The 230,686-nt window shown below is 35.4% G+C and carries 239 protein-coding genes, 1 tRNA gene, 9 pseudogenes, 6 riboswitches and 2 other annotated features (1 of these 257 cut by a window edge); of the genes and pseudogenes, 58 read left to right on the top strand and 191 right to left on the bottom strand.

What is annotated here, in order from left to right; translation table 11 throughout:
- From CN288_RS10265 to CN288_RS10165, 22 genes and pseudogenes are all read right to left on the bottom strand, one after another.
- A protein-coding gene (locus CN288_RS10265; protein ID WP_026591192.1) for a ReoY family proteolytic degradation factor crosses the window boundary here: on the bottom strand, positions 1–341 show its 5' portion. Its footprint begins 196 nt before the window's first position; only the first 341 of its 537 coding nucleotides appear in the window; it begins with the start codon at positions 339–341; the stop codon falls past the left edge of the window.
- 69 nt (positions 342–410) lie between these two features.
- Positions 411–1,673, bottom strand: coding sequence for a tetratricopeptide repeat protein (locus CN288_RS10260; protein ID WP_026591193.1), 1,263 nt, complete (start codon positions 1,671–1,673; stop codon positions 411–413).
- Positions 1,674–1,795: 122 nt separating this feature from the next.
- Positions 1,796–3,073: a 3-phosphoshikimate 1-carboxyvinyltransferase gene (gene aroA, locus CN288_RS10255; protein WP_098302227.1), complete on the bottom strand. Its 1,278-nt coding sequence runs from the start codon at positions 3,071–3,073 to the stop codon at positions 1,796–1,798.
- Between the two features lie 329 nt (positions 3,074–3,402).
- The gene (gene hisC, locus CN288_RS10250; protein ID WP_026591195.1) at positions 3,403–4,515 is read right to left on the bottom strand and encodes a histidinol-phosphate transaminase; all 1,113 of its coding nucleotides are present in this window, start codon (positions 4,513–4,515) and stop codon (positions 3,403–3,405) included.
- Between the two features lie 14 nt (positions 4,516–4,529).
- Positions 4,530–4,643 (bottom strand): chorismate mutase, encoded by a 114-nt coding sequence (locus CN288_RS28250; RefSeq protein WP_141527947.1) that lies wholly within the window; start codon positions 4,641–4,643, stop codon positions 4,530–4,532.
- A gap of 223 nt (positions 4,644–4,866) precedes the next feature.
- The gene (gene aroB, locus CN288_RS10245; RefSeq protein WP_098302226.1) at positions 4,867–5,958 is read right to left on the bottom strand and encodes a 3-dehydroquinate synthase; all 1,092 of its coding nucleotides are present in this window, start codon (positions 5,956–5,958) and stop codon (positions 4,867–4,869) included.
- Positions 5,958–7,130 carry a chorismate synthase gene (aroC, locus tag CN288_RS10240; RefSeq protein ID WP_026591197.1) on the bottom strand — a complete coding sequence of 391 codons (1,173 nt, stop codon included), beginning with the start codon at positions 7,128–7,130 and terminating at the stop codon, positions 5,958–5,960. Before aroC ends, aroB begins: the two co-directional genes overlap by 1 nt.
- Before the next feature lie 313 nt (positions 7,131–7,443).
- Positions 7,444–7,890, bottom strand: a complete 447-nt coding sequence (gene ndk, locus CN288_RS10235; RefSeq protein WP_000415880.1) for a nucleoside-diphosphate kinase — start codon at positions 7,888–7,890, stop codon at positions 7,444–7,446.
- Between the two features lie 125 nt (positions 7,891–8,015).
- Positions 8,016–8,978 carry a heptaprenyl diphosphate synthase component II gene (gene hepT, locus CN288_RS10230; RefSeq protein WP_026591198.1) on the bottom strand — a complete coding sequence of 321 codons (963 nt, stop codon included), beginning with the start codon at positions 8,976–8,978 and terminating at the stop codon, positions 8,016–8,018.
- 39 nt (positions 8,979–9,017) lie between these two features.
- Positions 9,018–9,731: a demethylmenaquinone methyltransferase gene (locus CN288_RS10225; RefSeq protein WP_026591199.1), complete on the bottom strand. Its 714-nt coding sequence runs from the start codon at positions 9,729–9,731 to the stop codon at positions 9,018–9,020.
- 30 nt (positions 9,732–9,761) lie between these two features.
- Complete coding sequence (locus CN288_RS10220; RefSeq protein ID WP_098302225.1) at positions 9,762–10,514, bottom strand: heptaprenyl diphosphate synthase component 1; 753 nt, start codon at positions 10,512–10,514, stop codon at positions 9,762–9,764.
- A gap of 408 nt (positions 10,515–10,922) precedes the next feature.
- Positions 10,923–11,492, bottom strand: coding sequence for a GTP cyclohydrolase I FolE (gene folE, locus CN288_RS10215; RefSeq protein WP_026591201.1), 570 nt, complete (start codon positions 11,490–11,492; stop codon positions 10,923–10,925).
- A 122-nt stretch (positions 11,493–11,614) separates the two neighbouring features.
- On the bottom strand, positions 11,615–11,887 hold the full coding sequence (locus tag CN288_RS10210; protein WP_001043860.1) for an HU family DNA-binding protein: 273 nt from the start codon (positions 11,885–11,887) through the stop codon (positions 11,615–11,617).
- Positions 11,888–12,294: 407 nt separating this feature from the next.
- The gene (spoIVA, locus tag CN288_RS10205; RefSeq protein WP_026591202.1) at positions 12,295–13,773 is read right to left on the bottom strand and encodes a stage IV sporulation protein A; all 1,479 of its coding nucleotides are present in this window, start codon (positions 13,771–13,773) and stop codon (positions 12,295–12,297) included.
- A gap of 239 nt (positions 13,774–14,012) precedes the next feature.
- On the bottom strand, positions 14,013–14,723 hold the full coding sequence (locus CN288_RS10200) for a hypothetical protein (protein WP_026591203.1): 711 nt from the start codon (positions 14,721–14,723) through the stop codon (positions 14,013–14,015).
- 109 nt (positions 14,724–14,832) lie between these two features.
- Complete coding sequence (locus tag CN288_RS10195; RefSeq protein ID WP_026591204.1) at positions 14,833–15,036, bottom strand: DUF2768 domain-containing protein; 204 nt, start codon at positions 15,034–15,036, stop codon at positions 14,833–14,835.
- A gap of 448 nt (positions 15,037–15,484) precedes the next feature.
- Positions 15,485–15,736 (bottom strand): stage VI sporulation protein F, encoded by a 252-nt coding sequence (locus tag CN288_RS10190; RefSeq protein WP_026591205.1) that lies wholly within the window; start codon positions 15,734–15,736, stop codon positions 15,485–15,487.
- Positions 15,737–15,853: 117 nt separating this feature from the next.
- Positions 15,854–16,876: an NAD(P)H-dependent glycerol-3-phosphate dehydrogenase gene (locus tag CN288_RS10185; protein ID WP_026591206.1), complete on the bottom strand. Its 1,023-nt coding sequence runs from the start codon at positions 16,874–16,876 to the stop codon at positions 15,854–15,856.
- Between the two features lie 18 nt (positions 16,877–16,894).
- A complete protein-coding gene (der, locus tag CN288_RS10180; RefSeq protein ID WP_026591207.1) occupies positions 16,895–18,205 on the bottom strand; it encodes a ribosome biogenesis GTPase Der in 1,311 nt (436 codons plus the stop codon).
- 125 nt (positions 18,206–18,330) lie between these two features.
- Positions 18,331–18,516 carry a capping complex subunit for YIEGIA gene (locus CN288_RS10175; RefSeq protein WP_026591208.1) on the bottom strand — a complete coding sequence of 62 codons (186 nt, stop codon included), beginning with the start codon at positions 18,514–18,516 and terminating at the stop codon, positions 18,331–18,333.
- A complete protein-coding gene (locus tag CN288_RS10170; protein ID WP_026591209.1) occupies positions 18,513–19,406 on the bottom strand; it encodes a YIEGIA family protein in 894 nt (297 codons plus the stop codon). Before CN288_RS10170 ends, CN288_RS10175 begins: the two co-directional genes overlap by 4 nt.
- Positions 19,399–20,009, bottom strand: a pseudogene (locus CN288_RS10165) (YphA family membrane protein). Before CN288_RS10165 ends, CN288_RS10170 begins: the two are co-directional and overlap by 8 nt.
- Before the next feature lie 118 nt (positions 20,010–20,127).
- Here CN288_RS10165 and CN288_RS10160 point away from each other — a divergent pair.
- Positions 20,128–20,262, top strand: coding sequence for a YpzI family protein (locus CN288_RS10160; protein ID WP_003206535.1), 135 nt, complete (start codon positions 20,128–20,130; stop codon positions 20,260–20,262).
- Between the two features lie 198 nt (positions 20,263–20,460).
- Here the strand turns inward: CN288_RS10160 and fni are convergent, their stop codons facing one another.
- The 4 genes from fni to CN288_RS28715 form a co-directional block, all read right to left on the bottom strand.
- Positions 20,461–21,510 (bottom strand): type 2 isopentenyl-diphosphate Delta-isomerase, encoded by a 1,050-nt coding sequence (gene fni, locus CN288_RS10155; RefSeq protein ID WP_098302224.1) that lies wholly within the window; start codon positions 21,508–21,510, stop codon positions 20,461–20,463.
- 12 nt (positions 21,511–21,522) lie between these two features.
- A complete protein-coding gene (rpsA, locus tag CN288_RS10150; RefSeq protein WP_026591212.1) occupies positions 21,523–22,671 on the bottom strand; it encodes a 30S ribosomal protein S1 in 1,149 nt (382 codons plus the stop codon).
- Between the two features lie 343 nt (positions 22,672–23,014).
- Positions 23,015–23,692, bottom strand: a complete 678-nt coding sequence (cmk, locus tag CN288_RS10145) for a (d)CMP kinase (RefSeq protein ID WP_026591213.1) — start codon at positions 23,690–23,692, stop codon at positions 23,015–23,017.
- 132 nt (positions 23,693–23,824) lie between these two features.
- The gene (locus CN288_RS28715) at positions 23,825–23,998 is read right to left on the bottom strand and encodes a DUF5359 family protein (protein WP_090691103.1); all 174 of its coding nucleotides are present in this window, start codon (positions 23,996–23,998) and stop codon (positions 23,825–23,827) included.
- Positions 23,999–24,202: 204 nt separating this feature from the next.
- On the opposite strand from CN288_RS28715, the gene CN288_RS10135 reads away from it, so the two are divergent.
- Positions 24,203–25,177, top strand: a complete 975-nt coding sequence (locus CN288_RS10135) for an asparaginase (protein WP_081810986.1) — start codon at positions 24,203–24,205, stop codon at positions 25,175–25,177.
- 26 nt (positions 25,178–25,203) lie between these two features.
- Here CN288_RS10135 and CN288_RS10130 read toward each other — a convergent pair whose 3' ends face one another.
- From CN288_RS10130 to CN288_RS10080, 10 genes are all read right to left on the bottom strand, one after another.
- Positions 25,204–26,187, bottom strand: coding sequence for a YpdA family putative bacillithiol disulfide reductase (locus tag CN288_RS10130; RefSeq protein ID WP_098302223.1), 984 nt, complete (start codon positions 26,185–26,187; stop codon positions 25,204–25,206).
- Between the two features lie 112 nt (positions 26,188–26,299).
- Positions 26,300–26,830 carry a peptidoglycan recognition protein family protein gene (locus CN288_RS10125; protein WP_026591216.1) on the bottom strand — a complete coding sequence of 177 codons (531 nt, stop codon included), beginning with the start codon at positions 26,828–26,830 and terminating at the stop codon, positions 26,300–26,302.
- Between the two features lie 79 nt (positions 26,831–26,909).
- Complete coding sequence (locus CN288_RS10120; RefSeq protein WP_026591217.1) at positions 26,910–27,146, bottom strand: DUF3961 domain-containing protein; 237 nt, start codon at positions 27,144–27,146, stop codon at positions 26,910–26,912.
- Between the two features lie 200 nt (positions 27,147–27,346).
- Positions 27,347–28,630 (bottom strand): NAD-specific glutamate dehydrogenase, encoded by a 1,284-nt coding sequence (gene gudB, locus CN288_RS10115; RefSeq protein ID WP_026591218.1) that lies wholly within the window; start codon positions 28,628–28,630, stop codon positions 27,347–27,349.
- A gap of 259 nt (positions 28,631–28,889) precedes the next feature.
- Positions 28,890–29,492 carry a genetic competence negative regulator gene (locus CN288_RS10110; protein ID WP_026591219.1) on the bottom strand — a complete coding sequence of 201 codons (603 nt, stop codon included), beginning with the start codon at positions 29,490–29,492 and terminating at the stop codon, positions 28,890–28,892.
- 392 nt (positions 29,493–29,884) lie between these two features.
- A complete protein-coding gene (locus CN288_RS10100; protein ID WP_026591220.1) occupies positions 29,885–30,673 on the bottom strand; it encodes a metallophosphoesterase in 789 nt (262 codons plus the stop codon).
- 108 nt (positions 30,674–30,781) lie between these two features.
- Complete coding sequence (locus CN288_RS10095) at positions 30,782–31,276, bottom strand: LysM peptidoglycan-binding domain-containing protein (protein WP_026591221.1); 495 nt, start codon at positions 31,274–31,276, stop codon at positions 30,782–30,784.
- Positions 31,277–31,297: 21 nt separating this feature from the next.
- Positions 31,298–31,861, bottom strand: a complete 564-nt coding sequence (locus CN288_RS10090; RefSeq protein ID WP_026591222.1) for a CPBP family intramembrane glutamic endopeptidase — start codon at positions 31,859–31,861, stop codon at positions 31,298–31,300.
- Entirely contained in the window at positions 31,842–33,389 is a 1,548-nt protein-coding gene (locus tag CN288_RS10085; protein WP_098302222.1) for a RecQ family ATP-dependent DNA helicase, read from the bottom strand. Before CN288_RS10085 ends, CN288_RS10090 begins: the two co-directional genes overlap by 20 nt.
- Positions 33,379–34,440: a helix-turn-helix domain-containing protein gene (locus CN288_RS10080; RefSeq protein WP_098302221.1), complete on the bottom strand. Its 1,062-nt coding sequence runs from the start codon at positions 34,438–34,440 to the stop codon at positions 33,379–33,381. Before CN288_RS10080 ends, CN288_RS10085 begins: the two co-directional genes overlap by 11 nt.
- A gap of 319 nt (positions 34,441–34,759) precedes the next feature.
- Between CN288_RS10080 and CN288_RS10075 the strand changes: the two genes are divergently transcribed.
- Entirely contained in the window at positions 34,760–35,008 is a 249-nt protein-coding gene (locus tag CN288_RS10075) for a ferredoxin (protein ID WP_003206564.1), read from the top strand.
- Positions 35,009–35,125: 117 nt separating this feature from the next.
- Here the strand turns inward: CN288_RS10075 and CN288_RS10070 are convergent, their stop codons facing one another.
- Entirely contained in the window at positions 35,126–35,704 is a 579-nt protein-coding gene (locus tag CN288_RS10070; RefSeq protein ID WP_026591225.1) for an ECF transporter S component, read from the bottom strand.
- A 163-nt stretch (positions 35,705–35,867) separates the two neighbouring features.
- A riboswitch (FMN riboswitch) is annotated at positions 35,868–36,005 on the bottom strand.
- Between the two features lie 344 nt (positions 36,006–36,349).
- On the opposite strand from CN288_RS10070, the gene CN288_RS10065 reads away from it, so the two are divergent.
- Positions 36,350–37,036 carry a hypothetical protein gene (locus tag CN288_RS10065; RefSeq protein ID WP_026591226.1) on the top strand — a complete coding sequence of 229 codons (687 nt, stop codon included), beginning with the start codon at positions 36,350–36,352 and terminating at the stop codon, positions 37,034–37,036.
- Between the two features lie 28 nt (positions 37,037–37,064).
- Here CN288_RS10065 and CN288_RS10060 read toward each other — a convergent pair whose 3' ends face one another.
- The 14 genes from CN288_RS10060 to CN288_RS09995 form a co-directional block, all read right to left on the bottom strand.
- Positions 37,065–37,679, bottom strand: coding sequence for a peptidoglycan DD-metalloendopeptidase family protein (locus tag CN288_RS10060; protein ID WP_090691076.1), 615 nt, complete (start codon positions 37,677–37,679; stop codon positions 37,065–37,067).
- Positions 37,680–37,763: 84 nt separating this feature from the next.
- A complete protein-coding gene (locus CN288_RS10055) occupies positions 37,764–38,345 on the bottom strand; it encodes a cob(I)yrinic acid a,c-diamide adenosyltransferase (protein ID WP_026591228.1) in 582 nt (193 codons plus the stop codon).
- A 396-nt stretch (positions 38,346–38,741) separates the two neighbouring features.
- The gene (locus CN288_RS10050) at positions 38,742–40,517 is read right to left on the bottom strand and encodes an ATP-binding protein (RefSeq protein WP_098302220.1); all 1,776 of its coding nucleotides are present in this window, start codon (positions 40,515–40,517) and stop codon (positions 38,742–38,744) included.
- Positions 40,517–41,233 (bottom strand): DNA-binding response regulator ResD, encoded by a 717-nt coding sequence (gene resD, locus CN288_RS10045; RefSeq protein ID WP_026591230.1) that lies wholly within the window; start codon positions 41,231–41,233, stop codon positions 40,517–40,519. Before resD ends, CN288_RS10050 begins: the two co-directional genes overlap by 1 nt.
- Before the next feature lie 353 nt (positions 41,234–41,586).
- The gene (gene ccsB, locus CN288_RS10040; protein WP_098302219.1) at positions 41,587–42,744 is read right to left on the bottom strand and encodes a c-type cytochrome biogenesis protein CcsB; all 1,158 of its coding nucleotides are present in this window, start codon (positions 42,742–42,744) and stop codon (positions 41,587–41,589) included.
- A gap of 14 nt (positions 42,745–42,758) precedes the next feature.
- Positions 42,759–44,384 (bottom strand): cytochrome c biogenesis protein ResB, encoded by a 1,626-nt coding sequence (locus CN288_RS10035; RefSeq protein ID WP_098302218.1) that lies wholly within the window; start codon positions 44,382–44,384, stop codon positions 42,759–42,761.
- Between the two features lie 139 nt (positions 44,385–44,523).
- Positions 44,524–45,045, bottom strand: a complete 522-nt coding sequence (gene resA, locus CN288_RS10030; RefSeq protein ID WP_026591233.1) for a thiol-disulfide oxidoreductase ResA — start codon at positions 45,043–45,045, stop codon at positions 44,524–44,526.
- Positions 45,046–45,217: 172 nt separating this feature from the next.
- Complete coding sequence (rluB, locus tag CN288_RS10025) at positions 45,218–45,946, bottom strand: 23S rRNA pseudouridine(2605) synthase RluB (RefSeq protein ID WP_026591234.1); 729 nt, start codon at positions 45,944–45,946, stop codon at positions 45,218–45,220.
- Positions 45,947–46,233: 287 nt separating this feature from the next.
- Positions 46,234–46,764 (bottom strand): spore maturation protein SpmB, encoded by a 531-nt coding sequence (gene spmB / locus CN288_RS10020; RefSeq protein ID WP_090691068.1) that lies wholly within the window; start codon positions 46,762–46,764, stop codon positions 46,234–46,236.
- Entirely contained in the window at positions 46,761–47,357 is a 597-nt protein-coding gene (gene spmA, locus CN288_RS10015) for a spore maturation protein SpmA (protein ID WP_026591236.1), read from the bottom strand. The genes spmB and spmA overlap by 4 nt, the downstream gene beginning before the upstream one ends.
- A complete protein-coding gene (locus CN288_RS10010) occupies positions 47,350–48,471 on the bottom strand; it encodes a D-alanyl-D-alanine carboxypeptidase family protein (protein ID WP_035414733.1) in 1,122 nt (373 codons plus the stop codon). The genes spmA and CN288_RS10010 overlap by 8 nt, the downstream gene beginning before the upstream one ends.
- Positions 48,472–48,581: 110 nt before the next feature.
- Positions 48,582–49,496 carry a superoxide dismutase gene (locus CN288_RS10005; protein WP_026591238.1) on the bottom strand — a complete coding sequence of 305 codons (915 nt, stop codon included), beginning with the start codon at positions 49,494–49,496 and terminating at the stop codon, positions 48,582–48,584.
- 384 nt (positions 49,497–49,880) lie between these two features.
- Positions 49,881–50,372 carry a DUF3907 family protein gene (locus tag CN288_RS10000; RefSeq protein WP_026591239.1) on the bottom strand — a complete coding sequence of 164 codons (492 nt, stop codon included), beginning with the start codon at positions 50,370–50,372 and terminating at the stop codon, positions 49,881–49,883.
- 23 nt (positions 50,373–50,395) lie between these two features.
- On the bottom strand, positions 50,396–50,785 hold the full coding sequence (locus CN288_RS09995) for a hypothetical protein (protein WP_026591240.1): 390 nt from the start codon (positions 50,783–50,785) through the stop codon (positions 50,396–50,398).
- Between the two features lie 217 nt (positions 50,786–51,002).
- Here CN288_RS09995 and mprF point away from each other — a divergent pair, with 217 nt between their 5' ends.
- Positions 51,003–53,585, top strand: coding sequence for a bifunctional lysylphosphatidylglycerol flippase/synthetase MprF (mprF, locus tag CN288_RS09990; protein WP_026591241.1), 2,583 nt, complete (start codon positions 51,003–51,005; stop codon positions 53,583–53,585).
- Positions 53,586–53,590: 5 nt separating this feature from the next.
- On the opposite strand, the gene CN288_RS09985 is transcribed toward mprF, so the two are convergent.
- The gene (locus tag CN288_RS09985) at positions 53,591–54,382 is read right to left on the bottom strand and encodes a hypothetical protein (RefSeq protein WP_141527945.1); all 792 of its coding nucleotides are present in this window, start codon (positions 54,380–54,382) and stop codon (positions 53,591–53,593) included.
- 621 nt (positions 54,383–55,003) lie between these two features.
- Here CN288_RS09985 and deoD point away from each other — a divergent pair.
- The 4 genes from deoD to CN288_RS09965 all read left to right on the top strand — a co-directional run bounded on the left by deoD (position 55,004) and on the right by CN288_RS09965 (position 58,676).
- Positions 55,004–55,708 (top strand): purine-nucleoside phosphorylase, encoded by a 705-nt coding sequence (gene deoD, locus CN288_RS09980; RefSeq protein WP_026591243.1) that lies wholly within the window; start codon positions 55,004–55,006, stop codon positions 55,706–55,708.
- Positions 55,709–55,898: 190 nt separating this feature from the next.
- Positions 55,899–57,713: a sensor histidine kinase gene (locus CN288_RS09975; RefSeq protein WP_026591244.1), complete on the top strand. Its 1,815-nt coding sequence runs from the start codon at positions 55,899–55,901 to the stop codon at positions 57,711–57,713.
- Between the two features lie 107 nt (positions 57,714–57,820).
- Positions 57,821–58,351, top strand: a complete 531-nt coding sequence (locus CN288_RS09970; protein WP_026591245.1) for a tyrosine-type recombinase/integrase — start codon at positions 57,821–57,823, stop codon at positions 58,349–58,351.
- 130 nt (positions 58,352–58,481) lie between these two features.
- Positions 58,482–58,676 (top strand): DUF3924 family protein, encoded by a 195-nt coding sequence (locus CN288_RS09965; protein ID WP_026591246.1) that lies wholly within the window; start codon positions 58,482–58,484, stop codon positions 58,674–58,676.
- 12 nt (positions 58,677–58,688) lie between these two features.
- On the opposite strand, the gene CN288_RS09960 is transcribed toward CN288_RS09965, so the two are convergent.
- From CN288_RS09960 to CN288_RS09950, 3 genes are all read right to left on the bottom strand, one after another.
- Positions 58,689–60,650: a beta-propeller fold lactonase family protein gene (locus CN288_RS09960; RefSeq protein WP_026591247.1), complete on the bottom strand. Its 1,962-nt coding sequence runs from the start codon at positions 60,648–60,650 to the stop codon at positions 58,689–58,691.
- A gap of 196 nt (positions 60,651–60,846) precedes the next feature.
- Positions 60,847–62,907 (bottom strand): hypothetical protein, encoded by a 2,061-nt coding sequence (locus CN288_RS09955; protein WP_098302216.1) that lies wholly within the window; start codon positions 62,905–62,907, stop codon positions 60,847–60,849.
- Between the two features lie 267 nt (positions 62,908–63,174).
- Positions 63,175–64,020, bottom strand: coding sequence for a DUF72 domain-containing protein (locus tag CN288_RS09950; RefSeq protein WP_026591249.1), 846 nt, complete (start codon positions 64,018–64,020; stop codon positions 63,175–63,177).
- A gap of 161 nt (positions 64,021–64,181) precedes the next feature.
- Here CN288_RS09950 and CN288_RS09945 point away from each other — a divergent pair, with 161 nt between their 5' ends.
- Entirely contained in the window at positions 64,182–65,435 is a 1,254-nt protein-coding gene (locus tag CN288_RS09945; protein ID WP_026591250.1) for an ATP-binding protein, read from the top strand.
- Positions 65,436–65,510: 75 nt separating this feature from the next.
- On the opposite strand, the gene CN288_RS28710 is transcribed toward CN288_RS09945, so the two are convergent.
- Positions 65,511–65,687, bottom strand: a complete 177-nt coding sequence (locus tag CN288_RS28710) for a hypothetical protein (protein WP_176527661.1) — start codon at positions 65,685–65,687, stop codon at positions 65,511–65,513.
- A 110-nt stretch (positions 65,688–65,797) separates the two neighbouring features.
- Between CN288_RS28710 and CN288_RS09940 the strand changes: the two genes are divergently transcribed.
- Positions 65,798–66,235 (top strand): hypothetical protein, encoded by a 438-nt coding sequence (locus CN288_RS09940; protein ID WP_026591251.1) that lies wholly within the window; start codon positions 65,798–65,800, stop codon positions 66,233–66,235.
- 74 nt (positions 66,236–66,309) lie between these two features.
- On the opposite strand, the gene CN288_RS09935 is transcribed toward CN288_RS09940, so the two are convergent.
- Positions 66,310–68,328, bottom strand: a complete 2,019-nt coding sequence (locus CN288_RS09935) for a transglycosylase domain-containing protein (protein WP_026591252.1) — start codon at positions 68,326–68,328, stop codon at positions 66,310–66,312.
- Positions 68,329–68,640: 312 nt separating this feature from the next.
- On the opposite strand from CN288_RS09935, the gene CN288_RS09930 reads away from it, so the two are divergent.
- From CN288_RS09930 to CN288_RS09920, 3 genes are all read left to right on the top strand, one after another.
- Positions 68,641–69,261: a DUF47 domain-containing protein gene (locus CN288_RS09930; RefSeq protein WP_000231449.1), complete on the top strand. Its 621-nt coding sequence runs from the start codon at positions 68,641–68,643 to the stop codon at positions 69,259–69,261.
- 11 nt (positions 69,262–69,272) lie between these two features.
- Positions 69,273–70,271 carry an inorganic phosphate transporter gene (locus CN288_RS09925; RefSeq protein ID WP_026591253.1) on the top strand — a complete coding sequence of 333 codons (999 nt, stop codon included), beginning with the start codon at positions 69,273–69,275 and terminating at the stop codon, positions 70,269–70,271.
- Positions 70,272–70,388: 117 nt separating this feature from the next.
- Positions 70,389–71,189 carry a sulfite exporter TauE/SafE family protein gene (locus CN288_RS09920; protein ID WP_026591254.1) on the top strand — a complete coding sequence of 267 codons (801 nt, stop codon included), beginning with the start codon at positions 70,389–70,391 and terminating at the stop codon, positions 71,187–71,189.
- 296 nt (positions 71,190–71,485) lie between these two features.
- Here CN288_RS09920 and CN288_RS09910 read toward each other — a convergent pair whose 3' ends face one another.
- Positions 71,486–71,710 (bottom strand): hypothetical protein, encoded by a 225-nt coding sequence (locus CN288_RS09910; protein ID WP_098302214.1) that lies wholly within the window; start codon positions 71,708–71,710, stop codon positions 71,486–71,488.
- A gap of 197 nt (positions 71,711–71,907) precedes the next feature.
- On the opposite strand from CN288_RS09910, the gene CN288_RS09905 reads away from it, so the two are divergent.
- Positions 71,908–72,420, top strand: a complete 513-nt coding sequence (locus tag CN288_RS09905) for a Crp/Fnr family transcriptional regulator (RefSeq protein ID WP_090691047.1) — start codon at positions 71,908–71,910, stop codon at positions 72,418–72,420.
- A gap of 20 nt (positions 72,421–72,440) precedes the next feature.
- Here CN288_RS09905 and hmpA read toward each other — a convergent pair whose 3' ends face one another.
- Together hmpA and CN288_RS29510 are read right to left on the bottom strand one after the other, a co-directional pair.
- Positions 72,441–73,649: an NO-inducible flavohemoprotein gene (hmpA, locus tag CN288_RS09900; RefSeq protein ID WP_098302213.1), complete on the bottom strand. Its 1,209-nt coding sequence runs from the start codon at positions 73,647–73,649 to the stop codon at positions 72,441–72,443.
- Between the two features lie 215 nt (positions 73,650–73,864).
- Positions 73,865–74,132: pseudogene (locus tag CN288_RS29510) on the bottom strand (hypothetical protein); the annotation flags it as partial.
- Between the two features lie 204 nt (positions 74,133–74,336).
- Here CN288_RS29510 and CN288_RS09890 point away from each other — a divergent pair.
- A complete protein-coding gene (locus tag CN288_RS09890; protein WP_026591257.1) occupies positions 74,337–74,534 on the top strand; it encodes a hypothetical protein in 198 nt (65 codons plus the stop codon).
- Positions 74,535–74,587: 53 nt separating this feature from the next.
- Here CN288_RS09890 and CN288_RS09885 read toward each other — a convergent pair whose 3' ends face one another.
- Positions 74,588–75,439: a hypothetical protein gene (locus tag CN288_RS09885; RefSeq protein WP_098302212.1), complete on the bottom strand. Its 852-nt coding sequence runs from the start codon at positions 75,437–75,439 to the stop codon at positions 74,588–74,590.
- A 111-nt stretch (positions 75,440–75,550) separates the two neighbouring features.
- Here CN288_RS09885 and CN288_RS09880 point away from each other — a divergent pair, with 111 nt between their 5' ends.
- On the top strand, positions 75,551–76,327 hold the full coding sequence (locus CN288_RS09880; RefSeq protein WP_026591259.1) for a class I SAM-dependent methyltransferase: 777 nt from the start codon (positions 75,551–75,553) through the stop codon (positions 76,325–76,327).
- Positions 76,328–76,362: 35 nt separating this feature from the next.
- Here CN288_RS09880 and CN288_RS09875 read toward each other — a convergent pair whose 3' ends face one another.
- On the bottom strand, positions 76,363–76,572 hold the full coding sequence (locus CN288_RS09875) for a hypothetical protein (RefSeq protein ID WP_026591260.1): 210 nt from the start codon (positions 76,570–76,572) through the stop codon (positions 76,363–76,365).
- A 224-nt stretch (positions 76,573–76,796) separates the two neighbouring features.
- Here CN288_RS09875 and CN288_RS09870 point away from each other — a divergent pair, with 224 nt between their 5' ends.
- A complete protein-coding gene (locus CN288_RS09870) occupies positions 76,797–78,335 on the top strand; it encodes a bifunctional metallophosphatase/5'-nucleotidase (RefSeq protein ID WP_098302211.1) in 1,539 nt (512 codons plus the stop codon).
- Between the two features lie 314 nt (positions 78,336–78,649).
- Here the strand turns inward: CN288_RS09870 and CN288_RS29505 are convergent.
- The 6 genes and pseudogenes from CN288_RS29505 to CN288_RS09840 all read right to left on the bottom strand — a co-directional run.
- Positions 78,650–78,793: pseudogene (locus tag CN288_RS29505) on the bottom strand (DUF3992 domain-containing protein); the annotation flags it as partial.
- Positions 78,794–78,950: 157 nt separating this feature from the next.
- Positions 78,951–79,583 carry a response regulator gene (locus CN288_RS09860; protein ID WP_090691031.1) on the bottom strand — a complete coding sequence of 211 codons (633 nt, stop codon included), beginning with the start codon at positions 79,581–79,583 and terminating at the stop codon, positions 78,951–78,953.
- Position 79,584: 1 nt separating this feature from the next.
- On the bottom strand, positions 79,585–80,637 hold the full coding sequence (locus CN288_RS09855) for a sensor histidine kinase (RefSeq protein WP_026591263.1): 1,053 nt from the start codon (positions 80,635–80,637) through the stop codon (positions 79,585–79,587).
- Complete coding sequence (gene liaF / locus CN288_RS09850) at positions 80,637–81,377, bottom strand: cell wall-active antibiotics response protein LiaF (RefSeq protein ID WP_090691029.1); 741 nt, start codon at positions 81,375–81,377, stop codon at positions 80,637–80,639. Before liaF ends, CN288_RS09855 begins: the two co-directional genes overlap by 1 nt.
- Before the next feature lie 107 nt (positions 81,378–81,484).
- Positions 81,485–82,147 (bottom strand): PspA/IM30 family protein, encoded by a 663-nt coding sequence (locus tag CN288_RS09845; protein WP_026591265.1) that lies wholly within the window; start codon positions 82,145–82,147, stop codon positions 81,485–81,487.
- Between the two features lie 45 nt (positions 82,148–82,192).
- Positions 82,193–82,549: a lmo0954 family membrane protein gene (locus CN288_RS09840; RefSeq protein ID WP_026591266.1), complete on the bottom strand. Its 357-nt coding sequence runs from the start codon at positions 82,547–82,549 to the stop codon at positions 82,193–82,195.
- A 291-nt stretch (positions 82,550–82,840) separates the two neighbouring features.
- On the opposite strand from CN288_RS09840, the gene CN288_RS09835 reads away from it, so the two are divergent.
- Positions 82,841–83,263 (top strand): GNAT family N-acetyltransferase, encoded by a 423-nt coding sequence (locus CN288_RS09835; RefSeq protein WP_026591267.1) that lies wholly within the window; start codon positions 82,841–82,843, stop codon positions 83,261–83,263.
- A gap of 65 nt (positions 83,264–83,328) precedes the next feature.
- Here CN288_RS09835 and CN288_RS09830 read toward each other — a convergent pair whose 3' ends face one another.
- The 3 genes from CN288_RS09830 to gltP form a co-directional block, all read right to left on the bottom strand.
- On the bottom strand, positions 83,329–84,645 hold the full coding sequence (locus CN288_RS09830; RefSeq protein ID WP_026591268.1) for a Na+/H+ antiporter NhaC family protein: 1,317 nt from the start codon (positions 84,643–84,645) through the stop codon (positions 83,329–83,331).
- Between the two features lie 95 nt (positions 84,646–84,740).
- Positions 84,741–84,845: riboswitch (SAM riboswitch) on the bottom strand.
- Positions 84,846–84,997: 152 nt separating this feature from the next.
- Positions 84,998–85,516 (bottom strand): DUF402 domain-containing protein, encoded by a 519-nt coding sequence (locus CN288_RS09825; RefSeq protein WP_098302210.1) that lies wholly within the window; start codon positions 85,514–85,516, stop codon positions 84,998–85,000.
- A gap of 66 nt (positions 85,517–85,582) precedes the next feature.
- Complete coding sequence (gene gltP, locus CN288_RS09820; protein WP_026591270.1) at positions 85,583–86,854, bottom strand: glutamate/aspartate:proton symporter GltP; 1,272 nt, start codon at positions 86,852–86,854, stop codon at positions 85,583–85,585.
- Positions 86,855–87,349: 495 nt separating this feature from the next.
- Between gltP and CN288_RS09815 the strand changes: the two genes are divergently transcribed.
- Both CN288_RS09815 and CN288_RS28705 read left to right on the top strand, forming a co-directional pair.
- Positions 87,350–88,612 carry a murein hydrolase activator EnvC family protein gene (locus tag CN288_RS09815; protein ID WP_098302209.1) on the top strand — a complete coding sequence of 421 codons (1,263 nt, stop codon included), beginning with the start codon at positions 87,350–87,352 and terminating at the stop codon, positions 88,610–88,612.
- A 138-nt stretch (positions 88,613–88,750) separates the two neighbouring features.
- Positions 88,751–88,915: a hypothetical protein gene (locus CN288_RS28705; RefSeq protein ID WP_170833661.1), complete on the top strand. Its 165-nt coding sequence runs from the start codon at positions 88,751–88,753 to the stop codon at positions 88,913–88,915.
- Between the two features lie 81 nt (positions 88,916–88,996).
- Here CN288_RS28705 and CN288_RS09810 read toward each other — a convergent pair whose 3' ends face one another.
- The 12 genes from CN288_RS09810 to CN288_RS09750 all read right to left on the bottom strand — a co-directional run bounded on the left by CN288_RS09810 (position 88,997) and on the right by CN288_RS09750 (position 100,091).
- Entirely contained in the window at positions 88,997–90,355 is a 1,359-nt protein-coding gene (locus CN288_RS09810) for a sodium-dependent transporter (RefSeq protein ID WP_139265533.1), read from the bottom strand.
- Positions 90,356–90,466: 111 nt separating this feature from the next.
- Positions 90,467–90,713, bottom strand: a binding site (T-box leader).
- 54 nt (positions 90,714–90,767) lie between these two features.
- Positions 90,768–91,391: an NAD(P)-binding protein gene (locus CN288_RS09800; RefSeq protein WP_026591273.1), complete on the bottom strand. Its 624-nt coding sequence runs from the start codon at positions 91,389–91,391 to the stop codon at positions 90,768–90,770.
- Entirely contained in the window at positions 91,360–92,118 is a 759-nt protein-coding gene (locus CN288_RS09795) for a sirohydrochlorin chelatase (protein ID WP_098302208.1), read from the bottom strand. Before CN288_RS09795 ends, CN288_RS09800 begins: the two co-directional genes overlap by 32 nt.
- Position 92,119: 1 nt before the next feature.
- Positions 92,120–92,896: a uroporphyrinogen-III C-methyltransferase gene (gene cobA, locus CN288_RS09790; protein WP_026591275.1), complete on the bottom strand. Its 777-nt coding sequence runs from the start codon at positions 92,894–92,896 to the stop codon at positions 92,120–92,122.
- A gap of 158 nt (positions 92,897–93,054) precedes the next feature.
- Positions 93,055–93,267, bottom strand: coding sequence for a DUF3906 family protein (locus tag CN288_RS09785; RefSeq protein WP_090691014.1), 213 nt, complete (start codon positions 93,265–93,267; stop codon positions 93,055–93,057).
- Between the two features lie 13 nt (positions 93,268–93,280).
- A complete protein-coding gene (locus CN288_RS09780) occupies positions 93,281–94,903 on the bottom strand; it encodes a nitrite/sulfite reductase (protein WP_098302207.1) in 1,623 nt (540 codons plus the stop codon).
- An 11-nt stretch (positions 94,904–94,914) separates the two neighbouring features.
- Complete coding sequence (gene cysC, locus CN288_RS09775; RefSeq protein ID WP_098302206.1) at positions 94,915–95,508, bottom strand: adenylyl-sulfate kinase; 594 nt, start codon at positions 95,506–95,508, stop codon at positions 94,915–94,917.
- A 12-nt stretch (positions 95,509–95,520) separates the two neighbouring features.
- Positions 95,521–96,657, bottom strand: coding sequence for a sulfate adenylyltransferase (gene sat, locus CN288_RS09770; protein ID WP_098302205.1), 1,137 nt, complete (start codon positions 96,655–96,657; stop codon positions 95,521–95,523).
- Between the two features lie 45 nt (positions 96,658–96,702).
- Complete coding sequence (locus CN288_RS09765) at positions 96,703–97,407, bottom strand: phosphoadenylyl-sulfate reductase (protein ID WP_090691006.1); 705 nt, start codon at positions 97,405–97,407, stop codon at positions 96,703–96,705.
- Positions 97,408–97,492: 85 nt separating this feature from the next.
- Complete coding sequence (locus CN288_RS09760) at positions 97,493–97,636, bottom strand: YezD family protein (RefSeq protein ID WP_081810990.1); 144 nt, start codon at positions 97,634–97,636, stop codon at positions 97,493–97,495.
- A 70-nt stretch (positions 97,637–97,706) separates the two neighbouring features.
- Positions 97,707–97,814: riboswitch (SAM riboswitch) on the bottom strand.
- Positions 97,815–97,928: 114 nt separating this feature from the next.
- Positions 97,929–99,245: a diaminopimelate decarboxylase gene (gene lysA / locus CN288_RS09755; RefSeq protein ID WP_098302204.1), complete on the bottom strand. Its 1,317-nt coding sequence runs from the start codon at positions 99,243–99,245 to the stop codon at positions 97,929–97,931.
- A gap of 179 nt (positions 99,246–99,424) precedes the next feature.
- Positions 99,425–99,607, bottom strand: a riboswitch (Lysine riboswitch).
- Between the two features lie 88 nt (positions 99,608–99,695).
- Positions 99,696–100,091: a DUF3888 domain-containing protein gene (locus CN288_RS09750; protein ID WP_026591282.1), complete on the bottom strand. Its 396-nt coding sequence runs from the start codon at positions 100,089–100,091 to the stop codon at positions 99,696–99,698.
- 272 nt (positions 100,092–100,363) lie between these two features.
- On the opposite strand from CN288_RS09750, the gene CN288_RS09745 reads away from it, so the two are divergent.
- Together CN288_RS09745 and pssA are read left to right on the top strand one after the other, a co-directional pair.
- Positions 100,364–102,250 (top strand): LTA synthase family protein, encoded by a 1,887-nt coding sequence (locus CN288_RS09745; protein WP_026591283.1) that lies wholly within the window; start codon positions 100,364–100,366, stop codon positions 102,248–102,250.
- Positions 102,251–102,535: 285 nt separating this feature from the next.
- Positions 102,536–103,243 (top strand): CDP-diacylglycerol--serine O-phosphatidyltransferase, encoded by a 708-nt coding sequence (gene pssA, locus CN288_RS09740; RefSeq protein ID WP_026591284.1) that lies wholly within the window; start codon positions 102,536–102,538, stop codon positions 103,241–103,243.
- A gap of 32 nt (positions 103,244–103,275) precedes the next feature.
- Here the strand turns inward: pssA and CN288_RS09735 are convergent, their stop codons facing one another.
- From CN288_RS09735 to ilvE, 20 genes are all read right to left on the bottom strand, one after another.
- Complete coding sequence (locus tag CN288_RS09735; RefSeq protein ID WP_026591285.1) at positions 103,276–104,247, bottom strand: NAD(P)-dependent oxidoreductase; 972 nt, start codon at positions 104,245–104,247, stop codon at positions 103,276–103,278.
- 150 nt (positions 104,248–104,397) lie between these two features.
- Positions 104,398–104,562: a DUF4025 domain-containing protein gene (locus tag CN288_RS09730; RefSeq protein WP_081810991.1), complete on the bottom strand. Its 165-nt coding sequence runs from the start codon at positions 104,560–104,562 to the stop codon at positions 104,398–104,400.
- A gap of 68 nt (positions 104,563–104,630) precedes the next feature.
- On the bottom strand, positions 104,631–105,653 hold the full coding sequence (locus tag CN288_RS09725; RefSeq protein ID WP_098302203.1) for a histidinol phosphate phosphatase domain-containing protein: 1,023 nt from the start codon (positions 105,651–105,653) through the stop codon (positions 104,631–104,633).
- Between the two features lie 12 nt (positions 105,654–105,665).
- Entirely contained in the window at positions 105,666–105,989 is a 324-nt protein-coding gene (gene hisE, locus CN288_RS09720; RefSeq protein WP_026591287.1) for a phosphoribosyl-ATP diphosphatase, read from the bottom strand.
- 12 nt (positions 105,990–106,001) lie between these two features.
- On the bottom strand, positions 106,002–106,307 hold the full coding sequence (gene hisI, locus CN288_RS09715; protein ID WP_026591288.1) for a phosphoribosyl-AMP cyclohydrolase: 306 nt from the start codon (positions 106,305–106,307) through the stop codon (positions 106,002–106,004).
- A complete protein-coding gene (hisF, locus tag CN288_RS09710; RefSeq protein ID WP_098302202.1) occupies positions 106,304–107,062 on the bottom strand; it encodes an imidazole glycerol phosphate synthase subunit HisF in 759 nt (252 codons plus the stop codon). Before hisF ends, hisI begins: the two co-directional genes overlap by 4 nt.
- A complete protein-coding gene (hisA, locus tag CN288_RS09705) occupies positions 107,056–107,775 on the bottom strand; it encodes a 1-(5-phosphoribosyl)-5-[(5-phosphoribosylamino)methylideneamino]imidazole-4-carboxamide isomerase (RefSeq protein WP_026591290.1) in 720 nt (239 codons plus the stop codon). The genes hisF and hisA overlap by 7 nt, the downstream gene beginning before the upstream one ends.
- On the bottom strand, positions 107,748–108,377 hold the full coding sequence (hisH, locus tag CN288_RS09700) for an imidazole glycerol phosphate synthase subunit HisH (protein WP_026591291.1): 630 nt from the start codon (positions 108,375–108,377) through the stop codon (positions 107,748–107,750). The genes hisA and hisH overlap by 28 nt, the downstream gene beginning before the upstream one ends.
- The gene (gene hisB, locus CN288_RS09695; RefSeq protein ID WP_026591292.1) at positions 108,378–108,962 is read right to left on the bottom strand and encodes an imidazoleglycerol-phosphate dehydratase HisB; all 585 of its coding nucleotides are present in this window, start codon (positions 108,960–108,962) and stop codon (positions 108,378–108,380) included.
- On the bottom strand, positions 108,962–110,251 hold the full coding sequence (hisD, locus tag CN288_RS09690) for a histidinol dehydrogenase (protein WP_026591293.1): 1,290 nt from the start codon (positions 110,249–110,251) through the stop codon (positions 108,962–108,964). Before hisD ends, hisB begins: the two co-directional genes overlap by 1 nt.
- A gap of 13 nt (positions 110,252–110,264) precedes the next feature.
- Positions 110,265–110,900 carry an ATP phosphoribosyltransferase gene (hisG, locus tag CN288_RS09685; protein ID WP_090690984.1) on the bottom strand — a complete coding sequence of 212 codons (636 nt, stop codon included), beginning with the start codon at positions 110,898–110,900 and terminating at the stop codon, positions 110,265–110,267.
- The gene (hisZ, locus tag CN288_RS09680) at positions 110,876–112,138 is read right to left on the bottom strand and encodes an ATP phosphoribosyltransferase regulatory subunit (protein ID WP_026591295.1); all 1,263 of its coding nucleotides are present in this window, start codon (positions 112,136–112,138) and stop codon (positions 110,876–110,878) included. Before hisZ ends, hisG begins: the two co-directional genes overlap by 25 nt.
- A gap of 348 nt (positions 112,139–112,486) precedes the next feature.
- Positions 112,487–113,065, bottom strand: coding sequence for a 3-isopropylmalate dehydratase small subunit (leuD, locus tag CN288_RS09675; RefSeq protein WP_026591296.1), 579 nt, complete (start codon positions 113,063–113,065; stop codon positions 112,487–112,489).
- Complete coding sequence (leuC, locus tag CN288_RS09670) at positions 113,043–114,437, bottom strand: 3-isopropylmalate dehydratase large subunit (protein ID WP_026591297.1); 1,395 nt, start codon at positions 114,435–114,437, stop codon at positions 113,043–113,045. The genes leuD and leuC overlap by 23 nt, the downstream gene beginning before the upstream one ends.
- On the bottom strand, positions 114,437–115,501 hold the full coding sequence (gene leuB, locus CN288_RS09665) for a 3-isopropylmalate dehydrogenase (protein ID WP_090690976.1): 1,065 nt from the start codon (positions 115,499–115,501) through the stop codon (positions 114,437–114,439). Before leuB ends, leuC begins: the two co-directional genes overlap by 1 nt.
- 81 nt (positions 115,502–115,582) lie before the next feature.
- Positions 115,583–117,103: a 2-isopropylmalate synthase gene (locus CN288_RS09660; RefSeq protein ID WP_026591299.1), complete on the bottom strand. Its 1,521-nt coding sequence runs from the start codon at positions 117,101–117,103 to the stop codon at positions 115,583–115,585.
- A gap of 1 nt (position 117,104) precedes the next feature.
- Complete coding sequence (gene ilvC, locus CN288_RS09655) at positions 117,105–118,115, bottom strand: ketol-acid reductoisomerase (RefSeq protein ID WP_026591300.1); 1,011 nt, start codon at positions 118,113–118,115, stop codon at positions 117,105–117,107.
- A gap of 27 nt (positions 118,116–118,142) precedes the next feature.
- Entirely contained in the window at positions 118,143–118,655 is a 513-nt protein-coding gene (gene ilvN, locus CN288_RS09650) for an acetolactate synthase small subunit (RefSeq protein WP_026591301.1), read from the bottom strand.
- Positions 118,655–120,352 (bottom strand): acetolactate synthase large subunit, encoded by a 1,698-nt coding sequence (gene ilvB / locus CN288_RS09645; RefSeq protein WP_026591302.1) that lies wholly within the window; start codon positions 120,350–120,352, stop codon positions 118,655–118,657. The genes ilvN and ilvB overlap by 1 nt, the downstream gene beginning before the upstream one ends.
- Positions 120,353–120,425: 73 nt before the next feature.
- Positions 120,426–120,655 (bottom strand) — a binding site (T-box leader).
- Between the two features lie 27 nt (positions 120,656–120,682).
- Positions 120,683–121,576: a branched-chain-amino-acid transaminase gene (gene ilvE / locus CN288_RS09640; RefSeq protein ID WP_026591303.1), complete on the bottom strand. Its 894-nt coding sequence runs from the start codon at positions 121,574–121,576 to the stop codon at positions 120,683–120,685.
- A gap of 412 nt (positions 121,577–121,988) precedes the next feature.
- Here ilvE and CN288_RS09630 point away from each other — a divergent pair, with 412 nt between their 5' ends.
- Both CN288_RS09630 and CN288_RS09625 read left to right on the top strand, forming a co-directional pair.
- The gene (locus CN288_RS09630) at positions 121,989–122,228 is read left to right on the top strand and encodes a DUF3911 family protein (RefSeq protein WP_026591304.1); all 240 of its coding nucleotides are present in this window, start codon (positions 121,989–121,991) and stop codon (positions 122,226–122,228) included.
- A gap of 189 nt (positions 122,229–122,417) precedes the next feature.
- A complete protein-coding gene (locus CN288_RS09625; protein ID WP_026591305.1) occupies positions 122,418–122,657 on the top strand; it encodes a YkuS family protein in 240 nt (79 codons plus the stop codon).
- 383 nt (positions 122,658–123,040) lie between these two features.
- Here CN288_RS09625 and CN288_RS09620 read toward each other — a convergent pair whose 3' ends face one another.
- Positions 123,041–123,130, bottom strand: coding sequence for a hypothetical protein (locus tag CN288_RS09620; protein ID WP_000608217.1), 90 nt, complete (start codon positions 123,128–123,130; stop codon positions 123,041–123,043).
- A gap of 115 nt (positions 123,131–123,245) precedes the next feature.
- Positions 123,246–123,647 (bottom strand): GerW family sporulation protein, encoded by a 402-nt coding sequence (ytfJ, locus tag CN288_RS09615; protein WP_141527948.1) that lies wholly within the window; start codon positions 123,645–123,647, stop codon positions 123,246–123,248.
- A gap of 199 nt (positions 123,648–123,846) precedes the next feature.
- On the opposite strand from ytfJ, the gene CN288_RS09610 reads away from it, so the two are divergent.
- Complete coding sequence (locus CN288_RS09610) at positions 123,847–124,209, top strand: imidazole glycerol phosphate synthase (protein ID WP_098302241.1); 363 nt, start codon at positions 123,847–123,849, stop codon at positions 124,207–124,209.
- Between the two features lie 33 nt (positions 124,210–124,242).
- On the opposite strand, the gene CN288_RS09605 is transcribed toward CN288_RS09610, so the two are convergent.
- The 3 genes from CN288_RS09605 to CN288_RS09595 all read right to left on the bottom strand — a co-directional run bounded on the left by CN288_RS09605 (position 124,243) and on the right by CN288_RS09595 (position 127,659).
- Positions 124,243–125,586 (bottom strand): TrkH family potassium uptake protein, encoded by a 1,344-nt coding sequence (locus CN288_RS09605; protein ID WP_026591308.1) that lies wholly within the window; start codon positions 125,584–125,586, stop codon positions 124,243–124,245.
- Between the two features lie 1,280 nt (positions 125,587–126,866).
- The gene (locus tag CN288_RS09600; RefSeq protein WP_026591309.1) at positions 126,867–127,022 is read right to left on the bottom strand and encodes a hypothetical protein; all 156 of its coding nucleotides are present in this window, start codon (positions 127,020–127,022) and stop codon (positions 126,867–126,869) included.
- A 217-nt stretch (positions 127,023–127,239) separates the two neighbouring features.
- Positions 127,240–127,659 (bottom strand): MarR family winged helix-turn-helix transcriptional regulator, encoded by a 420-nt coding sequence (locus CN288_RS09595; protein ID WP_026591310.1) that lies wholly within the window; start codon positions 127,657–127,659, stop codon positions 127,240–127,242.
- 340 nt (positions 127,660–127,999) lie between these two features.
- On the opposite strand from CN288_RS09595, the gene CN288_RS09590 reads away from it, so the two are divergent.
- Both CN288_RS09590 and CN288_RS09585 read left to right on the top strand, forming a co-directional pair.
- Positions 128,000–128,443, top strand: coding sequence for a YrvL family regulatory protein (locus tag CN288_RS09590; RefSeq protein WP_098302201.1), 444 nt, complete (start codon positions 128,000–128,002; stop codon positions 128,441–128,443).
- 66 nt (positions 128,444–128,509) lie between these two features.
- Positions 128,510–129,064 carry a thioredoxin family protein gene (locus tag CN288_RS09585; RefSeq protein WP_026591312.1) on the top strand — a complete coding sequence of 185 codons (555 nt, stop codon included), beginning with the start codon at positions 128,510–128,512 and terminating at the stop codon, positions 129,062–129,064.
- 27 nt (positions 129,065–129,091) lie between these two features.
- On the opposite strand, the gene bacA is transcribed toward CN288_RS09585, so the two are convergent.
- Entirely contained in the window at positions 129,092–129,886 is a 795-nt protein-coding gene (gene bacA, locus CN288_RS09580; RefSeq protein ID WP_026591313.1) for an undecaprenyl-diphosphate phosphatase, read from the bottom strand.
- Positions 129,887–130,079: 193 nt separating this feature from the next.
- Between bacA and CN288_RS09575 the strand changes: the two genes are divergently transcribed.
- The 3 genes from CN288_RS09575 (at position 130,080) to CN288_RS28700 (ending at position 131,860) form a co-directional block, all read left to right on the top strand.
- The gene (locus tag CN288_RS09575; protein ID WP_098302200.1) at positions 130,080–131,438 is read left to right on the top strand and encodes an MATE family efflux transporter; all 1,359 of its coding nucleotides are present in this window, start codon (positions 130,080–130,082) and stop codon (positions 131,436–131,438) included.
- Between the two features lie 74 nt (positions 131,439–131,512).
- The gene (locus tag CN288_RS09570) at positions 131,513–131,692 is read left to right on the top strand and encodes a 2-isopropylmalate synthase (protein ID WP_098302199.1); all 180 of its coding nucleotides are present in this window, start codon (positions 131,513–131,515) and stop codon (positions 131,690–131,692) included.
- A gap of 18 nt (positions 131,693–131,710) precedes the next feature.
- Positions 131,711–131,860 carry a hypothetical protein gene (locus tag CN288_RS28700; protein WP_026591316.1) on the top strand — a complete coding sequence of 50 codons (150 nt, stop codon included), beginning with the start codon at positions 131,711–131,713 and terminating at the stop codon, positions 131,858–131,860.
- 88 nt (positions 131,861–131,948) lie between these two features.
- Here CN288_RS28700 and CN288_RS09560 read toward each other — a convergent pair whose 3' ends face one another.
- Positions 131,949–132,470 carry a biotin transporter BioY gene (locus CN288_RS09560; RefSeq protein ID WP_139265531.1) on the bottom strand — a complete coding sequence of 174 codons (522 nt, stop codon included), beginning with the start codon at positions 132,468–132,470 and terminating at the stop codon, positions 131,949–131,951.
- A gap of 105 nt (positions 132,471–132,575) precedes the next feature.
- On the opposite strand from CN288_RS09560, the gene CN288_RS09555 reads away from it, so the two are divergent.
- Positions 132,576–133,472 (top strand): aminoglycoside phosphotransferase family protein, encoded by an 897-nt coding sequence (locus CN288_RS09555; protein ID WP_098302198.1) that lies wholly within the window; start codon positions 132,576–132,578, stop codon positions 133,470–133,472.
- Here the strand turns inward: CN288_RS09555 and CN288_RS28695 are convergent.
- The 4 genes and pseudogenes from CN288_RS28695 to CN288_RS09535 all read right to left on the bottom strand — a co-directional run bounded on the left by CN288_RS28695 (position 133,469) and on the right by CN288_RS09535 (position 136,545).
- On the bottom strand, positions 133,469–133,642 hold the full coding sequence (locus tag CN288_RS28695; protein WP_026591319.1) for a hypothetical protein: 174 nt from the start codon (positions 133,640–133,642) through the stop codon (positions 133,469–133,471). The two genes, CN288_RS09555 and CN288_RS28695, sit on opposite strands and share 4 nt — an antisense overlap.
- Before the next feature lie 101 nt (positions 133,643–133,743).
- Positions 133,744–134,516: pseudogene (locus tag CN288_RS09545) on the bottom strand (hypothetical protein).
- Between the two features lie 23 nt (positions 134,517–134,539).
- Positions 134,540–134,986: a flavodoxin gene (locus CN288_RS09540; RefSeq protein WP_098302197.1), complete on the bottom strand. Its 447-nt coding sequence runs from the start codon at positions 134,984–134,986 to the stop codon at positions 134,540–134,542.
- Positions 134,987–135,366: 380 nt separating this feature from the next.
- Complete coding sequence (locus CN288_RS09535; RefSeq protein WP_441296552.1) at positions 135,367–136,545, bottom strand: amidohydrolase; 1,179 nt, start codon at positions 136,543–136,545, stop codon at positions 135,367–135,369.
- A 314-nt stretch (positions 136,546–136,859) separates the two neighbouring features.
- On the opposite strand from CN288_RS09535, the gene CN288_RS09530 reads away from it, so the two are divergent.
- The 5 genes from CN288_RS09530 to dltD all read left to right on the top strand — a co-directional run bounded on the left by CN288_RS09530 (position 136,860) and on the right by dltD (position 141,178).
- The gene (locus tag CN288_RS09530; RefSeq protein ID WP_003206349.1) at positions 136,860–137,006 is read left to right on the top strand and encodes a teichoic acid D-Ala incorporation-associated protein DltX; all 147 of its coding nucleotides are present in this window, start codon (positions 136,860–136,862) and stop codon (positions 137,004–137,006) included.
- A 12-nt stretch (positions 137,007–137,018) separates the two neighbouring features.
- Positions 137,019–138,533 (top strand): D-alanine--poly(phosphoribitol) ligase subunit DltA, encoded by a 1,515-nt coding sequence (dltA, locus tag CN288_RS09525; RefSeq protein ID WP_098302196.1) that lies wholly within the window; start codon positions 137,019–137,021, stop codon positions 138,531–138,533.
- Positions 138,530–139,696, top strand: a complete 1,167-nt coding sequence (gene dltB, locus CN288_RS09520) for a D-alanyl-lipoteichoic acid biosynthesis protein DltB (protein ID WP_026591324.1) — start codon at positions 138,530–138,532, stop codon at positions 139,694–139,696. Before dltA ends, dltB begins: the two co-directional genes overlap by 4 nt.
- 70 nt (positions 139,697–139,766) lie before the next feature.
- Positions 139,767–140,006 carry a D-alanine--poly(phosphoribitol) ligase subunit DltC gene (gene dltC / locus CN288_RS09515; protein ID WP_003196126.1) on the top strand — a complete coding sequence of 80 codons (240 nt, stop codon included), beginning with the start codon at positions 139,767–139,769 and terminating at the stop codon, positions 140,004–140,006.
- Entirely contained in the window at positions 140,003–141,178 is a 1,176-nt protein-coding gene (dltD, locus tag CN288_RS09510; protein ID WP_098302195.1) for a D-alanyl-lipoteichoic acid biosynthesis protein DltD, read from the top strand. Before dltC ends, dltD begins: the two co-directional genes overlap by 4 nt.
- A 17-nt stretch (positions 141,179–141,195) precedes the next feature.
- On the opposite strand, the gene CN288_RS09505 is transcribed toward dltD, so the two are convergent.
- On the bottom strand, positions 141,196–142,293 hold the full coding sequence (locus tag CN288_RS09505) for an NAD(P)H-dependent flavin oxidoreductase (protein WP_098302239.1): 1,098 nt from the start codon (positions 142,291–142,293) through the stop codon (positions 141,196–141,198).
- A 117-nt stretch (positions 142,294–142,410) separates the two neighbouring features.
- Between CN288_RS09505 and CN288_RS09500 the strand changes: the two genes are divergently transcribed.
- A complete protein-coding gene (locus CN288_RS09500) occupies positions 142,411–143,322 on the top strand; it encodes a S66 peptidase family protein (protein ID WP_098302194.1) in 912 nt (303 codons plus the stop codon).
- A 190-nt stretch (positions 143,323–143,512) separates the two neighbouring features.
- Here CN288_RS09500 and CN288_RS09495 read toward each other — a convergent pair whose 3' ends face one another.
- The 3 genes from CN288_RS09495 to CN288_RS09485 all read right to left on the bottom strand — a co-directional run bounded on the left by CN288_RS09495 (position 143,513) and on the right by CN288_RS09485 (position 145,006).
- A complete protein-coding gene (locus tag CN288_RS09495; RefSeq protein ID WP_098302193.1) occupies positions 143,513–143,911 on the bottom strand; it encodes an SseB family protein in 399 nt (132 codons plus the stop codon).
- Between the two features lie 97 nt (positions 143,912–144,008).
- Positions 144,009–144,593, bottom strand: coding sequence for a cysteine hydrolase family protein (locus CN288_RS09490; protein ID WP_035414773.1), 585 nt, complete (start codon positions 144,591–144,593; stop codon positions 144,009–144,011).
- Positions 144,590–145,006, bottom strand: a complete 417-nt coding sequence (locus CN288_RS09485) for a carboxymuconolactone decarboxylase family protein (protein WP_231503918.1) — start codon at positions 145,004–145,006, stop codon at positions 144,590–144,592. Before CN288_RS09485 ends, CN288_RS09490 begins: the two co-directional genes overlap by 4 nt.
- A gap of 123 nt (positions 145,007–145,129) precedes the next feature.
- On the opposite strand from CN288_RS09485, the gene CN288_RS09480 reads away from it, so the two are divergent.
- Together CN288_RS09480 and CN288_RS09475 are read left to right on the top strand one after the other, a co-directional pair.
- Entirely contained in the window at positions 145,130–145,582 is a 453-nt protein-coding gene (locus CN288_RS09480; protein ID WP_026591331.1) for an Lrp/AsnC family transcriptional regulator, read from the top strand.
- 102 nt (positions 145,583–145,684) lie between these two features.
- Positions 145,685–145,867 carry a DUF3913 family protein gene (locus CN288_RS09475; RefSeq protein ID WP_098302192.1) on the top strand — a complete coding sequence of 61 codons (183 nt, stop codon included), beginning with the start codon at positions 145,685–145,687 and terminating at the stop codon, positions 145,865–145,867.
- 60 nt (positions 145,868–145,927) lie between these two features.
- Here the strand turns inward: CN288_RS09475 and CN288_RS09470 are convergent, their stop codons facing one another.
- The 21 genes and pseudogenes from CN288_RS09470 to CN288_RS09365 form a co-directional block, all read right to left on the bottom strand.
- Positions 145,928–146,938 carry a CPBP family intramembrane glutamic endopeptidase gene (locus tag CN288_RS09470; protein ID WP_026591333.1) on the bottom strand — a complete coding sequence of 337 codons (1,011 nt, stop codon included), beginning with the start codon at positions 146,936–146,938 and terminating at the stop codon, positions 145,928–145,930.
- A 293-nt stretch (positions 146,939–147,231) separates the two neighbouring features.
- Entirely contained in the window at positions 147,232–148,008 is a 777-nt protein-coding gene (locus CN288_RS09465; protein ID WP_098302191.1) for an ABC transporter permease, read from the bottom strand.
- Positions 148,008–148,910 (bottom strand): ABC transporter ATP-binding protein, encoded by a 903-nt coding sequence (locus CN288_RS09460; protein WP_090690924.1) that lies wholly within the window; start codon positions 148,908–148,910, stop codon positions 148,008–148,010. Before CN288_RS09460 ends, CN288_RS09465 begins: the two co-directional genes overlap by 1 nt.
- 14 nt (positions 148,911–148,924) lie before the next feature.
- Positions 148,925–149,716 (bottom strand): ABC transporter permease, encoded by a 792-nt coding sequence (locus CN288_RS09455; protein ID WP_098302190.1) that lies wholly within the window; start codon positions 149,714–149,716, stop codon positions 148,925–148,927.
- Positions 149,713–150,411 carry an ABC transporter ATP-binding protein gene (locus tag CN288_RS09450; RefSeq protein WP_026591337.1) on the bottom strand — a complete coding sequence of 233 codons (699 nt, stop codon included), beginning with the start codon at positions 150,409–150,411 and terminating at the stop codon, positions 149,713–149,715. The genes CN288_RS09455 and CN288_RS09450 overlap by 4 nt, the downstream gene beginning before the upstream one ends.
- Positions 150,411–150,788, bottom strand: coding sequence for a GntR family transcriptional regulator (locus CN288_RS09445; protein WP_098302189.1), 378 nt, complete (start codon positions 150,786–150,788; stop codon positions 150,411–150,413). The genes CN288_RS09450 and CN288_RS09445 overlap by 1 nt, the downstream gene beginning before the upstream one ends.
- A gap of 126 nt (positions 150,789–150,914) precedes the next feature.
- Complete coding sequence (locus tag CN288_RS09440) at positions 150,915–152,132, bottom strand: acyl-CoA dehydrogenase family protein (protein WP_098302188.1); 1,218 nt, start codon at positions 152,130–152,132, stop codon at positions 150,915–150,917.
- A gap of 13 nt (positions 152,133–152,145) precedes the next feature.
- The gene (locus tag CN288_RS09435) at positions 152,146–153,333 is read right to left on the bottom strand and encodes a CaiB/BaiF CoA transferase family protein (RefSeq protein WP_098302187.1); all 1,188 of its coding nucleotides are present in this window, start codon (positions 153,331–153,333) and stop codon (positions 152,146–152,148) included.
- Positions 153,334–153,432: 99 nt separating this feature from the next.
- Positions 153,433–154,815, bottom strand: coding sequence for a putrescine aminotransferase (locus CN288_RS09430; protein ID WP_026591341.1), 1,383 nt, complete (start codon positions 154,813–154,815; stop codon positions 153,433–153,435).
- A complete protein-coding gene (locus CN288_RS09425; RefSeq protein WP_026591342.1) occupies positions 154,816–156,309 on the bottom strand; it encodes an aldehyde dehydrogenase family protein in 1,494 nt (497 codons plus the stop codon).
- A gap of 203 nt (positions 156,310–156,512) precedes the next feature.
- A complete protein-coding gene (locus tag CN288_RS09420; RefSeq protein WP_098302186.1) occupies positions 156,513–158,642 on the bottom strand; it encodes a sigma 54-interacting transcriptional regulator in 2,130 nt (709 codons plus the stop codon).
- 136 nt (positions 158,643–158,778) lie between these two features.
- Positions 158,779–159,027, bottom strand: a complete 249-nt coding sequence (locus tag CN288_RS09415) for a hypothetical protein (RefSeq protein ID WP_026591344.1) — start codon at positions 159,025–159,027, stop codon at positions 158,779–158,781.
- A gap of 27 nt (positions 159,028–159,054) precedes the next feature.
- Positions 159,055–159,345, bottom strand: coding sequence for an SAV0927 family protein (locus tag CN288_RS09410; RefSeq protein ID WP_026591345.1), 291 nt, complete (start codon positions 159,343–159,345; stop codon positions 159,055–159,057).
- A gap of 18 nt (positions 159,346–159,363) precedes the next feature.
- Positions 159,364–160,662: a Glu/Leu/Phe/Val family dehydrogenase gene (locus CN288_RS09405; RefSeq protein WP_098302185.1), complete on the bottom strand. Its 1,299-nt coding sequence runs from the start codon at positions 160,660–160,662 to the stop codon at positions 159,364–159,366.
- Between the two features lie 208 nt (positions 160,663–160,870).
- Positions 160,871–162,220, bottom strand: a complete 1,350-nt coding sequence (locus tag CN288_RS09400; RefSeq protein ID WP_026591347.1) for an APC family permease — start codon at positions 162,218–162,220, stop codon at positions 160,871–160,873.
- Between the two features lie 414 nt (positions 162,221–162,634).
- Positions 162,635–163,603: a class 1b ribonucleoside-diphosphate reductase subunit beta gene (nrdF, locus tag CN288_RS09395; RefSeq protein ID WP_026591348.1), complete on the bottom strand. Its 969-nt coding sequence runs from the start codon at positions 163,601–163,603 to the stop codon at positions 162,635–162,637.
- Positions 163,604–163,773: 170 nt separating this feature from the next.
- Complete coding sequence (locus CN288_RS09390) at positions 163,774–165,162, bottom strand: ribonucleoside-diphosphate reductase subunit alpha (protein WP_081810992.1); 1,389 nt, start codon at positions 165,160–165,162, stop codon at positions 163,774–163,776.
- 319 nt (positions 165,163–165,481) lie between these two features.
- Positions 165,482–166,180, bottom strand: a pseudogene (locus CN288_RS09385) (ribonucleotide reductase N-terminal alpha domain-containing protein); the annotation flags it as partial.
- Positions 166,167–166,526, bottom strand: a complete 360-nt coding sequence (gene nrdI / locus CN288_RS09380; protein WP_026591349.1) for a class Ib ribonucleoside-diphosphate reductase assembly flavoprotein NrdI — start codon at positions 166,524–166,526, stop codon at positions 166,167–166,169. The pseudogene CN288_RS09385 and the gene nrdI, both read right to left, overlap by 14 nt.
- Before the next feature lie 545 nt (positions 166,527–167,071).
- On the bottom strand, positions 167,072–167,389 hold the full coding sequence (locus tag CN288_RS09370; RefSeq protein WP_098302184.1) for a hypothetical protein: 318 nt from the start codon (positions 167,387–167,389) through the stop codon (positions 167,072–167,074).
- Positions 167,390–167,413: 24 nt separating this feature from the next.
- Positions 167,414–167,608 carry an abortive phage infection protein gene (locus CN288_RS09365; protein ID WP_098302183.1) on the bottom strand — a complete coding sequence of 65 codons (195 nt, stop codon included), beginning with the start codon at positions 167,606–167,608 and terminating at the stop codon, positions 167,414–167,416.
- A gap of 217 nt (positions 167,609–167,825) precedes the next feature.
- Between CN288_RS09365 and CN288_RS09360 the strand changes: the two genes are divergently transcribed.
- Positions 167,826–168,404, top strand: coding sequence for a GNAT family N-acetyltransferase (locus CN288_RS09360; RefSeq protein WP_098302182.1), 579 nt, complete (start codon positions 167,826–167,828; stop codon positions 168,402–168,404).
- Between the two features lie 36 nt (positions 168,405–168,440).
- Here the strand turns inward: CN288_RS09360 and CN288_RS09355 are convergent, their stop codons facing one another.
- Together CN288_RS09355 and CN288_RS28690 are read right to left on the bottom strand one after the other, a co-directional pair.
- Positions 168,441–169,043: a histidine phosphatase family protein gene (locus CN288_RS09355; RefSeq protein ID WP_098302181.1), complete on the bottom strand. Its 603-nt coding sequence runs from the start codon at positions 169,041–169,043 to the stop codon at positions 168,441–168,443.
- Positions 169,044–169,137: 94 nt separating this feature from the next.
- A complete protein-coding gene (locus CN288_RS28690) occupies positions 169,138–169,296 on the bottom strand; it encodes a hypothetical protein (protein ID WP_098302180.1) in 159 nt (52 codons plus the stop codon).
- Between the two features lie 237 nt (positions 169,297–169,533).
- Between CN288_RS28690 and CN288_RS09345 the strand changes: the two genes are divergently transcribed.
- Positions 169,534–169,719, top strand: a complete 186-nt coding sequence (locus CN288_RS09345; protein ID WP_098302238.1) for a YkvS family protein — start codon at positions 169,534–169,536, stop codon at positions 169,717–169,719.
- Between the two features lie 48 nt (positions 169,720–169,767).
- On the opposite strand, the gene queF is transcribed toward CN288_RS09345, so the two are convergent.
- Genes queF through queC form a run of 4 tightly spaced genes read right to left on the bottom strand, consistent with a single transcriptional unit; the run spans position 169,768 to position 172,174 of the window.
- Positions 169,768–170,265: a preQ(1) synthase gene (gene queF, locus CN288_RS09340; protein WP_026591356.1), complete on the bottom strand. Its 498-nt coding sequence runs from the start codon at positions 170,263–170,265 to the stop codon at positions 169,768–169,770.
- 43 nt (positions 170,266–170,308) lie between these two features.
- A complete protein-coding gene (gene queE, locus CN288_RS09335) occupies positions 170,309–171,025 on the bottom strand; it encodes a 7-carboxy-7-deazaguanine synthase QueE (protein ID WP_098302179.1) in 717 nt (238 codons plus the stop codon).
- Positions 171,018–171,512, bottom strand: coding sequence for a 6-carboxytetrahydropterin synthase QueD (queD, locus tag CN288_RS09330; protein WP_098302178.1), 495 nt, complete (start codon positions 171,510–171,512; stop codon positions 171,018–171,020). The genes queE and queD overlap by 8 nt, the downstream gene beginning before the upstream one ends.
- Positions 171,512–172,174: a 7-cyano-7-deazaguanine synthase QueC gene (gene queC / locus CN288_RS09325; protein WP_026591359.1), complete on the bottom strand. Its 663-nt coding sequence runs from the start codon at positions 172,172–172,174 to the stop codon at positions 171,512–171,514. The genes queD and queC overlap by 1 nt, the downstream gene beginning before the upstream one ends.
- 93 nt (positions 172,175–172,267) lie before the next feature.
- A riboswitch (PreQ1 riboswitch) is annotated at positions 172,268–172,311 on the bottom strand.
- A gap of 233 nt (positions 172,312–172,544) precedes the next feature.
- Here queC and CN288_RS09320 point away from each other — a divergent pair.
- Positions 172,545–173,753: an ATP-binding protein gene (locus CN288_RS09320; RefSeq protein WP_098302237.1), complete on the top strand. Its 1,209-nt coding sequence runs from the start codon at positions 172,545–172,547 to the stop codon at positions 173,751–173,753.
- Positions 173,754–173,761: 8 nt separating this feature from the next.
- Here the strand turns inward: CN288_RS09320 and CN288_RS29500 are convergent, their stop codons facing one another.
- The 4 genes from CN288_RS29500 to CN288_RS09300 form a co-directional block, all read right to left on the bottom strand.
- Positions 173,762–173,878: a DUF6254 family protein gene (locus CN288_RS29500; RefSeq protein WP_098302177.1), complete on the bottom strand. Its 117-nt coding sequence runs from the start codon at positions 173,876–173,878 to the stop codon at positions 173,762–173,764.
- Positions 173,879–174,140: 262 nt separating this feature from the next.
- Positions 174,141–174,674 carry a DinB family protein gene (locus CN288_RS09310; RefSeq protein ID WP_090690889.1) on the bottom strand — a complete coding sequence of 178 codons (534 nt, stop codon included), beginning with the start codon at positions 174,672–174,674 and terminating at the stop codon, positions 174,141–174,143.
- Positions 174,675–174,814: 140 nt separating this feature from the next.
- Positions 174,815–176,509, bottom strand: a complete 1,695-nt coding sequence (locus CN288_RS09305) for a M3 family oligoendopeptidase (RefSeq protein WP_098302176.1) — start codon at positions 176,507–176,509, stop codon at positions 174,815–174,817.
- 468 nt (positions 176,510–176,977) lie between these two features.
- A complete protein-coding gene (locus CN288_RS09300) occupies positions 176,978–177,424 on the bottom strand; it encodes a MarR family winged helix-turn-helix transcriptional regulator (protein ID WP_026591364.1) in 447 nt (148 codons plus the stop codon).
- Between the two features lie 231 nt (positions 177,425–177,655).
- On the opposite strand from CN288_RS09300, the pseudogene CN288_RS09290 reads away from it, so the two are divergent.
- Positions 177,656–178,652: pseudogene (locus CN288_RS09290) on the top strand (DUF3149 domain-containing protein).
- Positions 178,653–178,681: 29 nt separating this feature from the next.
- Here CN288_RS09290 and CN288_RS09285 read toward each other — a convergent pair.
- Positions 178,682–178,963 carry an aspartyl-phosphate phosphatase Spo0E family protein gene (locus CN288_RS09285; RefSeq protein ID WP_026591368.1) on the bottom strand — a complete coding sequence of 94 codons (282 nt, stop codon included), beginning with the start codon at positions 178,961–178,963 and terminating at the stop codon, positions 178,682–178,684.
- Between the two features lie 531 nt (positions 178,964–179,494).
- Here CN288_RS09285 and CN288_RS09280 point away from each other — a divergent pair.
- Positions 179,495–180,262, top strand: coding sequence for a divergent polysaccharide deacetylase family protein (locus tag CN288_RS09280; protein ID WP_026591369.1), 768 nt, complete (start codon positions 179,495–179,497; stop codon positions 180,260–180,262).
- Positions 180,263–180,324: 62 nt separating this feature from the next.
- Here the strand turns inward: CN288_RS09280 and cbpA are convergent, their stop codons facing one another.
- From cbpA to CN288_RS28685, 4 genes are all read right to left on the bottom strand, one after another.
- Complete coding sequence (cbpA, locus tag CN288_RS09275; protein ID WP_026591370.1) at positions 180,325–180,948, bottom strand: cyclic di-AMP binding protein CbpA; 624 nt, start codon at positions 180,946–180,948, stop codon at positions 180,325–180,327.
- Between the two features lie 123 nt (positions 180,949–181,071).
- Complete coding sequence (locus CN288_RS09270; protein WP_026591371.1) at positions 181,072–181,701, bottom strand: class II aldolase/adducin family protein; 630 nt, start codon at positions 181,699–181,701, stop codon at positions 181,072–181,074.
- Between the two features lie 692 nt (positions 181,702–182,393).
- Positions 182,394–183,176, bottom strand: a complete 783-nt coding sequence (locus tag CN288_RS09265) for a DeoR/GlpR family DNA-binding transcription regulator (protein WP_026591372.1) — start codon at positions 183,174–183,176, stop codon at positions 182,394–182,396.
- 434 nt (positions 183,177–183,610) lie between these two features.
- Positions 183,611–183,763, bottom strand: coding sequence for a hypothetical protein (locus CN288_RS28685; RefSeq protein WP_026591373.1), 153 nt, complete (start codon positions 183,761–183,763; stop codon positions 183,611–183,613).
- A gap of 172 nt (positions 183,764–183,935) precedes the next feature.
- On the opposite strand from CN288_RS28685, the gene CN288_RS09255 reads away from it, so the two are divergent.
- On the top strand, positions 183,936–184,271 hold the full coding sequence (locus CN288_RS09255) for a DUF3905 domain-containing protein (RefSeq protein ID WP_026591374.1): 336 nt from the start codon (positions 183,936–183,938) through the stop codon (positions 184,269–184,271).
- 37 nt (positions 184,272–184,308) lie between these two features.
- Here the strand turns inward: CN288_RS09255 and CN288_RS09250 are convergent, their stop codons facing one another.
- The 5 genes from CN288_RS09250 to phaR form a co-directional block, all read right to left on the bottom strand.
- On the bottom strand, positions 184,309–185,658 hold the full coding sequence (locus CN288_RS09250) for a TrkH family potassium uptake protein (protein ID WP_026591375.1): 1,350 nt from the start codon (positions 185,656–185,658) through the stop codon (positions 184,309–184,311).
- A 21-nt stretch (positions 185,659–185,679) separates the two neighbouring features.
- On the bottom strand, positions 185,680–186,873 hold the full coding sequence (locus CN288_RS09245; RefSeq protein WP_090690870.1) for an NAD(P)/FAD-dependent oxidoreductase: 1,194 nt from the start codon (positions 186,871–186,873) through the stop codon (positions 185,680–185,682).
- A 135-nt stretch (positions 186,874–187,008) separates the two neighbouring features.
- Positions 187,009–188,094 (bottom strand): class III poly(R)-hydroxyalkanoic acid synthase subunit PhaC, encoded by a 1,086-nt coding sequence (gene phaC, locus CN288_RS09240; RefSeq protein WP_026591377.1) that lies wholly within the window; start codon positions 188,092–188,094, stop codon positions 187,009–187,011.
- Positions 188,095–188,177: 83 nt separating this feature from the next.
- Positions 188,178–188,921 carry an acetoacetyl-CoA reductase gene (locus CN288_RS09235; protein ID WP_098302174.1) on the bottom strand — a complete coding sequence of 248 codons (744 nt, stop codon included), beginning with the start codon at positions 188,919–188,921 and terminating at the stop codon, positions 188,178–188,180.
- A gap of 155 nt (positions 188,922–189,076) precedes the next feature.
- A complete protein-coding gene (gene phaR, locus CN288_RS09230; RefSeq protein WP_026591379.1) occupies positions 189,077–189,547 on the bottom strand; it encodes a polyhydroxyalkanoic acid synthase subunit PhaR in 471 nt (156 codons plus the stop codon).
- A gap of 196 nt (positions 189,548–189,743) precedes the next feature.
- Between phaR and phaQ the strand changes: the two genes are divergently transcribed.
- The 7 genes from phaQ (at position 189,744) to CN288_RS09195 (ending at position 195,322) form a co-directional block, all read left to right on the top strand.
- Complete coding sequence (gene phaQ, locus CN288_RS09225) at positions 189,744–190,196, top strand: poly-beta-hydroxybutyrate-responsive repressor (protein ID WP_026591380.1); 453 nt, start codon at positions 189,744–189,746, stop codon at positions 190,194–190,196.
- Positions 190,197–190,238: 42 nt separating this feature from the next.
- The gene (gene phaP / locus CN288_RS09220; RefSeq protein ID WP_026591381.1) at positions 190,239–190,763 is read left to right on the top strand and encodes a polyhydroxyalkanoic acid inclusion protein PhaP; all 525 of its coding nucleotides are present in this window, start codon (positions 190,239–190,241) and stop codon (positions 190,761–190,763) included.
- A gap of 101 nt (positions 190,764–190,864) precedes the next feature.
- The gene (locus CN288_RS09215; RefSeq protein ID WP_026591382.1) at positions 190,865–191,308 is read left to right on the top strand and encodes a MaoC family dehydratase; all 444 of its coding nucleotides are present in this window, start codon (positions 190,865–190,867) and stop codon (positions 191,306–191,308) included.
- 171 nt (positions 191,309–191,479) lie between these two features.
- Entirely contained in the window at positions 191,480–191,665 is a 186-nt protein-coding gene (locus CN288_RS09210) for an alpha/beta-type small acid-soluble spore protein (RefSeq protein ID WP_000241213.1), read from the top strand.
- A 115-nt stretch (positions 191,666–191,780) separates the two neighbouring features.
- Positions 191,781–193,100, top strand: a complete 1,320-nt coding sequence (locus tag CN288_RS09205) for a TrkH family potassium uptake protein (RefSeq protein ID WP_026591383.1) — start codon at positions 191,781–191,783, stop codon at positions 193,098–193,100.
- Positions 193,101–193,138: 38 nt separating this feature from the next.
- A riboswitch (yybP-ykoY riboswitch) is annotated at positions 193,139–193,315 on the top strand.
- Between the two features lie 79 nt (positions 193,316–193,394).
- Complete coding sequence (locus CN288_RS09200; protein ID WP_026591384.1) at positions 193,395–194,192, top strand: TerC family protein; 798 nt, start codon at positions 193,395–193,397, stop codon at positions 194,190–194,192.
- A gap of 278 nt (positions 194,193–194,470) precedes the next feature.
- Positions 194,471–195,322, top strand: coding sequence for a formate/nitrite transporter family protein (locus CN288_RS09195; protein ID WP_098302173.1), 852 nt, complete (start codon positions 194,471–194,473; stop codon positions 195,320–195,322).
- A 33-nt stretch (positions 195,323–195,355) separates the two neighbouring features.
- Here the strand turns inward: CN288_RS09195 and CN288_RS09190 are convergent, their stop codons facing one another.
- The 9 genes from CN288_RS09190 to CN288_RS09150 form a co-directional block, all read right to left on the bottom strand.
- The gene (locus tag CN288_RS09190; protein ID WP_026591386.1) at positions 195,356–195,667 is read right to left on the bottom strand and encodes a cyclic-phosphate processing receiver domain-containing protein; all 312 of its coding nucleotides are present in this window, start codon (positions 195,665–195,667) and stop codon (positions 195,356–195,358) included.
- 53 nt (positions 195,668–195,720) lie between these two features.
- On the bottom strand, positions 195,721–196,443 hold the full coding sequence (locus tag CN288_RS09185) for a prepilin peptidase (RefSeq protein WP_026591387.1): 723 nt from the start codon (positions 196,441–196,443) through the stop codon (positions 195,721–195,723).
- 114 nt (positions 196,444–196,557) lie between these two features.
- Positions 196,558–197,268: a LutC/YkgG family protein gene (locus tag CN288_RS09180; protein WP_026591388.1), complete on the bottom strand. Its 711-nt coding sequence runs from the start codon at positions 197,266–197,268 to the stop codon at positions 196,558–196,560.
- Positions 197,268–198,689 carry a LutB/LldF family L-lactate oxidation iron-sulfur protein gene (locus CN288_RS09175; RefSeq protein ID WP_026591389.1) on the bottom strand — a complete coding sequence of 474 codons (1,422 nt, stop codon included), beginning with the start codon at positions 198,687–198,689 and terminating at the stop codon, positions 197,268–197,270. The genes CN288_RS09180 and CN288_RS09175 overlap by 1 nt, the downstream gene beginning before the upstream one ends.
- Before the next feature lie 16 nt (positions 198,690–198,705).
- Complete coding sequence (locus tag CN288_RS09170) at positions 198,706–199,425, bottom strand: (Fe-S)-binding protein (RefSeq protein ID WP_026591390.1); 720 nt, start codon at positions 199,423–199,425, stop codon at positions 198,706–198,708.
- A 170-nt stretch (positions 199,426–199,595) separates the two neighbouring features.
- Positions 199,596–200,285, bottom strand: a complete 690-nt coding sequence (locus tag CN288_RS09165; RefSeq protein ID WP_255259962.1) for a FadR/GntR family transcriptional regulator — start codon at positions 200,283–200,285, stop codon at positions 199,596–199,598.
- 318 nt (positions 200,286–200,603) lie between these two features.
- Positions 200,604–202,004: a sensor histidine kinase gene (locus tag CN288_RS09160; protein ID WP_026591392.1), complete on the bottom strand. Its 1,401-nt coding sequence runs from the start codon at positions 202,002–202,004 to the stop codon at positions 200,604–200,606.
- 1 nt (position 202,005) lies between these two features.
- Positions 202,006–202,677: a response regulator transcription factor gene (locus CN288_RS09155; RefSeq protein ID WP_098302172.1), complete on the bottom strand. Its 672-nt coding sequence runs from the start codon at positions 202,675–202,677 to the stop codon at positions 202,006–202,008.
- Positions 202,674–203,645 (bottom strand): YncE family protein, encoded by a 972-nt coding sequence (locus tag CN288_RS09150; protein WP_098302171.1) that lies wholly within the window; start codon positions 203,643–203,645, stop codon positions 202,674–202,676. The genes CN288_RS09155 and CN288_RS09150 overlap by 4 nt, the downstream gene beginning before the upstream one ends.
- A gap of 373 nt (positions 203,646–204,018) precedes the next feature.
- Between CN288_RS09150 and CN288_RS30210 the strand changes: the two are divergent.
- Positions 204,019–204,153: pseudogene (locus CN288_RS30210) on the top strand (glycolate oxidase); the annotation flags it as partial.
- A gap of 458 nt (positions 204,154–204,611) precedes the next feature.
- On the top strand, positions 204,612–205,412 hold the full coding sequence (locus CN288_RS09140; RefSeq protein WP_098302170.1) for a CAP domain-containing protein: 801 nt from the start codon (positions 204,612–204,614) through the stop codon (positions 205,410–205,412).
- 210 nt (positions 205,413–205,622) lie between these two features.
- Here the strand turns inward: CN288_RS09140 and CN288_RS09135 are convergent, their stop codons facing one another.
- The 11 genes from CN288_RS09135 to CN288_RS09085 form a co-directional block, all read right to left on the bottom strand.
- On the bottom strand, positions 205,623–206,228 hold the full coding sequence (locus tag CN288_RS09135) for a DUF1648 domain-containing protein (RefSeq protein WP_026591396.1): 606 nt from the start codon (positions 206,226–206,228) through the stop codon (positions 205,623–205,625).
- Between the two features lie 100 nt (positions 206,229–206,328).
- A complete protein-coding gene (locus CN288_RS09130) occupies positions 206,329–207,243 on the bottom strand; it encodes an RluA family pseudouridine synthase (RefSeq protein WP_098302169.1) in 915 nt (304 codons plus the stop codon).
- 100 nt (positions 207,244–207,343) lie between these two features.
- Positions 207,344–207,760: a hypothetical protein gene (locus CN288_RS09125; RefSeq protein WP_026591398.1), complete on the bottom strand. Its 417-nt coding sequence runs from the start codon at positions 207,758–207,760 to the stop codon at positions 207,344–207,346.
- Between the two features lie 345 nt (positions 207,761–208,105).
- On the bottom strand, positions 208,106–210,301 hold the full coding sequence (locus CN288_RS09120; protein ID WP_098302168.1) for an MMPL family transporter: 2,196 nt from the start codon (positions 210,299–210,301) through the stop codon (positions 208,106–208,108).
- A gap of 222 nt (positions 210,302–210,523) precedes the next feature.
- Entirely contained in the window at positions 210,524–211,171 is a 648-nt protein-coding gene (locus CN288_RS09115; RefSeq protein ID WP_026591400.1) for a phosphatase PAP2 family protein, read from the bottom strand.
- Positions 211,172–211,230: 59 nt separating this feature from the next.
- Positions 211,231–212,280 (bottom strand): polyamine ABC transporter substrate-binding protein, encoded by a 1,050-nt coding sequence (locus CN288_RS09110; RefSeq protein ID WP_026591401.1) that lies wholly within the window; start codon positions 212,278–212,280, stop codon positions 211,231–211,233.
- Positions 212,281–212,321: 41 nt separating this feature from the next.
- Entirely contained in the window at positions 212,322–213,122 is an 801-nt protein-coding gene (gene potC, locus CN288_RS09105; protein ID WP_026591402.1) for a spermidine/putrescine ABC transporter permease PotC, read from the bottom strand.
- A 6-nt stretch (positions 213,123–213,128) separates the two neighbouring features.
- Positions 213,129–213,974 carry an ABC transporter permease gene (locus CN288_RS09100; RefSeq protein ID WP_026591403.1) on the bottom strand — a complete coding sequence of 282 codons (846 nt, stop codon included), beginning with the start codon at positions 213,972–213,974 and terminating at the stop codon, positions 213,129–213,131.
- Complete coding sequence (gene potA / locus CN288_RS09095) at positions 213,971–214,954, bottom strand: spermidine/putrescine ABC transporter ATP-binding protein PotA (RefSeq protein ID WP_098302167.1); 984 nt, start codon at positions 214,952–214,954, stop codon at positions 213,971–213,973. The genes CN288_RS09100 and potA overlap by 4 nt, the downstream gene beginning before the upstream one ends.
- A gap of 235 nt (positions 214,955–215,189) precedes the next feature.
- Complete coding sequence (locus tag CN288_RS09090; RefSeq protein WP_098302166.1) at positions 215,190–216,557, bottom strand: aldehyde dehydrogenase; 1,368 nt, start codon at positions 216,555–216,557, stop codon at positions 215,190–215,192.
- Positions 216,558–216,814: 257 nt separating this feature from the next.
- A complete protein-coding gene (locus CN288_RS09085; protein WP_098302165.1) occupies positions 216,815–219,202 on the bottom strand; it encodes an immune inhibitor A domain-containing protein in 2,388 nt (795 codons plus the stop codon).
- Between the two features lie 365 nt (positions 219,203–219,567).
- On the opposite strand from CN288_RS09085, the gene CN288_RS09080 reads away from it, so the two are divergent.
- Positions 219,568–219,699, top strand: a complete 132-nt coding sequence (locus tag CN288_RS09080) for an anti-repressor SinI family protein (protein ID WP_026591407.1) — start codon at positions 219,568–219,570, stop codon at positions 219,697–219,699.
- Positions 219,700–219,789: 90 nt separating this feature from the next.
- Positions 219,790–220,113 (top strand): helix-turn-helix domain-containing protein, encoded by a 324-nt coding sequence (locus CN288_RS09075; protein ID WP_026591408.1) that lies wholly within the window; start codon positions 219,790–219,792, stop codon positions 220,111–220,113.
- Positions 220,114–220,210: 97 nt separating this feature from the next.
- Here the strand turns inward: CN288_RS09075 and calY are convergent, their stop codons facing one another.
- The 9 genes and pseudogenes from calY to CN288_RS09030 form a co-directional block, all read right to left on the bottom strand.
- The gene (calY, locus tag CN288_RS09070; RefSeq protein ID WP_026591409.1) at positions 220,211–220,804 is read right to left on the bottom strand and encodes a biofilm matrix protein CalY; all 594 of its coding nucleotides are present in this window, start codon (positions 220,802–220,804) and stop codon (positions 220,211–220,213) included.
- Positions 220,805–221,018: 214 nt separating this feature from the next.
- Positions 221,019–221,675 (bottom strand): TasA family protein, encoded by a 657-nt coding sequence (locus CN288_RS09065; RefSeq protein WP_098302164.1) that lies wholly within the window; start codon positions 221,673–221,675, stop codon positions 221,019–221,021.
- Between the two features lie 78 nt (positions 221,676–221,753).
- Positions 221,754–221,852, bottom strand: a pseudogene (locus CN288_RS09060) (TasA family protein); the annotation flags it as partial.
- 105 nt (positions 221,853–221,957) lie between these two features.
- A complete protein-coding gene (locus tag CN288_RS09055) occupies positions 221,958–222,734 on the bottom strand; it encodes a DUF4047 domain-containing protein (protein WP_035414754.1) in 777 nt (258 codons plus the stop codon).
- A gap of 181 nt (positions 222,735–222,915) precedes the next feature.
- Positions 222,916–223,503, bottom strand: coding sequence for a TasA family protein (locus tag CN288_RS09050; RefSeq protein WP_098302163.1), 588 nt, complete (start codon positions 223,501–223,503; stop codon positions 222,916–222,918).
- A 61-nt stretch (positions 223,504–223,564) separates the two neighbouring features.
- A complete protein-coding gene (sipW, locus tag CN288_RS09045; protein ID WP_026591412.1) occupies positions 223,565–224,140 on the bottom strand; it encodes a signal peptidase I SipW in 576 nt (191 codons plus the stop codon).
- A 135-nt stretch (positions 224,141–224,275) separates the two neighbouring features.
- Positions 224,276–225,556, bottom strand: a complete 1,281-nt coding sequence (locus CN288_RS09040; protein WP_098302162.1) for a D-alanyl-D-alanine carboxypeptidase family protein — start codon at positions 225,554–225,556, stop codon at positions 224,276–224,278.
- Between the two features lie 154 nt (positions 225,557–225,710).
- On the bottom strand, positions 225,711–225,938 hold the full coding sequence (locus tag CN288_RS09035) for a hypothetical protein (protein WP_026591414.1): 228 nt from the start codon (positions 225,936–225,938) through the stop codon (positions 225,711–225,713).
- A gap of 118 nt (positions 225,939–226,056) precedes the next feature.
- Positions 226,057–226,602: a hypothetical protein gene (locus CN288_RS09030; RefSeq protein ID WP_098302161.1), complete on the bottom strand. Its 546-nt coding sequence runs from the start codon at positions 226,600–226,602 to the stop codon at positions 226,057–226,059.
- A gap of 302 nt (positions 226,603–226,904) precedes the next feature.
- On the opposite strand from CN288_RS09030, the gene CN288_RS09025 reads away from it, so the two are divergent.
- Positions 226,905–226,977, top strand: a tRNA-Val gene (locus tag CN288_RS09025).
- Positions 226,978–227,155: 178 nt separating this feature from the next.
- On the opposite strand, the gene CN288_RS09020 is transcribed toward CN288_RS09025, so the two are convergent.
- From CN288_RS09020 to CN288_RS09005, 3 genes and pseudogenes are all read right to left on the bottom strand, one after another.
- On the bottom strand, positions 227,156–228,334 hold the full coding sequence (locus tag CN288_RS09020) for a tyrosine-type recombinase/integrase (RefSeq protein ID WP_098302160.1): 1,179 nt from the start codon (positions 228,332–228,334) through the stop codon (positions 227,156–227,158).
- Positions 228,335–228,724: 390 nt separating this feature from the next.
- Positions 228,725–228,904, bottom strand: coding sequence for a helix-turn-helix domain-containing protein (locus tag CN288_RS09010; RefSeq protein ID WP_098302158.1), 180 nt, complete (start codon positions 228,902–228,904; stop codon positions 228,725–228,727).
- Positions 228,905–229,545: 641 nt separating this feature from the next.
- Positions 229,546–230,490 (bottom strand): annotated as a pseudogene (locus CN288_RS09005) (DNA primase family protein); the annotation flags it as partial.
- Positions 230,491–230,686 lie beyond the last annotated feature (196 nt).

Raw genomic sequence — 230,686 nt, 5'->3', positions numbered from 1 at the left:
GCTACATAATTTGCATTTTGGAACGATGATTTAAAATTAAGCTGAATATAAATGTCCTCATCTCGATTTAAACGGATGTCATGAAACGATTTTTCTGCATCCGTCGTCATAACATTTTGTTTAAAGAAGTGAAACGGTGTATCTTTTACACAATTTGCTGACATCACTAAACCACGAGGACAGTATTTTGCATGTTCTACGAAGTGGACTTTGTGCATTAATTGATCATGACTCATTAAATAATTTAAAATCCATACACATTCACGCTGTTTCAGTTGGTAATTGTTTAAAAACCACTTTACAAAATCCTTCTTCTCGTTTACAGAAACAGGGGTATTCATAGCGCTTAGTCCCTCCTCTGTCTTTCTTTTTTATTAGATTCAAGAAGCAGCATGCACTTTCCTTCCAACTTATGAAAAATCCTCTAAATTATATAGCAATTCTTCGATGTGAATTTGTGTCGGGTCCAGTTGTAGTAAGCGTGTAAATACTTCTTTTGCCTCTCTTCGTAAGCCTTCTTCTAACAGGAAATAACCGTACTCTTCCAAGAAATCTGGATGATTCTTAAAAGAAGTATATGCACTCTCATAGTGTTTTAATGCATCAGAATACATTTCTAATTGTTTTTTCGCAAATGCTAGATCCCAAAGTAATTGTGTATCTTGCTCTCCACTATCCATTGCATTTTCTACAGCAGCAATTAGTTCTTCATATTTTTCTTGTTCTTTTAAGATATATGCATATTTTAATATCGCACCTAAATGTCCCGGATCAAGCTGTAATGCTTTTTGAAGCAATTCTTCTGCTTCTGCTAGCTTTCCTATCTTCGCTGCAATATTTGCAAGTTCTACATAAAGAGGTACGGATAATTCATCAATTTTAATTCCTTCATGAAGTGTTTCATAGCTTTCTTGAAGCATCCCTTCTTTTTCATAACATTTAGCTAAATACATATATAAAGAAGCATATTCTGGATCTAATTCTTTTAATTCTTTCCAAGCCCCAATTGCTCTTTGATACTCTTCGCCTTGATAAAGTGTAAATGCATAGCCGAATAAAGAATGAATATCTTTCTGCTCTTCTAGCCCTTCTTCATAATACGTAATGGCTTCTTCCCAGTTTCCAATTGCACTTAACGTTTCAGCTAAACGAAGAGCAATCACAACCCCTCCCATTACTTTATGCTCAGCAAGTAATGACTCATAATAGGCAATCGCTTTTTGCTCTTCACCTTTACTGCTATAGAGTTCTGCTAATCCAAAAGTAATAACAGGCTCTTCTGGCATCATTTCTTTTGCTTTTAATAGTTTTTGTTCCGCAACATCATCGAAACCCTGCATTTGAAATAAATCTGCAACAAGTAATAGAGATTGAACATATAGTTCATCATCTTCAGGAATATCATGAAGTACTTCGATCGCCTCGTCTTCTTTATCTAAATCAATGTATAATTCTGCTAAAAATATTGTAAACTCGCTTTCTTCGGGATATAACAAACGTAGGTCTTCTGTAATAGCTAACGCTTCATCAATAAATCCAAGTGTATGATAGTAACGGGCGATATCATATTTTTCTTCGTCCGTCCCTTGTTTTACCAATTCTTTTAATAGTTCTAATCCTTTTTCCGCTTCACCGTTTTCAATGTAAGAAACAGCTTGTTCAAACTTTTGCATAAATTTCTCCTTTAACTCTTATAATATTCTCTTCTGTTCATTAATAATAAACAACTGTCACCACGTACGCAACTAAAAGGAAACAGCAAAGAACCTTTCCCAACTGAAAAGATTCTTTTGCTTCACAGAGATTCTAACTGATCAAAAAATTCCGGATAGGATACAGCGACTGCATTACCATTTTCAATTTGCACTTCGCCTTCTGCTATACAGGACGCAATTGCAAGCATCATACCAATGCGATGGTCTCCATGACTATCAACAATATTTCCTTGTAATTTCTGATTTCCATTAATAATCATGCCATCTGAAGTCGCTTCAATTTTCACTCCCAGTTTTTGAAGTTCATACACAACTGTATCAATACGATTCGTTTCTTTTACTTTTAACTCCTCAGCATCTTTAATAATTGTTGTCCCGATCGCTTGTGTCGCCAGTAAGGCAATAATAGGAATTTCATCAATTAATCTTGGAATAAGTGAACCGCCAATTTCCATTCCTTTCAGCTCAGAAGTTTCAATTGTAATATCTCCACATGGTTCAAACTCTTCATTTCGAACATTGTGAGTTGAAATACGCGCTCCCATCTCTGATAACACATCTAGAATCCCTGTTCTTGTTGGATTTAAACCAACATTTTTCAATACAAGTTTACTATTCGGTACAATTGCACCCGCTACTAAGAAAAAGGCTGCTGAAGAAATATCACCTGGAACCTCAATTTCCAATCCCCTAAGCGATTGACCACCTTGTAATGAAACTGTTCGACTATTCACATCTACTTTACATCCAAATGCCCGTAGCATTCGCTCCGTATGATCACGTGATTGTAGCGGTTCGGTTACTGATGTTATCCCTTCTCCTTGTAAACCAGCAAGTAAAACCGCTGATTTCACTTGCGCGCTTGCTACAGGAGAATGATAGTGTATACCTTTTATATTTCCTCCACGTATCGACAAAGGCGTATATTGTCCCTCTTCCCTTCCGTCAATTTGTGCATTCATTTCGCGAAGAGGGGCCGTAACACGTTTCATAGGACGTTTTCCAATAGATTCATCGCCAATGATAGTGCAATGGAAAGGAGTATTTGCTAAAATACCGAGCATAAGACGAATGGTGGTTCCTGAATTACCTACATCTAGTACCTCTTTTGGTTCCTGTAATCCAGCTAATCCTTTTCCATATACATTGACATCGTTACCATCTTGTTCAATCATTACGCCTAATTTTTGAAAGCAAACAATCGTACTTAAACAGTCTTCTCCTAATAAAAAATTTGAAATTTTTGTTGTACCCTCTGCTATAGCTCCAAACATCACAGCACGGTGCGAAATTGATTTATCTCCAGGTACAGCAATTGTGCCATTCAAACCATTCTTCCGCCTCATGATTCTCCTCATTTTTTATCACCTCTATTACAAATAATATATACTTTTGTACACCTATATCATCGCTATATATTCATGTTGATTTTTTAACATATAAGTTGTTATAAAGAGCAAAAGGTGATCCATACTCTTTTACTCTCTTGATCTTCCCTTAGCACATGGCTAAAAAAGACACTGATCGGTTCCATGCACGGCCGAATCCCCTCTCTCACCTAAAGATTAGATTTTATGTCAGTTTTTCAATTTATATGTACATATCTTTATTGTACTGCTTTCCGTCTTCATCGCGCAAATATGGTCTAAAAGAAAACGACTCCTATAATGAGGAGCCGTGACTTTTCTTAAGAATATGTTTCTTCTTTCTTTTTCTGCTCTTTCACAAGTTCCGTAAGCAATCCAATAATCTCATCATTCTCTTCTTTTAAACCAACAGTAATACGAATACCATCTGGCAATCCAAACGCAGCACCTGAACGAACTATATACCCTTTTTGCATTAATCTTTCAAATGCTTCATTACCAGGGATCCCAAGATCTAAGAAGATGAAATTTGTTTGTGATGGATAGTAAAAAACGTCGTACTCCTGACAGAACGTATAATATTGATTTAGCCCTTCAGCATTTCGTTTCACACATTCTCGTAAAAATTCTTGATCTTCTATCGCTGCCAAACCAACTGCTTGCGCAATAGATGAAGTATTAAATGGTAATCTTGCTACTTCTAATTGCTGTATAAGTTTTTCATTCCCCACAGCATATCCAATACGAAAAGCAGCTAAACCATATGCTTTTGAAAATGTACGTAACACCATAAAGTTTTCATATTTTTCAAGAAGCGGCAATGTTTGAGGATAGTCTTCCGCTCCTGCGTATTCATAGTATGCTTCATCCATAATAACAAGGGCAGTTTTGGGAACTGCCTCTAAAAATGAAAGTAATTTTTGTTTTTCTACATATGTTCCTGTCGGGTTATTCGGATTACAAATCCATACAATTTGCGTTTTTTCATCAATTTCCTTTAGCATCGCATCCAAGTCATGAATACCATCCTTAAGCGGCACTTCACGAACCTCTGCCCCTTCAATTACAGCATGGTGATGATATTGTGAAAATGTTGGGTTTGCCATCACAACATTTGTACCTTTTTGTAATAAGGCGCGACTAACCATTTGAATCACTTCATCTAAACCACTACCGAATAAAAGTTGTTCTGGTTTCACATGAAGGTGTGCAGCTACTTTTTCACGAAGTTCAAACGCTGCTCCATCTGGATACAGAGCGGATTGTGTACTTAATGCAGCTAACGCTTCTCCTACACGTTTTGAACAACCAAACGGGTTTTCATTAGATGCTAATTTTACAATTTTAGATAACCCATACTCTCTTTTTACTTCTTCAATGTTTTTACCAGGCACATATGCTTTCAAAGTTAACAATTGCTCTTTTACTCTCATTTTAGTTCCCCCTGTCATTTTACTAGATCAGACCGTAATACAATCGCCTTTTCACAATACATATGCTCTACTTCATGCTGCAACTTTTTTGTCATGACTGTCATCATACGAATACATAAGTAAAGCATTCGATGTATCTATGTCTTTTACATACATCACTCATACATAAGTAAAGCCTTCCAAGCGTCTTCACGATGCCAGAAAACATGCATTTATGTCAGCCATCGATACAGTATCAGTGGGATAGGGTTCCATTATCATTTTTTATTCTTTTCATTAAACGCTCTGCTACAGTCAATATCTCCTCAACTACACGATCCTTACCTGTAATTGCGCCGTAAATTACACAAATCAAATGGATTCCGCATCTCTTTGAAATGCTTCTAATGCAGTATGAACAGTCTCATCAGAAATAGATACGACATTCACTACCCCATATTCCTGCATAAGTACCATACGAATTGTTCCTGCGTTCGCTTTTTTATCTTGCTTCATTACCTGCACAAGACGTTCTATATGTAGGTTCTTTGGCATATGCGGATAACCATACTGAGAAAACCAACGCTGTATTTCTTTATAACCAAGGTCTACCTTGTAAATTTGTTCACTTAAAAATATAGCGAATAACATACCAATCGCTACTCCATCACCATGTGTAATTTTTCCATACCCCATCTCTTTTTCAAGAGCATGTCCTAATGTATGTCCAAAATTCAAATGAGCACGTACACCTTTTTCCGTTTCATCTTGTGCTACAATATTCGCTTTTACAGAAATTGCTCGCTTTAGTATATAAATTAATTTTTCATCCCGTATATCTTCTAATCCTTTTACTTCTCGCTGTAACCAATGATACAATTCAACATCACCGATAAAGGCATGTTTAATTACTTCAGCAAACCCTGAACGCCACTCTTTTTCCGGTAATGAATTTAGAAATGGAGTATGATACAAAACTGCTTCTGGTTGATGAAACGCTCCAATCATATTTTTCCCTAGCGGATGGTTAATGGCAACTTTTCCACCAACTGCGCTGTCATGTGCCAGTAAAGTTGTCGGAACTTGAATAAAGCGAATACCGCGCATAAATGTAGCCGCAACAAAACCAGCTAAATCACCAATCATTCCTCCTCCAAGTGCAACAACTAGAGAATGTCGATCCATCACATTTTCAAGTGCTGATGTATGAGCCGCATAAAAATTTTCAAATGATTTTTCTTTCTCTCCACTTGGAACAATAAATGAAAAAACATGTTTTTCTACTTGTAATGCATTCATAACTGCTTCTAAATGGAATGATGCCACAGATTCATCAGAAATGACCATGATATTAGAAACAATTGGTTTCATATTTCGAACAAGCGTTGTCAAATGTGACAGCGCATCTTTTCCGACATATACATCATACTCTTTAGACTGTGTTTGAATATGTATTTTTTCCATTAAAACTCCCTCGCATATTCATTATGTTTCTTTATATTTTCACGAATACAATCCATACGATCTGCTCCAAATTGTTCTACTAAAGCCGCTGCTAATTCCCATGCAACAACTGCTTCTGCCACAACGCTAGCTGCCGGTACAGCACAGCTATCAGATCGTTCAATACTCGCTGAAAAAGATTCTTTTGTATCAATATCAACACTCTGAAGCGGTTTATATAGAGTTGGAATTGGTTTCATGACGCCGCGAACAACAACCGGCATTCCTGTTGTCATGCCACCTTCTAATCCACCTGCATGATTCGTTCGTCTCGTATATCCTTTTTCTTTATCCCAAAGAATTTCATCGTGTACTTGACTCCCTGGCTTATGTGCTGCTTCAAATCCAATACCAATTTCCACACCTTTAAAAGCATTTATACTCATTACTGCTGCTGCTAATTTCGCATCGAGTTTTCGATCATAATGTACATAACTCCCTACTCCAATTGGCATTCCTTCTACAATTACTTCTACAACCCCACCAATTGAATCTCCACTTGCTTTTGCATCATCAATTGCCTGCATCATCTTTTCAGACGATTCCTCATCTAAACACCGAACAGGAGATGCTTCTGTAATTTCTTTTAGTTGTTCTATTGATTCGTATGTAAACTTTTCTGCTTGCACACCACCAATTTCAATTACATGTCCAGCAACTTTTACACCTAGTTCTGCTAAAAGTTTTTTTGCAACAGCTCCCGCTGCAACTCGAACCGTTGTTTCACGTGCTGAAGAACGTTCAAGTACATTTCTCATATCACGGTGTCCATATTTAATTGCACCATTTAAATCAGCATGACCAGGTCTCGGTCTTGTAATTTGTCTCTTCATCTCTTTTTCTTCTTGTTCAGTTAACGGATCTACTCCCATAATCTTTGTCCAATGAGTAAAATCTCGATTTTCAACAACGAGTGTAATGGGAGAACCAAGCGTATGACCATGTCTGACACCACTAACTATTTGCACTTGATCTTTTTCAATTTGCATGCGTCTGCCACGTCCGTAACCTTTCTGCCTTCTTGCTAATTCTTCATTTATATCATCTGCTACTAAAGGTAACCCTGCTGGAATACCTTCCAAAATTGTCGTAAGTTGCGGACCATGAGATTCACCAGCTGTAATATATCGCATCGGTTATTCCCCCTTTTCTTGTAATTCTTTTATCCCACATTAACGGGCGGGAAGAGGCTCTGACCGCTTTTATGCATGGCCCGATGATCTCTTCCTAAAAAAGAAAAAGTTTATATCGTTTTTTCAATTTGTATAGTTATTCCAAAGTTATTCTTCATTTATAGAAGTTCCACTTTATGTATCAATATATCATACCAACCTTTACTTCGTAACTATTTGAAACTAAAAAAGTGCAAGAGGAGTATTCACACTCCCCTTGCACTTTTCACTGTTACCACAGTAATTAAAGCGTTTACAAATTATTTTAAAATAATTAGTAAATCCATTGATTCATTAATTTTGAGTAGTCTACTAATTCTTCTTCTTTAAAGAAAATACCAATCTCACGTTCTGCACTTTCTAGAGAATCAGAACCATGGATAATATTTTTCGCAACTGTTACACCAAAATCGCCACGAATTGTACCTGGTGCCGCTTCATGAGGTCTTGTTTTACCCATCATATTACGAGCAGTATCTACTACACCTTCACCTTGCCATACCATTGCAAAAACAGGACCAGATGTAATAAAATCTACTAATTCACCAAAGAAAGGTCTTTCTTTGTGCTCAGCGTAATGTTCTCCTGCAATTTCTGGAGTAACCTGCATTAATTTCGCACCAACTAATTGAAAGCCCTTTTTCTCAAAACGAGCTACAATTTCCCCAATGAAGGCACGTTGTACACCATCTGGTTTTACCATTAGAAATGTTTTTTCCATAAAAAATCTCTCCACTTCTGAATTATGTATGTAATTGTATATCCCCACACACATATTATCACCCTTGTCACAATTGTGCAATAGTTTTGAAATAGAGAGATTATTTTATTTATAAAAGAAAGTCATTAAAATTTTCGTTTCCCAATATACTTTGCAACATTTTGCAAAGCATATTTTGCTTGTCCACGTGGCAATGGTTTTATTACCTCTAATGCTTTATGTAAATAACGTTCACTAAATGCAAATGCCCGATCGATTGCTGAGCTTGTTTTAATATCATGAATAATTTCTTTCATCTCACTTGCAGTTGTATTTTCATGCACAGAAACTATTTTCGCGCGAAGCTTTGGATCTTCCATTGCATACAAAACTGGGAGTGTAATATTCCCTTGCAACAAATCTCCACCAGCAGGTTTTCCTAATTTTTCTTCTGTTGAAACGAAGTCTAAAATATCATCAATAATTTGATAAGACATACCAACAAAATAACCATACCAAAACAAACGATTTACTGTATCACGGCTCGCACCAGAAGCAATAGCTCCCAACTGACAACTAGCCGCAATCAACAATGCTGTTTTTCTCTTAATCCGTCGTAAATATGTTCTTAAATTTTGATTATAATTATATTTATCCTTAATTTGTTCGATTTCACCTTTACATACTTCCAAAATTGTATACGATAATGCCTGGTGTGCTTCAGGAACTTCTAAATTTGTAATACACTCAAGAGACTTTGCAAACAAATAATCTCCCGTATACATTGCAATACGGTCTCCCCATTTTGCATTTACGGTTGCACTACTTCTTCGTAAGAGTGCTGCGTCAATTACATCATCATGAACAAGAGAAGCCATATGAATGAGCTCTAAAGCAACTGCAACATGTTTAATTGCATCTAACTTGTAGTCTCCAAACTTGCCTGCAAGAAGCACAAAAACAGGACGAATTCGTTTACCACCAGCTTCGATAAGCTGTAATGCCGCATCTTCTATTAGTTGTTGCTCTGAGGCAACAACCTTTTTTAATTCTTTTTCTATTACATCAATATCCGATCGTAAAAAAGAGTACATAAGTTGTAACTTCATATTGTTCACCTTAACCTAAAAACGTCTTTTTTCTTTTTTCTATTTTGACTTTGGTTTGAATCCTAAGTGCATAGCTGCTACACCAAAGGTAAATGGTTTCACTTGTACATGCTCAAGCCCTGCAGATTCAAACATCTTCCCTAATTCTTTCATCCCAGGGAATGTGCTAGCAGACTCCTGAAGCCATGAATATTCCTTATAGCTTTTCGCAAACATTTTACCAAACAACGGCATAATATATTTGAAATACAAAATGTACATCTGACGAAAACCAATCATTGTTGGTTGAGATGTTTCTAAACAAATTACTTTGCCGCCTGGTTTTACTACTCGAGTCATTTCTTTTAGTACATGCATATAATCAGGAACATTACGAAGACCAAAGCCAATTGTTACATAATCAAATGTATTATCTTCAAATGGAAGTTCCATTGCATTCCCATGCATAAGTTCTACCTGTTTTAAATTTAAAGCTTCAACTTTCTCTTTCCCAACAGATAGCATATTTTCACTGAAGTCTAATCCATATACTTTCCCAGTCGTTCCAACCGCATCAGCAAGTGCAATTGTCCAATCAGCAGTTCCACAACACACATCTAACGCCTTGCTTCCTAACTGCACATCCATAATTCGCATCGTTTCTTTTCGCCATGCTTTATGCCTTTGAAAACTTATAACTGAGTTCATTACATCGTATTTATCAGAGATTTTTTCAAATACGTCATGTACTCTTTCTTCTTTTGATTGTTGCATGCGCTTACCCTTCTTCCAATATAAAGTTGCTTATGTTTTCAATTTATCTTTTAAAGTAGAAACTACCCCATCAATTTCTTTATGACTTTGTAGAAATATTTTTTCTTGTTTATTCATTTCTTCCATCCACTCTGTAAAGACAGCTTCCACATTTTTGTCATCATTTGACAATACTGCTTGAACCGCTTGAAAAACAGGTGTATTTTTTCTTTCAGCATACAATTGATACTCTTTTTGAAGCCGATTATTCCCTAGCATATACGCTATAAACGGTTTCCAATGTGATAAATGAAAATGATCACACGTTTTTTGTAAAAGTGCCGATTCAATGGTCATAACACTTTTAACTACTTCATCTACTGTTTCATATGCTCTCTGATATAACATAATTTTATGTTCATTAATTTCTTTAATCCCCTCAGCAAGCGCACGAATTAATACAATATCACAATTCATTGAAAGTAAATAATAATACAATCCACTATAGTAATCACCTGCAAGTACTGTAAGCTGACGACGCTTATGGAATCCACTTGTTTCTTCATCTGCCTTGTTTGATACTTTTTCATGTGTATCAAGAGCGATTTGTACAAGCATAATCGTCACAACATAGTGATCGATTTGGTCTTTATGTAAATTTGCACTTTTTAAAGCAGCATATAAAAGTACTACCTTTTCTTCATCAATAAATGGTTCTTCAATATAGTTTATAAAATAAGGATGGCGCAGGTTTGATAACAACTGCTCCTTTATATCCGCATACCCTCCGTAGATGTCACACACAAAAAATCACCCTTGTTTTCTAATTCATAAAACCTATTATAACACATACACTCTATTTTCTATAACCAAAACTTAGGGAATCAAAACAAACTACAATTTAGAATTCTATTCGTGCGATACGCATAAAAAAACAAAATTTCATTCACCTATAAGTTTTTGAACAACCATAAAAAAATATAACCCTTGTTTAAAGACTATATTTCCTTAATAAACTCACATTAAAGTGAAAGTTTCCTTTCTATCTACCTCACTATAAACATGTAAATTTTACAAGCAGTAGTCCTCCACCTAATCTCTTTTTTTGATACTGATATTTCTTCTTACAAATAGCCTGCATCGACAGGAAACTCTTATTAAAATAAAATAAAATAATATAAATAAAAAAGAAAAGCAGTTTCCCGCTTTCCTTTACTTTGTCTTAATAAAAGACAAAATTTCGCTACGTGCCGCTGCATCATTTTCTAACACACCGCGCACTGCTGTAGTTACCGTTTTTGCACCCGGCTTTTTCACGCCGCGCATTGTCATGCACATATGCTCCGCTTCAACAACTACCATCACACCATGAGGTTCTAGTACTTCCATAATAGAATTAGCGACCGTTGACGTAATACGTTCTTGAAGTTGTGGACGACGTGCAATTGTATCTACAGTACGAGCTAATTTACTTAAACCTGTTACTTTTCCACCACGTGGAATATATGCAACATGAGCAACTCCGTAAAACGGAACAAGATGGTGCTCACACATCGAATAGAATGGAATATCTTTTACTAATACAAGCTCCTCGTGATCTTCTCCGAACACTTTGTGCAAATGTTCCTTTGGATCTTCATGCATACCTGAAAATACTTCTGCATACATTTTCGCAACACGTTTCGGCGTATCAAGTACTCCTTCACGATTTGGATCATCTCCAATTGCTTCTAGAATAAGACGCACTGCTTGCTCGATTTGTTCTAAGTTAACTTTTGCCATCCGCTTAACCCTCCCGAAAAACCTAAAAGTGATACGAACACATTCTAGCATATTTATGATTTTAAAAGCAAAAAGAAGAGTTCCCAAAAAGGAAACTCTTCTTCCCTGTTAATATGTAAGGATTATTTAACCGCATCTTTTAACGCTTTACCAGGTTTGAATGCAGGTACTTTACTTGCAGCGATTTCAATTTCCTCACCAGTTTGTGGGTTACGTCCTTTACGAGCCGCACGCTCACGAACTTCGAAGTTACCGAATCCGATCAATTGTACTTTATCACCTTGTTTTAAAGCTTCTAAGATAGAATCAAAAACAGCGTCAACTGCTTTTGTTGCGTCCTTTTTAGAAAGGGAACTTGCTTCTGCAACAGCATTGATTAAATCTGTCTTGTTCATGCCATTCACCTCCTCCCAAAGATAAGACTGTATAATGATCATAAAATGAGTCTTACTTTCATTTGTAGGCAATTTTTACAAATTCTATACTACAAAGATGTAGATAAATCATTATCAACGCCTATATTATACGATTCTCCTGTATAATTCAATATTTTTAAAGAAATTGTTACCCCGAAAATGTGAAAAAACGATGAAACTTGACAATATGCTACAAAGTATTAGATAATGTCTATTTCTATCTATTCCCCTACAAAGTAAAACTCTCCTCACGAATCAAGTATTTACGAATCGTTACCTTCCCATCTATCTTCCTCTCTTTTCTTTGAACCTTACCGTGAGCATCCTACCACCTGCAAATAGCGAGATAAAAAAACAAAAGCCCCCTGCCAGCAGGGAGCTTTTGTTTATAAAATAATAGCAATTAATCCGCCAGATCCTTCGTTGATAATTCTTTCTAGCGTTTCTTTTAATTTATAACGTGCATTTTCAGGCATTAAAGACAATTTTGCTTGAATCCCTTCTCGGACAATTGAACTAAGCGAACGTCCAAAGATATCAGAATTCCATATAGAAAGCGGGTCATCCTCAAAATCTTGCATTAAGTAGCGAACAAGCTCTTCACTTTGCTTTTCAGTACCAATAATTGGTTCAAATGTGGATTCAACATCTACTTTAATCATATGAATAGACGGTGCAACTGCCTTTAATTTCACACCAAATCGCGATCCATGACGAATTATTTCCGGTTCATCTAGACTCATATCAGCCAAGGCGGGCGCAGCCACACCATATCCTGTTTGTTTGACCATTCTTAAAGCATCTGAAACTTGATCATACTCCGTTTTTGCATGAGAAAGATCAAGCATAAGCTTTAACAAATGGTCTTTCCCTCTAATTTCTACTCCTACAACTTCTTTTAATATTTGATCGTACAGTTCATCTGGTGCGTATAAATCAATTTCCGCAACACCTTGCCCCATATCAATCCCAGCTAGGCTCGCCCGATCAATAAACTCATATTGACTAAACTGCCAGACAACGCGGTCTACATCTCGCAGGCGTTTTATATCTTTAACCGTCTCTTGAACAGCTTCTTGATAACTTTGGCGTAACCAATGCCCTTCATTTAACACCATGACCCAACTTGGAAGATTCACATTCACTTCCAAAACAGGGAATTCAAATAAAGCTTCACGAAGTACATTGTAAACATCTGTTTCTCGTAAACTCTCCACACTCATTGCTAGTACAGGAATATCATGCTCTTCTGATAAACTCTGGCGCAACTGTTCTGTATCTGGATGATATGGCTGTACTGTATTAATAATCATGATAAACGGTTTACCTACTTCTTTTAACTCATTAATAACACGTTCTTCTGCTTCTATATAATCCCTTCTCGGAATTTCTCCAATCGTTCCATCAGTTGTAATGACAACCCCAATAGTAGAATGCTCTTGAATTACTTTACGCGTTCCAATTTCAGCAGCCTCATGAAACGGGATAGGCTCTTCATACCACGGTGTATTAATCATTCGTGGGCCATTCTCATCTTCATAGCCTTTCGCTCCAGGAACCGTATAACCTACACAATCTACTAATCGAATATTTACTTCAAGACCATCATCAACATGGATGGAAACCGCTTGGTTTGGAACAAATTTCGGTTCTGTTGTCATAATTGTACGTCCAGCGGCACTTTGAGGTAATTCATCTTGTGCTCTCTGACGATCTGAATCATTTTCGATATTCGGAATAACAACAAGCTCCATAAATTTTTTAATAAATGTTGATTTCCCTGTTCGAACAGCTCCTACAACCCCTAAATAAATATCACCGCCTGTGCGCTCAGCGATATCTTTAAAAATATCGACCTTTTCCAATTGATTCCCTCCCTCGAAATTTTTGGGAATAATACAAGTTTGTATTCACAAACAATACCTTTCATTGATGTTTCCTATCCTATAAAGGATTCTAGAAGTGCGGACAATATATCATATGATTTTGTCCTAAATTCATATGACTATTTAAAAAGAAACTTTTTGTTTTCATCATAAGTTGTATTACATGAAAAAAACCTTTCTTCTAGAATTTATTCGCTAAAAGAAAGGTTCATGACTTATCATTTAAAAAAAATTGGTTCTCCGTTTTTTACTGTATACGGTAAAGAGTATGCAGGCACAAATGGTGTATCTTTTAAAAGCATATCCCGAATATCTTCTCCCTCTTTCATTTCTTCTCCATTTTTTTGTAATATTTCATATAAATCCATTCGGTAATCAACAAAAATCTCTCCTTTTTCATTGATTACAAGCGGTAATCCCTTTCCAGAATACGGACTTTTTACTTGTGGTACATCTTTATATCCCATTTTTTTGAAATCTAGTTCATAAACACCATCTGCAATCACCTTTTTAAAAGGAGGATATTGATGATCATCGCGATACATTTGCAACTTCAACTGAACATCTCGTATTTGTTCCGCCATTCTGACATCAAGTAACTTCACTGTTGGATTTGTTTCTACATCTACTAATACGTATTGATACACCCCACCACTTTCATACGCATTCCCAGGCGCTTCTTGTATATAACGTGGTGCAATTTTTTGAAAATCAATGGGGTATTTTTGATAAATCGGTGTGTTCATATCACGTGTTTTGATTGGTAATAAACCACTATTTTGTTCCTTATATGTATTAACTGCCTTTTGAACAGCTTGCAATTGATCTTCATAAGGGACAGCATTTTGTTTCAAATTTTCTTTAGGATACATACACCCCGATAAAAGGCTTATACAACAAAATATTAAAATAATATAAGTTTTTTTCACAGACAATCCATCCTTTATTTTCTCACTCATATCCATTAAAATTTGTTTACACATCTGCACCTACCTCCTCACAATCTATTTGAAAACAAAGAGTGGTGATGATTCATTCTTATTGTTCAACCGGTCCACTAAACACTACAAGGAAAATAACAATCCCGGATACAATCATAAGTGTATAGGCAATACTCGCTGTAATCCCTTTCAAAATTTTATTCTTCATTTTATGTCTGCTTAATAAAATGAAAACCACAGCAATAAACATAAACCCCATAGCCCCTAAAGAAAACCACATTTTGATAAGTCCTTCAGACATATGTACACCCCTTAATTATTAATCTATTTTTATATTATTTTAACAAATTAAAAATTTTAAACAAATAGAAAAATAATATAAGACCATTCTTTTTTAGGTGGGAGAGAGCAGTCCCATGTCATATAAAGGCAAAGAGAGTATATGAGTACGGGTCACCTTTTATTTTTCGTAGCAGTAACTTGTATATCTAAAAATCAAAATAGATTTCTATACAATCAATAAAAGTAAGCTTCCATTAATGAAAATCCCTTTTTCTCTCACTCCTTTACTTTCAGTTAAACTTTAAGACAAAATATTACCGCTCACAGCTAATCGTAAAAAAACAAAAATAAAACCGAAGCGAATATATCCCCTTCGCCTCGGTTGACCAAATATGCCCACAAACAGCTCTAACCCCGTTTCTTCATAGCTATCGTATGCAATCCTTAAGTCCTTTGTTTCCCATACTTTATTTTTTAAACATTTTACTTAACGAGCTAAAGTCTGTCGGCATGTTATTATTAATAATCGCTTTTACAATTTGATCTTCTTGTTCTTTTGGTACCTCTCGCCCTGCCATTACTGCGACTTGATGGATTAATTGACGTAGTACTTTCTCATCGCGTAAATTTGCATTTTGTACAGATGACGCTAATTTAAAAATATCGTCTTTATTTACTTTTGCTTCTTTCTCAATATTACTGAAAATGTTATTATCCATTCCCTTCACCCTCTCTTCAAGTTACAATCCATCGTATGCAAAAAGAAACAAATGGTGAAAAGACCCAGAAAAACAAAAAGCTGTATACGCGCTTTTCTGCACGTATACAGCTTTTACCTATAATAAATCAGGTATCGCTTCAACTTCGTGTTTACGAACACGTCCCATCAATGATCCTACTGCATCTTTCACATTATTCCCATTGAATAGTACATCATATAAAACTGACGTAATCGGCATTTCAACTTCCATTTTCTCAGCCATTTCGTATGCCGCTTTCGTTGTTCGTACACCTTCAACTACCATACCCATACTATCGAGTACTTCTTCTAATGAATATCCTTTTCCAAGCATATTCCCTGCACGCCAATTTCGGCTATGCACGCTTGTACAAGTTACAATCAAGTCACCCATTCCTGTTAAACCAGCAAATGTTAACGGATTACCACCCATCTTTCTTCCTAAACGGGCAATTTCCGTTAAGCCACGCGTCATAAGAGCGGCTTTTGCATTATCACCTAACCCAAGGCCATCTGTTATACCAGCGGCTAATGCGATAATATTCTTTAACGCTCCACCGAGCTCTACTCCAACAATATCAGGATTCGTATACACTCGGAAATAACTATTCATAAATAAATCTTGTACTTCTTCAGCCGCTTCCATTCGCTTCGCAGCAGCAGTCACCGTCGTCGCTTGACGAAGCCCTACTTCTTCCGCGTGGCTTGGCCCTGATAAAACAACAACATCACGAATAAGATGCGCTGGAATTTCTTCTTCAATCATTTCTGAAATACGTTTTGAAGTACCTGGTTCAATTCCTTTACTTGCATGAATCCAAGTAATTGGCTGTGAAACAATATCTTTCATATTTCTTAATACTTCGCGATAAGCTTTCGTCGGTACAACTAAAAGTACCGTATCTACATCTACTAACGATTCCTCTAAAGAAGAGTAGGCTACGATTGTGCTTGGCAATGTAATTCCTGGAAGGTATCGACTATTCTCATGCTTCATATTAATTTCATCCATAAGCTCTGAACGATTCCCCCAAATACGTACATCATGACCATTGTCAGCTAATACCATCGCTAACGCTGTTCCCCAGCTACCTGCTCCTACTACTGTGATTTTTTTCATAAAATCACATCCTCTCCATTAGTCTCTTGCTCTAGAAATAATTCGAATTGGCGTTCCTACGAAGCCAAACGACTCACGCAAACGATTTTTCAAGAAACGTTCATATGAAAAATGCATTAGTTCTGGATCATTTACAAACACAACAAATGTTGGTGGTTTCACTGCAACTTGTGTTGCATAGAAAATTTTCAAGCGACTACCATTATGTGTTGGTGTTGGATTCATTGCCACCGCATCCATAATTACATCATTTAGTACATTCGTTTGTACGCGAATGCTATGACTTTCATTGACTTCATTAATAACTGGCAATAATGTCTGTGTACGTTTTTTCGTTTTCGCAGATAAGAATACGATCGGTGCATAATCCAAGAATTGGAAATGCGCACGAATATTTTCTTCAAATGCTTTCATTGTCTTTTCGTCTTTTTTAACTGCATCCCATTTATTCACAACGATAATAACAGCTCGTCCTGAATCATGTGCATAGCCAGCAATTTTTTTATCTTGCTCAATAATTCCTTCTTCGCCGTCTAAAACAACTAAGACAACGTCAGAGCGTTCAATCGCTCTTAGTGCACGAAGTACACTATATTTTTCAGTGCTCTCGTATACTTTTCCCTTTTTACGCATACCAGCTGTATCAATGATAACGTAATCTTGGCCATCTTTACTATATGGTGTATCGACAGCATCACGTGTTGTTCCTGCTACATTACTTACGATTACACGCTCTTGACCAAGCAATGCATTTACTAGTGAAGATTTCCCTACGTTTGGGCGACCAATTAGTGAGAAACGAATTGTATCGTCATCATATGCTTCCTCTTCAATTTTTGGAAAATGATTTGCTGCTTCGTCTAATAAATCACCTAAACCTAATCCATGTGTACCTGAAATTGGGAATGGTTCACCAAATCCTAATGCATAGAAATCGTAAATATCATTACGCATCTCTGGATTATCAACTTTATTCACCGCTAGTACAACCGGCTTTTTAGAACGATATAAAATCTTTGCTACTTCTTCATCCGCAGCTGTTACACCATCGCGACCATTTGTCATAAAAATGATAACATCCGCTTCATCAATCGCAACTTCTGCTTGTTGACGAATTTGTGTCAAAAACGGCTCATCTCCAATATCAATTCCACCCGTATCAATAATGTTAAATTCATGATTTAACCATTCTCCCGCACTGTAAATACGATCTCTCGTTACCCCTGGGATATCTTCTACAATTGAAACTCTCTCTCCAACAATTCTATTGAAAATAGTAGATTTCCCTACGTTCGGGCGTCCTACTATTGCCACTACTGGTTTCGGCATATCATTTCATCCTTTCAACTTTGCTTCTGTTTATTATGTAAAAAACCCTTCTTTGTGCAAGAAGGGATTTGCATTCCAGAATATTTCTCATCGTATCAAAACACCTCATATTATATCACACGTTACTAATGTTTCACAATAATATATACATTCTCTTGTAGGCGGTGTGCAATACCGTCTAAAATCGCTTCTAAATTATTTGCTACAAATTCCATTTCTTCTTTTGAATCACACATAAATAAAGGCGCTCCACCAGCGAACTTTTCTGGCGTTGTTGTAATTACAGCAAGAATATAACTTTCTAACCTCATCTCATATCTCCCCTTCCTTTCGGGGCCTCTGATGACATGTGAACAGCACTTTCTAACGTTGGCACACTTCCTATTACTGCAATCGCTTTTTTTACATCTTGGTCTTGTGGGAGTACAAATAACCCTACCCTTCCATCTTCTAAATCACGTTTAGCCAATGGGACTAACGCTGGAGTTCCAGAATCTCTAAATACGCCTAACGCAACCGAAACATCATGCAAGATTGCTTGTCGTTGTCCAAGATTGGAAATCGTTACCCTTGCATCAATAGACTTAGGCTTTAAAATAAAGCCCATTCCATACTTCATAATTTCTTCTTGTCTTGCTGGCAATCCAATATTCATAATATAAATATTATCAATATATAGTCCTGCTCCTTCAAAACGGAGAGGAGCATGTTCAATGTCTACAAGATCACGTAACCTTTTACCAGACATCAATGTTTTTGCAATAAAGAATCCCACTAAGCCAGCAACTACACCAGCAATCCATGAATGAAATCCTATATATGTAAATGTTGTCACAAACGCTGTTAACATCGCTAAATAGTTGCGACTTTCAAACACAAGGGCTATCCCCTCAATATACGTATTTCCACGTGGTACAAGCTCATATCCATCTAATTGCTGCAGCGTATTCCTTTCCATATTTCGAACATCTCGAAATTGAGACGCAGCTAACGTCAAAAAGGTGATTGCTGAAAAGTCCTTCTTCAAAATAGACGGAATAGCAATCGCTCCTAAAGCTGCTGCAATTAGCCCCATAGCAACGTGAATGATTTTTCCATGTAAACGTGTCGGATACTGCCTCGTATCTGTACGAAGCATCAAAATTCGTGTTAGCGTTCCAGCTATGACGCCACATAAAATGGCTGATGTATATTCAGTCATGTATTACCCTTGCCTTTCTTTTACATGTTTTTTCCTAAACAGTCCTCTATACGCCGATATTTTTACGATATAAAACATCAGCATTACAAGTAGCGTAGAAACAGCAATGATATCAAAAAATGTCAAACTACCAAATTCGTATGGAAAATGAAGCCTGCGAAAAATAAATGTTACCAATATTTCTCCTTGTAGCGCTCCGGCATACAAGGAACATAGACGCAATAAACGATCTCTATGTAATAAAATCGATGCATACACAAGAGTACCACTTAACATAAAGGTTCGATCAATAACAATCCAAATCGGATCGTACACCTCTAATAAATGAAAACTCGTGTATAACATAGCAATAATAAGTGCCGACAATAAAGCGTACACTTTTTTCCATATAGAATATAGAGCAACCCCAAAAAAAGAAATAACACCAAGTATAAGAGCATTTACTGATATAGTGAAAGAAGCAATAGATACGGTTATCTGGGAACAAATAATAAACATTAATATAACAGCACTGACTTTCCAACGAATTTCATCTTTTCTCAAAAAAAATGTTGTAACAATCCAACCCATCCATGCTACGAAATAAAAATAACTTCCCTCCATATTTTTCCCTCCTATCATTTCCATTATGGGAACTTTTTATGAAAACTAATCCTTTTCTTCTTTTTGCATAGTTTTTCTTATAACAGCAACACTTTCTATTAAGGAGGTGTATACAACAATGGGAAAAGACCGCCAAGAAAAGAAGTTAAAACAATCACGCCGTGTTGAATCAGATCGTGACCAATCATTACAATATCCTGGTGCAACTGGTCTTGATACACCAGAACAAGCTCGTAAACAAAATCAGCATTAAACAAAATGAAATGAAAAAACAGCCANNTGGCTGTTTTTTCATTTCATCGTCTCAAAGTTCATTATGTTATTAAACCAATTTTCATCGCTTTCTTAATTGCTTCTACACGATTAGAAACTTGAAGTTTCGTGTATATATTAATCATTTCACCTTATAATTAACAAATAGCCCATGGAAAAATCCTGATGTAAGAGTGTATTATCTCTGACTATAACATGTAGTATCAATTCCACGTTGTGCTAACCAATGATACGTATCACCTTTCACAATAAGTGGCACTCGCTGAAGCTCCGAAATCGTTCTCGCTCCAAGGGCCGTCATAATAAATTGTAAATCTGTATGTAAAAGTTCTATTTCTTCGATTAACTTGTCTACACCATCATTCATTAATATACGTAAAAAATAACCAGCAAAAGCCGTCGCTTGCGCACCTAGCGCGATTGCTTTTGCTACATCAAGTGCCGTTTGTATACCACCAGATGCAATAAGGGAGAGGGTGTTATTTGTAGAGGACGCTTCTATTATTGAGGTAGCCACCTGAATGCCCCAATCATTAAAATAAGAAAGCATTCGCTGCCTTCGTTCATTTTCAACTGCGGCAAAGTTTGTGCCACCATAACCACCAATATCTACAGCTGTAACGCCAACATTAACTAGTTGTTGTACCGTTTCTTTACTCATACCAAACCCTACTTCTTTTACTATAACTGGAACCGGTGAACTTATTACGATTTTTTCAATTCGCTCCAATACGCCTGTAAAATCTCGGTCGCCTTCTGGCATCGTTAATTCTTGAATGACATTTAAATGTATTTGCAACGCATTTGCTTCAATCATATCAACTGCACGCCTCGCTTGTTCAACGCTTGCTTCACTACCCAAATTTGCAAAAATGATTCCATTTGGATTCACCTTTCGAACAATTCGATAAGAGGAGGCTTCTGTTTCATTTTTTAAAGCAGCCATTTGAGAACCAACAGCCATCGTAAGATTGTGATACTTTGCCACATGTGCTAACTGCTCATTAATATGTAATGTGTGATCTCCCCCACCACCAGTCATTGCATTGATAAAAATCGGCGAACTTAATGAAAGTTCGCCGATTTTTGTTTCAAATGTAATGCTTTCATAACTTGAATTTGGCAAGCTTTGATGGACAAAAGCAATGTCATGAAAGCCATGTATACGAGACTGTCCGGTGGAAAGAGCATATTCAATATGTTCTAATTTTCGTTTCGCCCTTACCACTTGTATCCCTCTTTATTTTTTTAATTTTTTCAGTTGTTCACCAATAATATCACTAAATTGGAAAGTTGCAGATTCAGAAGTCGGCTCATATTGGCTATAATCTTCTGTTTCATTATTTTCTTCAATAGCTTCTTTTATACTTAAAGAAATTCGTTTTTCTGCCGCATGCACTTCAAGTATTTTCACTTTCACTTGTTGTCCCATTTCCAGTACTTCATTTGGGTTTTTCACATGACGATTTGCAATTTGTGATACATGCACAAGGCCTTCTACACCTGGTAAAATTTCAACGAAAGCACCGAAGGTAACAATTCTCTTCACTACACCTTCTCGAATATCACCTGCTTTAACTTCAGCAGAAACGTTTTCCCAAGGTCCTGGCTGTGCTGCTTTAATCGATAAAGAAATACGCTGCGTATCTGCATCAACTGATAACACTTTAACTTTAACACCTTGTCCTTGTGTTAACACATCAGAAGGCTGTGCAACACGATCATGAGAAATTTGTGAAATGTGTACCAAACCATCTACGCCACCAACATTCACAAAAGCACCGAAGTCAGTTAATCGTTGAACTGTACCTTCCACAACGTCCCCCTCTTTTAAAGAAGAAATTGCTTCTTTTTTCTTCGAATCTAATTCTTGTTCGACAACTGCTTTATGTGAAAGAATAACACGATTCTTTTCACGATCTAATTCAACGATTTTCACCGCTAATGTTTTTCCTTTATAATCAGTAAAATCTTCTACATAGTGCATTTCTACAAGTGAAGCTGGAATAAATCCACGGACACCGAGGTCCACAACTAAACCACCATTCACAATATCTTTTACAGTAACATCAAACACTTCACCTGAAGTGAATTTCTCTTGCAACTCTACCCATGCTTTTTCTGCATCAATAGCACGTTTCGATAACACAAGATCATCATCTTCTAATTTAATAACTTTTAATTCCAGAGTTTGGTCTAATTCTACAACATCGCTCGCTTTTTCAATATGAACGTTAGCTAATTCACTAATCGGAATAACGCCATCTGTTTTGTATCCAACATTTACAAGAACTTGTTTTTCTTCAACCTTTGTTACAGAACCCGTAACAACGTCACCCACTTGTAATACTTTTGAATCCATAACTTCTTCATTCATTTTCTCTACCATGGAAATACCTCCCTACAGAATTGACAAAGCTTTTTTATGTATACACGAAATGAAAACAAATGCTTTCATTTGCATGTTATAAGAATGTTTTAGCATATACTCGCTTCTAATACATACAACAACCTATTGTTTATCCTACACTTTATAGAAGATATAGTAACCTATATAAATAGTATACAGCAAAATCTCCTTGAATAAAGTATGTTTTAAAATATAATAGCGAATATATTCTGACAGTTCCTCTTCTTTTACTAACTTCTTACAAATTGACTTATTTGTCAAGGAAAGCGTCTCACTATACTGATATTTTCAAAATAAAAAAGAAAGAGGATTCCCCCTTTCTTTATTTTGAAAATGCTACAGAAACAATATCCATGATTTCTCGGACAACCTCTTCAATTGATAAAGAAGTTGTATCTAATTCCAATGCATCATCCGCTTTTTTCAGTGGAGAAACTTCACGCTCTGAATCCAACTTATCACGCTCAGCAATCTCTTTTTTCAGTTGCTCTAAACTAGAAGCGAAACCTTTCTTCGTGTTTTCAAGATGTCTCCGCTCAGCTCTTTCTTGAACAGAAGCAAGCATAAAAATTTTCACTTCCGCATTAGGTAGCACATGCGTACCAATATCACGCCCGTCCATTACTACGCCGCCCTTTTCTGCTAGAGCTTGTTGACGACGTACCATCTCTTCACGAACAAGACGATGCTTAGCAACAATTGATACGCGATTTGTTACGTCCGGTGTACGAATCGCGTCGGATACATCCTGGTTGTTTAAGAAAACTAGCTGTGTATTTTCACCTTGTTGAAACTCTATATTTACATTTTTTAAAACTTCCATTAAACTTTCTTCATTCTCAATATCTACATTTTGCTGAAGAGCAGCGTATGTAAGTGTACGATACATTGCACCTGTGTCAATATACACATAAGAAAGTTCTTTCGCAACAATCTTTGCAACTGTACTCTTTCCAGCAGCCGCTGGACCATCTATCGCAATTGAAATTCGTTTATCCATTGTAACACCTCATTTTTTCACTTGTAAAACAAAATGAAAAGCAGGTACAAATCCCCTGCTTCTCTGCGCTTGTTTCATGTCGATTAAATCCTCAATTATTGTAGCACAATCCTTACTAGAAGAAAATGAAAACTACTTATTCACTTGTAAAACATTCGTTATACCTTTATCTACAACACCTTCATAATAAACAATTTTCGATAAATATTTCACTGTAGATTCTTGCATAAAAAGCAATTGAATAATGCAAAGACAAATAAATTGAACTAATACTATACGAATTAAAACTCCCTCAATTTTTTTCAAAAAATGTCCTCTTCTCATTTTTTTATTCATTTCAACAACCTACAATACAAAACTAAAAATCCTCTCACTTCTATATATCTCAAATATAAAGTAGCTAACTTTATTTTCATTTTTAATACAAACTTTTATACATTTCCATTGTCGAATCTAGCAAAAACGTGGTATGTTCTTAATGTATTTTTCGACTAGAAAGGGGTATAAGCATTGAAAAAAATCCTAGTTTTACACACAGGTGGAACAATTGCAATGGAAGAAGATAAAGAAACTGGGGTTGTACAACCTGGAAAACAAAATCCTCTTTTAAAGTTCATTCCTGATTTAGAGGGTAATATTGATTTAATTGTTGAAGATGTCTTTCATCTTCCATCACCTCATATGACTCCTAGTGAGATGTTACAATTACAAGTCATCATTGACGAAAGAGTAAAAAATGAAGACATCCATGGTGTTGTCATTACACATGGTACAGATACATTAGAAGAGACTGCATATTTTTTAGATTTAACTGTACAAGCGAACATTCCAATTGTTGTAACGGGGGCAATGCGCTCTAGCAACGAATTAGGCGCTGACGGTTTATATAACTTTTTATCCGCTGTAAAGGTTGCAAGTAGTAGCGAAGCACTTGGAAAAGGTGTTCTTGTCGTGTTGAACGACGAAATCCACTGTGCAACAAATGTAACAAAAACACATACAAGTAATGTCGCAACATTCCAAAGCCCTCAATACGGACCAATCGGTATGGTAACAAAGCGCGGGGTTGTCTTCCATCACGCTCTCGTACATCATGAAACATACGAAGTCGGACAAGTTTCTAAAAATGTCGTTGTGTTAAAAGCTTACGCTGGTATGGATGATACATTATTAACAGCAATTGAAAGCCTACCGGTAGATGGGATCATAATTGAAGCACTTGGTCAAGGTAATTTACCACCACGAACGCTCTCTAGTTTGCAACGCTTAATAAATAAAGGAATTCCAATTGTTCTTGTTTCCCGATGCTTTAACGGAATTGTCCAAGATGTATATTCCTATGAAGGTGGGGGAAAACAGTTAAAAGATATGGGTATTGTTTTCACATATGGTTTAAACGCCCAAAAAGCTCGTATTAAACTACTTGTTGCTTTAGAATGTACTGATTCTAAAGACAAAATCCAACAAATGTTTATGCAGGATTAAAAAATAAGCTGTCGAAATTCGACAGCTTATTTTTGTTCTCTTGATACAACTGTTTGTGTAATTGCTCCACCATGAAATCTTCCATTCTCAATAAAAATTTCATTTGCATTATTGCCCGCTGCAATAACACCCGCAATAAAGATATTCTCAACATTCGTTTCCATTGTTTCTTCTGTAAATATCGGACGCCCTGTTTCTTTATCAATTTCTACTCCCATTTTTGTTAGGAAACTATGATCTGGGTGGTATCCTGTCATCGCAAATACAAAATCATTTTGAATTGTAAATGCCTCTCCTTTACTTGTATACGTAAGTGTATGTTCGGTAATTTCTTTCACGTGAGCATGGAACTGCATTTGAATTGCACCATTACGTACTAATGCTTCAAATTCAGGTAATATCCACGGCTTAATACTCGGTGAATATTCCCCCCCACGATACAACACCGTTACACGCGCTCCAGCTTTTACAAGTTCTAGCGCTGCATCTATACTTGAGTTTTTCCCTCCTATTACAACTACATCACGATCAAAATATGGATGTGCCTCTTTAAAATAATGGGAAACTTTATCTAAGTTTTCTCCAGGAACGTTCATATAGTTTGGATTATCATAATACCCTGTTGCCACTACAATATATTTTGCGGTATATATCTCCTTGTTCCCATCACGCTTCGTCGTATTTACTCTAAAAAAGTTCCCATCTTTTTGCACTTGTTCTACGCGTTCAAAGGCATTTACCCGTACTCCTTTACGCTTTACCACTTCACGATAATAAGCAAGCGCTTGATTACGAACTGGCTTACGATTTTCTGTAATAAAAGCAACATCACCAATTTCTAGTTTTTCACTAGAAGAAAAAAAAGTTTGGTGAGTTGGATAATGATAAATTGCATTCACAATATTTCCTTTTTCAATTACTAGTGGATTGATTCCTTCTTGCTGCAGTGAAATCGCTGCTGCTAATCCACACGGTCCGCCCCCGATTATAATAGCTGTTTCTTTTTGCATACCCGGTTCACTCCTAGTCTTCTGCTTCAATCTCTATTTATTATAAAACAAGAAAAAACCTACTTTCAGCAGTAGGCACCTATCTTCATTGTATTCATTTTTCATATATTTGTCATCTATACGATACGTACATTCGATAGACGTCCGCTAAAAACTGTCTAAAACTTATTCCTTGTTGCCCTAATACATTTTCTGGATCAATTTTTCTCGTAGGATCAAGCGTTTTATGAGATACAATATCCTTTTTAGGATTTAGATTGAATGTATGACATAAATAGGCATGGTACCATGTAAACCGCGTGTAAGAATCCCAAAAATTAACATTACCTCCATAACACATTTCAACACCAATCGCTGCTTTGTTCGCATCATAACCAAACAAATCATTATCCGTTGGTACACTATATCTTACGTGATACGCTACCTCATCAATTGGGATAATTTCTAAAATGGTCCTATCATCTATAAAAGTATGCGCCGATGCCTTTGGTTGTACTTCGTTAAAGTAATCACGATTTCCTATCGCGTTGCTCCCAGGATTCCCCGTATCATGACTTACAATAAATTTCACCTTCGAAAGGCGAATTCCTGGCCGTGAGCTTCCGTACCCAATATAATTCCGCTCTATAGGGAACATAACCATGTCTATCAACTCCGCTCTAGAAAATTACCTTTCTTCCTTATATATGTATTCGACCTCAATATCTATATAGCACATTTCTTTACGCAAAGAGAAAATCAAAAATGTTTGAAGTAAACACCATAAATAATAAAATACTTACAGCTGTTCCATAAAACCCATAAAACCAAACACGATCTTCTTTAGTATCTAAACCGAAAAATTTATTCACAGATTGTAACAAAGATGAACGTTTCACATCTTTTTTTCGTAAAACCTCTACCCGTTTCATAACATCTGTTGGCATCATAAGTCTTTGGTCTGCTATGATTTTCATTATTTATCTCTCCTTATTTTGTTTCCGTTTTGTTTATCTAAGGAAAGTATAGCACAAACGTTCTGTAGGAACAAGTGTTCTTTTTTATTTTTTATAATCGTACATCCATTTTGAAAATAATATTTTAATCCCTATTATATATTCCAATAAAAAACGTGGTTCCCTCAAAAGGAAACCACGTTCTCTCTAAACTTTCCGTTCTATTATACCCAACCTCTAAAGCGGCTAGCTTCTGCCATTTTGCGTACACCAACCATATACGCTGCTAAACGCATGTTCACTTTACGAACTTGTGATGTTTCATAAATAGAATCGAATGATCTTACCATTACTTTTTCTAAACGTTGTTCTACTTCTTCTTCTGACCAGTAGTAACCTTGGTTATTTTGTACCCATTCGAAGTATGATACAGTAACACCACCAGCACTTGCTAATACGTCAGGAACAAGTAAAATACCACGTTCTGTTAAAATCTTAGTTGCTTCTAATGTAGTTGGACCATTTGCTGCTTCTACAACAATTTTCGCTTTAATATCTGCAGCGTTCTCTTCTGTAATTTGGTTCTCAATTGCAGCTGGAACTAAAATATCACAATCAAGTTCTAACAGCTCTTTGTTTGAAATTGTATTATTAAACAATTTCGTTACCGTTCCGAAGCTGTCGCGGCGATCTAGCAAGTAGTCGATGTCCAATCCATTTGGATCATGTAATGCACCGTAAGCATCAGAAATTGCAATTACTTTCGCACCAGCATCATGCATAAATTTAGCTAGGAAACTACCCGCGTTCCCAAATCCTTGAACAACAACGCGAGCGCCCTTAATTTCGATGCCACGTTTTTTCGCAGCTTCGCGAATACAGATTGTTACACCTTTCGCAGTCGCTGTTTCACGCCCATGAGATCCACCTAATACAAGCGGTTTACCTGTAATAAATCCAGGTGAATTAAATTCATCGATGCGGCTATATTCATCCATCATCCATGCCATAATTTGCGAGTTTGTAAATACATCTGGAGCAGGAATATCTTTTGTTGGACCAACAATCTGGCTAATTGCTCGTACATACCCACGACTTAATCTTTCTAATTCACGGAAAGACATTTCTCGCGGATCACAAACGATACCACCTTTACCTCCACCGTATGGTAAATCTACAATACCACATTTTAAACTCATCCAAATAGAAAGTGCTTTCACTTCGTTTTCTGTTACGTTTGGATGGAAGCGAATTCCACCTTTCGTTGGACCAACAGCATCATTGTGCTGCGCGCGATATCCTGTAAATATTTTAACAGTCCCGTCATCCATACGAACTGGAATTTTCACTGTCATCATACGAATTGGTTCTTTAAGTAATTCATATACCTCGTTTGGATAACCCAACTTTTCTAGGGCTTCATTAATAACAATTTGTGTTGAATTTAATAATTCAAAATGTTGTTCCCTCTGTTGTGTTTGTGTTTGAGCTCCCTTTTCGGCTACCATAGTAAGTAAACCCCCTGTAATTTCACTTGTTTAGTAAACCTTCATTGCCTAGTATACACCGTTAAATTTGGAATGCAATAGAAAACGCTAACAAATGTATACAAACTATTTTTTATTGCAAGCGTTTTCACTATTATTATAGTCCTTTTATTGCTTTTAGAAAAGTAAAATACTTAAATATTTAAATGTTTTTTATACCATACTGTATTTTAGTCTCTCCAATATCACAAAATACTAATAAAACCTCAAGCTATTCATATTAGCTGAGGTTTTGTTTTGAGACAAAATACTTGTATATTTGCTGAATTGCTTGAGAATCCATTAACTCTTTTCCATATTCCATAATGCGATAAATTGTCACCGTTGAAGAATTACCATATTCCGCTAAAATCGCAATGATATCTGCCTTTAATAATGGTGTTTCCTCTTCCATCCAAAGATAAAAACGTCCATCCCATGTGTAAAGTTTGCCTCCGGTTACTCCGAGATGATACAAACGTTTTGCCAAAGTAATCACATCTTCAAACGTTGCAAATTCATATAATATATGCTCACTCTCATCTAGAGTTACTTGCATCTCAATATACTCATCACGAAACTCATCTTCTGTATCTGTTTCATGATTTTCTTTTGTAACAATCACAACCATTCCTTGCGCCTGTAAAGAAAATACTTCAACTGCAATTGGACCATCTGCTTCAAACCCAAGTTCTTTATTTGCTTCTTGCATCATATCGCGAAATAACTGTTGCACTTTTGGAGCATTTTTCCACAAATCCTCCTTCGTCAACCCTCGCTCAGATAAATCATCAAACGTTATGAAAATTTTGATTTTATTATAATTCAAACGTTCCAGCCTCATCTTGTAACCTCCCTACGTAACCATTGTATCTAATTTTTATTATATGAAATAGAAAATAGATGGTTCTTTTCGAACAACTATTCCGGCAGTTTTAACCACCTATTTCATTTTTTATTGTATAAATAACAAATGCCACGTTTAATAATTCACGGGCATGTATTTCATCAAATTCTAGCAAATACTGTAGGATATCGTCTACTAAAAACACTTCTTGACTGTACGCCCTCTCAACTAAATTATGATTTTGCAACCGATTGTTCTCTGATAGCTGGACTGCTTGATCGATAATATGATATGACCTCTCCCAAGCTCACAGCGTACTTGGCTGAATTCCGTGCATATTCGAAACAATTTTTATATTTCCCTTTTAAAGTTGGCGTATGTTCTATCCTTTAAACCGAGCATCTCCTAATTTCCCCTTGCAACGTAATTAAGTGCGTTTGAGATGGAGCCCGAAAACGTAGCGGTATAAATGTCGTTCCATATCCGTTACTCACAAACAAAGTTGTATTCGGATACTCATACACACCACCTTTTAAATAACGTTTAGAATGAAATATACGAATTTGTCCTCCATGTGTATGACCACTTAATACGAGCGAAATTTGTTCTTGTCCAGACATTTTGTTCACAATATCAGGATTGTGGCTAATAAGAATACGAAAGCCATTTTCTTGACAATCTGCTAGCGCCAAGTCTAAACGATCCCTTTCTAATCCAACATCATCCACTCCTAATAGACAAAGCTTGTCGCCGCACTCTGATTCAAATAGTACTCTTGTATTATCTAAAATTTTGACACCATGTTCTAGTAATAACGCATCTAATTCATGATAGTCAATTTCATAATCGTTATTTCCCCATACAAAATATACGGGACCAATTTCACTTAACGTTTGAACATTAGCCGCAATTTGTGATAACGATACACCTTTCTCTGCTAAATCCCCACCAATAATAACAAGATCAGCTTTTCCTTTTACATTTTCAATTAAAGAAGGAGAAACAACTCTCCTATGAATGTCTGAAATAAAGAATATCCTAACTTTTCCAAAGCTTTCCGGGAAATTCATAAATGAGAAAGTGTGTTCTAGCAATGTATCACGTAATGCTTCTCTATACATCATAAAAAGACAAATAAAGCCTATACATATGAACATACCACCTAAAATCCATACCATATACTTCCCTCTCAACAAAATGTAATAGAATCTCTTTAAATCATATTGCTATAAAATTGAATGCTTCATTCATTTTTTCAATTCACTCATATTAAAACTGTTTTACCTCTATTCTTTCCCGTTCTTTTCTTTAATAGGAATTTTTAATTCTTTTCCCACTTCTAACTGATTATCTTGTAAATTATTATAATTTTTAATGATTGTAGCCCCATCTTTATTCGGAAAATACTGTTTCCCAATACTTTCGAATGTCTCGCCTTTCTTTACAATATGCGTTTCAAATTTTTCTGAGTGCTTCTTTTCTCCTTCTCCATGTTTATTTGAATCGAAAAAAATCACATCAAATGCATTTTTTCCAGGGGCATTATTCTCTTTTGCACTTTTTACCTCGATATACTTATCCGTATACCATAAAATACTAAGTGGCAACAAAATAAATAGAAATGTTAAAATCCGAACAAAAAAATGGTTAATCTTAAATTTAGATTTTTTCTTTTCTTTATTTTGATGAATTTCACTTCGCGGCGGTAAACCTTCTTCCGTCTGCTCGTCTTCTAACGTTTCTTCAAGTTCTTCTTCAAAATCAGGAATTTGTTTTCTCATGATGTTCACCCCACCTTCCATTTATCTCCTTAATTGAAGACCCATTATAAAATCAACAAGAAAATGTGCAAAGATTGTTATAAACAAATTTCCTGTCCATTGAAACACATACCCAAACACAAAACTGATCATACATACAAAGCAAAATAAAAATGGCTTCTTCACATACCGAACATGTAACACAGCAAAAATAACACTTGCAATTACAAGTCCAAACTGAGTCTGCAATACCCCTCGAAATAAAAACTCTTCAGCAAAGCCAATAACAAACGTAATAACGAATAATTGTATTACAGAAATTCCTTTGAACATTCGATCATTAATTCCACCATCATCAAACCAGGATTCTGGTAGTATTTGCATTGCAATATAATCAAGTAAGACAACACCGCCTGCAACCACACTGCCTATTACGAGAATGGAAACAGGCTCCCATTTCCACAAATCATAAAATTCATTCCTATTTGGAAATAGTATATAGGCCAACGCGCAGCCAACACCTATAATTATTAATTGTGTTATATAGAGATTAAGCCGTATTTCTTTCGGACCTATGTCTTCAATACTACGCCTTTGAATGTTCATCATTCCTCCGTTCTCTCATACCAAAGAGCAACTGTAACTCTGTTTCCCAATTATAGTCGAAAATTGGTTGTCTTGCTCGTCTTTTTTTATACTCTTCTTTTGAAATACCACAATAGTCACAACAGTTTTTTATCTCAAATTCCTTCCTATAACCAAATTGCTGTAGCATTTTTTCACGTCTACACCCTTTAAACTGTATCCAGGATTTCATATTTTCTAATTGACTATATTTATTCCGAAGACGCCCTTCCACTTCTAACATTAATCTTTTCATTATCTCATCTGACAAGGATTCCATAATGAGCTTCTTCCCTTGTATGATTTTCATCTTTTCTAAATGATATCGTACAAAACGCCAATGTTGTTCACTAAACCTTGCAGCATTATAACAAATTTCTTTCACATCTTCTATTGGCAAAGCTTTCGTTTGGTACATCTTTTCTTGTAGTAAGGAAAACAAAAATTGAATTTGCTGTTTATTTGGTAATTCATCCTCAATAATAGAAACTGGTAGATCATGATCCATTGGACTACAAAGTAGAATCGCAATACTGGCCTCTTCATCTCTTCCCGCCCTACCAATCTCTTGCAAATAAGAAGCAATATTTGTTGGATAATGAAAATGAATAATATACCTTGTATTTGGCTTGTTTACCCCCATACCAAATGCACTTGTACATATAACAAGTTGCAGTTGATCATTCATAAATTGCTGTTGAATTAGCATTCGCTCTTCATGTTCCATTCCACCATGATAAAATGCAACATCCGCTATACCTTTACTCCCTAAATATTCTGTTAAGCGCTCCGTCCAAGCCCTGCTAGAGCAATAAATGATTCCTGGTCCTTGTAAATTAATCACTTGAGTGAGAAGTGCTTCCTTTTTTTCCTCTATCGTTTGTACAAATTGTACTTCCATTGCAATATTGGGGCGATCAATCGAATACAAATGCTCTGCTACATTCGTAAGTTTTAAAGTTTTTATAATATCTTGTAATACTTCTTTTGTTGCAGTAGCTGTTAATGCTAATACCGGAGGATGTCCAATAGCCACTATAACTTGATCTAGTTTTTTATAGTCCGTTCGAAAATCATAACCCCATTGGGAAATACAATGTGCTTCATCTACGACAAATAGCGAAATATGAATCCTTCTTAGTTCTCTTACTATTACTTCAGATTGCAACATTTCAGGTGAGACAAAGACAAATTTATAAGTAGATAATTTCCTTAGCGCTTCCTTTTTTTCGTTTAATGTGCGAAAACTATTCAGCGCAATCACACGATTCTTTACTACATATTTCAGCTGTCCTACCTGATCTTCCATTAAGGACAGTAATGGAGAAACAATTAGTACTGTTCCATCTTGCATCAGACCAGGCAGCTGGTAACACATTGATTTTCCCCTTCCAGTTGGAAGCATCGCTACAACATCTTTTCCTTGCAATAAATCTGCAATCACTTCTTTCTGCCCAGGCCGAAATTCGCTATAACCAAACCACTTATACAGATAATCCTCAAGACTCATTTACAACCTCCATTTGCGCTAACACAAGACGGATCTCAAAATAAGAAATCTCTTCTCCTACAGCTTGCTTTAATACACGTAACTTACGTGTTTGCAATGTCTCAATAATGCGCTGTACATGCTTGATTTTATTTTTTCCCATAAATATTTCAATAGAAAAGTCTCTTTCTCTTAATGCAATTTCAACAAAATGATCTTCTATTGTTGCAACCTTTAAATTTCTAATTGTTGCAATCTCGTCTAAAGAACGCCCTTGTCTCCAAAGCTGATATGTTTTCTTTGTTGATAAACTAAACAAATCTGCCCTTTCATTCGGATAAGAAATAATCTTTGTTAATAATGGAAAATCTTTTTCATTATCTCGAACGGATTGAATAAAGAAATGAATGGTACCCCAAAATAAAAGATATACACGAAATACATCTTGGTTTGTAATTTCTGCAAGTTGTTTTACTGTATATCCAATTCGTTCATATCCTGTTAGTCGATATGTAAAAATTGTTGCTTCTATTGGCAAGGTATCTTTCAACAGCATATGTACCTCTTTCCATAAACCTTCCGCAAGTTTACTTCTTGCATATGGTATCTTGGTGAGAAACTGCTTGACCCACATCATTACCTCTGTATCTTGTTGAATTGGAAGAAATTTCGCATTCTGTTGTTGTAAATTTGACACAGTTTGGATAATTAATGAAAGTCGTTTCCAAAAGATTTCACCAATATCTCCATAGTTCAAACCGTGTAAATACTGCGGAAAAGGAAGTGTTTTTTCAAAAATTCCTAGTTGGTTCTTCCCAGCATTAGTTAATATGTATGTATTTTCATTTACAATTTGAATCCAACCCTTATGTAATACATTTTCAATTTCCTGATCATAATCAGAACGTTGTAATGGTTTGTATATTCCAAATAAAAAAGAAATGTGAAATATATTTCCATCTTGTAACGTTTGTGAAGAACGTTTTCCTTTTAAAAGGTGATAAATGGAAGAAACAGTTCGTTCACCATCTAATTGTTTTATACAATACAATAAAGTATATTGTAACTGCATCACCGCTTCCACCTTTCAATTACATTTATCTTGTTATGCGCTGACAGTAATAGCCTAATTGGTGAAGGTTCGCCATCAGCTAGGGATGAAAAGCTTCCATTGATGGAAGCTTTACTTTATATTGTCTATTGTATCAAACTGTACACCATTTAGGCATTTTGAAAATCTTGTGAAATAAATCAAAAATAAGTTGACACTCTAATTGATAAGCATTATCATTATAATTTTATGTTGAAAAGTTCGAAAAACCGTTTTACAATAAGGTTATAATTTTTATGGCGACTATTTTCACATACATATTATCAGGAGGGAAAAAAATATGGCAAAATATACAATCGTTGATAAAGACACTTGCATCGCATGCGGAGCTTGTGGAGCTGCTGCACCAGATATTTATGACTACGATGATGAAGGTATTGCATTTGTAACATTAGATGATAACCAAGGTATCGTTGAAATTCCAGATGTATTAATTGATGACATGATGGACGCATTTGAAGGTTGCCCAACTGACTCAATTAAAGTTGCTGACGAATCATTCGATGGCGATGCTTTAAAATTCGAATAGTCTTTTTATTAACTTCAAAAAATCCCCCCTCATAAAATGAGGGGGATTTTTTGTTATTCATCTAACTCACAAATAAAAAGACCATCAGCGGTACGCTCCCGCTGATGGCCAAAGTTTCTATGCATTTTTCATTTTTGCAAATACCCACACTTTCAAACGTGAAAACAGTGCTACAAATACAACTGTTACAACAATTCCCTTAATTAAATTAAATGGTAAAATTGCCGCTACAATCATTTGTCGCATACCACTACTAGACATAGCAGGCTGATTTAAAAACCAAGTGTAAGCTGGTAAAATGATAAAATAATTTAACACACTCATAATTACCGCCATTGTAACCGTCCCTAACATTAACCCTGTTGTTAAGCTTTTTACTGTACGATACTTTCGGAATAAGAAAGCTGCTGGTCCAATAAATAAACATCCCGCAATAAAGTTCGCTATTTCTCCAACTGGAACCCCCGTTAAACTCCCCTGAATTCCGTAGTGAAGAATATTTTTTATTGCTTCTACAATTACACCTGCAATCGGACTAAAAATAATCGCTGCAATTAAAGCTGGCACATCACTAAAGTCAATTTTTAAAAACGGCGGAAGTCCTGGAAATGGGAAATCCAACATTATAAGTAAGTATGCAATACTACTAAGCATTGCTACACTCACCATTTGTACTACACTGTTTTTTTGTTTCATCCTTCTCTCTCCTTTTCCATCGATCATCTCATGGAAAGTGGAAAGGTTCTGCTATGCCTATTTTTTCATCTCATGAAAAAACCCTTTGTGTTTTACACAAAGGGAGAATTTTTAGGCACATCAAACAGACGTTCAAAGAACTATCTTTTTTGAACGCTTGAACCTCCATCTTCTCCCATCCAGACTGTACTGTCGGCTTTGGAATCTCACCAAATCCTGCCTTAACGGCTCGCGGGCTTAGAACGAAAAACAACTGTTCATCACCGCCGGTCGGGATTTTCACCCTGCCCCGAAGATAGACCGATATTCTATTTTCTTCACTATTATACAACATCATCATACAATTGTGAACAAAAACGTTTATAACTTACAAATAGTAAGTGCACTTTTTATTTTGAAGACCATATAAAGTGAAAATTTACTCAGTAGCTTTATTCTTCATCCTACTGATTATTAACCCTTACCAATCGAGCCTTACTGCCTACAAATTTTAGGATAAAGCATCCGTCGAATTATTTGACAACTTAACCCATATTTTTTACAATCCGACTTTTCCCTACGCTACTCCCTAGTCATCTATACAGAAAAATGATAAGATATTGAATTGTTAAGATAAGAGCATTTTCTTAATACGGAGGAAATGTCATGAAAAAAGAAAAAAGACACTCTATTCAAGAAACGATGAAAAAAAACCTTAGAAAAGAATACTTTTATTTAAAAAAGGTGTTACTTTTCTACTGTCCAATTGATTTAGGCGCATTTTCAAGAGAAACATACTATGCTACTTTTGATGAAGAAGGAATTAGTGTTTATCAGTATGATAAAACAACAGAAAGTAAACTAAAGCTATGTGAGCGTCATCCATGGAGCAGTTGGGATAAAGTGAAAATTGATCACTATTTAACAACATCGCAATTTATTTTCCAAGGAAAGCGTAATTGGATTCTTTCTCTCTTTCATAAAGGAAAAGAAGCACAAAAAATAATAGAAGAGCATACTTCTTTACAGACAGAAGTTGTTTCCCGATCCTTTTTGAAAAAGCTTCCTGGTTTTCGTTCTAATACAACTTTAAACAAATACATTGGTAGCATATGTTATACCGTACTTATTGCATTTTTATTAAAATGGATTATTCCATTCCACAAAATACAAGTTGCCTTGTATTCTTTTTCTATCGGTTGTATGCTCCTTGGTCTACTTTGCTTTACAATTGGGCTAATCGAACCAACTATTGTATTATTTCGAACGAAGGAAAAAACGAGGACAAAGGTCTTTTATTATTATAGCTATTTAGTCATTTCCGGATTTATATGTGTCTTTATTTTTTGGTAAAAAAGGAGCTAGTTTTGCTAGCTCTTTTTTAATTTATATATAACTTTTGATTTGGATAAATTTGATCTTGTTGCAGTGTGTTTTTCACTTTTATCTCATGAACAGTCATGCCAAACTTCCGTGCGATACTGACCAATGTATCCCCTTTTTGTACAATATACATTGATACTGAGGCTACTTGATCTCTTTCTTCATTTAAAACAAGCAATGGATTCATTGCGTTTCTTTTCCCAAATGTCCAAGTACCTTTATGAACTTCTAAATGCAAATGTGCCCCGCGTGATTCACCTGTGTTTCCCACTTCACCAATTATCTCACCTCTTGCAATCTGATCCCCTTGAAATACATATCTCTTATTTAGATGAGCGTACACAGCCTCATATTCTCCATGTTTAATAAACACTACATGTCCATAACTATTGGAAAAATAGGATTTTGTTACTGTTCCACCTCGAATCGCTGCAACCGGCGTACCAATTGACGCTGCTATATCAATACCATAGTGTTTTCCATTTCTTGTTCCAAAATAGTCACTAATTCTTCCGTCTACAGGCCATATCCATCTCCCATCCTCGGCATAAGCATATGCTTGAGAACTAAAAAACAATCCAAAGACAAGTACCACGATTTTTAAGCCTTTCATATACATCCTCCATTTTTTAATAACCGTCACACTTTCTCTATTGTTGTATATCTCGGAAAAAAGTATACAAAAAAAGAAAGTGAATTACTCCACTTCCTCCTCTTCCTTACTACGAAAAACAATTGCACTTCGTTTATATTCGACGTCGTTCACATTAAGTCGGGCGTTTATCACTCTAGCAATTGCAAATAGATAATCGGATAATCGATTAACATATCGCAAGACAATTTCATTTATTTCTTCTTGCTTTCCTAACGATACAATATGACGCTCAGCTCTTCTCGTTACTGTACGTGCAACATGAATCATGGCGGATGCCGAGCTCCCGCCGGGCAAAATAAAACGCTCTAGTGGCGGAGCCTCTTCTATGTAGCGATCAATTCGTTCTTCTAAATACACCACCATCTCTTCCGTTACTGTATACGGCATTTTTTGCTGTACAATTGCTAAATCCCCACCGCAATCAAACAACTCATGCTGAATCTTTTCAAGCTCATCACATATGTCTTGAAAGCGTTCTTCTTGAATCATAGTCATCGCATATCCAATATAAGAGTTCGCCTCATCAATGGTTCCATATGCTTCTACACGAATATGATCTTTATCAACTCGCCCACCAATAATACTCGTTTGTCCTTTATCTCCTGTTTTTGTATATAGTTTCAAATATTCTACACCTCTCTTTTCAACTTTTATTCCATCACAAATGTAAGTATACATTGAAAAAACGACCTAAACCTTTCTTTTTGATGGAAGAGAGCATCCGACCTGTATAGAAACGGTCAAATCCTTTTTTCAGCACCATGCCATGTGAAACAACAGGAGTAAATAAGTGATAATCTCCTTTTATTTTCATAGCCGCGACTGATATGCCAGCAAATCAACATGGATTTATTCTTTATTCTATTTATCCTTCAATCAACTTTCATAAAGAGACTATCATCTACAAATAGCACAATAAAACAAAAAGCTCTAATATTCTTCATTCCATTGAGAAAATATTATAAACTCAAAAAGAATAAAAAATACTAGAACTTCAATATTCACTCATAACAATATCATTTATATTGATTGACCTGGTAAATATACGGAGAATGTTGTCCCTTCTCCAACGGTACTTGATATAGAGATTTTCCCATCATGACCTTGAACAATATTTTTAGCAATCGCAAGACCTAGACCAGTCCCACCTGTTTTCCCACGTGTTCTTGCTTTATCAGCTTTATAGAAACGATCAAACAAGAACGGAATATCTTCTTTCGGAATACCGGCACCTGAATCTTGTACTTCAAAAACTAAACCATTATTTTTCGTATCAATTACAAGCTTAACATGACCACCTGCATTTGTATGTCTAATCGCATTATCAATTAAGTTTGTTAATACTTGTTCCATACGATCTGGATCAAACGAATGCTCTACAATTGGATTACAGAACTCAACCGTTAACTGCACTTCTTTATCCTGCGCAATCCCTTGAAATTTCCGCCCAATTTTCTCAACAAATGGATGAATATCCACTTCAGATATATGCAGCTCTACATGACCACTTTCCATTCGGGCTAAATCTAAAAGTTCATTCACAAGACGACCTAAACGAACGGACTCATCATAAATAATTTGTACAAACTCGTTTATTTCTTCTTTCGACTGAACAACATCATCTAAGATTGCCTCACTATACCCTTGTAGCATAACCATCGGTGTGCGCAATTCATGAGACACGTTCGCAATAAAATCTTTACGCATTTTTTCAAGACGACGTTCTTCTGTCATATCTCGAAGTACCGCCACAGCACCACGAATTTTCGTTTGATTATATAGCGGCGTCATAAGGACAACGTAATTACCCTTTTGTAAGTTAATTTCAATAACTTGCTGTTGCTCACTTTCTACTACAAGGTGGAACAACTCTACAAGTTCAGGTGGTAAATTCCTACTTAATTCTAATTCTTTTTCTTCTTGCCAAACTTGTAAAAAATGTTCTGCCGGCGGATTAATAACAACAACCTCACCCTCTTGATTCAGCGTTACAACCCCGTCAGCCATACTACTTAAAATACTAGAAAGTTGCTCTTTTTCTTGCTGCAGTGCATTAATATTAAACTTTAATTGTTTCCCCATTTGATTTAAGGCCGTTGCTAGCTCCCCTATTTCATCTTGTGAAACCATAGGGGCTTTCGTATCAAATTTCCCACGCGCTACTTCAAACGCCACTTCACGCATTTTACGAAGTGGGGCTGTGATTCGTGTCGATAAGAAAAATGCAAAGAACGTTGTTAAAATAATTGCAATTCCCGCTGATAGAAAAATAAAATCTGTCGCTTTTTCCATACCTTGTTTCGGAACTTGCAATGACTGATACACGAACACCGCACTATGCTTTGATGATTGCAGTGGTTTGCCAACAATCATAATATCATTTTCGGAATTTTTATTCGTTTTGTTATCAGACATTTTTTTTATTTTTTCTTTATTTTCTTTTTTATCTATAAAAACTGCAGCCAAATCTTTATCTTTTTTCAAGTCCTCTATTGTAAGATCTACTAATCCTTCTTGTTTCGGTGAAGAAGAAGCCTCACGATCCTCTTTCACAACAATAATACGGGAGAGTGGATCGGCAAACTTATATGCGATATTCTCAATCGTCTTTTCGTCTGCACCTTCTTCAATTAATTCCGAAACGCTTGTCGCTACTTTTGTAAGCCTTGTTTCACTCATTTCAATATAGTAATTATCAAAAAACTGTGAAAGCAAAATGGAAACAAAACCTAGAACAAATGAAACAAGAAGCAATATTGTCATCCATAGCTTTCCTACTACACTTCTCCAAAGCATCAGTCGTTCACAACCTCAAACTTATAACCAACACCCCATACAGTTACGATCATTTTCGCTGCATCAGATGATTTTTTACTTAATTTTTCTCGTAAACGCTTTACATGCGTATCTACTGTACGTAAATCTCCAAAGAATTCATATTGCCATACCTCTTTTAACAATTGCTCACGATCAAATACTTTATCAGGAGCCTTCGCTAAAAATAGTAACAATTCATATTCTTTTGGTGTTAAATTGACTTCATCACCATCAGCTGTAACGCGATGTGCATCGTTATCAATTGTTAAATGCGGGAATACAATAACATCTTTTGTTGTTGTATCTTGTGTAAAGAATGTTGTTGGCACAGAACGTCGCAGGACCGCTTTTACACGAAGAACCACTTCACGTGGACTAAACGGCTTTACGATATAATCATCCGAGCCAACTTCAAATCCTTGCACCCTGTTTACTTCTTCACCTTTAGCTGTAAGCATAATAATTGGCGTTGCTTTTTTCTCACGAATCCCTTTACACACTTCAATTCCATCTATTCCAGGCATCATGATATCTAATAAGATTAAATCATAGTCATTTTGCAATGCTTTTTCTAAAGCTGTATCACCATTATCAGCCTCATCGATTGTATATTGTTCTCTTTCTAAATACATTTTCAATAAACGACGAATACGATCTTCGTCATCCACAATTAAAATTCTCGGTTCATTTTCCATTGTTTCCCGCTGCCTCAAAAACATGACAACGGTTCACACCTACCTTTCTACAATATAATACTGTTTTTACTCTTATCTCATAATAGACAATTCTAAAGTGTTAAATTTCCACTTTAACAATTATACTTCACAAGAATAATAAAGTTTGTTCATTTCTTTTCCAAAAATATGTATTTTTTTTGACCAGGGCATTTAGGCCTCGACATCATTTTACAAAACCAACCTTTATTTTGCCATGTTTTTCTCAAAAAAGAAAAGAAATTGACAAAAATAAAATAGGAAAGTGACAACCACTTTCCTATTTTATCATGTGCAACTAAACAGTATGTCTCTTCTAAAATAGAGATAATACCTTACGCATATGAGTGTAAACCAGCAATGATTAAATTCACGGCTATAAAGTTAAACATGATAATAGCAAATCCAATTACTGCAAGCCATGCCGACTTTTCGCCATGCCAACCTTTAGATAACCGTAAATGTAAAACAGCAGCGTAAAAGAGCCATGTAATGAGTGCCCATACCTCTTTTGGATCCCATCCCCAAAAGCGCGTCCATGCAATTTGCGCCCAAATCATCGCAAAAATTAAGGCTCCTAACGTAAAGACTGGGAATCCAATTGCAATAGATCGGTATCCAATTTCATCAAGCAAATCACTGTTAACATTTTTAACCACTGGCTGAAGGGCGGCTGATACTCTTTTTCGTAAAATTAATCTTAATACAATATATAATCCCGTCCCAATAAGTAGTGACCAGATTACTGTATTTAATTTCTTTGCATTAATGATAGCTGGCATTTCTGCAATAGGTTCAAGTTTTCCGGTAGTTATTAACTTCCCTTCATGAGGTCCAACAAGCGCAGGAAGGTTATATTTCATCTCGGCTTTTTGTTCATTTTTATCCACCCATTGAAACGTCGCTTCATATTTCGTTGTTGAATAAACTGTTGTTATCGCTATGAACCCGACAGTACAAACGAGCGTAAACACAACTGTTTCTAGCCAAAATGTTCGTTTAGTCCTTTTTGACTGATCTACATTTTTAAGCAGATACATGACACCTGTAATAAAACTAATTGCTAAAATAGCTTGTCCGGCTGCCGCTGTTGTTACATGAATATGTAGCCAGTTACTTTTCAACGACGGAATAAGCGGTGAAATTTCTCTCGGAAACATACTTGCATATGCGATTAATAAAAGTGCCACTGGTAAAGCGAATAATCCCACTATACTTACACGATACATGAAATACATAACAATAAAAGCACCAACAAGCATCATGCCGAAGAATGTACCAAACTCAAAGAAATTACTTACTGGCGCATGCCCTGAAGCGATCCATCTCGTTACAAAGTATACAATCTGAGCGGCAAATCCTAAAATTGTTATCGTTATACCTATACTCGCCCACTTCCGGCCTTTTTCTTTAATTGCTCCCCCGAAGAACAGTGTTGCAATTAAATACAAGATGAAAGCAGCAAATAGGAAATTACTACTTATTTGCACCATATATTCTCCCCACCTTAACTAATTTTTTGATCATTTACTTTGTCGTATGGTTGTGGAATTGTTGTTCCTTCAAGTACTTTTTCAATATCTTTCCGCAAGCCAAACCAATTTTTATTTGTGTGGCCAGCAATCCACCATTCATCTTTAACACGTTGTATCCAGATACGACGATGATTCCAATACATTCCTTGAATCACACCAATCATGAAGATAAATCCGCCAACACCAAGAATCCACAGTGTCAAATCTTTTCTTACGATAAGCCCTGTTGCATTTCGCATTTCTACTCCTGCAAAGGTCATTTTATATTGATTATTTCCTTCAGGTTCTATATTTTGTTGTATACCTACAAAACTCACTTCTCCTTCTGGCGTCTCTGGTGTAAACATTTTAAAAACGAAAGCTGGGTTGTTTGGAATCTTTGTTTTTGTATTTGGCTGACCATTCTCATCAAAATAAAAATCAGGAAAATAACTTAATAATTTTATAGAATATCCATCCCCTAAATCATAGGTTTCTTTTGGGTTTTCTAAGTTAACTTTAATAGGTCCCCGTTTTTGATTATTATCTTTTTTCTGCAGAGTAAACGACATGCTACTAAACTCATTCTCTTTAAAATCAAGTTGGTATATAGCAAACTGATCAAATTTGAGTGGTTCATTTACTCTAATTTCACTTTCTTTTACCTTTTCTAACTTTGGTTTCTGCCCTGCAACATTTTCTCCTACCGTTTTATATAATACGGCATTTGTTTGAAAGTTTTTAGCAATCATTTTATCGCCTACACGATCAATTGCATCATTGAATACTTTATCATCTTTACCTTTGTCATAAACCTCTTTTATAAACTTTTCATTCTTCAAATAATATTTCCCATCTGTTCCTGGTATTTCTTTTGTTTCTCCATCACGTAGCCATAGCGATTCATCCACATACATACTTGGAAGAAATCGTAGCATTGCTCCAAATAAAAAAATAATAAGACCAATATGATTCACATATGGACCCCAACGAGAAAATCTTCCTTTTTCCGCTAAAATATTTTCGCCTTCGACTCTTACATTATAATTTCTCTTCTTTAAATTAGTTTGAAGCTGTTCTAGATCCCCCTCTTTCGGAGAACCTGTCCCATACAACCTTTGTCTCTTTAAAAAACTTGGGTGTCTTTTTACTCCCTGCTTTTTTAAAGCTTTATAAAGTGGAATTACTCGATCTAGACTACATATCACAAGTGATACACCAATTGAAGCAATTAAAATCATATACCACCATGAGCTATATAACTTATTAAAGCCTAATTGGTAATATAGTTGTCCTAGAAAACCATATTCCTGTTCATAATATTCACTCGGCGTAACACCCGGAGGTATGTACATTTCTTGTGGAAATATAGTTCCAACTGCTGATGCTAACAGAGTGATAACAATGAGCCATACCCCTACTTTGACAGAAGAAAAAAAACTCCAAACTTTATCGACTATCGTTTTTGTATGAGTAATAGAGCGCCTAGCACTCCCCTCATATCGCATATCTAATAATCTTGTACCTTCTTTGTTTTCAAAAGGTTTCCCACAAGCTTCACAAAAAATTGTGCCTATTGGATTTACGTGCCCACATTCACACTTAATTTGTTCCAACATCCTCACCGCCTCTTGTTTCTATTGTACCGTCAAAGCACAAGTTACCTCAATACTCAGAATTTTCAAAACAGGCACTAAGACGAAGCAAAGCACCTTCATCTATCAAACTTACTATCACATTATATAAAAACTTTCTTTATTAAGGAGTAATTTTCTTTAAGTATTCCTCCATTTGCTCCTTCGTTTGCGTACCAGTAATTTTCTCGATTACATTTCCTTCTTTATCAATTAAAAATGTTGTCGGGAGTGGCCCAACGCCATATGTACCGATTATTTCTTGCCCTTTATCAATTGCAACAGGGAACTTTAATCCATATTGATTCACAAAATTTTTCACTGCAATATTCGTTTCATCGGCATCTAATGCAATGATTTCAACGCCCTTTTCTTTATATTTAGGGTATAACTCATTCATATAAGGCATCTCTTTTTCACACGGTTTGCACCATGTTCCCCAAAAGTTTAAAAACACACCTTTTCCCTTTAGATCATGTAACTCGATTTTCTTTCCTTCTAAATCTGAAACAACAAAGTTAGGCGCTTGTTTCCCAATTTGCATTTTTTCCTTATCAACAAAAAAACCTTGATAGAGTGTAAATCCTACTGCCACGCTCAAAATAAGCAAAATGAAAATACGGAATATTAAGCGATTCTTCTTCATACTCTCTCTCCTCTCTTTGATGAATTTATATGTAAACAATTTCTGTAACTAATGACTTGTCCTTCGTTCACTTTAGTATTTATGTTGCCATAACCACTCACCAAAACGGGCGATTTAATTAACCATCCGAGGGATATAAAGTACCCCACGGATGGGAGTTTCACTTTATCGCTTATCTCGGTTTTGTAGAGGCAAGCGCACGTAATTGTTTCACTTCATGAGGTGATAGCTCTCTTGCATCACCTGGGCGTAGGCTTCCTGCTTCTAAGAAAGCATAACGTTCACGTTTTAATTTCATTACTTTACAGCCAAGAGCTTCAAACATGCGACGAACTTGACGATTACGTCCTTCATGGATTGTTAATTGCACAATTGCCATCTCTTTACGTTTATCCCAAGAAAGGATTTTCACACGTGCTGGCGCTGTCTTTCCATCTTCTAATACAACACCTTTTTCTAACATGCGAATTTTCTCTCCTGTTAATGGACCTTTCACCTTCGCAACGTATGTTTTCTCAACTTTATATTTCGGATGCATTAATATATTTGCAAACTCTCCATCGTTTGTCATAAGGAGTACGCCAGACGTATCATAATCTAAACGACCAATTGGGAATAGACGTTGCGTAATTTCAGGGAAAAAGTCTGTGACAACTTTTCTTCCTTTGTCATCTGATACACTCGAAATAACACCCGTTGGTTTATATAGTAAGAAATAAATCGGTTCTTCTTTTTCAAGAGGGATATTATTTACTTCTACTTTATCTTGAGGAGTTACCTTCGTTCCTAACTCAGACACTACTTTACCGTTAACTTTCACTTTTCCTTGCTGAATAAGTTCTTCAGCTTTTCTTCTTGACGCAATTCCAGCTTGCGCAATCACTTTTTGTAATCGTTCCATTTCCTTAATTCACCTCAAATTTATCTTACCTTCATTAGAAAGAGTTGGCAACCGCCTAAGGTTTACAGCGTTTTTCCTCTTCCACCGTAAACCACATAGCTATAGTGCAAACTTTTAAAGGTCAAATGCTACTTTTATCCTTTATTATTGTTTACCTGCTACTCACTGCTTACAACAAAAGTTCATTATTTTGTCAAAAACACCCCACAAAAAAACCACTATTAAGCTACACCTTAATAGTGGTCGTATACGTATTATAAGCGAATGAAAGCAAAAAATGAATAGGTTTAACGAAACAATAGGGAAACAAATACGATTGAACAAATGATACCTATTAAATCTGCAAATAATCCAACCTTTAATGCATCTCCCATTTTACGAATTCCAACAGCGCCGAAATATACCGTTAAAATATAAAATGTTGTATCTGTGCTACCCTGCATCGTAGACGCTAACCTTCCAATAAATGAATCCGGTCCATATGTAGCGATTAAATCTGTCGTAATACTTAAACCGGCCGACCCAGAAATCGGGCGTATAAGTGCGAGCGGGACAATTTCTGCTGGTACATGAATCATATCTAACATCGGCTTCATTACTGATATCATCGCATCTAGTGCACCTGATGATCTAAAAATAGAAATAGATACAAGCATTCCTACCATAAATGGTAGAATAGAGACAGCAATTTGAATCCCTTCTTTTCCACCTTCTACAAACGATTCGTACGTTGGAACTTTTTTTATCGTTCCATATAATAAAATAAAACCAATAACACACGGAATCACCCATAATGAAATTGTATTCACAACGCTCACTTTTTCCGCCCCTTTCTACTCCGTCTTCGGTAAAAATAGCGGTCAATCCAAATCGCTCCAATCATCGATAATACTTGTGCGATAAACGTAACCCCAACAATTTCTGTCGGGTTTGCCGATTCATACGTCATCCGAATTGAAATTACAGTAGTTGGGATTAATGTAATGGCAGATGTATTTAACGCCAGAAACGTTACCATAGAACGGCTTGCAGAATCCTTTCCTCCATTTAATTCCTTGAGCTGTTCCATAGCCTTAATACCAAGTGGTGTCGCTGCATTTCCTAGTCCAAAAAAGTTTGCCATCATATTTGATAAAATAAATCCCATCGAGGGATGATCCTTTGGTATTTCTGGAAATAGTCTCTTTACAACTGGCATAAAAAACGAGACCAATTTCTTTAATAAGCCAGCCTCTTCAGCAATCTTCATTAAACCTAGCCAAAAGACTAAAACACTAATCAGCCCAATACAAATTGTTACCGCATCTTTCGCCCCTTCAAAGACCGCTTTATTTACTTCCTCCATCGTACCGTTCACCATCGCATATACGATCCCAATAACCGCCATTGCTACCCATACGATGTTAACCATCTGTTCCAACACCTAACATATGAGAAAAGATTTCTCTCACGTCATTCCAATATACTCCGGTTGTAGCAACCAACTTGCGCTTGCTATAAAATAAGTTACGCTCTCCTACTTTCTCTTCATTAATATACACAATTGTCTTACCCACTTTTTCTCCATCTACTAATGTTGCATTTCTATCAAGTTCAAGCTCTAGCCTAACTTGCTTCTTCTCCTCTTTCCTTAGCGGCACTGAGAAATCATTTTTTATATAAACATGATTTATATATTTCTTTTCCTGTAGTCCAGGAAGCGCCCCTTTTCCTAGAACTTTCGTTGACTCATACTGTTCAAATCCTTGATTAAATAACGACATATGGTCGTCCCAATCATTAGATGCATTAAGCGTCACTACAATTAAGTCTAAACCATCTTTCGAAGCTGTTGTAACAAGTGTACGACCAGCTTTCTTTGTAAATCCCGTCTTTCCTCCTGTTGCAAATTCATAATAAGAAGTTACAAGTTTATGCTTGTTTTTCCATGGATAATCCCATGCTTTCGATTGATATGTTTTTGTTCCGAAAATTTTCCGAAACGTTTCATTTCCCATTGCATAACGTGTTAAAAGGGCCATATCATATGCAGATGAAAAGTGCGTACCGTCCCCATCTAAACCATGTGGATTTGAAAAATGTGTATCTTTCATTCCGATTTGTTCCGCTTTTTCATTCATCAAATAAACAAATCCTTCTATACTCCCTCCAACATTTTCAGCAATTGCTTGTGCCGCATCATTACCTGAACGAAGCATTAGGCCATACACTAAATCCTCTAACGGTACTTTATTTCCAGGTTTTAAATAAATGGCCGAACCCTCTACTCGAACAGCCTTATCGCTAATAGGTACAGCCTCTTTCATTCTTCCTGATTCAGCAGCAAGTAAGGCAGTCATAATTTTTGTAATGCTAGCAATCTTTTGTGGTTCATGTTCTAGCTTTCCATATAAAACACGTCCTGAATGTTCTTCCATCAATACGGCATTATGGGCGCTTACATCATTCATTTGTGCATATGTATGAACCGGTATAATACTTGCACCCATTAAAACAAGTGCAATTACAATCCAAATTCGTCTCATATTCCCCACCACGTCCTTTTGACACTTTTTGTACAAGTGTATGCTTGGCCCTTTAAAATATGAACGAAATATTCTTTTTTACCAGCAAAAAAAGACGCACAAATATGCGTCTAATACGGTGTCCACTCAAGCTGTTTTGCACTTTCATAGCGCTTTTCCACATCCGGCCAATTTACAACATTCCACCAATTTTTAATGTACTCATCTTTTCGATTTTGGTACTGCAAGTAATATGCGTGTTCCCATACATCAAGCACAAGTAACGGTATTGTATCCCACTGTGTGAATAATTGATGAAGGGTACTTTGTAGAATTTCTAACCTTCCCGCACGAGGAACCCATACAAGAATAGCCCACCCAGATCCTTCTACCTTCGATGCAGCTTCTGTAAAGTGCTTCTGAAAACGTAAAAAGCTTCCAAAATTATTCTCGATTTCTCGAGATAATGCCCCTCTTGGACCTCCACCCCCATCTTTTTTCATGTTATTCCAAAATATCGTGTGTAAATAATGGCCTGAACCGTGAAAAGCCGCTTCTCTTTCCCAATGCTTTATTAAATCAAATTGGTTTGTTTTCCTTGCTTCTTCCATCATTTTTTCCGCTTTATTCAGCCCTTCCACATAACTCCGATGATGTTTATCATGATGTAACATCATAATTTCTCGAGAAATATATGGTTCTAGTGCATTGTATGGATAGGGTAGTGGCGGAAGCGTGTGACCCCCTATTGGAACAGATCGTTCAGCATACGTTCTTTCATGCAATTCATATTGTTCACTTTCTTGCATAAATACTTCTTGTAAATGATTTTGAATATGTTCCACATCATCACTTATCTCATACAGTAATTCAGCATCTGTTTCATACTCATTTTCTTTCATACGATCTAGCAGCGTTTGAATTTTATAAGCAAGCATATGGACGTCATACACTTCAGTTGCACGACTATCTAATACATGTAACACACTTTCACACCAACTTTCTACTTCATAAAAGTAATCCGTAAATACCCCTTGCTGATTCATACGACACCCCCTCAACGCTATCCACTTTAACTATATTCAGCGTCCGCATTGTATATACCCTACAAAAAAGTAAAAGAAGCTAGTCTTTCGCTAGCTTCTTTTAGCATTCTCTAATACTTATGTAAATTGAAACTTTAATCAACCCTCACCAATCGAATGTTTACGTTCAGCCCAACCCCCATCTAAAAAATAATTTTCTATCAGTTCGTCAATTCAGAAATGCTTTGTACCTGCAAATCACTGCTATGTAGATAAAAAGAAAGCCCTACTGATGTTCTTCTTTTGTTCTCACTTCGGATAAGGCTGAAAAAGGATCTGACCGCCTCTATCCATGGCCAAATCCTCTCCCCCACCTAATGAAAATAATTTCCTTCCAATCTTATACTAATACTTGTGTAACATCTTTGTTTGATAGTCCGTTTCGTAATATTCCAGCTCCTCACGCATTGTTTGGAACTTACTTTCTAATTCTTGCATTACCTTTTCGATTGAGCGAGGTGGTATTTGTTGAAATGCAATGGAATTTTTCCCTGTATATGCCGACCGACTATTTTCATACCACTGATCACTTTTTGGTGAAAAGAATTCAGCAATTACTTGATGATAAATTTTATATAATGTTTTCTCGGCAGCCATTTTTCGAAATGGTTGACTACTCAATAAAACAAGACACGCATCCAAGCCTTCTTCACAAAATACAAGGAGTCGTCTTAATGATGATAATAAACCTTCATAATAATGTTTATTCCCTTCTGGTGACTCTTCTAATAAAGAAGGTAATGTATGATAATTAACAAAATCCGTCATTAAATCAACAACTTCTTCTAAAAATTCAGAAACTTGATGCGTTTGATTTTCAACCATTGAATTAGACATATCCTTTTCTCTCCTTTGCCATTTTACGCTATTTCTACTTTTTTATTTTTATGTAACTGAATCATTATGTCTTGTACTTTTACCACTGTTTCATCATCAAAATATTTTTGAAACTCCTCTATTCCATTAATATATACACGCTTTTGTCCACGAAGTTCTTTATTCTTAATAAAGCAAGCTAAAGCAACGATATCACGTAAATATATGTCTTGTTCTTCTATTTTAAAAACTGGATTTCCTTCAAACGGAGTAATTTCTTGCAAAATTTCTTCAAAATAACGCACATATAAGACAGAAAATGTTTTTTCTTGTTCACCCAAAATATACGTTACTTCAGATCGATTAAAGAAATCTTCTGATGTATTAGGTTGTGCTTTTTCTAGCTCATAGCCTGCGTAACCTATAATAACCATCCACTTTCCCCCTCTTCCTTATTTTGTTTCATTTTAACTTATTTTTCTGAACAAACAAATTTTAATTCATTATTCATTCTTAGTAAAAAATATATGATATTTTTATATTTATATAAAAAATAGTTTATATATCCTGCAATTTACCTTTTTATTTTCCATGAAGTTTGTCATAATAAGAATATTGTCTCAGTTTTCTTATGCAAGGAGAGTTGTATTTATGTCGTTTTCGTGGAAACGTTTCTTACAAATTGGAAAAATCATTTTCCCATTTGTTGTCTTGACAATTGTATTCTTTCAAGCTAAGAAAGAATTGTCAGGTATTTCATTTCAAGAAGCTATTGAAACAATTAAAAACATTCCGACTGGAGGAGTCTTTTTAGCTATTACGCTCGGTGCATTTGCTGTTTCAACAATGTTCTTTTATGACTTTGTTATGCTCCGCTATTTAAAAGCAGATGTGCCTGTTCAAAAGATCTTCCGTGTTTCTTGGATTGCTAACACCTTGAATGGATTTATCGGTTTTGGTGGACTTGTTGGAGCAGGTATACGGACAATGTTATATCGCCCTCACGTAAAAGAGAATGGTAAACTTATCAAAAGCATTGCTTGGATGACAACTGCTTTTATAAATGGATTATCCCTTCTCTCATTCCTCGGTCTTATAGGAATACTAGATACAACCTTTATATTACATGAAAAACCTTGGCTATGGCCTGTCCTCATCTTTTTTGCTCTTTTTGTACCGCTTTATATTGGGTTCTCCAAAATTAAAAATCGAAAAAAGCAACACATAGAAGGACAAGAAGAAACAAAGGAAAAGAATCCAACCGTTCTATATTCACTTGTTTCGTTAATGGAATGGGTTTCTGCCGGCATCGTCATGTATGTTATTTTAATTTTATTTGGAATTGACATTGATTTCCGAAAGTTTTTAGGTGTTTATGTTATTGCTGCTTTAGCAGGGGTGGTCAGTCTTGTACCAGGTGGTCTCGGTTCATTTGACCTTGTCTTTCTATCTGGGATGGGTCAATACGGTATTGATACAGGTGTACTGTTACCTGCCATGTTATTATACCGACTTGTATACTATATTTTACCATTTTGCCTCGGTTTAATTTTTGCGGCTTTCGAAATGACTGGAGCTGCTCTAAAAAAGATTGAAGATAAACCATTTATTGCACCTGCCCTGGAAACAACAGGTGTCATTTGGACATTGCAACGTGATTTTTTAGGAAAGCTAGGCTCATGGGCATCCGCTGCTTTAACAGTTTTTGCTGGCTTAATGGTTATCTTATCAACCATTTTACCGACGAGTGTAAATCGTGCTCATGCATTACATATTTTAGCTCCAAAATATCTCATTCAATTTTCTTTTAGCTTATCATTAACATTTGGAATTCTACTCCTTATTCTATCAAGAGGTATTTATTATGGGACAAAACGTTCCTACTATATGACGATTATTTCTTTAATTGGAGCAGCCATTTTTAATACGCTAAAAGGAATCGACATTGAAGAGACTTTTATTTTACTAATCGTACTTGCCGTATTATATATGCTTCGCAAAAGATTTGTGCGTGAGAAAATGGAAGTTTCACTTTCTGATGTAGTAAAAGTATTTATATTTTTACTGCTAACATTATACTTATATAAAAATTTAGGTATCCTATTTGCAGGAGCAAAAGAAGCTTTCAAACCTGATTTTGTCGTTCGTAACATTACACAAGTAAAGCAAAGTGCACTTGCAGCTGCTTTCTTTGTTCCAACCTTTTTACTCATCGCTTCTCTTATCGCGAATCGGTACCGTAGCGTATTTCCTGGGCAACCAGCAAGCGCTAAACGTTTGCAAAACTTCTTAGATGAATATGGCGGAAATGTACTAAGTCATCTCGGTTTTCTAGGAGATAAGCAATTCTTCTTTAGTAGTGATGGAAAAGCACTTCTTTTATTTTCAACAACAGGGAAAAGACTTGTTGTACTTGGCGATCCAATTGGGAATCCGTCTTCATTCCGCATAGTACTACAAGAATTTTTAGCTGAAGCAGATCGATTCGGATATATTTGCGTTTTCTATCAAATTGAAAGCAAATGGATGAGCTTATATCATGACTTTGGCTATAACTTCTTTAAACTTGGTGAAGAGGCTGTTGTTGATTTAAATACGTTTACTATATCAGGGAAAAAACGTGCTGGATTACGTGCAACTTTTAACCGTTTTGAACGGGAAGGTTATACATTTTCCATCCATCAACCACCATTTTCAGATGAGTTATATGAGGAATTAAAAATAGTTTCAGACGCTTGGCTTGGAGGAAAAAAAGAAAAGGGCTTTTCTCTTGGATACTTTGATCGTGAGTATATAAATCGTGCCCCTATTGCAACTTTATCTGATACTGAGGGAAAAATCATTGCATTTACAACGTTTATGCCCGTTTACCAACCTGGTAAACTTTCTGTTGATTTAATGCGCTATTACCCTGATGCACCTGGAGGGATTATGGATACAATCTTTATCCATTTATTCCAATGGGCAAAAGAAAACGATTATCATTCCTTTAACATTGGTATGGCTCCACTTTCTAATGTTGGTTTATCTACACAATCCTTTTGGTCTGAGCGTGTCGCTGCAGCAATTTTCAATAATGTTCGTTATACGTATAGCTTTAGTGGATTACGACATTTTAAAGAGAAATACAAACCAACTTGGAGTGGGAAATATTTAGCATTCCGAAAAAATCATTCCTTACCAATTACAATGCTTGCCGTAACAAAATTAATAGGAAAACGAAAAAACAGCTAGAGATACTAGCTGTTTTTTCGTTTCTGAACTCTTATTATAAATTCCTTTTCATACTTTTTTCCATTTATATAAAATGTGCCCCACATTTTATATGTCCCTTCTTCTGGAAATGTAATACGATATTGCAGCTGCTCTTCTTCATTTACAGGGAATGCATATAAGAAATGTTCACGTTTTTCATCTACGATATAAAGTGCAGCATTTTCTCCAGTACCTGAACTAAATTTCACACTTTCTCCTTTTTTCATTTGCAGCTGAAATGTCAGTGTAGCAGCTTCATTTGGGTGTAACGCTTCAAATAAAAGTGACATTTGGTAATCACCAATTTTTTTTGTAAGTACTGTGTCTTCTATTAAATCCTTTTGTTTCTTTTGTTTCTTCTCTTTTTCCTCTCCCCCAAAATTTTTCTTAGAAAAGGACTGTTCTGTTTTACTATGATCCTCATATAAGAAAACCGTATAAGCTTTACCTTTCGCCCCACTTGCCGATAGCTTATAAGAGCCATTTCCAGCAAATGCAGGTTTAATGTGCTGAATTCCCTTTAACTGCTCATCTACAATAATAGCCCGAATACGATCATTTACTCCACGAATTTCGTTGTTATTCTTATTAAACAATTGAAATGTAATATCTACCTTTTCAGTTCCCTCTCCATTTTTCATATCCCATTTTACTTCTCGAATGTCTCCTGCTGTTTCTTTCGTTCCTTTATACTTTTGCATGTAGAATCCACCAACTACAATAAGTAGTAAAGCAATTAGCCCAATGACAAGATTTTTCAAACAATCACCTGCCATACTATTTTATAAATCGTGACGCAATTCATACAACTATCTTTCTGAACAGAATATTATAAAAAAATTCATTCTATTTTTTTTATAAAAATCCTCTATGAAATACAATAAAGTTCCTATTAGAAGAAAAATATCGCCAAATTGCAAATTACATAGCCAATTATTGAAAATAGGGTATCTTATATACTACAAACAAGTAAAATTTTTCAACAAACTTAAAGTCTTCTTCTGTAACTCATGTGAAGGTGCATTATCCAAACAAATAGACGGAGGATGTATTGACTTTTTACGTAGCAAAGCATATCTTTTATTGTTATACTCTAATTATGAAGTGTTCTTTGACAATTGATTATATACAGTTAAGTGGACAAATAAAATGCGAAAAAAAGCGAACGCTTCTACTCGTGAAATAATCCAGGCACCAGAAAGAATCTCCAATCGTCAGTTATCTACCGTAGAGACTACGGAAAGTAGCGCTTAAGCAGATAAAAGGTTACTTTCGGCTTGGAACTGAGAAACTCCCAACTTTACGCATTAGCGTGGCGAGTAGTTCACTTGATAGAATTCCTAGTATATAATGCAAATGATGTTGATTTATATCGATACATAACAAGGAGGATTTTTATGAGCGTTCATATTGAAGCAACACAGGGTGAAATTGCTGAGTCTATTTTACTACCTGGCGATCCATTACGTGCAAAATATATCGCAGAAACATTTCTAGAAGATGTAACTTGCTATAACAATGTACGTGGTATGTTAGGATTCACGGGAACTTACAAAGGGAAACGTGTCTCTGTTCAAGGAACAGGCATGGGTGTACCTTCTATTTCTATTTATGTTAACGAATTAATCCAAAGCTATGGAGTGAAAAACTTAATTCGCGTAGGTACATGTGGTGCGATTCAAAAAGATGTAAAAGTTCGCGACGTAATTATTGCAATGACGGCTTGTACAGACTCTAACATGAATCGTTTAACATTCCCTGGATTTGACTTTGCACCAGCTGCAAACTTCGATCTTTTAAAGAAAGCATATGATGCTGGAACAGAAAAGGGATTACACGTTCGCGTTGGTAATGTTTTAACAGCAGATGTGTTCTACCGTGAGAGCATGGACATGGTAAAAAAACTTGGTGAATACGGCGTATTAGCTGTAGAAATGGAAACAACTGCACTTTATACATTAGCGGCGAAATACGGTGTAAATGCATTATCTGTATTAACAGTAAGTGACCACATCTTCACTGGAGAAGAAACAACATCTGAAGAACGTCAAACTACATTTAACGAAATGATTGAAATTGCTTTAGACGCGGCGATTCAATAATAATGCAAAAAGAACTTGTCATACGTCTGGCGAGTTCTTTTTTGTCATTTTCTAAATTAAAGAATTACTTTATATGACTTTTTAAAAAAAACTGCTTCAAAGAGAGACAGATTTTTAGTCTCTTCTTTCTTTTTTCGTTTGTTATAATAAAGAAAATATTTATACGGGTATTCTTTTGTGAGGTGAAGAAGTGAAAAAGAGAAGTATTGTCTTTAAACTATTTTTATTAACATCAACATTATTTACTGTTACCTTCCTCCTTTTTTTCCTTGGGCAATCGTTGTTTTTAGAAAAATTTTATATTAATAAAAAAGTTCAAACCGTTCAAACTGCTTTTGAAAAGTTTTTATCAAATTATGAAAAAAGTGACAGGACATTTGAGGAAATAAGGAAGCTCAAACAAGACTTTCACGAAAAAACAAACGCTGATGTCGTTTTATTAGATCCAAATGGAATTATAAAAGATGAAAATAATTACTATATTGAGATTGTCGATAAATCCAATAAAACGTATTCCATTCCACTCAACAATATTTTAACAATTGATGAATATACCAAGTTTATGAATTTACAGTTAAAAAATAATGATGTTATTCTCATAGATGGAATTTTAAAAAAAGACGTAATTATACCCGTTACGATTACGACTCGTTATAATTCATGGAAAAATGATAATATCATTTCTGACTTTAAATTATTCAATATTGATTGGACAAACGCTAAGAAAAACAAATACGCAAAAGACACAAGACTTGGCATTCATACATTTGAAGGAATTGTATCAAAAATACATCTTCCTTCTAAAAACGACCTTCGTCTCGCAAATAATTTAGAGACATTACAAGGGATTCAACATTGGGAGTTATCTGTAATACTAGGTAAAACCAATTCCAATGAATTGACAACATTTACAATCGGAGAAGAGGAGAATGGAAAAAGCCAAATTTTTGTAAAGCCAGTCATGGAAAACGGTAAAATTAAAGAGTTTGCTTTTGCAACGACCTCCTTACAACCTGTAAATGAAGCAATGCTTGTTTTAAAAGATTATTATGTCTATGCATTAATTATCGTATTTCTCGTTATTATTTTATTATCTTTTTATTATTCAAAGATGATTGTCAAACCGCTTATTAAAATAAATCGAGTGACCAAAAAAATGGCTAACTTCGATTTCAGTGAAAAATTACCTGTTTCAGCGGATGATGAAATCGCTGGTTTATCTAGTAGTATTAATACGTTATCCGTAAACCTAAAAGATCGAATAGATCGATTAAACGTTGCAAATACAAAATTACAGCAAGACATCGAGCGAGAACGTCAATTAGAAAAGACGAGAAAAGAATTCATTTCTGGTGTATCTCATGAATTAAAAACGCCACTTAGTGTGATTAGAAGCTTTGCTGAAGGAATTAAAGATGGTGTCAGCAAAGATACTACTTACTATACAGATGTGATTTTAGAGGAAACAGAAAACATGAATCGACTCATCGTCGAAATGTTAGAATTAGCAAAACTAGAATCTGGTACGTATAAACTAGAAATGAATACTTTTTCAATCGGTGAACTTGTTCACCAAGTGTATACAAAGCTATTATTTAGTATGGAGGAAAAACACTTACAAGTAGAAATTGATGCAAATCCTTCTATACATGTTGAAGCAAATCGCAATCGAATTGAGCAAGTTGTTGTAAATTTACTCAGTAACGCAATTCGCTATACACCTGATGGTAAAGAGATTCGTATTCGCATCATAGAAAATGAAGAAAAAGTAAAAGTGGAAATTGAAAACACTGGTAATCCAATCCCAAATGAAAGTTTAGAAAAAATATGGGATCGCTTCTATCGTCTAGATGCTTCCCGTAGCCGCCATACTGGAGGAACTGGACTTGGTCTATCAATCGTAAAAAACATTTTAGAACTTCATCATGCCGAATACGGTGTGTATAATACTAATGATAGCGTCGTTTTTTATTTTGATTTACAAAAAATAAAAGAAGTCAAATAATTTGTCTTAACTTCACCAGGAGTTCACATGAAATTCACACTCTCCCTTTATAGTTATAAACAAGTTAATCCTTTCCTTTACACACATAACAGAGGAGAGTGCGTGAAATGAAACAAGCAGGACAACCTATTCAAAACGAAACACAATTAGAAAAAATCAAAAATATACTTTTACAATCTTCGAAACGTGATGGCTTACTATTCGTACTAGCTGTAAATTCCGGTCTAAAAGTAAGTGAGATTTTACAATTAAAAGTCGGTGATGTCATCGATGAAAATGAAAATGTTCGTCACTCCATTTTATTTTACAATGAAAAAGTAAAAAAACATAAATGGTTTGCTGTAAATGAAGATTTACAGCATGCAATCGAAGATTATATGAGAGAGCGTAAAATATGGAAGCGAAATGAACCATTATTAAAATCGCAAAAAGGAACAAAATCCATTACAAGACAGCATGCATGGTATATTTTAAACAAAGCTGCAAAAGAAGTTGGTTTAGAAGGGATTAGCTCACATACACTGCGAAAAACTTGGGGATATTGTGCATACAAATCTGGTGTTGATATTGCATTCTTACAACACTTCTTTGATCACAGTACCCCATCAAAAACTTTAAAATATATCGGTATTGCATAAAAACAAACATGGTTCTTATACATAAAAAAGGTTGCCAACTTTAAACTTGGTAACCTTTTTTATGTTTCATTTTCTCTTTTCTTGTTTCTCTTATTTCGTAGTGGTACTCTAGTAATAAGGGGGAGAAATTATGAACACACTAACAATTGAATTACCAAAAGAAACAGCAGAAAAACTCGGCTTATTAAAACAAGCATATCAAAAGAAAACAGGTGCTACAATTTCAGAAAGCACTCTTGTTCAATCACTTATCTCAAGAGAGTTTATTCAAGAAATAACTCCATTTGATTTACAACAATATGTAAATGAAAAAGAACAGCGCTAAGCTGTTCTTTTTCTATTGAATCGCTTTTACATATTCTGCAATTGCATGAACTTCCTGTTTAGATAACTGCGGCTTTTCTTCATATTGATGCTTCTCTACTGCTTCCTCAATTGTTTTTGCACTACCATCATGTAAATATGGTGCTGTTGCCCCTACACCACGAAGTGTTGGTGGATCAAAAAATCCTTTTTGCCGCTTATTTTGAAAACCACCGCGTGCGTCACCCTCATAGCCTGTATCTGTTTCATTCGCAGTTCCAATATTATAAAGGAAATTTGTATTATTCGTTGTCAACTTTCCATTTTCATCTATCGCTTTTGTACTATTGGTCAAATTCTCTCCGCCGTGGCATGTTAAGCAATTTGCCTTTCCTTTAAACAATTGCTCTCCGTCTTTGGCCGTAGGAGTTAACGAGCCATCAGCTTGACGATACGGGCTCTTTGGTACTGGGAATGAATTAGGATCATCTAAAAATGCCTGCAGCGCATCATACATATGCTGGGCATCTTTTGGAATCTCTTTTCCTGGATCTAATTCCATCATCCCCCCCATTTCACCTTGTACAGTGTGAATATAATCTGTGAAATCATCACGTGATCCATCCCACATAAATAAACCTGTTTGAGTAGTTAAAACATTACTTGGTACATTTCGTTTCCCTTTTGGTGTCATCAATGATAACCCATTAATTTCTCCATCACTATGACACGTCACACAACTCATCCAGTTGTTTCCGGTTATTGTTGTTGCATACTTATCACTATTTGCACTATAAAAAATTTCTTTCCCTTCGCGTACTAGTTTTGGTAAAGAATCTTTTTCAATTAATTTAACTGTCTTCTTATCAGCTTTCACCTTTGCGTATGAATCATCGCCACCTGTTTGTAGAAATGCCAGGTCATGACTCATTGCATTATGAACAGCCAACGTGTTTTCTTTTGGAAGTAAAATAATCCCCCGCGGGTTACTTCCTGGAATGCGTCTTACAATTTGTGTCGCATTGCCACCGCGAGTTAGATCAAACATGACAAGATCTTCACTACCTGACATAACAACAAATACTTTCGTCCCTTTTTCATTAAAAACTACATCGTATGGATTAGACACAATCATTGTTTCATTCTTTGTATCTTTCACATTCATCGCTTCAAATAATTGCTTACGTTGTTTTGTAACTTCTTCATCTTTTTCTAAATCGATAATTGAAACAGCTGGAAACACAGTTTCCTCAAATTGAATTGGTGTATCGGTATTCGTCAGCATGTGTGGCACCCAAGCTGTCTTACCATCTGGTGCAATTACAAATTGCTCTAATGTATTTGGAACCCCTTGACTCTTTTTACGGTCTTCTTTGTCTGGGGAAGGAGCAAGCGTAATTACTTTCTTTACTTTATTACTCTCTGTATCTACAACACTAATTTTCCCCTCTAAATAATGTGGCACATACAATTTTTTCCCGTCTTTTGTCATCGCTAACGTTCGTGGACGGTCGCCAATTTGAATCTTTTGAATTGTTTTTTTCTTATCAATATCAATAACTGATACATTCCCTGAACGGAAATTTGATACGTACAACTTTGTCCCATCTGGATTTGTAACAATACCAAATGGCTCTATTTCTGTTACAATTCGATCAATCACTTTTTTCTTTTCCAATGATACAACATCTATCTTATTATCATACATACAAGAAACATATAATGTCTTTTCATCTGGACTTATTGTTAATTGTCTCGGTTCTTTTCCAACTGGAATCTCCGATACTACTTTTCTACTTTTTACATCTGTCACCGTTACAGTATTTACATCAATATTTGCAGTATAAATCCATTTTCCATCTTTGCTTACTATAATATTATTACTATGAACAGCTTCGTCGCGTTTTACTTCTTTTCCTGACATTTTCACTTCGCAACTCGCAAACACCCCAATGCATAGAAGCAACACAACCGCAATAAACAAGCGCTTCATCATCTGACCCTTCCTTCTTATCCCTCATTAGACAACATTCCTACCACTTAAAAATTGACAATTAAACTGGTGGATACTAGTCTATAAAATCTCATCAATGAATGTATCATCTTACTACACCCTTACTTCACAAAAACCGAACAAGTTTCTACACTTGTTCGGTCTTAATACTACCATGAATTGCTTTTTCTTGTTTTTCTTATTTCTCTTTTTTCACTTCAACATTTACAAGAACCGGAGCAATACCATTCTTACCATGCCCAGCTTGAATTTGTGGTACGTTATCCTTATCAGCATTTCCAAGCTTTCCTTTTATATAAACATCTCCAGTATCCCAAAATTCACTTGTTTGCATTCCTTCTTTTAATGATGGTCCATTGATTACTTGCTCATAAAAATCAACATAACGAGAAGTAATTACTTTTTGTTCCAATGAATCATATTTCGTTTTATCTGCATCTGTGTTACTTAAGTTTTGTAATGCAACGCGTAAAACTGCTGATACGCTACCAGCTGTATATGGTGTATATTTCATTTCACCTTTTTTCGTTTCATATGCACGAGCTTCTTTATTCCACATTTTACGATCAACTAAATCATATAGTTTACGTGCTTCCACGCGATACGTTTCATCTTTCGTTGCTAGAAAGGCCGCTGTTAACCCACGAATTGCTCCTAGTTGTGCTTCTAGTGTTACAGGTTCCTCATCTACCCCTTTACCGATTGTATAGCCATTTGCTATGAAACCATCTTTTGTTTTCATATTTTTTAACAAAAAGTCTGCTTGTGTCTTAATCATAGTAAGTGCACGTTTTCCTTCTTCTGTTTGTAACCCTTGTGCCTCTGCACCACTGGCATATCCCACTGGCATTCCATCAATCGCACGCTGGAACATACGAAGTGCTTCTACCATATAACTTGCATCAAATGTATCAATTCGTTTTCCTTGCTCTGTTCCGCTATGCTCTGCAACAAATGCTCCTGTTTCTTTATTGTAGTGCATCGCTTCAATATTTTTAAATACATGTAGCATTACATCACGATTTAAAGAATATGGGTCATCTGCTTTTACATCATTCACTACATCAAGATCTGTATTTTCTGCTACCGCTTTGGCAAATGGCGCACCATCGAATGTCGCTTGGAAGGCTGGATTTACATTTTTATTATCGGGACGTTGATCCGTCATTCCGAAAAATTCTGCTGTTGGCCATAACATCATCCACTGATCACGAAGCATACTGCGTGCATCTTTCACTTCTAATCCGCCAGCTTTTGCAATTCCGCCTTTTTCTTCTTCATTTACTTTAATCTCATGTGGTAAATAAACAAGGCCGTTATCTGGATTATATTTACTTCCAATTCCGCTCGTTAATTGTTTTGCATTCGCATCATAAAATAATCCATCACGAATATATGCAAGCTTATTCCAAATTTCTTCTGTTAAAATCACTCCTTGCATACCATCTGCACTACTTTTTCCAAGACGAATATTTGCATCTTTATCTTGTGTGCTTGATGTTGCCTCTAACTCTTCATCTTTATCTAATGTATGGAAACCACCTAAAAAGTCCCCAGCCCATAATGTTTGTTTTAAAAACGTTGAACCGTACGCTGCTGGTGTTAACGTTTTATTCATTTTCGTACGATCCCAGCGTAATGTTTTAAAATCCATTTGGTACGCTGGTACATATGTTTTATCATCGTTTTCTGCATATACAGAAGTATCCACCTTTTGTGTATAATGCGGATCACCGCCAGCATATTCCATAAATGTCGGGTACATATTTGTAAATATTTCTTTACGTGGATACCCTACACTATCAGCTAATGTATAAAATCGACTCTCTAACCAAGTAGGAACATCTTTATTTTCTGCTTTTGTCATTTTTTGTACAATTGGTGCGTGCAGTAAATGCAGTCCAAGACCGGATTTCTCAACAACCTCATACATTGCTTCTTCTGAGTACTCATAAGATTCAATTCCAGCCATGTAATCAAATTTCGTTGGTTTATTTCGTTTTTGTGCATCCAATATGTCTAAATCTAATCCAAGTCCTTCTGCTAATGGTTCCCCAGACAATTCAAATTCCGTATATGCAAACATATTTGCTGCTGTATCAAACGAATAATCAGTTACTGGTATACGATATGTATTTTTTTCTTTTGACGTTTCTTCTTTTTTCCCTGCACACCCTACTGATAGTAGAAGTGAAGAAACAACAGCAACTGTCGTCATGACTTTCCATGGCTTTTTCATTCATTCCCGCTCCCTTAATTAACATTGATAATTATTATCAAATAAACGTTTTCATTATATTATAAAATTAATTTTTTGTAAAATTTAAATTTTCCACAAAAAACATTAAGAAAAGTATTGACAATGATAATGATAACCATTATCATTTATTATGAAGCCAACAATTGATGAATCAAACAAACGCTCAGTAACATTGTTACCCCTCTTTTTCATATAGAAAAACACTGTACATTCCCCCTGTTTGTACAGTGTTTTTCTTTTTTAATTTTATTCAAATAAATTGAGTTGTTCCGGTTTTGGTTCGCCGTATGTAATGTGCATCATCGTCATAAGCTGTTTTGCATTATCAGCAGCATCCCCGCCGGAATTATTATTAAATAACACATATATGTTCTTCGTCTTTTTCTGCAATACCTGTAACCTTTCTACCCATTCTTCTAACTCTTTTTTATTATAACGATACAAACAGCGCACAGCTCGCCAATTTTCTCCTTTATCAAGCCATCCATGAAAATTGCGGCCATGAAAGCGTATTAATGTCACTTCAGAATGAGTCGCTTCTAATACAATTGGAACTGAACCAATTCCAGCTTGTGGTTCATCACAAATCGTATGGATCCACTTTTCCTGCTCTAAAAATTGTAATGTTTTATCATGCATATGTGGATTAAACCATGTTTGATTTCGGAACTCTATAGCACACGGTAATCCTTCCATTTTTTCTTTTGTATAACGGAGTAAATCGACATTTTTCTTCTGACAATCAAACCAAGGTGGATATTGAAATAATATCGCCTTTAATTTATGTGCCTCTTGAAGCGGAACAATAGATTGTTTAAATATTTCAAACATCTCATCGAAATTAGAGAATGGAATCTCTCCCTGCATATGTCCTGTCATCCCCTGATAGGCTTTGACAACAAATGAAAAATCTTTTGGTGTTTCTCCGGCCCATTTCATATAATTCTTAACTGGTTGCATCGCATAGAACGAACTATCTACTTCTACAATAGGAAAATACTCACTATATGTTCGCAATTTATTTCTATTTCCATAGGAATCCGTATATAAAGAATCGTGATCTCCCCATCCTGTTAATCCAATAGAAATCACCCTTATCCCTCCTTATCCTATTTTTGTCAATCCATACATACTGAATTAACGAAAACAAATAGTTCAGCCTGATAAAAAAGTTTCAGCTTTCCTCAAGAGCATCCTTATAAAAATATGATATACTAGATGGAAGAATTTTTAAATTGAGGAGTTATTTATTTATGATTCAAGAGGATACTACTTTATCTCATGAAAATCAAATAAAAGAATTAGAAAAGAAAGTGCAGTTTTATGAACAGTTGGTAAATCAATTACCCCATCATTTCACATACGAAAATTCACAACTAGGTTTACAATTACATAAAAAAGGAACTTCTCATTTCATTCATCACATCCCAAAAGAAGATATAGAATCAAATCTTGTACTAACTTGTGATTCCTTATTTCTATTTGAGCAACTTGAAAAGTACTTTGTTCATATATTTGATGCATTTTCACATCATGTCACTTTCATTGACAATAAAGGTATCATTACATTATGCAACCAATCTGCAGCAGACGATCTTGGCGTATTACGAAATGATATAATTGGTGAACCAATCCAAAAGTTATTAAACTTACCAGAAGAAAAAATTAAAGCTTTAGAAACATTACACAGCGGGCAAGAAATTTACAATGAAGAAGTATTAGACTTAAACTATGGTATTATAAACAATCGCATTATTCGTGATTATAATGGAGAAATTTTCCGTGTTATCAGTGTTTTTCATTATTTAAATACCGAGCGTGATGCTGAAAAACTTGCATTAGCTGGTCGAATTGCAGCTGGAATTGCACACGAAGTTCGTAATCCACTTACAACAGTACGTGGTTATTTACAATTTTTACAAGAAAGTGTTTCACCTTCTAATAAAGAACTCTTTCAAAATCTGCTCATTCCTGAATTAGATCGTGCAAATAGTATCATCACTAAATTTTTATCTATTTCAAAAGCACACGAATTTAAAAGAGAACCATTTCCCATCAATACTTTTTTACGTGAATATATCCAACAGCTACTAGCTAGTGAAGTATTTTTACATAACATTTCTATTGAATATAATTTATCTTCCGATTTAGAAAACATATTAGTAAATATTGATCGATATGAGCTCGTTCAAGTTTTCCTAAACTTATTCCAAAATGCTGTGGATGCAAAAAGTGATAGACCTTTATCCATTCAAATCACTAGTCATCGTTTGGATAATTTTGCTCGCGTCACTTTCCAAGACAATGGATTTGGTATTCCTCCATCCATTCAAGAATATATATTTGATCCATTCTTTTCTACAAAAGATACCGGAACTGGCCTCGGATTATCAGTAACAAAAAAAATCATTCAAAATCACAATGGAACTCTAAAAGTTTCTAGTAATGAAAATGGAACAACATTTATCATCTCCATTCCATTGGCACAAAAAGAAGCGGGCTTATAGCATCTTCTAAAAAAGAATCAGTGGGGATAAAGCCCCACTGATATAACTACGTAAATATATTCAAAATATACAATTTTATGTTTTTTCACATGCCCCAAGTTCTTCACTACTCAATCTCTTAATCCACATGTCTTCTATATTTTTTCCTCTTTCATATAGAAATACCACAAAACTTAATGAGTTCAATGTCTCTTCTTTCATTCCAAACTCAACACACTCCGGTAAGAATGAACTCGAGGCTATTCTTCCCATCTTAAATGTTAGATGTCCTTCTTTACGTTTCTTTACTTCAAATTTACTCTACCTTAACGCTTATTCTGTATGATAGAGAACAAAGACAATGATATGAAAGAGGGATGAAAATGAACACCTTATCGTCAATACGCTTTGGGATCGTCCTTATGTCATGTATAATTTTATGTTCAGCACTCTTTTTGACTTTAGAATGCACCTCTGCATCAAAAGCAGCAGAAAACAGTAACATTGCTTCATACGAACTGCTATATGCAAACCAAAATATAGTACCTCTCTCATCTTCTTTATCTAAAGAAAAAAGAGTTATTAAAGGAATGATTATTACAGAAGCTTCTTCCCATCATGACCTGAATCAGATTGCAAAAAGAATTAAAGAACAATATAATAACCAAAAAATCGATGAAATTACATTATCCATTCACAATAAAAATACTGGAAAATATGAAGATGACTTACCTTTTGAGCCAATTAGCAAAGCAACAATTTCAATTTTTTATAATTCACAATCCCATTCTAACATCATTATTCGCCTCACTGAACAGTAAATACACCCGCTGAAAAAGTTTTCAATTCATATAAAAAAGAGACGAATATAATAATCATTCGCCTCTTTTTATTCTTACAAAAATGGAATCCACTCTTTTACTTTATCAATCCACTCTTTTTGTTGTTCTTGACGCTTTTTTTCTTCCTCTTTTCTTCTTTTTTCTTCTTCAATTTTCTTTAATTGTTTTGCATAGTCAGTCTCTGATATTAGTGATAATTGAAATGCTTTTTGACTAGGGTTGGCATCAGCTTTTTTCATAATATCTCGAAACATTGTTGTTGTAATTTGACTACCGCCTGGAATATAGTGCTCTCTATCCGTTTTATCATACCCTACCCAAATTGCACCGACAAGGTCAGGTGTATAACCAACAAACCATGAGTCTTTCGCTCCGCTACTCGGACCGTCTACAAGCTGAGTAGTTCCTGTTTTACCAGCCGTATCTATATTTTTTACCTTTGCTTTTTCACCTGTTCCTTTTTCAACAACGCCTTTTAATAAATATGTCATTTTTTGAGCAACCTCTTCACTTGTTACACGTGTTTCTTTTTTATACCACTTTCCTACTATTTCTCCTTCAGCATTCTGTATTTCACGAATTGCATGCCCTTCAACTTGTACTCCATCATTTGCAAAAGTTGCATAAGCTTGAGCCATTATGAATGGTGAAGTTCCCGTATGCATTCCCCCTAAAGCAATAGGAAGGGTACGATCTTCCTCTTGCAATGGAATACCAAAACGCTCTAATGACTTCAACCCTTTGTCTAATCCAATTTGTTCTAACAACCAAACTGCTGAAACATTATAAGACTTAGCAATTGCTTCATACATTGTCACATCGCCATGAAAAGTATGATCACTATTTTGAGGCGTATAATCTTTTATATGAAGTGGCTCGTCCTTTAAAACATCATATACTTCATATCCCTGTTCTAATGCAGGTACATATACTGCGAGAGGCTTTAATGTCGAGCCAGGCTGTCTTTTTAATTGTGTTGCATGATTAAATTGTAAAAATTGATACGTTCCCCTCCCGCCAACTAGTGCGGGTACACCACCAGTTTTCGGATCCATTAGAACAATGCCCGTTTGCATAAGTTGATCAGCATTACTCCCTTGAAAATAACTATCATTATTCACAACATCTTCCACTGCTTGTTGTTTTTTCGGATCAAGTTCTGTATAAATACGATATCCACCAGCTAAAATTTCATTTTGTGTCAATTCATATTTCTCCATCGCTTCTCTGACAATGTAATCTACATATTGCGAGTATTTGCCCTTATACTTATCATCAACGCCACGGCGTAATACAAGGCCCTTTTCTTTCTCATTGCTGTACTGTTCTTCTGAAATATATCCTTGCTCTTTCATTAATGCTAAAACAACGTTACGTCTTTCGATTGATTTATTAAAATTTTTATATGGTGAATAAATTGATGGCCCCTTAATTAACCCTGCAATTGTCGCAGCTTCTGCTATTGTTAAATCCTTTACTTCTTTATTGAAATATGATTTAGCCGCTTTTTTTACACCCCAAGCTCCTTCACCAAAATAAATTTGATTCATATACATCTCAATAATTTCATCTTTTGTATACGTACGCTCTATCTTTTTTGTTAAAAAATATTCTTTAAACTTCCGTGAAAATGTACGTTCTTGTGTTAAAAATACATTTTTCGCAAGCTGTTGTGTAATTGTACTCCCACCAGCTACTACTTCTCCAGCAGTAATATTTTTTAACAAGGCACTCATAATCCCACTATAGTCAATACCATGATGGCTAAAAAATTCTTTATCCTCTACTGCTACAACTGCTTGAATCATAATATCAGGAATATCTTTTCTTTTGATTCCTTCCGCCTTGGAAGAAGATAACTTTGCTGCCACTTCTTTATTAGCATCATAAATAAGTGTCGGCTGCGGAACAGCTTGTTTTAATGCAGATATGTCTTGAATGGATATCATTATATTTACTGCAATAAATAGGGTAACAAAAAAACTGGAAAAAATTAATAATATGTTGCGCAATTTCTTCCTCTTGTTGAACCACTCAAGCATTTTTTTGAAATGAGTGTTGTTCAATTTCATTTATTCACTTCCTCCATGAGTCTACACTTTCGATTAAAAAAGGAAAAAATGTCCTCTTTTTGAATTTATTATAATAACGTATTAGTTCCTCAAGTGTAAAGCATTTCTTTTACATTCATACTTTTTACAAGAAAAGGACATTCTACAAGTAAGATATTCATTATTGATTATTAATATTATTAATACATCAATGTGAGTTATGTTAAGTTTTTGTAAACTTTTCGATAAAATGTTTTAAAAAACGACAGTTTTTTGTTAGAATTGACTAGCCAATATATTTTACATATATTACTTTTCGTGGGGGTAACAATAATGGTCTTTAAATCTAAAAAAGATAAATTTTCCGAAATGTTAATGAATGTTTCCGAAAATTTAAAAGAAGGCGCGCAATTTTTCGTGGAGTATAAAATTAAAAATGCCAGCGATCTAAAAGAATTTTCTATGCGCATGAAAGAATACGAGTCAAAAGGTGACTCATTTATTCACGAAATCATTATGGAGCTAAACAAAGCGTTTATTACTCCTATTGAACGTGAAGACATCCTGCAACTTGCGATGAGCATGGATGATGTACTTGATGGACTAGACCACAGTGCAGGTTTATTCGAAATGTATTCTATTACAGAAGCAGATGAATACATGATTAAATTTGTGGAGGCAATTAATCAATGTGCAATTGAGATTGCAAATTCCGTTGAACTTATGTCGAATAAGAAATTAGTGGATATTCGCACAAATGCAATTAAAATTAAGGATTACGAATCACAGTGTGATGATATCCGTCGCCATGCTATTAAGAACTTATTCTCTCGTGAAAAAGATCCAATTAAGATCATTCAATTCAAAGAGATCTATGAAGAGCTAGAAGAAGTAGCTGATAGCTGTCAAAGCGTTGCAAACGTATTAGAAACAATTATTATGAAGAACGCATAAGGAGTTTGATCATGGATACACTCTTGATATTGACTGTTTTAATAGTCATTTGTGCTTTAGCTTTCGACTTTATTAACGGATTTCACGACACAGCAAACGCGATTGCAACGGCTGTTTCAACGAAGGCATTAAAGCCGAGACAAGCTATAATTATGGCAGCTATTATGAACTTTTTAGGTGCAATGACATTTACAGGTGTAGCAAAAACAATTACAAAAGACATTGTTGACCCATTTGCTTTAGAACATGGATCATATGTTATTTTAGCCGCTCTGCTTGCTGCAATTGCTTGGAACTTAATTACTTGGTACTATGGAATCCCAAGTAGTTCTTCGCATGCAATTATTGGTGCAATCGCAGGTGCTGCAATTGCTGCTGCTGGATTAAGTTCAATTAATTTCAAAGGATTTATTAAAATTCTTGAAGCTTTAATTATTTCGCCAATCGTTGCATTTGTTATTGGGTTTATCGTATATAGTATTTTTAAAGTTGTCTTTAAAAACTTTAATTTAACGAAAACGAATCAAAACTTCCGTTTATTCCAAGTGTTTACAGCGGCACTACAAGCTTATACACATGGTACAAACGATGCTCAAAAAGCAATGGGTATTATTACAATGGCCTTAATGACAAATGGCCTTCATAGTTCTGGAGATATTCCTTTCTGGGTTCAATTCTCATGTGCTCTTGCAATGGGTCTTGGTACTTCTGTCGGTGGATGGAAAATTATTAAAACTGTTGGTGGACAAATTATGAAAATTCGTCCTGTAAATGGGGTAGCTGCCGATTTATCATCATCACTTGTTATTTTTGGTGCTACATTTATTCATTTGCCAGTTAGTACAACGCACGTTATCTCTTCTTCTATTTTAGGGGTAGGTGCTTCCCATCGTGTAAAAGGTGTAAAATGGGGAACTGCGCAACGTATGTTAATTACATGGGTAATTACACTTCCAATTTCTGCTTCATTAGCAGCCTTATTCTATTACCTATTACATTTTATTTTCTAATACAAAGTCGCCTTCCTTATTTTTCTAGGAAGGCGACTTTTTTGTGAACAATCTTATTTCTTTTCAAAAAGCATGTATAATAAATGTTGTATTAGTGATACAGAGGAGTTGGCAATTTTGGAATACATCATGTTACTTTTCATTGGATTAATCGCAGGAACAGTCGGAAGTTTAGTAGGACTTGGTGGAGGAATTATTATCGTCCCCTTACTGATTGGGTTGCATAGTTTATCACCACAACTCGCAGTTGGTACATCAATGGTGACCGTAGTTTTCACTGGTCTCTCCTCTACTCTTACTTATATGAAACATAAGCGAGTAGATTATAAAAGTGGACTTATTTTATTTATAGGGAGCGGCCCTGGAGGTATTATTGGATCGTGGGCAAACAAATTTTTGAATCAGGATTCTTTCTCATTATACTTTGGAATTTTCCTTATTTTCGTATCTATCCTTCTCATGTTACGCGATAAATTGAAACCTCTTTCCCTCTCAAATGCAAATGTTATTAAACGATCTTTCACAGATGCTGAAGGTAACACCGTTCATTATCAATTCCCACCGTTTCTTTCGATTATTATCGCATTTGTAGTTGGTTTTATATCTGGATTATTTGGCATTGGTGGCGGTGCATTACTCGTTCCAGCGATGATGCTTCTTTTTGCATTCCCTGCACAAATTGCTGTCGCAACTTCCATGTTTATTGTCTTTTTATCAGCAATCGTAAGTTCTATGACTCATATTTCTCTTGGCAATGTTAGCTGGATTTATGCATTGATTCTTATTCCAGGCGCTTGGATTGGCGGAAAAATTGGAGCTTTCATCAATACAAAATTAAGCGGTAATGCGATTATCAAATTATTGCGTGTCACATTAATTATTCTTGGAACTAGATTAATTATCATTTCTTTCTTGTAACGCGTTCTTTTTAGAATGCGTTTTTTTATACGCAGGAATACAAAAACACCCCAAAAATAAAACATAATACCGTACACATACAAAACAACGTCAAATTTGAAATATGCAATTTACCCAAGTTGATCACTCCACTTCTATAGCTGTGACTATTACCTTTATGATAGCGAAAAAACAGAGGGTGTGCTGTTACAAAGCGCTAACAATGCAAAAGCAATTATTACAAATTTTATCAGTTTATTGCATCTGCTTGTATAATCTATCGATTCAACAAAAAAAGATGTCATATTGACATCTTTTTAGTGAAGGAGTGACCATCCCATAAAATCTTCATGTACTTGACGTGCTCGTTTATCATTCCTATCATACAATTCAGCGTAGCTATCCGTTTCTTCATCATAAGTCATTGTATAGATAATTTGACCATCTATTTCAACTGATAGAACGACTCCACCTTTCATCTCTTCCACATGTATTACAGCATTAGCTGGAATTTTCATATCAGTCATTTTCGCATCTAACAATATAGTAAACCCCCTACAGCGTATTTATTGCTAGTACTATTACACACTAAATAGTATACTACTGTAATAGCATACATTCCGTCAATTAAATTGCTGTTTTGTAAGCTTATCTTCTTTTATTCATCTATTTTTTAATACAAACAGACTATAAATCGGGTACAATGAACGAATAGAAATGATTAAATGAGGTGCTAACATTGATTCTACATAAAGGGGATACATTATTTCGTCAAGGTGAAGAAGGTCCCTTATATTTTATTAAAACGGGACTATTAAAAGTTATTCGATTACAAGAAGACGGAACACCATTTTTATTTAACATTATTGTTCCAGGTGAGACAATCCCTCACCATTCTTTAATTTCACCAAAGGAGTATCATGGTACAGCAATTGCTTTAATTAAAACAGAGGTCCAGCCCATTGTATGTAATACATGGTACGAAAAACTACAGGAGAATCCAGAATTATACGCTGATATCGCCATGCAACTACAAACAAAATTACGAATGATGCAGCAGCGAATCGATCAATTAACAACTGTTTCTCCGAAAGAACGTCTCTACCGTTTACAAGAGTGGTTCTCACTATATTTAGGGGAAATTCCAATCTATGAAATATTAACACAAACAGAAATCGGACAACTGATCGGTGTACGTCGTGAAACAGTAAATCGCTTGTTACGAGAACAAGTAAAAAACGAGGGGAACTAACACCTCGTTTTTTGTTTGCCTTATGATAAACTTGCTGCCGGACCAAAAAATTCATAATGAATGTGTTCAGGTGAAACGTCCCATTCTACTAAATCCTTATTAATATGTTTCATAAATGGTACCGGGCCACAGAAATAAAAGTCCGCTTTATTTGTAGGAATAATTGATTGTAACCAATCTAAATCAATGAAACCTTCTTTATCAAAGTTTTTCGCTTGTAAATCTTGTTCTGTTGGTGAAGAATAGCAAGTGTATACTTCTACTTGTTCATGGTCGTTCTCTACTTGCTGCACATGTTCTTTCATGGCATGCACTTTGCTATTTAATGCTGCGTGAATAAAGTATACCTTGCGGTTTGAATCTCGCTCAATTAATGTATTTAACATACTCATCATCGGCGTAATACCAACGCCGCCACTGATTAACACAATCGGTAAATTTGAATCCATATTTAATACAAAATCCCCCGCCGGTGCACTTAGTGGCAAGATATCTCCCTCTTGAACATGATCGTGTAAATAATTAGATACCTTTCCATCAGGTGTTTCTGCAGCTATTTCTCGTTTCACACTAATACGATAGTAGCCTTTTCCAGGAGCGTCTGATAAGCTATACTGACGATTATGTGTATATGTTTCACCTTCTATATTTAATTGGATCGTTACATATTGACCAGGTAAGAATGTTGACAGTTCTCCACCATCTTCTGGTTTGAAATAAAACGATGTAATTACGTCGCTCTCTTTCTCTTTTTTCACAACAACAAAGTTACGGAAATCTTTCCAACCGCCTTCTTTTTTTGCCGCTTCATCATACATTTCTGCTTCGATACTAATAAATGCATCAGCAATTACACCATACGCTTCTCCCCAAGCATCTAACACTTCTTGTGGCGCATTTGCTACCTCTTTAATCGCTTGTAATAAACATTTTCCGACGATTGGGTAGTGTTCTGCTTTAATTCCTAAACTTCTATGCTTATGACCAATTTGTTTTACAGCAGGAATAATAGCTTCTAAATTATCAATATATGTAGCAGCTGCATACACTGCACTTGCTAACGCCTGTTGCTGTCTTCCTTTTTTCTGATTTGTATGGTTAAAAATATTTAATAATTCCGGATGTTCCGAGAACATAATTTGATAAAAACGTGTCGTAATTTCAACGCCTTTTTCTTGTAATAATGGTACTGTTGATTTTACAATTTCAATTGTTTTTGCACTTAACATTGTATCCCACTCCTTTATTTCTTTAACTATTGTTAGTGTAAATGAAATGTTCACTGGATGTTGTGATTTTAATCACTATAAACACGGTGTTTTTGTGAAAAATGTATGAACGATTTAGATTTATCCTGTTATTTGCTGCTAAACCAAACAAATTTTTGCTTTATATCCCATCCTATCTTTTCTAAAAGAAAACAAACTAACCAAAATTCCCCAACTTAAGACTGGGCTTGAAGAGATTCTTCGATTACTTGTATACCTTTTCCGTTCCCAAACTCAGTATATCCCCATATATTTGTTTCACCTGTATATTTGTTTATAATACTATTAAGTCGTGGTAAACACGATGAGCATAAACGACGTATTCACTCTTCCTGACTTCTATCCCCTTTTTCAAAACCTTAAACTTCGCCTTACATCTTGTTTTATCTGCTTCTTTTTTATTTCCGGTATTATATCTTTTAAAAACGGTTCTCGTTTTTGAAACCTCTACACTAGATGATTCCTATCTCTCCCTCTTTCTATGTATGTCATATTTTTTCTTTTATCAGAAATGACGTTTATATAATCCAAAATTAGCCAAAAATAAGAAAAGAATATGTTTCAAGCAGTTATTCTTCTTTTTCTTCAATACAATACTAAGATTGATTGCTTGAGAACAGAAAAATAACGGAAGGAGGTAGACATAAAATGTCATTACAATCTCTCATGATTGGCACTTTATCCTTTTTAGCCTCAACACTAATTTTTTATACAGTTGGCTATTTACTATTATTAGATTGGTTACCCAATCATTTGTTTATCGCTCTTATTGTCCTTTCTGCTCTTATGATTTCCTATCTTATTACACGAAAATCAATGAACGAACCATCTGCAAAAACAAAATAATAGAGTGAACCTTTTAGTTCACTCTATTTTTCATTTCCTAGGAAAGAGTTTAGCTATCTTTGCAAATTCATTTTTTCACCATAATCTTTTACAATCTGAATAATATTTTGAAACGCTCCTACTTTTTCTTTTTTGTAATTTAATACTTGTAAATCATACTCATCGTAATAAGTTTCTAATGCTTTTATTTGAGAGGTTGATACATGCTCTACTGGTACAACGATACTCACTTCATATTGTTTATACCCCTCTTTCACTTTCTCACCTTGCATGATTTCACTTGTTTTCTTTCCAATCACTTGTTGTACTTTAGAAGGAAACGTCAATTGAAAATAGTACTCCCTATCTTTCTCCAACGTTTTATATAAAGAATCCGAAATCGTATAAAATACTGTATAATTTATGCTTTTTTCATTTGTTTTAATGTGAAAAGCAGTAATTTGTAAATCCTTTTTTGTCACTTCTGTTAATGTATTTACTTTCGTATCATCACTTGTTGATTCAGGCACAGTCGGAAGTATAGATAACAGTTGTTCTGTATCAGATTTTGTGAGCATATACGCACCCTTTTCATCTTGTAACCAACCACGTCGATCTTCTCCTCTTAACCATGCACGATATGTTTTCTTCTTTCCATTTTTCTCAATTTGTATTTCATACTCTGGCTCTCCAAAACTCCCTGTTATTTGTTGTTTCTCAGCCTTATTAATAATCTCCACTACTTCTTTTGCTTCCTCTTGGCTTAAAACCTTCTCGAGCTTTCCTTTTTGTATAACTGTTACTTGTATACTTTCTTGCACAGAATTCACCGTCTTTTCTACTTGTTTTTTCTCCTTTTTTTGTTCAAACTGACTACACGATGCTAATAAAAAAATGAATATAATTAGCAAATATTTTTTACTCACTCCGCGCCCTCCTATATAGAACAATAAGAAAAGCTTATTGTCCTTGAAAATGAAACAAAAACGCTATGTATGATGAAATGAGATATACTATACACGAAAGGAGGCTTTTACATGTCCATTAATTTTCATGATGCCAATAATAGGTACACTTATGCCACACGAAAAGCAGATATTTCTTGGTGTGAAATAATCCAAAATATAATTGATGTAAAAGGTAAAAGCATAATTGATATTGGATGCGGTGGTGGTATTTATACGAAAGAACTGGCTCTCATGGGAGCTAGCAATGTCGTTGGTTTCGATTTCTCAAAAAAAATGCTACAAGCAGCAATAGAAAATTGCGCTTCCATCCAAAACATCTCATTCATTCACGGTGATGCCCACCATATGCCATTTGCTAATGAAACTTTTGATATTGTAATTTCTCGTGCTGTTGTTCATCATTTACAAGACGTCCCAAAGTTTTTACAAGAGGCCTCACGTATCTTAAAGAAAAATGGCATGCTTATTCTTCAAGATCGTACCATTGAAGATTGTACAATTCTAGGAAGCCCAGAACATATTCGTGGGTATTTCTTCTCCGTCTATCCTAAGCTCATTCCAATAGAGGAAAAGCGAAGACCAAAAGCAACCTATATACAGCAATTAATCACACAAAACGGTATGCATCCACTTCCCCTTCAAACAATTTGGGAAGTTCGAAAAATCCATGATTCCATTGAAACATTACTACAAGATTTATCACCACGGACAGGCCGATCTATTTTATACGAATTAACAGACGAAGAACTTTCTCAATTACTCCACCATATCCGCTCTAAGCTACACAACATAGCTCCCATTGTCGAACAAGATCGTTGGACCATTTGGAGTGCCACAAAATCTTAAGAAAGCCTCACATAATTTTGTGAGGCTTTCTCCTTTCATAACCTAATTTTGCAACACTCTTGATATCCTCCACTTCTAGCCTGTGCACTTCCACACTTTGGACACACTAAGTATCTAGATTGATTGGTCAACAAACTTCCTTTTTGAAAGAGCAACACTTCTGCTTGTTTAAACGAACGCGAATAATATAACCATATGAAACCACAAATTACTACAATTCCAAACAATATACCCATCGCAAGCATTTCCGTCACCTCTTTTTGGTCTGTTCTTTTCCGTAAGTGGATTGTAGTATTATTCGCTATTGATAAAAAAGATTCCTGCCTTTCCATCTCAATTGTCATATTTCTCAAAAAATTTACATTCCCTCTATACTTTACGATTTTTTTACAAAAGATTCCCTTTCACTCCTCATACAATAAAGTGAAACTTCCGCATCCTAAAATATGTTTAATAGAGGAGTGTCAATATGAACTATTTCATATTATTCCCATTTCTTATCAAACTGATTTTTCCCGTGCTATTCTCTCCTTCTCTACCTGCCGACATATCCGTGCAAATCCTTGGCCTCAATGATTTGCACGGCCAATTAAATACCACTTCAACATTGCATGGTAAAGCTGTAGGACGCGCCGATTACATATCCGCCTACATTCAATCCTACCGCGATAAAACCCCCAACACCTTACTTGTTCATACAGGAGATATGATTGGCGGGAGTCCTCCGATTTCGGCACTGTTTCATGATAAACCAACGATGGAATTTTTAAATAAGCTTCAAGTTGATGTTGGTACAATTGGAAACCATGAATTTGATAGAGGACCAGTTGCTCTTCAGCAACTCATTAGTGGTGAATCTACTGCACAAATAAATTCGTTTTCAGGCAGTTCATTCCCCTATGTATGTGCAAATGCTTTAGATAGTAAAACAAAAAAGGCACTCTTTCCTCCCTATACAATTAAATGGATCGATGGTATTCCCATTGCATTCATTGGTGTCGTCACAAAAGATACTCCATTTCTAACAATGCATACCAATATGTCTTCTGTCCTCTTTTTGGATGAAGCTACTTCCATTAATTCCTATGTACATCAACTACAAAAGAAAGGCATTCATGCATTTATAATTCTTGCTCATCTTGGTGGTAATACAACCGGTGATAATACCACTGGAGCTCTAGTTAATTTAGCAAATAACCTAGATACTGACGTCGATATTATCTTTGGTGGACATACCCATTCTTATGTAAATGGAAACGTAAACTGGAAACTCCTTGTGCAAGCTTATTCATATGGAAAAGCTTTTTCAAACGTCACTGTTACATTAAATCGTAAAACCAAAGACATTATAAGAAAAGATGCAACTATTGTCCCAGTCTACCAAAATACGCTTTCTCCTGATTCTCATATAAGAAAATGGATAGATTCTTATACATCTAAAATCCATTCTAAAATAGAAGAACAATTAGGAATAGCAAACTACGAATTAACCCGTGATCGAAACGAACATGGCGAATCAAAATTAGGCGCCCTTCTTGCTATAGCTCAACGTCAAACTATGCAAACGGATATTGCTTTTGTAAATCCCGGGAGCATTCGGCACGATTTACAAAAAGGAACAATTACGTGGGAAGATGCCTTCCTCATACAACCATTCGGTAACCCATTAATCAAGATGGAGTTGTCAGGAAAAGAAATTCGAAACATCTTGCAAGAACAATGGAAAGAAGAAACTCGCATGCTACAAATTTCTGGCCTTCGTTATAGCTGGAAAAATAATTTAATCCAATCTATTTCATTAGAAAATGGAACTCCTCTGCAAGATGATCAAACATACTCTGTTGTGGCCAACTCTTTTTTAGCAAACGGAGGAGATAAATTTATAACTTTCAAATCAGGAAGAAATCGTATAGAAGGCCCGACAGATCAAGAAGCTTTTGCAAATTATATTCGTTCCATTTCTCATATTGATACAATTCCTCAAAATTCTATTCAAAAAACATATTGACTTTTAAATAAGACATATGAAAGTCCTTTCAGAATACTTAAACAAAATTCATCGACGAGAACGTGTACGTTATACAGCTGTTCCCCAAAGAGTAGGCATCTTGCTGAAAGGCGATGCTCAGCGCGTAACCGAAAATCATCTCTAAGAAGTAGAACCGAACGATGTAGCAAGTTCTTACCTGTCGTCCCCCGTTACGAAGAACACGTATCATGTTGTACGTTGCAAAGCTTCGTACATATAAATATATTTCTATATGTATGAACTAGGGTGGTATCGCGGGTAAATAAAAAAACTCCCTTAAACGGGAGTTTTTTTATTTGATAAGAAGTATGATTGAAACTACTTATTTTATATGCTTTTGTATAATACTTAATGTTCGTATCAACTGTTTCCACTTTTACAATATCATATTGTTCCTTAAGTGCTTGCAATACATTCACGTAATTTCCTAACTTTTCTTTTTTACTCGTTTCTACTCAAATGATAGCGCTCTCAAATGAATTCGTCAATAAAGTGAAACTTTAATCGGTGGGAAGTGGAGATCTTTCTGTCCACCAATCATAAGATAAAAAACTTCCACTAATGAAACCAGTCATATCCAGTGGAAGCTCCATCTTATTTCGTTAACTGATGTCTAAAAGCATAAATAACCGCCTGCGTACGATCACTTACATTCAATTTATTTAATATATTACTTACATGTGTCTTCACAGTTTTTAGTGCAATAAATAGCTCATCTGCTATTTCTTGATTACTTTTTCCTTCTGCAATTAATAATAAGATTTCAAACTCTCGTTCCGTTAAATCTTCATGAAGTGGCTGTTCTTTCTTTTGACGCATACGAGACATCATTTTTCCAGTAACTTTCGGCTCAAGTACTGTTTCTCCATCATAAGTCGCTCGTACTGCATCTGCGATATCGCTCGCTCTTGATGTTTTTAATAAATAGCTCGTTGCCCCTGCTTCAATGACAGGATATAGTTTTTCATCGTCTAAAAAGCTTGTCACGACAACAATTTTTGCTTCTGGCCATTCTTGAATAATCGTACGCGTTGCCTCCACACCATCCATTTCATCCATAACAAGGTCCATTAAAATAATATCTGGCTTTAATGCTAATGCTAATTCTGAACCTTTTCTTCCATTTTCAGCTTCCCCAACAACTTCAATATCCGGCTGAGTGGATAAATATGCTGATACACCCATCCGCACCATTTCATGATCATCAACAAGCAATACTTTAATCATGCTACTCTTCCTCTCTCTCTATCATAATTGGTACTTTCACTTCAATTTGTGTACCTTTATTCGGAAAACTTAGCACCTTTAATGTTCCACCAATTTCATGAACACGCTCTTGAATGGACCTTAGACCATATGATCCAGCTTTATTGACACCTACTTCAAATCCAACACCATCATCAATGATTTTCAAAATCGCATATTGATCAATTTGGCGAAGGCGTACCTCCGTTTTCTTCGCTTTGGCATGTCGTAATGTATTAGACAATGCCTCTTGTACAATACGGAATAAATGATCTTCTACACCTTTTTTTAATTGAATCGGTTCAATCAACCATTCAATTTTCATATGTTGTTTTCTAGAAAGTTCTGTTAACAACTCCTCTATACCCTCTGTTAACTTTTTACCTTCAAGTTGTACAGGACGTAAATGGAGAAGTAATGCTCTCATTTCCGATTGCGCATTGACAACCATATTTTCTACAAGTTGTAATTGTTTTTTCGTTGTTTCTGGCATATGATCTACTTGTTCATTAATCGCTGACATCATCATAGACATTGCAAAAAGCTGCTGACTCACTGAATCATGCAGTTCCCTTGCTAGTCGATGCCTTTCCTGAGAAATCGCTTCTTGTCTCATTTCTTCATTCCAATGAGCTCGTTCATTCGTTACCTTTTGAAATAACCCAGCTTGTTCCTCTAATCTTCGAGCAAGCGCAATTACTTTTCGTTCTACTTCATGAAATTCATCTTCTGCAGTAAACGAAACATCCTTTGGAAAGTTCCCACGCTCTACTTCAAACAAGAAAGTATTCAAGCCTTGAATACGCTGCTGCATATAATAACCAATCGCATATCCTACAATTCCACCCATAAGAAGACTTGTACTTATAATTAACAAGCCGATTGGAACAGAAGCAATGGATTCTTTCCATAATAAATCATATACATCCTGTCCGCTTTTCCATACATATACAACTGTACAAATAAGTGCAATACTAACAGAAGATAACATAGAATAACGGATGTACATCCATGAAATATTTCCTTGCTTTTTCATTATACTTTCCTCACTTCCGTATCGCCTACGACAAGCGAAGAAATAATTTTAATTCGGCGAGGAGTTTCTTTATACTGTTCTGTCCTAAACGTCACATTTCGATTAAAACCTGTTTCTTCATGCCCCGGAAGCGAAACTCTCCCCATGATGACAGAATGGTTTAAAGATAGTTCGATATCATACGGAACATATAAACGAATGTTCCCAATAACACCACGAATAACAATGACCGTTTCTCCTTCGGGAATCATTGCCGTTGTCAAATCAATTTCAACATCACCGACTCCGTACTGGACATTAATATCTTCTAACTCATAAATATGGTCCATCATTCTTATGTTACCAACCATTATATTCTTAAGGTATGGTTCTGTGCGATAAATTTGTTTTTCTTCATCTATATATCCTTTTTCCTTAATTTCAACTTGTATAGTTTTTGGTTTCTGCTGTCCTTGAATAAGTTGATAACCAATAAAAGCTATGCAAGCAAATACAACTAGCACGAAGGCCGCTGATGAAAACAGGAAGAATAAAAAAACAATCCCCCCAACAAATAAAAACACATTCCCTCTCACATAACGATTCTTTTTCCGATAATGCCTTCCGAACATAATCATAATAAACGCAAAAATAAGGGCCCCTGGTTCAAAATGTCCGAGAACCATATCAAGAAAAAGACCAAATCCAAATACGATGAGGAGCATCCCCAATAATTGTGTTTTTGAAAATTGTTTCTTCATTTCAGCTCCCCCCTTCTTGTTACATATAAATAGAAGAAAAAGGTATTGCTTTCCAACACCTTTTCTTCTACCACTATATCATAAGCTCATTTTATAATATACTACAATTATTTTATTACTTCTTTGTCTAAAGATACTTCATTTTTTTCTTTCATTTCGCGTTCAAGTTTTGCAATTTTCATATCAAATGTATCACGCTCATGATCCTCATTCATACGAAGCTCTAAATCACGAATGTGATCTTCAATTTCTTCAAATCGTAAGAACGGATTATTCTCATCCATTTTATGAAGAGCTGTATTCATACGACGGTTCGCATGAGCCATATTTTCGCGTGCCATTAATTCCATACGCTTTGCATTCATTTCTTTTAGCTTATTTTTCATTTCAGAAAGACGGCGTTCTAATTCATCAATTTGCTCCACTACACCTGCATACATTTCTTCTAGTCGAGCCACTTGCCCTTCGTAGTATGCTACTTCTTCTAATGCACGTTCATGCAATTGCATTTCTCCTGCTTCTTGCGCAATTACAGCTTGCTTTGATCTCTTATTTACGAAGTAACGAGCCTGTTCAAGTTCACGAGCAAAGTTAGATTTTAATGTTTTATGACGTTGGATTAACTTTTCAATTTTTGTTACTTCACGCTCACTATCGCGTAAATATTGGTTTAACATAGCGATTGGATTCTTTCTTTCTTTCTCATCTAATACATTATGAAAATCTGCTAAAATTGCATCGCGCACACGTCCGAATAAAGATTGTTTCATTATAAATCTTCCTCTCTTTTATTTTATGATTTAAGTTGTTTTATATTAGTTTTTCATTAACTTATTCCATTCATCTTCAAAGTTACTATATGGTTTAGAACCTTCTGAAGCAGAATCAACTACTACATGTTTTTCTTTTTTCCACTCACGGTATCCGTAGTATAGAACTACTAATGCCGCAATACCGATTAATGCCGGTGAATGAGATAGGGCGATTGACAAGCCGATTAAACCACCAATACCCCAAGCTAATTTCCCAAAAAATGATTGTGCCCGCACAAATGATTTATAGCTCCAATACACAATTCCTGCTCCAATTGCGAATCCTACTATACCAGCAAGACTTCCAAGAGCAATTAAAGCCAAAATACCAGCTGCGATAAACGCTAGAAATTGTTTCATCTTGTGCTTGCCTCCCTTCGATTTGATACTCTTATCTTAACTATTTTTTCGTTTTTCCATAACGAGCTTAAGAACCGTTTTCATCTCGGACTTAAGACTGAGTCGCATTCAGCCCTTTACAAATCTCATATATATAGAAACAAAGACTTTTTTGCTACTTTGAATGATAATATTCGCTTTAAAGTTAAATATAGTGAAGTTTACACAAAATCAAAATTTTTAGAAATTAACTTTGAAAAATATGTTAAAATGAGGAAGAAGGCTATATCCAAATAAAGGGAGACTTATATTATGAATTTTCATATTGTAAAAGAAATGAATACTGCCGATAAAAACTATATCAACAATGCTCTTTACGAATATAATTTAAAACATTTCCCACCAGATTTAAGAGGAAGATACTCAGAAATTCATTTATTTCTTAAAGATGAAAATGACAAGGTCCGCGGAGGACTATTAGGTGAAGTTTGCTGGAACTGGTTAGAGATTCATACTCTTTTGATTGATGAAGACATCCGCAAATTAGGATATGGATCCAAATTGTTGTTAGAAGTAGAAAAAATTGCTTTAGAAAGAAGTTGTGATTTTATAAAAGTTGATACTTTAAGCTTTCAAGCCTTAGACTTTTATAAAAAGCACGGTTATCAAGAATTTGGTATTCTTGATAATGTAGGAAGAGACTATAAGCATTACTATTTAAAGAAGGATTTATAAGTAGCAAAAAACGCCCAGCATTTATTGGCTGAGCGTTTTTATATCCTATACGATTCACATTAAGGTCAAGCTGTTTTATGATATTGCTTTTTTTCTGCTACTTTTGAAAATCGCGGAAAGCCTATTAAGATAGAAATCACACCACAAATCCCAACCAAAATTGGATAAAACGCATATGGTAACAATTCAACCGGTGACAATGCTGCAAATCCTGCTGCCGTTAACATTTGAGCACCATACGGAATCAACCCTTGTATACAACATGAGAAAAGATCCAATACACTTGCTGATTTTCGTGGATCAATTTCATATTGATCCGCAATGTTTTTTGCAAGAGGGCCAGTAAATATGATAGAAATCGTGTTATTCGCTGTGCACATATTTGTCATGCTTACTAAACCAGCAATTCCAAATTCAGCACCTTTTTTCGAACGAATATTACGTGTTAATACGTCCATTAAATACTGAATACCACCATTATATTGAATGATTTCAACCATTCCTCCGATTAAAATCGATAAAAGTACTAGCTCCATCATACCATTAATTCCTGTTGTTACACTTTTAAAGAAGCTTGCCAATGTGTAACTCCCATCAATAAGACCAATAATACCTGATAAAACCGTTCCGCCCGTTAATACAATAAGTACATTCCAACCAAGTAACGCGGTTATTAACACACCCGCATACGGTAAAATTTTCACCCAATCGAATGCATGAGCTTTTATTTCTGCATCATTTCCAAGTGTAAGCACAACCAATAATACGATGGTAATAACAGCAGCTGGTAATACAATTAAAAAGTTTGTTTTAAACTTATCCTTCATTTCCGTACCTTGCGAGCGAACCGCTGCAATTGTTGTATCAGAAATAAATGATAAATTATCACCAAACATCGCTCCGCCAACAACTGTTGCCATTACTAGTGCAATAGAAATATCTGTTTGTTGGCTAATACCGACTGCAATTGGTGCTAATGCAGCAATCGTTCCCATTGAAGTTCCCATTGCTAATGAAATAAAGGACCCTATAACAAAAATTCCAGCAACGATAAATCCTTGCGGTAAAATAGACAGCGCTAAATTAACTGTAGAATCAACTCCACCCATTCCTTTTGCTGTTTCAGAAAACGCACCTGCAAGTACAAAGATTAACACCATAATCATAATATCCGGATTACCAGCCCCTTTGGCAAACCGTTCTACTTTTGCTGTAAAACTTTCTTTTCTATTCATCGCTAATGCAATTCCTACAGCAATTAAAATCGCTACTAGTATCGGCAATTTATAAAAATCACCTGTAATGATTCCAGAACCAATAAATAGTGCTAAAAATATTCCAAGTGGTAATAATGCTAAGCCATTTCCTCTCGTTTGTTTCAAAATAACATCTCTCCCCTAATTCTAAACCTTTTCTATCCAATAACAAAAGACCTCTTCCAAAGAGAAGAGGTCTTATACATCTATAAGAAACACTCTCCTCATCTTTCAAGCACATGCTTGCTGGATTTGGCACAGCACTCTATCGTGAGTCCGCTGCCGAGGCATCGTAGGGCCAGTCCCTCCGCCTCTCTTTATAAGAAGGTTTCATATTTTATTTTTTAATAATAATTTCTTCCCTAACTTTACCCGCTTACTAATCAAAAGTCAATTATTATTTGTATAAAAATAGTTGGTATTTTTTTGATATTTATACAAAAGTACGAATAAATCAAGCATTACAAACGAAAAATATTCATTTTAATTTTTGAATTTCTTTTTCTAAAATTGTAATCCAAGGGAATTTTTCTTTTTCAATTACTTCGATAAGCCATTTTGCTGTATCCACCGATTCATTATATTCCTCTTTAGAAATATCTCCATCTCTATATGCCTCTTCTAATTCATCTTCATCAAGCAAATATATATCCCTATTAGGTAATAACACTACATCCAAATATAAATCATCAAAATATGGCATACCTCGCTCATCTATTTTATATTCTTTAGCCACATCAATATAATACTGCACTAATTCCCTTTTTTCATTTAACATAGCTGTGATGGCAAAGTTCTTATCGTTTATAAAATACTGCACCCACGTATAACCTGCATCTACAATACAAAGCTCTCGATCATTATATTTCTTATAGCTCGGCTCTTTTACCTTTTGTATACGCAATATACCTAACATACCTTGCTCTATTGCCTTTACTTCATATGTTTTCTCTATTAACCGATTCCAAGAAGAACCATCCCCATACTTTCTTTTCATTATTCCCTCTCCATTCTCTATGCAGAAAAGCCCTCACTCTATTGTGAGGGCTTTATTCATTACCAATTAAGCTGCTCGCTTCTCTGAAAGTTCTTTTAGATAAGCTTGTCCTTTTGCTTCATCATATTGACCTTCCCACTTAGACATAACAACAGCTGCTAAAGAGTTACCAACTACGTTAACTGCTGTACGAGCCATATCTAAAATACGGTCAATACCTGCGATAAATGCTAAGCCTTCCGGCGGAATACCTACTGTGCCAAGTGTTGCTAACAATACAACGAATGATACGCCTGGTACACCCGCAATCCCTTTAGATGTCACCATTAATACAAGCAATAATGTAACTTGCTGCGAAATTGATAAATCAATACCATACATTTGCGCTAAGAAAATTGCTGCAATTGCTTGATATAATGTAGATCCATCTAAGTTAAACGAATAACCTGTCGGAATAACGAAAGAAGTAATTGCTTTTGGACAACCAAACTTCTCCATTTTCTCCATAATTTTCGGTAAAACCGTTTCTGAACTTGCAGTAGAATATGCTAAAATAAGTTCATCTTTCAAAATCTTGAAGAATTGGAAAATATTAATTCCGAATATTTTCGCTGTCAAGCCTAATACAACGACAACGAAGAAAATCATTGCTCCATATACGACAATGAGCAATTTCCCTAATGGGATTAATGACGATAGACCAAATGTAGAAACTGTAACACCAATTAAAGCAAATACACCAAACGGTGCAAATTTCATAACTTGGTTCGTTACATAAAACATCGCATCTGCCACACCTTGGAAAAATTGAAGAACTGGTCTTCCTCTTTCACCAATTGCTGCAACGCCTAAACCAAATAGTACAGAGAAGAAAATGATAGCAAGCATATCACCATCAGCTAGAGATTTCACAATATTTGTCGGAACAATGTTTACAAATGTATCTGCAAAAGAGTGACTCTGTACTTGTTCTGTCGTGTGTGTATATTTAGAAATATCTGTCTTTGTTAATTTACTCATATCTACGCCTTGTCCTGGTTGGAAAATATTCGCTACCAGTAGGCCTACAACGATTGCAATTGTTGTAATGATTTCAAAATAAATAATTGTTTTTCCGCCTAATCGTCCAAGCTTCTTTACATCACCTACGCCAGCAACACCAACAACGATGCTCGCTACGACAATTGGTACAACAATCATTTTAATTAATCGAATGAAAATATCACCAATTGGTTGTAAGTATCCTACAACTGCTGTATTGCCATAAAAAATCGCCCCTACCGCAATACCCAGCGCAAGACCTATTAAAATTTGCCATGCAAGTCCAATTCTTTTCATACTTGCTGCAACCCCCTTCTTAGATGCTTTTACTCTATTTTTCTCGTTTGTTATGAAACAGTGAAATTAAGAGTATTACATATTATTCGACAATTCACTACATTTGTCCCTGTTTAAAATGATAAATCATAAAATTAAATCTGACAACAAAATAACTTTGCATGAATACAAATAATTTTCTTGACAAAAACAAAACCCATGTCAGAAAACCTAACATGAGAACGATTCCTCACTGGTGATTTATAGGTTTCAAAAAAACGATTTCATTATGAAAAATGCCAACATTTCTCACTCGTTTCACATCAAAAAAATTTTAAAATCCGATTTTGGATCCCATTACATAGTTTCAAACTGATGACAAACTCCTCCAAATCATGCTAAATTCCGACAAATCTTAGCAATTTTATAAAATTTCCTTTACATTATGATTACAACAATAGACACTCTTCTTCTCCTTATGATATATACATTCATAGAGAAGGGAGCTAGACAACAATGAAGAAGAAATTTGCAGCTTTCAGCGTTTTAGCCGCAGGGACTATTTTTGTTTCTCCTTTGCTATCACCAGCATATGCAGAAACAAGTCAAGATAAATTATCTAATATTCAAGCCGAGTTAGAAGGCAATCAACAAGAATTACAGGACAAATCAGCAGAGAAAGAACAAATTGAAAAAGAAATACAAGAATTACAGAAAAAAATCGATGATTTAACGACTTCTATTAATAAAAACGAAACTGAATTAAACGATACAAAAAAAGAAATTAGTAAAACACAACAAACAATTGCTGAAAAAAAGAAACATATTGAGCAATTACAAACTAATATTGACACTCGCCAAGATGTCATTAAACAACGACTACAATCTATGCAAGAGAAACCACGAACAAACATCATAACTGAAGTATTGATGAACTCAAACAATTTTGCCGACCTTGTCGATAATGTGTATTCTGTTAGTTTAATTTTAAATAACGACACAGACATCGTAAAAAAGCAAACAACTGATCAAGAAACTGTAAAGGCAGAAAAAGAGGCCGTTGAAAAAATAGAACAACAACTAAAAGAATCCGAGCAACAATTGGAGCAAAAACAACAAGAACTTCAGAAAAACCAACAAGAACAACAGACACTTATTAACGATTTACATACCAAAGTATCAAAAGTAGATTCTGAGATTGAAGGATTAGAAGAATCAAAAAGTATTTTAGAAAATCAACGTCAAGCTGTTCAAAAGGCGATTGAAGAAGAAAAACGCGCAGAAGAAGCTCGGAAAGCTGAAGAGGCACGTAAGGTAGAGGAAACTCGGAAACAAGCTACTACATCTTCAGAAGCTGCTCTAACACCACAAGATACAAACAAAGGTGGATTTATTAAGCCAGCAGCCGGTTCAAAAACATCTGGATTCGGCGCACGTTCTTTAGATAACCATAAAGGAATTGATATCGCTGCTTCCGGAACAGTTCCAATTATTGCAGCTGCTGATGGCGTTGTCATTCGTTCCGAGATGTCATCCAGTTACGGAAATGTCGTGTATTTATCACATCGTATCAATGGTAAAACTTATACAACAGTATACGCTCATATGAGCAGTCGTTCTGTATCGAACGGACAAACTGTAAAACAAGGCGAACAATTAGGATTCATGGGAAACACTGGCCAATCTTTCGGACAGCATTTACACTTCGAACTTCATATCGGTGAATGGAATGTAGGTAAAACAAATGCCGTTGATCCTTCTCCTTATATCGGATTATAAATAAAAAACTCGGTGCATACCGAGTTTTTTTATTTATGTCCAAATTATATTCTTTATTATAAGCCCCTTTGTTTTTAACACTTTATAGGCATTTTACATAAACTAAAACAAAATGCCTATTCATCTGGGGGGATACACATGAATATAGAACAACAAGCAGAACTACAAGAAGCCAAAGAAACATATGTTGGCCGATTATTTACGCTTGGTAGTGCGATCCTATTTTTAATTGGTTCCGTTATATCAATTGCTACAGCTTATAAGACATATACTCGTTTATTACAAACATCTACATCACAATAAAGTGAAACTTTAACCAACGAGAGTATTACTGTCCGCGAATAGCGGGATAAAATAAAAAGGCAGGGAATCCCCCTCGCCTTTTTATTTTGTAAACATTTTAAACACACCAATTGCATTCAAAAATACAATTACTACTGTTACTGGAATAATATAGCGTAACAAGAAAAACCACACGTTAAATAATGTTTTTCCTTTTGTTTCTGTAACTTCTAACTCCTTCATTAATAAATCTTTACTCATTTTATTTGGCACAAACAATGAAATCGCTAGTACTCCTAACGGCAGCAATACATTACTTACCGTAAAATCTACTAAGTCAAAAAATGTTTTCCCAAAGATTTTTACATCACTCATAACACCAAATGATAGAGCACATGGAATTCCAACGGCAAAAATGAGTAATCCGATAATAAATGATGCTGAAGGACGTTTCTTCTCATTATCTTTCGCTACAGACGCGACAACAATTTCAAGCATCGAGATTGCAGAAGTTAAAGTTGCAAAGAAGAATAAAATTAAAAACATAATAAAGAAAAATTGTCCGAATGGTATTTTCGCAAATACAGCAGGAAGAACGATAAACAGTAATCCCGGTCCTTCTGTTGGTTTAACCCCCAATGCAAAGATCGCCGGGAAAATCGCTAAACCTGCAAGTACTGTAATAAAAACAGTTAAACTTACGATGGATGTTGCTGATTTCGCTAAATGCTCCTCCTTCTTTAAGTACGAACTATACGTTACCATCACAGAGGCTCCTACCGTTAACGAGAAGAAAGATTGTCCCATCGCATATAAAATCGTATCTGCTGTTAACTTTGAAAAATCAGGTTTTAAGAAAAACTCTACCCCGGCCCATGCGCCATCAAGTGTAAGAGAACGGATAATAATAGCAATAAACAAAATAAATAATAGCGGCATCATATACTTACTTGCTTTTTCGATTCCTTTTTCTACACCTTTACTTACAACGAAAATAGTACAAAGCATAAAGATCAGCTGAGCGCCTACTGCACTAGCAGGATTCGAAATTGTTTGTTCAAACAATTTTCCATATTCAACTGCCCCGCTCCAAAAATCCCCTGTCACACTATAATATAGATATAATAAAATCCATCCACCTACGACACTATAAAAGGATAATACACTAAAACAAGTAACAACGCCCATACGACCAATCCATGGATATAATTTACTATTTGGTACTAACAATTTATATGCAGTAACCGCTTCTTTTTGTGTACTACGACCTATAACAAACTCAGCTATAAGAAGAGGCATACCAATAAACAAAGTTAATAATAAGAAGACTAGGAAAAATGCTCCTCCTCCACCATTACCTGCAACGTATGGAAATTTCCATATCGCTCCAAGTCCTACTGCGGCTCCGGCTGCTGCGAGTACAAAACCTATTTTCGACGTCCATTGCTGTGTTTCTTTCATGATAAAATCTCCTTTTCTGAATATTTACACTTTTATTAATTATACACTTTCATTTCATACTCGCACACCTCCTTTAGAAAATAAAAAAGTCCCCTACACGCTACTATGCATGTAGAGGACGATATATGTAATAGAATACCGTGGTACCACCTCAATTGGATTAAACAATCCCACTTGTTCAGGTACAGGAAACATCCGATACCCTATCCTTTTAACGGCGGAACCCGGGCTACCTACTAAAATGTTCAGCATACCTCTCGCAAGCCCATTCTGTATATTTTATCGTACCGGGCTCACACCTTATCCCAGCTCTCTGAACGCATCAAATATACGTACTCTTCTTGCTCATCGATTTCATATATTGAAGTTACTAGTGATTATAGAGTAGATTGCTATGTTTGTAAAGAAGTATTTAATCTATTCTTTTATATCCCCTTTCATCTAACTCTTGTAAAAATCTTTCCCTTTTTTGCGGATTTTGAATGTACTCAGACTTCAACACTTCTTGTAATAAAATGTGCTGTCTTCTTTTTTCTAGAGACAATTTCTTCACCTTCATTCTCGCCTCATATAAAAAATCAAGGTACCCTTCATACACATCATCATATTTTTCCGCAATATCATCTCGAATTTTTTTCGCAAGTTTTGGACTTGCACCTCCAGTAGAAACAGCAACATTGAGCTTCCCTCGATGAATAGTCGCTGGAAAATGAACATTTCCACTTTCAGGGTTAGTAATTACATTAACAAGCTGGTTTAATGATGCATCTTGTGCAATATGTTCATTTAATATCGCATCACTTGTAGCTGCTACTACTAAAAATGCATCTTCTAAATCACTTTTTTCATAGTCCTTTTGAAACCAACGAATTTGCTTTGATTCTACAAGCTTCACTAAGCTCGGATCTAAATCATGACTCACTACAACTATATCCGCTCCTTCTTTTAGTAAAGGAGCTATTTTATATGACGCTACTCGTCCACCACCAATGACAATAACTCGTTTATTTGTAATTCGAACTGTAAGTGGATACACGTTCATCTCCCCTTAAAATTTCTTCCGTCTTCTGGATCAATACCTCTTGAAACACATGATTTCTTCCCAAATAAGGACTTACATATATATTCAAATTACTATAATTGCGAACTTCTCGTTCAATATGTTTCATTAGCAATCCTGTAAATAATAAATAAGGAAGAACGACGATGCTCTCATTAGCTCGTTTTACAACTTCTTTTAACTTTTCTTCAAATCGCGGTTCTGCTGCAGCTAAATAACATACTTCTACCTTTTTAACTTTCTCTTCTTTTTCAAACAAAGAAGCAATACGTTTCATATCTTCTAATGCCCTAGGATCACTACTTCCTCTTGCGACAAGTAATAAGGTCACTTCGCTTTCAGAAACTTTAATGCCACTTCCCTCGTACGTAGCTGATACAAGGGGTTCTGAAACACCAAACGGATTTCCGTAAGTAATTGCAATGTGCGGATATTTATTTTGCAGTTTTTTCAATTCATTTGGAATATCTTCTTTCACATGCCCTGCTGCTAATAAAAAAACAGGAATAACAACAACTTCTGTTGCTCCTCTTCTTACACAAGCGGCAAACCCTTCTGAAATAGAAGGCCTTGTTAACTCTAAAAAGCACAGCTCTTGAATAGGAGCTGACACACGATTCATACAAGAAGAAACAAAATCTATTGCTTCCTCTTTCGCCTCTCGGAGCCTACTTCCATGGCATATATATAATACAGCTTTCATTTTATAACACTCCACTTACTGGATACGTAGTATCAGCCTGTTGTTCAAACCAATGAATTTTTTCACGAAAACGAACAACTTCCCCAATCACAATCATACTCGGATTTTGAATCTGCTCATTTCCGGCAATCGTTACAATTGTTCCCAACGTTCCTGTAATAGTTCGCTGAGATGATGTAGTTCCCCACTCCACAATAGCAACAGGTGTATCTTCCTCTTTTCCATGTTTCAAAAGTTGTTCACATATATAAGGAAGATTACTTACTCCCATATAAACAGCAAGCGTGTCGACCCCTTTCGCTAAGTTTTCCCACTTCACTTCTTCTTCAGCACCATCTTTTCGATGCCCTGTCACAACAGCAAAACTCGCGCTCGCGTCTCGATGAGTAACAGGAATACCTGCATATGCTGAAGCAGCAATCCCAGCTGTAATACCAGGTACAATTTCAAATGGAATACCTTGCTTCGCTAATACTTCTGCTTCTTCTCCCCCTCTTCCAAATACAAATGGATCCCCACCTTTTAAGCGCGTTACAATTTTCCCTTTTTTCGCATATTTAACAAGAAACGCATGAATTGTTTCTTGTTTCATCGTGTGATAGTTTGGGAGCTTCCCGCAATATATTAAATCTGCATTTGGCTTTGCATAAGAAAGTAATTCTTTATTTACAAGACGATCATATAAAATGACATCTGCTTGCTTGATACACTTGACTCCTTTTACAGAAATTAAATCTGGATCTCCCGGCCCTGCGCCAACAATATATACTTTTCCCATCATCTCTCCTCATTTCTACTATAAAGTGAAACTTCCATCCCTATTACGAATGGAAGTTACAATATATACCCATTTTGATTTACTGACATTTACGTCATGACTATAAAGAACAAAGGGGGATTCCCACTCGTTTTCTACCAACTTTCCAATATTTTGTATTACAACGTCTCTTGCTCATGAATGACAAATGCTGCCCCTTTTCGAATCTTCTTTTTTTCATATAGAGAGATTTCCTTAACTTCTGGCAGCGGTAAAAAATACTTCTCTAATTCTACTTCCACAAGTCTAAATGCCTGTTCTTCACTTTGTGCAACAACTACTACAGGAATAACACCATTTTCCAATACTGCTTCAAAACGATATAAATCCATATTGCCCTCCCCCCTATGATGCAATCACTTCTTCTAAAATAACATTTAACGCGGATTGTAAATCTTCTATACCAATGCGTCCAACAAACTCATAAAATGTTTCAGCTGGCAGTTTATGCTCTTTAAAATATGTTAAAAATGATACAAGAACATTTGGAAGGTCTTCCCCATCAATTTTCCCTTTTAATTTTTGGTTATAGACGCCACCATCTAATAACGTACCACCTACATAAATTTCAAACGCTTCCACAATTCCTTTTTCTTTCGTTTTCAATTTCACCCCTTGCAAACCAATGTCTGCAATTTGTCTTTGCCCACATGAATTTGGACACCCTACCATATGAATACGAACCGGAACATCTAAAACAAGCTGCGTATCTAAATAATCTGCAATATTACGTAGTCTTTCTTTCGTTTCCACTAATGCAAGGTTACAATATTCAATCCCTGTACACGATACTGCATATCCTATAAAAGATTTTGGACTTGCAGAAATAGATTCAAATAAAGGTTCTTTTAACAGTCCCTCCACATTTTCTTTCGGAATATTCGGAATGATTAAATTTTGGGAATTACATGTACGAATCTCTCCATTTCCGTACTGTTTCGCAATTCTAGCAATTTCAAAGAACTCCTCAGAATGTAAACGTCCAACAGGTACGTTAAAACCAACGTATGATAAATCACCTTGTTTTTGCTTATGAACACCGTAGAAATAACCCGCGTTCCACCCTTTTAAAGCATCTTTTCCTTTATCATGTAAAGGCCCTGTATATTCTAATAATTTGTCTTTAAATTTTTCCGGTCCCCAATCGGCAACTAAGAATTTCAAACGTGCTAAATGTCGTTTTTCACGATATCCGAAATCACGGAAAACTGTAGCAATTGCAATCGCTACTGTTTTCACTTGCTCAGGAAGGATGAACAAATCTAGCTCTTGCGCTAAATACGGACGGGCAGATAATCCTCCGCCTACTCGTAAATGAAATCCTTCCACTGTTTTTCCATCAATCTCTTTTGTAGCTGGAATAAAGGCAGCACAGTTAATTTCAGCATTTGCTGCATTATATACATTTGTGCTGATTGACATTTTAAATTTTCGAGGTAAATTCGAGAATTCTTCATTATGTTGGAAGAACTCATACACTTCTTTTACAATTGGTGCTGTATCAAATAATTCGTCACCATCAATACCAGCAAGAGGATTCCCAATGATATTTCTTGTAATATCACCGCAAGCTCCAGCTGATGATAATCCTACTTTTTCTAATCGGTCAAAAATATCTGGTATTTGACCAATTTCAAGCCAATGGAATTGAATCGCCTGCCTTGTAGTAATATCCAGAACATCACGACCATAATCTTCCGCAATCGAAGCCAATACCTCCACTTGTTCATTCGTTAAAATACCAGAAGGAATATTCACGCGCATCATAAAATATCCCGCTTCTTTTGGCCGCTGTAAATATAACCCCGCCCATTTAAATGAATCCCATTCTTCTTTTGGAATAGAATCAAATCCATGTTCAGCATAATACGGAATCGCTTTAAAAATTTCTAACCCGTCTTTTTCTAATTTCTTTTTCTCTGTAGCATTTAACTTTTCATTGTTTGCCCACACTTTTTCATAACTCATTTTTATTCCCCCTATATAAAGCTACGCTCTTGTAAGTAACCAATAATTTGTTCTGCACATTGTTCGATTGAATAAAGATTTGTTTCTACTACCACTTCTGCCTCTACAGGCTCCTCATACGGCGAATCAATACCAGTAAATTGCTTAATATCGCCTTGCCTCGCTTTTTTATAGAGTCCTTTCGGATCACGTTTCTCACATTCTTCTATTGGACACTTTACAAACACTTCGATAAATTCGTCCGTTTCAAGAATATCGCGTACTTGCTGACGATCCACTCGGAATGGTGAAATAAATGCTGTTAATACAATTGTCCCTTGATCTACAAATAACTTCGCCACTTCACCAATACGACGAATGTTTTCTGTCCGATCACTTTCGGAAAAGCCCAAATCTTTATTTAAACCATGACGAATATTATCGCCATCGAGCACATAATTCCCTATATTTCTTTCGAACAACTTCCTAGCAACCACATTGGCTACTGTTGATTTTCCAGAAGCTGATAATCCAGTGAACCAGAGCACAAAACTGTGGTGATCACTTTTCTTCCGTCTTTCTTTTTTTGAAACAGATGCTGTATGCCAAGTAATATTTCTTCCCATCTTACTCTCTCCTTATTTTGTAACGACTTCTTTTTGCAAACCACGAATTAATATTTCTATCACCTCTTTACGGCTAAATGTACTTGGCGGAATTTCTCTATTTCGTAACATCTCTCGTACTTTTGTACCAGATAAAATAACATGGTCACCTTTACTATGTGGACACGTTTTCGTAGAAGCCATCGCTTCACATTTGGTACAGTAAAAACTATGTTCAAAAAAGAGTGGTGTAATCCCTAACTCATCTACTGTAAAGTTCGCAAAAATCTCTTGCGCTTCGTACGTGCCATAATAATTACCTACCCCCGCATGATCACGTCCGACAATAAAGTGTGTACAGCCAAAGTTTTTTCTAACTAGCGCATGAAATATCGCTTCACGTGGTCCCGCATAACGCATTGCCGCTGGAAAAACACTTAAAAAGACACGATCACTCGGATAATAATTTTTCAACAGCACTTCATAACTTTCCATACGCACATCAGCTGGAATATCATCTGATTTCGTTTCACCAACAAGCGGATTCAAAAATAAGCCGTCTACAATCTCCAGTGCAGACTTTTGAATATACTCATGTGCACGGTGGACAGGGTTTCTTGTTTGAAAACCTACTACCGTTTTCCAACCTCGCTTTTTAAATTCTGCACGAGTTTCGCTTGGATCTAAGTGATAAGAAGCAAACTTATCATTTTTAAAACGCTTTACAAGCGTGATTGTTCCTCCAACATAAATATTCGGTCTATCATATAATTTTTTCACACCTGGATGGGCAATATCAGTGGTTCTATAGACAAGCAACGCTTCTTTCTCTTTATCCGGTGTAAAAATATCTTCTATTTGAATGGCACCATACGTGATTCCCTCTTTGACAAGACGAACCTCTTCACCAATTTTTAATTGCTTCGCCTTTGCTTCCGTTATTGGTAGTGTGATAGGGATACTCCATACACTCCCTTTTACTAGGCGCATTGTTTCTATTACAGATTGATAATCCTCTTTCCCTAAAAATCCTGTAAGGGGGCTATAACCACCTACTGCAAGAAGCTCTAAATCACTTAAAGCCATTTGGTCTAATTCAATTTCTTTTGTAACTCCCTTTATTTCATATGATTCATCAACGCGATTTACTAATATGTTTGTTTTACTCATTTTCCTGTCCGCCTCTTTCACATATATTTAAAAGTGCTTAAATTCTTATTGATAATGAAGGCCACATTCCGTTTTCGACTTTCCAGCCCATCGTCCGTCTCTGGAATCTCCTCCTTCTCCAATAGGCAATGTACATTTTTCACAACCTATACTTGGATACCCAACGTCGTGCAGCGGATTATACGGTAAATGATGCTTAAATACGTAACGCCACACTTCCTTCCACGTCCAATGAATGAGTGGACAAATTTTAATAGATTGAAAGCGATGATCTTGATTGATAAATCTTGTATGTTTACGTGTTTCAGATTGTTCCCTTCTCAGTCCCGATATCCAAGATTTCCCACTTGATAAAGACTCTTCCAGCGGTAAAATTTTTCTTAATTTACAACAAAGATTGGGATTATGCTCCCACAGATTATCCCCATGCTCCTTTGCTTGCTCTTCAAGCGTTAGCGAGGGTTGTTTTTCAGTAATTTTGAGATTCGGAAACCTTTCGCGCACTCGCTTAATTAAATCGTATGTTTCTTGAAAATGAACGTTTGTATCCAAAAATACAACGTTTGCAGATGGATTTACTTGATTTATAAGATGTAGTAACACCATCCCCTCTACACCAAAGCTACATGCGTACACAATATCATCCTCATAATGTTTATAAGCCCATTCTAATACTTGTAATGCTCCCTTCGTTTCATCTTCCTCAGAAAAAGAAACGAAATCCTCTTTCCACGTTTCATACGTCAGCATGTTATTTCCCCCTATAACACAAAAAGACGGTTTTAACCTAATAAAATAGATTAAAACCGCCTCTAGTTTTTCTAGTCAGCGCTTTTTACTTTAAGCGTACTTTTTCACTTTTCTCAAGCTGAATCACTTTTCCATCTTGCACAACAATTGTAATGGAACCATATTTCATACCTGCAAGCATCGTTTGAATTTTCTCAGCTACTTCGTCAAAATGTCCACGTACTCCCACGAACAGCCCCCCTTTTTATTCATAAAAAAAATCTTTTCCATTTCGAAAAGACTGTTCGGTAATATATTTTACCTTATCTTTCAAAATGGATGCCATTTTGCTGGACTTAGCACCTTGCTTTCATAAGCAGGTTGCTGAGCTTCGTAGGGCCAGTTCCCTCCGCTTCTCTTGATAAGCTTTGTATCTGTATTTTATCATAATTCTGATTTTTTTCAATCCTAGTTTTCCGATATATTTTATATTTTTTCTTTTTTAAAGGAGTTGCTCAGTCTAAGCAACTCCTTCTTATTGATTACACAAGCTCTTTTATGTGTATGCGATCGTTCCCAATTATATTTTCATATGTTTCACGTTCAACAACAACTTGCGACGCTCCATCTTTTGCAAATACTACAGCTGGTCTACGAATGCGATTATAATTGTTCGCCATAGAATATCCATATGCTCCTGTACAAGAAATTGCTAACAGATCTCCTGGAGCAACCTGTGGCAATTCTATATCCCAAATAAGCATATCCCCACTCTCACAACACTTTCCAGCAATTGAAACAACTTCTTCAGCCGCTGCTTTCCCTCGATTTGCTAACATCGCCTCATAACGTGCTCCATATAAAGCTGGTCTTAAATTATCTGTCATTCCACCATCGACTGACACATATTTACGAATACCAGGAATATTTTTTACAGCTCCTACTGTATAAATTGTTGTTCCTGTATCCCCAACGATACTACGACCTGGTTCAATCCATATTTCAGGAAGGGGATAATTATTTCGTGTAAATTGTTCTCTCACTGCATCAGTGACAGCATGCACATATGTTTCAAGTGTAAGTGGTGTATCAGCTTCCGTATATCGAATCCCAAAACCTCCACCGACGTTTAACACCGTTACAACATAACCAGTCTGTTCTCTTATTTCTTCTAAAAAGTTATACAATACTTCAATCGCCCGAACAAATCCTGCTGTTTCAAAAATTTGTGACCCAATATGCGAATGAATGCCTAACACATTATAATTTGATTTTCCTAACGCTATTTGAATTGCCTGCATTGCCTGGCCAGTAGAAACCCCAAAACCAAATTTCGAATCATCTTGCCCTGTTGTAATATATTCATGCGTATGTGCCTCTACCCCAGGTGTAACTCGAATTAATATATTTACAATTTTTCCATACTGCTGTGCTAAATCATGTAATACTTCCATTTCAAAGAAATTGTCTACTACAAAGCATCCAATATCTGCTTGTAGTGCCATTATGATTTCTTCTTCGGTCTTATTATTACCATGAAAATGAATGCGCGATGCAGGAAAGCCCGCCTGCAGAGCAGTATACAATTCACCGCCAGAAACAACATCTAACGACATATTTTCTTCACGAGCTACTCGGCACATCTCCATGCACAAGAACGCTTTACTTGCATACGCTACTTGATAAGAGAATCCACTTTCCTGGAAAGCACGATGAAACGCGTGACATTTTTCACGAATAGAAGCCTCATCGTATACATAAAGTGGTGTTCCATATTGTTTAGCTAGTTGCGCTGTATCGCATCCTCCAATTTCTAAGTGTCCTTGCTCATTGATTCGGCTTGTGCCGTGTAAATACATTTGAATTCCTCCCTTATTCCCTCTACAACTTATAACCCCAGTCTTCTATTCATTGCAGCACGCTTTTGGATAAACAAAAAACGCGCGGAACAATGTTCACACGCGTTTCTTATTAGGAATCATATATCATGAAAAAATAAACGAGTTGTTATCTTCTCAAATAAGAAACCGCATCAACATCTCCAAATAGCTCTCCATAAAATAAAATTTTATGACAGTACTACATTTATTCAATGTAGTCCCAATATATGAATGATGTGGTCAATCTTATATTTCGGCAATAGTCCCTTTCAATCTATGATCACAGATTCCACTAAATCTCCCATAGCTTACTCTTTCCTATCGCGGCCTCTACCTTTGAGAGTAGATGAGGTAATACTATTTAATTTTCAAACAGCTTATATTGGTATTAACAATACCAAACGAATAATTTATTTGTCAAACAATTTTTTACATTAATTTTTTACAATTTAATTTCGTATCATTCGGCAAGCGCTTTATATCTATTTTTTTCACAGTCCATTCTCCCTCATCATTATCAAACGTAATTCTTATTTTTTCAAATGGCGGAAGCACCTTTCCCCTTTTAACTTCATATTTTGTCACTTCAATTACAGCTTGAAATACATATGTACCACTATAAATTTTTTTTAAACTCACGATTTTGGGACAATCATATGGCTTTAGTTTTCCATAATTCTTTTCAATCGCAGCGTTTATTTTTGGAAACAATACAGAATAGAGGGCATCCTCCATTAAAGGTACATCATATTGTGCTGCAATCGCTGCTGGAGAAGAAAATAATATAAAAACACTACATAATGCTAAACAAAGTAACTTTTTCATTACAACCTCCATATTCTTACGCAACGTTTTCATCCCATTATTTTAATCAATGGATCAGCATCCATGAATTAAAGTTTCATTTTATTTTCTCCCACTTCTCTTTTTCTACTCGATTATTACAAAAATCATCCACAATCCCGCTTTGTTCTCGTATAATAGTACACATAGTATAATAATCATAATCATATAGGGCTGTTCGTATATATAGTGAAACTTCTATTCAGTAAGGTACAATCACTATAACTGTCATAAGTATAGGAGAGGAGTATATTATGTTACAACATTTGTTCCCAAAATTACGATTTGCACTTGTTGCAGTCGTTTTATTATGGATCAAAACATATATTGTGTACAAGCTAGCCTTCGATATTAAAATTGATAGCTTCTTCGAAGAAATGATGCTTTTGTTTAATCCAATTGCTTCATTGCTTTTATTTTTTGGTCTAGCTTTATTAGCATCAAAATATCGAAATCGAATTATTATTGGAATAAGCTTTTTGCTGTCATTTATTTTATTTGGAAATGCAATGTTTTATGGATTTTATAATGACTTTGTCACATTCCCTGTTCTATTCCAAACAAATAACATGGCTGATTTAGGAACAAGTATTAAAGAACTATTTACGTACAAAACATTACTTCTATTTGCAGATGCGATGATCTTAATTTTTATTTCACGTAAGTTCCCGAACTTTTGTGATAACACACCACTGTCCCGCTCTGAAAAACGAACCTTTTTTAGTGGTGTAACAGCTCTATTAGCATTGCAAGTTATTGTTTCTGTCATTCATAAGCCACAGTTATTTTCACACTCTTTTGATCGTCAAACTGTTGTGAAAAATCTAGGTTTATACACGTATCACCTATTTGACATTACACTTCAGTCTAAATCTTCTGCAGAGCGTGTATTTGCAAGTGGAGACGGTTTTTCTGAAATTAAAAACTATGTGAATTCAAAAGATAAACAAGTTGATAAAAATTTATTCGGAGCTGCAAAAGGAAAGAACGTCATTTTAATTTCAATGGAATCCACACAAAATTTTGTTATCAACAAAAAAATAAATGGAAAAGAAATTACTCCATTTTTAAATCAATTTATAAAAGATAGTTATTACTTCGATAACTTTTATCATCAAACTGGACAAGGAAAAACATCCGATGCCGAATTTATTGTAGAAAATTCATTATACCCATTAGACCGCGGCTCTGTATTCTTTACGCATGCAAAAAATGAATACACAGCAACTCCTGAACAGTTAAAAAAATACGGATATTATTCCGCTGTATTCCATTCAAATGATAAAACCTTTTGGAATCGGGATGTAATGTATCCAGCACTCGGATACGATCGTTATTTTAACCTCAATGATTATACAGGAACAGAACAAATGTCTGTTGGTTGGGGACTAAAAGATAAAGAGTTCTTTGAACAATCGATTTCAAAGCTTAAATCCTTGCCACAACCGTTTTACACAAAATTTATTACATTAACAAATCATTTCCCATTTCTTTTAAATCCAGAAGATCAATACATTAATGAGTATAATTCTGAGAGTGGTGTATTCAATCGTTATTTCCCAACCGTTCGCTATACAGACGAAGCTCTTAAACTATTTATCAATCGATTAAAAGAAGAGGGGCTATATGATAATTCAGTTATAGTTATTTATGGAGATCATTATGGTATTTCTGAAAACCATAATACTGCGATGGCACAGTTTCTCGGTAAAGAATCCATAACTCCATTTGATTCAATGCAGCTGCAACGTGTACCACTTATTATTCACGTTCCTGGTCAAGAAGGAAAAATCATTCCCAAAGTATCTGGACAAATCGATTTAAAACCAACATTGCTCCATTTACTTGGTATCAAAACAAACCAATCCATTGAATTTGGTACTGATTTATTTATAAAAAATGAAGATCCACTTATGATTATGCGTGATGGTAGTTTCGTAACAAACGATTATGTTTATACAAAAAATATGTGCTATAAAAAAAGCACAGGTGAACCTATTGATTCAGCAATTTGCCAGCCATATATTGAAAAAGCAAAAACAGAATTAAATTATTCCGACAAACTTATATATGGAGATTTATTACGATTTGATCCTAACAATACATATAAAACAGGATCAATGATAACTAAATTTGAATAAATTTCAAAGAAACCTCAAATGATAACAACTTGAGGTTTCTTTTTTCTTAATTAAATCTTTACTCTTTCATAAACATGACGATCTTATCTAGCACCCCTCTCTCTCCCTTAGCTCAACCCTCACTTTATCGAATCCCACCATTAAGCTAAATGAGGGTTTCACGTTATGAAATCTTTCACAAAATGGGAATTTTTTCGTACGTCGAAAGAAATTTATGTTATGATAAAATAAGTAAACTTTCATACACTAATTAAGAATTTATTACAGAAAGCAAGGGATCAGATTTTGTATAGAGCAGCAATTCCAAACTTATTTACGCTCGGAAATTTATACAGTGGATTTTTATCAATCGGCTATGCATCTTTAGGGTATTATAAACCAGCTGCTATTTTAGTACTAATCGGGATGATGTTAGATAGTCTTGATGGTCGGGTTGCTCGTTTATTGCGTGTTGATTCACAAATGGGAAAAGAACTTGATTCACTAGCAGATGTTGTAACATTCGGTGCTGCGCCTGCGGTTTTAATGTACTACACCTCCTTTTCCAATTACGGAATTATTGGACTATACATAGCAGGACTATTCCCCCTATTCGGAGCATATCGCTTAGCAAGGTTCAATGTAACGCCATCCTCTACTTCTATGAAGTATTTCACTGGTGTTCCTATTACTGCAGCAGGAGGACTTGTTGCCTTCTTAACATTGTTTTCAAATACCATTCCAAAAATCGTCCTCATTACGGTATTTGTAACGTTTGCATTTTTAATGGTAAGTCGTATTCGAATCCCAAGTTTAAAAGATGTACCAATTCCACGTTACAGCATTATTGTTACGCTATTTTTAATTGGTAGTATTTATACAATGTATAAAACGAGTTTTGGCAACATTTCAGTATTTCTATTCATTGCTATTCCACTTTATATTTTGTTTATGTTATCTCAATTTCTTAGACAAAGGCCATCTCATAAAAAACGAGCAAATAAAGAAAAATAGCAAGAACCCTTCCGAATTCGGAAGGGTTCTTGCTATTTTGTAACTAATACTTTTTGTTTCACAGGTGTTAATGGTTCCTCTCCTTCTAATACAGCTAAAATGTTACGTACTGCCATTTCAGCCATAGCGTCACGTGTTTCAAACGTTGCGTTTCCAACATGCGGAGTAAGAACAACATTTTTCAGTCCCTTTAATCTCTCTGTAATTTTCGGTTCAAACTCAAATACATCAAGAGCCGCCCCTTCAATTTCATTTGTCTCTAACGCATGAGCAAGCGCTAGTTCATTCATAATTGGACCACGTGCTGCATTTATGATATATGCTGTTTTCTTCATCATTTTAAATTGTTCTTCATCAATCATATGATGAAGACTTGGATTATACGCACAATTAATCGTAATAAAGTCTGCTGTTTGTAATAGTTCTTCTAATGTTACATATATTGCTTCTAATTCACTTTCTGCCTCATCCTTACGGTTTGGTCCTGTATAAATCACATTCATTCCAAATGCTTTTGCACGTTTCGCAACTGCTTTTCCAATTTCACCAAGGCCGATGATTCCAATTGTTTTCCCATATATTTCTCGGCCTAGGAAAAAGAGTGGTGCCCAGCCATTAAATCCTACAGTACGACATAATGTATCCCCTTCTGGAATTCGTCTTGCAGCTGCTAAAAGAAGGGCAAATGTTAACTCTGCTGTTGCTTCTGTTGAAACTTTTGGTGTATTTGTAACTGTAATTCCTTTTTCTGCAGCATACATATAATCGATATTATCGTAACCCGCACCATAGTTGGCAATGATTTCCAAATCAGGTGCTACATCAATTACTTCCTTTGTTACCTTTGTTGAAAGTAAACTTAACAGTGCATCTTTTTCCTTTACTCGTTCTGCTAGTTCCTCTACACTAATTAATCCTTCCTTATCATACATTTCCACATCATGATTTTGTAATAATTGTAGTCCGATTTCTGGAATTTTTCCTGCCACTAATATTTTCGCCACTAATAAGCACCTCTTCTATTTAAAAATGAAAACTCCTTTATATTTTATTGTAAGAAATCTATATCAAAAAAGCCAAGAAATTTGATTACAGTTCCGAAAACTGACACTTTTCCACATAATAAAAGAGGAGATCGATATCTCCTCTTTTATTTATTGCTCTTCACTAGATTGTTTTCCAAGCTTTACATCAATCGTTCCTTCTGCTACCGTATCACTAATTTGTTCTTGCACTACAGAATCAACTTCCTCGTTCGTTTGGGAAGCATAACTTTGATTCGTCACTTTCATGTTCTGTTTGTTGTTTTGTTTTGTCATTTCAAACCCTCCTTTATCATTCTTTTTTATTTTGAGCAAAAAGAAAGGTTTTCATCACAAAATCATTTTTACTTTGAAACAGTTACCGATTCTTCTTCAAGCAGCTTCATCTTCCTCACCCGTTTTTCAAATGTAGCAACATGAGAAATACCATGATTACGTAATGTTTTCACATTTTCCCGGATATAATTTCCTAAGTCATTTGGGTAATGAGCATCTGATGAAAGAGTAATCGGTACTTTATGCTGCGCTAACGCTTGTAAATAAAGCGGACTTGGACACATCTCTCGAACAGGATAACGATAATATAATCCAGCATTTACTTCCGTTGCTGTATTTGTTTCTATTAATGCCTTAGCAATTCTTTCGTAATATGGAATCTGTACATTTTCATCTAATCGATAATTAAATACTTTTATATTATCAAGGTGCGCTACAATATCAAATAATCTCGAACGAACTGCCTTTTCTACTGTTGTGAAAAAGGCACCATACAATGTATTTAGCTGATGTTTTTCGAAATATTCTTTCGTATCTGGGTTATCAAATCCCCATCCATCAATAAAATGGACAGAACCAATTACATAATCCCAATCTCCTAATGCTAACAAATCTTCTAGCTCTCTCTCTCCATCAATAAAATAATCCGCTTCAATCCCAAGGCGCAGTACTACTCCTCTTTTTCTCCAACGCTCCTTTGCCTCTTGAATTGCTTTTGTAAAATCAGAAATGGAAGCTACCCGCACTTGATCTAGCCATTCTTTCTGCAGTCGACCGAGCTTTGAATCACTAATGTCTACATATTTTTCGTAATACTCTTTTGCCTCATAAAAGCGATAGAGATGATCAACAATCCCCACTTCTTTTATTCCTTTTTGCAGTGCTTCTTCTAAATATAAATCAATCCATTCCGCTGTAAACGGACCGTCTTGCACACGCTTTTGCAAACGTTCTTGTGTTTTCATGAGCCATTCAATAGAGTGCTTTTCTTCTTTGAGTGGTTGAAAATGTTCTAGCGATTCATTTATTCTCGCCAACCATCCTATTGAATACGGACCTTCTTCTAAATGAAGGTGATAATCTACTTTCATACTCTTCCCCCCTTATAATGTATCAATTTCTTTTCGTTCCCCTGTTTTTGAGAGCTTTCCTTGTCTCTCTTTCACTTCTTCTAACACATCTTCTAATGGAATATTTTTTGTGGCTAGTAAAACAAAGCAGTGATAAATCACATCGACCATTTCTTTTATAAGTTCTTCTTTATCATCGTTTTTTGCAGCGATCACAACTTCTGTACACTCTTCCCCTATTTTTTTTAAAATCTTATCTTCACCTTTTGTAAATAAATAACTTGTATATGATTCCGAAATTGGACTTTCTTTACGCTGCTCAATAGTTTCATATAAAGACTTCAGTACGTCTTCCATCCTCAGATCCCCCTATATGATTTTATAATGAAAGCATGTTTTCTCTCCTGTATGACAAGCTGGTCCTACTTGCTTAACCATAATTACAATCGAATCTTGATCACAATCTAAATACAGAGATTGAACATACTGCATGTGCCCAGACGTTTCTCCTTTATTCCATAACGCTTGCCGCGAGCGTGAATAAAACCATGTTTTCTTCGTCTCTAACGTTTTTTTATATGCTTCTTCATTCATATATGCTAACATCAAAACTTCTTTTGTTTCTTCTTCTACCACAATAGCTGGCAACAATCCCTTTGAGAAATCAGGCGTCATATTCTCACCTCAATTTTCGCTTCTTGTAATTTTTTCTTCACCTCTTGCACTGTTGCCTCACCATAGTGAAAAATAGAGGCTGCTAATGCTGCATTTACCGATGTTTTTTGAAACACCTTTACAATATGTTCCGCGCTTCCACATCCTCCTGATGCAATAACTGGAATCGAGACAGCTTCTGAAATTGTTTTAGTCAAACGAATATCATAGCCATCCTTCGTCCCATCTGCATCCATACTCGTAAGTAAAATCTCGCCAGCCCCTAACTGTTCTACCTGCTTTGCCCATTGTACAGCATCAATTCCTGTATCAATCCGTCCACCATTTACATATACGTTCCATTTATTTTCTTTTACTTTCCTTGCATCAATTGCGACAACAATACATTGGGAACCAAAATGTTCGGCTCCTTCCCCAACTAATTTTGGATTTCGTACTGCCGCTGAATTAAGTGAAACTTTGTCCGCACCTGCTCTTAGCAAGGCATATATATCTTGAATAGTGGAAATCCCACCCCCAACTGTAAGCGGAATAAACACTTTTGACGCCGCTCTCTCTACAACATCTATAATTGTTTTTCTCCCCTCATGCGTCGCCGTAATATCTAAAAAAACAATTTCATCTGCACCTGCTTTATTATACAAATCAGCTATTTCAACAGGATCACCAACATCTTGTAATCCTACAAAATTCACACCCTTTACAACACGGCCATCTTTCACATCTAAACATGGAATGATTCGCTTCGTTAACATATCTTTGTCACCTGCAATGCCTCTTCTAAATCAATTGTTTTTTCATATAACGCTTTTCCGATAATAACGCCATAGACATTCATATCGTTTAACTTCTGTATATCTTGCAATGAGCATACGCCGCCTGATGCAACAATACGGATCGCCACCGCTTTCTGTAGTAATTGCAGTTGCTCGAAGTTCGGACCCTCTAACGTACCATCTTTTGCAATATCTGTAAAAATGATTGTTTGCACGCCGGCACTTTCCATTTTCTTCGCAAGGTCAATATAAGAAATTTCAGACACATCTAACCAGCCTCTTGTTGCAACAAAACCATTTTTCGCATCAATACCAACAATAATATTTTCTCCATATAAACGAACTGCTTCTTCTAAAAAAGGACGATCGTACAATGCTGCCGTTCCTAAAATAACTTTTTCTACTCCTACTGACAGTAACTTTTCAATCGTTTTAAGAGAGCGTATTCCTCCGCCTACTTGAACCGGAATTCGAACTGCTTTACATATATCCTCAATTACAGAAAGATTCATTGATTGACCTGCAACCGCCCCGTCTAAATCAACAATGTGTAATGTTCTTGCACCTAATTTTTCAAATAATAATGCTTGAGCAACTGGATTTTCATTCATAACTTTTTCCTTATTAAATTCTCCTTGATAAAGCCTAACACACCGCCCTTGTTTTAAATCGATAGCTGGGAAGATTTCCATGATTCTACCACTCCTTTAAAGTTTCTTAACATTTGTATTCCGATATCACCGCTTTTTTCAGGGTGAAACTGCGCTCCAAATATATTCCCTTTCGCAACAATCCCTGGAATATCAATCTTATAGTCACTACTACCACATACAATCTCACTTGGACAATCTACATAATAGGAATGAACATAATACACAAATGAACCATTTTCTACTCCATTCCACAGCTCCATTTCCCGTTTCTTCTTTAATTGATTCCAGCCCATATGCGGTATTTTATAAGGGACTTTCAGCTTTCGAACTACTCCTGGCAACAAACCTAATCCTTTTGTTCTCTCTATTTCTTCACTTTCTTCAAATAAAATCTGCATCCCTAAACAAATACCAAGTAGTGGTTTTCCTTGTGCTCCAATTTCTTGAATTACTGAAACGAGATCTTTTTCCTGCAAAGCAATCATTGCTTTTGGAAAAGCTCCAACTCCTGGTAAGATCACACCGTCACTTTGTAATATCTTCTCTTTATCATCTGTTACAATATGCTTAGCCCCAATACGTGTTAACGCCTGTTCAACACTGCGAATATTCCCCATTCCATAATCTACAATTGCAATCAATTACAACAGTCCTTTCGTAGAGTTTACACCAACAATTTTGTCATTTTTGTCCACCGCTTCACGCAGTGCACGTCCAAACGCTTTAAATAACGCTTCAATTTTGTGATGGGTATTACTTCCATATAATATTCGAGCATGTAGTGTGATATTGGCAGCGTGGGCAACCGCTCTAAAAAACTCCTCTGTCAGCTCTGTATCAAAATCTCCTAACTTAGGATTTTTCAATTCACCTTGAAAGACATGATAAGACCTTCCGCTTATATCAATTGCTACAAAGCCTAATGCTTCATCCATTGGTACATATGCCGCTCCGTAACGATTAATCCCTTCTTTATTTTGCAGTGCCTCTTTCAAACAATTTCCAAGTACAATACCAACATCTTCAACAGTATGATGAGCGTCAACAAACACATCACCTTCTGCTTCGATTTGCAAACCAAATCGTCCATGTCTTGCAAACAAAGTTAACATATGATCAAAAAACCCCACACCTGTTTGAATCGCAACATTTGTACTTTCATCTAGTTGTAAACTCAGTTTGATTTTTGTTTCTGTCGTTCCTCGTACTTGACTTGCCTCACGCATTATTTCTCCTCCTCAAATCGAATTTGTATTGCTCTTGCATGCGCATGTAGTCCCTCTTTATCAGCGAGCGTTGTAATATGATGTTGAACGTTTTGTAACGCTTCTTTTGTATAGGATACAAAGCTCGATTTTTTCACAAAATCATCAACCGATAACGGTGAAAAGAAACGCGCCGTTCCGCTTGTTGGCAGTACATGATTGGGTCCTGCAAAATAATCTCCAAGTGGCTCTGGTGCATACGGACCAATAAAAATCGAACCCGCATGCTGAATATATGCCAAAGCGTTCATCGGCTCTTTTATGTGCAACTCTAAATGCTCCGGTGCTATTTCATTTGACAATTGAAACGCGTGCTCTAGCGAAGGAACAACGAGAATTGCTCCGTTTCTTTCTATTGATTCACAAGCTATTTCACTTCTTGGCAATTCCCGAAGTTGCTGCTTTATTTCTCTTTCTATCTCTTTAGCAAGTTCTACACAAGTTGTAATACAAATCGCTGTTGCTCTCACATCATGCTCAGCTTGAGATAATAAGTCCGCTGCGATAAAAGACGCATTTCCAGTTTTGTCAGCAATTACAACGATCTCAGATGGTCCAGCAATCATATCGATATGAACAACTCCAAATACCTCACGTTTTGCAAGAGCCACATATATATTCCCTGGACCGACAATTTTATCAACTTTCGGAATCGATTCTGTCCCATATGCTAATGCTCCTATCGCTTGTGCACCACCTACTGTATAGATTTCATCTACACCGGCAATTTCAGCAGCTGCTAAAATATGTGGATCTATTCCCGCTTTCCCTGGCGGTGTTACCATTACAACCTTCTGAACACCGGCAATTTTAGCAGGTAATACATTCATAAGTACAGATGACGGATACGATGCAGTTCCTCCTGGTACATATACACCAACTGTTTGCAATGGTCTAATCAGTTGCCCACGAATCACACCCTCATTTTCACAATCTAAAAAGGATTGTCTTTTTTGTTTTTCATGGTATGAGATGATGTTTTCCTTTGCGCATTGCAATGCTTCTAGAAATGAAGATTCCACATATTTACTCGCTTTTTCAACTTCTTCTTTTGCAACACGTAATTTTTGTAATTCAATTCCATCAAAAGTTTTTGTATAAGAAAATAGTGCCTCATCTTTCCCTTTTCTCACACCCTCAACAATTTCCCTTACGCGTATCTGTACAGTTTCTTCTATTATATTAGCCTGTTCTCTTAACTGTTTTATTCTCTTCAACGCTTCCGTGTAGTTTTCAGATATTACTTCCACCCAGAGTCCCCCTTTATTTATCTGCAGTGATGACACGCTCCATTTTATTTATAATATTGAATATTTCGTCTTTTTTTGTTTTTAAAGCAGCTTTATTTACAATCATGCGAGCTGATATTGAATACATTTCTTCAAATACAATCAATCCATTTTCTTGTAATGTTTTTCCCGTCTCTACAATATCAACAATCGCATCTGCTAATCCAAGAAGTGGAGCGATTTCTACTGAACCTTCTATTTTAATAATTTCTACATCTTCTCCCTTATCTCGAAAATAACCGGAAGTAATATGCGGATATTTTGTAGCAATTCTCTTTTTTCGATAGCCTTTCGGATTATATGTCGGAATAGAAGCGACACAAAACTTACAACATCCTACTTCTAAATCAACCATTTCATATATATCTTTCTCATATTCCATTAAAATATCTTTTCCAACAATACCTATGTCTGCAACACCATGTTCTACATATGTTGCAACATCAACCGCTTTAACAAGAATGAACGAAATATTAGCATTTTCACTTTGAAAAACAAGTCTTCTTCCTTTATCTTTCAGCTCCGAACAATCTATACCGATTTTTTCAAAAAGCGGGATAGTATGTTCCTCCAATCTTCCTTTCGTTAACGCAATTTGAATGTTACGCATGAAGTTTCTCCTTCTTTCTGTATCACCCATTTTTCTTTCCACATATATTCCACTAATGCTTTTCCAGTCGCTTCAATCACTTTTGTAATCCCATTCTTCTTCGCAAACTGAAATGTATCTTGCAAATTCTCAAACATAGATAACTCCACTTTCCAACCATCTTTCTGAAGTAAACCACATAGTCTTTCTGCTTCTGCTATCCGATCCAAAGAATAATGAATGATCATATCTAATTTTTTTCGTTTGAATTGTTTTTGCTGTTCTTGTAATATCCGGACAATTTGATTTACTTGTACAGCCAATCCAACTGCTGGCATCGGTTCCCCAAAATTACCAAGCAATTCATCATATCTTCCGCCACTAACGATTTCTCCTCCAACATCATATATATATCCTCTAAAAATAATTCCTGTATAATAATGCAAATGTTGAATCATTCCAAGGTCAATCGAGATATACGAAGCATATCCTAATTTTTCAATCGTTTTATAAATTTCTTTAACCCGCGCAATCGCTTGCTTCATCTCATAATTCGAAGCAAGTTTTTCCGCTTCTTCAATTACTTCAAGTTTTCCGAATAATCTTGGTAACTTTTCAAGTAACTGTACAGTTTCATCACGTCGATCTAAGTTCCTTTCTTGTAAAAAACGGGATAGTTCTGCATAATTTTTACTTTCAATATACGTACGTAAAAGCGACTCCTCCTCTTCTCCAAATGACAGCTTTTTAACGATACACTTGTATAACTGAACTTGCCCTAATTCTATTGTAAAAGATTGAATCCCCACAGCTTGAAGAGCGTGAATTGCGCTTACGATACATTCAATTTCAGCACGTATATTATCTATCCCAATTATTTCAATACCTGTTTGAATGATTTCATTGTATTTTCCAGCTAGCGACTCGTTCGCTCGAAATACATTCCCACTATATGTTAATTTCACTGGTGCCTCCTCACCATGAGTTCCTATTACTCTTGCAAGTGGGATTGTCATATCAGGTCTTAACACGATAATGCGTCCTTGCTGGTCAAAGAACTTATACATTTTCTCTTCATCTATCGGACGATTCCGAAAAGAAAAGACATCATAAAATTCAATCGTAGGCGTTCGGATTTCCTCATAGCCTCTTTCTAAAAAAGTACGTCGTAATTTTTGTTCAACTTCTTCTATTAGCGTACACTCTTCAAATACATAATCTCTTGTTCCATCTGGATTTGCTCGCTTCCATTTTGTCATACCGATTCACACTCCTTTAAGCTCTCATCAGTAAATTTCCCCTTTTAATATATGCCCACCATAGCAATCATGAACAAAATAAAAAGGGCCTTGTAGAAAAAATACCTACAAGGCCCTTTCATAGGGTGTAGGTACAACGGGACTAACCCTTGTACCTACACGTTGTTCACGCTAGGTTCAAGGGTTTATGTATGATGATGTAGTTGTGTAAGCATATTAATAGATTGTAATGTAAACATTATCCTTACTCCCTTTCTCCTCTTATTTTCACATAGTATATAACACAAAATTCAGAATGTAAACAAAATTCAAACCTTATTTATATTATATTACAGCTCGCTAAACAAATTAGCGAGCTGTATTTCGTTCATATTCTTGAATTTGTTGCTCATATTGAAGTGTGATTCCGATTTCATCTAAACCATTTAATAATTTTTCTTTCCACATGTTCTCAATTGTAAAATGAAAACGATGTAGCGAGGTTGTAATCACTTCATTCTCTAGATCAACTTCGATGACATCTCTTGGATCAACAGCTGCTAGCTTTTCACGCATTTCTTTTTCCATAACGATTGGCAGCATGCCATTTTTCGTACAATTCATATAAAAAATATCTGCAAATCCCCCCGCAACAATAACACGAAATCCATAGTCAGCGAGTGCCCATGGCGCATGTTCTCGTGATGAACCACAGCCAAAATTTTCACCTGTAATGAGTATACTTGCACCTTTTCGCTCAGGTGCATTTAATGGAAAATCCGGATTCTCTTGCCTGTCATTCCCATAACGCCATTCATCAAATAAAAATTGCCCAAAACCCGTTCGTTCAATCCTCTTTAAATATTGTTTTGGAATAATTTGATCTGTATCAATATTATCGTTCATTAGTACGGCAACAGTACCTTTATGAATACGAAACGACTCCATCATAACTCTCCTTTCTTACATCAACGAAATGACCATAAAGTGCTGCGGCGGCTGCCATAGCAGGACTGACTAAATGTGTTCTTGCACCCTTCCCCTGCCGTCCTTCAAAATTCCGATTGGAAGTAGATGCACAATGTTCTCCTTCAGGCACTTGGTCTGGATTCATCCCAAGACACATAGAACACCCAGGTTCTCTCCATTCAAATCCCGCCTCTTCAAATATACGGTGCAATCCTTTTTCCATTGCTGCTTTTCGTACTCTTTTAGACCCTGGTACAACAAGCGCTCGCACCCCTTCTTTTACCTTTTTTCCCTTCACAACAGCCGCGGCGATTTCTAAATCTGATAAACGAGAATTTGTGCAAGAACCAATAAATACATGCTGAACAGGAATATCAAATACACTCTGTCCCGGCTGAAGCCCCATATACGCTAAAGCTCGTTCATCATTTTTATCATGTGTTTCTGGAAGCTTCTCATCAATACGCATACCCATACTTGGATTTGTTCCCCATGTTACATATGGTACTAGTTTAGCAACATCTACTGAAATATAAGTATCGTATATTGCATCTGGCTCAGTATAAAGTTCCTTCCACTTTGCTACTGCCAAATCAAATTCTTCCGGTGCATACTCACGTCCTTTTACATAAGCAAATGTTTTTTCATCTGGCGCAATAATTCCTGCTTTTGCTCCGCCCTCGATTGCCATGTTACAAAGCGTCATTCGCTCTTCCATTTCCATATTTACAATTGTTTCTCCGTAAAACTCCATCACATATCCCGTTCCAACTGCTATCCCATGCGTAGCTAGGAGGTGTAAAATAATATCTTTTGCGTATACTCCTTTAGGCAATTTCCCCTTTAATTCAATCCCCATTGCCTTTGGCTTTCTCTGCCATAATGTTTGCGTCGCTAATACATGTTCAACTTCACTTGTACCAATTCCAAATGACAACGCTCCAAAGGCTCCATGTGTTGCCGTATGACTATCACCACATACAATGGTCTTTCCCGGTTGTGTAAGTCCTAGTTCCGGTCCAATAACATGAACAATCCCTTGATGTTCATCCTCAATATCCGCTAATGGAATATTAAATTGCTTACAATTTTCACGAAGTGTATCTAATTGTTGCTTAGCAATACGATCCGTAATGTTCCAAACATCCTTTGTTGGAATATTATGATCCATCGTTGCAAATGTTAAATCCGGCCTCCGAACGTTCCGATTTGCAAGCCGCAAGCCTTCAAACGCTTGCGGCGATGTTACTTCATGTACGAGATGAAGATCGATATATAATAAATCTAATCCATTTTCATTTGTCGCAACAACATGTCTCTCCCACAACTTATCCAGTAACCTTTTAGCCATTATCTTCCTCTCCCTACTAACGCTTGTTCTTCCATTTCTTGAAGTACAGCCTTTGTAAACGAAGTTGTTGTTTCATTTCCGCCGATATCAACTGTACATTTCCCAGAGCGAAGAACTGAAGAAATTGCTTCTTCAATCGCTTCTCCCTCTCTTCTTAGTTCAAAAGACTGTCCAAGCATCATCGCAACTGAACGCATCATCGCAATTGGATTCACTTTATTTTTCCCTGCAATGTCTGGTGCTGATCCATGAATTGGTTCATAAAGTGAAGGCCCATTCTCTGCGTGACTTGCCGAAGGAAGCATCCCTAGTGACCCAGCTAATACAGAGGCCTCATCACTTAAAATATCACCAAATAAATTTTCTGTTACAACAACATCAAACCTGCCTGGGTTGCGAATCAATTCCATAGCCGCTGCATCTACTAAAATATGTTCAAGTTCAATATTAGGATAGCGAAGTGCCACTTCTTTTGTTACTTCCCTCCAAAGCTTACTCGACTCTAAAACATTTGCTTTATCAATAGAAGTAACTTTTTTACGACGTTTACTCGCTAATTGAAAAGCGTATGAAACAATGCGCTCAATTTCATGACGATGATAAGTAAGCGTATCTGTAGCTACTTCTTCTGTTCTTTCTTTTGGAAAAGAGAAATAAATACCACCCGTTAATTCACGAACAACAACAAAATCCACCTTATCAGCAGCCTTCAATGGAGATAAATGAGCAGTCGCTGCATCTACAGTGACAGGACGAACATTAGCAAATACACCAAGCCCTTTTCGAAGTGCAAGCAATCCTTTTTCCGGTCTTTCTTTCGCGTCGTCCCAGCGCGGTCCGCCAACCGAACCTAGTAATACCGCATCACTTGCTAAACATGCCGCTAATGTTCGAGGTGGCAATGGTTGCCCAAACGAATCAATCGCAGCTCCTCCAAATTGTTCATCTTGTAAATAAAAATGGTGACCATATAACCTTTCTATCATGTGCAGTACTTCCTTCGCACTCTCCATAATTTCTGGTCCAACACCATCACCCGCTAAGCAAACAATACGTTTTTCCAATGATCAGCACCCCTTTTTGTTTTTACTGATTATTCTGAATTTAATCGAGTGAAGTGGGGGTATTCCCCCACTTATCAAACATTACTTTGCAAGCAATAACAAAGCCTTTAACTTTCCAGCTGCATGTACATAAGCTCTAGCTGATGCTTCTAATACATCTTGCGCCACACCAAAACCTGTAACTTGATGAGTTCCTTCTTTCAATTCAACATGAACATGAGCAAGTGCATCTTGACCTTGTGTAATAGATTGAATACGATAATCAGCTAACTCACACTCAAGTCCCAAAATCCTTTGAATTGCATTGTAAATCGCTTCAATACTCCCTGCTCCTGTTGCTGCATCTTCGTACACATTACCTGCCTCATCTGTTAGTGCAACTGTTGCACATTGCGTACTATTTGATACAAAATGTACTTGTAATTGTTTAATTTTATACTGCTGGGTTGAAAATGCTGTTTCTCCCAGTACTAATGCACGTAAATCTTCTTCTGTAATCTCTTTTTTTCGATCTGCTAATCTCTTAAATGCGCTGAATGCTATATCTCGCTCTGCTTCCGTAAACTCATAGCCAAGTTCCTTCATTTTTTCAGTAAACGCATGGCGACCAGAATGCTTTCCAAGTACAAACAAATTTTGCGCTTCACCAATGAGCTCTGGTGCAATAATTTCATATGTCGTTACTTCTTTTAATACACCATCTTGATGAATACCTGATTCATGAGCAAACGCATTCGCTCCAACAATCGCTTTATTTTTCGGTACAACCATTCCTGTTAAACGACTCACTAATGTACTTGTTGCCTTAATCTCTTTCAATACCATAGAAGGATCGGCTTCATAATAGTCTTTTCGAATATGCAAAGCTACCGCTACCTCTTCTAAAGCTGCATTACCTGCGCGCTCTCCAATTCCATTAATTGTTCCCTCTATTTGGAGGGCCCCGCCTTCAATCGCCGCTAATGAATTTGCTACCGCCATTCCAAGATCGTCATGGCAATGGCAAGAGAAAATAGCTTTTTCATAAGAAGGAACGGACTCTTGTAAGTATTTAAAAAGAGAGTAGTATTCTTCTGGATTGGTATAACCAACTGTATCCGGAATATTAACAACATCCGCTCCAGCACGAATCGCAACTTCCACAGCTTCTGCTAAAAATGCACGAGCCGTTCTCGTTGCATCTTCTGCTGAAAATTGTACTGTGGGAAATAACGATTTCCCTAAAGTTACAGAGCGATGAATACTATCTAATACATCTTCTTTTGACATACAAAGCTTATATTTCATATGAATATCACTCGTTGCCAAAAAAACGTGTAACCTTGGAGATGCTGCATGTTTTAAAGCTTCATATGCTCTTTGAATATCACTTTCCCTCGCTCTTGCTAGACTCATAACGGAAACGTTTTGAATCGTTTCTGCAATACGTTTTACTGAGCGAAAATCACCTTCAGAAGCTGCTGCAAATCCTGCTTCCATCACATTGATTCCTAGTTTTTCTAACTGTTTGGCAATCTGTAACTTTTCTTGTTCATTTAAATTGACTCCGGGTGATTGTTCGCCATCACGAAGCGTCGTATCCATGAACAAAATCTGTTTCATATTATTTAACCTCCGCCTTTACTTTCGGTTGTACAAACGGCATCATTTCACGTAATTTACGTCCAACAACCTCAATTTGATGTCCATTCTCCTTAGCGTTCGTTGCATGGAAATGTGGTCTTCCTGCTTTGTGCTCTGCAATCCATCCTCTTGCGAATGTGCCATCTTGAATTTCTTTCAACACTTCATCCATTGCTTTCTTCGTATGTTCTGTTACAATACGTGGCCCTGATACAAAATCCCCCCACTGCGCTGTATCAGAAACAGAATATCTCATATTTTCAAGTCCACCTTCATACATAAGATCAACAATGAGCTTTAGTTCATGTAAACATTCAAAATAGGCAAGTTCTGGTTGATAACCAGCATCTACTAATGTTTCAAATCCTGCCTTTACAAGTGCAGTAACCCCTCCACAAAGTACAGCCTGTTCTCCAAATAAATCTGTTTCTGTTTCTTCTTTAAATGTCGTTTCTAATACTCCAGCCCTCGTTGCTCCGATTCCATCTGCATAGGATAATGCTTTTTCAGTTGCTGCTCCTGTTGCGTCTTGATATACAGCAAATAATGCCGGAACTGCCCCGCCTTCGGTAAATGTACGACGTACTAAATGCCCTGGCCCTTTTGGTGCAACTAGAAAGACATCTACATCTTCTGGTGGTGTAATTTGATTAAAATGAACGTTAAACCCATGTGCAAACACGAGTGAATTTCCAGCTTGTAAATTCGGTTCGATTTCTGCTTCATATACCTCTGGTTGTAGTTCATCAGGTAATAGAATCATTACTACATCCGCAAACTTTGTTGCCTCTGCCACTGAATATACAGCAAAGCCATCCCCTTCCGCCTTTTCCCATGACTTTCCTGGCCTTAATCCAACTACTACTTCAAAATTGTTATCACGTAAGTTTTGTGCATGAGCATGACCTTGTGATCCATATCCAACAATTGCTACTTTCTTTCCCTTTAATACATTTACTGCTACATCTTTCTCATAATAAACTTTTGCCATATTCTTTCTCCCCCTATATTTAAATGATTACTGAATTAACATAATTTGTTTATCTTGTTTTTTCATGCTACGCGTGAATGCTGTGACACCTGTTCTTGCAATTTCTTTTAAGCCATATGGGCGCAAGAGCTCAATTAACGCTTCTACCTTTTCTTGCGTACCTGTTACTTGCACCACGATGGAATCCTTTCCAATATCTATTACAGTGGCTCGGAACGGTTCAATTAAGCTATACAATTCGGCTCTTGATACACTTGTTGTTGCTACTTTAATGAGAGCGAGTTCCCTTGCAATCATCGCCTCTTCCGTTATATCAGATACTTTTAACACATCAATTTGTTTATGCAGTTGCTTAATGAGCTGTTCCACTTGTTGTTCGCTTTCAACATGAACAACAAATGTCATCCGTGAAATATCAGACGATTCTGTATGCCCAACAGAAATACTTTCAATATTAAAATGCCTCCTCGTCATAACACCGGTAATTCGGTTTAATACGCCGCTTTGATTTCGAACGGTTGCCGTAACAATCCTTTTCATCACTTTTCCACCCCCTCCATTTGATGAACCCCTTTTCCAGGAGCAACCATCGGCATCACTTTTTCGGACTGTAGTACCCTGCAATCAATTACAACTGGTTCTTGTAAAGCAATCGCCTCTTTTAACTGTTCCTTTGCTAATAATGGATTTTCAATGCGAATCCCTTTTAGCCCATACGCCTGTGCAAGTGCTACAAAATCCGGTTGACAAGAAAGCAAAGAATGAGAATATCTTTGATTATAAAATTCATCTTGCCATTGTCTTACCATGCCTAAAGCTTCATTATTTAAAATCAAAACTTTAACCGGCAAGGAATGTTCTTTTAATACACCTAATTCTTGTAATGTCATTTGAAAACCAGCATCCCCAACAATTGCAACAACTAACTCATTTGGCTTTGCAATTTGTGCACCAATAGCAGCTGGAAATCCAAATCCCATCGTCCCAAGCCCTCCAGATGTTACCCACTTATCTGGATCTTTAAGCGGATAATATTGAGCTGCCCACATTTGGTGCTGTCCAACATCTGTTGTAATAATCGCCTTGCCTTTTGTGATTTCGTATAGCATATCAATTGCCGATTGTGGTTTAATCTCATCAGAATCTTGATCGTAAGAAAAAGGATATTGTTCTTTTCTACTTTTCAAAAGTGATAACCATGCACTATGATTCTCTTTTTTCCCTTTAGAAACAAGAAGTGACTCCAAAGCATGCTTTGCACTTGCTACAATCGGAATTTCTGTAGGGACATTCTTTCCAATTTCTGCTGGATCAATATCAATATGTGCGACTATAGCCTCTTTCGCAAAATATTCCAGATTTCCTGTGAGACGATCATCGAATCTCGCACCGAGATTTATGAGTAAATCACACTCATATAACGCCATGTTTGCTGTATACGAACCGTGCATCCCTCCCATTCCTAGAAACAACTCATCATGAGGAGGAAATCCACCTAATCCAAGAAGTGTATGAACCACAGGTATACGATACATTTGTGCAAAATCTGTTAATTCTTGTGCAGCTTTTGCATGCAATACGCCTGCTCCAGCTAAAATCAACGGCTTCTCAGCAACATCAATCGCTTGTAATAATTTGTTAATTTGCAATAAATTTGGTTCATAGTTTGGTTGATATCCTGGCAAATCCATTTGTACGTTACTACATCGCTCTCCTTTTTCTACTACCATGTTTTTAGGAAGATCGATAACTACCGGTCCTGGTCGACCCGTTTTCGCAATATGAAAGGCCTCTTTAATAATTCTTGGTAAATCTGATGCCCTGCGCACTTGATAATTATGTTTTGTTACTGGCATTGTAAGCCCCATAATATCCGCTTCTTGGAAAGCATCACTTCCAATCAGCGTTGTAGCTACTTGACCAGTAAAAACAACAAGCGGTAATGAGTCAATCATTGCATCTGCAAGACCCGTAATTACATTTGTCGCACCAGGACCACTTGTCGCAATAACAACACCAGGTTTTCCTGTAACTCGTGCATACCCCTCAGCTGCATGAATCGCTCCTTGTTCATGTCTTGTTAAAATATGAGGAATTTCGCAATCATAAATTGCATCATAGAGCGGTAGAACAGCACCTCCTGGATAACCAAAAATAACTTCTACGTCTTCCTTTCCTAACGCTTCTAACAATAGTTGTGCACCAGTTGCCATTTTATCTTCCGTTTTTGAAGGCATTTTTCTTATGAACCTCCTTTAAAATTGTTTTTTTACAATAAAAAAATCCTACGTCCACACTCCAGCTATGTGCTGAAGGGACGAAAGATTTCGCGGTACCACCCTTCTTCGCAAGAATACTTCTTGCCTCAGTGACTCAGGGGATGAGTCTAGCTAATAACGGAGCTACCGTCTAAACCTAGACAAACGCTTCAGTTTAGCACTCAAAGGCGATGTTCGTCGACGTGAACCATCGGTTTCCAGCAACCACCGACTCTCTGTGAGGCTTCACAATCAACTACTCCTCCCTATCAACGCTTTACAAATTTATCATTCATTACACTGCTATCATTAAACTTTATTTTCTTCGTAAACTTTCTCTCCATCTTCTATAACTAATTTACGAAACTCTTCTAATAAACGATTTGTATGTAGACCCGTTTTTCCGGCCCCAATCGTTCTTCCGTCAACTGTTGTCACTGCAATAACTTCAGCAGCAGTTCCTGTTAAAAATACTTCATCTGCTACATATACATCGTGTCTTGTAAATAATTCTTCTCTTACGTCATACCCGAGTTTTTCTCCAATTTCCAAAATGGAATTTCTTGTAATACCTTCTAATGCCCCTGCAGAACTTGGTGGTGTAATTAATTTATTGCCTTTTACAATGAACACATTATCACCAGATCCTTCTGCAACATAACCTTGTTCATTTAACATAAGGGCTTCTTGTACACCAGCAAGCTTCGCTTCAATTCGAACTAAAATATTATTTAAATAGTTTAAAGACTTTACTTGCGGTGTTAATACATCTGGACGATTTCGACGTGTGGCAACTGTCACAACCGGTATTCCTTTTTCGTAATATTCCGACGGAAATAGTGATAACTGTTCCGCAATTACGACTACATTCGGTTTTGAGCAAGAATCAGGATCTAATCCAAGGTTCCCAGCACCTCGTGATACAACTAAACGAATGTATCCGTTAGATAGCTTATTTTGACGAATCGTCTCAATAACAATATCTATCACTTCATCTAACGTATATGGAATTTCCAACATAATGGATTTTGCTGACTCATATAAACGAATAAGATGTTCTTTAAGTCTAAAGACATTGCCACTGTAGACACGAATCCCTTCAAACACCCCATCGCCATATAAATAACCATGATCATATACTGAAACTTTTGCTTCGTCTTTTGGAACAAATTCTCCATTTAAGAAAATCCGTTGCTCATTCACTTAAAAGCGCCTCCTATGTTCTGTGAATTTTTTATTGTTTCCTAGTTTACTCTCCTTTTTAAATAAATCAAGATAATTTTTAGAAAATTTTTAATTTTTAATTTATAGACACGCTCATTTATATTGATTTATCAACATTGTTAACGTTTACAAAATGTCAAAAATTTTTTTCGTCATTTTTCATCAAAAAAAATATTTGTTTAGAAGAAGGATTTTTGTCAAATAATGCGAATCTATTGTATTCAATAAACGGACGTCCGATTTCATATATTCGGCAATAAAAACGACTTTTAATTAAAAAGGAGGAATACATTCAAAATAAAATTGTATAAAAGTAACAATCATATTTTTCACGCAGCTTTCATAATCCTATTTTAAAAAAACAAATTGTCAAATGAAGGAGGAAAATAATATGGCGTGTGTACAAATTAAAGGAACAAGACAAGAGGTAGTAGAAATGTTACAACTATTTGATTTAATGGATACGAAAGGTTTTTGTAAATTCGACAATTACGTAGAGGTGTATCCAAATGAAAAACAAAATAACAACTTCATCGCCTCAATTGATATTCAATCCAATGATGCTTCTGCTCAAGATCAATTAAATGATCAGTTCGTCAGTCAAATGCTTACAGGTGTGTACAACGACTAATATATGATTAAAACTTCAAGGAGCACTGATCGTGCTTTTATAGACAGTTATCCCCTACCTACTTCTACGTCTCAAGGTGGGGGATCTTGCTACCGCAAGCAGCTCTCCTTTTTCTACCATCTTTTTCTTACAAACATAAATATTTTCCAAAAAACAGTGCATATTACTAGATGGTAGGAGGTGAAGGAAATGGCGAAAATTGGTGTTGAAAATTCATTAACAGATGTTCAACAAGCATTGAAACAACAAGGACATGAAGTTATTTCACTGCAATCTGAAAACGATGCGCAAAACTGTGATTGTTGTGTTGTAACTGGACAGGATTCTAATGTGATGGGAATTAGTAATGTAACGATGAAAGGATCTGTCATTGAAGCAAGTGGCTTAACAACTGATGAAATTTGTCAACAAGTCGAAAGTCGACTTTAAAAAATGATATGACTACAAAATGCAAAAATTTATAAAAAGAAAAGTCTCCTATTCAAGGAGACTTTTCTTTTTATATTCACCTAACGGGAAAGTAACATATACTGGATGAAAGCCCTACCTCTCTCTCATCAACACGGTTCCTCTGACCGCTCCTTGATACACTAGTATGTGTATAAGCTTACAAATACAACTTTTTGGGTTTATTCACAAAAGTTGTTGGTAAAATTACCCGATCCTTCGCAAATTTTTCATGTCGCATTTATAAAAAATATCCAATATATACTAGCTGTAACCGAGACACGAAATATAATCTTAACACTTCATAATAAATTCGTCAATATTTATTTTAACAAAATAAAAACAGACATCGTAATCTGTCTGTTTTAGAATGGAGCCTTTTCTTTTACTACATATACAACAAATCCGCTTACTAACATACATAAACCGACGGTAAAATTCTTGATGTTAATCATAACTACCTCTCCCTTATTTCATAAATCATATATATTTACATTTCAATTATATTCATTATCCCGAAGCACACTTTTTCTAATATATCACAATTCCTAAAAAATGCAACTTTACTTTTTAACGACCATTTACAAACTTATCAACTGTACTTGGAACCGCATTCAAAGCCTTTTCAATCAAATGTGTACCACTATGTAAATGTAACACTTGCACACCACCAGATCCTACTACTAAAAACGCAACCGGGTCAATTGAAACTCCTGCACCACTTCCGCCTCCAAACGGGTGCCCTTGTTTCAACTCTTTTTGCTGACCTTGTCCAGTCACACTTTTTCCTATAGACCTTTCTCCTTTAAAATCACTACCCCCTGCCCCAAACCCAAAAGCAACTTTTGAGACAGTTAAAACAACATGTCCGTCCACTGTTGAAACAGGACTTCCGACAATTGTATTTACATCAACCATCTCTTTTAAATTTGTCATTGCGGTTTTCATTAAGTTTTCAATTGGATGTTCCATCATTTCAGCCACCTTTTTCCTCTTAATTCTTTTTTATGCTTTCCAAAATAGAGAAACTCATACCAAGTTTTACAATTCATAAACAACACTGCTCTATTATCAACTTTCTTCAACTTGATTAAGCGAAATGTAAATCGACTATCTATTTCTTACGGGATAAAAAAAGAAAAAGATATACATACTACTAATGAACCTTGTTATGAAAGGAGACATTGCTTTGACTGATAAATTTGATGAACAACATAGAACTGAAAAAGGGGACTATAAAGAAGAGTACGCGGCAGAGGTTGCTCCTCAGCATGTCAACTATAACGATAAAGATGAAGTAAAGTCAAAAACAGCGGGTTCAACAGCTGGTTTCATCGCACTTGCTCTTGCCCTATTATCTCTCTTTACATTCCCGACACTTTTTGGACTTGTTTCCGTTTTACTTGGCATTTACGCCTATAATCGTGGTGCTACTGTAACCGGTAGTATCGCAGCTATTATCGGTGGTATTTCTGCAATTGTCGCTCTCATATTCCGAGCTGCAATTATTGGTTTATTTTTCTCACTCTTTTAAAGAAAAAAGGTATCTCGCTTTTAGCGGGATACCTTATCCTGTGAAAACATCTTCTGATGGATATCGAATTTTTTGCTTCGCTGGTCGCGCCAGTGAAAATACAAGCGTTAACGGACCAATTAATCCACAAAACATAACAAACATGATGATACATTTTCCAACAGCTGATAATTTAGCAGTAATTCCCATTGTTAATCCAACTGTCCCAAACGCTGAAATTGTTTCGAATAAAAGTTGAATAAAACTAAAGTTTTCTGTAAGCATTAATAAAAATACTGCTGTAAAAATAAGAATTTGACTAGCAACCACAATTGCTAACGCTCTTGTTACCGTTGCCATTCTGATTGTACGCTGGAATAAAACAAAGTCTTCCTTCTTTCTAAAAAAGGAAATAACCGATGTAATTAAAATTACAAAAGTCGTTAACTTAATTCCTCCACCTGTTGAAACACTTCCTGCACCTATAAACATTAAAATCATTGTAAACAGTATGGATGACTCTTCCATTCCTCCATAGTCAACTGTATTAAATCCTGCAGTCCTTGGTGTAATTCCTTGGAAGAATGAGGCCCATAACTTCTCATTTAAAGATAAAGGCCCTAATGTTTCCACATTGTTATACTCCAATATAAAAATTACAATCATCGCAATAACATTAAGCGCTACTGTTCCGATAATCATAATTTTCGAATGAAGTGATAGTTTCCGAAAACTACGGCTATACCATATATCAATTAATACAGTAAATCCTAAACCACCTATAACGATTAAAGAACAGATCCCAATATTAATAATAGGATCCCCTACATATCTTGTTAAATTATCTGGCCATAAGGCAAATCCCGCATTATTGTACGAAGCGATAACATGAAAGATACTATAATATAAACCTTTACCAAAACCGAATTCTGGAATAAATCGAATGGATAGAAAAACAACTCCCACTAACTCAATACAAATAGAAAAAATAAAGACTCGCTTCACTAACTTTACAAGCCCACCTATATTCGTTTGATTAAATGCCTCTCCAATTAATAATCGGTGGCGAAGTCCAATTTTCTTTCCTAGTACCCAAACAATTAAAATTGCAATTGTCATTAATCCCAGTCCACCTGTTTGAATTAATAACATAATGATAATTTGGCCAAATGTTGTAAAAGTACTAGCAGTATCTACAACTCCTAACCCCGTTACTGTCGCTGCCGATGTTGCTGTAAAAAACGCATCCACCCAACTAATTGATTCTTTTGTCGCGAATGGTAGTTTCAATAACATTCCCCCGACAACAATTAAACAAAAAAAGCCCATTGCTAAAATTTGCGGCGGACTTAATCGTATAAGACGATTATAAAATCCTTGTTTTTTTGTTGCTTCCATATCACTAACTCCCTTAATAAAGTAAAACATCTATCCGTAGGCTGATAGCTTATTTCACTTGAACAAAATCTCATAGAAAGTAATTCTCCACCTAACTTTTTCAATTCCTCATACTTTTAGAGTGAACTCATTAGTGCGGATTAATCTTTATACCCTCATAATATAGTTGAGCATAATCCTTTTTTCCATAGATTTCAACTTTTATTTTCACAGGCAGTATAACAAGTATTCATTCACTTAACGCACCCATTCTACCTATTAGAACCATCTTACTAAAACAGAGTTTTACGATCATTCTCGTTCTTCACTCTCATTCTGCCTAAATATGCTCATGATAATCCTTACTTTTTTCTAAGAGAATACCTAACTACTTTTTTATTTTCCATCTATCATTCAAAAAAAATTAAACATACCTCTGAAATCCCCATATCTTTCACTCCAAGTTCACATTGAAATCACATCTATCTTTTATATTATAACTATCGAAGCTGTTCCTCCCTAATAATGAGACATTCCCCAGTGTCTCGAACAGCTTTCTATCCCTAATTAAAATTGACATAAATTGTCCCCTTCCCTGACCATCTTGTATGAACGAGATGGTCTATTTTTTTATCACCTACTACTAAATAATCTCCTTATCCATTAACGACAAATTATTCATCTATAGATTACCTAACTACCTTCTATCCTTCTTCTATTTATCAAAAAAATATAAAACAATTATTTTAAATTCCCCATACCTTTCACTTCAAGTTCACATTGAAGTCACATCTATCTTTTATATTATAACTATCGAAGCTGTTCCTCCCTAATAATGAGACATTCCCCAGTGTCTCGAACAGCTTTCCATCCCTAATTAAAATTGACATAAATTGTCCCCTTCCCTGGCCATCTTGTACCAACAAGATGGCCTATTTTTTATCACCTACTACTAAATAATCCCCTTATCCATTAACGACAAATTATTCATCTATAGATTACCTAACTACTTTCTATCCTTCTTCTATTTATCAAAAAAATATGAAACAATTATTTTAAAATCCTCATACCTTTCACTTCAGATTCACATTGAAGTCACATCTATCATTTATATTATAACTATCAAAGCTGTTCCTCCCTAATAACGAGGCATTCCCCAGTGTCTTGAACAGCTTTCCATACCCAATTAAAATTGACATAAATTGTCCCCTTCCCTGGCCATCTTGTACCGGCAAGATGGCCTATTTTTTACCTTAAAATACAATTCAAATTTCGGAACAAAAAAAAAGGAGTGAGAATCCTCACTCCTTTTTTGATTTACTTCCTTTTTTCGAACGATATTCTTTCCCTTTATTATCATTACCAGTTGAAAACTCAGAACTAAACTCTTGTTGGAACTGTCCTGTTTTCGGTGAACCTTGGTTTCCACTTCCTTGACTCCCATTGCGATTCGTCATCTTGCCCCCCCTTTCTTCTTCCATTATTGTTAGTATGGCTTTCTTCTCATAATCATACTCATAGCGTGCTTCTATATAACAAGTTTCAACTTTTCATTTTATCCCGACTAGTGAAGTCTGATAATCAATGGTTGTTGAGGCACTCACCGATTAAATAAAAAAATCCTGCCCAAAACATGGAAGGATCCTCTATTAGCTATAATTCATATGGCTTTTTCTATATAAGTTTTTTTGAAATAGATACCATTACATGCATTTCTTCTTCAGATAGTGCTGAAAACCTTTCTTTTAAATACTGCTTTTTTGCCAATTCCATTTTTTCAACTAACTCTTTTCCTTGTTCCGTAATTTCCAAATATACAACACGACGATCAGATGTAGAACGTGAACGCGTCACAAAACCTTTATGAATTAACTTTTCTGTAACAGCTGTAATATGACTGTTTGATACATGTAGTTCATTTGCTACACGAGAAACCATTTCTTTTTCATTACGATTTAATATACGGAGCACGAGAAACTCATTCCATGGTATGTAATCTCCAAAAATTTTTCCGATATCATTACGCAATGAACGAAACATAGCGAAAACATTTGCAGATAAATCCTCCATTAATTGTTCACGATTATGAGACACCGCTTACATCTCCTTTTAATTCATGTAGTTAAATAAAAACTTTATGAATTATATTACCTCATATTTTACATTTTGTCACCTTTTTTCCTATACAATTCATCTATATACATATTGACACCGTTAAAATTATTCTTTATTTATCAAAGTACGTATCGTTTAATATCCATTTGGAAATAAATGATACAGGTTGCTTTTCTAACATGCTGAAGCTCACATCAGCCACAAAAAGGGATGCGATAAATCGCACCCCTTTTTGTTTTGGTTTCTTATTAAATATTCATGCTATAATGGATTATGAAATATTTTCCATCCCGCAACCCGAATTATTTGGAGGTGTAGTATGAATCTAGATAAAGAGAAGTTTTCAGATTTAAATAGCAAAGATAAAACGATTGCTATTAGTAGTATTACCCTTCTTATAATGATTGTTTTTGCCCTTATCTTCTTTATACATGTTGGAGTTTTTCGCCTCATCGGTGTTGAATATACATCAAGAACTGCACTATTTTTCTTTTTTATTTTACTCCTATTTTTGGATGGCGTTAGTCATTTTTTTATGTTATTTTTTAAAGCACTTTTACAACCAATACTGAAACAAATGCCAAAATGGCTCACCTTTTTTCTGCTTTCTATCATCGAAATCTCACTTGATTGGCTCGTTATTCACACTGCAGATGATTGGATGGAAAGCATTACAATTTCAAATAGAGCTGAACTGCTCATTGTCCTTGTCTTTTTTATGTTAGATAAATTATGGCCTACTGATAACAAAAAGAAAGAGTAAGATTACAAGCTTTTCTCTATAAAAATTGATACAATAAAAGCAAAATATATTGAAGGGGTGTTACATATGACATTACAACAATGGGCCAATAAAGGTATATCCTTTAATACATACGTAAATAACATGACTGTGAATCAATATGAATTACTACATATTTATAATAACTTTTTAATTCCAAACGAATTACTTCCTGTTTTAGAAGAACGCCAAAATGACGGCTGGCGCGTTATTGTACTAACCGCTGATTGGTGCGGAGACGCCCTTCTTTGCGTACCTGTTATGAAACGTATTTGTGAGGTTTCCAATATTGAAATGAAATTACTCATCCGTGATGAAAATTTAGAACTAATGGATCAATATTTAACGAATGGAACAGCACGTGCCATTCCAATCTTTATTTTTATTGATAAGGATGGAAAGGAACAAGCTGTTTGGGGACCACGCGCTCCAAAAGTACAAGAATTAGTTACTTCTATGCGTGCTACATTACCTGAAAAAGACGATCCACAATTTGAAGAAAAACAGAAAGAAATGTATGCGAATTTCCGCGCTACATTAGCTGATGACACATCACTTTGGGCACATGTGATGGATAGTATGATCGAAAAAATTGTAAAATAAAAAAACTGCCAATGGCAGTTTTTTTTATTACATAATGAAGAAATAATAGAACACCGCAGCTAACACAAAACGATAATAAGCAAATGGTGTTAACTTTACACGAGCTAATAATTTTAAGAATGAAACAATCGCAAGCATTGCTACAAGGAAAGCTGTAATAAAACCAGTTGCAAATAATGTGATATCTGCTGAACTTAATACGTCCCAGCTTTTAATTAAATCTAATCCTGATGCTGCAACCATCATAGGTACCGCTAAAATAAATGTATATTCAGCTGCTGCTGTATGAGATACACGAGCTAATAATCCACCACTTATTGTAGATCCAGAACGTGAAAATCCTGGCCATAACGCTAAACATTGGAACATGCCAATTGTGAATGCTTGTTTATACGTAATCTCGTCCAATGTCTTTGCTGTACTTGGTCGTGAAAACTTCTCAGCTACAATCATTAAAATACCACCAACGATTAAACTCACAACAACGGGTCCTGGTCCAAATAAAACTTCTTTAATTTTACTATGGAATAAAACACCTAGTACACCTGCTGGAATCATACCGATAATGATATGTAATAAATTTAAAGATGGCCCTTGTGTTACCTTTCCAATTCCAACTAATGACCATAAACGTTTCCAAAATACAACAACAACTGCTAAAATCGATCCCAATTGGATGACAACTTCAAATACTTTTGCTCTATCATCATCAAACCCTATTAAATGTCCTGTTAAAATCATGTGTCCTGTTGATGAAACGGGTAAAAACTCCGTTAACCCCTCAACAGCTCCCATGATTAAACCAATTAACCAATCAGCCACGGATAGTGCCTCCTTAATACCTTATATATACTTTTTTCACACCTTATCATAATACCTCATCTATTTTCAAAGTGCATCTTTTTTTTCAACCGTTCAAAATATAACAATACGTTCACATATGTGTATTTCTTTTCTATTTTCTTATTAAATTGTATGATAGAAAGAGTTTGGTCTCGCGTAGAAAGGAGCTTTTATGAAAGAAACACATTCATTCTTACAAAAAATAAAACAATTTGTATTACTATTTTTCCCAATTTTTATAACGCAAATGTCTTTATTTGCAATGAGCTTTTTTGATACTACAATGTCCGGACACGCAAGCGCTACTGATTTAGCCGGGGTTGCAATTGGAACAAGCGTATGGATTCCGATTAGTACTGGACTAACAGGAATCTTAATGGCTACTACTCCTATTATTGCTCAGCTTGTTGGCTCAAAACAAAAAAAAGCTGTTCCTCATATCGTAATACAAGCCGTATATTTAGCAATTGGAGTAAGTTTACTCGTTATTCTCATCGGCTTCTTTGCCGTTTCACCCATTTTAAAAGGCATGCATTTAGAACCGCCGGTTGAACACATCGCTTCTCAATTTTTAAGTATTATTGCAATTGGTATTATTCCTTTATTTGTCTATACTGTATTGCGTGGATTTATTGATGCATTAGGGAAAACACGTACAACGATGATGATTACATTACTTTCCTTACCGATTAACGTCATTTTAAATTATGTATTTATTTTTGGGAATTTTGGCTTTCCGAAACTAGGAGGCGTTGGTGCAGCAATTGCTTCTACCGCAACATATTGGTGCATTTTATTTATTACCATTATTATTATCAGTACGAAAGAACCATTTACATCTTTCGGTATCTTTAGGCGCTTATACCGCCTTTCTCTTTCAAGTTGGAAAGAATTATTAAAGCTTGGAGTACCTATCGGGTTTGCCATCTTTTTTGAAACGAGCATTTTCGCCGCCGTTACACTTATGATGAGTAATTTTAGTACAACAACAATTGCTGCACATCAAGCGGCGATGAACTTTGCTTCGCTTCTATATATGACACCTTTAAGTTTAGCGATGGCCCTAACAATTACAGTTGGCTTTGAAGTTGGAGCAAACCGCTCTGAAAATGCAAAGCAATACAGTTTTATCGGAATTAGTTTGGCGCTCACTTTTGCCTTATTATATTCTATTCTACTCTTTTTCTTTGACGATCAAATTGCATCTATTTATACAACAGATATTGCTGTTCATGATTTAGCAAAAGAGTTCCTTATTTTTGCGATTTTATTTCAAATTTCCGATGCAATCGCTACTCCCGTGCAAGGTGCTCTCCGTGGTTATAAAGATGTAAATGTTGCTTTAATAATGACACTAATTGCCTACTGGATCATCGGTCTGCCACTCGGTTATATATTAGCAACCTATACCTCTTGGGCAGCTAAAGGTTATTGGATTGGTCTTATTATAGGGCTAGCATTTGGCGCTACCTTTCTTCTTGTTCGTCTCTTTCAAGTACAACGTAAATATACCTCACAAAAAAGTCGCTAATCGTAGCGACTTTTTTCATCATGCATAGTTCCTCTTTAAACGTGTAACATAATGAAAAAGAAAGGTGTAAATCTATGGATGAAAAGAAAAAACAGCAGCTCTATGATGAAGAATTTGCTCCTGAAATCTCACCTGGATATAGGCAAGATATTCATGAGCCATCTCAATATAAAAACACTTCCACTTCGTTTTTAATTGGAATTGGTATTTTCGGAGCAATATTACTTGTACTTATTATTTTTGTCTACTTTTAATGAAGGGAGAACTATATTATGACAAAGCAATCCCCAACTTTCTCTAAAAGAGTTGTAAAAACACAAAAAGGTTATGCTGGTGATTCTGTAAATGCGCATAAGCAAGTCGAACAAGGCAATCTAGAAATCGCCAAAAAAGAAATTGGACAACAAAACGAGAACCTATGAATGTCCCCTTTCTTGCAAGTGTTTAAGGAAAGAGACTTCTTTTAGAATACTGTAAAAACCGAAAACATCCTCAGTTTCTGAGGATGTTTCATTCTACATATTGCCGCTGCTCTGCGATCTTGAATGTATGCTTCTCTTTTACAATCTTCATTTCATAGTTTAAACTCATTTCATCTCTCTTACCATTCTCAATACCTGAAACATAAGCTATGGCACAGTAAGTAAAACTTTCATCAGATTCTTCACATATTTCTTCATTAGAAAATTTATACTCTAAAGTATGAAAACGATTTGGATAATAATTTCTTATTAATTGTCCATAACCGCTCTCTATATGATCTTCCGAAAATATTTCCATCCCTATCTTTTTTATCTCCTCTTTATCCTGAATCTCAAAAACAGATAATTGTGCTGTAATAAAATACTCACCGATTTTTTTCTTTTCATCAAAAGTTAGCTGTTTTACTTCTTTTCCCTTTAATTCCTCAGATATCTGATACTCACTTTTCTGCTTAAATTTCGCAAAAGCTTGAATTTTATACATTCCTAAAAACAAAACACAAACGAACAATATCCACATTGCCATCTTTTTGTTTTTCTTTCGCATCATTTACCCTCTCTATTCCATCATTTATATTATCTTATCACAAAGAAAGAAAATTCTGTTATTATAAAATAAAACGAACGAATCAAGGAGAGAAATGAGGAAAGTTATATGTACTCTTACAGGACACATATAGAACAAGCGCTACCAAGTATCACCATACACTCTTATGAACAAAATGATAATGGCTGGGATAATGTAGCCATTATCATTAACAAGGAATGGCTCTTTCGTTTTCCACGTAATCCCCAGTATGCATGGCGAATACCTTGCGAAAAAGAGCTGTGCAAGAGACTTTCTCAATCATTACAAGAGGTAGAAGTTCCTAACTACCATGTTTTATATAAAAACAAATCAGATTTAATTCCATTTTGTAGTTACTATAAACTCATTCACGGAGAACCACTAACAGTAAAAACAATAGAAAGATTAACTGTAAAAGAACGTGAAACAGTAATCACACAACTTGCTACCTTTCTTGCTTCTTTACATACTATCCCAATAGAACATGCTATAAAATGGGAGTTTGATATCGAGAAGCCTATCTCATATTGGCGAGAGATTCAAACGAAATTACACGATTATCTTGCACACACGCTTACATCGTTAGAAAGAAAAGCTTTTGATTGTTTATTTGAAGATTTTTTTGAACTTATGCATGCATCTGATTTCCAAAAAGCAATGATCCATGCTGACTTTACACATCATCACATTTTATTTGATGAGGAGAAAAGAAGCATTGCTGGTATTATCGATTTTGGTGATGCTCAAATTGGAGATCCTGCCTTTGACTTTGCTGGATTATATAGTGATTTTGGTAGTAAATTTACAAATGACATCTATAAACAATACTGTGCTCTCACTCCCCACCATGATTCAACTTTCTTTAGGCGTGTCATGCAATTTTATCAATATAGCCCATTACTCCATAACCTTGTTTACAGCTTTGAAACAAATAATGAACAAGAGGTACAGAAAAATCGAAGACATTTACAAACTATACTTTAGGGAATAAATTCATTTCTTTCTCTATTCGCCTTTTCCTCATAGATTATTAATTTTTTATCCATTTCTATAATTAATTTATACATTTGAAACGCCTGCAAAATCTGCAATTGGATCCAAAAAGGAGCCTGTTGTTCTTGTAACCACTGAAATACTCTCGCTTCATTTTTCATTGATCATTTCTCCCTTCACAAGTTCCCCTACATCTATACCGTAAATGATGAAAAGCTTTTCATGTCAATAACAAAAAAGGGATACAATTTTGCACCCTTTTTTAATGAAATATAGAATTTTTTCGAACTGGTAGATGTTGTACCTCGTCTACTTTACATTCATTACGAAAGGTACATCCAATACATTCAGAACGAACTGTACGTTCTGTGTACAGTCCGGTTGCTGTAACATCTCTTTCATTCTATATAAATCCTTCATTCCGTCCACAATCTCTCTCTCTTTTGGAACATATTCATACCTAGTTCCTTCTATTAAATTAACAATTTCAATTCTTTCAGCAAGAATTCCAAAAGCTTTGTAACTAAACACTGCTGTAAGCTTTTGAAAAAGAGCTAGCATCTCTTCATTTGCATCAACAACATACTTTTTAATTACAAACGATTTTGTAGACCATTCCCCCACTTCAAACGTTAATGAAATATGCACCCCTAGCTCTTCCATATAGGTTTGTAACTTCTCATATAAAAATAAAGGTGGTATTTTACTTGCGTCATTCTTCACAAACTGTAGTAAATGGTCCGTTAACTTTGCGAGAACAATATAATATTCCGCTTTAGAAGAGAACATATCAATACGCACATTCCCCCAATGTCTCTCTAATCGTTCTAACAGAAGCATTGTTGTTTGTTTTTCTACGGGTGATGTGTAGTAATCAATAATAATTTGATTTACAATCGCTTGAACCATTTGTTGCCATTCAAATGAAGAAGGTTCTCTTCTTTTTATATGGCGAAAATAAAACTTATGCGGACAACGCATAAAATCATATAAATGATAATCTGCCATCGTTTTAATTGATATTTTCCCCTGCACCCATCTTCATCTCCCTCTCGCCATTAAGAAAGGTGTTTTATGAATTCAGCACCAAACTGAAGACATTTCTCTACATCCTCATCTTCTGGCGTTAATTCTATTTTTAGCCCTTCCATTACAACTTCAGCACCGCGCTCTCGTAATTTTTCTTCTAAAATGTCAACAGCTGCTCCGTATTTCGGATAAGCAGAGTCACAAGATCCAAATACCGCTGCTTTTTTACCAGTTAAATAAATTTCTTCCATTTCATCATAAAAATCTAAGAAATCATCAGGAAGTTCACCGTCTCCCCACGTGTATGCTCCTAAAATAATTCCATCATATTCTTCTAATATAAAAGCCTCTGGCGTCGTCATAATGTCAATGACTTCGATTTCATTTCCTGTTTCCCGAATGGCTCCAGCTATATGATCAGCCATTTCCTCTGTATTTCCACTCATACTTGCAAAAATCATTACACATTTACCCAACTGGCTCTCTCCCTTGATTATATCTATTTTTTCTGTGTTATTTGTTTTTCTCATCTACATATTCAGCACGGATTATTCGCCGTTACCATACTATATCTTTATCTTTCATTTCCCATTGTCGAAAGCGGAATATTATTTCATTTCTCTCATCCATTCTACCGCCTGTTAATTAATTGATAATAATTATCAATTTCAACTATGCATTTAGATTAATTGAAAAAGATTATCAAAGTCAATGTTTTTTTTGAAAAAATAATGAAAAAGTACAAGCTTGTCCGGTAACAGTTCATATACTATAAATGAGCATAGTTCTTTCTCAGCCCTCTCTAACGGAAAGAAATAGAAGCAACTGCAGTAATTGCAGTTGCCCTTTTTTATTTTTAAGCTTTTAGTAAATTCATTGTCGCCCGTAAAAATAGCTCTGCCCCACTAATTAAAGCTGATTCATCCACATCAAATTTTGGATGATGGTGGGGATAACAAGTGTTTGTTTTCTCATTTCCAGTTCCTAATTTAATAAAGCAGCCTGGTGCTTCTTTTAAATATGCAGAGAAATCTTCTCCTCCCATTGAAGGAGCAAGTTTTACAATTCTCTCTTTTCCAAACAACTCTATCGCGCTTTCTTCTACTATTTTTGTAATAAACGTATCATTGATTACCGGGTCATATCCATAACGATATGCGTACGTATACGTTGCACCATGTGCCTCTGTAATTCCCTTAGCAATTTGCTCAATCCTCTCCTCTGCTTCTTTTCTCAATGCTTGATCGAAAGAGCGAACTGTTCCCATCAAATATGCTGTATCAGGAACAATATTATCCGCTGTTCCCCCATGAAATTGTGTTATTGAAACAACTCTTTGCATAAAAGCGCCTGTATTTCTAGAGACAATATGCTGTAAATTTGTAATAATTTGTGCACCAATTGCTATCGGATCTACCGTTTCTTCTGGCCTAGCAGCATGCCCTCCTCTTCCTTTTACCTCTATTGTAAATACATCGGGGGCAGCCATCATCGGTCCATATACAATCCCAATCTTTCCCGTTTCTAATCCAGACATAACATGCAAACCGATAATATAATCTACCCCGTTCATGACACCTGCTTTCACCATTTCCTGTCCCCCGCCAGGATACACTTCTTCAGCATGCTGAAATAAAAGGCGAATTTCTCCTTCCCACTCCTCATCCATGTTCCCTAGTGCTTCTGCCGTGCCTAATAAAATAGCAGTATGGGCATCATGCCCACATGCATGCATAACTCCTGGAGTAAGTGATGCATATGCTTTATACGTCTCTTCCTGAATTGGCAATGCATCCATATCTGCACGAATTGCTACAACTTTTCCAGTCTTATGCCCTTTTTTCTTTGCCATCACACTATATGGCGTCGGTCTTGTCACCTCGAAAGCTGAAAATGAACACAATGTATCATATATAAATTGTGAAGTTTTTTCTTCATAGAATGATAGCTCAGGAAATTGGTGAAGATGCCTCCGCCACTTTATAATATTTTCCTCTGACACGTATGTCGGCCATCCTTTATTCACATGCTCCATTCCTGACGACCTCCTTTTTTATTGTTCACATTTCTTATTTCACTGTGATAATTCAATTTTCTTGTAAGATTTTCATTTATAAAAACGCTTTATTTATTCCCTGCTTATTTAAAAAAAGACAAATCCATTACAAATTCATATAGAATGTAATATAATTGCTAAGTTAGGGATTTTCTTTTTTAGTATTTAGTGCTACTATCAAAAAAGAGCCTTTTTGTCTTATATTTACCTAAAATGTGGAATTTTGTTTTTTTCACAACAATGTAGGATATGATATCTACATACAGTTACTATTTCATAAGAGAGGGAAAGACATGGAAAGATTAAAAGAGATATGGTCTCGACCACTCACACAATGGTTTGCAAAAACTTTTTATTACCTTGCAATTTTATTTGCTTTGCTTTGGTTGTATGGTTTCCATGATACAAACACAAGCACATTTATTTACAATGAATTTTAGGGTGGGAACGTTATGAAGTTATTAGAACAAATCGAAAAGTGGGCAGTTGAAACTCCAGACCAAACCGCTTTCGTTTGGCGAGATGCGAAAATTACGTACAGACAATTAAAGGAAGACTCCGATGCACTAGCCCATTGGATTTCTTCTGAGTATGCCGATGATCGCTCACCAATTATGGTTTATGGCCATATGCAGCCAGAGATGATCACTAGCTTTTTAGGGTGTGTCAAAGCTGGACATGCTTACATTCCAGTAGATTTATCTATTCCAGCTGATCGTGTACAACGTATTGCTGAAAGTTCTGGTGCGAAATTACTTCTATCACCGGTAGAAGTAACAGTAACTGATTTACCAGTTCGCATCATATCTGAAAACGACTTAAAAGATATTCTCTTTACTCATAAAGGAGAAACACCAAACCCTACTCATGCGGTAAAAGATGATGAAAACTTCTACATTATTTACACCTCAGGGAGCACAGGTAATCCAAAAGGTGTACAAATTACGTATAATTGTCTTGTAAGTTTTACAAAATGGGCGGTCGAAGATTTCAACTTACAAACAGGGCAAGTTTTCTTAAACCAAGCACCTTTCTCATTCGATTTATCTGTGATGGATGTTTATCCATCGTTAGTAACAGGTGGTACGCTTTGGGCAATTGATAAAGATATGATTGCACGTCCAAAAGACTTGTTTGCTTCTTTAGAACAATCTGATGTACAAGTATGGACATCCACACCATCTTTTGCAGAAATGTGTTTAATGGAGCCATCTTTCTCTGAAAGTATGCTACCAAACATGAAAACATTCTTATTCTGCGGTGAAGTATTATCAAATGACGTTGCAAGAAAACTAATTGAACGTTTCCCAAAAGCAACAATTATGAATACGTACGGTCCAACAGAAGCAACTGTAGCTGTAACAGGTATTCATGTTACACAAGAAGTCGTTGATGCCTATCAATCACTTCCAGTTGGCTATTGTAAATCTGATTGCCGTATTCTTATTATGAAAGAAGATGGTACGATTGCGCCAGATGGTGAGAAAGGTGAAATCGTAATCGTTGGTCCAAGCGTAAGTGTTGGATATTTAGGAAGCCCTGAATTAACAGACAAAGCATTCACGGTTATTGATGGCGAACGTGCCTACAAAACAGGTGATGCTGGCTATGTAGAAAATGGTCTTCTTTTCTATAATGGTCGTCTTGATTTCCAAATTAAATTACATGGTTATCGAATGGAATTAGAAGAAATCGAACATCACCTTCGCGGTTGCTCTTATGTAGAAGGAGCTGTCGTAATTCCCATTAAAAAAGGTGAGAAATACGATTACTTATTAGCGGTTGTTGTTCCAGGAGAGCATTCATTTGAAAAAGAATTCAAATTAACATCTGCAATCAAAAAAGAACTCAATGAGCGATTACCAAATTACATGATTCCAAGAAAATTCATGTATCAATCTTCTATTCCAATGACACCAAATGGAAAGGTAGATCGCAAAAAATTATTGAGTGAGGTTACAGCATGACCGCATACGGATCATTTTATTTTTTCGCCATAGTGGGCATTTTATTAATACCTACTATTATAGCTGGATTAAAAGGTAAAATGTTGCGCAAATATAATGCTGTTCTAACATTAGTTATGCTTGCAATTATCTTCTCTGATAAACCAAAGCAAGCGTTGATGTTGGCAGTATTTATCATTTGGCAATACATCCTGATTAAAGGCTATTTACTATTACGAAAACAAAATAATAATACGTTCATGTTTTGCATGGCTGTTATTTTATCGATTTTGCCACTAGTGTTAGCAAAAATCGCACCATTCGTACCTGAACTAAAGTTCATTGTTTTCCTTGGTATGTCTTATGTGACATTTAGGGCCGTACAAATGGTGTTTGAAGTTCGTGATGGTTTAATTAAAGAATTCACATTCTTTAACTTCTGGGAATTCGTTCTGTTCTTCCCAGCTATCTCAACTGGACCTATCGATCGTTATCGAAGATTCCAAAAGGATATTCAAAAACCGCCAAGTGCTGAAGAATATCAACAATTACTATACACAGGGATGAACCGTATTTTCCAAGGGTTTCTGTATAAATTTATAATTGCTTATTTACTACAGAAGCATTTTGTTGATGCAGTATTTGCAAATCAAGATACGTTTTTATCTAATGTTATTTATATGTATAGTTATAGTTTATACCTATTCTTCGATTTTGCTGGTTATAGTGCATTCGTAATCGGTGTAAGTTATATGATGGGTATTAAAACGCCAGAAAACTTTAATAAACCGTTCATCAGTCGCAACATTAAAGATTTCTGGAACCGTTGGCACATGAGCCTATCTTTCTGGTTCCGTGACTTTATTTATATGCGCTTTGTCTTTTTTGCAACAAAGAAAAAGTTAATTAAAAATCGATATACGATTTCATATATCGGCGCATTCTTAAACTTTTTCATTATGGGCGTATGGCACATTTTAGGTGAACATGTATATCAATACATTATTTACGGCCTATACCATGCAGCTCTGTTTATTTTGTTTGATATTTTTGAACGAAAAAACAAAAAGCATAAGTTTTGGCCAAATAATAAATTCATGCATGTCCTTGCAATTGTAATTACGTTCCATTTCGTATGTTTCGGTTTCCTAATCTTCTCTGGTCACCTTAACAGATACTTTTAATGAATAACTTCTTTTCTTACAGCTAAGAAGTTACACATAATATATTTCGGATATAAAGGAGATTTTAAAAATGGCAGAATTTAAAGATCAAGTATTAGATATTTTAGAAGAAGTTTGTGAAAATGATATTGTAAAAGAAAATCCAGATGTACAATTATTTGAAGAAGGTATCCTTGATTCTTTCGGTACAGTATCTTTATTAGTAGAATTCCAAGAACGTCTAGATATCGAAGTATCTATTTCTGATTTTGATCGTGATGAGTGGGCAACACCAAACATGATTATCAAAAAGTTGGAAGAAATCCGATGAAAAAAGCAACCTTTGGACCGATGCTCTTAGCATTGGCCCTTTTTGCTGTATTCTTACTTATTCCAACACGCTTTCTCCTTCCACTTGTAAGTGATAAAAAAGTAGAGGAAGCGGCAACTTCTCTAAAACCAGAGAAAATACAAAGTATGGTTTTACAGCAAAAAATGTTAGAAGATCCGAAATACCTTCCGATGTATGGTTCATCGGAATTTGCAAGAATGGATGCTTTTCACCCATCCAATTACTTTAAAGTAAAACCCGCAGGATTCACGCCATTCCTTCTTGGTCGTGGCGGAACACAGGACCTTGTCCATGTGCTAAACTTTGCATCTACAATGGATCAATTAAAAGATAAAAAAATGATTTTTGTCCTTTCACCACAGTGGTTTGTACCACAGGGAATTGATGAAACACACTTTGCACCTAACTTTTCAAAACAACAAGGCTACCACCTCATTTTTAACAATGATTTAAAGCCTGAAATGAAAAAGAAGATTGCAAAGCGTTTATTGAACTTTGAAATTGTAAAGAAAGAAACGCTATTAAAAACATCTTTAGAAGGTATTGTCTATGATGATACGAAGCATCAAATAAAAGCACTTGCTGCGAAACCTTTCGCTTATCTTTACCGCAATATATTAGATCGTAAGGACATATTTACAGCAATGTTCGATATTAAACCGCATAAAGAAAAGCTTGATCCTTCATTGAAACAAATGAACTGGGAAGAAGTACGTAAACAGGCAGATCAAACTGGTAAATTAGAATCTCAATCAAATGAATATGGTATCGAGGATGGTTATTTCAATAGCAAAATTAAACAGAAATTGAAACAACGCAAAGGTTACTTAAAACATGATTCTTATGAAAACTCTCCAGAATATGAAGATTTACAAATTGCGCTTGATTTATTAAAACAATCCGGTGCAAAACCACTCTTCATTTCTGTTCCTGTAAAAGGCCCTTGGTATGATTATGCTGGATTCCCGAAAGAACGACGCGAATTATACTATAAGAAAGTTCATGAGCAAATTCAGCAAGCTGGCTATCCAATTGCTGACTTCTCAAACCATGAGTATGACAAGTACTTCTTAAAAGATCATATGCACTTAGGCTGGAAAGGTTGGGTATACATCGACCAAGCCATCCAGCAATTTTATAAAGCAAACTAACAAAAAGACCGCTTGATTTATTCAAGTGGTCTTTTTGTGTATGCATCTTGCAATTTGTTTACCGTTACTTCTACTTCTTCAATCACCTGTTTAACAATTTGCTCTGCTGAGTCTTTTCTTGCTAATGAGGAAGCTTGTCCAGCCCAAAGTGACATATATTCTCCTTTATTTTGTTTTGCTGCTTCTTGACGTATTTTCGAAGTTAATACATTTTGCACTGGATACATGGGGAGACCGCCTTCTTTTCCCTCATGCCGATCTATAAATATATTCCGAATACCTCTTGCGTATTTCCCAGAAAATGCCCTTGTTACAGTTGTACTTGTATCTGTACTTTGTAATACTGCTTCTTTATGCACATCGTGTGTAATACTCTCTTCGCTTGTTAAAAAGGCAGATCCCATTTGAACGCCTTCTGCACCTAATACATAAGCTGCAACAACACCTTGTCCATTCATAATACCACCTGCCGCTATAATTGGGATATGTGGTACTGCGGCTACCATTTGTGGAATTAATGCAAATGTACCAATCATAGAATCTTGCTCATTTCCAATAAATGTCCCACGGTGTCCCCCAGCTTCGCTACCTTGTCCAACAATTACATCTACCTCTAATTCAGCAAGCACCTTCGCTTCTGCTACATTTGTAGCTGTGCCAATTATCTTTATGTTCTCTTTCTTCAATAATGCCATTTCCTCTTGTTCTAACGTGTGAAATGCAAAGCTGACAACTGGAACTTTTTCTTCCCTTAACACTTGTAGTTGTTCTTTATAACTTTTCGGAAGTTGCAAGGGTTGATTATACTCATCAATATCTAATTCTTTTCGTATCGACGCTAATAAAATTCTAGCTGTTTGTACTTTTTCTTCTTCAATTTGTATTTCCTTCGTAAGCAACAGATTGACTGCGAACGGCTTATCTGTTAACTCTCGTATTTTATAAATAGATTGACGAATTTGTTCTGGACCCATATAGCCAGCCCCAAGTGTTCCTAATCCCCCACTATTACTTACAGCCGCAACAAGTTCTGGTGTCGTAATTGCTCCTGCCATGCCCGCTTGAATAATTGGATATTTTATTTGTAATATATCAGTTACTCTGCTTGTAAACATCATTCTTCTCCCTTCCTATCCCCTCTTATACCTTCTTGTTTCAACAAGTTTTTCCTTCTTTTAATAGGATTGAACTGGCTATAAACGAATATATTGAAAGTGAAGGAGGAGATTTACATGATTCAACCAACTGCCTTACAACAAGGCGATACGGTAATGATTATTGCTCCAGCAGGACCACCAGTAATAGAACAGGTCCTTACAGGAAAAAAAGTATTGGAAAAAATGGGTCTATCCGTAATAATTGGTCAAAGTGTTTACGAGAAATACGGCTATCTAGCTGGAAATAATGCAATCCGCCTTCATGATATACACGAAGCATTTGCAAACCCTAAAGTGAAAGCTATTTTTTGCGCAAGAGGTGGATATGGGAGCGGTCGTCTTCTCCCTTATATTCAATATGAACTCATTCAAAATAACCCCAAAATTTTTTGGGGGTATAGCGATATTACTTCTTTGCATATTGCTTTTTCACAATATACAGGACTTGTTACCTTCCATGGACCGATGATTGAGGAATTAGGCAGAGGAATTGATTCTCTCTCATTCTCCTCTTTCAATCAACTATTCCATCCGTATTCTACTATTTTACAAGCAGCAGAATGTATCAATGCCACATCTACCTGCATTGTTTCTGCACCATTAACTGGAGGCAATTTAACCGTATTGGTAAGTACACTAGGTACATCCTATGAAATCTATACAGCAAATAAAATTGTATTACTTGAAGATGTTGGAGAAGAGCCGTATCGTATTGATCGCATGTTCAACCAATTACATTTAGCAGGAAAATTGAATGAGTGTGCAGGGATTGTATTCACAAGCTGCCATAACTGTATTACCTCAAAGCAGTCCCTATCATTACAAAACATATTGTATGACTATCTCGCACCATACAATATTCCTGTATTATTCGGTCTTCCTATTGGGCATGTACAACCAAATGTCGGAATACCACTCGGTGTGACTGCTACAATAAATACGGAAAAAAATACATTTTCTATTCCTTCTGGTGTAACATGCATATAAAATGAACTTTTAATCCGTAATGTTTTTCTTCCCCTTCATTAATTATTAGCCTTGTTACTGACCAATATTGCGATAAATAGAAGTGTTCGATGCAATTTTTTATTTACACAAAAAAAGGAAAAGTATGTATCGCTTTTCCTTTTTGTTATGCTGTGTTAATTGCAAAAAAGTAATTTCAACACTTACTCTTTTATTGATAATAATTGAAAATTCTTCCAGATGCTATATCCGCAATTTCTTCTGGAATAAATGTTTTACTAATCTCCGTACCAACATTCAATACCGCTGTTGCTTCTTTATCTAGATTTTCAAACAATTCTTTTCCACGTATCGTAATAAGGGGCGTTTCTTCCGGCAACACTTCTTTCACAAATTCTAATTGTGTAAAGAATGGTACAATCCATCTACCCTCTCCTTGGAAATAACGCAAACAAAGTGTTCCTTCTGATGCAGAATCATCCGCCTCTATAGATCCAGCAACATAAAAATGAGTTGTTAGCAACAATTCATAAAATTCCTTTTGTTTTTGTTTATCCTCTTCTGCTAAAACAAGTACTGTTTCTATTTTCTTTACTGGAATTTGCTCCATATGCTGCCACCCCTGTTTCAAAATAATTGTACTTTGATTATACAAAATATTCTTATTTTTTTCTACATAATTATTCAAATATTTTATTAAAATAGTATCAATTTAACTGACTCAACCTTATCTTCTCTACTGTCTCCAATGTTGTAACAATAGTAGCAAACTCTTCATGCAGATTCACTAGTGTCATATTATGAATTTCGTCAGCACAATATTTTACTCCATCTGGTCCTTTTCGGTTAAATGTAGCTGTCGCATCACTTACTAAGTACGTTGAAAATCCTAAGTTTCCAGCCATCCGAGTTGTTGTCTCGACACAGTGATTCGTCGTTAATCCAACAATAACAATCGACTCGCAGTTTTTTTCGTTTAATTGCTTTTCTAAATCAGTTCCAATGAATGCACTGTTCACACTCTTTTGAATAACAATTTCACCTTGTAATGGCTGGACTTCTTCTTTAAAGTGAACGGTTTCTGCACTTAGATAAAACATCGACTCTACATTTTCTTTATTCACATGCTGAATATGAAATATTGGTAGCCTTCTTCTTCTCCACTCTTCTAATAAACGCTTCATATTTTCTTCTGCTAAAGGGTTATTTCGCTCTCCCCAGTACGGGAGATTAAACGCTTTTTGTACATCAATTATAATTAGTGCTGGTTGATTCACTACTTCTCCTCCTATTCTCCTGGCTGTAATTGAAATAAAAATCCAAGTTGTTGTGAAGCTGTAATAAAGCAAATATATGCACAGAGTTCTACAATCTCTACCTCACTCCAATACTGTTTTAACACATCAAACATCTTATCATCTATCGCTGAACGATTATGTACAAATACATGTGCAAAAGTAACAGCGGTACTAATCTCCTCTATTTTTTGTACATCATCTGGTTTTCCCTTTGCCATACAATACATACATTCATTTCCAAACGCAAGTGTTCTCCGTACTTGCTCCTTTAACTCTTCAGAAAGACTTCCCTTTTCATATAAGGTCCTTTCAAGTGTACTCCAAGATTGTAATATAGCTGGGCTATGCCCTAATAATTTTTGAAACTTTGTTTCTCCTGCATCTGATAATGAAATTCTCTCCATCATTTCTCCCCCTATTCCTTTCTATTTTATTGTAAAATAAAATGGACCCGTTTTACATTTCATATGAATCTTAATTTATATATTTTCTTTACAAAAATTATTAGTTTATTGGAGGTATATTTACAAATGCAATTAGATCGTATTGATCGTAAAATTTTAAATGAATTATATAATGATAGTCGTCTCTCTATGCGGGAATTATCAAAACGAGTAAATTTATCCGCACCTTCTACTGCAGAACGTGTTCGTAAATTAGAGAGTGAAGGCGTCATTCAAAAGTATACAATTGATATTGATTATAAAAAAGCTGGACTCGTTTTAGACTGTATTTTAGAAATAACCTTAAAAAATGGTGATACAACGCGCATGCAACAATTTATTCAATCGTATCCATCCGCAAGCTTTTGCTATCGCGTAACAGGAAGCCTTTGTTATATCGTTAAAATTTCTGTCCCGTCATTAGTTGAACTTGAAGAATTTATTAATGATGTTTCTTCATATGCAACAACCGTTTCTCATATCGTATTATCAGAAGTATCCCTTACTCCTGATATCGAACACATTTTCCCAGAAAAATAAAATTAATTTTTATTCAAAATTCCATAAAAAACCCCTTACAAAAAGAATAAAAATGATTTATTATGTATTAAAATACATAAAGTTCGAGAAAGGGGCATTACATTGAAAATTGGGTTTTACGAAAAAACAACTCAAGTAGATGATTTACTTGGCATTTGGGACAATGTTCCCACCATCCCTCGAATTGGGGAAAAGGTGGAAATTTTAAAAACAGTTCGTACAGTCACAGATATTAAATATGTAAAACACGGTAACAACTTTCACGTTGAAATTGTTATCCATTAAAATAGTAGCTCTCCTTAGTAATATTGGAGAGCTGCCTTTTCGTTTCTTATACTTTTATTACTATTTTGCTTTTCTTATAATAATTTGATTATCCTCTACCGTAACCGTTACATAATCATTCTGTTCTAGTGCTAACTGATTCACGGCTTCATCCGGCAATTCTACCGCCATGAGTCGATCTGTTACAATGACTTGACTATATGTTTCATTTTTCTGTAATGGTATAGAGGCCTTATCTTCATTGATGAAACGAAGAGACGGTACTCCTACTTCTTTTACAGTTCGCCAATTTTTTCGAATAAAAGGTACTAACCATAGTAAACTGATAAGAATCACAATAAGTCCAATCCATAAATTACTTTGTCCTTGTAATTCAGCAATCGAAATAGCATCGTCTGTTCCTTCTCCACTCGTTAATTGGATGGTGGTTGCAATACAATTATTCAATGCATGAACAGCAATATTCGTCCATATATTTTTCGTTTTAATGTAAAGAAGGCACATCACAACACCGAATACAAAAGCACCAACGATATCAAAATGACCTAAACCAAAAATAAGGGAGGACACAATCACAGCTCGTTTTATTCCCCATTTAAACGTCATACGCTGTAAGAAGAAACCTCGAAAAATGACTTCTTCCATGATTGGTGCAAAAATACATGCTGAAATGACACCGAATATCTGTGTAGAAATACTGCTCATATCAATCACACCATTATCGTTCAACATGTCAACCAAGAAATCAGGAAAAATATGTGCTAGTATGTAAAATTGAATAAAAGATACACCGAATGAAAAAATCATTCCCATTGCAGTTGCAATTACAATCAACTTCCAGTTTAATCGTGAAGATTTATCAAAGAAACTAGTAAATATAATATTGTTTTTTCTTGTTTTAAAATATAACCATAATAGTGGAAATACAAAAAACACCGAAATTTGCACCGCAACATCCATGACACTATCTGAAGCTCCCATAATGTCCAGCGGCAGCACCGTTACTAACATCCCTAAAATCATCCATGCAAAAAAACTTCGAAGTCGTATACGTGAAAATGCGTACTGAATATAAAACACCCCCAAGATGATATTCATAGTTATATTGTAATATGAATATCATCAAAATTCTTCCTATTTTTCTCAGTTTACTCTTACATAATATATCTATTAAACTATATAATACGAAATCTGTTTTTCGGAATTTCTTCTTTATCAGATTTTCTGTTTTAATGTTAAATGTCGTTTTTTTATACCTATTTTCCCAAAATATATTATTATAATAGGAATAAAGAGGATTATGCACCTGTTGTCGTAACAAATATTACATTGATTCCATTTACCTGCTCCTATATATTAGCAGTTTATAATACATCGCGTTTTTGAAATAGTACGCTTGATGAAACAAGTAACACTACAAAATAAGCAAGTACGAGCAGTAATGATGTTGTAAAAGTGAATTCTGTAAATGGTGGTGTAGCACCACCGCTAATTAGTTTATTACCATCATATATACTTAAATCTAAATGCGAGAATACAACAAACTTAGCTACTCCTTTAACAAACATCATGAGCATCATGCTAATTGCTCCTTGCAAGAAGAATAGAAACAGTGCAATGATTAATGGTAATACTGATTTTCGAAAAACATTTGCCAAGAAGAAGGAAAGTGTTGCAAAGAAGAATGGAGACACAAGTTTATATGAGAGCGCTTTAAACAATACCCCTAGCGTTAATTCTGTTTTACCACCATCCATAACGATTGCACCCATAACCATTGTAATTAAGGTACCTGTAACGATAACAAAAAGCATCGTTAATAAAACCGAAACATATTTAGAAAATAAAATCATAATCCTTTTTCTTGGGCGAATTAACAGCTGCTTAATTGTTCCTTTTTGGAATTCATCAGTAATCGTTCGCGATGCAATGGTAATACCAAAGATTGTTACAAATAAAATAACTATACCTGTATCTGTCATCGTATAATCTAGATAGGTTCCTTTAAGATCTTTCGCTTCCCCCCATTTCACCATTACAAAAGCACCAAGAATTTCTAACGTAGCAATCACACCTATCAATATATACATCCCTTTTTTCGCATGTAACTTTAATAATTCATTTTGAATTAATTTTAACATTATGCTTTCACTCCCCCGGTAATCGCTAAGAACTCATCTTCTAACGTTTTATTTTGCACTGTAACGCCATATACGAGAATATCCGAATGCACAAGTTGTTTCACAATCTGCGGAATTTCTTCTTTCATTACGGAGACAACAACAACATTTTCTTGCACTTTACCTTTAATCACTTCATTTGCACGCTGAATCTGATTCACCTCAAAAGTTACAGCAACCGTTTCATCATTCTTCGCTTGTTCATGTAAGTTATATGCTTGTACAAATTGACCATTCTTAATGATAACAACACGATCACACATCAGTTCAATCTCGCTTAATAAATGACTCGATACGATGACAGCGATATTTTCCTCTTTCGCTAATCGTTGTAAATAATCACGAATTTGACGAATACCAGCTGGATCTAATCCGTTTGTTGGCTCATCTAGGATAAGAACTTTCGGATTATGAAGAAGTGCTTGTGCAATTCCAAGACGTTGCTTCATTCCAAGTGAATATGTCTTTACCTTTTTATGAATGGCATGCTCTAACTCCACAAGTTTTACAATTTCAGTAATACGTTCTTTACTAATCGGCTTAATTGCCATATTCGCAAAATGCTTTACATTTTGCATCCCTGTCATATAATCATATAATTCCGGATTTTCGACAATAGCCCCAATGTGTTCTAACGCCTTCTCACGTTCTGTACGAATGCTATGACCACAAATTGTAATATCTCCTTCTGTCATTGCAATAAGACCGGTCATCATCCGAATTGTCGTCGTTTTCCCGCTCCCATTTGGACCAAGAAATCCGTATACTTCCCCTTCACATACCTCAAACGAAAGACCACGAATAATTTCGTTTTTCCCTATTTTTTTATGGACATTCTCTAATTTTACTACTACGTTTCCCAATGATTGTTCCCCCTTTAGACTTCTAGTTTTTTATCGATGATATGACTTGTTATTACCACCAATAAATAAATTGATAATAAATTAAAAATTAGATAAGAAATATTTGAAGTATCACTCAAATAAAAAGATGTTTCAAAAAAGCCATTTTTATCTATTACCCCAACATTTTTTATCGAAAACACATATATATTTATTTTATCTATCATATTAGTTATAAAAAACTGAATTCCACCGAAAACAACAAATAAAACGATAAATAACATTTTATTTAATGAAGATTTCAAATTAAATAGTTTTACAACTATGATTATGAAATACAGAGAAACTAATGTACTTACTAAATCTATAATCCATAAGAAGAGGGAGAACAGGTGGTGTAATAGGCCATAATTGTATAAGCTACTAATGGCTTGCTGTACCTCTCCATTTGCTTTATTCCCATATATGTTTATGGAAAGAAAATGTAAAAAAGCAATTCCTATTAAAGACAACAAGCTAAACATGATTACAAATAATAACAAATTCGCGTATATATATTTCTTTGATGGAATTGCTGCATACCAAATCATAGAGCCTCTTACTATTTGTCGGAAAGAAGAAAGCGCTAGTAAGAAGATAGAAAATGCAGTTATACAAAATAAGAATATAAATATGATTAATGTTATATCTTGTCTACTTGAAAACCTTACTCCCGTACATCCCTTCATATTAAATAATAGAATTAATGAAATAGTAATAAATCCAAAATAAATCGCCCATATCTTCTTTTTATTACAATTGTATAAATATCGAAGGGTTTGACTCATTTTCCAAACACATCCTTAAACAATTCAGTCACCGCTTTCCCTCTTTTAAAACGAAGTTCTTCTACATTCTCATGTAGTACAATCTCTCCATCCTTCAAAAAAATAACTTCATCAAAAATATTTTCAATTTCACCAATTAAATGAGTAGAAATTAAAATCGTACTATCCTCACGATAAAACTGCAAAATAAGTTCTAGCACATGCTCCCGTGAAACAGGATCAATCCCGCCAAGCGGTTCATCTAATATATATAGTTTCGCTTTTCTTGAAAATGTTAAAATAAGCTGCAGTTTCTCAACCATTCCTTTTGACAAAGCTGTAATCTTTTCCTCCAGCGGTATTTTAAATTCAGCGACCTTATCAACCGCCTTTTGAATATCAAAGTCTGGATAAAAGTCACGATAGAAAAATAAAGCATCCTTTACAGTCATCCATTCATCAAATACTGGTCGATCTGGCATAAATGAAACAATTTTTTTTGTTTCTAAGCCTACATTCTCTCTTGCAATTTTGATATTCCCTTCTGAAGGATGCTGCAAACCTGCAATCATTTTTAATAATGTTGTCTTACCACTGCCGTTATCGCCAACAAGACCAATGATTTTCCCTTCTGTAATCACTAGATTTACATCGCGAATGACTGCCTTTAACCCATATCGCTTCCATAATTCCTTAATTTCGAGCAAGTTCATCATCATTTCTCCTCCCTTTTCTCTTCCAATGAAGAACGAAGAATCGAGAGAATTTCCTCTTCTGAAAATCCTAAATTATCCATTCCATTTATAAAAGAATGAAGCAACTCTTTCGCCATACCTTTGCGCAGCTCCATAATTTTCTCCCCTTCGCTCGTTACATATCTTCCCATTCCTCTGCGTGTTACAACGATCCATTCTCTCTCTAGTTCTTGAAATGTACGCTGAATTGTATTTGGATTGACTTGTAACTCACTCGCTAATTCGCGTACAGAAGGAATTTTTTCACCAGGTAATAAATGACCTGTTACAATTTCTTTTTTTATGTATTCCATCACCTGAATATAAATCGGTATGTTAGGAGAAAACTCAATTTTCATTTCCCCCCTCCTTTTGTCTTAGTGTACTAGTTAAATAGTACACTAAGACAAAATACATGTAAATACTTGTAAGTTGAAAAGATAACAAAAAAGGCAGTGCAACCTTCGTTGCACTGCCCTCCTATTTTATTTCGTTACCATTTCTGCCTCACTTTCTTCAAAAGGCCACTTCGGTAACATATTACGAAGTTCCTTATCAGAGCGATAACCAAGTGCGTATTCCGCTTGCATAATGGTATGAATCTCACGTGTTCCTTCGTAAATAACTGGAGCCTTTGCATTTCGTAAATATCGTTCTACTGGAAATTCATTTGAATATCCATATGCTCCGTGCACCTGCACTGCATCATTTGCCGCTTCAAATGCAGCGTCACAAGCGATCCATTTTGCTAAAGACGTTTCACGCGTATTACGTTTCCCTTCGTTTTTCAACCACCCTGCTTTATAAACCAATAAACGTGATATTTCAAGATTTACAGACATTTTCGCAATCATTTGTTGTACAAGCTGATGTTTTCCAATTTCTTTTCCGAATGTTTGACGCTCTTCACAATACTTTACACTTGCTTCCAGACTTGCTTGAATAAGTCCACATGCACCTGCAGCTACTGTAAAGCGTCCGTTATCTAATGAAGACATAGCAATTTTAAACCCTTCCCCTTCTTCTCCAAGGAGATTCTCTATCGGTACTTTTACATCATCTAAAAACACTTCACCTGTATTTCCAGCTCTAATACCAAGCTTTCCTTTTATTGCTTTTGTTGATACTCCTGCAAATGTTCGTTCTACAATAAAACAAGAAATACCTCGGTGCTTCAATTCCGGATTTGTTTTTGCAAATATTAAGAAGTGATCTGCAACATCACATAACGAAATCCATGTTTTAGATCCATTTAATACGTAGTAATCGCCTTGTTTTACTGCTGTAGTCTGCATAGCAACGACATCTGATCCTGCATTTGGTTCCGTTAAACCGAACGCCCCAATCTTTTCACCTTTCGCTTGTGGAACAAGATACTTTTGTTTCTGCTCTTCTGTTCCCCATTGAAGAAGTGTCATGCTATTTAGCCCCGTATGTACAGATACAGCTGTACGAAAAGCAGTATCACCACGTTCTAATTCTTCACAAATAATAGCTAGTGTATTATAATCCATGCCCACTCCGCCATATTGTTCTGGGATACAAACGCCCATAAATTGTAATTCTGCTAAACGCTTCAAGATTTTTTGTTCAAAATGTCCTTTTTCATCCCATTCTTTAATGTATGGAATAATTTCATTATCCACAAACGATCTCACTACTTTTCTAACACTTTGTTGTTCTTCTGTTAATGAAAAATTCATTTGTACTGCCTCCTCATATGTATTGATTTTTTGTCATTTCCATAATGATTTCCTGTGAATATCCAAGGCTTTGCAAAATCTTTTCTGTATGTTCCCCATGGAGTGGCGGATGTTTCTGCATCTGAACTGGTGACTTTGAAAGCTTTAGTGGTGAACCTACAAGTTTAAGGTTTTCGATTGTCGGATGGTCCATATGAATTGTCATACCTCGCGCCACTGCCTGCTCTGTTTCTAGCGCTTCTTTCACATTAAGGATTGGTCCATTTGGAATCCCCGCTTCATCCAAAAGTTGTTTCCATTCTTTTTTCTTTTTCTTCTTCATTTCATTTGCAATCATATTGACGAGCTCATCTTTATGCTGAAGACGGCCTGCATTTGTTTTATAACGTTCTAGGCTGGATAAATCTTGTCTATCTAACAACAAACAGAACTTATAAAACTGCTCATCGTTTCCGACCGCAACAACAAGATCACCATCCTCCGCTTCAAATACTTGATACGGAACAATATTCGGATGCTGATTGCCCAGTCTCTCTGGTAATTCACCTGTACATAAATAATTGCTCGCTACATTTACTAATGCTGCTAACTGTGAATCAAATAATGAAATATCAATTTCTTGTCCTTCTCCCGTTCTATTTCGGTGCTGCAAAGCGGCTAAAATTCCGATACACGTAAAAAGCCCTGTGAGTACATCTGAAATGGCAACCCCTACTTTTGCAGGCCCTTCATCTCTACCTCCGGTTATGCTCATAAGTCCACTCATTGCTTGAATCATATAATCATAGCCAGGAAGTTGGGAAGTAGGACCACTTTGACCAAATCCACTAATAGAGGCGAGAATAATATCTTCCCTCATCTTTTTTAATACTTCATACCCAAGTCCCATTCGCTCAAGTGTTCCAGGCTTAAAATTTTGCACAACGATATCCGCATGAGAAATAAGCTTTGTCAAAACTTCCTTTCCCATTTCTGATTTTAAATTTAATGTAATAGATTCTTTATTACGATTTGCACAAAGAAAATACGCACTTTCTCCTCCTACAAAAGGGGGCCCCCACCCTCTCGTATCATCACCATTTCCTACATTTTCAACTTTTATCACTTTGGCTCCTAAATCACCAAGAATCATCGTACAAAAAGGACCAGCAAGAACCCGAGATAAATCAATAATTGTAATCCCTTGTAGTGCTCCTTCCACTTCTTATCCTCCTATAGTAAAAACCAGTAAAACCAATTAGAAAGAAAAGCGGCATGATGGTTTTACTGGCTTGTATTTAAAAGTTATTGTGTAAAAGAATTATTGTGCTTTCACTTGTGATAACACGGATTTAAATGCATTGATTACTGTATCTACTTCTTCATAACTAATTGTTAGCGATGGCTCAATACGAATTGTTTTTGAGTTAATTAGTGTTCCGGCAACAAGAATACCTTGATCAAACATTGCCTTCGATACTTCATAGCCAATTTCATCTTTATGGAATTCAATCCCAATCATTAAGCCTTGACCACGAATTTCAAAAACTTTGTCCTCATGTCCTTCCGCTGCTTTTTTCAATCCATTTAAGAAATACTCTCCAACTTCCGCAGCTCGTTCTGGTAATTTATCTTCCAATAACACATGAATGGTTGCGATTGCAGCTGCACATGCAAGTGGGTTCCCACCAAACGTTGTTGTATGCATGAATGGATTATCAAACCAACTTTTAAATACTTTTTCTTTCGCCACAATTGCACCTGCTGGCATTACCCCTCCGCCAAATGCTTTCGCAAGACAAATAATATCTGGTACTACATCGTATAATTCCGCAGCAAACATTTTCCCAGTGCGTCCCATTCCAGTTTGTACTTCATCAAAAATAAGTAGTGATCCGAATTCATCACAAAGTTCTCTTACTTGTTTCAAGTAGTTTTCTGGAGGTAAAATAATACCACCCTCGCCTTGAATTGGTTCTAAGATAACAGCTGCAACATCTTCTCCTACTAAAGCACACGTTTCAAATGTTTTTCTCATCATCTCGATATCACCAAATGGAACGTGACGGAAGCCTGGAATTAATGGTAAGAACGGCTTACGGAACATTCCTTTTGCTGTTCCAGATAATGAACCAAGGCTCTTACCATGGAAGGCGCGCGTTGTTGCAATAAAAGTTGTTCGCTCACTATACATTTTTGCTAGTTTTAATGCTGCCTCTACACTTTCTGTCCCGCTATTTGTAAAGAATGCATATTTCAAATCTCCCGGTGTAATATCCGCTAAAATCTTTGCAAGAATTGCACGAAGTGGATCTAATAAGTCTTGACTATGCAATGCTTGACGCTTTAATTGATCCGTTACAGCCTTTACCACTTTTGGATTACGGTGTCCAACATTATAAATCCCGAATCCACCTAAACAATCAATATATTTTTTACCATTGATATCCATGAAGCAAGACCCTTCATCAGACCATTCTACTGCCGCGAACTGTCCATCTTTTGTTACCGTTTTTCTATATGCAAGGAAGCCTGGGTTTACATGTTCACGGAACCCATCTACTGTTTCTTTTGTAATCCAGCTTGCTTCTTCCTCGGACACTTTATCTTTTTCAATTAATTGCAGTACTTTCGTAATATACTCATTTACACTTGTATTGTTCACATCTTGCTCATTTGATTTACTTTTCACATTCGTTCCCATCTATTTCACCTCTATAGTTTTTTTATTTGCAAACCAACCAATTGGTTCTACTTCTAGATTTATATTAATCTGCTTAATTTCTTGAAATTCCTCTAAACCAAACGTTCCTAAACTACGACCGATACCACTTTGCTTATACCCACCCCAAGGTGCTTCGTTGTATGTTGGGTGATAACTATTAATCCACGTAATTCCTGCGCGAAGCTTGCGGATTACACGCATCGCTTTGGCACCATCAACTGTAAATACACCTCCGGCTAAGCCGTAATCTGTACCATTTGCTAGCTCAATCGCTTCTTGTTCATTCTTAAACTTCTGGATTACTACAACCGGTCCAAAAATTTCTTCCTGTACAATACGCATATCAGGTTTCACATTGACAAAGGCCGTTGGTTCAATAAAGAAACCGTCACCTTTCCCATTCGCCATTATACGCTTTCCTCCGCAAGCAATTTCTGCTCCTTCATCTTTTCCAATCTCTATATAGCGTAATACTTTTTCCATATGCTCTTGACTTACAAGTGGCCCCATCTCTGATTCTGGATTATCACCAGGTCCAACATTAATTTGGTTCGCTCGTTCTACAAAACAATTAACAAATTTATCGTAAACGCTTTCTTCTACAAGAATCCTTGATCCTGCTGAACATACTTGTCCAGTACCTGCATAAATACCAAACAGCGCATAATCAACAGCTGTTTCAAAATCTGCATCTGCAAAAATAATATTTGGAGATTTCCCACCAAGTTCTAACGAAATCTTCTTCATATTATCTGCCGCTGTTCTCATAATGTGCTTTCCTGTTTTTGTTCCACCTGTAAAAGAAATCATATCAACTTTATTACTTGCTGCAATCTCATTTCCTACTATTGGTCCGGCTCCCATTACCATATTGGCAACACCTTTTGGCAATTCTACTTTTTCCATTATTTCAAATAATTTTGTTGCAGTGATTGGTGTAACCTCAGAAGGCTTAAATACAATTGTGTTTCCAGCTGCTAAAGCAGGTGCAATTTTCCAAACACTCATTAATAACGGATAATTCCAAGGAACTATTAAACCACAAACACCAACTGGCTCTCTCACTACCATAGCTTGCATCGGATCGGCTACATGATACGTTTGTCCGTCTGGTTTTGTAATAAGCCCCGCATAATAGCGAAAACAGGCTGCCGCATCTCCAATATCTCCTTCTGCCTCTCGATATGTTTTTCCATTGTCCATTGTTTCAAGTTGCGCAAGTTCTTTTAAATTTTTATCAATTTCATCTGCTATTTTAAATAAATAAGATGCTCTTTCCGCAGCGGATGTTTCTGACCAAATTCCGCTATCAAAAGTAGCTCGTGCCACTTCAATCGCGTATTTTGCATCCTCGATTGTTCCTTCAGGTGCATATGCGATAACCTTGCCATTCGCAGGGTTAATAATCGGTCTTTTCTCTTGATTACTAGAATCTCTCCATTCACCGTTTAGATACATTTTTAAATCTAGCACTGTATATAGTCCCCCTTTGTAAATCATTCATATATTATATAAGCAAGAATTGTGCCAACATTTAAAATACGAAGCAACCATACAAAAATTGATGATTTCCTTAAATAACCTACACAAAATTATGCATATTTGCATAGGTTATGATATTTCGCATAATTACACCAAAGAGAAGAGGCAGTCTATGTAGACTCCCCCTTTCCCCTTTAAAAATATGAAATTGTATCAATTGCTATTTCCTTTTCATTCATGATTTTTTGATATTTACGACTTACAGAAGACTGGCTTATCCCAAGAGCTTTTGCTGCCTTTGTTGTCGTTTTATACTGCTTCATTGCAAGTAAAATTAATTGTTCTTCTACAGAATGCAGTGCTTCTTGTAATGGCAAAACCCTTGTGATCAATGGTTTTGATTTTTTAAAATCATATCCAGGATTAAGGAATTTACTAACAAATTCAGCATCAATGACTGAATCATCTGCAGATACTACTAAACGTTCAATCATATTCTGCAATTCTCTTACATTCCCTGGCCATGAATAAAACTCTAGTAAATTCAGTGCATCAGGAGTTAAATGATAGTTCTTGTTATATTTCTCATTCAACTCTTGTAAAAAATGAAACGCGAGTAGCGGAACATCTTCCATCCGTTCTCTTAGCGGTGGAACTTGCAGTGGAATGACGTTTAAGCGATAAAATAAATCTTCCCTAAACGTGCCAGCCTCCACCATTTTTTCAAGACGTTTATTCGTCGCGGCAATAATTTGAACATTGATTTTCGTAGGTATTGTGCTACCAATCGGAATTACCTCTTGTTCTTGCAATACTCTGAGTAATTTCACTTGCAGATGTAAAGGCATTTCTCCAATCTCATCCAAAAATAAAATCCCTTGATCCGCTCGCTTAAAATATCCTTCTTTTCCATTTTTATCAGCACCGGTAAAAGCACCCTTCGTATAACCGAACAGTTCACTTTCTAATAATGTCTCTGGGATTGCACCGCAATTTAATTTTAAAAATGGCTTTGAAGATCTGTTTCCAAGTTGGTGAATCGCTTGTGCAATCACTTCCTTTCCAACACCCGATTCTCCAGTAATGAGCACATTTGAAGAAAAGTCAGCTATTTTTTTTGCTTGATTAATAATTTGCTCCATTTTCGGACTACAATAAATAAGTTTCTTCAAAAAACGATCTTTACTTTTAAAGCTGTCTAACTCTTTCTTATATTGTTCAGATATCTTTTTTATCTCATGTAATTCCGTCTTTAATCTTGTTGCTTCTGTAATATCTCTTGAGGCAATAATAATGCGGTGAAGCTCCCCATTTTCATTAAACACAGGATTTCCAACTGCTAATATCTTTCTGCCACTTTTTGTTTCTTGTACAATCGATACCTTCTTCTTTTGTTCTAACACTAATCGCGTAACAGATGGACTAAATAACCCTTGTTTCTCTAAATCTAAAAGATTTTTTCCTAAAAGATCCTTCAAATCTCTTCCCCAAAAATCATTAACAACGGTTTCACTATAACGGATTAATTCCCCTTTATGATTGACCACTAATATTTCATCATAAATGCTAGATAAGATTGCATGTAAGTCTTTATTTAAATCCTTTATATATTCAATTTCCATAGCCATATCCTCGACCATCGGTAAATCTTGCACAATAATAACCATTCCTTCGATGCTTTGATCGAAGCTTGGTATAGGACTGTAGTCAACTAATACTCCCATCTCATTTGTTATTTGTAATTGATTTAAAATCGTTTTTCCTGTTGCAAATGCATTATTTATATGTTCCCCATTAAAAATCTGTTCTGCTGGTACATTCATTACTTTTTCAGGAATAGATTTAATCATCTTCAAACCAGATTCATTACAATTTACAATTTTCTTTTCACGGTCTACTACAAAAATCCCCATTGGAATGGAAGTTAAAATAATTTTCAGTATATCTACACTTTTATTTTCTTGTTTAAATAGTTCTGCAAAAACATCTTCTCTTCTTATGTATCCCGTTAACTCTCCTCTTTCATTTTTCACTATCGCAATGGGTGCCCCAATAATTTGAAAGAGAGCTGTTAAGGAAATATTTTTGCTAAGATGACATATTGTATCTAGTGAAACAGCATTTAAAAGTAACGTTTGAGTGGTTAAGCGCTCCTTTCTCGATAGCAGCTCCTTAACATGAACGTATGCAAATAATTGATCTTCCCTTTTTAGAAACAGAAAAGATTCTTTCATATTTTCAACATCTATATTCCATTCCTTTTCAGATTGGTCGATTGACATGGAAACAATAGGTCTAATTTTGTTATGAGCAATGGAAAACATTCTGTTACTCCTCCTTTAAACTGCTTAACTTGTATTGTATCATTAAAATCGGATTTTTTTAATTAATCTGACAATATACTTTTTTACTTACTTTAATAAAAAAAGGAAGATGAATAGTTCCATCTTCCTCCTAAAATCAATCACTCCCACTAATTAAAATATCTTCCTGAATATATGCTAATACCATACCTGGAATTACTTTATCTCCTTCTTCTACTTCTAAAGACTGCACTTCCCCGCTACACCCTATTTTAATTACTTCCACTTTTCCATTCGCATTTTTAATTGAAAACAGCGGTTCCCATTCGTAAATTCGGGAGTCTCTATCAATAACTACCTTCTCAATTGTTCCATAACATGGGCTTGTAACTATCTCATAATACAAAATAAATCATTCCCTTCTTTTATTCTATTAATATTGTTCTGCCAACATTTGTTCCTGAAGAATCATATGAAAAAAGCTTTGAAAATCTTCTACATCTTCTACTTCAATCCCTAGCTTAGGGGCCCAGTATTGCTCCTCTCCAATATCCTCTTGGCTTAATAAAATCATTCTTCCATTTTGAATAGAAGTAACCATTGCTTTTCCAAAAAACTGCTGTGAATATGCAACTGCTATATCGTATCGATGATGATTCGACACAATACAGTAATAACCAATGGGTTGTTTTTCAATTTGTTCTAGTAAAATATCAAGTTTCATATGTTCCCTCCCTTTATATTAAAAATGTAACCAACCTCTAAGACGTGATGCTTCTACAATCTTACGGATCCCTTCTATATACGCAGCAATTTTCATATTTACCCCGAAACGCTTTGAAGTATTGAATACATCAAAAAAGCTAGATGTAATTTTCTCTTTTAAACATTGATCAACATATTGCTCTGTCCAATAGTATCCTTGGTTATTTTGACACCACTCAAAATATGAAACAATAACTCCTCCAGAGTTCGCTAAAATATCTGGAACAACTAAAATGTCTTTCTCTTCTAACATTGTTATCGCCTCTTTTGTTGTTGGGCCATTTGCAGCTTCAATTACAATCTTACATCCAAGCTTTTCCGCATTATGTTTCGTAATTACCCCTCCAATTGCAGCTGGAATGAGTACATCACATTCTTTTTCTAACAACTCTTGGTTAGAGATTGTTTTACTAAAGAGGTTCGATACAACGCCAAAAGAATCTCGATTTTCTAGTAAATAAGGAACATCTAAACCGTCTGGGTTATAAATACCACCTAAAGCATCAGACACTCCTACCACTTTCACGCCAGCATCATATAAATATTTTGCTAAATAGCTTCCAACGTTTCCAAATCCTTGAATGATTACTCGCATATTTTGAAGCGGAATATGTTTTAGCTCACTGACTAATTGAAGCGTATAGAACACTCCTTTAGACGTTGCTGTTTCTCGCCCTTGTGATCCTCCTAACATTAACGGCTTTCCAGTAATAAAACCTGGAGAATCAAATTCTCTAATATGATCATATTCATCCAGCATCCAAGCCATAATTTGCGCATTTGTATACATATCAGGAGCTGGAATATCTTTAGTAGGTCCAACAATTTGGCTTACCGCTCTTACATAGCCACGGCTAAGTAGCTCTAGTTCTCTGAAACTCATCTCTTGTGGATTACAAATAATTCCGCCCTTCGCGCCTCCATATGGAAGCCCCGTCACTCCACATTTCAAACTCATCCAACCAGCAAGCGCCTTTACTTCCTCTGGTGTAACATCTGGATGAAACCGAATGCCACCTTTTGTCGGTCCTGCTGCATCATTATGCTGAGCACGATACCCTTGAAATACTTTGGTTCTTCCATTATCCATCCGAACAGGAATACTTACTTCTAAAAAACGCATCGGTTTTTTAAGAAAATTGAATACTTCCTCTGGATAACGTAAAGCCCGGAGTGCTTCTTTTAATATGGCCTGAAATTCCTCTAAAGGATTTTCTACCTCAACTTTTTCTTGAATAGATTGTGTTACATCTTCCTTCTCTGATTGAATTACCACGATAACACCTCATTTATTTATTTTTACTAGTATTAGGAAGCAATAATCGTGCCAAGTGATAAGAGAAGGATGATCCTGCCGTTTCAGCCTTCTCACTTATACTTTTTCTTTCCTTCCTTATGAATAGTTGAATGATTTATGCAAACTTGCATGACTTTAAAACCTCCAAAATAAAAAACACCGGATACATCCCGATGTTTTTGTTATTTTACATTTCCTGTACTTCTTCAAAATGCATTTGCGGGGGTGCTGAACGAAACATGTTCGTAATATATAAAAGATAACCGATTCCAATAGCAGCCCAGCTAATTCCAAGAATAAGCGAATGAATATTGAGGTTAAACCAGAGTACAGCTACTGTACCAGCTCCCAAAATAGGCATAACTAAGAAATTAAAAAAGTCTTTAACAGTTTTATATCGTTTTTGCTTAATCACATAATAAGAAATAACTGATAAATTAACAAATGTAAAAGCAATAAGTGCTCCGAAGTTAATGAGAGAGGCTGCTGTTTCTAAATCAATAAACATAGCTGAGAGTGCAATAATTCCTACAATAACAATGTTATATACTGGCGTTCGCCAGCGAGGATGAATGTATCCAAATATCTTTTGCGGGATTACATTATCTCGCCCCATTACATACAATAATCGCGATACACTTGTATGAGACGCTAAACCAGAAGCGATTGTACCCATAAATGTTCCTACTAAAAAGAAAGTTTGAAACAATTTCCCTCCGACATATAGTGCAATTTCTGGAGCTGCTGATTCTTGATCTTTAAATACGGATGCATCCGGGAAAAAGGATTGTGTAAAGTAGGTAGTGACAATGAATAAGATTCCGCCAATTAAAGCAGTAAGAAAAATAGCTCGAGGAATTGTCTTCTTTGCGTTTGGCGTTTCTTCAGAAAAGGTAGTTACTGCATCAAAACCTAAAAATGAAAAACAAAGAATTGTAGCCCCTGCAACTAACGGTGATATTTGTATATCTGATTCAAAAAACGGCTGAATGGAAAAAACTTCTCCGGTTCCTTCTCCTGCTATTAAACCTTTTATAACAAGAAAAACAAACACAACCATTACTAGCACTTGAAATGTTACTAAGAACGTGTTGAAATTTGCAGTAACATTTACACTAATAATATTTATAAGCGTAATCAGTAGAACAAAGCCAATGACCCATGCCCAATCTGGAACACTCGGAAAAAGTGCCGACATATAAATTCTCGTTAATAATGCGTTCACCATTGGTAAAAACAAATAATCCAATAACGATGACCATCCAACGAGAAATCCCAGCCTTGCACTAATTGTTTTTTGTGTATACGTATAAGCAGATCCTGCAGTAGGAAAAACCTTTACCATTTTGCCGTAGCTTGCAGCTGTAAATAACATCCCCGCTAACGCAATCAGATAAGCCCCTGGAACATGCCCGCCCGTTTTCTCGGAAACAATTCCAAATGTATCAAACCCCACCATCGGTGTCATATACCCGACGCCTAGCATAACAATTGACCAAAGTCCCAATGAACGTTTTAAACCAACCTCTTTTCCCACCTATCATTCCTCCTACTTTCTCTCTCTAATTTCCATCTGAAAATTGATAGCCAATAGAAAACGCTTTCAATGAACGTTGCATGTTATACGTCCTATCACAAAAACCTCCTTTTATTTTTAAATATTCATGCAATTTTTAAGCCAACATTGTCTTCGATGAAAAATTAATAGAGCAGCTCTATTTTTTCCTGCTCCAAAGAAATAACAGGTGGAATCATTTTTCTAAAGTTTTGTTTGATTTTCTATTCATTTTGACATAACTTATTCAATCCCTCATACCACTACATGCAAATGAAGCAGAATTTTAATCGGTCGGAAAATAAAAAACTTATCACGAAATAATAACATTATGTAAACTATATCTACCAAAAAAAGCTGCCTTCACATGAAAGACAGCTTTTCCAATACTATTTATTAAAAATCAAATACGAAATCATCATCTGATAACTTTTCAACATTTGTTGCCTTTACATAGCCATTCCCTTTTACAGAGAAGAAATCATGGTTTTTCGTATCTGTACGTAAACCATTTAATACGATTGGGTTAATTTCTTCTTCTTCAAAGCGTGGCTCTAATCCTAAGTTCATAAGCCCTTTATTCGCATTGTAACGAACAAAACGGTTTACATCTTCAACAAGACCAATAGACGTATAAATTTCTTCTGTATATGCAGTTTCAATTTCATACAGTTCCATTAATAGTTCTTGTGTTTCTTTTTGTACTTCTTGTTGCTCTTCTGCAGAAAGTTCTGCGAAGATTTGTTGTGCTAAAATACCGACGAATACGCCGTGAATTGACTCATCACGAATGATTAAGTTAATAATTTCACCACTTGCAGTCAACTTTCCTTGTCCTGCTAAGTATAGCGGATAGAAGAATCCACTATAGAATAAATAACTTTCTAAGAATACACTTGCTACCATAGCCATATATAATTCTTTTTTCGTTACTTGTGGCTTTAATAACTTGCGATAATACCCTGTAATAATACCTGCTTTTTTCTCAAGTAGCGGATGACTATCTACCCATTCAAAGATGTCATCAATTTCTTCTTCTGTTGCGAGTGTTGTGAAAATATGACTATAGCTCTTCGCATGGACTTCTTCCATAGCACCCATGAAAGCTAGTACACTTTTCGCTTGTAAATTCTCAAGATGAACAAGTACAAGTGGCATCCCTTCGCCACCTTGCTTTGTATCTAAAAGTGTTAAACCACCTAATACACGTTTATAAGCAATTTGCTCTTCTTTTGATAATTGCACCCAAGTATTTTTGTCAGAAGATACTGCGATTTCTTCTTCTGTCCAAAACTGAGCGATGTTTTGCTTCCAAAACATTAAACTAAAATCGTCTTCTTTTTTGTTCCAGTTTACCGCGCGCATTGAATCGCCCCTTCTCTATCAATAAGCTCTTCTAACATGCGGTAAAGCTTTCAGTTTGTAATGAAAACTTAACCGCATGTTAGACGTCTTAAATTTTATAACTAAGCATGAGCAGGGTCAGAAAAACCCTGCTCATGATGTCTTACTCTATCATTCAATCTTATTTTACATCAAACCGTACAAGCTACACACTCTTCCACGCTTAGTTTACGTGTTCTTGTATAATACAAGCTCTTCAGACCTTTTTTATGTGCATAGATATAATAACGTGCTAACTCACGCGTAGAAATATCACTATTTACATACAAAATTGTACTAATTCCTTGGTCAATATGCTCTTGAATTTCTGCAATCAAATCAATTAGTTTAAACTGATTCATATCGTAAGAAGATTTATAATACCAGAATGTATCTTTTGATAAATACGGCATTGGATAATATGTTGTCGCATTTGCATACGTTCTTGATTCGATTTGACTTACGATTGGCATTACGCTTGAAGTTGCATTTTGGACGTAACTAATGGATTGTGTTGGCGCAATAGCTAAACGATATGAATTGTATAGACCATGCTCCTGAACTTGTTCTTTTAGACTTGTCCAATCTTCTTTTGTTGGAATATAAATCCCTTCAAATAACTGTTGTACTTTCTCTGTTACAGGGCTATATTCTGTTGTTTCATACTTTTCAAAGTATGTGCCGTTTGCATAATCAGACTTATCGAAGTCTTTAAATGTTTCGCCCTTTTCTTTTGCAATCCCCATACTCTTTTCAATGGAGTAGTAGTTTAACATCATGAAGAATGTACGAACAAACTCTTTCGCTTCTGCACTTTCATAAGCAATTTTATTTTTCGCTAAATATCCATGCAAGTTCATTGCACCAAGTCCAACTGAATGCAGCTCATCATTTGCTTTTTTCACAGTTGGTGCGTTTGGAATAATAGTCATATCAGAAACAGCCGTTAAAGCTTCCATTCCTGCATGAACCGCTTCACGAATTTCTTTATTTTCCATAACGTTTACAATATTTAGTGATCCTAAGTTACAGTTAATATCACGACGGATAATGTCATCTGTACCGTAGTCGTTAATTTCGGATGTTTCTTGTAGCTGGAAGATTTCCGTACAAAGGTTTGACATCTTCACAGTTCCAATATCCTTTAACGGATGTTGTTTGTTCGCATTTGATTTAAACATTAAGTATGGATAACCAGACTCAAGCTGAATCATTGCAATCTTAATAAGCATATCACGTGCACTAATATCAAGTGGCTTCTTCTTCACATTTGGATTGCTCATCAGTTCATCATACATTTCGTCGATATCTATATCATCTAAATGTTTTCCGTACTCTTTATATACTGTAAATGGCGCAAAAACATGGAATGGTTCATTCTTCTCTGCAAGCTCAAAGAACTTACTTGGAACGATAATACCGATTGATAGAGACTGAATACGGCTCTTCTCATCAGCATTTATTTTTTTTGTATCAAGGAATTCAATAATATCCCAATGGAAAATGTTTAAATATACTGCTCCGGCACCTTTTCTTTGCATATTGTTACTCCATACCTTTAAAACATATGGGGGATAGTCATTTCTGCTACCCTCTCTATATCGCTATAGAGTTCAGACCATATCTTCTTCTCTTTCCTACAACCTTAGTTTGAGAAGCCAGGTTCGAGCTATATAGTCACCTACATAGCCACTTGGTCGTTGAACCTTCTCCCTATCTAATAGACTTAGGAGCTCGGCTGCTGATTTCCTGCAATCTTGGATTTTTAGGGGGCGCTACGTAATTTCTTCGTAGTATCCTACCTCGATATACTCAGGCGTTCCAGCAATTGACCCGGTTTTATAGTTGAGCCATAAGTTAACCCAACTGATTCGCATATGAAAACGAATCTTCAAGCAATTTCATAACTGGTACCACACCGCTTGCTGCGTTCTCGATACCTTTAATTTGCTCTCCGCGTGCGCGTAGTTTGGACAAGTTTAAAGCTACTCCTCCGCCAATTTTCGATAACTGCATCGCTGTATTAATATTAAATCCGATCGAATTTAAGCTATCATCCATCTCTAACAAGAAACAAGACACCATTTCTCCTCTTCTGCTTCTTCCCGCATTTAAAAAGGTTGGTGTCGCTGGTTGATAGTTTTGTTTTACGATCATGCTTGCAAATTGTTTCGCTTTATTAACATCACCACGTCCTAAGTATAATGACACAATTGATACGCGATCTTCGTAGCTTTCTAAGTATTGTTTTTGATCATTTGTTTTTAACGCATAGTCCTTATAAAACTTAGATGCCGCCATATAAGATTGGAATTTGAAGTTCTCACCGTATGCAACGTTGTATACTTCTTTGACTTCCTCCAACTTATACTCGTCCAGAACGTTGTAATAGTAATCATGTTCATTCATATACTCGATTCGCTCTGCCACGCTATCAAAATGAACGGTATTCGCTCTCGCTTCTTCCATAAAAACTTCTAATGCTTCTTTATCTTTATGAAGCTGATAGAAACCGTCTTGCATTTGCGTGATTTCATTATTCAGTTCAATGTGTCGCAATCTCCCGCACCCTTTCCTTAAAATATTCTACATCATTATTTGTTCCAGATAACTCGAATTTTGATACAATAGGTACTTCGTATCTGGTTGAGATTTTATCTGCACTTGCTCCGAACATATCTCCCCAGTTGCGATTGCCACTTGCAGATACGCCTTTTAAATTTGCATTATTGCGTTCTAAAAATTCTAAAACACGTTCCGGCACATTTCCAAAACCTGTTGTATAAGTAATAAGAACAAAATCTTCGTCTAATACTAGATCCTCATTAATTTGAACGGCCGGCATATTTAATTTGTGAATGAAACGCTTCACGTTTCCTGTCATAGAATCATATGCAATTAACATCTCCGACCCTCCCTTTCTTCCTTTTATATCTTGATGCCGATTCATGTTTTCCCTATATATTGTATTATGTTTCGAAACAAGACACAAGATATATGTATAAATTCTTTCTTTTTTTAACTTTTACTTTTCGACATCACGAGCCGTTTTTTTCAATACAAAGACTATGAAACAACATTCTAAAACTCATGTCAATAAAGTGCTTTTCAAAAAAGTTGTCAACGAATTTAACCATATTTACAAAAATGTTATCAATCTGTTTTGTCAAAAAACAGTAAATGCTGGAGAAATATATTTCTCCAGCATCACACAAAAAAGAACAGACTTTAAATTGTAATCTGCTCGAAACCGGTTACACATTATTTAGATCACACAAATAAGAAATTCTCCTCCTTGTGGATTAAACAGTTATTTATTTGAATACATATACTTTCTTTTTTGTTACACAATAAAAAATATCATTATAATGAAAAGGATAATTATGATGGCACTCCAATTTATTTGTTAGTGTAATGAGAATTTAAAAAAGACTGCAAACAGAGCATCACTCATTCCCAATGTTCAATACGTAAAATATCCTTTATGAATAAATGATGAAAATTCTCGTCTTTATCTTGCATTGTAAACACTGGTGCTTCTTCGTCAAAATATACAACCATTCCCTCCACATATTGTTTCATATGCAGGAGTTTCACAGTTGCTCGAATTTTGGTTTCTTGCTCATATGCTACTTTCAATTTCTCTATAACTTCTTTTGTACGTTTCCGTTTCTCTGGAAACATAACCATTCCTACAAGCCGGTTTCCAGCGCCATCTTTCCACATATAGTCCCAGTGCGGTAAAATACCTTGTTTAAACTCTCCCATAATTCCCCTCTCCTTTTCCTTCTATTAAGAACGCGGTGTTTCTATATATGTATAAATAATTTTCCCGCCGCGTTGTGCATTCCCACTGAAATGTTTAAAATCCTCTCGATTTACTACAACCTCACGAAACGTATAAAATACATTCTTAGTTACAATATACTCTTCTATCTCTCCATTTTTCAGTTGATCTAAAATTGTATTTGCTAATTGTTTATCCATGTATTTCACCTCTCTGCAATATTTTATCCTATCTTCCACAAGTCGACAATGTTAAATTTCTTACATTCACAGCAAACATCATATACTACCATAACGGTTCCCCTTTTCTGAATCCATTCGATTTTCAAGCTTATCCTATAAAATTCAAGAAATTATTGAATCACTGATTGAAACTTTATTTTATGTTACAATAAGAATGACAACTAGGAGGGATAATATGATTCGGAAAGCAAAAAAGACAGATGCGAAGGCAATATCTCCTTTATTGTATAACGCTCTGCATGAAATTGCTGAAAAAATCACAGGTGGGAGAACAGAAACAGAAGTCTTGACAGGGCTTGAAACTTGGTTTTCAAAAAAAGAAAATCGACTTAGCTACGAGAACTGTTTCGTTGAAGAACAAAATGGACAAGCAGTTGGAATCATCGTAGCCTATCACGGCAGTCATGCCAAGCAACTAGATACTCCAATTGTAAAACACTTACGAAAAATCCATCAAGATTCAACGATTACGTTAGAAAAAGAAGCAGAACTCGATGAATATTATATTGACACTTTGTCCGTTTCAAGCACATATAGTGGAAGAGGAATAGGTTCAAGGTTGATTCAAGCAGTAGAAAATGATGCCTATGAAAAAGGTTATGAGAAAATCGCATTACTTGTAAATTTAGAAAACGAGCGAGCTTTCTCTTTATATAAAAGACTTGGTTACCAAGAGGATAAAACAGTTATGCTTGTTGGAGAGCCATATGCTCATTTAGTGAAGCCATTATATAAAAAAGCTTTCGTTTCTTAAAAAAAGCACACGATTCTTTATTGTAATCGTGTGCTTTTATGTTAAATTGGTACTTAATATATTTCCATTCATCGCTTCACGAAATGTATATTCTGTACAACTCCATGGCTTCCTATGAAAAATAGGAGGACCAGACCATCCTCTAGTACGTAATTCATACCCAATCATCGCATTAAAATAACTATGCCCTACAAGTGCGATATGCCCATGTACTAACGCATATCCAACTAATGTATCAGCTGCTTGTCTTGCTCTTTCTTGCGCTTCACGATAAGACTCCACACCTTTAGAATATCCAACTATCCATACTGTGCGCCCAATGAATATCCACACTGCGGGTTTGCACTTCACCCATTTCGGAATATAGAAGCTAGATGGTACTTCTGCCTCTCGAAAAAGAGCACTTTGTGTAAAAGAAAGAGAATTCGTTAATTCTGCAGCTGACTGTACCGCACGTTTTTGATTACTCGTTACAATAAGCTTCGCAGATTCAATTGCTTCAATTGTATCAATTGGTATGTCCGTATTTTTTTCCATACTAGCTAAATCGTATCGCTCCATCCATTTGCGGAACGATGATACTGTCATTAATTCTGTAACATTATTTAAGCGACCGTGACGAATAAAAGAAATTCGCATCTTCTCCACTCTCCATTCACCGCTCATCACCTATATTATTATGTGCTTTTTCTTATTGTCATCATACCATGGAGAAAGAGAAAGGCATACTTCCTTACATATCTGTACCGCTCTCATGAGTAATAGAAGCATGCACACCATCTAACCCAGCAAAATATGTACGTGTCTCATGCATACGTATCATCTTTAATTGTTTATGTGAGAATAAAAATAACAAAAATGCTATAAAACTTCCGACAATTTCAAATACCATTTTACCGCCCCTCACCTATTATACCCTTATATTGTAATATAAGCACTTTTCACAAATGGATAGCCTAAAATACGGAAAATGTTTCATACAAATCTTACAAAAAAATTACTATTTTTTGAAATTATTTCATGGAAACATTTACAAACAGGGGAATATAGTTCAAAATAAAGGGAAATAAAAAAGAACGAACTTGTTCTTTTTTTGGCAAAACTGTAACAAGGAGAGTTGCTTATGGAAATGGAAATCGCAAAAGCTGGAGATCTTATCGAATTTAAAGGTGGAATGCACGGCCGTGTTCAAAAAGTGAATAAAAACTCCGTTATTGTCGATATAACAATCATGGAGAATTTTAGAGAACTAGATATGGAACCTCTTACAGTTGTAAATCATAAAAACTATAAAGTTATTAATCAACATGCATAATATAATAGAAAAAAAGGATCCGTACGATACATACAGATCCTTTTTTCATTAGCGATTATCGATTGTTTCAGGGTATAGATCATGATTCATCATACGATATTCAGCCATTTGCTCATATTTCGTACCAGGGCGACCGTAGTTGCAATATGGATCAATTGAGATACCACCACGTGGTGTAAATTTCCCCCACACTTCAATATAACGTGGGTCCATTAATTTAATTAAATCATTCATAATAACATTCATACAATCTTCATGAAAATCACCATGATTACGGAAACTAAATAAATATAACTTTAAAGATTTACTTTCAACCATTTTTTGTTCTGGAATATAACTAATATAAATCGTTGCAAAATCTGGTTGTCCTGTTTTTGGACATAAGCTTGTAAATTCAGGACAATTGAATTTCACAAAATAATCACGGTTTGGATGATTGTTATCAAATGTCTCTAAAATGTCCGGACTATATTCAAATAAATATTTTGTATTTTGATTTCCAAGTAACGTTACATCTTTTAAATCTTCGTCTAATCTTCCTGCCATTCTTTATACGTCCCTTCAATTCAATTAGATTCGTAAGAGTTTCTTATACGCCTCGCTTATTTCCCCATACTAACGCATGAAGCTGAGGTAATACTTTTGCATCATTCATCTCTTTACATTGAACAGCTTTTTCGATGAGCCATTCATATTTTTGTAATAAATTCCTAATAAGCATCGCATCGTCCACTGTTTTGGTATCATTATTTCCAACTTGTAAGAAAAATGGTACGTGAGGATAACGCTCATGTACCTTTATCGCATATTCAAAATCATGATCATCAAACACAACGACTTTTAAACTAAAATCTTTTCCTGCTAATCTTTCAATAACAGAATCTAACATGATAAAATCTGTTTTCATCTGTGAGCTTGGCGGTTTTGGTGAGATGGTTATTTCATCAATGTGAAGCAACCATTCCTGCCACTTACTTCCTTGTGTTTCAATTGCGGTGCGAATTTTCTTTTCTTGTAATAAAGACAGAAAACCAGCTAAATTTTTCAATAAGACTGGATTCCCACCTGAAATGGTTACATGTGAAAAGTTTTCTCCACCAATTTCAACAAGTTCACTCCAAATTTCTTCTGGAGTCATTTGTCTAATTTGCTCTTTTGCGGATCCATCCCATGTAAAAGAGGAATCACACCACGTGCAGCTATAGTCACAACCTGCTGTACGAATAAACATCGTCTTCTGCCCGACAACCATTCCTTCACCTTGAATGGTCGGTCCGAAAATTTCCAAAACAGGAATTTTACTCACCGATCATCCACTCCCGTCTTACTTCTGCATAACTTGTTGGCGTTTCAAATAGACGAACAAATTCAACACGTGCTCCCTTATATTCATGGGCGCGTTCCTCTTTTTGTAGTGCTTCTTCCATCTTTTCATAAATCCAAACGACCATGTTTTCAGCCGTCGTATTCATCGATGGTAAAGTTTCATTTAAATAACGATGATCCAAATAAATTTCTATTTCATTTTTCCAAATTTCTTTTATATCTCCAAAGTCAATAGCAAGTCCAATCTCATTTACATAACCGCTAATTCCAAAAACAACTTTGTATGTGTGACCGTGTAAATTTTTACATTTCCCTTCATAACAGTGCAGATGATGCGCTGCATCAAATGTAAATTCCTTACTTACCATCACTCGTTTATTATGATATTTCAGTTGTTCACGCTGAATGTCCTTATCTATTTTTTGTAAATTTTCTACGATGCGAAATCCAAAAAAATTCTGCTCCATTATACATTCGCTCCTTCGCGTTCTTGTAGGTACGTATCTAAACCTGCTTTACGAAGTTTACAAGCTGGACATTCACCGCAACCATCACCGATTATTCCGTTATAACATGTTAACGTCTTTTCTCTAACAAACTCGAATGCACCAAGTTCATCTGATAACTTCCATGTTTCCGCTTTATCAATCCACATAAGTGGTGTATGAATAACAAATGGATAATCCATAGATAAATTCAAAGTAACGTTTAACGATTTCACAAATACATCACGGCAATCAGGATAACCGCTAAAATCTGTTTCACATACGCCAGTTACAATATGACGTGCTCCAACTTGCTTTGCTAACACAGCTGCAAATGATAAGAATAATAAATTTCGTCCATCTACAAATGTTGATGGTAATTCACCATCTTCATGTGTAATCTCCATATCCGTTCTCGTTAACGCATTTGGAGCAAGTTGATTTAATAGACTCATATCAAGTACTGTATGTTTAATTCCGAGTTCTTTCGCAATATCAGCTGCACAATCAATTTCCAACTTATGACGCTGGTTATAATTAAACGTCACAGCTTCCACTTCCGCGAACTGCTGCATTGCCCAAAATAAACATGTTGTACTATCCTGGCCACCGCTAAAAACGACAACTGCTTTTTCCTTTTTCATCTCACTCATTCTCCTTCTCTAATACGAATAAGAAGAAAGAACGTTCTTGAACTGTCACAATAAAAAAACAAAACAATACCTAAGGATATTGTTGTTTCCATAGTTTTTTATAGAGGGAGTTCGCGAACCTCTCCCATGTTATACATGGAATTTCTTCTTTCATTGACAACACATATTGTAACATACTGTATCTCCCTCAGGAAAACTTCTGATTTTTCTGTTTTTTGGCGAAATTAAGATTCATTTTCTTGTATTTTAATAGTATGATTATACTTAATTAACACCGTATATATGAAAATCGGAAGGAGGCACAATCCTGAAACTTTTTATTATTTACCTCTTTTTAAATATACTATCGATTCTCGTTATGATGCTCATGTATCACTTATTTTGGAACCAGAAAGGGAAACATTCACCTAAATTAAATTCAACGGTATTTATATTATTTTGTAGCTCAGCTACCATTCTTTGCATTTCATTTGCAGCAAAAATGGACAATGGATTTCAATTTGATATGCGTCATATTGTATTAATTGTTGGTACATTAACAGGAGGACCTATTGCTGGAGGATCAATTTTAGCCGTATTAAACCTATACCGTTTCTTATTAGGAGGCCTTGGGGTTTTCCCATCCATTATCGCTTCTATTTTCCTATATATTATTCTCCTTGCTACATACAAACTCTTTCGGAGAGGAAGTAATCAGGTAAAAGTAATACTCGCTATTTTATATAGTTCTGTATATGTATTTAGTTGGGTTCCTTTTTTTCTTGTCGAAGTTCCTAGCGCTGAGTATTACCTTCCTCATGTTATTGTGTATGAACTATGTACCATTATTGGTACCATTCTTATTCTTTATTTACTAAACGTACTACAATTACAAATTCGCTTACAAGAAGAGCTGATTAACGCTGAAAAATTTCACCTTATTGGAGAAATGGCTGCCTCTATCTCTCATGAAGTTCGCAATCCTTTAACTTCAACAAAAGGTTTTTTACAGCTCCTACAATCTGAAGAATACTCGGAAAAAGATCGAAAATTGTATATAGAAATTGCCATACATGGTATTGAACAAGCAAATCACGTACTTACAGATTACCTAACATTTGCAAAACCAAGTATTGAAAAAGAACAAATTTTACAAATAGAAGATGAATTACTTCATGCAGTATCTCTCATTACTCCGCTCGCTAATCTAACAAACGTCCGAATAGCCTATACAAAACAAAGCAAGGTATTTCATATTGCTGGCGAAAAACAGAAATTTAATCAATGCTTGTTAAACATTTTAAAAAATTGTATTGAAGCCATGCCAAAAGGAGGGGATCTTATTCTCACCTTAACCCCTAACAATAAACAGATACAATTATCCATAAAAGATACTGGTATTGGCATGAATCCAGAACAAATAAAACGTCTTGGTGCCCCTTTCTATTCAACGAAAGAAAAAGGAACTGGACTTGGCATGATGGTCGTATTCAGCATCGTAAAAGCAATGGGTGGAAAAATCGATATTACAAGTGAAAAAGACATTGGTACAAGTTTCCTATTAACTTTCCCACTCATACAAAAAACGTGATGATCTCATCACGTTTTTTCCACTTCATCCACAAGTTCTGCGAAAGTCTTTACTTTCCCATGTGGTTTTTGATTTTCTTTTCGTGCCTTCCAACTACGCTCTTGCTCTTTCTTTTTGTGTGACATGCTTTCAACTCCTTTAAATGCTCTCTTTATGTATTATTCCAAAACCAGAGATAAAAATATGCATCAATCTAGTTTCATCTTCCACTGATAATTACTCCTCACAAATCTGGATTATATGAGTGATTATCTCCCGCTAGCTTCTTTTCCTGAATTTTGAGGGAAGATTATTGCTCACGAATAACGAAATAAAAGAAGCGAGTTAACTACTGCCTCGCTTCCCTTGTTTATTAAATATAGTTCTCATATGAATGGAAATTTTTCTTTATCTTTGCAAAATCGCATATTTTGCTTCTTTTAACTGTGTAAGGTGGCGCTGTTCATGTAAATCAAGGAATTGAACCCATTGATATAGATTAAGCTCCTGAAACACAGGATGTTTCAATGAATTTTCAAACAATTCTTTTTCGTCCACAATACTATGCAGTGTATGCAATAAATCTGCTCGTGAATGTTCAAGCAGCTGAATTCCTTGTTGTTTTTTCACTAATGTTTCTGTTGGTTGCATTTGTTGAGGAGCTTCTCGTTTGTGTGTTCGATCAAGAGTAAGTTGGAGATCTTTAAGTGGCACTACTTTTTTGTCTTTTTTCTGCAAAGCATACACAAGGGATGATGTAACGGATTGTTCAACTAAATGTAGATGATGCAAAATTTGAATAATACTCCATTTATCACGGCGCGGTTTTACATTCACTTCCGTGTCATTTAACATCTCGATTTCTGATAAGAGTGTGTTTCTTGTAGATTGTAAAGATTGCAGTAAAGTTTCCAAACCAATATTCATATTAGATTGAAGCATAATTCTCCCCCCTCTTTTTTGGTAAAAAGAGGCGCTTCTACTTTAGAAACACCCCTTTGGATAATTCTGAATTTTCTTATATTATCTCATTATTTTGTGAATGTGTCGATTACAAAATAGGCAAAAACGAAGGGTTATTTTTACAATTTTGTGTCATCTACAGCATGTAACCACGTTTGAATCTCATTGATTACTCCCTGAACACATCCATCAGCAAATGGCGATGTTAAATTTGCTACCTCCACTAAATCTAGGAAAGATTTACTTCCTCCTTGCTGACAAAGGTTCACATAGTCTTCCCATGCTTCTTGTCTATTGTCTCTTGCTCGCTTCCAAAATTGCAGCGCACAAATTTGAGCCAATGTATAATCAATATAGTAAAAAGGTGAGTTATAAATATGCCCTTGGCGTTGCCAGAAGCCACCACGTTCTAAATAGTCATTATCTTCATAGTCCCGGTGTGGTAAGTACTTTCTTTCAATATTACGCCATGCCGTTTTACGCTCTTCTGGAGATGCTTCTGGATTTTCATATACATAATGTTGATATTCATCAACCGATACACCGTATGGTAAAAATAGAAGAGCTGAACTTAAATGAGAGAAATAATATTTATCCGCATCTTCCTTAAAGAACAGTTTCATCCATGGCCATGTGAAAAATTCCATACTCATGGAATGAATTTCACACGCTTCATACGTTGGCCAATTATACTCTGGGATTTCAAACTTACGGCTCTCATATACTTGAAATGCATGACCCGCTTCGTGTGTTAGCACATCAATATCACCTGATGTTCCATTAAAATTCGAGAAAATAAACGGAGCTTTATAATTTTCAATGTATGTACAATAACCGCCGCCAGCTTTTCCTTTTTTCGCGACTAAATCTAATAATTCATTATCTAACATGAAGTTAAAGAATTCATCAGTTTCATTTGATAATTCTTTGTACATCGTTTTTCCATGATTAATAATCCATTCTGCATCTCCCTTTGGAGTCGGATTGCCTGTTGCATATTCAAAATTCTCATCATAGTAAGCTAGCTTTTCGACACCGATGCGTGCCTTTTGTCTATTTCGTAATTCTGTTGCAACTGGAACGATGTAATCTAATACTTGTTTACGATAATTTGCCACCATTTCCGCATTATAGTCTGTACGATACATTCTTGCGTAACCAAGTTCAACAAAGTTTTGAAAACCAAGTATTTTGGCAATCTTCGTTCTTACTTTTACAAGGTCATCGTAAATACGATCTAACTCTTCTTCGTGATCAGCTAAAAAGCCATAATAAGCTTCACTTGCTCTTTTACGCATATCCCTATTTGTATGTTGCATAAAAGGTCCGAGCTGTGATAGCGTTCTCTCTTCTCCTTCAAAATCAATTTTTGCAGCTGCTAAAAGTTGTGTATATTGCGAAGATAATTTATTTTCCAATTGCAAATCTTTCACAATTTCATCTGAATATGTTTTCAAATCACATTCTGCCAAAGCAAATAACTGTTTTCCATAATAAGCCTCTAATTCATCGCGTAACGGGGAATTTATCAATGCTTTATAGTATTTCGTTGTATAGCCTTGTACAATCGGAGAATATTCATCAAAGAAATCTTGTTCTTCCTTATAAAAAACATCTGTTGTATCGACAGAGTGACGAATGTAACAAATATTTCCCATTGTACCAAAGTCATTGCGAATCTCATTAATATCATGAATAACTTGTTTTTGCGCTTCTAGTGTTTTTGCATCTTCAAATCGTTTTAAAGCTGCAGTAAATTTTTCTTGTAATTCTTCTGTATTTGGGCGTTTATATTCATAATTCTTAAATGACATGAATAAGTCTCCTCTCAATTATATATACCTTTACTATAATTCCATTTCCTTTTCTAAATCTCCTTTTATTCTTCAACAAAAGCCGTTAGAAACTGTACCATGCTTTCTATACTTTTTGTAGAACAGCAACTCAACTCTATTACTACCTATATAGATACAAAATAGAGTAAAACTTCTCTATTCGTGGGAATTCCCCCCTATCTTCTTCCCTTCTCTCCGTCCGTAAATAGCACGACAAACAAAAAAGCCTTTGATCATTTTACATCAAAAACTTTTTTAACATGTTATATACATTCATTTTGATTTTTCAACATATAATTTCCCTGCCCCGCATAACAAAGGATGACCTGCATTCATTTTCCCCTTTTATTTTCACTTGGCATGGAGCTCCTTCTACGCATGGTTGGACACTCTCTCTCATCAAAAAAGAACAATTTTCTGTTAGTTTTTCATTTGTACTTACATATATCATCTTTCATATTTCCCAACTTTTTTAAGTAAAGATAACAATTCATCCTGCTCCTCATTTGTTAACATTTCAAAGGAATGATGTATAACTTTTTCATGATTCGGAAAAATAGAAGCGATAAATGCTTCTCCTTCTTCTGTTAACTGCGCATATATAACACGGCGATCATTCGGGCATGGAATTCGTTTTACAAGCCCCTTTTTTTCTAATTTATCGACAACATAAGTAATACTACCACTTGCAATTAAAATACGCTCTCCAATTTGTTGAAGTGGCTGGCTTCCTTTATGATAGAGCAATTCCAATACGGCAAACTCAGTTGGATTTAGTCCGTTACTTTGTATTGATTTATTTGTAGTATCCATAACAAAACGGTGCACACGCGATAGTGCAATAAACAATTTTAAAGATTGAGAAATATCTTCTCGCTCATCATTCGATTTCATACGATTTCAACCCTTCACTTAAATTCACAAGAATTCGAGACGATCTATCGAATAAAAAGGTTACCCCTAAAGCAAAATTGGTGGCGATATTTCCCCTTTATCTCCCAGTGATCGCTCAATCACTTCTCAGTTTTACTCTTCCTCCATACTAACAATCACACATTAAATAAAAACATGACAATTTTAACACAGTTTATATATAATGATAATAAAAAAGAAGAAGTAACAACTTTGAACGGGAATTTACGTAGCATAGCTTTTTATATACTACTTGTTATATTACCAACGTTTGGAATCAGTGCGGCTTTCTATGCTTATCACACCTACCAAATGCAAAAAGAAAACAAACAAGCTGCTCATAAGAGGCTACTTAGATCATATTGGTGAAGCTATTTCCGCATTAGAGATGCTTGCTATGGTCGTAAATATAGAAACAGAAAATACGAACGAAATTCAGCAGATATTACACGACACCGATGAAAAAGACAAGCATTTTTCTGGACTATATTATTTTTACTTGTTCAATATATTTTGCTGAAACGACAAACAAAATTGGAGAGACAACAAAATGAAATACAAAAAGTTGAATTAGTTGGTATTTTCGCAGCTAGTACAGCTCACAAAATCCGTAATCCTCTTACCGGAATGAAAGATCTTGTAACACTTTTAAAGGAAAAATATACGCAAGAACAAGACCAATTTTATTATTTTGTTATTGGACAAGAAATAGAATGTATTAATGAAATTGTTAGCGAATTTATGATTCTCGGCAAACCAACAGCGATTATTAAAAAAGTATGATGTACGAGATATTATCAAAGAGATAGCATTTATTATTCAGTTGGAAGCGAATTTACATAATATTATATTTATCTTGCAGTTACCAGATTATCCTGTTCATATCCGTTGTTCAAAAGATCATATGAAACAAGTGGTTTTAAATATTACAAAAAATGCAATTGAAGCTATGTCATCTGGTGGTACATTAACAATTCAGGTAACCAGTAATGAAGAGCACGCACAATTACACATTATTGACACAGGAAAAGGTATTCCAAAGCATATTCAAAAACACCTCTTTCATCCGTTCTTTACCAATAAAGATACCAGAACAGGTCTTGTCATATGCAAACGAATTATAGAAATGTATAATGGACAAATTGTGCTTGATAGCAAAGAAAATAAAGGAACAACTGTCCATATAAAGCTCCCATTAGTTTCAGCATAATTAACCTTCTCTACAGAGGGTAATTATGTTTATTTCATAAAAGCAGTCACAAACATTCTCCAAAAAGCACTTGATTTCCCTTCATATTCTATTTGAAAAAAGGGTATCTTCATAAATGTTAACCATCTTGGTGTTTGTTGTTCTTTATAGCGTTGATACTGCAAAATAAGCTTGTCCAATTCTTGACTCACTTGAATTGTTTCGGTACTGTTTAATCCGTTTGTTAAACCTAAATGAATCATTTCTTCACGTTTCATACGAATATCACGCGAAAGTTTTTCCATTGTGTACTTCCGTTTTGCTGTAAACATCCATATCCCCCTCATTATTCTTCCATACTCTCTACTTCATTTTTACTCCATGCATTTAATCTACAAATGTATATTGCATTTGAATTGGAATACTCAGAAATTTTAACATTTTCTCCCTGTAATTTACAAATCTTTATCCTCACTTTGAGAATTATTACAAATTATTCTATCTTTGTAAATACATTCGCAATAATAGACATTTTTTTCATGTTATTTTTTATAATCAACAGATAAACTCGACTTTTAAATTTTTATTTCACATTACTTCGACATTTTTCTCGTTTAATTTATATAGAAAACGCAAATCATAATTATAGATTTGCGTTCCCATCTTCACAAATAAAACAGCAACCTTATTTTATTAGAAAACAATAAAGTGAAACTTTAATCAGTGAGATTTTCTTCATCCTCCGCCGATGATTAACCCTTACTAATGGAGCTTTTACTGCCAATTCATGCAGGTTTCACTAACTAGAAACCTAATGGAGCTTTATTTATAACAAATCACTCAATCAGAAAGGAATTTCTTATATGCGCAAACAAATCATTATTGTTTTCATTTCATTATCTATTGTCATATTTCCTCTTCAAACATATGCTCATACTAATAAAGTTGCCATTGTCATCGATGACTTTGGAAATAATATGAAGGGAACGGAAAGAATGCTATCACTTCCCATACCACTTACTGTAGCCGTTATGCCTTTTCTTCCATCTTCAAAACAAGATGCGGTAGCCGCACACCAAAAAGGACATGAAGTTATTATTCATATGCCAATGGAGCCTATCAAAGGAAAGAAAGAATGGCTCGGACCTAATGCCATTACAACTAATTTAAGTGATCGTGAAATTGAAAATCGGATTGAACAAGCAATCAAGGAAATACCACATGCAATTGGGATGAACAATCATATGGGCTCTAAAGTAACAGCTGATGAACGAATCATGCGAATCATACTATCAGTATGTAAAAAGCACGGACTTTTTTATTTGGATAGTAAAACCAATCCTAATAGCGTAGTACCAAAAATCGGTAAAGAATTAGGCGTTCCTATTGTAGAAAATCAACTATTCTTTGATGATGTTTATACAGCATCTCACATTACAAAACAAGCACAGTTACTTATACAAAGAATTAAAGAAAAACCCGTAGTAGTTGCAATTGGACATGTCGGTCCTCCTGGGGAAATTACTTCTCGTGTTATTGAATCCTCCATTCCAAAAGTACGTGAACATGCAGACTTTATTTTCTTATCCGACCTTGTACTCTCACCACCACCTGTTTCCAAACAAAAATAGAGAGCAGCTATATAGCTGCTCTCTATTTTTCATACTGCTCTGACCTCCATGTGTCATAAATCTTATATACAATCGACATGACTAACGCGAAATCCTTTTTTCTCTATTTTTGCAATTAATGTTTCTAGTGCTTTGTCGCTTAAATCGTCTGTAATATTTACAATTACACGGCGTATATATCGATCACCATTGTCTAATGTAAATAACCCACCAATATGATAAGACTTGAAGAGCGTTCCTAACTCCTTAATTGTCCCCTTACAATCTTGCGTCGCGATTGTTATTATATAACCGCCTGTTTGCATCCCAAATGAATCTTCAATGACATCAAATATATTAGAATGTGTTAAAATACCAACAAATTCATTGTACTCATTCAATACAGCTAAAAATGGAAGACGCCTAATTACATAAAAAGCTCGAAAAAAAGAATCCCTTTCAAAAATAAATGCAGATTTATTTTCCACGATATCTTTCACATATATATCGTCTAATCCTTCATTACATTTACGTTCTAAAATATCTACTTTATAAATGATTCCTTTAAATTCCTTCTCATCTTCTGCAAGCACAGGAATCGCTCTATATCCCTGCTCGTTCATAATGTTTAACGCCTGTTCCCCTGAATCATTTTCCTTACAAAATGTCACCTGTTGTTTCAGCAGAAAATGATATTTAACTCGCAAAATACGTTCCTCCTCACATGACGATATGTAATCTATATATAATAAGGAGACCCATATTTTATGAGTGAAATTAATTTTTAAAACGCTTTCATTTATAGGTTTTCGCGTAACGAATTGTTCTTTTTATATAACTGAACTCTTATTTCCTTTAATCATCAATAATTTCACATGATAATTCATTAAATACTCTAACCCCTCTAGCCACTTTTTCGTCTCTTCTGGTGAGTTTCCCCATACAAGCATTCCATAGTTATGAACAAGTACAGCACCGCCACCTTCTATAAAATTAGGGACATGATTCTCTAATAAATCAGCAAACTTCTTTTCATTTTCTACAATTGGAATTGTAATCTCTTTAATTCCTTCTTTTCCAAAAACACGTTCTACAGTACGTTTTTCAAATGTCACTTCTCCGTCTTTTCCATATAGCTCTGACATTAAATGACTATCTACAGTTTGAACTTGCAAAATACACTCCGCATTACCTTTTTTATAAATATCCGCATGCATAAACGATTCAACTGCTGGTTTTTCATCATTTGCAAATACAGGCTCGCACATACTATTTACTACAATAAAATCTTCTTCTGCAAATAACCCTTTATCTCTTCCTTCAATATTTACTAAAAATGTTAACGGTTCTTGTGATGTCCGCATAGATAAACTAATTTTTGTACCATAAAACCAATCACGAAGAGCTAATTCCATTTTTACATCTCTCAACTCTTTCCACTTCTTTAAAAAAAATAACATTTCGTCACCCCCATGAGAATATCACTTTAGTGGTTCAACCACTTCTATGTAAAAATTATTTTTTGATTATTCTAAAAATTTAATTGAATTATCACATGAGAAACTCTTTTTGTCAATATGATTTCTCCATTCCACTTGAAAATTAGGCGCAGATTACACGACAAAAAAGCTCTTTCACAGAGCTTTTTTGTTCACTATTTGAAGCATCTCACTCTTTTCCCGTTCAGTAATAACGCCGAGCTTTTGTAATATATTCGCATACAATATAAGTTTATTATGCAAGCGTTCCGACACCTCTTCCCCTTCTTTCCTTCAGTCAACTTTCTTTCTATTGGTAAATTATATGAAGGAAATTGAAAAATGTGTCCATTTTTTGCACTGATACAAAACTTTTTCAATTCTCTTTCACAACTATATACATCCATTTTGCTTCTTCAACATATAAGTCACTGCTATGAAGAACAAAAAAGTGATCGCTCACCTGGCATGGGGCTAAAAAACGCTTCTATGCATAGCTGAACCCTCTCTCACACCTAAAAGAAGGAGGGATATCAGTTTTTTAATTTGAATTTATCCCGCATGAATGGACAGGAAGAGCTCGATTGGTCGTGTTAATAATCGGTGGGGATGAAGAAAACTCCCACTGATTAAAGTTTCACTTTATATACCCTTCTAGAACGACAAACCTATATTTAACTAATCGTCCAACAAATATTATTTTTTGTAATAAATTCTTCAAAACTATGCGGCATTTTTTTATCGCAAATTATGTGCTCTATATTAGACAAACCAGCAATTCGATAATTTCCTTTTACCCCAAGTTTTGTATGATCACATAAAATAAATGTCTTCTCCGCTAATTGAATCATCGCTTCTGATAACTTAGCTTTTTCCAATTCAAAACTCGAGACCCCAAAGCCAGGTAACAATCCATCACTTGAAATAAATGCCTTATGAAAATGAAACTGACGAATGGCTTGCTGCGAAATAGAACCTGATACACGACAATGTTTTGGAGACACCTTTCCTCCAATAAACAATACTTCACCATCAAACATTTTTTTATTTATAGAAGAAATTAATTGAGTTGCAACAGGAAATGAGCTCGTCACGACAGTTAAGTTTTTCCGATGAACGAGATAAGGAACCATTTGGAGTGGCGTACTCCCATCATCGATAACAATTACATCACCATCTTCTACAAAAGTTGCTGCTTTATAGCCGATTCTTTTCTTTTCTTCAATATGTAGCATTTCTCTTTCTAGCATAGGTGGTTCGATACCAGCTCCTGGAAGTTGGACCGCTCCCCCATATACTTTCTTCAATTTCTTTTCCCGATCAAGCTCTTCTAAATATCTTCGAATGGTTTCCGTTGATACGGAGAACTCACTTGCTAACTCTGAAACCTTCACTTTTCCCTTAAACTCTACTTTTTCAAGAATACTACGCTTTCTCTCTTCTCCAACAACAGACATAATTTCACCTCATTTATCTCGCTTATATAGGTAACCAAATCCCAGCTCAAGATTTTGGAATGGAATGCATATAGGAATTGACGAATGAAAGTTTCATTTATACAAAATCATAGTTTTCTTCTACTAGACAAATCTCTTCGTAAATACGGATGCCTCGTTTTTCTAACTCATCAAAATGATTTTTGAATTTCGAAAAACTTCTTCACTGTTTCTCTCTCCTTTTATTTTTCTTATGTACAACTTCAATATAAACACCCAGTGTAAAAGCAGTATTAAACCAACATTAATCTTTTGTTTGTTGTTTATTTTTGTGTAATGCGTTGCTACTTCAATGTTTTTTCAAATTTTTCTGCTAACAAAAAACATAAAATTTACAAGAAATTAAAAAAAGATTAAAAATCTCACAAAAAAATGAGGCGTTTGTAAAAAACGCCTCATTTTTGCTTACTTTTTTTCGAATTACGATTTGCATATTTCGCTGGGTTTTCATTTTCATACTCTACCGCAAATTCTGCGTCTGGCAGACTTTCTTTTGGAGTTTTATTATGATTCATTGCTGCATGTTGTTTTACTTTTCGCTTTACCATCAACAATACCTTCCTTCACTGTAATGACCTATCACTTTCTATCTTAGTTTGAGAAAACTTTCAAAAATTATTGATGGGAAGTGTTAACAAGTACAAAGTAACTTATATAGGGAAACACTATACTTGAACAGGAATTTATATCGCCTACTATAATAAAAAAGGAACGATTATTTTGAAGAAAAAACAACAAATTGATTCACCCATTTTAGATGAGACACTTCCGCACCAAATGAATTTTCCATCCTTTAAAGGAACTGGAAAACAAATGCAACAACCCTTTATTAATCAATATGATGTTGTAATTGGAGACAGTAAATACAATTCTAAAAATAGCCCACTTAATAATTGGAGCGATGAAGTTGATCCGGCCATTATGGCTGGTAAGGAATGGATTCATCCCACAAATGATATCGGATGGATTTCAGAAGAAAATCAAGACTTGTTACAGAACGAAACAGACAGAACCGAAGATTCATTTATGCATCCTCAATTTGGTATTAACGATTAAAAAACCATTCTACCCTCATAGGTAGAATGGTTTCATGTTATCCAATAATAATTCTCTCTTTCGGATATTTATAGCGAGGCGGTTGTTCCCTTCCACCACTGGCTAAAATAAATGTTAAAATACCAACACGACCAATAAACATAAGAACAATTAACACAAGTTTTCCGACCGTTGTTAAATCAGAAGTTATGCCTGTTGATAATCCAGTCGTTCCAAATGCAGAGCACACTTCAACAATTAAACTCATAAATGGTACATTTTCAGTCATAGACAAAATAAATAACGCCGAAGCACATAATAAAATCCCCATAGTCATAACAACGGACGCTTTTAAAACGTCTTCCTCATGCAATTGTCGTTTAAAAATGCGTACCGTTCTATCACCTTTCGCGAACGTATATAAGGAAAGCATATTCACAGCAAACGTTGTCGTACGTATCCCTCCCCCAACTGAACTTGGAGAAGCACCGATAAACATTAAAACACTCATAAATAAAAGTGTCGGCTGTGACAAGTCCCGTATATCCATTGTTGCTAATCCGCCACTTCTCGTTGTAACGGATTGAAACAGTGTATAAAACACCGTTTCATGCCAAGACTTCCCTACTAAAAATTGATTTCGTTCCAATAAAAAAATAACGATTGTTCCAACAATAACAAGCGAAAAAAATGTTGTGGTAGTTAGCTTTGTAAATAATGAAAAACGAAACAATTGATGTTTTTCCTTACTCAAATACTGTTTTACTTCCATTAGCACAGGAAATCCAATTGCTCCTAAAATAATAAGCAGCATATGAATAATTTGTACAATATAGTCATTTTTATATGGAATAAGCGACTGACCTGTTAAATCAAATCCGCCATTCGTCGTCGCGCTAACAGCGGCAAAAAAACCATGAAAATACGCTTCCTGCCAGGTTGGAAAATAGAGTAAAAACCTTGTACCCAAGAGGAGTGCCCCAATCACTTCTATTGAAACAATCAAAATTAAAATAGACCGCATAAGTTCAACAAGCCCTGATAAATTCCCTTGGTTATGGTCTGCCATAATTAATCGTCTTCGCTGCAAACCTATTTTCTTACCTGTTAACATCCAAACAAATGTACCAAGTGCCATAATTCCTAAACCGCCTAATTGTAACACAAGAGCCAAGGCGATAATGCCCGCTGTATTAAACGTATCTGGAATAGAAACGACGGAAAGTCCTGTAACGCTTACAGCACTAACAGATGTAAATAAAGCATCTATAAACGTCCACTTTACACCTGGTTTAATGAAAAATGGTAAACTTAATAAAATTACCGAAACAATTACGGCTATAAAATAAAATAAAACGATAAGCTGTACCGGACGCAATTTTTGCAAAAATTTCTTTATATCTCTCATTCCATCACTTCGCTACCTTTTTTATCGATTAAACAAAGAAAAATCACCATTTTCTTTCTTTGTAAATAACTGCTGAAATAGTTTTGCGAATACCATTCCATATACAGTCCCATTTCCCCCATACGGTAATGCATAATATAGATTGGAGATTTTTCCATCTTCTTTAAAAATAGGAAGGCCATCATGACTTCCCCCGAATGCAGCAGCCCAATAATATTCAGCTCTTACATTTGAAAGATTTGGAAACATCTCTTGTATAATTTTAGTAAGTAATTCTCGTTTATGCAATAACTTCGTATCACCAAACTTCTGAAATAGCATCGGTTCATCTAATCCGCCTGCAATAATTCGATTCTTATACGTGCGAAAATATAAATACGGACGAGCCGTTTCCCAAATTAAGGATTGTTCATGCCACCCATTAAAATGCTCTTGTTTATTTGTAACAATTGCATAAGTTGTTTCTACTGTTGTATTTGCTTCTTTTTTCCCAAATAATGTTTCATATCCCGTAGCCATAATTACTGCTTTCGCTATAATTTTCTTACCTGTTTTTGTATAGGAAACTAAATCTTTTTCAACAGGCTTAATATGCATAAGCTCTGTATCTTTAAAAATAGAAGCCCCTAGTTGATTTGCTTTATGTATAAGACCTTGCGTTAATATATAAGGGTTCACTTCTGCATCCCCGTATGTATATAAAGCCGCTGGTTTTGTAAATGAATAACGCTTCTTAACGTCACGTTCTGTAAAATAATCAACGGGAAATCCATAACGTTTTAATGTTTCATACTCTTCTTGTAAAAATGAAATATCTTTATTTTGACTTGCGTAATATAAGCTACTTTTTGGAATGAAACACGGATCCATCTCTAGCTTTGGAACAACTTGTTCTAAAGTTTTCAGCGCCTCATAACAAAGTTGATACGCACGTACTCCTTTTGCTTCGCCAAACGTATGAATCATAGAAGTTAATGACTTATCATGGCTAAATTGAAGCAGACCTGTATTCGCAAGTGTACTTCCATTTGCAATTTTTCGTTTATCAATGAGTACAACATCCATACCTAACAATGTTAAAAAATACGCAATATGAGCACCAGTTTCACCGCTTCCCACAATCAACACATCACATATCATATCATTTTCTAATAGTGGATAACAAGGCATACAAACCCCTTCATTCCAAAACAACTTCCCTAATGTTAGTTTCATCACTATACTCCTAAAGCGAATGTTTTTCCTATTTTTCATCATTTCAAAAAAAAAATTCCAACTAGATTACACTAGTTGGAATTCCTATTGAATGCATCAAAAAGGTACTTCATACATCCACTATAGCGTACCACTTTAATTAGAGCGTTCCTCAAGCCAATCTCCAACTGTAGGATACGTTTGTTTTACAGCCGTTCCACCGTATACGATTGACATATGTCCTGTCGGTAAACACACATATTGCTTATCTGTACTAGAAATATGGTCTAAGAGCGCCTCTACTTGACATGGCAACGCAATATGATCGCGTTTTGCAGAAATATTTAAGACATTTGCCTTAATATTTTCAAGTTGTACTTTTTGTCCCCGAATTACGAGCTCACCTTTAACCAATTTATTATTTTGATAAAAATCACGAATCCATTGTCGGTATGATTCGCCTGGGAACGGGATACCATCTCCAACCCATTTTTGAACGAGCTTCCAGCTTTCTACAAAGCGTTCATTTTCTGAGCGATCAAGTAAAGCGACATATGGACCAACAAAATTTGTAATCGGCTTTAACATTTTATTTCCAAAATCAATCATTTCCGGTGGAATATTTCCGAATGTATCTACTGCTTTATCTAAGTTAAAATACTTTTCATCTAATAATGGACCATATAATCCTGTTTCAGAGAAATCAAACGGACTTGTCATAAAAATTAAGTTCCGGATCGGCATATGTGGATGAAGCGCCGCATAAATGGATGTTAGCGTACCACCCATGCAATAACCAAGTAAAGAAATCTCGTCCGATTTTGCAGTTCTCATTACCTTTTTAACCGCTTTTGCAATATAATCGAACACGAAATCATCAAATTTCAAATGACTGTCTTCTAACCCAAATGTACCCCAGTCAAGCATATACACGTCAAAACCACGATCTACTAAATATTCTACCAAGCTATTTCCTGGTGTTAAATCCATAATATATGGTTTATTAATTAGCGCATAAATTAATAAAATAGGAACAGAATGTGTTTTTTCCTGCTTTGGAATGTAACGATACAGCTTCGTTTTATTTTTCGTCCAAATAACCTCTTTGGGAGTTAAACCAACTTGTGGCTCTGGTTCACGTAGTAAAACTTCACTCGCTCTTTTAAAACGACGATATGCTTTTCGGTATTCTTCTGGGTATAGTTCCAATTGCTTTTCCCATTCTGTTACGAATGTAGTCATTTTCCTATCTCCTTTTTGATAGATTTCCTTCTTCAAGAAAGAAGTGCACTCCTGCTATGGATATGCACTCTCCTCTTTCTTCATTACATATATAATCCGCCGTTAATATTTAACTGTTGACCAGTGATATACGCTCCATCACGGCACAGGTATACAACACCTTTTGCAATTTCATCAGCTTGTCCAAAACGTTTCTTTGGAATCTTAGAAACGATTTTTTGGCGAACATCTTCTGGTACTTCTGCTACCATTTCTGTATCAATGAATCCTGGGCAAATCGCATTCACCGTTACATTTGTTTTCGCAAGTTCTAGTGCTAATGATTTTGTGAATCCTAGCATACCAGCTTTTGCTGCTGAGTAGTTTGTTTGACCAAATCCACCGGCCTGTCCAATAATAGAAGAAATACTAATGATTCTTCCTTCTTCAGACTCTGTTATGTAAGGAAGTGCCGCACTCGTTGTATTAAATACACTACTTAGGTTCACATCAATTACACGATCCCAGTCTTCACGGTTTAACTTCTTGAAAGTACGATCTCTTGTAATACCAGCGTTATTTACAAGAATATCTATCTTACCAAAATGATTCACAGCTTCATCTACAAGACGCTTCGCATCTTCTAGCTTAGAAACATCCGCCTGAACTGCGTATACATCATGACCTTCTGTTCCTAATTCATTCACTAGATTTTCAGCCGCTTCTTTACTGCTATTATAGTTAATAACAACCTTTGCTCCCTCTTTTGCTAATGCTACTGTAATCGCTTTTCCAATCCCTTTTGCTCCACCTGTTACGATCGCTACTTTACCATTTAATTGAGTCATTTCTTTTCCCCCTTTAAATTTGTGAACGATAATGAATGAATCAAATTGGCACTTATATGAAAAAGTCCCATATATAATATTTTTTCGCCGTTATACTGTCCCAAAAAGAGATTCTCCCTTCCCTTTTTGAAACATGTAAACAAGGCGCTTATTCATCACTTTTTATTTTCTGGTTTCACTGGCGCTTTCACAGGTTCTTGTAAATTTGCTAATACTTCATTTTGTTTTTCCAGTAATTCTAAAATCTTATCTACTTTATTTTCCAATGTACGAATATCTTGTTTCACTTTTGTTACGTCGCGTTTTAACGTAGGAGATTGTCCTATGGATTCTGCTTTTTCTTCCAAAAACTCTTCAATGTTATCAACTTTATTTTCTAAGTTAATAACAAGCGTAGCTACTCTTGCTATATCTTCTTGGGTTGGTATGTTCACTTTTTCTAAATATCCCTTTGTTGCATCATTTAACATCTTCTGATAAAACAAATTCAAATCTAGAACGCTTCCCATCCAAGCAGAATACTCTTCTGTTTTGATTGTTTCATTGAGCGCTTTTCCCCAAAATGTTTCGGTCTGTTCATAAGCTTCTTTCCATGCTTGTAGTGGATCGAATTTTTGATCAATCACTTCTCCTACACTCCTTTATTTGTTTTTGAAACAATTCAACCTATTCACTATTTTCCAATATTCTGAATAAAACTTCAAGTCTGTATTTTATTTTTATATCTTCCAACAAATGTATTGACATTAAAAACAGATAGGTGTAAATTGCACTTATAAGCAAAAAATTCCATCTAACTGATTCATGAGGTGATGCACAATCATGCTACATAATGAACCAGAACAACAAGAAAATTTGGAAAAAAACCAAGCGAAACAACCAAACTCCATGCCAAAAAACTTCTTAGTTCCCTTCTTACTTCTCTGTCTAAAAGACTGGAGTCTTCACGGTTACAAACTGATTCAAATGTTAATGGACATCGGCTTTTCTTCTGTTGACCAAGGTAATGTTTATCGAACCTTACGCAAGTTAGAAAAAGAAAATCTTATTTCTTCTACTTGGGATACAAGTGACGGAGGGCCAGCAAAACGAATCTATTCTTTAACAGAATATGGAGAGCAATATTTAGCAACATGCGCGACCTCTTTTGAGCATTATCAGAATATGCTACGAACATTCTTCACGTTATACACCAATGCATTCTTTCCATTTTCTACTTCTCCAGAAAAGGATGAAAAAAAATCTTCATCTTCACCTGGTGGTACAGCAGAATAATCTGCGTTCACAATATGCAAAAAAATATTTGGAGGTCAAACCATGGAAACTAAACCTTACGAACTGGTCGATGCATTTTGGAAAAATTGGTCGCATTCTCTTTCCCTTTTCTCTTCAGCAGGGAAACAATTAGAGCAACTTACTTTAGAAACGTTAAAACAACAGCAGGATGCTTTGCATAAATTAACAGCAGGAGTAGATGAGCTTGAAAAAGAACTACAACAATTCACTACTCAATATAATAGTCAATATACAGAATATGTGAAACAATTCACAGGTAACTCCTTAAATGAACAAATTAACGAATGGCAAGAAAAGTGGAATGAACTTTCTAATCATATTCACCAACTTACTGTGTCCCCAACAAAAACATCTTTGTCAATTCTTACTCAAACAAGCGGCCAGTTTGAAGAAACAACAAAACAATTCATTGAACAACAACAACTTCAACGTGATGAGGTTCAAAAACAATTAGAAGGTTTTTTGGAGGAGTTCAAATCTACTCAACTGGAACTCGTAAAAAAGTTCGAGGAAAACTCAAAAAATCTATTTACTTCCATCAAGTAAGGAAAATGTGGAAGCTTACCGCAGAACAAACTAAACTCTTTCTTCCCCCCATTACATCAAGATGGCTTACATTTTTCGGTATGGAAAAGAAGGAGGAAAAAATGAATCCATTTCAAGAAGCGCAGTCTGTTCCAGAGCTTCATTATGATGAGATTCAAGTTGGCGATCAAGCATCATTAGTAACAACGATTACCGATGAAGACATTATCAATTTTGCAAAATTGACCGGTGATGTAAATCCCATTCATATTCTGGACTCTTTTGCAAAGACGACAATGTTTAAAGAAAGAATTGCACACGGCATGCTTGTTTCAGGGTATATCTCTACCGTTCTTGGAACAAAGTTACCAGGAAAAAATACAATTTATTTATCACAAAATGTATCATTTCGTGCACCTGTAAAAATTGGTGATACCTTACGCGTAGTCGCAGAAGTGATCAAAAAACGTGATGATAAAAAAATTATTACATTGCAAACAAATGTATATAATCAATTGAATGACATAGTTGTCGAAGGTACAGCAACCATAATGAAAAAAGAGTAGCAAATACGCTACTCTTTTTTCATATCCAATAACTTCTAATCGCACCGATTACTTCCGTGTATGTCCAAACCCATAACACATACACTAACGATACCAGTTTATACAGTAGGCTTGTATCAGAAAAATAGTCCTTAACAAATAAACTGGAATATAAGTTAGGATGTGTTATTGATGGTTAAAACAAATAAATTACTTGTTCCTGGTGCTGAGCAAGCATTAGAACAATTTAAATATGAAATTGCTCAAGAATTCGGTGTAAGTTTAGGTTCTAATACAGCATCTCGTTCTAATGGATCTGTTGGTGGCGAAGTAACAAAACGTCTCGTTTCCTTAGCACAACAGCAATTACGTGGATAATTCTATATAACATTGATTTAGGGGCAGATATATTCTGCCTCTTTTCCTTTTCAACATACATTCTCATCCTTTTTGACATACTACAAAGAGAAAGCCGAAAGGAAAGGTATATGATATGAAGCGGATTAATATTAAAATGAGTCCACCCCGTGTACTTACGTTATCATTTATTGCACTATCCATTATCGGAACATGCCTATTAAAACTACCTATTTCCACTACAACTTCAATTTCTTGGCTAGATGCCTTATTTACAACTGTTTCTGCGTTTACAGTTACAGGGCTCGGCGTTGTTGACACAGGAAAAGTATTCACCTTGTTTGGTCAACTTGTCATTTTAACACTCATACAAGTTGGCGGCCTTGGCATTATGAGCTTTGCCATATTAATCGCCATTATGCTCGGAAGAAAAATCGGCCTCCAAAATCGAATTTTACTACAACAAGCATTAAACCAAACAAACATTGGAGGAGTGATCCGTCTCGCGAAATCATTGTTTTTATTTTCTTTTACAGTTGAATGTTTTGCTACCCTTCTTCTTGCTTTTGAATGGATTCCAAAGTACGGATTGTTTTATGGGCTATATTATAGCTTTTTTCATGCTATTTCGGCCTTTAACAACGCCGGATTTTCTATTTGGACTGATAATTTAATGTCTCAATCTCATAGTATACTCGTGAACATAGTAATTTCTTCTCTCATTATTTTAGGAGGAATCGGTTTCACAGTCATAGTGGATATAAAGAGAAAACGAAACTTTAAGAACCTTACGTTACACTCAAAACTTATGCTCTCATCTACTCTTATTGTAAATGTAGCTGCTACAATCTTAATTTTTATATTTGAATTTCATAATCCAAATTCTATGAAAGGATTTACACCGTTTGAAGAAGGACTAGCAGCCTATTTCCAAGCTGTTTCCACACGCACAGCTGGATTTAATACTGTAGACATAGCGCAATTAACAAAACCATCTCTTTTATTGATGATGTTACTCATGTTCATTGGAGCTGGCAGCGCTTCAACAGGCGGAGGAATTAAATTAACAACCTTTTTAATTATGTTATTAGGAGTTCTTAAATTTTTACAAGAGCAAGATGACATTGTCATCTTTAAAAAATCAATCAAAGATGCTTTGATTGTAAAATCACTCGCCATTGTAGTCATTTCAATCTCATGTATTTTCTTTGCCATATTAATTTTAAGTATCACCGAACAAGTTCCTCTCTTAATGAGTGCCTTTGAAGTATTTTCAGCATTTGGGACTGTTGGTCTAAGTATGGGGCTCACCTCAAAACTTACAATAATAGGGAAAATAACTATTATTTTTATGATGTTTTTTGGGAAAATGGGTCCTTTAACATTAGCATTTTCTTTTGCACGTAAAAACCAAAAAAAGATAAAATATCCAAACGAAGACATTTTAACAGGTTGACAAACATTTACATCATCCATATAATAAAAATATAATAGCATATCTCCAAAGGGGAGTAGCGTCCAAGAACTTATTCTTGGAAACAAAGTCGTCATTACGTAGAACTTAGTTCTTCCGGCTTTGTTGGCATTTTCATTACATATGTCTAGCAAGACCTTTGCCTATTAGCGGCAGAGGTCTTTTTTGCATTTTTTCTAGATTCTTCTACCGTTGATAGGTGGGAGTATGGGGAAACTAAACAATGGGGAATTTCTTCACTTGTTTAGGATTTATACAAATGAGAGGAGAATGTACATGGATGTATCATTATTATTGGAGTATGGTTGGGTATTGCTTATTTTAATTGCACTAGAAGGAATTTTAGCTGCTGATAATGCACTAGTTCTTGCCATCATGGTAAAACATTTACCAGAAGAAAAACGAAAAAAAGCATTATTTTACGGATTAGCAGGAGCTTTCGTGTTCCGTTTTGGATCATTGTTTATGATTTCTTTCTTAGTCGACGTATGGCAAGTGCAAGCAATCGGTGCGATTTACTTAATGTTTATCGCTGGTAACCATTTATTTAAAACGTATGTCAAAAAGAATACACATGAAGAAACACAAGAAAAAGAAACAAAGAAAAAACAAGAAAACTTTTGGTGGACCGTATTTAAAGTTGAAGTGGCTGACATTGCATTTGCAGTTGACTCTATTTTAGCTGCTGTTGCGTTAGCGGTAACTTTACCAAAAACAGGTCTTGGTACAATTGGTAGCCTTGATACAGGACAATTCCTTGTTATTTTTACAGGTGGGCTCATTGGTTTAATCATTATGCGATTTGCAGCATCAGCTTTCGTACAATTATTAAAACGCAAACCTGGCTTAGAAACTGCAGCTTTCTTAATCGTTGGTTGGGTTGGTGTTAAATTAGCTGTTTATACATTAGCTCACCCTGCTTTAGGTGTTATTCCACATAGTTTTCCAGAGTCTACCCCATGGAAATTAGGTTTCTGGGTTGTATTAATCGGAATCGCAGCTGGCGGTTGGTTTTTCTCAAAAGATACGAGTGTCCAAACTACACAAAAGAATTTGGATGAAAAAGCGCTGTAACAACAGCGCTTTTTCATTTATCTCACACGAAATAGACTCCCAAAAAATAGATGGAGGACAATTAATCCATCGGCCATCCTTGAAAAACAAAAAGTTTCCATTCCCCCTCTGTTTTTACAAACATATGATATTATACTATAATTTGTTAGCGCTTTCATTCGGAAGGTATGTCCTTTTTGTGAAATATTGAACAAACTTATTGAAACTAGGCGTAAATACGTGTACCTTATTCATATGAAGAGTACTTACAGACAATGCACTAAAGGAGCGTATTACTTATGCTAGAACAAGGATTAGCTTACGTTGTACAACTTGCGCAGAAAAAGAAACAAATGTTGGATGTAAATCCTATGCAATATTTCATTCGTGCTGCACTAGCTGGCGTCTATATTGGTTTTATTATTGTACTATGTTTTAAATTAGGAAATTTCTTCAATGTTGTACATTCACCCGCAACATATTTAACATCTTCTATGTTTTTTGGAATTGCACTTATATTAATTATATATGGTGGAGCTGAATTATTTACAGGAAATACAATGTATTTTACAGTCTCAACTCTACGAAAAAAAACAACAATTCGCGATACACTTCGTAATTGGGTTGCTTGTTATGCAGGTAACTTAGTAGGTGCAGTATTTTTTGCATTGTTATTTTATGCAACTGGTATTTTCCAATCAATCGATCATGGACATTTGATGAGTACAGTCGTTGCAGGAAAAATGGGAACACCTACAATGCAATTATTTTTCAAAGCGATTTTATGTAACTGGCTTGTGTGCCTTGCATGTTTTCTTCCTTCTCAAGTAAAAGGGGATGCAGCAAAAATACTTATGATAATGTTTCTTGTCTTTACTTTCTTCTTATCTGGTTATGAACATAGCATCGCAAACTTATCATTATTTGCATTATCTTTAGTATCACCACATCCAGATACAATTTCTTTCGCTGGTGCTATCCATAACTTAATTCCAGTTACAATCGGTAACATTGTTGGTGGATCTGTATTCGTTGGTATGGTATATCATTATTTAACTCAAAAAAATCCAGAACCTAACATAGTAGAAGACAACCTAGAAACAGTTCAACAAGAAGAGATCCTTCCTTTACAAGCACATATGAAACATTAAGAAAAAAGTTCCTCGGGTTTCCTTGGAACTTTTTTAACTTCCAGTACATTTCACTTGTATACTTGAAGAAATATCTCCCGCTTCTTTTCCTTTATTTATCTGCTCTAACATGTACTGCATACCAATTGAATCATTTGTATGTAAATGAATTTCCTTTACATGAAGACCTTCCATGCAAAAAACTTCTAAAAAATCTAAACCATTTTTCTGACGCCATCCCATATTGTAGTCGAGAGATAAGAGACTCACATCATATTCTCTAACAATTTTCAAAGCAACTTCTACCGTTGTTACTAAAACATACCCGAAAGGACTAGGTCTTTGATCATCCATATACACGTTCATTTTCTCCTTCTCCTTTCACCCGCTATTTATACCCCGCTAATTACGTTTTCACTTTATCTCCAATATATCATAGCCAAATAACATACTGTTCCAAGTGCAATAAACGGTCCAAATGGCAATGGTTGTCTTGGTGTTATACGCTTTAGCAAGATACCAATTCCAAAAAAGCAAAGGCTCAAAATAGAAGCAAAACAAAGCGTAATACAAATTGCCTTCGCCCCTATTATAAATCCAAGTAACGAAAGTAATTTCACATCGCCTCCTCCAAGTCCATTTGGAAATATGATTTGAACGAAATATAATACAATTAATATCGTCCCTCCGCCTATTAAGCTATCCCACCAAGGAACGAGCGAAATAAAAATATGCTCTATTAAAAATAAACACGTAAAACAGACTAAAACCACATCTGGAATCAACATATAGAATAAATCTGTCATCGTAATAATAATAAGTAAAGAAAGTAACGTCCATATAAGAATTAGTTCTTCATCCATTCCAATTACGCACGCAGAAAAAAGAAATGCTACCCCTGTTATCCCCTCAAACAATGTATACGTAAAGGGTATTTTCATTTTACAATGAAAGCAGCAACCTCTTTGCAAACAAAATGAAATAATTGGAATAAGTTCTTTCGCCCCTAACGTATGGCGACAATAGTGACAATAAGAACGCGGAGCAATAATCGATTGTCCAATAGGAATACGCACTGCTACAACCGTATAAAAAGAACCGAGCACCGTTCCAATTAAAAAAGCATATAAATAAAATGTCATATCAGCCTCCCCTTTCCCCCAAAAAATATAACAGAAAGAGTACGATACTTCCATTTCACATTATCTTTGTTCCAATAAAAAAGCAGGCCATTTCTTAGCCTGCTTTCCTCCATTTTACACTACAAAATAATATGCTTTTAATGGTCCGTGTACACCTACAACAAGATTCATTTCAATATCAGCTGAGTTACTTGGACCTGTAATGAAATTGATACAAGAAGCTACTGCTTCCCCATTCTCTACACGCGTGTTCATATCCTGAACTGCTTGTGTAATACGTGGTACGATTGTTTCACGTGGGATAATCGCAAAATAAACCGTAGGTAAGAAATGTAAAGAACGACCTTGACCTTTATGACTTTGCACAACAATTGTACCAGATTCCGCCAATGTGTAATCACTAAAGGCAATACCGATATTTGCTTTTTCAGCCAAACGAATATTTCCCTCTTTTTTCTCCGGATCCCAAATGTTTACTTCCATATGCTGATTTGGGAGCTCTGTAGAAAATAAAGAGTTCAAACCGTACGTAGCAAAACGTTCGTCCTGCGATAATAAAATAGGTCCACCGCCGTTTTCCACAATTATCTTTTGAATCGCTGTACTTAGTTCATCCTTTGTTGTTTCAATTACAGTCGTATGAATGTTTGTACATTGTTTTTTGAATACTTCTAGCAATTCTTCCTCTGAATAATCTTTCAACGTTTCTACATTCACATTATTTTTCCACACTGGACGCTGTACGCCTTCTGTTTTACGCGCACGTCCAAGTTCTTTTGCAATGTTCTCTAAAAAAGAATCACGGTTTTGAATTGTCCCTGCCATCAGTCGTTCCCGCCTTTCTTGTGATCTTTATACCAATCTCGGAATCTTTCTTTACTTGGAGCTGGGAACTCACGAATATCCGTCCAGTTTTTCAACGGCCCTACACCCTTCGTTACACGATTACCAGCCGTAAATGGACTCATTGCTGTCGGAGCCATTTTCGATCCCATTCTATATAAAGCTGCTGAAGAGGCACCCATACTAAACATCTTCATTGCTAGTTTTTCTGCAAGTGGTGCTCGTCCTTCTTTCTCAACAATGACTTGGCGATGTTTTAATAACAAGTCATGCAATGGAATTTTTACTGGACAAGCTTCTGTACATGCCCCACATAAACTAGAAGCATACGGAAGTTCTTTATAATCGTCATAGCCACCTAAAAGTGGTGTTAATACTGCTCCAATTGGACCAGAATAGATGGATCCATAAGAATGCCCACCAACATGACGATATACAGGACATACGTTTACGCAAGCTGCACAACGAATACATTGCAAGACTTGACGGAATTCAGACCCAAGAATTTGAGATCGTCCATTATCTACAACAACTAAATGGAACTCCTCTGGTCCATCTACTTCTTCTTCTTGAATTGGTCCTGCTACCGTTACATAACTTGTTAATTTTTGCCCAACTGCACTGCGGCATAGTAAACCAACAAGGACATCTAGTTCTTCCATAGTTGGAACCATACGTTCCATACCCATTACTGCAATTTGTGTTTTTGGAATAGACATAACAAGGTCAGCATTTCCTTCGTTTGTTACTAAACAAAGAGAACCTGTATTTGCAACTGCAAAGTTACATCCCGTTACTCCAATTTCAGCATCCATAAATTTTTCACGAAGTTGTTTACGAACAAATTTTGTCATTTCATATGGATCATCAGAATTTTCATATCCAAGCTTCTCTTTAAATACGTCACGAATTTGCGTTCTGTTTTTATGAAGTGCCGGTGCGATGATATGAGATGGTGGATCGTTATCCACTTGCAGAATGTACTCACCTAAGTCACTCTCTAACACTTCACAACCAATCTCTTCAAGCGCATGGTTCATACTAATTTCTTCTGTTACCATCGACTTTGATTTTACAACTTTTTTTGCTTGTTTCTGTTTTGCTACCTCTTGAATGTATTTGGCTGCTTCTTCTTTTGTTTTCGCAAAGAAAACATGACCACCTCTTTTAGATACATTTTCACTTAGTTGCATTAAGTAGTAGTCTAGATTTTCTAACGTATGCTGACGAATTTGTTCACCAAGTTCACGCCATTCTTCCCAGTTTCCTAATTCATCGGCTGCTTTTAATCGATTTGTATATAAACGTGTTTGTGCAGAAGATACTGCCCCACGCATAAATGAATCTTGAATTCCATCGCCAACGCGATCATTAAATTTTTTCTCACTGATTTTCATAGACATAGCTTATGTTCCCCCTTTATGAGCGACTATTCAATACCTCAGCAATATGCATTACTTTTACTTCCTTACCTAAGCGCTCAATACGTCCGCCAATGTTTAACAAACACCCACAGTCAGCACCGATTAAATAATCAGCACCCGTTTCCATTACACTATTCACTTTCTCATCTACCATTTGCTCAGAAATTGGTGTCATCTTAACTGAAAACGTTCCCCCAAAACCACAACAATTTTGTGCGTTTGGTAATTCTTTTACAGTTAATCCTTTTACATTTGATAGTAAAATTCCTGGTGCTTCCTTTACTCCAAGCATGCGTGTCATATGGCAAGATTTATGAACAGTTGCTGTTCCTTCTAAGCTAGCTCCAACATCTGTAACTTTTAACACATCTACAATAAATTGTGTTAATTCATATGTATGATCTGCTACTTTTTGTGCACGAGGTGCCCATTTTGGATCATCTTTAAAAACGTGTGGATACTCATGAAACATTGTCGCACAAGAACCAGATGGAGTTACGATATACTCTGCATCTTCGAAAGTCTCAATCATGTGCTTCATCGCTTCTTTTGCTGCTTCTACATGACCGCTATTATAAGCTGGTTGTCCACAGCAAACTTGAGCTTCTGGAAATTCAATTTCACAACCTAAACGCTCCAACAATTCAACTGTTGCTTTACCGACATTTGTTTCAAACATATCGACTAAGCAAGTAACAAACAAAGTAACTTTCATAATTATAATTCCCCCTCATTACAACTTCATTAACAATCATATGGTCATCAGATGACTTGATAGAAAGAAGAAGCTAGGCATAATCGACCTACCTGACCCTCTCCCTAAAAGAAAACGCTTACTCAATCTCCCTCTATTTTATCAGAAAAATGAAATTTCGAAAGACTAAATCACGAATTTATATCTTGTTTACCTGTGACAATATGCTCTACATTTGTTAAATGATCCAGCATTGCTTGTTGTGCAGATTCTACATCTTGTTTCAATACCGCATCGTAAATAACTTGATGCTCTTCTAAAAGTCGTTCTGCTGTTGTTTGTTCACCATATAAAATAATGCGTCTCGATTCACCAATCGTCTCAGCAATCATTTCCGAAACATGATTCATAAGTTCAAGCAAGATGTTGTTATCTGAAGACTTTGCAATTTCCATATGAAAATGAAAGTCCGCTTTTTCACCAGCTCTTTCATTCCCAATACTTTTTTCCATTTCATCTAACCAATGCTTCATATTTTTTAAATTATCTTCTGTACGTTTTGTTGCTGCCGCTCGAACTGCCCCTACTTCAAGCACTTTTCGCACTTCCAATAAATTTAAAATATCTTCCTTCTTCATTAACAACATGTTATTTAAAGGTTTTGTTAATGCAGAAGAATCGAAGTTCTTCACATATGTTCCTTCTCCTTGTTTCATCTCAATTAAGCCCATCGCTCGCAAGGCACTTAGTGCTTCACGAATCGCAGATCTGCCAACTTGAAACTGCTCAGCTAATTGATGAACAGGAAGAAGTTTGTCACCAGGTTTTAATGTACCATTTTTTATCATTGTTAAAATGGCTTCAGATACCTCTTCGTAAATTTTTTTCGGTTTGATAGATTTGTACTCCAGTTAAATCACCTCAGTATCATCCAAACAACAATTCAAACGCTTAAATAAGATAGCATCCATAACTATTTTAGAACGAATTAGTAAGAAGTACAAATGTTTTGTTCATAAAATCGCCAAATTTTTGTTATAGGGATCCAATTAATGGATATTCCAACCAGTAATAGTTTATATTTCTCCTATATGATTCGCCTTTATTTCCTATTTATATAGCATCTAAATAAAGTAGACTATCGTCAGTAGAAACTCCACTACTCACAAATAACTTGATAAAAAAGAAGCATGCTTTACTTAAAACATACTTCCTTCTTCATTTACATATAAGTTTATAATAACTGTCGTTCCTTTTCCTTTTTCACTTTCAACTCGCCACTCTCCACCATGGATATGCACAATTTGTTTGACAATCGCAAGGCCAAGGCCCGTCCCGCCATGCTGACGACTTCTCGCTTTATCCACCCGATAGAAACGTCCGCCAAGCTGCTCTAAATGTTCAGCATCAATACCGATTCCGGTATCTTGTATTTTCAATTCACATTGCCTATCTTTTTTCTTCAATTGTATAGAGATGCTACCATCTTGATTTGTATATCGAATCGCATTGTCCAGCAAGTTATGAAGTACTTGTTGCATTCTGTCTTCATCGATCATCACAATAATATCAGGATCAAGATCCTTTGAAATATACAACCGTTTTTCTATACATTTTAATTCATACGTTTCTAACACATCTTCAATAAGCTGCGCAAACACAATCGGTTGTTTTTTTAATGGAAAATGATCTCCTTCAAGTTGCGCCAAATCTAACAAATCATGAACAAGACGTTGCATACGACCAGCTTCTTTATGAATGAGCTGTGTAAATTTTGATTGTTGTTGTCCCTTTGCAACGCCATCCAATATCGCTTCACTATACCCCTTAATATAACTGAGCGGCGTCCGCAGTTCATGAGAAACATTTGCTAAAAATTCCTTGCGCTTTGTATCTTCCATTTCCAATGAATTTGCCATTTTATTAAATGCTTTTCCTAAACGACCTATTTCATCTTCCGACGAAATAGTAATACGTTCAGAAAAATCTCCCGTTGCCATATGATTCGCAACTCGTTCCATTTGTGAAAGAGGCTTTGTAATCGTAATAATAATTTTTCTACCAATCCAAACTGTAAGTAAAATCATAACGAAAGCTAATGGAGCTAAAATCAGTCCCATATCGTATATTAAATCTTTAATACTCTTTAATGGAATATATGAGTACACAATACCAACTAATTTCTTACCTTCTAAAACTGGAATGACAACCCCCATAATATTCCGATCAAAATGTTCTTCATATCCAACTTTTGTAACTGTCTTTCCATCTAACAATGTTTGTCTATCATTTTCACTAATAAGAGAATGATGATGTACATCAAAAGGTAAACAGGCACTTAAATCACGAGGATTGCTCACAAAAAGTACATCCGCACTCGCAATATGATCAAATGCTTGAACTTTTTCTCCAAACGCTAACGTACCTTCTTCCTTTTTATATTGAGATACAAGTCTTTTTCCTTCCATTACTAATGAATCTTCAATGTTTTGAACATATAACTTTTCATATGAATATAAGGACACGAAATAAAGAAAAGAAACTGTTACACATACTGCACATACTACCGTAAGCCAAAGCTTTTGTACCATCGTAAACATGTTACACCTCAAATTTATAACCTACACCCCATACCGTTTGAATGTAGTTTCCACTTTCTCCAAGTTTTAAACGCATCGTTTTCACATGTGTATCTACCGTTCTCGTACTTCCTGCATAATCATATCCCCATACTTTTTCAAGCAATTGCTCACGGCTAAACACTTGTCCACTATGCTGACAAAGAAAATAAAGTAAATCAAACTCTTTTACAGTCAGAGAAATAGATTCCCCTTCCGTCTCAATCCGCCGGCTTTTTTCATTAATAACGATTGGACCGAATTGAAGTTCTTCTTGTTGCTCACGTTTCGTATATCGTCTTAATACAGCTTCCATACGAGCAATGAGTTCACCTGGACTAAACGGCTTCACAATATAATCGTCTGCTCCCATCCGTAAACCATTGACGCGATTCCATTCTTCACCTTTTGCTGTTAAAAAAATAATCGGTACATCCGATGATTTTCGGATTTCTTTACAGACTAAAATACCATCCATCTCCGGCATCATAATATCTAAAATAACAAAGTCATAATGCTCTGTATCAAGCATATGAAGGGCATCTTTTCCATTCTCTGCTTCTCCCCATTCATATCCGAAATTATCTAAATACATGCCAACAAGTTGTCTCATATCACTTTCATCATCTACAAGTAACACCTTATGTTTATTCATTTTCCTCCCCCTTCTCGCTGCGTTAGTTGAAACGGTCCCTTGCCAACTGCAATCGTTTGTTTCACCTTCATTTTTTGAATATCAATTACATACACTTCATTACTATCATAGCTAGCTACATATCCCTCTTTCTTACTCTTCAAAAAAGAAAACGGATTAGCTCCTACCTCAAGAGCTCCTACTTCTTGATAAGTTTGTGTATCAAATTTTCTTAAGGTATTTGATCCATGACTTAATGTATATACAAACTTTTCATCCCCTACAAGACTAACCGGCATAAATGGTGCATGTAAAGAACGAATCATCTCTCCATTACTTAATGAATAAACTAAGACTTTCTCATTCACTTGCTTTCCATCACCATGTCCACCAATCCAGATCTCCTTTCCATCGCTACTAACCATTGCCCCTGTTGATGCTGGTGGTACCATAAAAGATTGTATAACCTTCTTTTTTTCTAAATCGATTGTAGATAGCTGCGTGTCATAAAAATTCAATACATGTAGCTGTTTATCATTTTGCACCATTGTTAGTGGACCTTTCCCTACAGAAACACTCCCGGTCTCTTTTCCATTTACCGTAAAGAAACGTACTTTTTGTTCATTTTGATCAGCCATAAATAATTGTTTTTCATCATTTGATACTAAAACATTTGTAATCCCTTTCCCAGTTTTCCATTTTCTAATTTGCTTTCCTTCTGCTAACGAGTAGACATATATATCTTCTAATTGTTTACCATACACAAGCATCTCGTCTCCGCCTGGAAGCATTGCAATTCCTGTAATAGGTTCTTTTAATTCCCATGTTGTTACTGTCTTTTTCGACTTTTCATCAATAAAACTAACACTACCTTCTTTAATATTTGTTGTTATGATGATATTTTTATTTTTAGCAATCGGTGTATATGAATTCTCCTGACATCCTGCTAATAGAAACAAAAAACATAGCAGAAAAAAGTATTTCTTCAAAAGATTCCCTCCATCTATAAATGATTTCGTTATAATTGTAAAATAGCAAATATTTGTGAGGAAAGTGTGAAATCTTCCTATTTTATGAAACTGTATATATAATGTACAACAAATAAAAATAAAGGTGTGGAAATTATGCTTTTCCTGACTTAGCAAACAAAATTATCCGTGAGGTTTAAAGACTAATTACTGAAAATAGTATCATTATTAATATACAAGGTACCATTACTAATTGTTTAATGAATACGATGTTTTTGGAAACAAAGAACGCTACGATGAAACTCCTCTAGTAATTCCTAAAGAGAAAAGTTGTTACGGGGCACTGCACGATCATGCTGGGGAAAAAGTGGCGCAAAAGAGCTTGCAAAACGGGGCAACAATTGTCACTGCAAATCTAGGATGATTACTACAAATGAAACTCGGTATTGAACGGGGAAAACTCTCGCATAAAATGAGAGGCATTTACATTGTAGACTTATTATTAGAAGCAATTGAATACAATTCGTAATATATGTAACAATATGAAAACGGCTATCTCCTTCTTCTATGTAAAGAGATAGCCGCTTTTTTATGCGCTACAAGATTAAAAATATGTTACCGTATATAAAAAAAGAACAACAAAAAGATTACAGTTTTGTTAAAAAACATCCATTATATTCCTCAAAAAAATACTAAAACCCTTGATGGGAATGGTTTCTCTCTTTCTCCAAAAGGTAATTATACCCAAAATAATGCATTTATAACTGAGGCTGAAAATGCTGAAAATTCCTTTTACAATCTAGTTTTCTCTCAGTTCACCCCATATTTAAATCTAGGATAAAATAGGAAATTTTATAGTCTATGTATTTTTTTCCATCTTTTTTCCGGCAATTTGTATGCTACGATGAATTTGTCAGTCAGACAGGCTGTTAAAAACAAATCTGTGTAAGAACAGTTACAAAACTTTTATATAGGGGGACACATGTCATGAAAAAACGTGTTTTATTATCTGTCGCAGCAGCAACTGCATTCACATTCGGAGCATCTACTCTTAGTGCGGAAGCAGCAACAATGCAACCATCTACAATGAAGGTTCAAAGTGTTCAGCAAACTAAAGTTGTTATGCAACATATGAATCAACAAGAATTACAATCTTTCTTACAATCTATGGGAATTAAATCTCTAGCACAATGGAATCAAGTACAATTCCAGCAAGGGAACTGCTTCATTCCTGGTCAACAACCAATTGAAACTACTAAACCTGTAGAACAAAAACCAGCTGAAAACAAACCTGCTGAAGAAACAACAAAACCAGAGGCTCAAAAGCCTGCTGAAAATAACAACAATACAAACAACAACAAAACACAAAAACCGGCTGAAAACAAGCCTGCTGAAGAAGCAAAAGGTTCTTTAAGCGAATTTGAACAACGCGTTGTTGATTTAACAAATGCTGAGCGTGCAAAACAAGGTTTACCAGCATTAAAAGTTGACGCTGAATTAAGCAAAGTTGCACGTATCAAATCTGAAGATATGCAAAAAAATAACTACTTCGATCATAATAGCCCAACATACGGATCTCCATTCGATATGATGAAGAAGTTTGGTATTTCTTATAAATCTGCTGGTGAAAACATCGCGCAAGGTCAACGTACACCTGAAGAAGTTGTACAAGCTTGGATGAATAGTGAAGGTCACCGTGCAAATATTTTAAATAGCGGTTTCACTCACATCGGTGTTGGCTATGTGGAAAACGGAAACTACTGGACACAACAATTTATTACGAAGTAATATAAATAAAAACCTTTCTTTTTAGAGGGGAGAGGATTCGGCTGCACATAGAAGCGGTCGGATCCTTTTTTGTTGTCCCATGTCATATGAAATCACAAGGAGACAATGGATGCAGGGCTCCTTATGTGCTTCATAGCCACAACTGATATGTTAAAAGATAAGTCAAAATAGATTTATATAAAAGGAATCTCCTGTTACGGAAGACTCCTTTTATATTTCATAATTTCCTAGTATATATGAATACAAAATACAAAACATAAAAGAAATAGATCCACAGCTAATCACACCAATTAGTAGATAAAATCCCCATTGTAGTTTCAAAAACAAACAAATTAATATGATAAACGACATGTATTGAAATATACGTTGACTAAACAAACGTATTTTCTGTAACACAATCGGCTCCTCTTCTTTTTTTCTTCCTTTTTTAAATCCTTTACTAACCATAAAAAGAAACGCACTAATTCCTATTATAAGGCCAATTTGAAATGGTATATCGATTCCGATACCAATGACAAGAATAAGCATATGAATAAATAATAAAAATAGAGATACATTTTCTTTAAATCTCATCACAATATTGCGATCATTCTCATTGAACTTATATACGTAATGTGAAATGATATACAACAGGCCATGAAGACAAATAATAAGGCAGGGAATAAATAACATAACAACTTGTTTCCTTGCATATTCATTTGGTTCACCATCCTGATTCCAGTGCACCGCTAGATAATTCGGTAAATATGGAGATAGAAACAACGTAAATAGAAAACAAGCAAGAAATATACCTATCATATATTTATATCTTACCAAGTAATTTTCACCTCTCTTTTCTATTTACGGCTTCTATTTTCACAAAAAATTTCCTGCAAAAAAATATCTTTCTCAACTAAACAGAAAAACTTTACTTGTTCTATTTTTGGAAAGATTTCAGAATGCTATTTAAATGATTTGGAAGCGGAACCTCTACTGTGATCTCTTCTTTTGTAATAGGATGTAAAAAAGCAATCCGCATGGCATGTAAGGCTTGACTTGACATATATGTGGATTGTCCACCATACAAAGTATCACCAATTAGCGGATGACCACTATGACTCATATGAACGCGAATTTGATGAGTTCTTCCTGTCTCTAATTGTAATGTTACAAGCGTCACATCTTTGTTTTTAAAATATTCCTCTACCTTATAATGTGTTACCGCATGATCACCCTTTGGAGACACACGGCGCCTCGTTGCATGATGTCGATCTCTTCCAATCGCTGCGTCAATCCTTCCTTGCTTCTTTTTTACTTTTCCTTCTACCAATGCCAAATATGTTCTTTTAATTTTACGTTCAATTAACAATCGATCCATAATAGCACCCGCGATCGCGTGTTTCGCAAATACAACACCACCCGTTGTATCTTTATCTAATCGATGAATATGACGTACTTTCGTCTCTACACCTTGCATTTGTAAATGAAAAGCAACAAGATTTGCAAGTGTTCCTGTTCCACCTTTGCTAGAAGGATGCGTATCCATGTGCGCAGGTTTATTTACAATTAATACATGATCGTCTTCAAATATCACTTCTAAATCACCGAACTCTGGCTGGACACCATACTCCTCCTGGATAAACATATGAACTTGCAATTTATCCCCTTCTTGTAAAGATTCACTCCACCCTTTTCGTTCTCCATTGACGATAATGCCTTTTTCCATACGAAGTTGATGTAATAGCTTTTTTGGGACGTTCCACTCTTCTTTTAACAAGGAATCAATGCTCATTCCGCTCCATTTAGTTGGAACGGTAATTTCACACCATTCTCCCTTTCTTTTCATTTCCATGCTTTATCCACCTTATTTCCATTGATTCTATTATTGTAACGGAAAATGATTGATAATGCATCGTTTAAAACAAAAGACAGTCTACATAATAGACTGCCCTCTAAGCACGTAATTTCTTAATTTCTTGTAACATTTCTTCTGCTTTTTGCTCATAAGATAAATCTTTAAAAAAGTCTGCTAATCGCCTATAGTCGTTGTAAGCATCCAGTAAATTATCTATTGTTTCTTCCTTAGAAACTTTTGGCTTCGATTTCATTTTCACTGGATATCGATAACCGGACATCTCATGTATTTTATAATATTCTTCCTCTACTTGAATGACTTTCACAAGTTCTTCTTCTTCAGCATCCATTGTATACCCATCAAATTCTCTCAGTAATTCATAAATAATATGAGTCCATTCATCTTTTGGGTAAAATCCTTTTTCGAGTCTATAGCCGACAATGCGATACATGTGCCCATCATTTTCTGCAAACTGTACAGTATCATTTAACTTAAATTTAAAATAACGAAACATTGTCTTCACCTGCTTTTATATGTATTGTCCTTACCACATACTATTTGCAAAAAGTGGACAATGCTATTCATAAAAAAAGCACTCATCTATAAGAGAAACTGCTAAAAACTTTTCTTTTTGGATGGGAGAGTATCCGATCATGTAAAGGCGGTTATTGCCTTTTTTCGTTCCATACCTTGTGAGAACAACGGTAGGAAATGAGAAGCGATCTGCTTTTGTATTCCTAGCCGCGATTGATATACCAGTAAATTAAAATAAATATATACGGAAAGTCTTATAGATCAACAAAAGGCCACTGAAAAACTTTCGTTTTCCAGTGACCTTTCTGCAAGATGAACATTTTTTTCAATCTAATGATTTTACTTTTTTCTTTCGAAACGGCAGCCACCAGTTCCAATCTCCGAACATTTTCATTAAACTTGGCACAAGCATAAGCCGAATAATCGTTGCATCAAGAAAAATAGCAAGTGCTACACCAAGCCCCATCTGCTTTACTGGCAAAATATCAGTAAAGGCGAATGCTCCTGTTACAACAATCATAATAAGAGCAGCTGATGTAATAATACGGCTTGTTGATACAAGCCCTTCTAACGTTGCCACATCATTATTTCCTGTCTCTTCATACAATTCATGGATACGAGAAATAAGAAACACTTCATAATCCATGCTTAAGCCGAATACAAGACCGAATATAAAAATCGGTAGCACAAATAAAACTGAGCTTGCTTCTAATCCAAAATGTCCACCTTCAAATAGCCAAATCACAATTCCAATTGTTGCACTTAAACTAAGTATATTCATCACAATCGCCTTAATTGGAATGAGTATAGAACGGAATGCAAATAATAAAATACAGAAAGTAGAGCCGAATATGACAGACATACCAATCACAACTTTATCTTTAATTTCATCCTCTAGCTCTTGTTGAAATGTTGTCATACCACCTAAATAATATGTAATACCATCATCTTTATAGGTGTCTTTAAAATCACGAACCCATTGCTTCGCAGTCTCCGCTTTAGGCTTTGTGTCTAAGAAAATTTGAATGGTTGTTTTATTTCCTTTTGTATAAGCATCAAATACAGGTGTTATTTGTGTTCGCTGAGGTGATTGTAATAATGTAGCAATCTGTTCCGCTGTCATTCCATTTAGCTCACTATACAAACTCTTTACTTTGTATACATGCTTATCTTTTTCCAGCTTCTGAATAATACCTTCTATCTTTTGTAGACTATCTTTCTCAGTTACTTTCTGCTTCGTCTCTAGTACCAAGGTAACATCAGCATGCGTTTTCACAATTTTATTAAATGCCTCTTCATATCTCTCATATGCCATTCGCGTATCGCTTTTCTCTGGCAATGCTTCTACACCAGGAAATTGAAGATTGGCAGTACGAAGCGGTAACAAACAGATGAGAATAAACATTGTAACAACGACAATCATCATAATAGGATGCTTCATTACAAATTGAGCAAACTTACGCCACATATTGGAAGTGCGAGGTGCAGTTTGTTTCTTTTTCAGTAATCGCTTTCCTATTAACGATAGCAAGGCTGGAAGAAGTGTAAGTGAAAATAAAATACTCGTCACAACAACAATCATCCCGCTAATCGCAACAGACTGAATATAATCAATTTCAAAGAAAAACAAACCAGATAAACCTACAAATACACATAATCCTGAAAATACAATCGCACGACCCGCTGTTTGATACGTAACAGCTATTGCCTCTTTTACTGTACGATGTGCCACTTCCTCACGAAACCGATTCACAAATAACAATGCAAAATCAATTGATAAAGCAAGCCCAATCATCGGTGCAACATTTAATACAAAAATAGATAATTCTTTATCTACACCGATAAAATATAAAATTCCCATTGTACTAATAACACTAAGTGCCCCATTTAAAATCGGCAAGATGGAAGCGAGCAAGCTACCAAATGAAAATAGTAATACAAGAAAAGCAATTGGCAGTCCAATCATTTCTGCTACTTTCAAATCATTTTGTGTGCGTTCATTAATTTCTTCATTAATCTTTGGAAAACCTGTGGGTGATACTTTCAACGTATCGTTACTTTCCTTTTTTATTTCTTTTGCAAATTTTAATGTCTTCTCATTCCGTTCTTTACTTGTTTTCCCGGAAAATAAAATCGTCGCATACGCAATATCATCTTGTAACATTTCTTTATTTTCTAATGGATGATGGAATGAATCATATGTTTCTTTCTTTTGAATTTTTGTTATAATTTCTTCTATTCGTTTTTGAAAATCCTCGTTTGAAACTCCTTTATTCTTCTGAAAAACGAGAAGGAGCGCATCTTGAGACTGTTTAAAATCCTTATCTAAAATTGCTTTTGTCGTTTGATAGTCTCCTTTTGTTTGAAAACCATCGCCTCCTAATACCCCTGGAAGTTTTGGTGCGAAAATACCGAGTGCTATTGCTAACACGACTAATGAAGCAATGACTGTATAACGAAATCGATAAAAAAAAGTACCTAGTTTCCCCCAGTTATCTATTTTATGTACATTTGTCTTCACACATCTTCACCTACTTTATATAATTAGTGAATCCCACTATATTTTAGCACATCTTACCATAGTCAATGGCATAACATAATATAAAGTGAAACTTTAATCAGTAGGTTTTTTCTTCATTCCTCACCGATTATTAGCCCTGATCAATCGCGCTTTTACTGCCCACAAATAGCTGAATAAAAAACATCCAAAAATTCCAGTACTCTAGGAATTTCCGGATGTTTTTTATCTTTCTTGATTTGTTCCAAATCGCTCAGAAAGCAAACGATGAAAATAAATAGCAATAATTAATAACATACCGCTTAAACAATAGCCAGCTAAAATATCAGTCGGATAATGTACAGATAAAATAATTCTGCTTAATCCAATCCATATGATTAGCAATGCCATCGCAATCGTAATAACAACTTTCCCAGCCACATTTTTTACGTTTGCAGCAATGATATAAGCGAGAAATCCATACGTAACCATTGATAGCATTGCATGGCCGCTTGGAAAACTATATCCAAGGGCATCAAACGCTTCATTTAAACTCGGACGATCTCTTTTCACTATTTCTTTTATTCCTTTATTCACAAGATGTGTGATTAGTACAGCCATAGGATAAACAACCATTGCCACATAATAGCGCTTCTTCCAAAAAACGAAAAGACTAAGCGTAAGCGTACCTATAATTCCAATTGCAGATCCCAATTTTGTAAAATATGAAAAAAATGAAAGTGAACTTTCTGTTTGTAATCCTCTTACAAGCCCTTTCACATATGAATCAATTGTTGTCACACCACCTGCTTGTATCCTCCAAGCAATGAGAGCAAATGCAACAAACAACAAGATGATACAAGCGAGCTCATATCGATGTAATTTTCTTTTCAAACCTTTTCCTCCTATTATGAAAAAATGCGATTTCTATTCAGAAACCGCATTTTTGGTACTTATTCGCCTTTTGTTTTTAACTCCGTCCAGTAACGATCATACTCTTTTAATTTATTATCTACATCAACAAGCCACTCTGTACGAGCCAACTCGTCTTTCGATAAGAAAATCATGTGGTTATTACGATACTCTTTACTGTGAAGTTCCCATGCTTTTTCATTTGGATTACTATATCCAATGGATTCATAGTTTTTCACACTTACTTTTTCATCCATTAAGTAGTTCATAAACTTCTCTGCAAGTTCTTTATGTTTCGCACCTTTTGGAATTGCTAATGTATCCGCCCAAATTGTACCGCCTTCTTTTGGAACGACATACTCTATATCTTTATTATCTTTTGCAATGAACGCTGCATCTCCAGACCAGACTGTCCCAATCCAAGCGTCCTCTGTAATAAATTTTTGTTTAATATTATCTGTATCAAACGCAAGTAAGTTAGGAAGTAACTTTTGCAGATCAGTAGCTGCTGTCTTCAATTCAGCATCATTTTGTGTGCTATTTGAAAATCCATTCTTTTTCAGACCCATTCCTAATACTTCACGAGAATCATTTAATAAAGTAACATGGCCTTTATATTTCTCATTCCATAGGTCATTCCAACTTGTTGGTGCTTCTTTTACGTGCTTTTTATTGTAAGCAATTCCTGTTACACCCCAAGTGTATACAAGCGAGTACTTATTCTCTGGATCAAATGGAGGTGTTTTAAAGTTTGAAACAAGATTTTTTACATTTGGAATGTTCTTTTTATCCAATGGCTCTAGTAAATCCATTTTTGCCATCGTTTTAACCATGTAGTCTGACGGTTGAATCAAATCATATTTTGCACCGCCAGCTTGCAATTTCGCAAGCATTTCTTCGTTACTTGCGTATTTATCATAATTAACTTTGACATTATATTTCTTTTCAAAATCTTTTATTACTTCTTCATCAAAATTATCAGCCCAGCTATAAATGTTTAGCTCTTCCTTCTTCTCACCACACCCAGCTAATAGGCCGGCAACAAGGCTGAAGCTAATCGCTGCACCAGCTACTGTTTTCATCCATTTCATTGATGAATTACCTCCTCTTTCTTTATAATTTGTTCTCTATGTTATAGCGGAAGATGTCCTCCGGAGTTTTCTTCACCATCTGCACCTTTTTTACGGAAGATCTCTGATGCAACCATTAATCCAACAATTACAACAATTAAAATTGTAGAAAGAGCATTAATTTCAGGTGATATTCCGCGCTTCACCATACTATAAATGTATAATGGCAATGTTGTTGATCCTGGACCTGATACGAAGAAACTAATCACAAAATCATCGATTGATAGTGTGAATGTTAATAATGCCGCTGAAATAATACCCGGTGCAATTCCAGGAAGCGTAATATAACGAAACGTTTGCCACGGAGTTGCTCCTAAATCATTCGCTGCTTCTTCTAAATCGCGGCCCATTCCAGAAAGACGTGCTGCTAAAATGACAACAACGAATGAAATACTAAATGTAATATGGGCAATAATAATGGTTGCTTGTCCAAGTTCAATGCCAAGTTGACTAAATAAAATAAGTAAAGATAATCCCATTAAAATATCAGGAATTAAAATTGGTAAATATACGAGACCGTTAATTGCCCCTTCAAAACGATATTTATAACGATGTAATGCAACAGCGAAAATCACACCAAGAACCGTTGTCACAATTGTCGTCACAATCGCGATTGTAATACTATTTACAAATGCATCAATAACATCTTGCTTTTGAAATAAATCAGTATACCAATGGAACGTAAATCCTTCCCATTCCGCGTTAATACGAGAATCGTTAAAAGAATATACCATGAGAATCATCATTGGAAAATACAAGAACAATAAAATTAACCAAGAATAAGAGACTAAAAACTTCTTCATCTTTGTCTATTCCCCTCCGTTTCCGTATTTATATACTTTCGTTGCACGATAATATAAGTAAATTAACAGAACAGAGAACAGAACGACAATAATGGATAACGCTGATCCAAATGGCCAATCACGTGCACCTAAGAATTGGTTTTGAATAACGTTTCCGATTAACGCTACCTTTGATCCACCCATAACGTCTGATACAACAAACATTCCAATAGATGAAACAAATACTAAAATCGAACCAGTAGCAACCCCTGACATTGTCATTGGTAATGTTACATTCCAAAACGCTTTCATCGGTGTTGCTCCTAAATCATATGCTGCTTCTAATTTACGTTTATCTAGCTGCTCAATTGCTGCGTACACTGGTAAAATCATAAATGGCAGTAAAGAATATACCATTCCTAATACTACAGATGGTGTATTATACAGTAAATTTAGTGGCTCATTAATAACGCCTAATTTTAGTAATACTGTATTTACAAGCCCTTGTGAACGTAAAATAACAATCCATGCATACGAGCGCACAAGAAAGTTGATCCAGAACGGAATCGTTGCTAATAATAGTAAAATCGAACGATATTTACGATCAACAATTGTAATTGTATATGCAAACGGGTAGCCAATGAGTAAGCAAAGTACTGTTGTGATCACTGCAATTTTCACTGTTTCCCATAATGTGTTCATATACAAGGGATCAAACACACGAGATATATTATCTAACGTAAATTGCATCTCCACTGTTCCATATGCCCCGCGCTGCAAGAACGCAAATGCTAATACGAATACAAGCGGAATTAAAAAGAAGATTAGTAACCATGTAACTGTAGGTAATGCGAGTAGTTTCCCTTTTTTCAATTTAAGGTCACCTCATCCTCTTGCTCCCAGCCTACGTATACATTATCCCCAATACTCCACTGCGCTGCTCCCTCTGCAGTTTGGTATGCCATTAATAGTTCTGCTGTTTTTTCATCACGTACATAAAGCTTCTCCATATTTCCAACAAACTCGATATCTTCAATATGTCCAAGATGGTATTCTTTTAAAATTGGTTCTTCAACCGAACGTATTTTCACATTTTCAGGGCGAACTGCTACGTAGTTTTCCCCATTCTTTATAATATTATTTTCACCAATGAATGTCGCGACAAACATTGTTTTTGGCGCTTTATAAATTTCCTTTGGCGTTCCGATCTGCTCGATATGCCCTTTATTCATAACGACAATACGATCACTCATGCTCATTGCTTCTTCTTGATCGTGCGTTACATATATAAACGTAATTCCTAAATTACGCTGTAAGTTTTTCAACTCACGTTGTAAATCTTTTCTTAACTTAAAATCAAGTGCTCCAAGTGGCTCATCTAGTAATAATACACGCGGATTATTTACGATTGCTCTTGCAATTGCAACACGCTGCTGTTGTCCACCAGAAAGCTTAGCAGGCTTACGATTACGGAATTCAAGTAACTGCGTTAAACGCATCGCTTCTTCTGCACGCTCTTTTTGTTCTGCCGCTGATACTTTTTGCATCTTCATACCAAAACAAATATTTTTCTCCACCGTCATATGTGGAAACAATGCATAATGCTGGAACACTAAGTTCATATGACGCTTATAAGGCGGTAAGTCATTGATTCTTTCTTCATCAAGTAAAAGGTTACCTTTTGTTGGAGTTTCAAAACCTGCAATCATACGAAGTAACGTTGTTTTTCCACAACCACTCGGTCCAAGAATTGTTAAAAATTCTCCTTCTTTAATGTCTAAAGAAAGAGGTGGAATAATCACTTGATCTCCAAAATGTTTTTCTACTGCTTCAACTTTAATAATCTTTTTCATTTTCCCGTCCTATCTATCTCAAATTTTTAATTTTTATATTCATGAATAAATATTAGTTTTCTATAGATTTTTTTGTTTCGATCCAAACAAAAATAATTATTTAACAGCGTCCTCTTCTATTCTTTATGTAGTATGTTTGATTCATTTTCGCATGATACACATGTCGAACAGAAAAACCCCTTCAAGCGAGAAGGGGTTTTTATCATACGGCTACGCCTACTGATAAACACCATCATCATTTTAACAACTTTCGTATAAATTTTAAAGCACTTTTTGTAGAAGAGTAACGAATTTTCATATCAAATACTGTAGATTGAGACAAAATGCTTTTATAGTGCGAAAATGTTCGAAAACTTTGCTCCCCATGATAACTTCCTAATCCACTGCTTCCAACGCCACCAAAGGGTAAATATGGCGTAGCAAGGTGATACACAACGTCATTTATACACCCACCGCCATATGAAATATTACGCGTAATTTGTTTTTGAATTTCTTTACTCTCTGAAAATACATATAAAGCTAATGATTTAGGTTGTCGTTGAATTTTTCCAATGATATCTTCTATATTTTCATACTCCATAATCGGCAAAATTGGACCAAAAATTTCATCTTCCATAATAGAATCCTGCCACGTAATATTCGTTACAACACTTGGCTCTATATGTAGAGTTTCTTCATTGTATTTCCCGCCAATTTCAACACTGCCATCTTGTAAAAAAGAACATAGCCTTTCAAAATGACGTTTACTGACAATCCGAACGTAATTTTCATTTTGGAGAGGTTTTTCTCCATATTGATTTTTAATTTCCATTCGCAGTGCTTCAATAAATTGTTCTTTTATAGAAGAATGAACATATATGTAATCCGGCGCAACACATGTTTGTCCCGCATTCAAAAATTTCCCCCAAACAATACGCCTTGCCGCTATTTCTAATTTTGCATCATTATGCACAATACATGGGCTTTTCCCACCAAGCTCTAACGTAAGAGGTGTCAAGCTTTTCGCTGCCGCTTCCATAACAATCTTGCCAACCCCTACACTACCAGTAAAGAAAATATAATCAAACGGCTCTTTTAACAGTGCTGTACTCTCTTCAATACCGCCTTCAACAACCATAACAAGTTCAGCTGGAAATAACTCTTGTAACATATTTGTAAGAAGACTAGAAACATTAGGTGTCAATTCTGACGGCTTTAATACAACCGTGTTGCCAGCTGCTAAGGCTCCTACAAGGGGTGCAATTGCAAGTTGAAATGGATAATTCCACGGAGCCATTACAAGGGTAACACCGTAGGGCTCTGGAACGACTTTCCCCTTCGAACCAGCGTGTGTAAGTGCTGTACGCACACGCTTTGGCTTACTCCATGAAGAAAGATGTTTCATTAAAAAGGAAATCTCCTTTAATACGTATCCAACCTCTGTCGTAAATGATTCATGATCTGATTTATTTAAATCCAATTTTAACGCTTGAAAAATATCAGACTCAAAACGTTGAATCCCTTCATATAACTTTTGTAAATGTTTCTTTCTTTCTTCTATATTTCTTGTGCGACCTTTATAGAAATATGACTTTTGCTCGTTCACAATAGAAGTGATATCCATCTACTATCCCTCCCTCTATGTTTATATACATTCATTTTGATTGTTCAACATGTGACCTACACTCATTTTCTCTCTCTGTTTTCACTTCGCATGGAGCTAAAAGAGGAACTGACCGCTTCTATGCTTGACCGTAGCCTCTCTGCCACCTAAAAAACACTTCTTAAAGTATCATTATATATGAGTTTGTATTTCATTTAAAATATATTTACTCATGAAAAAAGCTGTTGAAAGGAAAACTTTCAACAGCTTCTTCATAATTAACGGTATAAGCGAACTGCACCTGCAGATTTATCATCCGATTGGCCAACTACTTCAAATTTCAGGCCAAGTTTTGGTAAGATGCGTCCTGCATCTGGAATTTGCTGATTAATATAAGCTTTAGAATCGTCGAATTTTGCAACACCTGGTAGTCCATTGTATTCAAATGTTCCACGAGTTGGTGATACAACTTTCCATGCTGGTGTTTGATCGAAAGAGAACGCTGCATCAGCAATTTGATAACGTGTGCTATCTTTAAATGTTGGCTTACCATTTAAAGTTCCTGCAATTGCTTCAGGATGAGAGTCAACTACACCAAGGAATCCGTATCCTGGATGCACGCCAACCCAGTTATCTGTATAGCTAGAATCTGCATACCATACAACCATACCTGTGTTATATACTGGACCGCGAGCATATTTTAACGCTTCATCAGCACCAGCGTAGTTTCTCCACTCTACATAATAGTTATGGCCCTTCTTCTCAATTCCGTTTGAAACAACAAAACCATTTAACTTAAACTGAGTATCGCCTTCTGCGTCATCAGAGAATGCAACATTACCATCTACTGTTAATTTTGCATTATCAAGGGTAAATCCATTTAATGCTAAACCACCATCAGTAACATATTCAAATACAAGCTTCACTTTCTTACCTTTAAATTGGCTTAAATCATAAGATTTGTCTACCCATTTTCCAAGAGTTGTATCTGCTCCACCTTTTACATTTTTATTACCAATTGTATCGATTAATGTTTTCGATCCATCTTCTGCTACTGCATGTACTTCTAAGAAATCATAGTCTGTTTCGATTTCATATAATGATTTGTAATCAAACTTTGCAGTTGTTGCATTTGTTAAATCAAATAAAGGTGTTTCTAACGTAGTATGAAGATCATCACCTTTTGTACTATAGTAGTACTTCTTACCAAATGCTGGCTCAATTCCTTTTACATCTTTATCTGGTAAATTAACACGAATCATGCCTGGTCGATCCGTTTTTGTTACACTTTGATCTAAGTATGTTGCATAACCAATTCCTCGGTTTAACTTATCATAATCTAATTCCACAATATTCGCCCAGTTTCCACCAATTGTTTTTTGGAAGAACTCTTTGTTTTGCGGAGAAAAACTTGTTGGCGTTGTTCCAGCAATGTTACCTGCCCAGCTACCGCCACTCATAATAGACCATGATTGAATTGGCTCGCCCCCACCAGAATATTTCGTATCATATTCATCTGGAAGACCTAAATCATGACCATATTCATGTGCGAATACACCAACTGCTCCATCTTCTGGTTCAATTGTGTAGTCAAATGCTGCCATTTTACCGCCCCAGTACGGTACTTTCGCCTTTGTTCCCTCAATTTGGAATGGCTTTGGACCAACTGTCCAGCGGTGTGACCAAATTGCATCGTCACCTAATTTACCGCCGCCAGCTTCTTGTCCAACACCAGCGTGGATAACCATTAAGTGGTCAATCAAACCATCTGGCTGATTTTTATTGCCGTCTTCATTTACATCATATTGATCAAATTGATCAAATTCTGATAAATCAAGTCCGCTATCTACCGCTGCTTTTAATGCATCTTTGATCAGGTCACGAGGTCCTAATGGTCCTTTATTATCATGACCATCTCCAGCATCTGCACCGTAATCAGCTGCTTTACCTGGAACTGTTAACCATTTCGTAACTGTTCCATCTACTGTATAACTACCGCCAGATTGTTCCTCATAATATTTCTTAAATGTTTCAATGCTTGTCCCATCTTCTAATTTAAATGGTTCGTCACCAAATAACATTTTTTGATAATGTTGTTGGTTAAAGTCACTAGAATACATATAACCAGGCTCTTTATCGATATTATTATGTTTGAAATCAGCATACTCTACAAGCAAAACAAGTACTTTATCCTTACGAACTTCCCCATTATACTCTTTTGCTTTTGCAGGAGCCGTTGGTACTTTACCATTTAATGTACCTCTAACTGGACCTGTCCCTGCACCATTTCCATTTGCTGGATTTTCTAACTTTTCTTTTGTATCTGCCTTAGCATCTTTAACTTTCTTCAGGAAATCAGATGCTTCTTTTGTAACAGTATCCCCAGTTGCTGCTTCTTTTCCAGGTTTGTCACCCTTCTTTTTCTCTACATACTTTTCGACAGCTTTCTTTGTCTCTTCTTTAGAAGCGGATGAATCAATTACTCCACGTTTTTTAAGAGCATCAGCTAAACGCTCTTCTGGAATTAGATGATCATCAATTGGACTTGTAGCTGCTGCTTTTCCAGGTGTTTCTGCATAAACAGATTGACTACCAGCTCCAAATGAGCAACCAAGAACAGCTGCTACAGCAAGTGTCGATAACACTTTAAATGGTTTCTTTTTCATCCCTATTTTCCTCCCCCAATAAAATATGTACCAATATTAAGATAATAATAAAAATTCAGTAATTTTTCAATATTTTGTTTAATTTTGTTCTATTTTGTAATTTTCGTAATATTTTTGTAAAAATCATATATTTTTCATACAGAAATTTCTCAATATATCAGTTATTTCTGAAGATATTGATAATTTTTGATAAAACTATTACAATTTCTTTATAGAATAACAAAGTAGTAGCTTTTTATTAATTTCACCTGCAAAATATACAATAAATTAACATTATTTTCACCAAATTAACTTTTCGAAATATTATAATGTACTTAAAAGATTGTTTATTTTTTGCTTCATTACACATTAGGGAGGAATACACTTTGTACAAAGAAATGGCAGATACGCTAGATCAGGATTGGATTGATTTAATGCTTGAAGCTTTAGATGCGGGAATCGCTATTCAAGATATCGAACACTTTTTCCAACGTATGAACCAATCTACCAGAAACTAGCAGAGTAGTAGAAACGTTCTTTTTAACGAAATTTGTGTTATAATAATGACATCATAAGCCGACTACATACTTACAGAAAGGTGCGCAAAGATGATAGGAGAACGTATAAAACGCCTTCGGTTGCAAAGAGGGATTTCTTTAACAGAACTTGCTGAAAAAGCAGGTGTGGCAAAGTCTTATATTAGTTCCATTGAACGTAATTTGCAAAAGAACCCTTCCATTCAATTTCTTGAAAAAATCGCAAATGTTCTGCAAGTACCAATGGACACACTCCTTCATGACGAAACATCATCCGAAAACCAACTGGATTCGGAATGGACACACCTCGTCAAAGAAGCTATGAATTCCGGTGTCTCAAAAGAGCAATTCCGGGAATTTTTAGAGTTTACAAAATGGAAGAAAAACCAGAAGTAACATATACGCGAAGGAGTGCAAACTGGGGAGCACTCTTTTTTTATTTATAAAAAAAGCGAAAAAAAGCGGGGAATCCCCGCTTTTTTGGTGTTATTTATTATTTCTCTTCGCCTTCTGTTTGATTTGCATTGAATGTCCATTCTAAGTTTAATGCATCGCCTTGGAATTTATTTTGATCTTGACCATTATCTACAAACTCAAATTGTACCCATAGGTAGTCTTCTGTTCCAGCTTCTAAGCCGCCTTTTTCAGCCCACTCTGGAGCAAAGATATCTTTTGCTAAAACATCTGGATCTACGTTCTGTAAATCCGCTAAAGTTGTTTCATATACAGGCTCACTTTGCTTATCCCAGTTCCAAAGGAATTTTACTTTAATATGTTTACCGAAATCTTCACCAGCGTTATCGCCTTTTGCATCTACAACTGCATATTTCGTTGCTAATTTAACATCTTTAATTGCTAATGTACCACTGTTCTTTAATAAGAACTCTTTTTTAACAGTATCCCCTGGTTTAAGGTCTTTGATATCTACAATTGTTTTAGGGTCCAAAGTAAGGTCTAACGTACCAGCTGCAAATGTATTGTTCGATACTTCTTTGTCACTAAAGTAAGCAAATGTTCCTCCACCGATTAAAGATAATCCTAATGCTGCAGAAGCGATTCCCATACCTAATTTTTTCTTTAAACTCACTTTAAATTCCCCCTAGCTATTTTTTATTGTTATCTCTTAAGGATAAGGATAAGAGGTATAACTAATAGAATGACTGTTATCTTTCTATATCCAATGTATGTACAATACCCCTTGAATTCTCTTGTTCTTTAAAAAGCTACCATAAGTTCATTATAAAGAACATAGGGGTATAATTGCAACTATAAAATAATATTAATTTTGTTATCTACAAAACTTAATTTTTCCCATACTTCATTTGCATATATCTTTTATAAAAATAAAACGCACACCCTACTAAGCCAATACCTATTAAGACCATACTGCTTTGTTGTACGCCTGTACGCGGCAGCTGCCAGTTACTATTAGTAGATGGTTGTGCTTGATTGCTTCCCGTTTCATTTTCTGTACCTACACCATTTCCCTCTGGTCCTTCCGCATAGAAAATGAACTTCACTATTGTTTGTAACCCTTGATACTCATTTCCTAATTCTTTAGGAACATGTATCGTATAGATAAGCTCGTCAGTTCTATCAGCTACTAATGTACGATTTTCCATACTTTGAAGTTCTTTTAGACTCCCCTCGTATAACACCTCTTGCTTCTCTTTTACAGTGACCTTAAGAGCTTCATACAGTTTTGTAGACCCTTCCGAAACCTCACTCTTTATACTATATGATAATTTCTTTGTCCCATCATTACTAATACGTATACTTCGATTTGCCCAATCTCCTGGCTTCATATTCGAAACATGAAAAAGTACTTCTTTTGGTTCAAGGCTTATATCTATTTCTCGCCGCTCCTCCGCATAGACTTGGTCAATATTTTTTGTAATACCAATGAATAATACTAAAATTAGACATGTACTCATAATAAATATCCACTTCTTATTCATCTGCATCCCTCATATAACACGAATTGCTATGGAAAAAGGCAGGAGAAACCTACCTTTTTTTTATCAATTCGATTATTTTTATGACCCTTCTGTTCTGTCTGCTTCAAAAGTCCATTTCAGCTGAAGTTGATTACCTTGGAATTCACTTTCATCTTGTTTATTGTCTACAAATTCATATTGTACATAAAGTTAATCCTACTGTTCCTGTTGCCTCCTTCCGCATTTCTCTTGAATTACATTTTTATGTTAACCTCTATATCTGTAGAAGGTATAACCAAAAAATTAGTGATTTTCATGTAAAGTGTCTGAATCTTGTTGCGGTACTTCTTCTTTCTTCTCCTCAGGTTGTTGTAATACTCGATTAGTTTCTTCCGTTTGCTCGCTTTGATTGATTTGCTCTTGTTTAGGTTTTAATGGTTGCTTTATTTCTTCTTGTTTCTGTAACTCTTTTTGCTCAGAAGGAGGTATAACTTGTTCTTGCTCTACTTTTTCAGGCGTGTTAGAAACCTGTTTCACTTTTTCATCCTCAATTTTCTTTTGCAGAGTTAGAATAAATTCTTCTATTTTTGGTACCGATATTTTCTTATCAACATTATCCTTCATACTTTTTACTTTCGTAAAACCAACTTGTACATATTGAAGTACTTCCTTACTTGAGTCGCTATTATTTACTTTTACATTTTCTATTGATTGGTTATAATAATCTTCTATTTCTGCATATATGTGTTGCAACGTTTCACGTTCGACTTTTACTTGTTCAAGCTGTTCTCTCAACTCTTTCACTTTTGGTTCAAGTATTTCTATAGAATCAGCGTGTATTTCCTTATTCATTCCTTCATCTACCTTTAAAATCAAACTCTCATGCTGCTCTGCTTTTTTCACCAAAGTATCAATCGTTTTTGGAAATACAATTGCAGTTGAAACAGTAGAATGTATTTTTGTCTCATTTACAAAAGCAGCCTCCGTATACGTAACTACTTGTGATCCCATATAGAAGACTATTGAACACATACAAGGAAACATAAGCATCGTTTTTAATTTTTTTGATGATTTTAGCATTCCAACCTCTCCCATTACTCGTATCTGATTCTTTATAAAGAACATACTTTCATTATAAATAATAGAATCCGAAAATCATAGAAAATTTTCCTGTTTTTGTTATATATAACTTTTGTATACTAGTTCAAAAATAATACCTATAGTAGGAGCAGGCTATCAATCTGATAGCCTGCTCCTATGATTACTTCTCTATACCAGCTGTTTGCTGTGCATCAAATGTCCATTTCAATTCAAGTGTATCCTCTTGGAATTGATTTTGATTTTTCTTATTATCCACAAACTCAAATTTCACTTTAAACTTGTCTTTGTTCCCAGCTTTAATACCTTTTTCATCTAATTTTTCAGCAAGTGCATCATTATTCACTATTATTAATGGTTTCCCAACTAATTCAGATAGTTTCTTTTCCTTTATAATATTATGACCTTTATCGGTATTCTTTAAGATGGTTACCTTAATATGATTACCAAAATCTTCAGTATTATCACCTTTCACATCTTTCACAATATATTCCGAGTTTAATAAGACTTTTTCAATATCTAATGTTCCGCTGTTTACCAATTCAAAATCACGTACGATTGTATCACCAGGCTTAAGATTATTAACATTAATAATTGCTGTTGGATTTGTAGTTAAATCAAGTGTACCAGCTGCAAAGGTATTATTTGAGACTTCTTTATCGCTAAAGTACGCAAATGTTCCTACTCCAATTAAGGTAGCTCCCATAATTGCCGATGTAATTCCCATTCCTATTTTTTTCTTTAAGGTCATGTCCATATCCCCCAATGACATCTATATATTTATAATCTCTATAATAGAGAAAATAACGGAATTACACGGATTGTCCAACATCTGTAGATTTATTTTTCTTTTCATTATCAATGCTGCGAATTGCACTGAAAATAGTAATAACAGAATACATGAGTAAACATACACCTGGAATAATTAATAGTAAGGCAGCTCCTGCTTTTGAACTCGCATAACTTAACAAGTATCCTACATATGGAACTGTAATATCTGCATATTTTCCAATAACATTTTCCGCTAAGACTGGTTTTAAATCTGGCCCATTATTATTGTCACCCTTTGTTTCATACATGACTTTCCCATTTGCATTTTTCACACCAATAATACGGTGAGTTACAATTTTTTTCTCATCTTCTTTAAAAGTAATTACATCACCTTTTTTATATTTAGATCCATCTTTCGTTGGTTCAATCGCAATAATTGATCCTGTTAAAAATGTTGGTTCCATTGATCCAGATAGTACCGTTTTAAATTGATATCCCATTACAGTCGGATCCCCGCCGCTTGCTTTGGATGAAATAACAACAAACGCCAAGCAAACCATCAACGCAAATAAAACAAATGAGATGACGTTACTAATAATCTTCCAAACTAGTTTCACCCGTATCTCCTCCTCTTTATTATGTATATGTACGTAAAAACTAGGATATCCTAAGCCGTTCTTAACAGAGAACTTAAATTAATACTATAATGAACGAACAAAAAACACAATAAAAAATAGGCAATTGATCATTGCCTATTTCACTTCTGAAGCCGCTTTCTTTTTAGTCCGTCTTACCACATATAAACCGATTATCATTAAACTAATAATTCCAGCTCCAATACCTATCATCCATCCAAAAGGATACTTAGGTTCAGCTGGTTTTATATTTGTTTTCGGCATTGCAAATGTAACATCTTCTTTAGAAAGAACATTAATACTGCCTATTGTTTGATTATTTTTTGTAACATCAACTGTTCCAACTACTTCACCACGGTGAATTCCATTTTGATACAATGTGCTTTTCTCAATAGGAGTAGTTCGAAAAACAGTTTTAACATTTTTTCCTTCATCTTTCTTTAACATAAACTCCGCACTTTGTTCTAGTTCACAATCTATGTCTTTATCTAAATACGTTGCCTTCTGATGCCAATTATTTTTATCTATCACCATTTGCTTCGCAAATTGCGAAAAGGAATGATCCGCAATTTGACGCATATCTTCGTAAATTTCTGGTTTTTGTGATGCCATCACAACATTAACAATACGGTTACCATCTTTCTCATTTAATAATACAAGCGTATTGCGAGCTTCATTTGTAAAACCTGTTTTTCCGCCAATACTATGTGGATTTTCAAAATAATTCGCTTTATTAAAAATAGAAACCGTTTGTCTAGACGTAGTAACCGTTGTCCGTTTCGTATTCATAGCTTGTAAAATTTCAGGATATTGCTGAGCCCCTCTTGTGATCATTGCCATATCATATGCCGTCGTATAATGATTCGGATCATGTAAGCCATTCGGCGTTATAAAATGACTATCCTTTGCCCCTAACTGCTTCGCTTTCTCATTCATCATCTTCGAAAAGTTTTCTATGCTTCCGCCAATCCGTTCACCAATCGCATACGCAACATCATTTGCACTTAATACCATTAAAACTGTTAGCGCTGTATTACGATCGATTGTTTCACCTACTTGAAATTCAAGTTGATAATTACTCTTTTCCTGATCTAATGTAAGTTGTGAAAACGTAAATTGATCCTCTGGCTTCGCATGCTCCATTAATAATATAGCCGTCAACACTTTCGTCATACTTGCCGGAAATGCACGTTGATATGCATTTTTGTCGTACAAAACATCCCCTGTTTTCGCATCAATTGAAACTGCAAATTGACCAAATACATTCGGACCAGGTGTCGGTGTTGGTGTTGGTGTCGGCACCGCCCCAGTACCAGTTTCGGCGTACAATGTCATAGGTGTTAAAAAGAAGACACACATCACCACCATAAAAACCATAATTTTCTTACAATTTACCATATGACTCTCCCTCTTCTATTTTCTTTTGCCTTATATACTAATTCTACCAATCCGACATGAAATTGGTATTAAAATGGAAACTCAATTACCATTGTTCACTATATCATAATTTTACATAGAAAGACATAATCATACGAATAAAAATAAGAAGGACTCATTCTTTCTTATCCTTCTCATCGGCCAATAAATCTATTAAATTATTCCCGGCTTCCTCTTCTGTAATCTCATCGGTCATTCCCATAAAAGACCACCCTTTTGAATCTATCCATTCAATAAACTCATCTAAAAACTCATCATGAGAGACATCAACATCAAGAATCGCACCATTGATTGAAATCGTTCTATTTCTGGGTACACGCATCTTGAAAGATTTTCTTACCATTTGTATATACCTCTTTAATCTATAATGTATTTATAAATCTATTTTCTATTTCTGTTATACCCTATTTCCACGAAATTGTAAAAAGAAGATCCTACCAAAACAAATATAAATTTTATATTTACTTGCTATGTTGCTTAATATAATCATCATATGCAGGTATCGCACTAGCATCACCAGCACCAGCTTTCGCACTGTTAAACACATCTCTCGATTGCAATCTGTTCTGTCCGATATCAAGATCGTGTAAAATACGGTGAACATATACTAAAGCTGTTGTATCATGATTTTGAATTGAAATACGAAGCAATATTCTAGCTCGTTCTAAATCTTCCTTTAAATTGCCTTTAGACAATGAAGCAGCTTCTATTAAAGTGGTATCAATTAACTTGAATCCCGATTCATTCTCTTCCCAAGCTGGAGCATCCGTCTTCTCAAAATTCTCATGTCTTTCCCAACCTGTAATCGAATTTAAATCACTATGCATTTCTCTTATCTTCATTCCAATATCTTTTGATTTATCTACCTCTTCGATTTGCTCAGTTTCCTCAGCTTTCATTTCTGCCTTATCTGTTTTAGTAAAAAACATAATGCTACCAAATATCAATCCACTTAAAACAAGCCCACCCATAACAAAAACAGTCCATTCTCCACTCCTTCTAAACAAAGTGACACCCCCCTTCAAATTATCCCCTATTTTAAATTATATCAATTTCAAATCACATTATAGGATAAAACTACTACTCAATCTGATAAAAGGCGAAAAATCCCTTCAACTTTATGAGTAAATCATTCGCTTATTTACTATTAAACTACATGAAAATGTGCCTTCAATAAAATATAGGCGTGGTATTCTATCAAATTCCATTTTTAATATTGTAGTTAAAAACTATTGTAAGGTGCCACTTAATTTTGTATAATCAACCTAACAGAATTATCAGATATATCAAAAAGAAACTTTTTCATCATGATCCCGTAGCTCAGCAGGGAGAGCGCCACCTTGACAGGGTGGAGGTCGCTGGTTCGAACCCAGTCGGGATCATTAATACAGACCCTTGAAACCACTTGTGTTTCAAGGGTTTTATCGTTATAACAGATATTTGGATTTTATCTAGTACAGATGGTTGGGGTTTATTTTGGGGTTTAACTCTATCAATTAGAGCTTAATCAAACAAATAAAACTGATACAGTTTAGAATTTTTCCCTCCTCAAGTCAGGAATTATGCCTTTTTCTCTTCTTCATCAAACAAATGATTAAACATATCTGCAGCCTTTTGGTCTGCTTCTTTAAGCGCATGGCCATATATATTCATTGTCGTACTAATGCTTGCATGACCTAAACGATTACTGATGGTCTTCATATGAGCGCCTTCGTTAATAAGCAGTGTAGCTGACGTATGTCGTAAATCATGAAAACGGATATAAGGCAGATTATTTTTCTTGATAAACCTTCCCCACCACGTATACACGCTGCTTGGATTTAACGGCTTGCCATCTATAGCTGTGAACAGAAAGAAATGCTCTCCTTCTTTCCACATATCATCCATTTTCATACGGTTCTCCAAGTATACGATTCTATACTTTTTTAACTCGTTCAATAAGGGTTTGGGCAAGGAAAGCTTTCTTACGGAATTCCTAGTCTTCGGCTCTTTTATGAAATATCCCTTATCCTTTGTATAATTGAGCGTCTGCTCTACTGATACAACACCATCACTTAAATCGATATGCTCCCATTCTAATCCTAGTAGTTCCCCCCTCCTCATTCCTGTAGTGAGTGCCATCTTAATGAGTATTTGCCACATGACAGACTCTTTCTCTAATCCCATAAGGAGGAATTTAATGTCTTGCTTGTTGTACACTTCTGTCTTTGCTTGTGTCACTTTCGGCTTTTTCACACCGGCTACTGGGTTATCTTTAATTAATTGCCATTCTACAGCTCGTGAAAAAATGTTTTTTAAGACTCGGTGATGATATTGAATAGATCCTGAAGATAACCCTCCTGATTTGCTATCTCCTCTTGCACCGTCTTGTTTAAGCTTTTCTAAGAAGCCTAGAATTTGTAACGGCTTCACTTTATCCAATTTCATATGACCAAACTCCGGGAGAATTCTTCCTTTAATGATTTGGTCATACCTTGCTAATGTTGCGGGCGAAAGCTCTCCCACAGCGTACTTAGATCGCCATTCCAGAATAAAATCTGCCAACCGTATGTTTTGGGGATCTATATACTCTCCTGCTAAAATTTCTGCTTCAAACTGGGTTAAAAGCTTCTTTGCTTCTCGTATACCTGAAGCTTTAACTGTTTTCCTTTTCTTAATTTGCTTCCCATTTTGATCATATCCTAACGGTACGGTAAGCCGCCATGAATCCTTCCCGCGCTTCTCTATGCTTCCTGCCATATTAGGGTTTTCCTCCTCTACATTTTTTCTAAATACTCATATTTTCGTTTACAGAAAAAGCCTTTTAGCATCAGTATTCTGGAACTTTTTCACATACAAATAGTTATCAAAATCCCCTATTAAATTTACAAAATGAATTGAACGAACTTTTTCAAATCATAGGAATTTTAACCCAAAACATTTAGCAATCTTGTTAAATCCTTCATCCTGCCCGAATAAAAAAACTTAAACTCTGATTTAGTATAAAGGACAGCATAACGGAAGAACTTCTTCCATGAATACTGCCCTTTATCATTTATATCTTTTGTGTTACTTAGATTTTTAAAATTTCTTTTATCAGAGTAAACAAAGTTCTGTAAATTCATTTTCAATTCCTTGCATATTCTCTAATTAACAATTACCCAATTCTTGGCTAAGTAACCATTTGTCAATACTTTCCTTTCTGAAAAGCAACCTTTTTCCAATTCGGATAAAAGGAATTTCATTCGTACGAACCATTTTATATATTAAATCCCTTGATACTCCAATATAATTTGCTATTTCCTGAACATTAAGTGTTTGCCTATTCATTCTGATCACACCTCACATATTTTTCAAATAAAAGTAGCTCCTACCATCTACCGATACCTAAAACTTTTTGAATGTCACTTACATTTAATACTTCCGGGTATTGATCTAACTGTTTCGTAGTATTAACTCCTTTTCTGTATAACAATTTCCCTTACTTTGATTTATAATATATAAATGACTAGTAGAAATTTACCAGCATCATAAAACCACTAGTACCATCTTCTTGCCGTAGTGCTTGTAGAATTTTTGTTGATAATTTTTCGAGGCAAATTCTACACTTATTAGTTCTTTGAATCCTTAAAATATGTGGTTTTCATCTAAAATGTAGAAAATGTAGATAAATTTTTAAAATTCTTTGTATAATTTATATAAAAGTATCCTAATTGTATTTTTATGGTAAAATTAACATTTTCTTGTGAAGCATCGAACTCTTCCTCTTCTCATTGTAGAGACAATCCTTCCACCTTTATCAGATGGCCTTACTACATACAATTTTAATAGAAGAAGAAGTAACTAATGTAAATTATGAATCTATGATACAAAGGTTATTATTTTAATACATTGAGGGGATAAGATGCTTATAAGCAGACTCACAATAGCTTAGTTATCCCCCGTTAGCATTCAAGAATGAAAAGGTTGCTTTATTCCTTCCAAAACTCCAATCGATTGTCAGGGATTCTATCATTAATATTTAATTGTGATAGTAAGGCTAAGCCTTCATATCCTTCGAGAGGATTTGATCCGTTCAATCTAAACTTCTTAGGTTCAACATTTAATTTGCAGATTTCCTGAAAAAATTCAGACTTACTTAACACTTTTGAGCAATTATCTTTACAGTACTTTAAATAGGCATTAAATAAATCTTTCTTATGAACCCTTATATTTTTATCGTATGGTTCCAGCACACATAAATCCCTTACAAACTCGGAAACGTTATTTATTTCTTTTACGTATTGATTCTTAAATTGAATAGAGTCCTCACAATCTGGGAAAACAAAATTATTCTTTACCAATCTTTTAACCCCCTCAATAGCCCATCTCACAATAAAGTCTCTTTCGTTTAGCAGTTTGTCTTTCAAACCATAATCTCTTTCCTGTTTAGGAATAGTGTTGTTAAAAACCACAAATACAATTCGATCAATAAATGCTGTTGTACTATCCAATTTACGAAGACTTGGCATTTGATTTCCAGCGAACAGAAGCTTACATTTATTAGTAAAGAAGAAAGGATCTTTTCCTTTTCTTTCACCCATTAATACATCATTTCCAGTGATTTTTTTTAATACATCTATGTCTTTCAGCTCACCTTCATTTAACTCCCCAGATATGTTCAGTCTTACATTAAATAATTCTGCAGTCATAAATCTTTGATTTAGTTGATGTAACGAAACTGCACTAGTATACTCTCCCCCCACTATCTCAGTAATAACGTCAAGTAATGTACTCTTACCTGTATTAGGTTGTCCAATAAATACAAACCATTTCTTGGCTGTAGTGTAGTAGGATAACAAGTACCCCATGCACTGTTGCAGTAATTCAATCTTTTCTAAGTCACCATTTGTGCATTGATTAATAAACTTTAAGAAAGTTTTTCCTTCTAATCGTTCAGACCTGTAGTTAGCATTGACATAACTTGGATAGGCTACACTGAACTAGACAAAAAAATTAAGGTCAAGTAGACTACAACTAATATATTAGAGGAGAATCTACTATGACGAAAAATAAAAGAGAAAGAAGAACCTTTACAGCAGAATTTAAACACCAAATGGTTCAACTGTATCA

The sequence above is a fragment of the Bacillus sp. AFS023182 genome (assembly GCF_002560575.1).
Taxonomy (GTDB): Bacteria; Bacillota; Bacilli; order Bacillales; family Bacillaceae_G; genus Bacillus_A; species Bacillus_A arachidis.
The sequence above is the reverse complement of the archived record's forward strand: the minus strand, read 5'-3'. Positions and strand labels throughout refer to the sequence as shown.

Bases quoted from the DNA above. Each gene is read 5' to 3' on its own strand.
- CN288_RS10260 (WP_026591193.1), bottom strand. From the start codon at position 1,673: ATGCAAAAGTTTGAACAAGCTGTTTCTTACATTGAAAACGGTGAAGCG.
- aroA (WP_098302227.1), bottom strand. From the start codon at position 3,073: ATGAGGAGAATCATGAGGCGGAAGAATGGTTTGAATGGCACAATTGCT.
- hisC (WP_026591195.1), bottom strand. From the start codon at position 4,515: ATGAGAGTAAAAGAGCAATTGTTAACTTTGAAAGCATATGTGCCTGGT.
- CN288_RS28250 (WP_141527947.1), bottom strand. From the start codon at position 4,643: ATGCTTTACTTATGTATTCGTATGATGACAGTCATGACAAAAAAGTTG.
- aroB (WP_098302226.1), bottom strand. From the start codon at position 5,958: ATGGAAAAAATACATATTCAAACACAGTCTAAAGAGTATGATGTATAT.
- aroC (WP_026591197.1), bottom strand. From the start codon at position 7,130: ATGCGATATATTACAGCTGGTGAATCTCATGGTCCGCAACTTACGACA.
- ndk (WP_000415880.1), bottom strand. From the start codon at position 7,890: ATGGAAAAAACATTTCTAATGGTAAAACCAGATGGTGTACAACGTGCC.
- hepT (WP_026591198.1), bottom strand. From the start codon at position 8,978: ATGAAGTTACAACTTATGTACTCTTTTTTACGATCGGATATTGATGTA.
- CN288_RS10225 (WP_026591199.1), bottom strand. From the start codon at position 9,731: ATGCAACAATCAAAAGAAGAAAGAGTACATGACGTATTTGAAAAAATC.
- folE (WP_026591201.1), bottom strand. From the start codon at position 11,492: ATGGCAAAAGTTAACTTAGAACAAATCGAGCAAGCAGTGCGTCTTATT.
- CN288_RS10210 (WP_001043860.1), bottom strand. From the start codon at position 11,887: ATGAACAAGACAGATTTAATCAATGCTGTTGCAGAAGCAAGTTCCCTT.
- CN288_RS10195 (WP_026591204.1), bottom strand. From the start codon at position 15,036: ATGTCTGAAGGACTTATCAAAATGTGGTTTTCTTTAGGGGCTATGGGG.
- CN288_RS10190 (WP_026591205.1), bottom strand. From the start codon at position 15,736: ATGGATAATAACATTTTCAGTAATATTGAGAAAGAAGCAAAAGTAAAT.
- CN288_RS10185 (WP_026591206.1), bottom strand. From the start codon at position 16,876: ATGAAAAAAATCACAGTAGTAGGAGCAGGTAGCTGGGGAACAGCGTTA.
- der (WP_026591207.1), bottom strand. From the start codon at position 18,205: ATGCCGAAACCAGTAGTGGCAATAGTAGGACGCCCGAACGTAGGGAAA.
- CN288_RS10175 (WP_026591208.1), bottom strand. From the start codon at position 18,516: ATGAGGTTAGAAAGTTATATTCTTGCTGTAATTACAACAACGCCAGAA.
- CN288_RS10170 (WP_026591209.1), bottom strand. From the start codon at position 19,406: ATGACTGAATATACATCAGCCATTTTATGTGGCGTCATAGCTGGAACG.
- CN288_RS10160 (WP_003206535.1), top strand. From the start codon at position 20,128: ATGGGAAAAGACCGCCAAGAAAAGAAGTTAAAACAATCACGCCGTGTT.
- rpsA (WP_026591212.1), bottom strand. From the start codon at position 22,671: ATGGTAGAGAAAATGAATGAAGAAGTTATGGATTCAAAAGTATTACAA.
- cmk (WP_026591213.1), bottom strand. From the start codon at position 23,692: ATGGATAAACGAATTTCAATTGCGATAGATGGTCCAGCGGCTGCTGGA.
- CN288_RS10130 (WP_098302223.1), bottom strand. From the start codon at position 26,187: ATGCAAAAAGAAACAGCTATTATAATCGGGGGCGGACCGTGTGGATTA.
- CN288_RS10125 (WP_026591216.1), bottom strand. From the start codon at position 26,830: ATGGTTATGTTCCCTATAGAGCGGAATTATATTGGGTACGGAAGCTCA.
- gudB (WP_026591218.1), bottom strand. From the start codon at position 28,630: ATGGTAGCCGAAAAGGGAGCTCAAACACAAACACAACAGAGGGAACAA.
- CN288_RS10110 (WP_026591219.1), bottom strand. From the start codon at position 29,492: ATGAGGCTGGAACGTTTGAATTATAATAAAATCAAAATTTTCATAACG.
- CN288_RS10100 (WP_026591220.1), bottom strand. From the start codon at position 30,673: ATGGTATGGATTTTAGGTGGTATGTTCATATGTATAGGCTTTATTTGT.
- CN288_RS10095 (WP_026591221.1), bottom strand. From the start codon at position 31,276: ATGAGAAAACAAATTCCTGATTTTGAAGAAGAACTTGAAGAAACGTTA.
- CN288_RS10090 (WP_026591222.1), bottom strand. From the start codon at position 31,861: ATGAACATTCAAAGGCGTAGTATTGAAGACATAGGTCCGAAAGAAATA.
- CN288_RS10085 (WP_098302222.1), bottom strand. From the start codon at position 33,389: ATGAGTCTTGAGGATTATCTGTATAAGTGGTTTGGTTATAGCGAATTT.
- CN288_RS10080 (WP_098302221.1), bottom strand. From the start codon at position 34,440: ATGCAGTTACAATATACTTTATTGTATTGTATAAAACAATTAGATGGT.
- CN288_RS10075 (WP_003206564.1), top strand. From the start codon at position 34,760: ATGGCAAAATATACAATCGTTGATAAAGACACTTGCATCGCATGCGGA.
- CN288_RS10070 (WP_026591225.1), bottom strand. From the start codon at position 35,704: ATGAAACAAAAAAACAGTGTAGTACAAATGGTGAGTGTAGCAATGCTT.
- CN288_RS10065 (WP_026591226.1), top strand. From the start codon at position 36,350: ATGAAAAAAGAAAAAAGACACTCTATTCAAGAAACGATGAAAAAAAAC.
- CN288_RS10060 (WP_090691076.1), bottom strand. From the start codon at position 37,679: ATGAAAGGCTTAAAAATCGTGGTACTTGTCTTTGGATTGTTTTTTAGT.
- CN288_RS10050 (WP_098302220.1), bottom strand. From the start codon at position 40,517: ATGCTTTGGAGAAGTGTAGTAGGAAAGCTATGGATGACAATATTGCTT.
- resD (WP_026591230.1), bottom strand. From the start codon at position 41,233: ATGGAAAATGAACCGAGAATTTTAATTGTGGATGACGAAGATCGTATT.
- ccsB (WP_098302219.1), bottom strand. From the start codon at position 42,744: ATGGTGCAAATAAGTAGTAATTTCCTATTTGCTGCTTTCATCTTGTAT.
- CN288_RS10035 (WP_098302218.1), bottom strand. From the start codon at position 44,384: ATGTTGGAACAAATTAAGTGTGAATGTGGGCACGTAAATCCAATAGGC.
- resA (WP_026591233.1), bottom strand. From the start codon at position 45,045: ATGAAGAAGAATCGCTTAATATTCCGTATTTTCATTTTGCTTATTTTG.
- rluB (WP_026591234.1), bottom strand. From the start codon at position 45,946: ATGGAACGATTACAAAAAGTGATTGCGCAAGCTGGAATTGCGTCAAGA.
- spmA (WP_026591236.1), bottom strand. From the start codon at position 47,357: ATGGTTAACATCGTATGGGTAGCAATGGCGGTTATTGGGATCGTATAT.
- CN288_RS10010 (WP_035414733.1), bottom strand. From the start codon at position 48,471: ATGAGACGAATTTGGATTGTAATTGCACTTGTTTTAATGGGTGCAAGT.
- CN288_RS10005 (WP_026591238.1), bottom strand. From the start codon at position 49,496: ATGAATCAGCAAGGGGTATTTACGGATTACTTTTATGAAGTAGAAAGT.
- CN288_RS10000 (WP_026591239.1), bottom strand. From the start codon at position 50,372: ATGTCTAATTCAATGGTTGAAAATCAAACGCATCAAGTTTCTGAATTT.
- CN288_RS09995 (WP_026591240.1), bottom strand. From the start codon at position 50,785: ATGGTTATTATAGGTTACGCAGGCTATGAGCTAGAAAAAGCACAACCT.
- mprF (WP_026591241.1), top strand. From the start codon at position 51,003: ATGTCGTTTTCGTGGAAACGTTTCTTACAAATTGGAAAAATCATTTTC.
- CN288_RS09985 (WP_141527945.1), bottom strand. From the start codon at position 54,382: ATGGCAGGTGATTGTTTGAAAAATCTTGTCATTGGGCTAATTGCTTTA.
- deoD (WP_026591243.1), top strand. From the start codon at position 55,004: ATGAGCGTTCATATTGAAGCAACACAGGGTGAAATTGCTGAGTCTATT.
- CN288_RS09970 (WP_026591245.1), top strand. From the start codon at position 57,821: ATGAAACAAGCAGGACAACCTATTCAAAACGAAACACAATTAGAAAAA.
- CN288_RS09965 (WP_026591246.1), top strand. From the start codon at position 58,482: ATGAACACACTAACAATTGAATTACCAAAAGAAACAGCAGAAAAACTC.
- CN288_RS09960 (WP_026591247.1), bottom strand. From the start codon at position 60,650: ATGATGAAGCGCTTGTTTATTGCGGTTGTGTTGCTTCTATGCATTGGG.
- CN288_RS09955 (WP_098302216.1), bottom strand. From the start codon at position 62,907: ATGAAAAAGCCATGGAAAGTCATGACGACAGTTGCTGTTGTTTCTTCA.
- CN288_RS09945 (WP_026591250.1), top strand. From the start codon at position 64,182: ATGATTCAAGAGGATACTACTTTATCTCATGAAAATCAAATAAAAGAA.
- CN288_RS28710 (WP_176527661.1), bottom strand. From the start codon at position 65,687: ATGGGAAGAATAGCCTCGAGTTCATTCTTACCGGAGTGTGTTGAGTTT.
- CN288_RS09940 (WP_026591251.1), top strand. From the start codon at position 65,798: ATGAACACCTTATCGTCAATACGCTTTGGGATCGTCCTTATGTCATGT.
- CN288_RS09935 (WP_026591252.1), bottom strand. From the start codon at position 68,328: ATGAAATTGAACAACACTCATTTCAAAAAAATGCTTGAGTGGTTCAAC.
- CN288_RS09930 (WP_000231449.1), top strand. From the start codon at position 68,641: ATGGTCTTTAAATCTAAAAAAGATAAATTTTCCGAAATGTTAATGAAT.
- CN288_RS09925 (WP_026591253.1), top strand. From the start codon at position 69,273: ATGGATACACTCTTGATATTGACTGTTTTAATAGTCATTTGTGCTTTA.
- hmpA (WP_098302213.1), bottom strand. From the start codon at position 73,649: ATGTTAAGTGCAAAAACAATTGAAATTGTAAAATCAACAGTACCATTA.
- CN288_RS09890 (WP_026591257.1), top strand. From the start codon at position 74,337: ATGTCATTACAATCTCTCATGATTGGCACTTTATCCTTTTTAGCCTCA.
- CN288_RS09880 (WP_026591259.1), top strand. From the start codon at position 75,551: ATGTCCATTAATTTTCATGATGCCAATAATAGGTACACTTATGCCACA.
- CN288_RS09875 (WP_026591260.1), bottom strand. From the start codon at position 76,572: ATGCTTGCGATGGGTATATTGTTTGGAATTGTAGTAATTTGTGGTTTC.
- CN288_RS09870 (WP_098302211.1), top strand. From the start codon at position 76,797: ATGAACTATTTCATATTATTCCCATTTCTTATCAAACTGATTTTTCCC.
- CN288_RS09860 (WP_090691031.1), bottom strand. From the start codon at position 79,583: ATGATTAAAGTATTGCTTGTTGATGATCATGAAATGGTGCGGATGGGT.
- CN288_RS09855 (WP_026591263.1), bottom strand. From the start codon at position 80,637: ATGAAAAAGCAAGGAAATATTTCATGGATGTACATCCGTTATTCTATG.
- liaF (WP_090691029.1), bottom strand. From the start codon at position 81,377: ATGAAGAAACAATTTTCAAAAACACAATTATTGGGGATGCTCCTCATC.
- CN288_RS09845 (WP_026591265.1), bottom strand. From the start codon at position 82,147: ATGAAACAATCTTTATTCGGACGTGTGCGCGATGCAATTTTAGCAGAT.
- CN288_RS09840 (WP_026591266.1), bottom strand. From the start codon at position 82,549: ATGAAACAATTTCTAGCGTTTATCGCAGCTGGTATTTTGGCTTTAATT.
- CN288_RS09835 (WP_026591267.1), top strand. From the start codon at position 82,841: ATGAATTTTCATATTGTAAAAGAAATGAATACTGCCGATAAAAACTAT.
- CN288_RS09825 (WP_098302210.1), bottom strand. From the start codon at position 85,516: ATGAAAAGAAAGTATGGGGATGGTTCTTCTTGGAATCGGTTAATAGAG.
- gltP (WP_026591270.1), bottom strand. From the start codon at position 86,854: ATGAAAAGAATTGGACTTGCATGGCAAATTTTAATAGGTCTTGCGCTG.
- CN288_RS09815 (WP_098302209.1), top strand. From the start codon at position 87,350: ATGAAGAAGAAATTTGCAGCTTTCAGCGTTTTAGCCGCAGGGACTATT.
- CN288_RS28705 (WP_170833661.1), top strand. From the start codon at position 88,751: ATGAATATAGAACAACAAGCAGAACTACAAGAAGCCAAAGAAACATAT.
- CN288_RS09810 (WP_139265533.1), bottom strand. From the start codon at position 90,355: ATGAAAGAAACACAGCAATGGACGTCGAAAATAGGTTTTGTACTCGCA.
- CN288_RS09795 (WP_098302208.1), bottom strand. From the start codon at position 92,118: ATGAAAGCTGTATTATATATATGCCATGGAAGTAGGCTCCGAGAGGCG.
- cobA (WP_026591275.1), bottom strand. From the start codon at position 92,896: ATGGGAAAAGTATATATTGTTGGCGCAGGGCCGGGAGATCCAGATTTA.
- CN288_RS09785 (WP_090691014.1), bottom strand. From the start codon at position 93,267: ATGGATTTATATCGTTTTGAAGCAGTATTGGAAAATGGTGTTATTCCT.
- CN288_RS09780 (WP_098302207.1), bottom strand. From the start codon at position 94,903: ATGAGTTATGAAAAAGTGTGGGCAAACAATGAAAAGTTAAATGCTACA.
- cysC (WP_098302206.1), bottom strand. From the start codon at position 95,508: ATGGGAAGAAATATTACTTGGCATACAGCATCTGTTTCAAAAAAAGAA.
- sat (WP_098302205.1), bottom strand. From the start codon at position 96,657: ATGAGTAAAACAAACATATTAGTAAATCGCGTTGATGAATCATATGAA.
- CN288_RS09765 (WP_090691006.1), bottom strand. From the start codon at position 97,407: ATGCTGACGTATGAAACGTGGAAAGAGGATTTCGTTTCTTTTTCTGAG.
- lysA (WP_098302204.1), bottom strand. From the start codon at position 99,245: ATGTATTTACACGGCACAAGCCGAATCAATGAGCAAGGACACTTAGAA.
- CN288_RS09750 (WP_026591282.1), bottom strand. From the start codon at position 100,091: ATGAAAAAGTTACTTTGTTTAGCATTATGTAGTGTTTTTATATTATTT.
- CN288_RS09745 (WP_026591283.1), top strand. From the start codon at position 100,364: ATGTTACAACATTTGTTCCCAAAATTACGATTTGCACTTGTTGCAGTC.
- CN288_RS09730 (WP_081810991.1), bottom strand. From the start codon at position 104,562: ATGACAAAACAAAACAACAAACAGAACATGAAAGTGACGAATCAAAGT.
- CN288_RS09725 (WP_098302203.1), bottom strand. From the start codon at position 105,653: ATGAAAGTAGATTATCACCTTCATTTAGAAGAAGGTCCGTATTCAATA.
- hisE (WP_026591287.1), bottom strand. From the start codon at position 105,989: ATGGAAGACGTACTGAAGTCTTTATATGAAACTATTGAGCAGCGTAAA.
- hisI (WP_026591288.1), bottom strand. From the start codon at position 106,307: ATGACGCCTGATTTCTCAAAGGGATTGTTGCCAGCTATTGTGGTAGAA.
- hisF (WP_098302202.1), bottom strand. From the start codon at position 107,062: ATGTTAACGAAGCGAATCATTCCATGTTTAGATGTGAAAGATGGCCGT.
- hisA (WP_026591290.1), bottom strand. From the start codon at position 107,775: ATGGAAATCTTCCCAGCTATCGATTTAAAACAAGGGCGGTGTGTTAGG.
- hisB (WP_026591292.1), bottom strand. From the start codon at position 108,962: ATGCGTGAGGCAAGTCAAGTACGAGGAACGACAGAAACAAAAATCAAA.
- hisG (WP_090690984.1), bottom strand. From the start codon at position 110,900: ATGCGTAACATTCAAATTGCGTTAACGAAAGGAAGATTGGAGGAACAT.
- hisZ (WP_026591295.1), bottom strand. From the start codon at position 112,138: ATGACAAAATGGAAGCGAGCAAATCCAGATGGAACAAGAGATTATGTA.
- leuD (WP_026591296.1), bottom strand. From the start codon at position 113,065: ATGGAGTCGTTTCGTATTCATAAAGGTACTGTTGCCGTACTAATGAAC.
- leuC (WP_026591297.1), bottom strand. From the start codon at position 114,437: ATGGCTAAAAGGTTACTGGATAAGTTGTGGGAGAGACATGTTGTTGCG.
- CN288_RS09660 (WP_026591299.1), bottom strand. From the start codon at position 117,103: ATGAAACAGATTTTGTTCATGGATACGACGCTTCGTGATGGCGAACAA.
- ilvC (WP_026591300.1), bottom strand. From the start codon at position 118,115: ATGGCAAAAGTTTATTATGAGAAAGATGTAGCAGTAAATGTATTAAAG.
- ilvN (WP_026591301.1), bottom strand. From the start codon at position 118,655: ATGAAAAGGATTGTTACGGCAACCGTTCGAAATCAAAGCGGCGTATTA.
- ilvB (WP_026591302.1), bottom strand. From the start codon at position 120,352: ATGCCTTCAAAAACGGAAGATAAAATGGCAACTGGTGCACAACTATTG.
- CN288_RS09630 (WP_026591304.1), top strand. From the start codon at position 121,989: ATGGCGTGTGTACAAATTAAAGGAACAAGACAAGAGGTAGTAGAAATG.
- CN288_RS09625 (WP_026591305.1), top strand. From the start codon at position 122,418: ATGGCGAAAATTGGTGTTGAAAATTCATTAACAGATGTTCAACAAGCA.
- CN288_RS09620 (WP_000608217.1), bottom strand. From the start codon at position 123,130: ATGATTAACATCAAGAATTTTACCGTCGGTTTATGTATGTTAGTAAGC.
- ytfJ (WP_141527948.1), bottom strand. From the start codon at position 123,647: ATGGAACATCCAATTGAAAACTTAATGAAAACCGCAATGACAAATTTA.
- CN288_RS09610 (WP_098302241.1), top strand. From the start codon at position 123,847: ATGAAAGGAGACATTGCTTTGACTGATAAATTTGATGAACAACATAGA.
- CN288_RS09605 (WP_026591308.1), bottom strand. From the start codon at position 125,586: ATGGAAGCAACAAAAAAACAAGGATTTTATAATCGTCTTATACGATTA.
- CN288_RS09600 (WP_026591309.1), bottom strand. From the start codon at position 127,022: ATGACGAATCGCAATGGGAGTCAAGGAAGTGGAAACCAAGGTTCACCG.
- CN288_RS09590 (WP_098302201.1), top strand. From the start codon at position 128,000: ATGAATCTAGATAAAGAGAAGTTTTCAGATTTAAATAGCAAAGATAAA.
- CN288_RS09585 (WP_026591312.1), top strand. From the start codon at position 128,510: ATGACATTACAACAATGGGCCAATAAAGGTATATCCTTTAATACATAC.
- CN288_RS09575 (WP_098302200.1), top strand. From the start codon at position 130,080: ATGAAAGAAACACATTCATTCTTACAAAAAATAAAACAATTTGTATTA.
- CN288_RS09570 (WP_098302199.1), top strand. From the start codon at position 131,513: ATGGATGAAAAGAAAAAACAGCAGCTCTATGATGAAGAATTTGCTCCT.
- CN288_RS28700 (WP_026591316.1), top strand. From the start codon at position 131,711: ATGACAAAGCAATCCCCAACTTTCTCTAAAAGAGTTGTAAAAACACAA.
- CN288_RS09560 (WP_139265531.1), bottom strand. From the start codon at position 132,470: ATGATGCGAAAGAAAAACAAAAAGATGGCAATGTGGATATTGTTCGTT.
- CN288_RS09555 (WP_098302198.1), top strand. From the start codon at position 132,576: ATGTACTCTTACAGGACACATATAGAACAAGCGCTACCAAGTATCACC.
- CN288_RS28695 (WP_026591319.1), bottom strand. From the start codon at position 133,642: ATGAAAAATGAAGCGAGAGTATTTCAGTGGTTACAAGAACAACAGGCT.
- CN288_RS09535 (WP_441296552.1), bottom strand. From the start codon at position 136,545: ATGGAGCATGTGAATAAAGGATGGCCGACATACGTGTCAGAGGAAAAT.
- CN288_RS09530 (WP_003206349.1), top strand. From the start codon at position 136,860: ATGGAAAGATTAAAAGAGATATGGTCTCGACCACTCACACAATGGTTT.
- dltA (WP_098302196.1), top strand. From the start codon at position 137,019: ATGAAGTTATTAGAACAAATCGAAAAGTGGGCAGTTGAAACTCCAGAC.
- dltB (WP_026591324.1), top strand. From the start codon at position 138,530: ATGACCGCATACGGATCATTTTATTTTTTCGCCATAGTGGGCATTTTA.
- dltC (WP_003196126.1), top strand. From the start codon at position 139,767: ATGGCAGAATTTAAAGATCAAGTATTAGATATTTTAGAAGAAGTTTGT.
- dltD (WP_098302195.1), top strand. From the start codon at position 140,003: ATGAAAAAAGCAACCTTTGGACCGATGCTCTTAGCATTGGCCCTTTTT.
- CN288_RS09505 (WP_098302239.1), bottom strand. From the start codon at position 142,293: ATGTTTACAAGCAGAGTAACTGATATATTACAAATAAAATATCCAATT.
- CN288_RS09500 (WP_098302194.1), top strand. From the start codon at position 142,411: ATGATTCAACCAACTGCCTTACAACAAGGCGATACGGTAATGATTATT.
- CN288_RS09495 (WP_098302193.1), bottom strand. From the start codon at position 143,911: ATGGAGCAAATTCCAGTAAAGAAAATAGAAACAGTACTTGTTTTAGCA.
- CN288_RS09485 (WP_231503918.1), bottom strand. From the start codon at position 145,006: ATGATGGAGAGAATTTCATTATCAGATGCAGGAGAAACAAAGTTTCAA.
- CN288_RS09480 (WP_026591331.1), top strand. From the start codon at position 145,130: ATGCAATTAGATCGTATTGATCGTAAAATTTTAAATGAATTATATAAT.
- CN288_RS09465 (WP_098302191.1), bottom strand. From the start codon at position 148,008: ATGTTAAAATTAATTCAAAATGAATTATTAAAGTTACATGCGAAAAAA.
- CN288_RS09455 (WP_098302190.1), bottom strand. From the start codon at position 149,716: ATGAGTCAAACCCTTCGATATTTATACAATTGTAATAAAAAGAAGATA.
- CN288_RS09450 (WP_026591337.1), bottom strand. From the start codon at position 150,411: ATGATGAACTTGCTCGAAATTAAGGAATTATGGAAGCGATATGGGTTA.
- CN288_RS09445 (WP_098302189.1), bottom strand. From the start codon at position 150,788: ATGAAAATTGAGTTTTCTCCTAACATACCGATTTATATTCAGGTGATG.
- CN288_RS09440 (WP_098302188.1), bottom strand. From the start codon at position 152,132: ATGAATTTTTCATTAACAGAAGAACAACAAAGTGTTAGAAAAGTAGTG.
- CN288_RS09430 (WP_026591341.1), bottom strand. From the start codon at position 154,815: ATGGGAACGAATGTGAAAAGTAAATCAAATGAGCAAGATGTGAACAAT.
- CN288_RS09420 (WP_098302186.1), bottom strand. From the start codon at position 158,642: ATGTTTTCCATTGCTCATAACAAAATTAGACCTATTGTTTCCATGTCA.
- CN288_RS09410 (WP_026591345.1), bottom strand. From the start codon at position 159,345: ATGAAACTTGATATTTTACTAGAACAAATTGAAAAACAACCCATTGGT.
- nrdF (WP_026591348.1), bottom strand. From the start codon at position 163,603: ATGCGCGCGGTAAACTGGAACAAAAAAGAAGACGATTTTAGTTTAATG.
- CN288_RS09390 (WP_081810992.1), bottom strand. From the start codon at position 165,162: ATGCAAAGAAAAGGTGCCGGAGCAGTATATTTAAACATTTTCCATTGG.
- nrdI (WP_026591349.1), bottom strand. From the start codon at position 166,526: ATGTTAATTGCATATGATTCTATGACAGGAAACGTGAAGCGTTTCATT.
- CN288_RS09370 (WP_098302184.1), bottom strand. From the start codon at position 167,389: ATGGGAGAGTTTAAACAAGGTATTTTACCGCACTGGGACTATATGTGG.
- CN288_RS09365 (WP_098302183.1), bottom strand. From the start codon at position 167,608: ATGGATAAACAATTAGCAAATACAATTTTAGATCAACTGAAAAATGGA.
- CN288_RS09360 (WP_098302182.1), top strand. From the start codon at position 167,826: ATGATTCGGAAAGCAAAAAAGACAGATGCGAAGGCAATATCTCCTTTA.
- CN288_RS09355 (WP_098302181.1), bottom strand. From the start codon at position 169,043: ATGCGAATTTCTTTTATTCGTCACGGTCGCTTAAATAATGTTACAGAA.
- CN288_RS28690 (WP_098302180.1), bottom strand. From the start codon at position 169,296: ATGGTATTTGAAATTGTCGGAAGTTTTATAGCATTTTTGTTATTTTTA.
- CN288_RS09345 (WP_098302238.1), top strand. From the start codon at position 169,534: ATGGAAATCGCAAAAGCTGGAGATCTTATCGAATTTAAAGGTGGAATG.
- queF (WP_026591356.1), bottom strand. From the start codon at position 170,265: ATGGCAGGAAGATTAGACGAAGATTTAAAAGATGTAACGTTACTTGGA.
- queD (WP_098302178.1), bottom strand. From the start codon at position 171,512: ATGGAGCAGAATTTTTTTGGATTTCGCATCGTAGAAAATTTACAAAAA.
- queC (WP_026591359.1), bottom strand. From the start codon at position 172,174: ATGAAAAAGGAAAAAGCAGTTGTCGTTTTTAGCGGTGGCCAGGATAGT.
- CN288_RS09320 (WP_098302237.1), top strand. From the start codon at position 172,545: ATGCTCATGTATCACTTATTTTGGAACCAGAAAGGGAAACATTCACCT.
- CN288_RS29500 (WP_098302177.1), bottom strand. From the start codon at position 173,878: ATGTCACACAAAAAGAAAGAGCAAGAGCGTAGTTGGAAGGCACGAAAA.
- CN288_RS09310 (WP_090690889.1), bottom strand. From the start codon at position 174,674: ATGCTTCAATCTAATATGAATATTGGTTTGGAAACTTTACTGCAATCT.
- CN288_RS09305 (WP_098302176.1), bottom strand. From the start codon at position 176,509: ATGTCATTTAAGAATTATGAATATAAACGCCCAAATACAGAAGAATTA.
- CN288_RS09300 (WP_026591364.1), bottom strand. From the start codon at position 177,424: ATGAAATCGAATGATGAGCGAGAAGATATTTCTCAATCTTTAAAATTG.
- CN288_RS09285 (WP_026591368.1), bottom strand. From the start codon at position 178,963: ATGTTTACAGCAAAACGGAAGTACACAATGGAAAAACTTTCGCGTGAT.
- CN288_RS09280 (WP_026591369.1), top strand. From the start codon at position 179,495: ATGCGCAAACAAATCATTATTGTTTTCATTTCATTATCTATTGTCATA.
- CN288_RS09270 (WP_026591371.1), bottom strand. From the start codon at position 181,701: ATGTTATTTTTTTTAAAGAAGTGGAAAGAGTTGAGAGATGTAAAAATG.
- CN288_RS09265 (WP_026591372.1), bottom strand. From the start codon at position 183,176: ATGTCTGTTGTTGGAGAAGAGAGAAAGCGTAGTATTCTTGAAAAAGTA.
- CN288_RS28685 (WP_026591373.1), bottom strand. From the start codon at position 183,763: ATGGTAAAGCGAAAAGTAAAACAACATGCAGCAATGAATCATAATAAA.
- CN288_RS09250 (WP_026591375.1), bottom strand. From the start codon at position 185,658: ATGAGAGATATAAAGAAATTTTTGCAAAAATTGCGTCCGGTACAGCTT.
- CN288_RS09245 (WP_090690870.1), bottom strand. From the start codon at position 186,873: ATGAAACTAACATTAGGGAAGTTGTTTTGGAATGAAGGGGTTTGTATG.
- phaC (WP_026591377.1), bottom strand. From the start codon at position 188,094: ATGACTACATTCGTAACAGAATGGGAAAAGCAATTGGAACTATACCCA.
- CN288_RS09235 (WP_098302174.1), bottom strand. From the start codon at position 188,921: ATGACTCAATTAAATGGTAAAGTAGCGATCGTAACAGGTGGAGCAAAA.
- phaQ (WP_026591380.1), top strand. From the start codon at position 189,744: ATGCTACATAATGAACCAGAACAACAAGAAAATTTGGAAAAAAACCAA.
- phaP (WP_026591381.1), top strand. From the start codon at position 190,239: ATGGAAACTAAACCTTACGAACTGGTCGATGCATTTTGGAAAAATTGG.
- CN288_RS09215 (WP_026591382.1), top strand. From the start codon at position 190,865: ATGAATCCATTTCAAGAAGCGCAGTCTGTTCCAGAGCTTCATTATGAT.
- CN288_RS09210 (WP_000241213.1), top strand. From the start codon at position 191,480: ATGGTTAAAACAAATAAATTACTTGTTCCTGGTGCTGAGCAAGCATTA.
- CN288_RS09205 (WP_026591383.1), top strand. From the start codon at position 191,781: ATGAAGCGGATTAATATTAAAATGAGTCCACCCCGTGTACTTACGTTA.
- CN288_RS09200 (WP_026591384.1), top strand. From the start codon at position 193,395: ATGGATGTATCATTATTATTGGAGTATGGTTGGGTATTGCTTATTTTA.
- CN288_RS09195 (WP_098302173.1), top strand. From the start codon at position 194,471: ATGCTAGAACAAGGATTAGCTTACGTTGTACAACTTGCGCAGAAAAAG.
- CN288_RS09190 (WP_026591386.1), bottom strand. From the start codon at position 195,667: ATGAACGTGTATATGGATGATCAAAGACCTAGTCCTTTCGGGTATGTT.
- CN288_RS09185 (WP_026591387.1), bottom strand. From the start codon at position 196,443: ATGACATTTTATTTATATGCTTTTTTAATTGGAACGGTGCTCGGTTCT.
- CN288_RS09180 (WP_026591388.1), bottom strand. From the start codon at position 197,268: ATGGCAGGGACAATTCAAAACCGTGATTCTTTTTTAGAGAACATTGCA.
- CN288_RS09175 (WP_026591389.1), bottom strand. From the start codon at position 198,689: ATGTCTATGAAAATCAGTGAGAAAAAATTTAATGATCGCGTTGGCGAT.
- CN288_RS09170 (WP_026591390.1), bottom strand. From the start codon at position 199,425: ATGAAAGTTACTTTGTTTGTTACTTGCTTAGTCGATATGTTTGAAACA.
- CN288_RS09160 (WP_026591392.1), bottom strand. From the start codon at position 202,004: ATGTTTACGATGGTACAAAAGCTTTGGCTTACGGTAGTATGTGCAGTA.
- CN288_RS09155 (WP_098302172.1), bottom strand. From the start codon at position 202,677: ATGAATAAACATAAGGTGTTACTTGTAGATGATGAAAGTGATATGAGA.
- CN288_RS09140 (WP_098302170.1), top strand. From the start codon at position 204,612: ATGAAAAAACGTGTTTTATTATCTGTCGCAGCAGCAACTGCATTCACA.
- CN288_RS09130 (WP_098302169.1), bottom strand. From the start codon at position 207,243: ATGGAAATGAAAAGAAAGGGAGAATGGTGTGAAATTACCGTTCCAACT.
- CN288_RS09125 (WP_026591398.1), bottom strand. From the start codon at position 207,760: ATGTTTCGTTATTTTAAATTTAAGTTAAATGATACTGTACAGTTTGCA.
- CN288_RS09110 (WP_026591401.1), bottom strand. From the start codon at position 212,280: ATGAAATGGATGAAAACAGTAGCTGGTGCAGCGATTAGCTTCAGCCTT.
- potC (WP_026591402.1), bottom strand. From the start codon at position 213,122: ATGAAGAAGTTTTTAGTCTCTTATTCTTGGTTAATTTTATTGTTCTTG.
- potA (WP_098302167.1), bottom strand. From the start codon at position 214,954: ATGAAAAAGATTATTAAAGTTGAAGCAGTAGAAAAACATTTTGGAGAT.
- CN288_RS09090 (WP_098302166.1), bottom strand. From the start codon at position 216,557: ATGGATATCACTTCTATTGTGAACGAGCAAAAGTCATATTTCTATAAA.
- CN288_RS09085 (WP_098302165.1), bottom strand. From the start codon at position 219,202: ATGAAAAAGAAACCATTTAAAGTGTTATCGACACTTGCTGTAGCAGCT.
- CN288_RS09075 (WP_026591408.1), top strand. From the start codon at position 219,790: ATGATAGGAGAACGTATAAAACGCCTTCGGTTGCAAAGAGGGATTTCT.
- CN288_RS09065 (WP_098302164.1), bottom strand. From the start codon at position 221,675: ATGAATAAGAAGTGGATATTTATTATGAGTACATGTCTAATTTTAGTA.
- CN288_RS09055 (WP_035414754.1), bottom strand. From the start codon at position 222,734: ATGCTAAAATCATCAAAAAAATTAAAAACGATGCTTATGTTTCCTTGT.
- CN288_RS09050 (WP_098302163.1), bottom strand. From the start codon at position 223,503: ATGACCTTAAAGAAAAAAATAGGAATGGGAATTACATCGGCAATTATG.
- CN288_RS09040 (WP_098302162.1), bottom strand. From the start codon at position 225,556: ATGGTAAATTGTAAGAAAATTATGGTTTTTATGGTGGTGATGTGTGTC.
- CN288_RS09035 (WP_026591414.1), bottom strand. From the start codon at position 225,938: ATGGTAAGAAAATCTTTCAAGATGCGTGTACCCAGAAATAGAACGATT.
- CN288_RS09020 (WP_098302160.1), bottom strand. From the start codon at position 228,334: ATGGCAGGAAGCATAGAGAAGCGCGGGAAGGATTCATGGCGGCTTACC.
- CN288_RS09010 (WP_098302158.1), bottom strand. From the start codon at position 228,904: ATGAATAGGCAAACACTTAATGTTCAGGAAATAGCAAATTATATTGGA.